196 protein-coding genes and 1 other RNA gene (2 of these 197 cut by a window edge) are annotated in these 230,686 nt (G+C 40.4%); 143 read left to right on the top strand and 54 right to left on the bottom strand.

Features of this window, described 5'->3' with window-relative positions:
• The 8 genes from JFU56_RS05940 to pepB all read left to right on the top strand — a co-directional run.
• Positions 1–43: the end of an IscS subfamily cysteine desulfurase gene (locus tag JFU56_RS05940; protein WP_198436343.1), read on the top strand. It extends 1,172 nt beyond the left edge of the window; only the last 43 of its 1,215 coding nucleotides appear in the window; its start codon lies off the left edge, out of view; it ends in the stop codon at positions 41–43.
• 53 nt (positions 44–96) lie between these two features.
• Entirely contained in the window at positions 97–480 is a 384-nt protein-coding gene (iscU, locus tag JFU56_RS05935; protein ID WP_198436342.1) for a Fe-S cluster assembly scaffold IscU, read from the top strand.
• Between the two features lie 9 nt (positions 481–489).
• Positions 490–813 carry an iron-sulfur cluster assembly protein IscA gene (gene iscA / locus JFU56_RS05930; RefSeq protein ID WP_198436341.1) on the top strand — a complete coding sequence of 108 codons (324 nt, stop codon included), beginning with the start codon at positions 490–492 and terminating at the stop codon, positions 811–813.
• Between the two features lie 69 nt (positions 814–882).
• Positions 883–1,401, top strand: a complete 519-nt coding sequence (gene hscB, locus JFU56_RS05925; protein WP_198436340.1) for a co-chaperone HscB — start codon at positions 883–885, stop codon at positions 1,399–1,401.
• A 30-nt stretch (positions 1,402–1,431) separates the two neighbouring features.
• A complete protein-coding gene (gene hscA / locus JFU56_RS05920; RefSeq protein ID WP_198436339.1) occupies positions 1,432–3,291 on the top strand; it encodes a Fe-S protein assembly chaperone HscA in 1,860 nt (619 codons plus the stop codon).
• Between the two features lie 3 nt (positions 3,292–3,294).
• A complete protein-coding gene (fdx, locus tag JFU56_RS05915; RefSeq protein ID WP_198436338.1) occupies positions 3,295–3,633 on the top strand; it encodes an ISC system 2Fe-2S type ferredoxin in 339 nt (112 codons plus the stop codon).
• A 119-nt stretch (positions 3,634–3,752) separates the two neighbouring features.
• Positions 3,753–3,950 carry a Fe-S cluster assembly protein IscX gene (iscX, locus tag JFU56_RS05910; protein ID WP_198436337.1) on the top strand — a complete coding sequence of 66 codons (198 nt, stop codon included), beginning with the start codon at positions 3,753–3,755 and terminating at the stop codon, positions 3,948–3,950.
• 147 nt (positions 3,951–4,097) lie between these two features.
• On the top strand, positions 4,098–5,396 hold the full coding sequence (gene pepB, locus JFU56_RS05905; protein ID WP_198436336.1) for an aminopeptidase PepB: 1,299 nt from the start codon (positions 4,098–4,100) through the stop codon (positions 5,394–5,396).
• 154 nt (positions 5,397–5,550) lie between these two features.
• Here pepB and fadE read toward each other — a convergent pair whose 3' ends face one another.
• Positions 5,551–8,067 (bottom strand): acyl-CoA dehydrogenase FadE, encoded by a 2,517-nt coding sequence (gene fadE, locus JFU56_RS05900; RefSeq protein WP_198436335.1) that lies wholly within the window; start codon positions 8,065–8,067, stop codon positions 5,551–5,553.
• Between the two features lie 436 nt (positions 8,068–8,503).
• Here fadE and lpcA point away from each other — a divergent pair, with 436 nt between their 5' ends.
• Positions 8,504–9,094 (top strand): D-sedoheptulose 7-phosphate isomerase, encoded by a 591-nt coding sequence (gene lpcA, locus JFU56_RS05895; RefSeq protein ID WP_198436334.1) that lies wholly within the window; start codon positions 8,504–8,506, stop codon positions 9,092–9,094.
• A 155-nt stretch (positions 9,095–9,249) separates the two neighbouring features.
• On the top strand, positions 9,250–10,026 hold the full coding sequence (locus JFU56_RS05890) for a class II glutamine amidotransferase (RefSeq protein WP_198436333.1): 777 nt from the start codon (positions 9,250–9,252) through the stop codon (positions 10,024–10,026).
• Between the two features lie 118 nt (positions 10,027–10,144).
• Here JFU56_RS05890 and purN read toward each other — a convergent pair whose 3' ends face one another.
• Together purN and purM are read right to left on the bottom strand one after the other, a co-directional pair.
• Positions 10,145–10,792 (bottom strand): phosphoribosylglycinamide formyltransferase, encoded by a 648-nt coding sequence (gene purN, locus JFU56_RS05885; RefSeq protein WP_198436332.1) that lies wholly within the window; start codon positions 10,790–10,792, stop codon positions 10,145–10,147.
• Complete coding sequence (gene purM / locus JFU56_RS05880) at positions 10,792–11,832, bottom strand: phosphoribosylformylglycinamidine cyclo-ligase (RefSeq protein ID WP_198436331.1); 1,041 nt, start codon at positions 11,830–11,832, stop codon at positions 10,792–10,794. The genes purN and purM overlap by 1 nt, the downstream gene beginning before the upstream one ends.
• Positions 11,833–12,054: 222 nt before the next feature.
• Here purM and upp point away from each other — a divergent pair, with 222 nt between their 5' ends.
• The 3 genes from upp to hda all read left to right on the top strand — a co-directional run bounded on the left by upp (position 12,055) and on the right by hda (position 14,910).
• Positions 12,055–12,681: a uracil phosphoribosyltransferase gene (gene upp, locus JFU56_RS05875; RefSeq protein WP_198436330.1), complete on the top strand. Its 627-nt coding sequence runs from the start codon at positions 12,055–12,057 to the stop codon at positions 12,679–12,681.
• Positions 12,682–13,052: 371 nt separating this feature from the next.
• Positions 13,053–14,099 carry a DUF2066 domain-containing protein gene (locus JFU56_RS05870; protein ID WP_198436329.1) on the top strand — a complete coding sequence of 349 codons (1,047 nt, stop codon included), beginning with the start codon at positions 13,053–13,055 and terminating at the stop codon, positions 14,097–14,099.
• Between the two features lie 97 nt (positions 14,100–14,196).
• The gene (gene hda, locus JFU56_RS05865; RefSeq protein WP_198436328.1) at positions 14,197–14,910 is read left to right on the top strand and encodes a DnaA inactivator Hda; all 714 of its coding nucleotides are present in this window, start codon (positions 14,197–14,199) and stop codon (positions 14,908–14,910) included.
• Between the two features lie 117 nt (positions 14,911–15,027).
• Here the strand turns inward: hda and JFU56_RS05860 are convergent, their stop codons facing one another.
• From JFU56_RS05860 to JFU56_RS05850, 3 genes are all read right to left on the bottom strand, one after another.
• Positions 15,028–15,612, bottom strand: coding sequence for a DUF2069 domain-containing protein (locus tag JFU56_RS05860; protein ID WP_198436327.1), 585 nt, complete (start codon positions 15,610–15,612; stop codon positions 15,028–15,030).
• A gap of 34 nt (positions 15,613–15,646) precedes the next feature.
• Complete coding sequence (arsC, locus tag JFU56_RS05855; protein WP_198436326.1) at positions 15,647–15,997, bottom strand: arsenate reductase (glutaredoxin); 351 nt, start codon at positions 15,995–15,997, stop codon at positions 15,647–15,649.
• An 83-nt stretch (positions 15,998–16,080) separates the two neighbouring features.
• Positions 16,081–17,538 (bottom strand): M48 family metalloprotease, encoded by a 1,458-nt coding sequence (locus JFU56_RS05850; RefSeq protein ID WP_198436325.1) that lies wholly within the window; start codon positions 17,536–17,538, stop codon positions 16,081–16,083.
• Positions 17,539–17,773: 235 nt separating this feature from the next.
• Between JFU56_RS05850 and JFU56_RS05845 the strand changes: the two genes are divergently transcribed.
• Positions 17,774–18,493, top strand: a complete 720-nt coding sequence (locus JFU56_RS05845; protein ID WP_198436324.1) for a YebC/PmpR family DNA-binding transcriptional regulator — start codon at positions 17,774–17,776, stop codon at positions 18,491–18,493.
• Positions 18,494–18,670: 177 nt separating this feature from the next.
• Here JFU56_RS05845 and JFU56_RS05840 read toward each other — a convergent pair whose 3' ends face one another.
• Positions 18,671–19,240: an alkylphosphonate utilization protein gene (locus tag JFU56_RS05840; RefSeq protein WP_198436323.1), complete on the bottom strand. Its 570-nt coding sequence runs from the start codon at positions 19,238–19,240 to the stop codon at positions 18,671–18,673.
• Positions 19,241–19,447: 207 nt separating this feature from the next.
• Between JFU56_RS05840 and JFU56_RS05835 the strand changes: the two genes are divergently transcribed.
• A complete protein-coding gene (locus JFU56_RS05835) occupies positions 19,448–20,569 on the top strand; it encodes an enoyl-CoA hydratase/isomerase family protein (RefSeq protein ID WP_198436322.1) in 1,122 nt (373 codons plus the stop codon).
• Positions 20,570–20,779: 210 nt separating this feature from the next.
• Positions 20,780–21,928 (top strand): L-threonine dehydrogenase, encoded by a 1,149-nt coding sequence (gene yiaY, locus JFU56_RS05830; protein WP_198436321.1) that lies wholly within the window; start codon positions 20,780–20,782, stop codon positions 21,926–21,928.
• Positions 21,929–22,096: 168 nt separating this feature from the next.
• Here the strand turns inward: yiaY and JFU56_RS05825 are convergent, their stop codons facing one another.
• Both JFU56_RS05825 and JFU56_RS05820 read right to left on the bottom strand, forming a co-directional pair.
• Positions 22,097–23,011 (bottom strand): helix-turn-helix transcriptional regulator, encoded by a 915-nt coding sequence (locus tag JFU56_RS05825; protein ID WP_198436320.1) that lies wholly within the window; start codon positions 23,009–23,011, stop codon positions 22,097–22,099.
• On the bottom strand, positions 23,008–23,868 hold the full coding sequence (locus JFU56_RS05820) for a formate dehydrogenase accessory sulfurtransferase FdhD (protein WP_198436319.1): 861 nt from the start codon (positions 23,866–23,868) through the stop codon (positions 23,008–23,010). The genes JFU56_RS05825 and JFU56_RS05820 overlap by 4 nt, the downstream gene beginning before the upstream one ends.
• 196 nt (positions 23,869–24,064) lie before the next feature.
• On the opposite strand from JFU56_RS05820, the gene JFU56_RS05815 reads away from it, so the two are divergent.
• From JFU56_RS05815 to JFU56_RS05780, 8 genes are all read left to right on the top strand, one after another.
• The gene (locus JFU56_RS05815; protein ID WP_198436318.1) at positions 24,065–24,595 is read left to right on the top strand and encodes a DUF3305 domain-containing protein; all 531 of its coding nucleotides are present in this window, start codon (positions 24,065–24,067) and stop codon (positions 24,593–24,595) included.
• Entirely contained in the window at positions 24,585–25,289 is a 705-nt protein-coding gene (locus JFU56_RS05810) for a DUF3306 domain-containing protein (RefSeq protein WP_198436317.1), read from the top strand. Before JFU56_RS05815 ends, JFU56_RS05810 begins: the two co-directional genes overlap by 11 nt.
• Before the next feature lie 285 nt (positions 25,290–25,574).
• Positions 25,575–27,293, top strand: a complete 1,719-nt coding sequence (locus tag JFU56_RS05805) for a 4Fe-4S dicluster domain-containing protein (protein WP_198436316.1) — start codon at positions 25,575–25,577, stop codon at positions 27,291–27,293.
• A gap of 9 nt (positions 27,294–27,302) precedes the next feature.
• A complete protein-coding gene (locus JFU56_RS05800) occupies positions 27,303–27,917 on the top strand; it encodes a molecular chaperone (protein ID WP_198436315.1) in 615 nt (204 codons plus the stop codon).
• 21 nt (positions 27,918–27,938) lie between these two features.
• The gene (locus JFU56_RS05795; protein WP_198436314.1) at positions 27,939–28,142 is read left to right on the top strand and encodes a twin-arginine translocation signal domain-containing protein; all 204 of its coding nucleotides are present in this window, start codon (positions 27,939–27,941) and stop codon (positions 28,140–28,142) included.
• Positions 28,143–28,154: 12 nt separating this feature from the next.
• A complete protein-coding gene (locus JFU56_RS05790) occupies positions 28,155–31,010 on the top strand; it encodes a formate dehydrogenase subunit alpha (protein WP_198436313.1) in 2,856 nt (951 codons plus the stop codon).
• A 12-nt stretch (positions 31,011–31,022) separates the two neighbouring features.
• Complete coding sequence (gene fdh3B, locus JFU56_RS05785; protein ID WP_198436312.1) at positions 31,023–31,640, top strand: formate dehydrogenase FDH3 subunit beta; 618 nt, start codon at positions 31,023–31,025, stop codon at positions 31,638–31,640.
• A gap of 203 nt (positions 31,641–31,843) precedes the next feature.
• Entirely contained in the window at positions 31,844–32,902 is a 1,059-nt protein-coding gene (locus JFU56_RS05780; protein WP_198436311.1) for a formate dehydrogenase subunit gamma, read from the top strand.
• A gap of 133 nt (positions 32,903–33,035) precedes the next feature.
• On the opposite strand, the gene JFU56_RS05775 is transcribed toward JFU56_RS05780, so the two are convergent.
• The 6 genes from JFU56_RS05775 to JFU56_RS05750 form a co-directional block, all read right to left on the bottom strand.
• The gene (locus JFU56_RS05775) at positions 33,036–34,688 is read right to left on the bottom strand and encodes a chitinase (protein WP_198436310.1); all 1,653 of its coding nucleotides are present in this window, start codon (positions 34,686–34,688) and stop codon (positions 33,036–33,038) included.
• Positions 34,689–35,183: 495 nt separating this feature from the next.
• Positions 35,184–37,016, bottom strand: coding sequence for a bifunctional molybdopterin-guanine dinucleotide biosynthesis adaptor protein MobB/molybdopterin molybdotransferase MoeA (locus JFU56_RS05770; protein ID WP_198436309.1), 1,833 nt, complete (start codon positions 37,014–37,016; stop codon positions 35,184–35,186).
• A gap of 51 nt (positions 37,017–37,067) precedes the next feature.
• Positions 37,068–37,652, bottom strand: coding sequence for a molybdenum cofactor guanylyltransferase MobA (gene mobA / locus JFU56_RS05765; RefSeq protein ID WP_198436308.1), 585 nt, complete (start codon positions 37,650–37,652; stop codon positions 37,068–37,070).
• Entirely contained in the window at positions 37,639–38,343 is a 705-nt protein-coding gene (locus JFU56_RS05760; protein WP_198436307.1) for an energy-coupling factor ABC transporter ATP-binding protein, read from the bottom strand. The genes mobA and JFU56_RS05760 overlap by 14 nt, the downstream gene beginning before the upstream one ends.
• Before the next feature lie 14 nt (positions 38,344–38,357).
• Positions 38,358–39,059: an ABC transporter permease gene (locus JFU56_RS05755; protein WP_198436306.1), complete on the bottom strand. Its 702-nt coding sequence runs from the start codon at positions 39,057–39,059 to the stop codon at positions 38,358–38,360.
• Positions 39,060–39,086: 27 nt separating this feature from the next.
• Positions 39,087–39,911, bottom strand: a complete 825-nt coding sequence (locus tag JFU56_RS05750) for a substrate-binding domain-containing protein (protein WP_198436305.1) — start codon at positions 39,909–39,911, stop codon at positions 39,087–39,089.
• 335 nt (positions 39,912–40,246) lie between these two features.
• On the opposite strand from JFU56_RS05750, the gene JFU56_RS05745 reads away from it, so the two are divergent.
• Together JFU56_RS05745 and JFU56_RS05740 are read left to right on the top strand one after the other, a co-directional pair.
• Positions 40,247–41,713, top strand: a complete 1,467-nt coding sequence (locus tag JFU56_RS05745) for a sigma-54 dependent transcriptional regulator (protein ID WP_198436304.1) — start codon at positions 40,247–40,249, stop codon at positions 41,711–41,713.
• Positions 41,710–43,755 carry a HAMP domain-containing sensor histidine kinase gene (locus JFU56_RS05740; protein ID WP_198436303.1) on the top strand — a complete coding sequence of 682 codons (2,046 nt, stop codon included), beginning with the start codon at positions 41,710–41,712 and terminating at the stop codon, positions 43,753–43,755. The genes JFU56_RS05745 and JFU56_RS05740 overlap by 4 nt, the downstream gene beginning before the upstream one ends.
• Before the next feature lie 12 nt (positions 43,756–43,767).
• Here JFU56_RS05740 and JFU56_RS05735 read toward each other — a convergent pair whose 3' ends face one another.
• Entirely contained in the window at positions 43,768–44,805 is a 1,038-nt protein-coding gene (locus JFU56_RS05735) for a lipid A deacylase LpxR family protein (RefSeq protein ID WP_198436302.1), read from the bottom strand.
• Between the two features lie 197 nt (positions 44,806–45,002).
• Between JFU56_RS05735 and JFU56_RS05730 the strand changes: the two genes are divergently transcribed.
• Together JFU56_RS05730 and JFU56_RS05725 are read left to right on the top strand one after the other, a co-directional pair.
• The gene (locus JFU56_RS05730; protein WP_198436301.1) at positions 45,003–47,033 is read left to right on the top strand and encodes a PhoX family phosphatase; all 2,031 of its coding nucleotides are present in this window, start codon (positions 45,003–45,005) and stop codon (positions 47,031–47,033) included.
• A 126-nt stretch (positions 47,034–47,159) separates the two neighbouring features.
• On the top strand, positions 47,160–47,501 hold the full coding sequence (locus JFU56_RS05725; RefSeq protein ID WP_198436300.1) for a Fis family transcriptional regulator: 342 nt from the start codon (positions 47,160–47,162) through the stop codon (positions 47,499–47,501).
• Here JFU56_RS05725 and JFU56_RS05720 read toward each other — a convergent pair.
• Positions 47,498–48,661 carry a multidrug effflux MFS transporter gene (locus JFU56_RS05720; protein WP_198436299.1) on the bottom strand — a complete coding sequence of 388 codons (1,164 nt, stop codon included), beginning with the start codon at positions 48,659–48,661 and terminating at the stop codon, positions 47,498–47,500. The two genes, JFU56_RS05725 and JFU56_RS05720, sit on opposite strands and share 4 nt — an antisense overlap.
• Before the next feature lie 151 nt (positions 48,662–48,812).
• On the opposite strand from JFU56_RS05720, the gene JFU56_RS05715 reads away from it, so the two are divergent.
• Together JFU56_RS05715 and JFU56_RS05710 are read left to right on the top strand one after the other, a co-directional pair.
• A complete protein-coding gene (locus tag JFU56_RS05715) occupies positions 48,813–49,616 on the top strand; it encodes a helix-turn-helix domain-containing protein (RefSeq protein WP_198436298.1) in 804 nt (267 codons plus the stop codon).
• Entirely contained in the window at positions 49,594–49,839 is a 246-nt protein-coding gene (locus JFU56_RS05710) for a Rho-binding antiterminator (protein ID WP_198436297.1), read from the top strand. Before JFU56_RS05715 ends, JFU56_RS05710 begins: the two co-directional genes overlap by 23 nt.
• 92 nt (positions 49,840–49,931) lie before the next feature.
• Here the strand turns inward: JFU56_RS05710 and JFU56_RS05705 are convergent, their stop codons facing one another.
• Together JFU56_RS05705 and xseA are read right to left on the bottom strand one after the other, a co-directional pair.
• Complete coding sequence (locus JFU56_RS05705; protein ID WP_242065877.1) at positions 49,932–51,125, bottom strand: methyl-accepting chemotaxis protein; 1,194 nt, start codon at positions 51,123–51,125, stop codon at positions 49,932–49,934.
• A 143-nt stretch (positions 51,126–51,268) separates the two neighbouring features.
• Positions 51,269–52,600, bottom strand: a complete 1,332-nt coding sequence (gene xseA, locus JFU56_RS05700; RefSeq protein WP_256432182.1) for an exodeoxyribonuclease VII large subunit — start codon at positions 52,598–52,600, stop codon at positions 51,269–51,271.
• Positions 52,601–52,857: 257 nt separating this feature from the next.
• Here xseA and guaB point away from each other — a divergent pair, with 257 nt between their 5' ends.
• From guaB to JFU56_RS05630, 14 genes are all read left to right on the top strand, one after another.
• Positions 52,858–54,321, top strand: coding sequence for an IMP dehydrogenase (gene guaB / locus JFU56_RS05695; protein ID WP_198436296.1), 1,464 nt, complete (start codon positions 52,858–52,860; stop codon positions 54,319–54,321).
• A gap of 113 nt (positions 54,322–54,434) precedes the next feature.
• Positions 54,435–56,015 (top strand): glutamine-hydrolyzing GMP synthase, encoded by a 1,581-nt coding sequence (gene guaA, locus JFU56_RS05690; protein ID WP_198436295.1) that lies wholly within the window; start codon positions 54,435–54,437, stop codon positions 56,013–56,015.
• 427 nt (positions 56,016–56,442) lie between these two features.
• On the top strand, positions 56,443–60,039 hold the full coding sequence (pulA, locus tag JFU56_RS05685) for a pullulanase-type alpha-1,6-glucosidase (RefSeq protein ID WP_242065875.1): 3,597 nt from the start codon (positions 56,443–56,445) through the stop codon (positions 60,037–60,039).
• A gap of 339 nt (positions 60,040–60,378) precedes the next feature.
• Positions 60,379–60,864, top strand: a complete 486-nt coding sequence (gene tssJ, locus JFU56_RS05680; RefSeq protein ID WP_242065874.1) for a type VI secretion system lipoprotein TssJ — start codon at positions 60,379–60,381, stop codon at positions 60,862–60,864.
• On the top strand, positions 60,864–61,586 hold the full coding sequence (locus JFU56_RS05675; protein WP_198436292.1) for a DotU family type IV/VI secretion system protein: 723 nt from the start codon (positions 60,864–60,866) through the stop codon (positions 61,584–61,586). Before tssJ ends, JFU56_RS05675 begins: the two co-directional genes overlap by 1 nt.
• Positions 61,586–64,579 (top strand): type VI secretion protein IcmF/TssM N-terminal domain-containing protein, encoded by a 2,994-nt coding sequence (locus JFU56_RS05670; RefSeq protein WP_198436291.1) that lies wholly within the window; start codon positions 61,586–61,588, stop codon positions 64,577–64,579. Before JFU56_RS05675 ends, JFU56_RS05670 begins: the two co-directional genes overlap by 1 nt.
• Before the next feature lie 14 nt (positions 64,580–64,593).
• Positions 64,594–65,133 (top strand): type VI secretion IcmF C-terminal domain-containing protein, encoded by a 540-nt coding sequence (locus JFU56_RS05665; RefSeq protein ID WP_198436290.1) that lies wholly within the window; start codon positions 64,594–64,596, stop codon positions 65,131–65,133.
• A gap of 45 nt (positions 65,134–65,178) precedes the next feature.
• On the top strand, positions 65,179–66,228 hold the full coding sequence (gene queA, locus JFU56_RS05660) for a tRNA preQ1(34) S-adenosylmethionine ribosyltransferase-isomerase QueA (RefSeq protein WP_198436289.1): 1,050 nt from the start codon (positions 65,179–65,181) through the stop codon (positions 66,226–66,228).
• A gap of 132 nt (positions 66,229–66,360) precedes the next feature.
• Positions 66,361–67,500: a tRNA guanosine(34) transglycosylase Tgt gene (tgt, locus tag JFU56_RS05655; RefSeq protein ID WP_198436288.1), complete on the top strand. Its 1,140-nt coding sequence runs from the start codon at positions 66,361–66,363 to the stop codon at positions 67,498–67,500.
• A gap of 118 nt (positions 67,501–67,618) precedes the next feature.
• Positions 67,619–67,957, top strand: coding sequence for a preprotein translocase subunit YajC (gene yajC / locus JFU56_RS05650; RefSeq protein WP_198436287.1), 339 nt, complete (start codon positions 67,619–67,621; stop codon positions 67,955–67,957).
• Positions 67,958–67,986: 29 nt separating this feature from the next.
• Complete coding sequence (secD, locus tag JFU56_RS05645) at positions 67,987–69,831, top strand: protein translocase subunit SecD (protein WP_198436286.1); 1,845 nt, start codon at positions 67,987–67,989, stop codon at positions 69,829–69,831.
• An 11-nt stretch (positions 69,832–69,842) separates the two neighbouring features.
• Positions 69,843–70,787: a protein translocase subunit SecF gene (gene secF / locus JFU56_RS05640; protein ID WP_198436285.1), complete on the top strand. Its 945-nt coding sequence runs from the start codon at positions 69,843–69,845 to the stop codon at positions 70,785–70,787.
• 323 nt (positions 70,788–71,110) lie between these two features.
• Complete coding sequence (locus tag JFU56_RS05635) at positions 71,111–71,962, top strand: RluA family pseudouridine synthase (protein ID WP_198436284.1); 852 nt, start codon at positions 71,111–71,113, stop codon at positions 71,960–71,962.
• Between the two features lie 267 nt (positions 71,963–72,229).
• Positions 72,230–72,598 (top strand): rhodanese-like domain-containing protein, encoded by a 369-nt coding sequence (locus tag JFU56_RS05630; protein WP_198436283.1) that lies wholly within the window; start codon positions 72,230–72,232, stop codon positions 72,596–72,598.
• Between the two features lie 64 nt (positions 72,599–72,662).
• Here JFU56_RS05630 and JFU56_RS05625 read toward each other — a convergent pair whose 3' ends face one another.
• The gene (locus JFU56_RS05625; RefSeq protein WP_198436282.1) at positions 72,663–73,883 is read right to left on the bottom strand and encodes a response regulator; all 1,221 of its coding nucleotides are present in this window, start codon (positions 73,881–73,883) and stop codon (positions 72,663–72,665) included.
• A gap of 649 nt (positions 73,884–74,532) precedes the next feature.
• On the opposite strand from JFU56_RS05625, the gene JFU56_RS05620 reads away from it, so the two are divergent.
• The 3 genes from JFU56_RS05620 (at position 74,533) to ribA (ending at position 77,542) form a co-directional block, all read left to right on the top strand.
• Positions 74,533–75,501 (top strand): DMT family transporter, encoded by a 969-nt coding sequence (locus tag JFU56_RS05620; protein WP_198436281.1) that lies wholly within the window; start codon positions 74,533–74,535, stop codon positions 75,499–75,501.
• A 70-nt stretch (positions 75,502–75,571) separates the two neighbouring features.
• Complete coding sequence (locus JFU56_RS05615) at positions 75,572–76,243, top strand: cytochrome b/b6 domain-containing protein (protein ID WP_198436280.1); 672 nt, start codon at positions 75,572–75,574, stop codon at positions 76,241–76,243.
• A gap of 249 nt (positions 76,244–76,492) precedes the next feature.
• The gene (ribA, locus tag JFU56_RS05610) at positions 76,493–77,542 is read left to right on the top strand and encodes a GTP cyclohydrolase II (RefSeq protein WP_242065872.1); all 1,050 of its coding nucleotides are present in this window, start codon (positions 76,493–76,495) and stop codon (positions 77,540–77,542) included.
• Positions 77,543–77,680: 138 nt separating this feature from the next.
• Here the strand turns inward: ribA and JFU56_RS05605 are convergent, their stop codons facing one another.
• A complete protein-coding gene (locus JFU56_RS05605; RefSeq protein WP_198436279.1) occupies positions 77,681–78,436 on the bottom strand; it encodes a transporter substrate-binding domain-containing protein in 756 nt (251 codons plus the stop codon).
• A gap of 80 nt (positions 78,437–78,516) precedes the next feature.
• Here JFU56_RS05605 and JFU56_RS05600 point away from each other — a divergent pair, with 80 nt between their 5' ends.
• A complete protein-coding gene (locus JFU56_RS05600) occupies positions 78,517–80,826 on the top strand; it encodes a response regulator (RefSeq protein WP_198436278.1) in 2,310 nt (769 codons plus the stop codon).
• Between the two features lie 47 nt (positions 80,827–80,873).
• Here JFU56_RS05600 and JFU56_RS05595 read toward each other — a convergent pair whose 3' ends face one another.
• On the bottom strand, positions 80,874–81,335 hold the full coding sequence (locus JFU56_RS05595) for a cytochrome c (protein ID WP_198436277.1): 462 nt from the start codon (positions 81,333–81,335) through the stop codon (positions 80,874–80,876).
• 192 nt (positions 81,336–81,527) lie between these two features.
• Here JFU56_RS05595 and JFU56_RS05590 point away from each other — a divergent pair, with 192 nt between their 5' ends.
• The 8 genes from JFU56_RS05590 (at position 81,528) to carB (ending at position 93,737) form a co-directional block, all read left to right on the top strand.
• A complete protein-coding gene (locus JFU56_RS05590; RefSeq protein WP_242065871.1) occupies positions 81,528–82,445 on the top strand; it encodes an ABC transporter substrate binding protein in 918 nt (305 codons plus the stop codon).
• A gap of 280 nt (positions 82,446–82,725) precedes the next feature.
• Entirely contained in the window at positions 82,726–84,654 is a 1,929-nt protein-coding gene (gene dnaK, locus JFU56_RS05585) for a molecular chaperone DnaK (protein WP_198436275.1), read from the top strand.
• A gap of 94 nt (positions 84,655–84,748) precedes the next feature.
• Entirely contained in the window at positions 84,749–85,867 is a 1,119-nt protein-coding gene (dnaJ, locus tag JFU56_RS05580; RefSeq protein ID WP_198436274.1) for a molecular chaperone DnaJ, read from the top strand.
• Between the two features lie 260 nt (positions 85,868–86,127).
• A complete protein-coding gene (locus tag JFU56_RS05575) occupies positions 86,128–87,060 on the top strand; it encodes an ROK family protein (RefSeq protein WP_198436273.1) in 933 nt (310 codons plus the stop codon).
• Between the two features lie 145 nt (positions 87,061–87,205).
• On the top strand, positions 87,206–87,823 hold the full coding sequence (locus JFU56_RS05570) for an FKBP-type peptidyl-prolyl cis-trans isomerase (protein ID WP_198436272.1): 618 nt from the start codon (positions 87,206–87,208) through the stop codon (positions 87,821–87,823).
• Positions 87,824–88,345: 522 nt separating this feature from the next.
• Positions 88,346–89,158, top strand: coding sequence for a 4-hydroxy-tetrahydrodipicolinate reductase (gene dapB / locus JFU56_RS05565; protein WP_198436271.1), 813 nt, complete (start codon positions 88,346–88,348; stop codon positions 89,156–89,158).
• Between the two features lie 175 nt (positions 89,159–89,333).
• Entirely contained in the window at positions 89,334–90,491 is a 1,158-nt protein-coding gene (gene carA, locus JFU56_RS05560; RefSeq protein WP_198436270.1) for a glutamine-hydrolyzing carbamoyl-phosphate synthase small subunit, read from the top strand.
• A gap of 27 nt (positions 90,492–90,518) precedes the next feature.
• Entirely contained in the window at positions 90,519–93,737 is a 3,219-nt protein-coding gene (gene carB, locus JFU56_RS05555; RefSeq protein ID WP_198436269.1) for a carbamoyl-phosphate synthase large subunit, read from the top strand.
• A 140-nt stretch (positions 93,738–93,877) separates the two neighbouring features.
• On the opposite strand, the gene JFU56_RS05550 is transcribed toward carB, so the two are convergent.
• Positions 93,878–94,099 (bottom strand): hypothetical protein, encoded by a 222-nt coding sequence (locus tag JFU56_RS05550; protein WP_198436268.1) that lies wholly within the window; start codon positions 94,097–94,099, stop codon positions 93,878–93,880.
• Positions 94,100–94,309: 210 nt separating this feature from the next.
• On the opposite strand from JFU56_RS05550, the gene JFU56_RS05545 reads away from it, so the two are divergent.
• The 13 genes from JFU56_RS05545 to JFU56_RS05485 all read left to right on the top strand — a co-directional run bounded on the left by JFU56_RS05545 (position 94,310) and on the right by JFU56_RS05485 (position 106,589).
• Entirely contained in the window at positions 94,310–94,837 is a 528-nt protein-coding gene (locus JFU56_RS05545; RefSeq protein ID WP_242065870.1) for a prepilin-type cleavage/methylation domain-containing protein, read from the top strand.
• Complete coding sequence (locus JFU56_RS05540) at positions 94,824–95,456, top strand: prepilin-type N-terminal cleavage/methylation domain-containing protein (RefSeq protein WP_198436267.1); 633 nt, start codon at positions 94,824–94,826, stop codon at positions 95,454–95,456. Before JFU56_RS05545 ends, JFU56_RS05540 begins: the two co-directional genes overlap by 14 nt.
• Positions 95,456–95,923 carry a hypothetical protein gene (locus tag JFU56_RS05535; RefSeq protein WP_242065869.1) on the top strand — a complete coding sequence of 156 codons (468 nt, stop codon included), beginning with the start codon at positions 95,456–95,458 and terminating at the stop codon, positions 95,921–95,923. Before JFU56_RS05540 ends, JFU56_RS05535 begins: the two co-directional genes overlap by 1 nt.
• Positions 95,924–96,355, top strand: coding sequence for a hypothetical protein (locus tag JFU56_RS05530; RefSeq protein WP_198436266.1), 432 nt, complete (start codon positions 95,924–95,926; stop codon positions 96,353–96,355).
• A 150-nt stretch (positions 96,356–96,505) separates the two neighbouring features.
• Positions 96,506–97,720: a serine/threonine transporter SstT gene (gene sstT, locus JFU56_RS05525; protein ID WP_198436265.1), complete on the top strand. Its 1,215-nt coding sequence runs from the start codon at positions 96,506–96,508 to the stop codon at positions 97,718–97,720.
• 317 nt (positions 97,721–98,037) lie between these two features.
• Positions 98,038–99,048 (top strand): low-specificity L-threonine aldolase, encoded by a 1,011-nt coding sequence (gene ltaE, locus JFU56_RS05520; protein WP_198436264.1) that lies wholly within the window; start codon positions 98,038–98,040, stop codon positions 99,046–99,048.
• Positions 99,049–99,122: 74 nt separating this feature from the next.
• On the top strand, positions 99,123–99,575 hold the full coding sequence (gene yciA / locus JFU56_RS05515) for an acyl-CoA thioester hydrolase YciA (RefSeq protein ID WP_019441476.1): 453 nt from the start codon (positions 99,123–99,125) through the stop codon (positions 99,573–99,575).
• Between the two features lie 445 nt (positions 99,576–100,020).
• Entirely contained in the window at positions 100,021–100,875 is an 855-nt protein-coding gene (locus JFU56_RS05510; protein WP_198436263.1) for an RNA polymerase sigma factor RpoD/SigA, read from the top strand.
• A 188-nt stretch (positions 100,876–101,063) separates the two neighbouring features.
• Positions 101,064–102,752, top strand: a complete 1,689-nt coding sequence (locus JFU56_RS05505; protein WP_198436262.1) for an NAD-dependent malic enzyme — start codon at positions 101,064–101,066, stop codon at positions 102,750–102,752.
• A gap of 241 nt (positions 102,753–102,993) precedes the next feature.
• The gene (locus JFU56_RS05500) at positions 102,994–104,184 is read left to right on the top strand and encodes a glycine C-acetyltransferase (protein WP_198436261.1); all 1,191 of its coding nucleotides are present in this window, start codon (positions 102,994–102,996) and stop codon (positions 104,182–104,184) included.
• A 64-nt stretch (positions 104,185–104,248) separates the two neighbouring features.
• Positions 104,249–105,274 (top strand): L-threonine 3-dehydrogenase, encoded by a 1,026-nt coding sequence (gene tdh, locus JFU56_RS05495; protein WP_198436260.1) that lies wholly within the window; start codon positions 104,249–104,251, stop codon positions 105,272–105,274.
• A 180-nt stretch (positions 105,275–105,454) separates the two neighbouring features.
• Positions 105,455–106,132 (top strand): winged helix-turn-helix domain-containing protein, encoded by a 678-nt coding sequence (locus JFU56_RS05490; RefSeq protein ID WP_198436259.1) that lies wholly within the window; start codon positions 105,455–105,457, stop codon positions 106,130–106,132.
• A complete protein-coding gene (locus JFU56_RS05485) occupies positions 106,125–106,589 on the top strand; it encodes a hypothetical protein (protein WP_198436258.1) in 465 nt (154 codons plus the stop codon). Before JFU56_RS05490 ends, JFU56_RS05485 begins: the two co-directional genes overlap by 8 nt.
• A 90-nt stretch (positions 106,590–106,679) precedes the next feature.
• On the opposite strand, the gene JFU56_RS05480 is transcribed toward JFU56_RS05485, so the two are convergent.
• Both JFU56_RS05480 and JFU56_RS05475 read right to left on the bottom strand, forming a co-directional pair.
• Positions 106,680–107,882: an outer membrane protein transport protein gene (locus JFU56_RS05480; RefSeq protein ID WP_198436257.1), complete on the bottom strand. Its 1,203-nt coding sequence runs from the start codon at positions 107,880–107,882 to the stop codon at positions 106,680–106,682.
• A complete protein-coding gene (locus tag JFU56_RS05475; protein ID WP_198436256.1) occupies positions 107,879–110,053 on the bottom strand; it encodes a hypothetical protein in 2,175 nt (724 codons plus the stop codon). The genes JFU56_RS05480 and JFU56_RS05475 overlap by 4 nt, the downstream gene beginning before the upstream one ends.
• 268 nt (positions 110,054–110,321) lie before the next feature.
• Here JFU56_RS05475 and JFU56_RS05470 point away from each other — a divergent pair, with 268 nt between their 5' ends.
• Complete coding sequence (locus JFU56_RS05470; protein WP_242065868.1) at positions 110,322–113,129, top strand: ImpA family metalloprotease; 2,808 nt, start codon at positions 110,322–110,324, stop codon at positions 113,127–113,129.
• A 68-nt stretch (positions 113,130–113,197) separates the two neighbouring features.
• Positions 113,198–113,797, top strand: coding sequence for a tRNA adenosine(34) deaminase TadA (tadA, locus tag JFU56_RS05465; protein WP_198436255.1), 600 nt, complete (start codon positions 113,198–113,200; stop codon positions 113,795–113,797).
• On the opposite strand, the gene JFU56_RS05460 is transcribed toward tadA, so the two are convergent.
• A complete protein-coding gene (locus tag JFU56_RS05460) occupies positions 113,794–113,937 on the bottom strand; it encodes a hypothetical protein (protein ID WP_198436254.1) in 144 nt (47 codons plus the stop codon). The two genes, tadA and JFU56_RS05460, sit on opposite strands and share 4 nt — an antisense overlap.
• A 137-nt stretch (positions 113,938–114,074) precedes the next feature.
• Positions 114,075–115,538, bottom strand: a complete 1,464-nt coding sequence (gene mltF, locus JFU56_RS05455; protein WP_198436253.1) for a membrane-bound lytic murein transglycosylase MltF — start codon at positions 115,536–115,538, stop codon at positions 114,075–114,077.
• A gap of 289 nt (positions 115,539–115,827) precedes the next feature.
• On the opposite strand from mltF, the gene purL reads away from it, so the two are divergent.
• Positions 115,828–119,721, top strand: a complete 3,894-nt coding sequence (gene purL, locus JFU56_RS05450; protein ID WP_198436252.1) for a phosphoribosylformylglycinamidine synthase — start codon at positions 115,828–115,830, stop codon at positions 119,719–119,721.
• Positions 119,722–119,950: 229 nt separating this feature from the next.
• Complete coding sequence (locus JFU56_RS05445) at positions 119,951–120,835, top strand: chemotaxis protein (RefSeq protein WP_198436251.1); 885 nt, start codon at positions 119,951–119,953, stop codon at positions 120,833–120,835.
• A 124-nt stretch (positions 120,836–120,959) separates the two neighbouring features.
• Here JFU56_RS05445 and arcA read toward each other — a convergent pair whose 3' ends face one another.
• Positions 120,960–121,676 (bottom strand): two-component system response regulator ArcA, encoded by a 717-nt coding sequence (gene arcA / locus JFU56_RS05440; protein WP_198436250.1) that lies wholly within the window; start codon positions 121,674–121,676, stop codon positions 120,960–120,962.
• A gap of 839 nt (positions 121,677–122,515) precedes the next feature.
• On the opposite strand from arcA, the gene JFU56_RS05435 reads away from it, so the two are divergent.
• Positions 122,516–122,995, top strand: coding sequence for a putative 4-hydroxy-4-methyl-2-oxoglutarate aldolase (locus tag JFU56_RS05435; RefSeq protein WP_198436249.1), 480 nt, complete (start codon positions 122,516–122,518; stop codon positions 122,993–122,995).
• Positions 122,996–123,169: 174 nt separating this feature from the next.
• Here the strand turns inward: JFU56_RS05435 and aceK are convergent, their stop codons facing one another.
• Entirely contained in the window at positions 123,170–124,942 is a 1,773-nt protein-coding gene (gene aceK, locus JFU56_RS05430; protein ID WP_198436248.1) for a bifunctional isocitrate dehydrogenase kinase/phosphatase, read from the bottom strand.
• Between the two features lie 364 nt (positions 124,943–125,306).
• Here aceK and thrA point away from each other — a divergent pair, with 364 nt between their 5' ends.
• The 10 genes from thrA to JFU56_RS05380 all read left to right on the top strand — a co-directional run bounded on the left by thrA (position 125,307) and on the right by JFU56_RS05380 (position 138,506).
• Positions 125,307–127,766: a bifunctional aspartate kinase/homoserine dehydrogenase I gene (gene thrA / locus JFU56_RS05425; RefSeq protein ID WP_198436247.1), complete on the top strand. Its 2,460-nt coding sequence runs from the start codon at positions 125,307–125,309 to the stop codon at positions 127,764–127,766.
• Between the two features lie 2 nt (positions 127,767–127,768).
• Entirely contained in the window at positions 127,769–128,725 is a 957-nt protein-coding gene (gene thrB / locus JFU56_RS05420; RefSeq protein ID WP_198436246.1) for a homoserine kinase, read from the top strand.
• A gap of 150 nt (positions 128,726–128,875) precedes the next feature.
• Entirely contained in the window at positions 128,876–130,150 is a 1,275-nt protein-coding gene (gene thrC, locus JFU56_RS05415) for a threonine synthase (protein WP_198436245.1), read from the top strand.
• Positions 130,151–130,408: 258 nt separating this feature from the next.
• Positions 130,409–131,275 (top strand): acyl-CoA thioesterase II, encoded by an 867-nt coding sequence (tesB, locus tag JFU56_RS05410; RefSeq protein ID WP_198436244.1) that lies wholly within the window; start codon positions 130,409–130,411, stop codon positions 131,273–131,275.
• Between the two features lie 193 nt (positions 131,276–131,468).
• Positions 131,469–132,488, top strand: a complete 1,020-nt coding sequence (epd, locus tag JFU56_RS05405) for an erythrose-4-phosphate dehydrogenase (protein ID WP_198436243.1) — start codon at positions 131,469–131,471, stop codon at positions 132,486–132,488.
• A 43-nt stretch (positions 132,489–132,531) separates the two neighbouring features.
• Entirely contained in the window at positions 132,532–133,698 is a 1,167-nt protein-coding gene (locus JFU56_RS05400; RefSeq protein ID WP_198436242.1) for a phosphoglycerate kinase, read from the top strand.
• Positions 133,699–133,832: 134 nt separating this feature from the next.
• On the top strand, positions 133,833–134,909 hold the full coding sequence (gene fbaA / locus JFU56_RS05395; RefSeq protein ID WP_198436241.1) for a class II fructose-bisphosphate aldolase: 1,077 nt from the start codon (positions 133,833–133,835) through the stop codon (positions 134,907–134,909).
• Positions 134,910–135,078: 169 nt separating this feature from the next.
• The gene (locus JFU56_RS05390; RefSeq protein ID WP_198436240.1) at positions 135,079–136,218 is read left to right on the top strand and encodes a cytochrome-c peroxidase; all 1,140 of its coding nucleotides are present in this window, start codon (positions 135,079–135,081) and stop codon (positions 136,216–136,218) included.
• Between the two features lie 45 nt (positions 136,219–136,263).
• A complete protein-coding gene (locus JFU56_RS05385; RefSeq protein WP_198436239.1) occupies positions 136,264–136,773 on the top strand; it encodes a hypothetical protein in 510 nt (169 codons plus the stop codon).
• 221 nt (positions 136,774–136,994) lie between these two features.
• A complete protein-coding gene (locus JFU56_RS05380; protein WP_198436238.1) occupies positions 136,995–138,506 on the top strand; it encodes a Na+/H+ antiporter NhaC family protein in 1,512 nt (503 codons plus the stop codon).
• 153 nt (positions 138,507–138,659) lie between these two features.
• Here the strand turns inward: JFU56_RS05380 and serA are convergent, their stop codons facing one another.
• From serA to JFU56_RS05350, 6 genes are all read right to left on the bottom strand, one after another.
• Entirely contained in the window at positions 138,660–139,889 is a 1,230-nt protein-coding gene (serA, locus tag JFU56_RS05375; protein WP_198436237.1) for a phosphoglycerate dehydrogenase, read from the bottom strand.
• Between the two features lie 378 nt (positions 139,890–140,267).
• Positions 140,268–140,924, bottom strand: coding sequence for a ribose-5-phosphate isomerase RpiA (gene rpiA, locus JFU56_RS05370; RefSeq protein ID WP_198436236.1), 657 nt, complete (start codon positions 140,922–140,924; stop codon positions 140,268–140,270).
• Between the two features lie 116 nt (positions 140,925–141,040).
• Complete coding sequence (locus JFU56_RS05365) at positions 141,041–141,658, bottom strand: 5-formyltetrahydrofolate cyclo-ligase (protein WP_198436235.1); 618 nt, start codon at positions 141,656–141,658, stop codon at positions 141,041–141,043.
• A gap of 70 nt (positions 141,659–141,728) precedes the next feature.
• Positions 141,729–141,913, bottom strand: a non-coding RNA gene (gene ssrS / locus JFU56_RS05360) — 6S RNA.
• A gap of 4 nt (positions 141,914–141,917) precedes the next feature.
• Entirely contained in the window at positions 141,918–142,238 is a 321-nt protein-coding gene (gene zapA / locus JFU56_RS05355) for a cell division protein ZapA (protein WP_198436234.1), read from the bottom strand.
• 350 nt (positions 142,239–142,588) lie between these two features.
• Positions 142,589–143,548 carry a DMT family transporter gene (locus tag JFU56_RS05350; protein WP_198436233.1) on the bottom strand — a complete coding sequence of 320 codons (960 nt, stop codon included), beginning with the start codon at positions 143,546–143,548 and terminating at the stop codon, positions 142,589–142,591.
• A 141-nt stretch (positions 143,549–143,689) separates the two neighbouring features.
• On the opposite strand from JFU56_RS05350, the gene JFU56_RS05345 reads away from it, so the two are divergent.
• The 12 genes from JFU56_RS05345 (at position 143,690) to JFU56_RS05290 (ending at position 158,650) form a co-directional block, all read left to right on the top strand.
• The gene (locus JFU56_RS05345) at positions 143,690–144,658 is read left to right on the top strand and encodes a LysR family transcriptional regulator (protein ID WP_198436232.1); all 969 of its coding nucleotides are present in this window, start codon (positions 143,690–143,692) and stop codon (positions 144,656–144,658) included.
• Positions 144,659–144,757: 99 nt separating this feature from the next.
• A complete protein-coding gene (locus JFU56_RS05340; protein ID WP_198436231.1) occupies positions 144,758–145,324 on the top strand; it encodes a UPF0149 family protein in 567 nt (188 codons plus the stop codon).
• A gap of 191 nt (positions 145,325–145,515) precedes the next feature.
• Positions 145,516–146,280 (top strand): tetratricopeptide repeat protein, encoded by a 765-nt coding sequence (locus JFU56_RS05335; protein WP_198436230.1) that lies wholly within the window; start codon positions 145,516–145,518, stop codon positions 146,278–146,280.
• Positions 146,281–146,342: 62 nt separating this feature from the next.
• The gene (ubiH, locus tag JFU56_RS05330) at positions 146,343–147,548 is read left to right on the top strand and encodes a 2-octaprenyl-6-methoxyphenyl hydroxylase (protein ID WP_198436229.1); all 1,206 of its coding nucleotides are present in this window, start codon (positions 146,343–146,345) and stop codon (positions 147,546–147,548) included.
• Positions 147,549–147,575: 27 nt separating this feature from the next.
• Positions 147,576–148,793, top strand: a complete 1,218-nt coding sequence (locus JFU56_RS05325; protein ID WP_198436228.1) for an FAD-dependent 2-octaprenylphenol hydroxylase — start codon at positions 147,576–147,578, stop codon at positions 148,791–148,793.
• A 487-nt stretch (positions 148,794–149,280) separates the two neighbouring features.
• Positions 149,281–150,375, top strand: coding sequence for a glycine cleavage system aminomethyltransferase GcvT (gene gcvT, locus JFU56_RS05320; RefSeq protein WP_198436227.1), 1,095 nt, complete (start codon positions 149,281–149,283; stop codon positions 150,373–150,375).
• 141 nt (positions 150,376–150,516) lie between these two features.
• On the top strand, positions 150,517–150,903 hold the full coding sequence (gcvH, locus tag JFU56_RS05315) for a glycine cleavage system protein GcvH (RefSeq protein WP_198436226.1): 387 nt from the start codon (positions 150,517–150,519) through the stop codon (positions 150,901–150,903).
• An 89-nt stretch (positions 150,904–150,992) separates the two neighbouring features.
• Positions 150,993–153,899, top strand: a complete 2,907-nt coding sequence (gene gcvP, locus JFU56_RS05310; RefSeq protein WP_198436225.1) for an aminomethyl-transferring glycine dehydrogenase — start codon at positions 150,993–150,995, stop codon at positions 153,897–153,899.
• A 112-nt stretch (positions 153,900–154,011) separates the two neighbouring features.
• On the top strand, positions 154,012–154,503 hold the full coding sequence (locus tag JFU56_RS05305; RefSeq protein WP_198436224.1) for a CinA family protein: 492 nt from the start codon (positions 154,012–154,014) through the stop codon (positions 154,501–154,503).
• A gap of 295 nt (positions 154,504–154,798) precedes the next feature.
• Complete coding sequence (locus JFU56_RS05300; RefSeq protein ID WP_198436223.1) at positions 154,799–155,977, top strand: metallophosphoesterase; 1,179 nt, start codon at positions 154,799–154,801, stop codon at positions 155,975–155,977.
• A complete protein-coding gene (locus JFU56_RS05295; protein WP_198436222.1) occupies positions 155,970–157,745 on the top strand; it encodes a hypothetical protein in 1,776 nt (591 codons plus the stop codon). Before JFU56_RS05300 ends, JFU56_RS05295 begins: the two co-directional genes overlap by 8 nt.
• The gene (locus JFU56_RS05290) at positions 157,742–158,650 is read left to right on the top strand and encodes a hypothetical protein (protein ID WP_198436221.1); all 909 of its coding nucleotides are present in this window, start codon (positions 157,742–157,744) and stop codon (positions 158,648–158,650) included. The genes JFU56_RS05295 and JFU56_RS05290 overlap by 4 nt, the downstream gene beginning before the upstream one ends.
• A 97-nt stretch (positions 158,651–158,747) precedes the next feature.
• Here the strand turns inward: JFU56_RS05290 and JFU56_RS05285 are convergent, their stop codons facing one another.
• Positions 158,748–159,470, bottom strand: a complete 723-nt coding sequence (locus JFU56_RS05285; RefSeq protein WP_198436220.1) for a hypothetical protein — start codon at positions 159,468–159,470, stop codon at positions 158,748–158,750.
• Positions 159,471–159,810: 340 nt separating this feature from the next.
• Between JFU56_RS05285 and JFU56_RS05280 the strand changes: the two genes are divergently transcribed.
• From JFU56_RS05280 to JFU56_RS05255, 6 genes are read left to right on the top strand one after another with little or no spacing between them, the layout of a single operon-like run.
• The gene (locus tag JFU56_RS05280; protein ID WP_198436219.1) at positions 159,811–160,644 is read left to right on the top strand and encodes a TnsA endonuclease N-terminal domain-containing protein; all 834 of its coding nucleotides are present in this window, start codon (positions 159,811–159,813) and stop codon (positions 160,642–160,644) included.
• A complete protein-coding gene (locus JFU56_RS05275) occupies positions 160,637–162,907 on the top strand; it encodes a DDE-type integrase/transposase/recombinase (RefSeq protein ID WP_198436218.1) in 2,271 nt (756 codons plus the stop codon). Before JFU56_RS05280 ends, JFU56_RS05275 begins: the two co-directional genes overlap by 8 nt.
• Positions 162,907–164,304 (top strand): ATP-binding protein, encoded by a 1,398-nt coding sequence (locus tag JFU56_RS05270; RefSeq protein ID WP_198436217.1) that lies wholly within the window; start codon positions 162,907–162,909, stop codon positions 164,302–164,304. Before JFU56_RS05275 ends, JFU56_RS05270 begins: the two co-directional genes overlap by 1 nt.
• On the top strand, positions 164,301–165,188 hold the full coding sequence (locus JFU56_RS05265) for a TniQ family protein (RefSeq protein ID WP_198436216.1): 888 nt from the start codon (positions 164,301–164,303) through the stop codon (positions 165,186–165,188). The genes JFU56_RS05270 and JFU56_RS05265 overlap by 4 nt, the downstream gene beginning before the upstream one ends.
• Positions 165,189–165,201: 13 nt before the next feature.
• Positions 165,202–166,635 carry a TnsD family Tn7-like transposition protein gene (locus JFU56_RS05260; RefSeq protein ID WP_198436215.1) on the top strand — a complete coding sequence of 478 codons (1,434 nt, stop codon included), beginning with the start codon at positions 165,202–165,204 and terminating at the stop codon, positions 166,633–166,635.
• 8 nt (positions 166,636–166,643) lie between these two features.
• Positions 166,644–166,958, top strand: a complete 315-nt coding sequence (locus JFU56_RS05255) for a hypothetical protein (protein ID WP_198436214.1) — start codon at positions 166,644–166,646, stop codon at positions 166,956–166,958.
• Positions 166,959–167,039: 81 nt separating this feature from the next.
• Here JFU56_RS05255 and JFU56_RS05250 read toward each other — a convergent pair whose 3' ends face one another.
• A complete protein-coding gene (locus JFU56_RS05250; RefSeq protein WP_198436213.1) occupies positions 167,040–167,879 on the bottom strand; it encodes a DUF6685 family protein in 840 nt (279 codons plus the stop codon).
• Positions 167,880–168,219: 340 nt separating this feature from the next.
• Here JFU56_RS05250 and JFU56_RS05245 point away from each other — a divergent pair, with 340 nt between their 5' ends.
• The gene (locus tag JFU56_RS05245; RefSeq protein ID WP_198436212.1) at positions 168,220–168,846 is read left to right on the top strand and encodes a hypothetical protein; all 627 of its coding nucleotides are present in this window, start codon (positions 168,220–168,222) and stop codon (positions 168,844–168,846) included.
• 99 nt (positions 168,847–168,945) lie between these two features.
• On the opposite strand, the gene JFU56_RS05240 is transcribed toward JFU56_RS05245, so the two are convergent.
• Both JFU56_RS05240 and JFU56_RS05235 read right to left on the bottom strand, forming a co-directional pair.
• Complete coding sequence (locus tag JFU56_RS05240) at positions 168,946–170,337, bottom strand: hypothetical protein (protein WP_198436211.1); 1,392 nt, start codon at positions 170,335–170,337, stop codon at positions 168,946–168,948.
• 303 nt (positions 170,338–170,640) lie between these two features.
• A complete protein-coding gene (locus tag JFU56_RS05235) occupies positions 170,641–173,361 on the bottom strand; it encodes an ankyrin repeat domain-containing protein (protein ID WP_198436210.1) in 2,721 nt (906 codons plus the stop codon).
• Between the two features lie 137 nt (positions 173,362–173,498).
• Between JFU56_RS05235 and JFU56_RS05230 the strand changes: the two genes are divergently transcribed.
• The 7 genes from JFU56_RS05230 to JFU56_RS05200 all read left to right on the top strand — a co-directional run bounded on the left by JFU56_RS05230 (position 173,499) and on the right by JFU56_RS05200 (position 180,456).
• On the top strand, positions 173,499–174,425 hold the full coding sequence (locus tag JFU56_RS05230) for a viperin family antiviral radical SAM protein (RefSeq protein ID WP_198436209.1): 927 nt from the start codon (positions 173,499–173,501) through the stop codon (positions 174,423–174,425).
• A gap of 3 nt (positions 174,426–174,428) precedes the next feature.
• The gene (locus JFU56_RS05225) at positions 174,429–174,782 is read left to right on the top strand and encodes a hypothetical protein (protein ID WP_198436208.1); all 354 of its coding nucleotides are present in this window, start codon (positions 174,429–174,431) and stop codon (positions 174,780–174,782) included.
• Between the two features lie 61 nt (positions 174,783–174,843).
• Positions 174,844–175,419 (top strand): hypothetical protein, encoded by a 576-nt coding sequence (locus tag JFU56_RS05220; protein WP_198436207.1) that lies wholly within the window; start codon positions 174,844–174,846, stop codon positions 175,417–175,419.
• An 873-nt stretch (positions 175,420–176,292) separates the two neighbouring features.
• Positions 176,293–177,477 carry a hypothetical protein gene (locus JFU56_RS05215; protein ID WP_198436206.1) on the top strand — a complete coding sequence of 395 codons (1,185 nt, stop codon included), beginning with the start codon at positions 176,293–176,295 and terminating at the stop codon, positions 177,475–177,477.
• Between the two features lie 155 nt (positions 177,478–177,632).
• Positions 177,633–178,487: a toll/interleukin-1 receptor domain-containing protein gene (locus tag JFU56_RS05210; RefSeq protein WP_198436205.1), complete on the top strand. Its 855-nt coding sequence runs from the start codon at positions 177,633–177,635 to the stop codon at positions 178,485–178,487.
• A gap of 318 nt (positions 178,488–178,805) precedes the next feature.
• Positions 178,806–179,630, top strand: coding sequence for a hypothetical protein (locus JFU56_RS05205; RefSeq protein ID WP_198436204.1), 825 nt, complete (start codon positions 178,806–178,808; stop codon positions 179,628–179,630).
• Positions 179,631–180,060: 430 nt separating this feature from the next.
• Positions 180,061–180,456, top strand: a complete 396-nt coding sequence (locus tag JFU56_RS05200; RefSeq protein ID WP_198436203.1) for a group I intron-associated PD-(D/E)XK endonuclease — start codon at positions 180,061–180,063, stop codon at positions 180,454–180,456.
• 162 nt (positions 180,457–180,618) lie between these two features.
• On the opposite strand, the gene JFU56_RS05195 is transcribed toward JFU56_RS05200, so the two are convergent.
• Positions 180,619–180,933: a hypothetical protein gene (locus JFU56_RS05195; protein WP_198436202.1), complete on the bottom strand. Its 315-nt coding sequence runs from the start codon at positions 180,931–180,933 to the stop codon at positions 180,619–180,621.
• Positions 180,934–180,991: 58 nt separating this feature from the next.
• Positions 180,992–181,978, bottom strand: a complete 987-nt coding sequence (locus JFU56_RS23030) for a hypothetical protein (protein ID WP_242065867.1) — start codon at positions 181,976–181,978, stop codon at positions 180,992–180,994.
• A 199-nt stretch (positions 181,979–182,177) separates the two neighbouring features.
• On the opposite strand from JFU56_RS23030, the gene JFU56_RS05185 reads away from it, so the two are divergent.
• The 4 genes from JFU56_RS05185 (at position 182,178) to JFU56_RS23020 (ending at position 184,693) form a co-directional block, all read left to right on the top strand.
• A complete protein-coding gene (locus JFU56_RS05185) occupies positions 182,178–182,477 on the top strand; it encodes a hypothetical protein (RefSeq protein ID WP_198436201.1) in 300 nt (99 codons plus the stop codon).
• Between the two features lie 391 nt (positions 182,478–182,868).
• The gene (locus JFU56_RS05180; RefSeq protein WP_198436200.1) at positions 182,869–183,843 is read left to right on the top strand and encodes a phospholipase D family protein; all 975 of its coding nucleotides are present in this window, start codon (positions 182,869–182,871) and stop codon (positions 183,841–183,843) included.
• A 143-nt stretch (positions 183,844–183,986) separates the two neighbouring features.
• On the top strand, positions 183,987–184,364 hold the full coding sequence (locus JFU56_RS23025; RefSeq protein WP_242065866.1) for a hypothetical protein: 378 nt from the start codon (positions 183,987–183,989) through the stop codon (positions 184,362–184,364).
• 161 nt (positions 184,365–184,525) lie between these two features.
• Complete coding sequence (locus JFU56_RS23020; RefSeq protein WP_242065865.1) at positions 184,526–184,693, top strand: hypothetical protein; 168 nt, start codon at positions 184,526–184,528, stop codon at positions 184,691–184,693.
• An 82-nt stretch (positions 184,694–184,775) separates the two neighbouring features.
• On the opposite strand, the gene JFU56_RS05170 is transcribed toward JFU56_RS23020, so the two are convergent.
• The gene (locus JFU56_RS05170) at positions 184,776–185,984 is read right to left on the bottom strand and encodes an EAL and HDOD domain-containing protein (RefSeq protein WP_242065864.1); all 1,209 of its coding nucleotides are present in this window, start codon (positions 185,982–185,984) and stop codon (positions 184,776–184,778) included.
• Between the two features lie 214 nt (positions 185,985–186,198).
• Between JFU56_RS05170 and JFU56_RS05165 the strand changes: the two genes are divergently transcribed.
• Positions 186,199–186,993 (top strand): leishmanolysin-related zinc metalloendopeptidase, encoded by a 795-nt coding sequence (locus tag JFU56_RS05165; RefSeq protein ID WP_198436199.1) that lies wholly within the window; start codon positions 186,199–186,201, stop codon positions 186,991–186,993.
• A gap of 122 nt (positions 186,994–187,115) precedes the next feature.
• Here the strand turns inward: JFU56_RS05165 and JFU56_RS05160 are convergent, their stop codons facing one another.
• The 3 genes from JFU56_RS05160 to JFU56_RS05150 all read right to left on the bottom strand — a co-directional run bounded on the left by JFU56_RS05160 (position 187,116) and on the right by JFU56_RS05150 (position 190,772).
• Positions 187,116–188,324, bottom strand: coding sequence for a DUF3103 family protein (locus JFU56_RS05160; RefSeq protein WP_198436198.1), 1,209 nt, complete (start codon positions 188,322–188,324; stop codon positions 187,116–187,118).
• 271 nt (positions 188,325–188,595) lie between these two features.
• Positions 188,596–189,003, bottom strand: coding sequence for a hypothetical protein (locus JFU56_RS05155; RefSeq protein WP_198436197.1), 408 nt, complete (start codon positions 189,001–189,003; stop codon positions 188,596–188,598).
• 206 nt (positions 189,004–189,209) lie between these two features.
• A complete protein-coding gene (locus tag JFU56_RS05150) occupies positions 189,210–190,772 on the bottom strand; it encodes a phospholipase D family protein (RefSeq protein WP_198436196.1) in 1,563 nt (520 codons plus the stop codon).
• 139 nt (positions 190,773–190,911) lie between these two features.
• Here JFU56_RS05150 and JFU56_RS05145 point away from each other — a divergent pair, with 139 nt between their 5' ends.
• Positions 190,912–191,868 (top strand): AEC family transporter, encoded by a 957-nt coding sequence (locus tag JFU56_RS05145; protein WP_374221036.1) that lies wholly within the window; start codon positions 190,912–190,914, stop codon positions 191,866–191,868.
• A gap of 52 nt (positions 191,869–191,920) precedes the next feature.
• On the opposite strand, the gene JFU56_RS05140 is transcribed toward JFU56_RS05145, so the two are convergent.
• Positions 191,921–193,267 (bottom strand): YjiH family protein, encoded by a 1,347-nt coding sequence (locus tag JFU56_RS05140; protein ID WP_198436195.1) that lies wholly within the window; start codon positions 193,265–193,267, stop codon positions 191,921–191,923.
• A 562-nt stretch (positions 193,268–193,829) separates the two neighbouring features.
• On the opposite strand from JFU56_RS05140, the gene JFU56_RS05135 reads away from it, so the two are divergent.
• Positions 193,830–194,768, top strand: a complete 939-nt coding sequence (locus JFU56_RS05135; RefSeq protein ID WP_198436194.1) for a porin — start codon at positions 193,830–193,832, stop codon at positions 194,766–194,768.
• A 72-nt stretch (positions 194,769–194,840) separates the two neighbouring features.
• Here JFU56_RS05135 and JFU56_RS05130 read toward each other — a convergent pair whose 3' ends face one another.
• Positions 194,841–195,209, bottom strand: a complete 369-nt coding sequence (locus tag JFU56_RS05130) for a hypothetical protein (protein ID WP_198436193.1) — start codon at positions 195,207–195,209, stop codon at positions 194,841–194,843.
• Between the two features lie 285 nt (positions 195,210–195,494).
• On the opposite strand from JFU56_RS05130, the gene JFU56_RS05125 reads away from it, so the two are divergent.
• Entirely contained in the window at positions 195,495–196,112 is a 618-nt protein-coding gene (locus JFU56_RS05125) for a MarC family protein (protein WP_198436192.1), read from the top strand.
• Positions 196,113–196,232: 120 nt separating this feature from the next.
• Here the strand turns inward: JFU56_RS05125 and hflX are convergent, their stop codons facing one another.
• Positions 196,233–197,576 (bottom strand): GTPase HflX, encoded by a 1,344-nt coding sequence (gene hflX, locus JFU56_RS05120; RefSeq protein WP_198436191.1) that lies wholly within the window; start codon positions 197,574–197,576, stop codon positions 196,233–196,235.
• Between the two features lie 329 nt (positions 197,577–197,905).
• On the opposite strand from hflX, the gene JFU56_RS05115 reads away from it, so the two are divergent.
• Complete coding sequence (locus JFU56_RS05115) at positions 197,906–199,810, top strand: bifunctional UDP-sugar hydrolase/5'-nucleotidase (RefSeq protein WP_198436190.1); 1,905 nt, start codon at positions 197,906–197,908, stop codon at positions 199,808–199,810.
• Positions 199,811–199,974: 164 nt separating this feature from the next.
• Here the strand turns inward: JFU56_RS05115 and JFU56_RS05110 are convergent, their stop codons facing one another.
• The 3 genes from JFU56_RS05110 to JFU56_RS05100 form a co-directional block, all read right to left on the bottom strand.
• Entirely contained in the window at positions 199,975–200,733 is a 759-nt protein-coding gene (locus JFU56_RS05110; RefSeq protein WP_198436189.1) for a YdiY family protein, read from the bottom strand.
• A 184-nt stretch (positions 200,734–200,917) separates the two neighbouring features.
• Positions 200,918–201,220 (bottom strand): hypothetical protein, encoded by a 303-nt coding sequence (locus JFU56_RS05105; protein ID WP_198436188.1) that lies wholly within the window; start codon positions 201,218–201,220, stop codon positions 200,918–200,920.
• A 141-nt stretch (positions 201,221–201,361) separates the two neighbouring features.
• Positions 201,362–204,871: an EAL domain-containing protein gene (locus tag JFU56_RS05100; protein ID WP_198436187.1), complete on the bottom strand. Its 3,510-nt coding sequence runs from the start codon at positions 204,869–204,871 to the stop codon at positions 201,362–201,364.
• A gap of 585 nt (positions 204,872–205,456) precedes the next feature.
• Between JFU56_RS05100 and JFU56_RS05095 the strand changes: the two genes are divergently transcribed.
• The gene (locus tag JFU56_RS05095) at positions 205,457–207,079 is read left to right on the top strand and encodes a methyl-accepting chemotaxis protein (RefSeq protein ID WP_198436186.1); all 1,623 of its coding nucleotides are present in this window, start codon (positions 205,457–205,459) and stop codon (positions 207,077–207,079) included.
• Positions 207,080–207,161: 82 nt separating this feature from the next.
• Here JFU56_RS05095 and JFU56_RS05090 read toward each other — a convergent pair whose 3' ends face one another.
• Positions 207,162–207,665, bottom strand: coding sequence for a heme-binding protein (locus JFU56_RS05090; RefSeq protein ID WP_198436185.1), 504 nt, complete (start codon positions 207,663–207,665; stop codon positions 207,162–207,164).
• Between the two features lie 168 nt (positions 207,666–207,833).
• Here JFU56_RS05090 and JFU56_RS05085 point away from each other — a divergent pair, with 168 nt between their 5' ends.
• Together JFU56_RS05085 and JFU56_RS05080 are read left to right on the top strand one after the other, a co-directional pair.
• Positions 207,834–208,514 carry a response regulator gene (locus tag JFU56_RS05085; protein ID WP_198436184.1) on the top strand — a complete coding sequence of 227 codons (681 nt, stop codon included), beginning with the start codon at positions 207,834–207,836 and terminating at the stop codon, positions 208,512–208,514.
• Positions 208,492–209,937, top strand: coding sequence for a cell wall metabolism sensor histidine kinase WalK (locus JFU56_RS05080; RefSeq protein WP_242065863.1), 1,446 nt, complete (start codon positions 208,492–208,494; stop codon positions 209,935–209,937). The genes JFU56_RS05085 and JFU56_RS05080 overlap by 23 nt, the downstream gene beginning before the upstream one ends.
• Here JFU56_RS05080 and JFU56_RS05075 read toward each other — a convergent pair.
• Positions 209,894–210,775 (bottom strand): LysR family transcriptional regulator, encoded by an 882-nt coding sequence (locus JFU56_RS05075; RefSeq protein WP_242065862.1) that lies wholly within the window; start codon positions 210,773–210,775, stop codon positions 209,894–209,896. The genes JFU56_RS05080 and JFU56_RS05075 overlap by 44 nt on opposite strands.
• 105 nt (positions 210,776–210,880) lie before the next feature.
• On the opposite strand from JFU56_RS05075, the gene JFU56_RS05070 reads away from it, so the two are divergent.
• The 5 genes from JFU56_RS05070 (at position 210,881) to JFU56_RS05055 (ending at position 215,331) form a co-directional block, all read left to right on the top strand.
• Positions 210,881–211,948, top strand: a complete 1,068-nt coding sequence (locus JFU56_RS05070) for an HlyD family secretion protein (protein WP_198436183.1) — start codon at positions 210,881–210,883, stop codon at positions 211,946–211,948.
• Between the two features lie 53 nt (positions 211,949–212,001).
• A complete protein-coding gene (locus JFU56_RS23015; RefSeq protein WP_306341623.1) occupies positions 212,002–212,121 on the top strand; it encodes a DUF2955 domain-containing protein in 120 nt (39 codons plus the stop codon).
• The gene (locus JFU56_RS05065; RefSeq protein ID WP_242065861.1) at positions 212,072–213,031 is read left to right on the top strand and encodes a DUF2955 domain-containing protein; all 960 of its coding nucleotides are present in this window, start codon (positions 212,072–212,074) and stop codon (positions 213,029–213,031) included. The genes JFU56_RS23015 and JFU56_RS05065 overlap by 50 nt, the downstream gene beginning before the upstream one ends.
• A gap of 405 nt (positions 213,032–213,436) precedes the next feature.
• The gene (locus JFU56_RS05060; protein ID WP_198436182.1) at positions 213,437–214,144 is read left to right on the top strand and encodes a response regulator transcription factor; all 708 of its coding nucleotides are present in this window, start codon (positions 213,437–213,439) and stop codon (positions 214,142–214,144) included.
• On the top strand, positions 214,141–215,331 hold the full coding sequence (locus tag JFU56_RS05055; protein ID WP_198436181.1) for a sensor histidine kinase KdpD: 1,191 nt from the start codon (positions 214,141–214,143) through the stop codon (positions 215,329–215,331). Before JFU56_RS05060 ends, JFU56_RS05055 begins: the two co-directional genes overlap by 4 nt.
• 77 nt (positions 215,332–215,408) lie before the next feature.
• Here the strand turns inward: JFU56_RS05055 and JFU56_RS05050 are convergent, their stop codons facing one another.
• Positions 215,409–216,029 (bottom strand): hypothetical protein, encoded by a 621-nt coding sequence (locus JFU56_RS05050; RefSeq protein ID WP_242065860.1) that lies wholly within the window; start codon positions 216,027–216,029, stop codon positions 215,409–215,411.
• A 225-nt stretch (positions 216,030–216,254) separates the two neighbouring features.
• Between JFU56_RS05050 and JFU56_RS05045 the strand changes: the two genes are divergently transcribed.
• The 16 genes from JFU56_RS05045 to JFU56_RS04970 form a co-directional block, all read left to right on the top strand.
• Positions 216,255–216,464 (top strand): Flp family type IVb pilin, encoded by a 210-nt coding sequence (locus tag JFU56_RS05045; protein WP_198436180.1) that lies wholly within the window; start codon positions 216,255–216,257, stop codon positions 216,462–216,464.
• An 11-nt stretch (positions 216,465–216,475) separates the two neighbouring features.
• Entirely contained in the window at positions 216,476–216,901 is a 426-nt protein-coding gene (locus tag JFU56_RS05040; protein WP_198436179.1) for a prepilin peptidase, read from the top strand.
• 9 nt (positions 216,902–216,910) lie between these two features.
• Positions 216,911–217,729: an RcpC/CpaB family pilus assembly protein gene (locus tag JFU56_RS05035; RefSeq protein WP_198436178.1), complete on the top strand. Its 819-nt coding sequence runs from the start codon at positions 216,911–216,913 to the stop codon at positions 217,727–217,729.
• Positions 217,730–219,067, top strand: a complete 1,338-nt coding sequence (locus JFU56_RS05030) for a type II and III secretion system protein family protein (protein WP_198436177.1) — start codon at positions 217,730–217,732, stop codon at positions 219,065–219,067.
• Positions 219,064–219,591, top strand: coding sequence for a hypothetical protein (locus JFU56_RS05025; RefSeq protein ID WP_242065859.1), 528 nt, complete (start codon positions 219,064–219,066; stop codon positions 219,589–219,591). The genes JFU56_RS05030 and JFU56_RS05025 overlap by 4 nt, the downstream gene beginning before the upstream one ends.
• Positions 219,591–220,826 carry a chromosome partitioning protein ParA gene (locus tag JFU56_RS05020; protein ID WP_198436176.1) on the top strand — a complete coding sequence of 412 codons (1,236 nt, stop codon included), beginning with the start codon at positions 219,591–219,593 and terminating at the stop codon, positions 220,824–220,826. The genes JFU56_RS05025 and JFU56_RS05020 overlap by 1 nt, the downstream gene beginning before the upstream one ends.
• A complete protein-coding gene (locus tag JFU56_RS05015; RefSeq protein ID WP_198436175.1) occupies positions 220,826–222,103 on the top strand; it encodes a CpaF family protein in 1,278 nt (425 codons plus the stop codon). The genes JFU56_RS05020 and JFU56_RS05015 overlap by 1 nt, the downstream gene beginning before the upstream one ends.
• Complete coding sequence (locus JFU56_RS05010) at positions 222,100–223,020, top strand: type II secretion system F family protein (protein WP_198436174.1); 921 nt, start codon at positions 222,100–222,102, stop codon at positions 223,018–223,020. Before JFU56_RS05015 ends, JFU56_RS05010 begins: the two co-directional genes overlap by 4 nt.
• Positions 223,020–223,901, top strand: a complete 882-nt coding sequence (locus JFU56_RS05005; protein WP_198436173.1) for a type II secretion system F family protein — start codon at positions 223,020–223,022, stop codon at positions 223,899–223,901. The genes JFU56_RS05010 and JFU56_RS05005 overlap by 1 nt, the downstream gene beginning before the upstream one ends.
• On the top strand, positions 223,894–224,601 hold the full coding sequence (locus JFU56_RS05000; protein ID WP_242065858.1) for a lipopolysaccharide assembly protein LapB: 708 nt from the start codon (positions 223,894–223,896) through the stop codon (positions 224,599–224,601). The genes JFU56_RS05005 and JFU56_RS05000 overlap by 8 nt, the downstream gene beginning before the upstream one ends.
• An 11-nt stretch (positions 224,602–224,612) precedes the next feature.
• Positions 224,613–225,104, top strand: a complete 492-nt coding sequence (locus tag JFU56_RS04995; RefSeq protein WP_198436172.1) for a TadE family protein — start codon at positions 224,613–224,615, stop codon at positions 225,102–225,104.
• Positions 225,088–225,624, top strand: a complete 537-nt coding sequence (tadF, locus tag JFU56_RS04990; RefSeq protein ID WP_198436428.1) for a tight adherence pilus pseudopilin TadF — start codon at positions 225,088–225,090, stop codon at positions 225,622–225,624. Before JFU56_RS04995 ends, tadF begins: the two co-directional genes overlap by 17 nt.
• A 2-nt stretch (positions 225,625–225,626) precedes the next feature.
• On the top strand, positions 225,627–226,838 hold the full coding sequence (locus JFU56_RS04985; protein ID WP_198436171.1) for a pilus assembly protein: 1,212 nt from the start codon (positions 225,627–225,629) through the stop codon (positions 226,836–226,838).
• 20 nt (positions 226,839–226,858) lie between these two features.
• Complete coding sequence (locus JFU56_RS04980) at positions 226,859–227,503, top strand: OmpA family protein (protein WP_198436170.1); 645 nt, start codon at positions 226,859–226,861, stop codon at positions 227,501–227,503.
• A gap of 176 nt (positions 227,504–227,679) precedes the next feature.
• A complete protein-coding gene (locus JFU56_RS04975; protein ID WP_242065857.1) occupies positions 227,680–230,397 on the top strand; it encodes an EAL domain-containing protein in 2,718 nt (905 codons plus the stop codon).
• 42 nt (positions 230,398–230,439) lie between these two features.
• Positions 230,440–230,686: the start of an EAL domain-containing protein gene (locus JFU56_RS04970; protein ID WP_198436169.1), read on the top strand. Its footprint extends 1,778 nt past the window's final position; the window shows 247 of its 2,025 coding nt (coding positions 1–247); its start codon is at positions 230,440–230,442; the stop codon falls past the right edge of the window.

Below are 230,686 nucleotides of genomic sequence, written 5' to 3'. Positions count from 1 at the left end.
AGATGGTATCGATTTAAGCACTATCGAGTGGGATCACCACTAATCGACCACCCTTGTTTCACGAAGATTTATATTTTAGTTTGAAGGAGTTAGATCATGGCTTATAGCGAAAAAGTAATCGACCATTATGAAAATCCACGTAACGTAGGTTCATTTGATAAGAATGACCCATCTATCGCAACTGGTATGGTAGGCGCACCTGCTTGTGGTGACGTAATGAAGTTACAACTTAAGATTAACGAAGAAGGCATCATTGAAGATGCTAAATTCAAAACTTACGGTTGTGGTTCAGCTATCGCATCAAGCTCTTTAGTTACCGAATGGGTAAAAGGTAAGAGTATTGAGCAAGCTGGCGAAATAACTAACACAACAATTGCTGAAGAGCTTGAGTTACCACCAGTGAAGATTCACTGTTCGATTCTTGCTGAAGATGCAATTAAAGCTGCAATTGATGATTACAAAAAGAAAAAAGAGTCTTAGGAGCTAAATATGGCTGTTACTTTATCTGACTCTGCTGCTGCTCGCGTAGCTACTTATCTTGAAAAACGTGGTAAAGGCGCAGGCTTACGCCTAGGTGTAAAAACATCTGGTTGTTCTGGTCTAGCCTATATCCTTGAGTTTGTTGACACTATTGATGAAAGCGATGAAGTTTTTGTTGAAAAAGGTGTGACAGTTATCGTGGATAAAAAAAGCTACGTTTATCTTGATGGAATCGAATTAGATTTCGTTAAAGAAGGTCTGAATGAAGGGTTTGAATTTAACAATCCCAACATGAAAGGCGAATGCGGCTGCGGTGAAAGCTTCAACGTGTAATATTGATATGCCCAAATAACCTGGTTGTTTGGGTTTTGTTTATTTAATCTATCCATTAAAGGTCGTCAGATGAACCATTTTGAGCTGTTTGGTTTACCCGTTAATTTTGAATTAGATAGTGCCAGTTTAGCAACAACATATCGAGATTTACAGCGTACACTACACCCTGATAATTTTGCCAGTAGCAGTGAGCGTGAGCGCTTATTATCAGTGCAAAAATCATCTCAAGTTAATGATGCTTATTCAATTCTGAAATCGCCAATCCAACGTGCAGAATATATCCTTGCTATTTGTCATGAAGATATTCGTGGTGAACAAAAAACACTGCAAGATCCAATGTTTTTAATGCAGCAAATGGAACAGCACGAGCGTCTTGAAGATATCCCGCATGCAGTAGACCCTGAACAAGAAATTGCAGATTTTGATGATGAATTAACTTTATCTATCAAGCAATATTTGCAAGAGTTCAATGAATTGGTCAATATTGAGCATTATAATGACGCGGCGAATGTAGTACGCAAATTAAAATTTGTTTATAAACTGCAGACACAATTAAGTACACTTGAAGATAGTTTACTTGATTACTAATCAAATAATTTAAATTTAAGAACCTAAAACATGGCATTACTTCAAATTGCTGAACCGGGTCAATCGGCAGCACCTCATGAGCATAAACTTGCAGTCGGCATTGATCTTGGTACGACTAATTCATTAGTGGCAAGTGTCCGTAGTGGCAGTGCAATCACGTTAGTCAATAACGCTGGTCACGATATTTTACCATCAGTAGTTCGTTATACTGCCGATGCGATTATTGTAGGTGATCTTGCTGCAGAGCAAGCCGTAACCGACCCTGAGAATACCATCTCATCGGTAAAGCGTTTAATGGGCAAAGCATTTACAGATATTGATGCTGCGCGTATTCCTAACGTACTGATTGAATCGGCATCTGGCCAACCGTTAATTAAAACGGTAGCAGGTGAACTTAATCCGGTTCAAGTTTCTGCAGAAATACTAAAAACTTTAGCTACGCGTGCCACCGAGTCTTTGGCTGGTGAGCTTAATGGTGTGGTGATTACTGTGCCTGCTTACTTTGATGATGCACAGCGTCAAGGTACGAAAGATGCAGCAAATATCGCAGGTTTGAATGTATTACGTTTATTAAATGAACCGACAGCTGCAGCCATTGCATATGGCTTAGATGCTGGTCAAGAAGGCGTTATCGCGGTTTACGATCTTGGTGGCGGTACCTTTGATATTTCTATTTTACGTCTGAATAAAGGCGTATTCGAAGTACTAGCTACAGGTGGTGATTCGGCGCTGGGTGGTGATGATTTTGACCATTTAGTTGCAGATTGGATCTCTGCTGAAGCTGGGCTTGTTGGTGAGCAACCGTTAGCAATGCAGCGTTTGTTATTAAACCAAGCGAAACAAGCAAAACAAGCACTAACAGATATTGATAGTGTTGATATCACGCTGTCATTAGATGCCGTTGATTGGCAGGGCTCATTAAGCCGTGTAACGTTTGAAGCGCTTATTCAGCCTCTTGTTAAACGTACTCTACTTGCATGTCGTCGTTCATTAAAAGATGCTGAAATCAGCAAAGAAGACGTACTGGAAGTCGTGATGGTTGGCGGCTCTACAAGAGTCCCATTAGTGCGAGAGAAAGTGGGTGAGTTCTTTGCTCAACAGCCGTTAACGAGCATTAACCCTGATAAAGTTGTGGCAGTTGGCGCAGCGATCCAGGCCGACGTATTAGTGGGTAATAAACCTGATTCAGAGTTGTTATTACTCGACGTAACGCCATTGTCACTTGGTCTTGAAACCATGGGTAACTTAGTTGAAAAAGTGATCCCTCGTAACACGACTATTCCTGTCGCGCGTGCACAAGAGTTTACTACGTTTAAAGACGGTCAAACAGCAATGACAATTCACGTACTGCAAGGCGAACGTGAATTAGTGACTGATTGCCGCTCATTAGCGCGTTTCTCATTAACAGGTATACCACCAATGGCTGCTGGCGCTGCACATATACGTGTGACGTTCCAGGTTGATGCGGATGGTTTGTTAAGTGTTTCTGCTATGGAAAAATCATCAGGCGTATCTGCATCTATTCAAGTTAAACCATCGTATGGTTTGAGTGATGATGAAGTGGCGAACATGCTTAAAGATTCAATGACGTATGCGAAAGAAGATGTAACAGCGCGTATGTTAGCAGAGCAACAATTAGAAGCTGACCGTGTAATGGAAAGCCTAATCGTAGCCTTACAACAAGATGGTAAAGCCTTGTTGTCAGACGCAGAGCAATCGGTCATTGAAAATGCGATTCAAGCACTTTATAAGATCCGTCAAGGTGACGATAGAGATGCAATTGAAAAAGAAATTGAAACAGTCGATAAATTAACACAAGATTTTGCTGCTCGTCGTATGGATGCATCAATCCGTAAAGCGTTGCAGGGTCAGTCGGTAGATAAGGTCTAAGAAATGCCAAAAGTTATATTTTTACCTCATGAAGAACTATGTCCTGAAGGTCTATCTGTAGACGTTGAGAAGGGTGAAACGATCCTTGATGTTGCGCTTCGCAATAAAATTATCATTGAACACGCTTGTGAGAAATCATGTGCCTGTACTACGTGTCATGTGATTGTACGTGAAGGCTTTGACTCATTGGAAGAAAGTGATGAGCTTGAAGACGACATGTTAGATAAAGCATGGGGTTTAGAACCGGATTCTCGTTTAGGTTGCCAAGCAGCTGTAGCGGATAAAGATCTGGTTGTTGAAATTCCTAAGTATACGTTAAACATGGTTTCTGAAAGCCATTAATAGCAATTGGCTTGCAGTCTTGTTTTACGCTTAAAGGCCGCGCATAAATAGCTTAAGGCAACTAAACTGAAAGTAACAATAGGTTAGTCATAACTGAATGTTACTTTTAGAGAGGTCTTATGGCATTAGCATGGTCGGATAGCAGAGATATTGCAATCGAACTTTTCGAACAATATCCAGAGCAAGATCCGCAGCAAGTTAGATTCACTGATTTACGCAAGATGATTATTGAACTAGACGATTTTACCGATGATCCCAATCATTGTGGTGAACGTGTACTTGAAGCTGTCATGCTTGCTTGGATTGATGAATATTAACGATGTTTATTTAATACAGAAAAAGCCCATAGTTAGCATAACGCTGATTATGGGCTTTTTTTTGTGCTTTAACTTGTTAATATGAAAGCTAAGTCAGGTGATATATAACATAATGTATTGCTTACACGTCAAAATAAAGGATATTAAATGAAGGATTTCATGAGCGTTGAGTTAACTCTAACTCCCGCTGACAGCTTCTGGGGCAATAATGCATTAGTGAGTTTTAATGCAGGTGTTGCATCAATCCACCTGGCTGATCTTGGTGCAGACAGTGCATTACAAGTGCAGCGAGCAGCACGTAAATTGTCGAATCAAGGCATCGCTAAAGTAACCTTGCAAGGCGAGTTATGGAATACGGCATTACGCATTGCATTTGACCAAGGTTATTACACTGCCAAAGAAACGCAGCAGGCCTGCTTTGGCTTAGATTCAGTAACCAGCACTGAAAAGAAAGCGTTCACCGATTTTCAAAAAGCTAGCCATTGGGTACGTAAAACCATTAATACCGATGCTGAAGAAATGTACCCAGTTAAGCTAGCGCAAAGTGCAGCTGATTTATTGTTACAACTGGCACCAGAAGCGATTACCTACAAAATTATTGCTGGTGAAGAGCTATTAACGCATGGCTTTACGGGTATTCATACTGTCGGTCGTGGCAGTCAGCATCCGCCAGCGATGTTACAACTGGATTTTAACCCAAGCGGTGACGCCGATGCGCCAGTCGCGACAGCACTAGTGGGCAAGGGTATTACGTTTGACTCGGGCGGCTACAGCATTAAACCTTCTGATGGCATGGCTGTAATGAAGAGTGATATGGGCGGCGCTGCGACATTGACTGGCGCGCTAGCATTAGCAATAAGCCAAGGGTTAAACCAGCGCGTACAGCTATTCTTATGCTGCGCTGAAAACATGATTAGCAGCAATGCCTTTAAACTGGGCGACATCATCAAGTACAAAAATGACATCACTGTAGAAGTGCTTAATACCGATGCTGAAGGCCGCTTAGTATTGGCTGACGGTTTACTTGCCGCTGAAGAGAACACGCCACAACGCTTGATTGATGCAGCGACACTAACGGGTGCAGCTAAGATGGCATTAGGACGTGATTATAATGCGCTATTTGGTTTTGATCAGGGCCTAGTTAATTCAGTATTAGCAAATGCGAAATCAGAAAATGAATTTGCATGGCAACTGCCTTTAGAAAAATGGCATCAAACGCAGTTACCATCAAGCTTTGCTGATATGGCGAACATCCATGCTGGTGAAGGCCGTGCCGGTGCATCGACTGCAGCTGCATTTTTATCGCGCTTTGTACGTGAAGACGGGCAAGGTTGGTTGCATTTGGATTTAGCGGGTTGTTATCAAAAAGCAGCTAATGATTTATGGGCTGTTGGCGCGAAAGGCCATGGTATCCGTACTTTAGCTAAAACATTGCTAGACGCTTAAGGCATATTGTTGCGGCTATGCTTACAGATTGAAAATAAAATCTAAGCGAAACGTAATAAATAAAAGTCTTGAATAAAAAATGCCACTGTCATCAATGATAACAGTGGCATTTTTGTAGGTGGCGATTAATCGCTACCTGTTATGCAATAAACCGTTAAGCAACCGCTTCAGTTTTTGCTTTTTTATTTTTAGCTGGTTTAACTGTGCCATTTGCACGTGCACGCCAGTCACCATTTAGTTGGTTAACTAATGATTTATCAGCAGCAAGTACTTCAGGATCAAAGTCATCAACGTTAATCGTACGTAGACGACCTTCCTCTGCAACTTTCAGTAACTCTGCTTCATCAGCCGTGATTTGCTTGTTAGCAAGTGCGATATCAGCAAACTTATCAAGATAGATAAATGCTTGTTTAACACCGTTCTCTTTACAAACACGGGTGAAGATAGGGTCTGCTACGATAACGTCTCTTAAGGCTTTCTCTTGAAGGCCTACAGGATTACCTTCTTCTTCAGTAAGGTACATATCTGTTGCTAGGCGACTACGCGTTTCAGAAGGAACTTGTAGTAAACCGGCAACAACATGGTCTAGCTTATCAGTAGGACGTGATAGACGCGTACCTGCTGGTAATACCATCGCACGTAATGCAATACCAACAACACGTACAGGGAAGTTACGTAATAACTCATCAATCGCTTGTTCAGCTTTGAATAATGAATCTTGTAGTGCCCAATGTACGAGTGGTAAATCAGCTTTTTGACGACCTTCATCTTCAAAACGTTTCAACGTAGCAGATGACAAGTACAGTTGACTTAAGATATCACCTAAACGTGCAGAAACACGTTCTTTACGTTTAAGATCACCACCTAGAACGCCCATTGCAACATCTGATAAGAACGCTAAGTTTGCACTTAAACGGTTCATCTGTTGATAGTACTGTGCCGTTTCATCTTTAAATGGTGCTGCAGAACCTTTACCGTTAGTCACACCCATTACGAATGAACGGAAGAAGTTAGACATTGCAAAGCCGATATGACCGAACAGTGCTGCATCAAAGTCTTGTAGACCTTTTTTATGATCTTCAAGTGCTGCTGCAGTTAATTCAGGTAATACGAACGGATGACAGCGGATTGCGCCTTGACCATAAATGATCAGGTTACGAGTAAGAATGTTTGCACCTTCTACTGTAATTGCCACTGGCGCAGCCTGGTAACCACGACCTGCCATGTTGTTTGGACCAAGACAGATACCTTTACCACCTGAGATGTCCATTGCATCGATTGCACATTTCTGCGCTCGGTCTGTTAAATGCATTTTCACAATCGCAGTGATTACTGATGGTTTTTCACCTAAATCAATTGCACTTGTTGTTAGTGTTGATGCTGCGCCCATTAGGTAAGCATTACCACCAATACGTGCTAGTGGCTCTTCGATACCTTCCATTTTACCAATCGCAACTTTAAATTGACGACGGATAGCAGTGTAAGAACCCATGCCCAGTGCTGCTAGCTTAACTGCACCAGCAGAACATGAAGGTAATGTAATACCACGACCAACAGATAGACATTCAACTAGCATGCTCCAGCCTTTACCAGCCATCTCTGGACCACCGATAATGAAGTCTAATGGTACGAATACTTCGTTACCTTTAGTTGGACCATTTTGGAATGGTAAGTTAAGTGGGAAGTGACGACGACCCGTCTCAACACCTGGGATATCCGTAGGGATAAGCGCACAAGTAATACCGATGTCTTCTTTGTCACCCAGTAGACCATCTGGATCGCGTAGTTTAATCGCAAGACCAAGTACCGTCGCAACAGGTGCAAGTGTAATATAACGTTTGTTCCAAGTAAGTTTCATACCCAGAACTTCTTTACCTTCGAATTCACCTTTACAGACGATACCGAAATCAGGGATTGCGCCTGCATCAGAACCCGCTTCAGGGCTTGTTAGTGCGAAACATGGAATTTCATCACCAATAGCAAGACGAGGAAGGTAGTAATCTTGTTGCTCTTTAGTACCATAGTGTTGCAGTAATTCACCAGGTCCTAATGAGTTAGGTACACCAACTGTGCTCGCCATAACAGCGCTTGAGCCAGTTAGTTTTTGCAGTACCATCGATTGTGCTAATGCAGAGAATTCTAGACCACCGTATTTTTTCTTGATGATCATAGCGAAGAAACCCTTAGTTTTAAGGAATTCCCACAGTTCTGGAGGTAAGTCTGCACGGTTATGAGTGATATCAAACTCATCAGCCATACGACATGCTTCTTCAACTGGACCATCAAGGAAAGCGCGTTCTTCAGCTGTTAGTGCAGGTGCTGGAACGTTGTGAAGTTTTTCCCAATTTGGCTTACCGCTGAATAGGTCAGCATCCCACCAAGTGGTACCGGCCTCTAATGCTTCAGTCTCTGTTTGAGACATTTCCGGCATTATTTTACGGAAACCTTTTAAGATTGGCGCTGTTAGATAGCCTTGACGAATACTCGTGATATTTAACGGTATCGCAATTACAGCGGTTATTATCCAAATAGCTAACGGCACATCACCGAAATATGAAACGGCTGCAAGTGCAATAAAAAATGCACCAGTAAAGGCAGCTAATGATGCTCTTTGGTAAGATAATGTACCAAATATTGCCACTAAGGCTAAGAGTGAAATTGTGGTTGCCATGATTTTCTCCTTTCATTACGCAACTAAATAGCAAAGTCAGAGGTCAGACCAGAAGACTGGTTTGTGTATTAGTTCTAGTTGAAAATTATTAAATTAGCAAGTTTTTTACATGCAATTGACATAGTAATTATAGAACCTGTAACTAAACGCTTGTTTTTGCCCCATTGGGTTTACAAGTGTTCACCGATAATAGCCTTGTTGGCTTGGTAATTTAATTGCCGATTTACTTTTATTTTAGGTCAGATCGGTCAAGAAATTGGACTTTTAATTACTCATAAGTGGGTACTAAGTGGGTGTTAACTATGCATTTTTTCATACCTTAAGCTTATTTTTGGTTATGCGTAACCTTTTATTTATATGGGTGATACAGGTACATAAATTTGTGAAACAATAGTACTATTATAGAAATATATTTTAGGCAGAGAGGCGATAATAAATGACAAATTATCAGGGCTTAATTCAGCAAGAATTAGTCGAAGCAGCACAAGTTTTAAATGATTTTTTAGCAGACCCAAAAAATGGCGAAAGTATAGAAGCCGCAGCGGCATTATTAGCTGATTCATTTAAAGCGGGTGGCAAAGTATTATCTTGCGGTAATGGCGGCTCACATTGCGATGCTATGCATTTTGCTGAAGAGTTATCAGGTCGCTATCGTGAAAATCGTCCCGCAATGCCGGGCATCGCTATTTCTGATGTGAGCCATATGTCTTGCGTGAGTAATGACTTTGGTTATGAATATGTATTTTCACGTTATGTTGAAGGTATTGGCCAAAAAGGCGATGTGTTATTAGGGCTTAGCACCAGCGGCAATTCACAAAATGTCTTAAATGCATTTGCGGCAGCGAAAGCCAAAGGTATGAAGACGATTGCATTAACGGGTAAAGATGGCGGGAAAATGGCGGGGATCGCAGATATTGAAATCCGCGTACCACACTTTGGTTATGCAGACCGCATTCAAGAGATCCACATTAAAGTGATCCACTTATTGATTCAGTTAGTTGAAAAAATGATGGGCTATGCTGATTAATTTAGGCCTATTGGCTATATGATATTGCATAATTGTGCGTGTTATAGCGTTATTTGCCATAGACAGTTGCTTGGCAATACGTAGAATAAGATGAATGAAATGAGTTTAGCCTTTCGGGTTAATGTTGTAAGCCATAAAAGTGAAGTTATCAGTATATGTGTGAATTATTAGGTATGAGCGCAAATGTGCCTACCGACATTTGTTTTAGTTTTTCTGGGCTGATGCAGCGTGGGGGTAAGACTGGACCACATTCTGATGGTTGGGGAATTACTTTTTATGAAGGCAAGGGTTGCCGTACTTTCCGTGATCCAAAGCCAAGCTGTGAATCAAAAGTCGCACAATTAGTCAAAAACTACCCGATTAAAAGCCAAGCGGTAATTTCGCATATTCGCCAAGCTAATCGGGGTGGTGTTGCATTAGAGAATACCCATCCTTTTACCCGTGAATTTTGGGGTAAAAATTGGACTTATGCACATAATGGTCAACTAACTGACTATCAAGGTTTAGCAACTGGTTTTTATACGCCGATCGGTGAAACCGACAGTGAATTAGCATACTGCTGGATATTACAGGAAGTAAGTAAAAAATTTCCAATTAAGCCTGATGATATGAAGCCAGTATTTCGTTTTATTGCGAGTTTATGCGATCAGTTAAGAGCGTTAGGCGTATTTAATTTATTATTAACAGATGGCGATTTTGTTTTTGCCTACTGTACCAATAATTTACATCATATTATTCGTGAAGCACCGTTTGGTCATGCGCAGTTAATTGATGAGAATGTTGAAATTAACTTTGAGAATGAAACGTCCGATTCTGATGTTGTTGCTATTATTGCGACGCAACCGCTGACGGATAATGAAGTGTGGCATAAAATGCAGCCGGGTGAATACTGTGTATTCTGCCGTGGTGATATTATGATGACCAACGTTTAAGCCATTACGCTATTCTTTTTATAAAAAGTTTATAAAAAGTTTATAAAAAGTTCATAAAAAAAGCCTTTATGCAGAGATGCGATAAAGGCTTTTTATTATCTAGGATTAGGATATTAACTTAGTCCGCAGCGTAGCCGCTTTCAGCTAATACTTCACCATCAAGAACGGCTTTGCCATTTGTCATAGCAAGGCGTCCAGCACAGAACCATTGGATAACCATCGGGTAGATCATGTGTTCTTGAGTATGTACTCGTGAACTCAACTCTTCGATGTCATCTTCTGTAAATACCGGTACTTTTGCTTGCAAGATTACTGGACCTGCGTCTAGCTCTGGCGTAACAAAATGTACTGATGCTCCATGCTCTTCATCGCCATTATCCATAGCGCGTTGATGCGTATCTAAACCTGGATATTTAGGTAATAGAGAAGGATGTATATTCAGCATCTTGCCAGCATAATGCTGAACAAAGTTATCACTCAAAATACGCATATAACCTGCTAACACAATAAGATCGGGTTGGTATTGATCTATTTGTGTCATTAGCTCTGCATCAAATGCAGCGCGGTCAGCAAAATCACCTTGAGCCAGTGATATTGCGTCCACACCAGCTTGTTGCGCTCGCTCTAGGCCATAGGCTGTACTTTTGTTACTAAAGACGGCAGTTACTTTACCGTTAATAGAACCTTGTTCGCACTGATCTAGAATGGTTTGTAAATTACTACCATTACCAGAAACTAATACTACGATAGATGCTTGTTTAGACATTATTTTATCTCTACTTGTTCTTCATTTTCTGCAGCGTTTGCAATTTCACCGATTAACCATGCATTTTCGCCATGGGCGGTGAAGATTTCAAGTGCTTTTTCAACTTGTGCTTCTGGTAGAGCAATAACCATACCAACACCACAGTTAAACGTACGGTACATTTCTGTACGTTCAACGTTACCTTTCTCTTGTAACCAGTTGAAAATTTCAGGCCACTGCCAGCTACTTTCATCTACAATAGCTTTAGTTAGTGCTGGTAGTACACGTGGAATATTTTCCCAGAAACCACCACCAGTGATGTGTGATAAAGCGTGAACTTCACACTCTTTCAGCACAGCTAGCACAGACTTAACATAGATGTTAGTAGGCGTTAGAAGCGTATCACCTAGTGTTGAATCACCAAATGCTTGACTTGGATCTTCTTTTGATACTTCAAGGATTTTACGCACTAAAGAATAGCCGTTCGAGTGAGGGCCACTCGATCCTAAAGCAATCAGTTTATCACCCGCAGCAACTTTAGTGCCGTCGATGATGTTTTCTTTATCTACAATGCCAACGCAGAAGCCAGCAATGTCAAAATCTTTACCGTCGTACATACCTGGCATTTCAGCAGTTTCACCGCCTGTTAACGCACAACCAGATAATAAACAACCTTCGCCGATACCGGTAACAACAGCTGTAGCTACATCTACATCTAGCTTGCCTGTTGCATAGTAATCTAAGAAGAATAGTGGTTCAGCACCTTGTACAATAAGGTCGTTTACACACATAGCAACTAAATCGATACCTACCGTATCATATTTAGCTAAATCGATAGCGAGGCGTAGTTTCGTTCCTACACCGTCTGTTCCTGCGACCAACACTGGTTCTTTATAACCAGTAGGTAATTGGCAAAGAGCGCCGAAGCCACCTAGTCCACCCATAACTTCTGGGCGTTTAGTTTTTTTCGCTACACCTTTAATGCGTTCTACTAATGCATTACCTGCGTCGATATCAACGCCTGCATCTTTATAACTTAGAGAAGTATTTTGGTTGCTCACTGGATCCCTCACAAACTAATCGTATCAATTGGATTAAAAAATCGCCGCCATGTTAACAACTTTACCCACAGAATAGAAACAATATTATGGCTTGTTTGACCTGCTAATTGATTTTATTCTTAACTCAGGCTTTTCCTTGGAATAAGCTATCATTATAGTGCCATTATTGGTAATATTGCGCGTTTTTGTATCGTAGTTACTTTGATTTTATTAGGAGATTCCATGAAAGTTGTTGAAGTTAAACATCCTTTAGTACGTCATAAATTGGGTTTAATGCGCGCTGCTGATATCAGCACTAAACGTTTTCGTGAACTAGCAACAGAAGTGGGTAGCTTACTTACTTATGAAGCAACGGCTGATTTAGAACTAGAACAGAAAACTATTGATGGCTGGAATGGCGATGTTACCGTTGATCAAATCAAAGGTAAAAAAGTAACTGTAGTGCCAATTCTTCGTGCTGGTTTAGGCATGATGGATGGTGTGTTAGAACATATGCCAAGCGCACGTGTAAGTGTTGTTGGTATTTACCGTGATGAAGAAACGCTAGAAGCGGTTCCTTATTTCGAAAAAATCGTTCACAGCATTGATGAACGTTTAGCGATTGTTGTTGATCCTATGTTAGCAACTGGCGGTTCTATGATCGCAACATTAGACCTATTAAAAGCGAAAGGTTGTAAGCGCATTAAAGTACTTGTACTTGTTGCTGCACCAGAAGGTCTAAAAGCGTTAGAAGAAGCACATCCAAATATCGAGCTTTACACTGCATCTATTGATGAGCGTTTAGACGAAAAAGGTTACATCGTTCCAGGTCTTGGTGACGCTGGCGATAAGATCTTTGGTACTAAATAAAGTAAAAAGATAGCTTGCTCGATATGACGGGATCTTATTTGGTTCCGTTAGTGGAGTAATACAGACATCGTCACGATGTCTGTATGTTATTCAATTTGATCTCCAGTTAAATACCCGCCCCAAACTAACAAGATATGTAGTAAATATATCTGTTCAATATTTATATTAATGTATCTATCATTTTCTACGCTTTTATTCACCATGATTTAGCCCCTCTATATTTTATCTAACTCATTGATATTTAGTATGGCTAAGGTTTACCTATATTGCTAATTTAGGTGTGGTTATGATTTCAGTTAAATTAATCGAGATGGCTATGGTATTATCAAAATATCAATGTGAGTCATCACGTTATTCTTGGAAAGGATTGTATGAAACGTTTACTCCCTGTTTTATTATCATTAATGTCTCTTACGCCACTTGCTGCTAGCGCGGTTGAAGTTGCTAATCTGTATTCATCATCAGTCGTTGCTGTTGACGCACAATCTAATCGTGACTTACAAAAACTAGCGCTGGCTGAAGTGTTGGTCAAAGTATCTGGTAATCCTTTGATTGCGAAAGATCCCATGATCAAGAAAACCCTAATTAGGGCGCGTGAATATTTAGTTAAGCAATCTCAAGAGAGTATTGATGGCGAGCGTCATTTACACGTTAGCTTTAATGAGAAAAAAGTAAATCGTTTATTACGCAGCAGTGAATTTGGAGTGTGGAGTCAGAACCGGCCACAACAAATACTTTGGTTAGTTGTTGATGAAGACTTTAGCCGTAGTGTTAAAGGTGAAAGCGATACTGACTATGCTGACTTTATCAGTGCGATTAAAGAGCAAGCGAATAAACGTGGTGTGCCAGTGCTATTTCCGGTGATGGATCTTGATGATCAATTGCAAGTGAGTAGTAGCGATTTGTGGGGGCTGTTTACAGATCCTGTTGAATTAGCATCGACGCGCTATGCTGCGGATAATTATATTATTGCTAAAATCATTAAACAACAAGATGATTATAAACTTAACTGGAGTTTATATGGTCGCAATAATACTAACGAAGCATATGAAATTTGGTTAACTGATAGTGATCAAGGTGAGTTATCTGAGATGGGGACAAAGCTGAGCTCGCGTTTAGCGGATCACCTTGGTGAGCGTTATAGTGTTAAGGCTTCTGGCAATAATGAAGTGGTGTATTTTAATGTTGATGCGATCAACGGCATTACTGACTACGCTAAGTTAATCGAGATGTTCTCGGCATTGTCTGCTGTGGCGCAAGTGGATCTTGAAACGGTGTCAGGCTCAAGCATCCAATTAAAATTAGTCTTACTCGGTACTCAGGAAGATCTTTTAATGGAATTATCATTAGATCAACGGATCCAAGGCAGCAAAAATGTGTTTGATGATATGAATTTCCAGTGGAATGCGATTAATTAAGCAATTTTATATTGTGATCTTTTACTAGCCGTTCTCTATCGGCCATTGAGGTGCTACAATGGCCACACTAATCTTATGATTGTATGAAAGGGTGATATTGAACACTCCAGCACAACTTTCTCTACCAGTACAATTGCCCGATGGTGAAACTTTCGCAAGTTTTTATCCCGGTGCTAATGTCCAACTACTGACAGCGTTAAAAAATGCAGCTGTAGGCGACGGTGATCCATTTATTTATCTATTTGGTAATCGAAGCTCGGGCACCTCTCATTTACTTCACGCTACCTGTACAGAATGTACTGATTCCGATCGTTCTGCTGCCTACTTACCGATGGAAATGTCTGCCATGATGTCACCGTCTGTATTAGATGGTATGGAACATCTTGATATGGTGTGTATCGATAATATTGAATTGATCGCCGGGATCCGCGAGTGGGAAGTTGCACTATTTAACTTTTACAATCGCTGGCGTGATAGCCATGATCAAGATAACCCTGGATCACTTATTGTCACGGGTAACAGTGCAGCGCGACACTTAGGTATTGAATTACCAGATCTATTATCAAGGTTGGATTGGGGCGTGAGCTATCAATTGCAGTTACTTGATGATGATGGCAAATTAGCTGCATTGCAATTACGTGCTGAGTTTAGGGGATTAAAGCTACCTGTTGATGTCGGCCGTTTTCTGCTTAACCGCTCGTCTCGGGATATGAAAACGCTTATTTCTACGCTTGATCGATTAGACAATGCGTCAATTAGTGCCCAGCGTCGACTCACGATCCCTTTTGTAAAAGAAACGCTTTCTCTATAGGCTACTATAGGTAAATTGTCTCTCAATGGCTGTAAGCTAGTTTCATTAGGCATAAAAAAAGGAAATAGGTTCGATGACACTATTTCCTTTTTGTTATCTGAATGACGCTAAGCTAAATTAGTCTTTATTTCGCGCTTTGTGTGCTTCTTCTCGTTCTTTCTCTTCAGCCATAACGACCTTGAGTTTGTCCAGCCCTAAGCCGAGTTCTTTGCCTTGCATACGTGCGTAAATACCATTACCAAACAGCATACAGTTAGCTAAAGCAAACTCTAAGATCGCAAGGTAACGTTCATCTGGATCTGTATACATGATCGTTAATGAATGCATGTAATAGATCATTACGACGAAATTACTCCAAGCCGCAGTATAAGGTTTACCTTTGACTAATCCGTAGAATGGAATTAATAAAGGCAAGATCCAAATAAAAGCTTTTGCTAATGGATTTGATTCGTGCGCTGCTTGGCGCTCTAGCCATTTTTGTTTTTCGGCTTCAACCTGGGGTAATAATTCTGGGTTCACGTCAGCCATCGCAGTTAGTTCAGCTAGTGCTTGCGATTGCGTATGATCTTGTACTCTTTCAGGTGTTAACCACAGTTGCCATACAAACATCAGTATGATCAGACCGAAGTAGCCAAATAGACCTAAGAATCGATATTGTTTAATACGTTTTTGTGTTTCTAGTGTTGTTGGAGTCGTTTGCATTATTTGCTCGTTGTTAAAGAATTGTTTGCCGTTATTAAAGAATTGCCAAAACATTTTCAGGAGGACGGCCAATTGCAGCTTTGCCATTCGCTAATACGATTGGGCGTTCAATGAGCTTAGGTGTTGCGATCATAGCGGCAATCAATGCATCCGTAGATAAGCTTTCGTCGTCTAAACCCAGTGCTTTATATTCAGCTTCTTTTATACGCATTAATTGACGTGGTGCTAATGCGAGTAAAGTCAGGATTTCCTGTAGCTCTGCAGCTGAAGGTGGTGTTTCGAGGTATTTTACGATGCTTGGTGTAACACCTTGTTCTTCTAATAGTGCAAGTGTTTGGCGGCTTTTAGAGCAACGCGGATTATGATAAATAGTGACACTAGTCATGGCTTGGCCTATTCCTTAAAACAAGACTTAAAACAAATGGGGATCCTTAAAGTCCCCATTTTGCCTGTTTTCCTGTCCCTTGGCTAGTTTTGCAATGCCTGCATTTCTTGCTTTTCTAATTCCACTTGTTCCATGTGTGCATCAATGCGCGCGATATCAGCCGAACTGGTGGCGACGGTTCGTGCAGACTGTAATTCGTTCAGGGCCTTGGGATAGTTCGCTCTGAGTTGCGCTAAGTTAGCACGTTGTACATACATTTTGACGTTATCATCTGTTTGGCGTAGTAAATCAATATAAATACTTAGCGCGATCATATCTGTTTCATTGCTGCGTAGATAATCTCGAATTAGTTTTTTCGCCGGTTTATATTGTTTATCTTGCTGTAGGGCTACCGCTAAATTGATGGTTGTCACTGGGTTGTTATTATATCGATTATTGGCTTTTTGTAAGCGGGCGATTGCCTCATCATTGTTTTTGAGGGCGAGATCGATATCAGTCAGGGTATCAAGATAAAACAAATTATTGGGTTGCTTGCTCGCCAGCTCGTTAACAATTTTTTTAGCTTCAGCATTCTTTTTTAATTGTATCAACGCCAGTGCCTGGCCATATAGCGTGGCATCTTTTAAGATGAATTTTTTGGCTTTAAGTTGATGCTCAAAGAATTGCAGTGCTTGTTTCGGCTTTAAAGTACCGTAACGGACTTGAATACGCGCTTTCGCTAATTGATAGTCAAGACTTGGCTGATAATAACGATTTGGGTACAGTGCGGCTCTGTCACGCGCTTCAGTGATACGGGTGGTTGGCAATGGGTGAGTGATTAACATTTGTGGCGGTGTTGAGCTAAAGCGGTATTGTTCAGCTAATTTACCGAAGAATGTCGACATAGCAGCAGGGTCGTAACCGGCGTTTGCCATTACCTGAATACCAATTCGATCGGCTTCAAATTCATTGGCGCGAGTATAGTTAATCGAAGATTGCGCGTTGATGGCCACGGTCGTTTGTAACATGGCGATACCTGCCACTGGATTGGCGATGCCTAATAATACTGCACCGACTAAACCTGCCACGGTTAACTGGCTGTTACCTGCTTGTGCCTCGAGGCTACGCGCCAGGTGACGTTGGGTAATATGTGAAATCTCATGGGCAATCACCGAAGCAAATTCTGATTCGTTTTCGGCATATAAGAATAACCCTGTATGCACTTTGACATAACCACCGAGAAAAGCCGCGGCATTAATTTCATCATCTTTGATCAGGAAGAAGTTAAACGGAAAGCGCACTGAATCGGTTTGGCTAATTAATTTAGCCCCTAATTCGGCAATGTACTCTTGTAGGACCGGATCGCTGACCATTGGAAAAGATCCACGTGCGACTTTGATAAAGGCTGCGCCATATTGGCGTTCCTGGTCGATAGATAAAGCGGTAACGCCGGCGGTACCGATTTCCGGAAGCTTATTTGTCGCTTGCGCTGAACTCATTAAGCCTAATGCGCCGACAAACAATGCGGTAGTGGTTACACGTAATATTTTTTTGAGATACAAATTGACGACCTATGCGATGAAAACTAAGTAAATCTAGTTAACATAGTAGAACATATTATTAACCGATAACAATGGCAAATAGTCAGACGGCTCATAATAGGTAAAGTTCCGAGGTCGGTTTGGTTAATTTTTGTTGATTACAGATAAGATATTTACGCTTTTGTGGAAAAAATGGTGTTAATCCTGCTAAAATCGATCCGTATTTATTTCAAATTTAAAATGAGAGTGAATTAAGATGGGCAGAGCATTCCAAAACCGTAAATTATCGATGGCTAAAACAGCTGGCATGAAAACTAAGATCTACTCTAAATATGGTAAAGAGATCTATGTATGCGCAAAAACGGGTGGTGGTGACCCTGACAACAACTTAAGTCTTCGTCGAATCATTGAAAAAGCGAAAAAAGACCAAGTACCAACGCATGTTATTGACCGCGCTATCGAAAAAGCAGCTGGCGCTGGCGGTGAAGATTATGAACGTGCAAGTTATGAAGGTTTTGGCCCTGGTAACTGTATGGTTATCGTTGAGTGTCTAACGGATAACGGTAAACGTACTTTTACTGATGTTCGTCAGGCATTCGTTAAGAATGGCGCGAAATTGGGTGCGCAAGGTTCTGTATCGCACATGTTTGATCATCAAGCTGTATTTGAATTCAAATTTGATGACGAAGATGCAGTATTAGAAGCATTAATGGAAGCTGAAGTTGATGTAGCTGATGTAGAGAATGAAGATGGTACGATTACTGTTTATGTTCCACACACTGAATTCTTCAAAACTAAAGTTGCATTGTCAGAAGCATTTCCAGCTATTGAATTTGATGCAGAAGACATCACATTCTTACCACAAATCGAAACTGAAATAGTTGGTGATGATGCTGAAATGTTTGAACGCTTCCTTGCTGCACTAAATGACAGTGATGACGTTCAAGATATCTACCATAACGCAATCGTTGGCTAATAATGGCTAACGCTATTTGTTAGATTAACGATATGCGGATATTTATACCAATATAAACATCCGCATATAAAAAAGGCCGGTTACCGTTTCTTTATCAGAATGGTAACTGGCCTTTTTTGATCTGATTTAGTCGCCTCGTTCTCAACGTGTCATTAAGAACGAGGCTGACTAAGCAAATTACATTTTTTTGCAGTATGCAGAAATGATCACCATCGCAGTACCGTTTGCACGGCCTTGGATGTGTAATGGATTATCTGTTAAACCGATATTACGTACGGCTGTACCACGTTTGATCACTAAGCTTGAACCTTTAACAGGTAAATCTTTGATGATGTTTACGTTATCGCCAGCTTGTAAAATAGTACCGTTAGAGTCACGTGCTGGAGTATCGGTCATTGCTGCGATTAGCACGCCTTTTTCAGCCCATGCTTTTACGTCTTCTTCTAGATACATCATATCAAGAAGATCACGTGACCAGTCTGCATCTAAACGGTTAAGCATGCGGTATGCAAGTACTTGTACTGCTGGTACTTGGCTCCACATGCTGTCGTTTAGGCAACGCCAATGATTTGCATCAAGCGAATCTGGGTTGTTAATTTGATCAAGGCAAGTACCACAAAGCATTACTGCACAGTCAGAGCTTTTTTCTGGTGATTCAGGTAGCTCATAAGCTGATAGGTTAGATTCTGCTGTGCACATTTCACATTTAGAACCACTGCGTTGTAATAACGTTGTTTCGATAGACATTGAATTAATCCTCTAGATTTTGTGGGGCTATTATGCCACAACGTGAGTATTTTGGGTATCTCACAATCAGTCTCACCATGATGTGAGTCGTTAAATGATGGCTTAAATAGCTAAATCTACTTTGTGAACATCACAATCAGCAACTTAGCTAGTTGAATTTAGCCTGCCAATCTCGCTACACTGGTTTTTTGTTCAGTCGGAGTTTACATGGAAGCCAGCGTATTATTTGATGAATTAGCCACGGATGATGGCCATGTCATTGGCATTATCACCCTTAACAAGCCGCGTCAGTTACATGCATTAAGTGCGGATATGTTTCCATTGCTACGCCAACAATTATTCGCTTGGCAAGATGATAAGCGCATTGTTAGTGTGCTATTAACGAGTACGGGTGAAAGAGCATTCTGCGCGGGTGGGGATGTAAAATCATTACAACAAGCGTTAGTGAATACCGATGGCAATGAAGCGAAGCAACAGATCGTCAGCGATTACTTTATCGCAGAGTATCAGGTTGATTATTTATTACATAACTTTGGTAAACCGCTGATTGTCTGGGGTGACGGTATTATTATGGGGGGCGGATTAGGGCTGTTCATGGGGGCTAGTCACCGTGTCGTCACCGAGACGGCTAGGATTGCTATGCCGGAGATCACTATCGGTTTATTCCCTGATGTTGGCGCTACTTGGTTCTTAAATCGCTTACCGCATCCAGGTGTCGGGTTATTTTTAGGCTTAACAGGTGCAAGTATTAACGCCAATGACGCCAAATACCTTGGGCTCAGCGAGTATTTAATTCCTGCTGCAAAATATGCCGTTGTGATAAAGGCATTAACGAGTCTTGATTGGCAGTATGATCCAGAGCTACATCATCACCAAGTTGATAAGCTGCTCACGGCGCAATATGCCGAGGCTGACTTTGCGGCTGGTAATTTAGCTCAGCACCAAGCCTTGTTTACTCAATTGAGTGCTTATACTGAACTCGCAGATGTGATGACGTGCATTCAAATGCAAGACAGTGCAGATACTTGGTTACAAACCAGTATTAAAAAATTGCTATCAGGTAGTCCTATATCGGCACATATCTTATACCGACAGGTAAACCAGTATCGCGATCTCTCTCTGGCTGCTTGCTTCCAGTTGGAATTAGATCTCGCTGTGAAGGTTTGTTTAAATGCTGATCTGGTCGAAGGGGTAAGGGCTTTGTTAGTTGATAAAGATAATCAACCACATTGGTTATATCAGGAAACGGATACGGTACCGGTTAATTTTGTTGATAACTTGTTCAGTTCGCCTTGGACTGTAGAGAACCACCCACTGCGGATGCTGTAATTAACATCTAAATTACTGAATTATGTGACAGCTATTCCAAAGTGGGTAGTAAAGCTGTGCTCATTGTATAAAGCCATTTATTTTGTAGGGATAAACGTTATAATTACCTCATAGTGGTTAGCTGGTTGGTTCGGCTAGATGATTATTGCTTACAATGCATTTGCAAAGTGTATTGCAGCAACAATTATTAATTTCTTTTGGAGATATATTATGAGCACTGCATTCTTTATTCCTGCATACAATCTAATGGGCGCTGGTTGTCTAGTTCAAGCAGCTGACGCGATCAAATCTCATGGTTTCAAAAAAGCATTAATCGTCACTGATAAAGTGATTAATAGCATCGGCATGGTAAAACAAGTGCAAGATTTATTGACTGCTCGCGATGTTGAATCTGCGGTTTTTGATGGTACTCAGCCAAACCCAACTACAGCCAATGTTGCTAGTGGCCTGGAAATATTAAATGCGCAAGCATGTGACTTTGTCATCTCGTTAGGTGGCGGTTCACCGCATGATTGCGCGAAAGGTATTGCGTTAGTTGCTGCTAATGGCGGCAATATTGCAGATTACGAAGGCGTTGATCAATCAGAAAAAGCACAGTTACCATTAGTGGCAATTAATACCACTGCGGGAACGGCTTCTGAAATGACACGTTTTTGTATTATCACGAATGAAACGACGCATATCAAAATGGCGATCGTGGATAAAAATACGACACCGTTAATGTCAGTGAATGATCCTGAACTTATGTTAGCTAAACCTGCATCATTAACTGCTGCAACGGGCATGGATGCATTGACGCATGCTATTGAAGCGTATGTATCAATTGCCGCGACACCAATTACAGATGCGGTGGCTATTAAAGCGATGGAGCTGATCCAGGCGCATTTACGCACAGCGGTAGAGCATGGCGCGAATATCGAAGCGCGTGAACAAATGGCTTATGCACAATTCATGGCTGGTATGGCATTTAACAATGCTTCACTAGGTTATGTACACGCAATGGCGCATCAGTTAGGTGGTTTCTATGACTTACCACACGGTGTATGTAATGCGGTGTTACTACCACATGTACAGGCTTATAACGCACAAGTGTGTCCTGCACGTCTACGTGATGTTGCTAAAGCGATGGGCGTTGATGTAACAGAAATGACACCAGAACAAGGTGCTGAAGCAGCGATTGCATCAATTAAAGAATTAGCGTTAGCGGTTGGTATTCCAACAGGACTTACAAGCTTAAACGTGAAAGTTGAAGATATCCCTGAGTTAGCTAAAAATGCATTGAATGATGCTTGTGGTTTTACGAATCCAAAACAAGCAACGCATGAAGAGATCTGCGCTATCTTTAATGCAGCGATGTAGGTTGCTTAAAAAGTTAACGAATAGCGAATAAAGAATAAAAGAACTCCAGTAAGGTAATGTAATTAAGCCCAGACCGCGTTTCGATATCTGGGCTTTTTTACACCTAATATTTGCCATAGTCGTAGGGTGTAACTAATAAAGTGTCGCATAATTGCTACAGTACTTGTACTAACTGGCACTCCACACTTGTTGGCCAGTACGGCTGAAGTTATAACCGCCAAGTTGGTCGCCTTTGGCTTGGATCTCCATCGACGATAACGCCTGCAGTAATTGCTGTTGCAAAGTGCGGAAGTAGATATTTTTCGGGATCACCAACTCAAACGCTTCAGTGCCGAGTGGAATGAAACCCAAGCCAAATTCGCCTGCAGTACTTTGACTGGCACAACCGACATCTGCTTCACCACGGGCAATGCACGATGCTAATTCACGTTCACTGTGACAGGTTTCTGCAGCGGTAAGCATATCGACAGTGTAAGCATGATTGTGTAACCATTCCCCCAACGCGCGCATACTACCAGCGCCTTCTTGACGAAGTGCCCAGCGCCAACGTGAAGTGAGTAATTCTTGCAAGTTTAACGACCGTGAATTAACTAAATCAGCTAGCTCTTTACTCACGACTAAGCCTTGCTGGCGTTCAAAGGCATGGATCAGTACCCAGTTTTTATGTCCTGGATATTGCTGTAATAAAGCTGGGTGGCGCAAGGCTGCTTCTTCTGCATGACCCCAATGGATCGCACATATATCCACATGGCCTTTACTGAGCATGGCTAAACCTTGGCGCGTGCCTGTTGAGGTATAACCAACCAATGCCGCGCTGCCGAGTTTCTGCGCCATCTTTCCAACAACTAATTGTAATAATGGATCGTCTGAGCCTGCGATAAGTAAGCGATCATTCAGCACGCCGTTATGGCAAGATTCGAGTAGCCATTTATCTAACATCGATTTAGGAAATAACCATTTCCCCGTGACTTTTGTTGCAGGTAAATGGCCATCGTTCGCCAGGGTGTAGACCTTTTTTTCATTCAGGTCTAAATACTCAGCCACTTGTTTTACATTCATGAACGCGGGGAAATTTTCGCTCATGCAGTTTTACCGATAGCTGCTTGCTCTTCTGCGTCAGGGCCTTTGACATCTAAGATCAAGTTCGTCATCCCGTTATACACTTGGAAACGATTACCTTTAGCACGCGCGACCATTGTAATACCTAACTTTTTCGCTAAATCGTAGCCCATTTGTGTTGCACCAGATCGTGATAACAATACTGGAATACCCATTTGCGCGACTTTAATGACCATTTCTGACGTAAGGCGGCCAGTCGTATAAAAGATCTTATCTTCACCCGTTTGGCCTTTTAACCACATTTCCCCAGCCAAAGTATCAACGGCGTTGTGGCGACCTACATCTTCAACAAACGACAGGATCTCGGTGTCTTTACATACCGCGCAACCATGCACTGCACCAGCTGCTTTATATGTTGCGTTGTGATGTGTTAAAGCTTCTAACAAACCATATAATTTTGATTGACGTAATGTCGGTTGTGGCAGTGTCACGCCTTCTAATTTTTTCATTACGTTACCGAACATAGTGCCTTGGCCACAGCCTGAGGTAACGGTTTTCTTGGTTAGCTTCTCTTCTAATCCATCGGTACTTTCACGGCTGATCACAGCTGCTGAATTTGTATCCCAATCAATAATGACAGATTCAATCGCGGCAATGTCTTCAATAAAACCTTGGTTTTTTAAATAACCTAATACCAGATCGGCAGGACGTGCGCCGAGTGTCATTACTGTCACTATCTCTACCCAGTTTAAGTAGATCGTGAGAGGGTGTTCGCAGGCGATCTCTTTGGTCATGGTATCGCCATATTCATCCATGATATCAACGGTCATGGTGTGTTCAACTGAAGAATTGGTTCTAATTATTTTTGGTAATTGCGGCATCCGAAATTCCTGCTGGTTTATATATCTATGAAGAGGTAAAGCAAAGTTCATTCCAACTTACGCTTAAGCTTCGAAGTAACTTGGGTATTACCTGTTTATTTGTCATTTCTTTCTAACTTGGTCTAAATTTTGCTGAGTAGGGGAAGATTAGGTAAAAAATTCTAAATAATTATAAAAATAGAATAAAGGAGCATGTGTGCAACTATGTGATGAAGATAAGCACCTAAATAATGGTGATGAACATAAGCGCTTAGCGAAAGACGAATCAAGCTGGCCAATCGCCTTCAGTCTTCGTTCTGAAGAAAAACAAGTTGGGCGTTGGACGACCTTGTCTTGGTCTATTGAAGATATTGCGTTGTATCAGCAAGCACCCGTGAGCATTGCAGCAGAAGAGAGTGACGATACTGTTGGTAGCACGACTTACTATGAACGAACGTTATTCTTATACCGCGACGAACGGACTGATTACCGTTTTAACTTAAGCTCACAAGACCCTCACCTATTTATTGTCTGTGAAGTGACTGACGAGCAGTTTACACCATTACTGATCACTGCTGCGCAAAGTGTTGCGAGTAGTTATATGGATGGCGACTATCAAGTGTTGCACATTCAAATGCCATTACCAGTGCAAGCTTGGATGGAAGCATTCATCGGTAGAAATGGCGAACTGATTGAATTTAAAAAGAAACGTTGTAAAGACAGAAAAGGGCGTTCAAGTGGCCAGTAACTTTTTTCAACGTTGGTCAGATCGCTCATTGGCGGCAAAAGACCCTGCAGAAACTGATTTAGTAGTAAATAAAGACGCTGTTGTCGAAACTGAAAATCAGGGCTCAGAGCTAACCCTAAAGCGCGATGCAGAGCTGGATATTGAGCATATTTCAGCCCCTACCCCTGAATCGGCTGCGGATCTAGAGTTATCGACAGGTGTTATTGATGAGCAGGTCGAAGCTGAACTCACTATCGATGATGCAGATAAGGTTACCTTTGATAGTGGTGTCGCTTCATTTTTACAGCATGGCGTTGATAAATCAGTAAAAAAAGCAGCGTTAGCGAAATTGTTTCATGCTGATGAATTCAACTATATCAGTGATATGGATGATCACACCGAGGATTTTTCTAATATTCCTAAGCTTGACGAGAGTATTGCGAAACAGCTGCGTGGTTGGGTTAAGACAGTATTGGAAGAGCCTGAAGCTGAATTGGTTGAAGACACTGAACTCGTTGAAGGAAATGAAGTATTAGCCACCACTGAAACTGAACCGGAAACGGGAGTAATAGTAGACCCTCAAATATCTGTTGATGAAACGACTCAATCTATCACGACTGATAATAGTTCGACGTCTTACGGTGGTGAAAAAAATTGCGGTAGTGAACAACAAAATCAGTTTCAGGCACAGCCTCAACAGACAAGTGAGACATAAAGGGACAAATAACCCCATTTAAATTCGGGACATTTTGTTCCATACGTAATTGTTTATAGCGACATTATGTCCCGTTTGGGAATAAGTAAACAATCCCTCTCTGACTTTAACTCTTTATAGGTCATTTTATTCCGTTAAAAGTTGGTTCGGTTATTGCTCTATTAGCTACAGTAAAATAGCTAGATTAAAAAGTACGGATATAACCGTACGCTAGAAAAGAGCCGCGGGTAATAACTCGCAGTTTAATCGACATCCTTATAGCGGTGACGAGATACAGGAATAACAATGTTAAAAAGTATTCTAGAAACATTTGTCGATAGCAATGGTCAAGCGCGTTTAAGTGCGATTGCTGGTACGACTGAATTATCTAATCTGATCCCGCCGACGGTTTCTTACGAAAGTCGTGGCAACTTATTGATTATTGGTGCTTACGATACGGTCGCTGGACTCGCACCACAATTTGCAACATTGAATTCAGTAACACTACTGGCTACGTCTGCTGCCACAGATGTAGCGCCAGCGACGAGCGATAGCAATACCAATGACAAAGTATTTTTTAGTAATGAAGTAACAATTAAAGGTTACCTTGGTGCGTTCGAAGTGAACTGCCGTGTAGCGGGTAGCTTACTGAATACTTACACCAATTTAGCGGAAGTGACGATTGGTGGTGATAGCTTCGATTTAGTGGTTGATATGAGCGCAGATAGCCTTATTCAAACCGAGATCCCCGCGCCGGGTTATTACCCTGTTGGTAGCGGTAAAGCAGCGATTGCGGATGTCATTGAAACGTTACCGGAAATGTTAGGTACCTTTGATAAACCAAAATACTTTCGTTTAAATAATGATATCTGTGCGCATTCATCGCGTGGTGTCGGCGGTTGTACACGTTGTGTTGATGCTTGTCCTGCGGGCGCGTTAACCAGTAATGGTCACGCTATCGAAATTAATCCGTTCTTATGCCAAGGCGTAGGAACATGTGCGACGGCCTGTCCAACAGAAGCGATTACTTACGCATTACCAGAGCCAGAAAAGACCCAGAATTTTATTTACCGCTTATTAAACAGCTATCAAATGGCGGGCGGCGAACAGCCAACGATCTTATTCTTTGGTAATCGTGACCAACAAACGGTTGCAGAAAAATTACCGTTATTACCATCAAATGTTATCCCTATTGCTTTAGAAGAGCTGGCGACGATTGGTGTTGATACTTGGTTTAGTGCCTTACTCTATGGTGCGCATCAAGTATTACTAGCCACTAATATCGCCTATATCCCGGCGACGATTGATCGCGTGCTTAATGATGAACTAACCATTGCCAATACCTTCTTAACTGAAATGGGTTTTGAAGCTGGGCGCATTTGTTTGTTTGATTTAGATTCGGCAGCGGATTTCGTGGCGTTTACTCAACCTGTATTACCTGTTGTTGAGAATAAGATCGCCGTAATGGATAGCGCAGTGTTAGCAGAGCAACTCGCTGGCACTAAACGTGACAAATTATTTACTGCGCTAGATAAATTATCTACCCAAAGTCCACTGCAACCGACACATTCGCTGATGCCTGAAAATGCACCTTATGGCGGCATTGAATGTAAAACTGATGACTGTACCTTGTGTATGGGGTGCGTTGCAGTGTGTCCAACGCGTGCATTACATGCTGTTGGTGACCGTCCTGGTCTACAATTTAGAGAACAAGATTGTGTGCAGTGTGGTCTCTGTGAGAAAGCCTGTCCAGAACAAGTGATAAGCCTTAAACCGGGTCTTAACTGGGACGCGGAAAGCCGTCGTAGTGCGGTGATGATCCACGAAGAAGAAGCGGCTTGTTGTTTAAGTTGTGGCAAAGCGTTTGCACCTGCATCGATGATTGCCATGTTAACGGAAAAACTTCAAGGTCACAGCCAATTTCAAGGTGATGCTATTCGCCGTTTATCTATGTGTGAAGACTGTCGTGTTCGCGATATTTTTTCAGATATGGCTGACGATCCACTCCGTCAGTTGAACGTGTAGGGCTACATTATGGGATCACAAAATATGTCACAGTCATTTACTGAAGATGCTGCATTGCGCATCGATATTTACAGCTTACTTGCACATTTATTACGTAAAGCACCGGATGCAGAGGTAATTGATTGGTTAGCTAATCTCGACGTTGATGCGCCGAATGCATTAATTCAAACCACGGGCATGTCAGCTGCTTGGCCACTATTGAAGTTGGCTGCACAGAAAACCTTATTAACCGCCGCTGAAGATGAATATCAAGACCTGTTTATTGGTATCGGCCATGGTGAAATTGTCCCGTTTGGCTCTTGGTTTCTTACTGGGTCATTAATGGAAATGCCGCTTGCGCATTTGCGTCATGATTTGAAAAAACTGGGTTTTCAACGTGATGAATCAGTGAAAGAACCAGAAGATCATATCGCCGCCTTGTTAGAAGTGATGACCATGTTGGTGAGCGAAAGTAATCATCGCGATCAAGCCGAGTTTTTTAATCGTCATATCGACACTTGGTTTGAACGTTTTTGCCTAGATTTGAAAAAAGCGAAAAGTGCTGTGTTTTACAGTGCGGTCGCCGAATTAGCATGGCAATTTTTAAGTATTGAAAAAATACGTTTTATCGACGTAAAAAAATAATAACGATAAGGAGCAAGCTCGATGAGTAAACAAAATAAGCCGGATGAAGACCGCCGCCAACTGTTAAAAAACATTGGTTTAGGTGTTGCAGTAGGTGCTATCGCAACGGGTGTATCCACCACTGCGAATGCGTCTGTTGATAGCCAAGAAAAGAATGATAAACAACAAAAAACAACAGGTTACCATGAAACTCAACACATTCGTGATTATTACGATACTTTGTAAGCGGAGCTCTAAATGAAATTAACTAAACGTTCCGATACGGTCAGTAAGGACGAAAAACAACTCGGTATTTCACGCCGTGCTTTTATGCGCAATTCTTCAATCGCTGCCGCTGGTGGTGCTGTTGGTGTGGGCATGTTCGCACCGGGTATGATGAAAAAGGCTGAAGCGAAATCAGTTGACCCTGAATCGCCAGTGGAAATTAAACGTACTATCTGCTCTCACTGTTCAGTGGGTTGTGGTATTTATGCTGAAGTGCAAGAAGGTGTGTGGACAGGCCAAGAACCTGCATTTGATCACCCATTCAATGCGGGCGGCCACTGTGCTAAAGGCGCAGCATTGCGTGAGCATGGCCATGGTGCCAAACGTCTAAAATATCCAATGAAGCTAGTTAACGGTAAATGGATAAAAATGAGCTGGGAAACAGCTCTTGAAGAAGTCAGTCAGCAAGTGCTTAAGATCCGTGAAGAATCCGGCCCTGACTCTGTCTACTGGTTAGGCTCAGCAAAACACAACAATGAACAAGCGTATTTGTTCCGTAAAATGGTATCGATGTGGGGCACAAACAACGTCGATCACCAAGCACGTATTTGTCACTCTACAACAGTAGCGGGTGTAGCAAATACGTGGGGTTATGGCGCGATGACTAACTCGCTGAATGACATGCATAATTGTAAATCAATCTTGTTCATTGGCTCAAACCCAGCTGAAGCGCATCCCGTTGCGATGCAGCATATCCTCATCGCCAAAGAAAAGAACAGCTGTAAAATTGTGGTTGCTGATCCACGTCGTACTCGTACAGCAGCAAAAGCTGATCATTACGTATCATTACGTCCGGGTTCTGACGTTGCCTTCGTTTGGGGCGTGCTATATCACGTGTTTAAAAACGGTTGGGAAGATAAAGAATTTATCCATCAACGTGTTTATGGCATGGAAGAAGTTCGTGCTGAAGTTGCTAAATGGACACCTGCAGAAGTTGAACGTGTATCTGGTGTGCAGGAAGCAGAAGTTTATGAAACGGCAAAACTGTTATCTGAAAATCGCCCAGGCTGTGTAGTTTGGTGTATGGGTGGTACCCAGCATACAACGGGTAATAACAATACGCGTGCTTATTGTATCCTTGAACTGGCGTTAGGCAACATGGGTAAATCTGGCGGCGGTGCTAATATTTTCCGTGGTCACGATAACGTACAGGGCGCAACGGATTTTGGTGTGTTATCAGATAACTTACCGGGTTATTACGGTTTGTCTGAAGGCGCATGGAAACATTGGGCTGGGGTATGGGATGTTGATTATGAATGGCTGAAAAACCGTTTTGATCAAAAAGACTATCGCGGCAAGCTGCCAATGAACCATGCTGGTATTCCGGTATCGCGTTGGATTGATGGCGTATTAGAGAATAAAGACAATATCGAACAGAACGATAATATCCGTGCCATGTTCTATTGGGGCCATGCAGTTAACTCACAAACCCGTGGACCAGAAATGCGCACAGCGATGGGTAAACTGGACATGATGGTTATTGTTGACCCGTATCCAGGTGTTGCAGCAGTAATGAATGGTCGTACTGATAATGTTTACTTGCTACCAGCGACAACGCAATTTGAAACAACGGGCTCAGTGACTGCCACAAACCGTTCAATTCAATGGCGTGACAAGGTAATTGAGCCACTATTCGAATCAAAACCTGATCATGAAATTATGTATTTGCTGATGAAAAAATTAGGTTTAGCGGAGCAAGTGTTCAAGAATATCGAGGTTAAAAATAACCAACCTGTGATTGAAGATATTACCCGTGAATTTAATAAAGGTATGTGGACGATTGGTTATACAGGTCAAAGTCCTGAACGCTTGAAAGCCCATCAGAAAAATTGGCATACATTCCACAAAACGACGCTCGAAGCTGAAGGTGGTGTTGCTAATGGTGAGACTTATGGTCTGCCTTGGCCATGTTGGGGTACGCCAGAGATGAAGCACCCTGGTACCCATATTCTTTATGACACATCTAAGCCTGTTGCACTCGGTGGCGGTAACTTCCGTGCCCGTTTTGGCGTGGAACGTAATGGTGAAAGCTTGCTGGCTGTTGACAGTTATTCAAAAGATTGTGAGTTGGAAGGTGGCTTCCCAGAGTTCAGTGATAAGCTACTTAAGCAGCTTGGCTGGTGGGATGAACTGACTGCGGATGAAAAGCTAAAAGCAGAAGGTAAAAACTGGAAAACTGACGTATCTGGTGGCATTCAACGTGTGGCAATTAAACACGGTTGTATTCCATTTGGTAACGCTAAAGCCCGTGCTGTGGTGTGGACGTTCCCTGATGCAGTGCCAATCCATCGCGAACCTTTGTATACACCTCGTCGTGATTTAGTTGCTGATTACCCAACATGGGATGACAGTGAAGCGATGTTCCGTTTACCGACATTATACAAATCAATCCAAGAAAAAGATGTATCGGGCGAATACCCAATTATCTTAACCTCGGGTCGCTTGGTTGAGTATGAAGGTGGTGGTGATGAAACGCGTTCAAATCCTTGGTTAGCAGAATTACAACAAGAAATGTTTGTTGAAGTTAACCCGAAAGATGCTAACGACTTAGGCTTTAGAGACGGAGAAATGGTGTGGGTTGAAGGCGCTGAAAAAGGCCGTATCCACGTTAAAGCAATGGTTACACGCCGTGTTAAGCCGGGTCTTGCCTTTTTACCATTCCATTTTGGTGGTTATTTCCAAGGTGAAGACTTACGTGGTAATTACCCTGAAGGTTCGGTGCCATATGTATCGGGTGAATCAGCAAACATTGCAACAACCTATGGTTATGATCCTGTGACACAAATGCAGGAAACGAAAGTAACCCTCTGTAAAATATCTAAAGCGTAAGGAGTCATTCCGATGGCGAGTATGAAATTTCTGTGTGACTCGAAACGTTGTATTGAATGCAATGGTTGTGTTACCGCATGTAAGAACGAAAATGATGATGCCCTTGAATGGGGTATCCAACGCCGCCGTGTTGTTACTTTAAACGACGGTGAACCAGGTGAAAGCTCAATTTCTGTGGCATGTATGCATTGTACTGATGCACCGTGTATGGCTGTTTGTCCTGCAGATTGCTTTGAGCGTACTGAAGATGGTGTTGTACTACACGATAAAGATCTGTGTATTGGTTGTGGTTATTGCTTGTTTGCCTGCCCATTTGGCGCGCCGCAATTTCCAAAGCAAGATGCTTTTGGTGAACGTGGCAAGATGGACAAGTGTACCTTCTGTGCTGGTGGACCAAATGTAGAAGACGGTTCAGCTGAAGAGAAAGAAAAATACGGCGCCAACCGTATCGCTGAAGGTAAGTTACCTATGTGTGCATCACTTTGTTCTACTAAGGCCTTGCTTGCTGGTGATGCATCTAAGATCTCTGATGTTTATGCTGAGCGTGTTGTTGCCCGTGGTGCTAAGAATGCAGGTTGGGCAAGTACTGCTGACCTTGCTTATGACGCGAGCAAACCACAAGAAAGCTAATCTAGGCGTGTTGGTTAATGCAAGTTAACTGGTTGTCATTATGTGGGTATGAATTGACTATGACTGTTTTTTTCATACCTACTGGTTGGCTGTAAATCGATTATCTTTAATATCGATTAGTTTTAATATAAATAGAGGCAGTTGGTTTCGTTATAAACCGCTGTCTATTTAGCGCTGTTGTGTAGACACAGTGAGGAGATTTAATGACTAAGCGAATTCAACATTGGTTCACTCTGCTAGTGAGTGTATTAATGCTGAGCTTTACCTTGTCAGCATTTGCGAGTGAACCCGCAGATGGCAAGACGCGCAGTGAACGTTTAGGCGAATCGTCAGTACAAGGTGAGCTTGCTGGTTTTGCTGGCGCTGATTATTGGCGTGCCGTGCGAGATGGCCAAGAGGGTTACACGACATCAAAGTCACCTGAACACGGTGTGCTGATTAGTGTACCTGGACAAGCTTGGTTTATTCTCAAAGAAAAGTGGATGTCACCATTAGGTGCATTAGCGATCTTTGGCAGTATCGGATTAGTGGTACTGGCTTATTTCACTATCGGTCCATTAAAGCTGAGTAAAGCTAAAACTGGCCGTAAAATTAAGCGTTGGAGTTTGGTTGACCGTACACTGCATTGGAGTATGGCATTTACCTTCTTAAGCTTGGCAGTGACAGGGCTATTACTGGTCTATGGTAAGCATTTTCTTAAACCGATTATTCCCCGTGATATCTGGGCCATGATTATTTATGGCGCGAAGCAGTATCACAACTATGTTGGCCCTTTGTTTGCCATTTTACTGTTTACGGTGATGATTAAGTGGTGGCGTAAGAGTCTGTTTACCAAAGTCGATATCAAATGGTTCATGAAAATGGGCGGAATGGTCGGTAAACATAAAGGTTCGCACCCATCTGCAGACTTCTCTAACGGTGGTGAAAAAGCGCTGTTTTGGTTGCTGATATTTTGTGGTGTATTTATTACCTTTAGTGGTTTTGTGCTGGATTTCCCGTTGTTTGATCAGACACGTCGTGACATGGAGCTATCTAACTTAGTTCATATGCTGGCATCGTTAGTATTGATCTGTGGTTTTGTATTCCATATCTATGTTGGCTTAGTGGGTATCGAAGCATCACTAGAGGGCATGGTGACTGGTGAAGTTGATGAAACGTGGGCGAAAGAGCACCATGATATTTGGTATGAAAAAGTAAAAGACTTACCAGAGAATCAGTCGACTACAGAGCCAGCGTCAAAGGCAAAGCCAGAAGATAAATAGTCGGGTGGTAACTCGCTAGATAGGAGTCGTCTGATAACACAGTCTGAGTCACAAGATAAGTAGGTGTTTTCTTTATAAAAATCCCCCGTCAGCTGACGAGGGATTTTAATTTTACGCTAAAGTGATACAGTATTTATTGGCAAGATATTTCGTCCCATAGATTGTTAGAAACCGTTGGTGTATCCCAAACGCCAGGAGCATTTTTAGCAATAAAACACTTACCTGAATTTGTTACTTTGTCCCCGTTAGCAACTTGAGATGCACCAGCTTCCCAAGCGATGAAATCCGTCGATGCAAAGTCTGCAGACGTTGCTGCCACGGGCGTCGTTGTTACTGCCTTAATGAATAACCATGGACCACCTGCGTCTGGTAAATCACCTTGTGTCCACCACTTACTTTCATAGATAGAGCCCTTATAACTCACTTGTTCACCCGCTGAAGCATACACTTTACTGGTATCCCAAGCCGCAACACCGCCTGCTCCGGGGTCTGTCGGTTCTGTTGGTATTGTAGGTATTTCACTGTCAGGTACTATACGTACTTCAGGCCAGCCAGCGTGAGAACCATAGAAGTTTGTTACACATTTTCCATAATCACCTGGTACAAGAGCCGAATAAGCGGTTTGGAAACCAACTAATTCACACTCAAACGAAGCGCCACCTGGACGATCTGCGTAATACTTCCAGTTACCATCCCAGTTTGTATACAGCACATCGGTTGCGCCATTCAGGTTAATACTGCCGTAGGGGGTTTGTTGGTAACAGGTGTTTTTCTCATCGGACTCAAGAGGTATTTGGTAGTGTGCTGATAACCCTTCCCAGTAACGAATTCGGTTTACTGGCTGACCTTTATTTTTGTTTTGCTCCCCACATTCAATCCCGCCATTAATCACGTTAATCGTTGTGCCGAAACCATAGGTAATACCGGCATCTGCTTCGCGCTGTGATGGAGACCATGTACGGTCAATAACATGTAACATTGCTGGTTTTGGTGCTTGTGGGGTTAAAAAGAACCAAATAGCAGATGCAAGGTTTAACCAAGAATCAGCAACTAAACCAGGGTTATCTAACAGTACCGTTGCATCGCCGTCGTACATGACTTCAGAGAACATACCGTAGTTAAAGTGGTAAGAAAGTTGTTTTGCACCACGACCAAAATAACCCTGTCCTGGAGAACATGGCCAGCGGGCATTTTGCCAATCATTTTGACCACAACCTGTTGTATAGCCTTCTTGGCCTTCAGACCAACCCATTTCACGAACGTGTACAAGCGCTTGTTGCCATTCTTCTAATGCTTGCGGGTTGTCTGAGATATTGTCTTTAGCAATATGCCCGCCCGTTTCTTGTGAAAAGTGAGCGAATGCAGTAATGATTGATTTTTTACAAATGGCATCTGAGTTACGGCCATCTGTGTACTCTCCACAAAATGCAGGGAATTTACCAACAGCACGTAGTAAACGTGTGTAGGTATATTCAGGAGTTGCCATCTGCGTTAAGAAGTCCCATTCTGCTTGTGGAAAAACACGTTCTAAGCGTTTAACATTGTCTGGGTTTGACGCTAAACCTGGTTCAATGGTGTCGACCACTGTGTTAGGTTGTGTGCGTAATGCTTGAGCCCAAATATCATACATAGGGTCCAATGTTTTAGCATCTTCCGCCGCTTGAATATCTGATTGAGAAACTATAAATCCGGTAGGATTAAGTGGATCTTCTTGTGGGGTCATTGCGTAGCTGTTAAGCACAACCCCATAGCCAATAAAAATAGATAGAAGTGTACGTTTAAACATGATCATTCCTTATCGCATGCCAATGCTAGGCATATATCCATTATTTTCTGGTCCGTAGTCAAAACCAGAAAGTCCATTCCGGAAAATATGTACTCATTTAATTTACATTCATCGAATTAAGATAATACCTTCTGGATGAAACATAATTAGCACAGCGAAATATGTTGTCAATGATTGAGCCGGTGAATTATTAAGCCTTGTGCAGTTCTTCGCATTATTAGTACTCCTTTATGATTATTTATTTGTTTTTTCATATCAGTTTCTTGTGGAGTGAAAAATACGTGAGTGATCATTTCAGTAAAATAATGAAGTAATAATGAAGCTTTAGATTTAATTGAGAAAGTAAAACGGGATAGATAGTAGTCGTGAATGGTAAGAGGAAGTCACCAAGAGGAAATAGTGGCGTGATGTGAGCACGCCACTATTTTATTTAACGCTATGTTGTTGCTAACACTGCGTCAGATGCGTTATTTACACGGACAAGCCCGATCGTGATTAAACACGACCTTGTAGTGGCACTACACGCACCAAATCACCAATTTCTGCATTTGCCTGTTCAGGTAATACTTCAACTAAACAATTCGCTTCACTCATCGAGCGTAAGATGCCTGAGCCTTGCTGTCCGGTACTTTTTACTGTTAAACGACCATTTGCATCAAACCCAAAAATACCACGGGTATACTCAGTGCGATTAGGGCGAGAGCGGAATTTTTCTGTTGCCACTGCATTGAATACTTGTGGCTGCCAATTATCCATGCCTTGCAACTTACGGATCGCAGGTTCGACAAATTGTAAAAATACCACCATCACAGCCACGGGGTTACCCGGTAAGCCGAAAAATGGCGTTGTATCTATGTGGCCAAAGGCAAGGGGACGACCTGGACGCATATTGATTCGCCAAAAGTTAATTTGTCCGAGTTTGTCTAATACAGTCTTAATGTAATCAGCATCGCCAACCGATACACCACCAGAAGATAAAATCAAATCAGCTTGTGCGCTGCCTTGTTGCAGAGTCGCTGCTAATGCTGTCTCACTGTCTTCGATAATGCCTAAGTCAATCACCTCGCAACCGACTTGGGTTAACATCGCGTGTAAGGTGTAGCGGTTGGAATCGTAGATACAGTTATTCTTTTGCGCTTCACCCGGATGCTGAACTTCATCACCAGTGGAGAATATCGCTACGCGTACCGGTCTTTTTACGGAGACTTGATTGATCCCGAGCGATGCTATCATGCCTAGCTCTGGCGCTGTGATCTTACTATTCGCAGCGACAGCCGTTTGGCCTAGTGCTAAATCCTCACCTGCTTGACGTACATTCTGGCCTTGATGAATGGCTGCCATGCTCAAATCAAAGTGTACCGTACTTTTTATCACATTATTTACAGTGCAGTCTGTTTGCACAGCTTGCTCACGCATGACTACAGTATCAGCACTCTCTGGTACAGCTGCACCTGTCATGATGCGTACTGCTTGGCCTTTTTCGAGCGGTAAGTCGTAGCTGTGACCAGCCATCACATGAGCAACGACCGTATAGTCTTCACGTGCTAAATCATCACCGCGAATGGCATAACCATCCATTGCTGAATTGGTGTGTTGCGGTACATTGACAGGTGATAAAATGTCACATGCGACAATTTGACCCAAAGCTGATTTTAACTCAACAGTCTGCGTTTGCTCAATTGGTACAATATGACCAAGAATGCGCTCACGACCTTCGGCAACAGATAACATGCCTTGTGGTGTTAAATCACCACACTGCAAACCTTGTGGTTTTACGGCAGCATTGGTATCGATTTCACCTTGGATAAAACTCACCACAAAATCGGTGATCTGCTCAAGATTGTTAATATCGAGTAGGGGGAGTGACGGTTGTGTCGATTCCGGTGCGGGAACCGCTACATTTGCTGCAACAGCAATAATGTTATTGTCTGTTGGGTGCAGCCAAGGCTTACCCACTTCGCTGCGGTGTAATTCAATCTTAGGGAAACTGAGTTTTTTAAAGCCTTCAACCAAAATAAGGTCGAGCTGAGTTTGATCTAACTGCGTGATTAAATGCGGTAATGTTGCTTCTTCAGCTGGCGTTTCGGTGACTAATGCACGGCGACAACGTGATGAAATCAACATTTGACTTGCACCTGCTTTACGCAAGCGGTGACTGTCTTTGCCTGGTTGGTCAATATCAAAGTCATGGTGTGCATGTTTAATCACGGCAACACGAATACCACGCGCGACTAGCTTAGGTAACATGGCTTCAAGTAGTGTTGTTTTACCTGTACCACTGAAGGCTGCAAAGCCAAGTAAAGGCAGTGACGCGTAGATTTTACTCATGATGCTTACTCATTGTAATTGACTCATTGTTGGTGATTTATTATGGGTAATTTATTGTTGTCCAAATTGGGCTAGTTCTACAGGGGTATTTAAATTAACGAAGGCATTTGGCTGATCGCTAAAGTCCACTGTAAGCATATTACATTGACGATATAATAGGATGATTTTACGATCACCATTATCTAAAAAAGCTTCTAATTTAGGTAAAATACGGCGATGTAATAGCGTTACTACGGGTTGAATATGTTCACCATCATGGGCAACGAGGATGTCGGTATCGGCTTGGCAAGCTGCGGCCATACGCGCGACTAAATCATGAGGTAGTTGTGGACAATCACAAGGTACAAAGCCAATCCACTCTGCGTCTGCTAAATGTAAAATCGCAGCATGCATGCCACCGAGTGGTCCCGGATAACCCTGTAATTTATCGCCAAACACCGCACCGTATTGGCTATAGTCGTCCTGGTTGCGATTGGCGTTAATTGCAATTTCAGCTGTCTGTGGTGCTAAGGTATCGATAACATGTTCAATCATGGCTTTACCCGCTAATTGAACTAAGCCTTTATCATTGCCACCCATGCGGCTTGCTTGCCCGCCTGCTAAAATTACCCAACTTGTTTGTTCAGCCGAAAGCATAGTTATCCTTCTCTTTTTTAATGAGCTGTAAATCTGCTCGTTCGATTAGTTTGCTATTGCTAATGCACCATTGACGGCGACAAAGTGCGGTCAGGGCGTTTTGCTGGTGGCTGGTGATGACGAGTGTTGAGCCGCGCTCGAGCAAATCTTTAGCTAACACCACTTGGCGTTCGATGGATTCTTTATCCATACTCGCACTTGATTCATCCATTAATAGCACGCTGGGTTTTAGTACCCAGGCTCTTGCCATCGCCACCCGCTGGCGTTCGCCACCTGACAATACCGAAATATGTTCATTAGCTAAGGTCTCTAACCCTACCATACGTAGCGCAGTTATCGCTTCACTTCGTTGTTCTTGGCGGCCTTTTAGGGCGAATTTTAAACCATAACAGACATTATCCAATACGCTGCCATCAAACATATACGGTGTTTGGTGCATATAGATAACGCCATTTTTGCCATTACTTTTAAATAATCGTTCAAACCAGCCTTGGTGCTGGAGGTTAACAGTACCAGTGGTTGGGCTTTGTAAACCGGATAATATTTTTAGCAGGGTGGTTTTACCCACGCCGTTACCGCCGGTGAGATAGATAGCTTCTTGCGGGCCGAACTTAAGATGAGGTATGTGAAAAAGCAGCCGATCTTTAAAGCGGATCGAGATATCTTCTGCTTGAATAGTAATTTGCGACATGACCTTACCTCAGCCTAATTGGTACGCAAGTGGGCTTTACCACGGGCGATAGATAATAAGAAATTAAGTCCTAGGGCTAAGATTAATAACACCATGCCTAGGGCCACCCCTTGTGCAAATGCGCCTTTTGAACTTTCAAGGGCGATTGCTGTAGGGATATTACGTGTCGAATTGAGAATATTACCGCCGACCATCATAGAGCAGCCCACTTCGGTAATAATACGGCTAAAGGCGGCGATAATGGCTGCAAGTAGTGGGAATCGACACTCCCACATTAAGCTTAACAATGCGCGGGGTAAACTCGCCCCTAATGTCAGTGCAGTTTCCCAAGCGCGGCGATCACTGTTTTGAAATGCAGCGTGCATCATTGATACTAAAATGGGAAAGCACACCATCATTTGTCCCAAAATCATCGCTTTTTGCGTGAATAGCATTTGCCAATCACCTAACGGACCGGCGCGAGACAGCATCATGTAAAGTAACAAGCCAATCACCACGGTTGGGATAGATTGGCAGGTATTAAATAAGGATAGTATTAACCAACGCCCAGGGAATTTTCCGTAGGCGAGGGCAAAGGCGATCACTAATGCTGGCACGAGTACCAAGGTGATCGCCAGCAAAGACACTGAAAATGACACCCCCACAATCCCCCACAGTGCCATATCGCCACTGAAGAGAAGTTGTACTGCGTCTTGAGTCGTTTGCCAAATGTTCATTAAATATCTAAGTGACCAATAGGTTGATTAAGACTTGGCATTGGCAACAAATAATTGCTCGCCACCACGTTTATAGCTGTTAATCATTGTTTGTGCTTTCGGGTTAACTAACCAATCACTGAAGATCTTCGCGCCTTGATAGTTGATGCTTGGGTAACGGCTTGGGTTAACTAAGATAACTTGGTACGGGTTGAATAAACGTTTGTCGCCTTGTACTACAATCTTCAGGTCGAGTTTGTTTTGGTAAGCTAACCAAGTGCCACGGTCTGTTAATGTATACGCTTGCAGTTCAGACGCCATGTTGAGTGTTGGTCCCATGCCTTGGCCTACGGCTTTGTAGCCTGTAAAGGTCGGTTCCATTTTAGTTTGTGCCCACAGGCCTAATTCTTTCTTGTTCGTGCCTGAGTCATCACCACGCGAGATGAACGTTGCATTGTAAGAGGCGATGCCGGCGAGTGCTTTCACAACATCTTTATCGGCATTGATTTTAGCCGGATCTGCTTTTGGTCCAACCAATACAAAGTCGTTATACATGAGTTTGCGTGGTAGCACGCCGTAACCAGCATCAACAAATTTAGCTTCTGCTTTTGCTGCGTGTGTCATGACTAAATCAACATCGCCATTTTGACCCATACGTAGGGATTTACCGGTACCAGCAGCAAGAACATCAACGGTATAACCTGTGTCTTTTTTGAATTCTGGTAATAAGAAGTCAAGTAGCCCTGAATGATAAGTACTGGTGGTCGTAGCCAAACGGATCTTCATGTCGTCAGCGGCATGAACACCTGCTGTTGTTGCAAGTGCTAATAGCGCGAGTGATGTTTGGATAAATGTCATCGGTTTTACAGTCATTAGGTCTTCCTGACGTTAAGTTATTGCTAGACGCAAGTCATAAGTGAATGAGTAAAGGGCTACTGCATAAAATTTTAGTAACGAATTATAGTTATGCTACACAGTGTGTTTTGATATTGATAAATAACCCTATTTGTAGATATAAAGCAAATTAGATGCCAAATTAAATAATAAGCCATACAAAACACTATACTTACCAATAAGTGGTTAATTTAAAAGGTAAATAATATAATGAATAAATTGAATGAAAATAAAGGCTTGAAACAGTTTTGACTTTGCTAGTCGATATGAGACAAAATGTCGCAACTTAAAAATTACGGTAGTTATTTATATTTATGTCTGAATTTACGTCTTCTCCCTCTTGGGCTGCTGTCTCTGTACTTGTTGTTGATGATGAGCCGGGTATGCGCGCGATCTTAAAGAAAGCCTTAAGCAAAAAATTTGCGCAAGTTGATACCGCTGGCAGCATTGAAGAAGGTGAAGAGTTGCGTAAGCGTTGCCATTTTGATTTATTGATTGTCGATATCAATTTACCGGGTCGTTCGGGTATTGAGTGGCATGAAGCATTTGATCCGCAAACGCGCCGCAGCGATGTTATTTTCATGACTGGCTACGCCGATTTAGATACTGCGGTTAAAGCCTTACGTGCAGGCGCATCGGATTTTATTTTAAAACCGTTTAATCTTGAACAAATGATGCAATCGGTGAGTCGTTGTATCGAACGCCGTTTAGTTGAACGCCAGAACTTTGCTTTGCAACGCGATATTGAACGCACTTTTCCGATTGATATTATTGGTGATGCAGCTAAAACCTTGTCGATGAAAAAACTGATCACGCAAATTGCACCTTCGATGGCGGCAGTATTGGTGGAAGGGGAATCTGGTACAGGTAAAGAATTAGTGGCGCGTGCGTTACATCAATTGAGCTTACGTAATGGTCCTTTTGTGCCGTTAAATTGCGGCTCTATTGCCCCAGACTTATTAGAAAGTGAATTATTTGGTCATATTCAAGGTGCATTTACTGGCGCGAAGAAAAGTCGAGAAGGGCTGTTTCGTGTTGCCAATGGTGGTACTTTATTTCTTGATGAAATTGGGGAAATGCCATTGGCCATGCAGTCTTCGCTATTACGGGTATTAGAACAAAAAGCCATAAGACCTGTGGGGGGAGAGCGCGAAATCCCCGTCGATGTACGTATTGTTGCGGCGACTAACCGTAATTTAAAAGAAGAAGTTGACGCCGGACGTTTTCGTCAAGATTTGTACTATCGTTTAAATGTATTAACGGTCGATCTACCGCCACTGCGTGATCGTGTTGAAGATATTCCGGCATTAGCACATCATTTCACCCTTAAATTATCGAATGACTTGGGGATGAAGGGCGTGAGTTGGACACACGAAGATATACAAGCCATGCAAGCCTATGATTGGCCGGGTAATATTCGTGAATTACGTAATTTGATGGAACGCTGTATTTTATTGGGTAAACCGCCAGCTGAATATTGGCGAGAGCTGCAAGGTGAGACCGAACCGTTACCAAGGTCGGCTATTGGCACATTTGATCAAGCGCGTATGGATGAAGCTAATTTGACGAGCCCTTGTCACTGCTCATCTGTCGTCGATGGTGATGAAGAACAGTATTGTTATCCTACTGCATGGACATTAAAACAAGTCGAAAAAGCCCATATCATGCAGGTTGTTGATTCTCATGAAGGCAATAAATCAGCAGCGGCGCGTAAGCTTGGCGTGGCACGTAAAACGTTAGAGCGTAAATATAAAGAATGGGTGGATGAAGCTGCCTTATGAACATGAAACAATTTATACTGTTATGGATTAAACGCTTTCGGACTATGGTGCGTTATCGTTTGTTGGTACTGACCTCAGTACCGATCATTCTGACGTTATTTGCACTGTTCGCACTGACGATGTATTGGACGGTGACTTATACCTGGCAAAATGCATTAATGAATGTCAAAGCCGATCTCGCGGTGGCGCATAATAGTATTGAATTATTGCAAAAAGAACAGCGTATGCAGCTTAAATCGCTGACTACGTCGTACGATTTTCAGCATTTATTACGCACAGACAAAGCTAAGTTAGCTGCCTGGGTAAAACAACAAGCAGAAGATAATGAATTAGATTTTGTCGTCTTACATCCCGCATCGGCATTAGCGAGCTTTCCTCTCGTTAGCCAAAAACTACTGTTAACAGGTCAATCACAGGCGTTTTTTCAAGTATTAAACAATAAGAAACTGCTCGCGTTAAATGACAAACTAGCGATTAATGCTCAAATCCCCTTATTAGGTGAAAATAAGCTAGAGTCGAATGGCTTGGTGAGTCGTAATTTATTGCCGATCTTTGATGATAATAATAAGCTCCAGTGGATTATTGATGGTGGTATGTTGCTGAACAACAGCACGTTACTTGTCGATCGTATCCGAGAACTTGTTTACACCGATGGGTCATTACCGGCTGGTAGTATTGGTACGGTAACGCTGTTTATGGATGATATTCGTGTGAGTACCAATGTACCATTAGACAGTGAAGGGCTTAATGGTCGTGCGATTGGTACACGTGTATCAGAAGAGGTCAAACAGCAAGTTCTTATCGATGGGTTAGATTGGACTGGCCGTGCGTTTGTTTATGATAATTGGTACATATCGGCGTATGAACCGCTACGAGATCATGACGGTAATGTCATTGGTATGCTGTATACCGGTTATTTAGAGTGGCCCTTAGTTGAGACTTTTTTAACGAATATTGCTGAATTTAGTGTCGGTATTATTGCGGTGCTATTACTTTCTGGTGGGCTGGTATATCGTGGTGCGCGAGATTTATTTAGGCCGATAGAAAAGATCCACAATGTGGTTCGAGTGGTGCCGCTAGGGCTAAATCGACGCATTGGTGATCTGGGGTTATGTAAAGATCATGAATTAGCTGCGCTTGGTCAGCAATTTGATTCCATGTTAGATCAATTGCAACAACGTAATGATTTGATTAAACAAGCCTCTGCGGAGCTAGAAGATAAAGTACGTACGCGAACTCAAAGCTTGCATGATAAAACCCAAGAGTTAGAGCAGTACATTAAGTTGTTAAACCAAACTCGCAGCAAGCTGATTATGAGTGAAAAACTCGCTGCGCTGGGGGAACTCACCGCTGGTATTGCCCATGAAATTAATAATCCGACGGCCGTGATTTTAGGTAATGTCGAATTGTTGCAACTCGAGCTCGGTGACGATAGCCAACGCGTAACGGAAGAGCTTGAAGCGATACATGAACAAATTGATCGTATCCGTAATATTACCCGCAGTTTATTGCAGTACAGCCGTCAAGGTGGAGTGCAAGATGAAGTGACTTGGCAGCATTTAAATCATATCGTCAAGGAAAGTCTGACGTTAGTGCGTTCTGGTACGAAGTCAGCCAACGTACAAGTCGAATCACAATTAGATGCTAAATGTTGTGTGGAAGCAAATCGTCATCAATTATTGCAAGTGCTGGTTAATTTACAGATGAACGGTGTGCATGCCATGGATGATCAAGGTCTGCTGAAAATTAAAACGGAAGATTGGCTTGATGATCAAGGTCATACTATCGGTGCGGCTGTGCACATTAGCGATCATGGTTGTGGTATTAGCGAAGATAATTTAGCGCGCATTTTTGACCCATTTTTTACCACGCGTCGTAGCGGTACAGGTTTAGGCTTGTCGGTGAGTCAGAGTATTATTAGTGAAGTTGGCGGTAAGATCACGGTGCAATCTGAGGTCGGTGTCGGTTCAACGTTTTCTATTTATTTACTTGAAAAAGCGGTGGTACATAATGACCTATTAGTGCCTGTTGAAGTTTACTAGCAGGTCTGGAATTTATAAAAAAGCAAATAGGGAAATTGCCGCATTCCCGTATAACGCGGTCTGAGCTTCTTCATAGTCTGGCGTTTTAGCTGCTACGGCGATACTCAGACCGCCATGTTTGTTATACCAAACTGCGCCGAATACGATGCTAAACTGCCCATTTTCAAGTGTTAATTGATAATCGTTAGGGGTGATGATATTAGGCCGCTCCCCTTCAATCGTAATGTCGTTAAACCGATAGCGTCCCTCAATACCGGTAAATACAAAGCAAGCAGAATCGGACGCCCCTATCATGCCTGGGCGAAATGGTTGTTCGGTAGAGATATTTGCAGCGCCCATATTGGCACCAAGATCGTGCCCCCAGCGCAACATCATTCCGGTAGCAACATCACTTCTAAAGTTACCGATATTCACTTCGCTAATACTCGTTATTTCAAACTCCGCCTTCTCTAATAAATAACTATCAAACCAATCGTTATCAAACCATGCGTTATTCGATAGCGTATTACGGCTCAGGTTAAAATGAGTGAGGTAACCAATACTGCCGACAATGCCATCGTCAACTTGATATTCCCAACCCTTGGGTTCTTCGGATCCTGTGATGCTGTGAACAAGCTTTTGGGCTTGCTCTGAGAATGAATCTGTACCTGTTGTACCGACGGTGAGGTTAAATCGTTGGGCTTGTTGTTGATGGCGACTGATAAAATTAAATTCACTATACAGGTAACCCGCATAAGGCCTGTCATTGGCGATTGGATCGACTATTTTAATGTCTGCTGGAGTCCATATTTTATGGCCGAGCGTAAACTCAATCTTATCTAAAGACGTGCCACCCCATATGGATAAGCTTAAAGGCGTGAGTATCGTCGGTGTGTTAATTTTTCCTGACGTATAAGAGCCAAAAATGCCATTGCTGTAGTCTTGATCAACGCCCAAAATAGTATCGTTGTCTATCGAAAATGTCACCGTAGGTGATTCGGATGCTGTTACGTTGGCTGAGGTTATTATTGTTAATAGCCAGTATATTGGCTGGAATATTTTATATTTCATACTGTTACTCTAATTAACAATAGATCATTAATAATAGCAACAGATAGGGTTATGGGAGGGGGAAAACAGGATATGCGAGGATAATTGTCTATGAGATCTCATCGACGTTATAAAACTGTCATATAGCTGAAATATAAAATACATAATGACTTGTTAGTTTATATCTGTCTTAAATTATAACCTGAGTAGATAAAAGCATGAGCAAAGATACATTTGACCCAACGAAATACAATCACAGTAACAACGAACCTTTTGCATCAGTAATGGAAAGGGAACTCTCTCGCCGCAGTATATTAAGAGCGGGGATGGGAATGGCTGCTGTTGGCATGTTAAGCGGTGTGGGTCTAGCGGGTTGTTCGAGTTCAGCGACTAATTCAACAGTGGCAACTGATGGCAATGTTAAATTAGGTTTCGATTCTATTGCTGGCGCCAAGCTTAATGCTGTCGCAGTGCCAAAAGGTTATAGCGCACAAGTACTTGCACCTTGGGGGACACCACTAAATGATTTTGCTCAGGAATGGCGAGCAGATGGCACTAATAGTGCGAATGATCAAGCAAACTCATTAGGCATGCATCATGATGGTATGCATTACTTCCCACTAAACGGTAGCTCTACCGATGGTTTGTTATGTATTAACCATGAATACATAGATCAAAAAGCATTACATCCAGCAGGTCCAACGAAAGACAGTAATAGCTTACGTACAATTCTTGATGAAGTACGTAAAGAAATTAATGCTCATGGTGTAACTGTTGTACGTATTAAGCAAACTAATGGCATTTGGGATGTGGTGAAAAATGATAGTCATAATCGTCGCTTTACTGGTGCTACTACTATGGATATTAGTGGCCCTGTTGCTGATAAAGCGCTACTTGAAACGCCTTTCTCTCCAAACGGCGATAAAGTACGTGGCACACTAAATAACTGTGGTAATGGTTATACGCCATGGGGTACTTACTTGACCTGCGAAGAAAATTGGCCTGGCTATTTTGTTAATACAGGTACCCAGACCGCAGATCAATCACGTATCGGTATTGATGATAAGAACACGCGTTATGGTTGGGATGATTTAGCTGGTAACTCCGCTGAGATTAATGATGAATTTAAGCGTTTTGATATTACAGTGAAAGGCCGCAGCGCTGCAGATGATTACCGCAATGAAGCCAATGGTCACGGTTATATTGTTGAAATAGACCCTTATGATAATCAATCGAGTGCAACCAAACGTACCGCTTTGGGTCGTTTCCGACATGAAGGTTGCGTGTTTGGACAAGTTGTTGAAGGCAAACCTATTGTGTTCTATTCAGGCCACGACTCTCGCTTTGAATATATTTATAAGTTTGTATCTGATGTTAATTGGCATGCTGGCGATGCCTCACGTGATGACCGTTTAGCTGTCGGGGCTAAATACATGGATCAAGGTACGTTATACGTCGCTCGATTCGATGATAATGGCGTCGGTGTATGGTTACCATTAACCATGACCGCTGTAACTAAAGAGCAAGGGGTATTGGCTGACCACTTTACTAATCAGGCTAGCATTATTTTGAATACCGCTGGCGCTGCGGATTTAGTCGGCGCAACACCAATGGATCGCCCTGAATGGGCAGCTGTAGATCCAGTTAATGGTGCGGTTTACATGACGTTAACCAATAACACGAAACGTACGACTGAAACGAATGCTGCTAACCCAAGATTAAATAACAGTACGGGTCATATTATCCGCTGGCAAGAAGGCGATAATGCTGAATTATTTAGCTGGGATATCTTTGTATTTGGTGCGGCAGAAGATGCAGATCCAGACGTGAATATTTCAGGATTGGCAGAGTTAAACCAATTCGCTAGCCCTGATGGCTTGGCGTTTGATGCGCGTGGCATTATGTGGATGCAAACCGATAATAGTGCACCTGAATTGACTGAATACACCAATGATCAAATGTTGGCTGTGGTACCAAGTCAGTTAACGACGGATTCAGGCGAACTCGATACGATCAACAGTGATAATCAAACAGCGTTAAAGCGTTTCTTCGTTGGCCCGAATGGCGCTGAAGTGACTGGTTTGGCTTTTAGTCCTGCGCAGACAGATTTATTTTTGAATATACAGCATCCAGCTAATTGGCCGTATAGCAGTGATGCAACGATGGAAACCCCGAGTAATAAAACAGTTCGACCGCGAGCTGCAACGGTGATTATTCGTAAAAATGACGGCGGTGAAGTTGGGGTTTAATGAACTGATAACAGATGTTTTGTAGCCAAATGTATAACCAGTCTTCGGGCTGGTTTTATTGTTTATCGCGCCTTATTTACGGTAGGATAGCGTTATCAGAATCGAGAGTTTAACCGTGGGCAGAGCATGACTAAAACAGAAAAAAAGATTGATAATAATTTATGTAAAGTTCTTACCGATGTGTGTGAAACGGCAAAGGATGAAATCCAGGGCTTTCAGTGGTTAACACATCAGGTGAACTACGCTAATTTTCCGGCATCGTTAAAACTGATTTGTGTGTTTGATAGTAACGCTGATATTGCTCAGCTTGCCGTATCGAAACAAGACTTGCGTTTGAAGGCATTGTTAACACAAGCACTTATTTCGATGGAAGTGAAACTCAAAAATCCTAATAAACAGATCAAATTTGACAGTGAAGAAAATTGTGGCCGTGATAATGGCGGCAATTGGACTAAACGTTTAGCTTAACGGCTATTCTTTTGAACTGTAGGATTAATCTGAACGGTGCGATGAAGCTGAACAGTACATACTAAGATGATCACAGCCGACAGCATCAGCACCAAGCCTAGGTTGTTTAAGACCCCGGTGATCGCCAATCCAGCGCCTAGCAGTAAATAATACAACAAACCAAAGACCGCGCCAGCAGATCCCGCAACCTCTTTATATTGTGCCAAGGCGTGAGCCAGAATATTAGGAATGGCGATACCATAACTCATCACGACAATCAGCATAGGGGCTAATAACCAAACGCTGTCTTGCAGTACGTAAACCCCGGAACTACCGAATAAAACTAACCCACAGGCTAATCGTAATAATGCTTGCGATGTATATTGAGCTTGCAGCAGACGCTTATTCAACAAGCTGCCGAGTAAACTACCACACGCTAGTGCGATACCTGTGTAGCCAAATTCTGTTGAGCTAAAATTGAGTTTGCTAAAGATAAACGGCGCGAGTGAGTAATAACTAAATAGCACTAAGTTAAACAGGGCGACGAGTATCGCGTTATAACGAATATGACTGTCTTTTAGCATACGCATGAGTAACGTTAGTAGGTTGATCTTCGTAATGTTCTCTGGGCAGGTTTCTGGTAATGCGCTTAATGTCATTAAGTATAAAATGGCTGCTAGTAGCAGTAGTACTGAGAATACCCCCACATACCCGGCGTAGTCTGCGATGAAACCACCCGAGATTAAACCAATCACCGGGCTTAATGAAATTCCCATCCCCATCAGAGTGAAGACTTTAACCAGTTCATTACCATCGTAGCTATCACGGAGCATCGTTTGCGTGACGACCGAGCCTGCCGCAGCACCAAATGCGGAGACAAAGCGTGCGAGCATGATGATATTAAAGTCTGTTGCCAGCAGTGCCAGTATACAGCCTAGTCCATATGTACATAAACCAATAAGCATGGCTAGTCGACGGCCAATGAGGTCGGCTACGCGCCCCCAAAAGATCACCCCAAATGCAAATGCGCTAAAATAAATAGATAAGGTTTGGGCGGCGGTGCTGACGCTCACTTCAAATGTACTTGCCAGATGTGGTAATACCGGACTGTAGATGGTTTCAACAATCTGTGGAAACATTATTAAGACTAATATTAGCCCTATGTGAGGTTTTTTATTCATGTGTTGCTCCAGAACACCAGTACTAATCACAGCATAGTTGTTTATGTGCTAGTACGATGGCGCTAATCATTATTAATGTGCCGCCATTATAGTTATGATGGTTTTTCGCATTACAAACATTAGAACAATAAATATCAAAAATAGGACAGGTATGGCAAGTATTGCAGAAGGTCAGCAATTTAATGTAGATGAGTTAACTAACCAAGTTATTGGTATCGCTACAGATATTGGCCAGCATGACTCAGGTATGCACAAACATAATAAAGGTCAGTTATTATATGCACCTGCAGGCTGCATTAGTATAACCCTTGATGACATGCAATCGGTACTGCCGCCAACCCGTGCCGCATGGATCCCCGCTGGTGTGATGCATTGTGCGCGCATGCGTAACGTGGTGTCATATCGCTCGCTATATTTTAGTGCAGAGCTCACTGCGTTATTGCCTACGACGATGTGTATTGTTGAAGTGAGTGTATTACTACAAGCATTGATTGAGCGTATGGCGTTTTGGGATTGGGACAAGCCTGAATTAGAACAAGCTAATACCTTGGCATTATTTTGTGAAGAATTGGCTGTCGCACCTGTGCAGCAGTTACACTTACCATTACCGCAAGACCCTCGATTACAAAAGTGGCTTACGGTGTTAATGGCAAGTGAGCTGCCTCCGCAACCATTAAACCAGCTACAAGCTGATATTGGCGCGAGTGGTAAAACCATTAGCCGTATATTTTCTCGAGAAACGGGTATGCCTTATCAAGCGTGGCGACAGCAATGGCGTTTGCTTAATGCTATCGAGCGCTTAGCGGAAGGCCAACGCATTTCGACGGTAGCCTTCGATTTAGACTTTACCAGTGACAGTGCGTTTATTAGTTTTTTTCGCCAGCATACTGGATTGACGCCAGCGAAATACTTGAGCGATAAAACGAGGAGTTATGATGAAATGCGAGCAATATGATTATATCGAAATAGTATGCATGTATCGGTATCTTATTAAATTAACCCTAAGAACTGGTGCTGAAATTATGGGTACTGGCATCGATACACAGCGTAATGAGGCGAGGGAAGAATGTATTAAAATGGATGTTGAGGGGACGAGTGAACTGATTGTGCTCGATAGCATTTTAACGCTAGAGGTGAAAACAGATAATCCACACTTTAAGATAGTCACGTTTGATTAACGATAGCTATTAATGATAACCCTGAATAAAACCGCCTTGTCTGTGGTAAGCAAACAAGGCTGATGTGTTACGCGTGGTGATAAAAAAATACCTTATAGGCTAAATTTATTGACCACCTCTTTTAGCTCCGAATTCATGGTGCCGAGCTCTTGAGTTGTCGTTGTCGTATGCTCTGCATTGTTTGATAACTCGTTTACGATCAGCTGTATTTCCGTCATATTGCGCGTGACCTCGGCACTTACCGTGCTTTGCTCTTCTGCTGCGGATGCTATTTGAATTGTCAGCTCACTGATGGTTGAAATAGCCATCTCCATACTATCAAGATCTTGGTTTACTTCTTGCGTGTCTGCTGCGGTAGTAATACAGCGCTCTTTGGTTTTGTCCATGGCACTGACAACCGCATTTACACCGGAATTAAGCTTCGTTAACATGGCGTTAATTTCAGATGTACTGTTTTGGGTGCGTGCTGCAAGGGCTCTTACTTCATCTGCTACCACGGCAAAACCACGGCCTTGTTCACCGGCTCTTGCGGCCTCGATAGCTGCATTTAATGCGAGTAGGTTAGTTTGTTCGGCAATTTCACCTATCACGGTTAATACCGCACTTATTTGTTGAGTATGTTGCGCCATACTTTCGATATTTATCACGGTATCTTCAACATCATCAAGTAACGTCTGAACATTATTTGATGCGCGCACCACTGTTGTTTTAGATTGTGATACAGAATTATGAATTTGCTGTGTTGACGTTGCAGCCTCAGCGGCGTTAGTAGCGACAATCGTTGCAGTCGTACTCATTTGTTCCATCGCGGTCACTGCTTGCTCTGTTTCTTTTACATGGCCTAAAATAATGCAGCGTGTGAGTTGTGTTTGGTCTTCGACTTGCATTAACGAGTCTGACATTTTGACGGATGAGTTATTCACGGACTGCATTAGCGTATGTAAGTAGCTAATAAAATGATTCACTGATTCGCTAATATCACCCACTTCGTCATTTGCTTTAATGGTTACGCGAGTCGTTAAATCAGCATTACCTTGCGACAGTAGGTCAATATGTTCACGTAATACGATTAGACGTTGCGATAAACGTCTAAATATAAAATAGCAAAAACCAATCATTGTCAGCATGAGAGACAGTTGACCGGCAAGGATCATGGAGAAAATAAGGGATTCATTTTCGAGTAACAGTGGCGAGACAAACGTTTTAATACCTATGGTTGTTAGCACCATAACGACTAAAATAAATGCAATGAAATAGGAAGAGTAAATGGTTTTAATCGATTTCATGTTTGACTGCCTTGTAATATCCATGACTGTTATCTAGCTAGGTTACCGACCATCCGGCCGATATCACGAGGTCTTATTATCAACGATTTGTAATTTAAATGTTTGATTTGAATCACATATTAAAACTTAATTTCAAGTGCGAATTAAGCGGGGTCTATGGTCGACTGTATTTCACCATCGGTAAAACGGGTAATTAACTTATCGCCAGGTTTCAGTTTACTCACTGATGTGATGACTTGGTGTTTGTCATTTTGAGTAATTGAATAACCGCGCGTGAGGGTTGCAAGTGGGCTTACGGTTTGCAGTTGTTGAACCAGGTTTTGCAATTGACTGTGATCTTGTTGTAAACGGCGTTGCATCGCACTGTGTAACCGAGTTTGTAGATTACGCTGTTGTTGCTGCATAGCTGTTAATTTATGTACTGGAGAGCGAGATTGTAACCGACCTGTTAGCTGAGTTAGATGCAGTTTCTGTTGATCTATATGGCGATTTACGGCTTGGTTTAAACGTAAATTGAGTTCATCTAATTTCTGACTTTGCTGTTGTAATTTATGTTGTGGGTGCTGGCTCATCAGCGCTTGTTCTAAATAGCGTTGTTGATGCTGCTTTTTCGATAATTGAGTCTGTATTGCTTTGTTTAAACGATTACTCAGGTTAGTGACTTGCTGATGTAAATGGGCTTGATCCTGGCTCACTAGCTCTGCCGCCGCTGACGGGGTCGGCGCGCGCATATCGGCCACAAAATCCGCAATCGTGACATCTATTTCATGCCCAACAGCGCTAATGATGGGGAGTTGGCTGTTGAAAATAGCGTGTGCAACGGATGCTTCATTGAAGCACCAAAGATCTTCTAACGAGCCACCACCACGGCCGACAATTAACAGATCAACTTCGTTACGCTGATTGGCTATATTAATGGCATTGACAATCGCTGAGGCTGCTTGTGCACCTTGCACCAGAGTCGGATAGATAATGACAGGTAGATTAGGACTACGGCGTTCTAGCACGGTTAGAATGTCGTGTACGGCCGCGCCTGTTGACGACGTAACAATACCAATTTTTTTAGCATGCAAGGGCAGGGCTTTTTTATGCGCTTGGGCAAAATAGCCTTGTGCATCTAACGAGGCTTTTAATTGCTCGTATTGCTGCTGTAATAAACCATCCCCAGCAGGGCTTAATGATTCAATCACTAATTGGTATTCACCGCGAGGTTCGTACATAGTTACGCGTACTTTGGCCAATACTTGCTGGCCATTGGCAGGGCGAAAGGTCACACGACGATTATTGCCTTTAAACATTGCACAGCGTACTTGCGATCGACTATCTTTAAGTGATAAGTACCAATGCCCCGATGCAGGTGCAACGAAATTGGATATTTCACCGGTTAACCATAATGTGCCCATTTCTGATTCGATCAATTGCCTAACGCTGGCATTTAAGTGAGTCACTGTATAAATATTTGGATTAGTCAAAATAAGGCTCTCTCGCGTTAAGCAGTTAAAATCTGATGCACTTTTTATCAGTGAATTAGATATAAATATCAGTAATCAGTATAAAATCGTATCGGAATATTGTAGCAGGTTTGCTTTTTAATGGGCATTAAGATCAACAATAATTAAAAAAAGTTGAAATATAATTTGCTTTTACCCTAAACCATCAATATACTTCGTCCGCAATATTTATACCGATTATGTCATCCATTTTATACCTTTTACAAGGTGAGATATTGCCCATGCTAAGAATTGCCAAAGAAGCCCTTACCTTTGATGACGTACTGCTTGTACCTGCTCATTCAACTGTTCTACCGAACGATGCGAACCTAAAAACTCAACTAACGAAAAATATTTCGTTAAACATACCTATGCTTGCTGCTGCGATGGACACAGTAACTGAAGGTCGTTTAGCGATTGCGTTAGCTGAAGAAGGTGGTATTGGTTTTGTTCACAAGAACATGTCAATCGAGCGCCAAGCCGCTGAAGTACGTTTAGTTAAAAAATATGTAAGTGGTATTGTTGCTGAGCCCGTTACTGTAAAACCTGATATGACTATTGCTGATGTAGCTGAACTAGCTAAGCAATACGGTTTTGCTGGCTTTCCTGTAGTAACCGAAGCCAATGACCTAGTGGGTATCATTACTGGTCGTGATGTACGTTTTGTTGATGATTTAACTGCTCTAGTTTCATCAGTAATGACGCCGAAAGATCGTTTAGTGACTGTTGGACAAAAATCTTCTCGTGAAGAAGTTCTTGGCCTAATGCACAAACACCGTATTGAAAAAGTACTTGCTGTAAACGAAGACTTTAAACTAACGGGTATGATCACGGTTAAAGATTTTAAACAAGCAGAGAAAAAACCAAATGCATGTAAAGACGAATTAGGTCGTTTACGTGTAGGTGCTGCTGTTGGTGCTGGTGGTTCTACTGCAGAACGTATCGACGCATTAGTAGAAGCGGGTGTTGATGTACTATTAATTGATTCATCACACGGCCACTCTCAAGGTGTTCTAAACCGTATTAAAGAAACACGCGCTGCATACCCTGATTTAGAAATCATCGGCGGTAACGTAGCAACTGGCGCAGGTGCTCTAGCACTAGTAGAAGCTGGCGTTAGCTGTGTTAAAGTTGGTATCGGCCCTGGTTCAATCTGTACTACACGTATCGTTACAGGTGTTGGTGTGCCACAAATCACAGCAATTAACGATGCAGTAACAGCATTAGAAGGTACTGGTGTTCCAGTTATCGCTGATGGTGGTATCCGTTTCTCTGGCGATATCGCGAAAGCACTTGTTGCTGGTGCATCATGTGTAATGGTTGGTTCTATGTTCGCTGGTACTGAAGAAGCACCAGGTGAAGTTGAACTTTACCAAGGCCGCGCATACAAATCATACCGTGGTATGGGTTCATTAGGCGCTATGTCTAAGGGCTCATCTGACCGTTACTTCCAATCAGAAAACGCTGCTGATAAATTAGTACCAGAAGGTATTGAAGGCCGTGTTCCTTATAAAGGCAAATTGAAAGAAATCATCCATCAACAAATGGGTGGTATTCGTTCTTCAATGGGTCTAACTGGTTGTGCGACTATCCATGACATGAACACCAAAGCTGAATTCGTTCGTATCACTGGTTCTGGTATCACAGAAAGCCATGTTCATGATGTGATCATGACTAAAGAAGCGCCAAACTACCGTTCAAACTAAGTTAGTTTTAGCAAAATAGATAGTTCGAAACTGATAATTCAAGGGGAGACAAATGTCTCCTCTTACTATTATTATAAACATAACAACTAAATATATTTACAGGAATATCTTTAATGACCACAAATATTCATGAGCAAAAAATCCTAATCTTGGACTTTGGTTCTCAATATACGCAGTTAATCGCTCGTCGTATCCGTGAAATCGGTGTTTACTGTGAATTATGGACATGGGATGTAGATGAAGCGGCAATCCGTGAATTCAATCCAAACGGTATTATCCTTGCTGGTGGCCCAGAAAGTGTAACTGAAGCGGGTTCACCTCGTGCACCTGAATATGTATTCAACGCAGGCGTACCTGTATTGGGTATCTGCTACGGTATGCAAACTATGTCTGAGCAACTTGGTGGCAAAGTCATCAAAGGTACTGGCGAAGGCGAATTTGGTTATGCACAAATCGAAATGCAAGCGCCTTCTGCGCTATTCAACTCTATCGAAGATGCAGTATCTGAATCAGGTAAAGCACTATTAGACGTATGGATGAGCCACGGTGATAAAGTTTCTGCTATTCCAGAAGGCTTTGTAACAGTTGCTAATACTGCAACTTGTCAGTTTGCTGCTATGGCAAACGAAGAAAAACGCTTCTATGGCGTACAATTCCACCCTGAAGTAACGCATACACGTCAAGGTGAGCGTATGCTTTCTCACTTTGCAAAAGACATTTGTGGCTGTGACGGACTTTGGACTTCAACGTCAATCATTGATGATGCGATTGCTCGTATGAAAGCGCAAATCGGTGATGATGAAGTTATCTTAGGTTTATCTGGTGGTGTTGATTCATCTGTTGTTGCTATGTTATTACAACGCGCGATTGGCGATAAGCTAACATGCGTATTCGTTGATAACGGTTTACTTCGTTTAAACGAAGGCCAGCAAGTAATGGATATGTTCGGTGATCGTTTCGGTCTAAACATTGTTCACGTTAACGCTGAAAATCGTTTCCTAGAGCAAATGGCTGGCGAAAATGATCCAGAAACAAAACGTAAAATCATTGGTCGTGTATTTGTTGAAATCTTTGATGAAGAATCGAAGAAATTAACCAATGCTAAATGGTTAGCACAAGGTACTATCTACCCTGACGTTATCGAATCTGCTGCAACTAAAAATGGTAAAGCACACGTGATTAAGTCACACCATAACGTAGGTGGTTTACCTGACGATATGGAAATGGGTCTAGTTGAACCATTACGTGAATTATTTAAAGATGAAGTACGTAAGATTGGTCTTGAATTAGGTCTTCCATACGACATGCTTTACCGTCACCCATTCCCTGGACCTGGTCTAGGTGTGCGTGTACTTGGCGAAGTGAAGAAAGAATATTGCGACCTATTACGTCGTGCTGACGCTATCTTCATTGAAGAACTACACAAAGCGGAACTTTACCATAAAGTAAGCCAAGCATTTGTTGTATTCTTACCTGTACGCTCTGTTGGCGTAATGGGCGATTGCCGTAAGTATGATTGGGTTGTATCACTACGTTGTGTAGAAACAATCGACTTTATGACTGCGCGTTGGTCACATCTTCCGTATGATTTAATCGGTCATGTTTCAAACCGTATTATTAACGAAATTGATGGTATTTCTCGTGTAGTTTACGATGTATCTGGTAAGCCACCTGCAACAATTGAGTGGGAATAATCGCTAGTTAAGCGAGAATTTAACGCCAGTTCAGAACTCGATAAATATTGATAAAGCAGCGTTTGTTGTTAAAGCCGTTCACTTAAGGTGAGCGGCTTTTTTATTTCTAGCGTAGCATTACGTCTAGCTGAATGCCGGATAAGACTCGTGAGTTCACAGTTTTTATATTTCCTATTTACTTGATTATACAGGTTTATCTCCTCAATCTTATGTAAACATCTCCCTGAGTGTGATACTTAGCATCTAAAGTTATTAATCCACGCTTACCAATCGTGATTTTAATCAACAAACCAATCATCGCTGCTTTTTCTAATCCATCGCTCTACGCCTTCAGCTTCCTTATACAAGGATGATTGATTTATATCGATATTTTCTTAGTCTACAGCCCCCCTGCATTAACTATTATTTATAATAAATGGATGTAACGATGACTAATATTAATTCTCTATTCAAGCGTTCTTATTTAACTAAGTCGATTCTTACGGTTATGGCTTCTGCTTTACTGTTTGGCTGTAATTCATCTTCAGATGACAATCATACAGCACTCGTTAAAGACACCGAGTACAAGGTATATTTTAAGTCAGCCACAGATAACTATACGAATGCCAGTTTATACGTATGGAATGATGGCACTTGTGGCGCTTATGCTGGCAGTAATCCGGATGCTGGGGATTGGAATAAAGGACTTAAACCGGATGGGAAAGATCCTGAATTTGGTATTTATTGGTCATTAGATGTGAATCAACAAGAAGCATCGCAATGTGTTAACTTTATTCCTCGGATAGGGGATGATAATAGTAAACCCTTAGGTGATTTTAATCCCAAGCTACAGTTAACCCAAACCAACAACAAAAATGAAATCTTTACTCAAGAGGGTATTAGTGCCGTTTATCCAGAACTGATTTCGACTGATGATGTTCCTGCAAATCATGCCCGTGTGTACATGAATACGCCAGATGGCGACAATAATGATTTCAGGCTGCATGTATGGAATGAAGGTGAGTGTAATAACTTAGACGGTAATGACTCTTCTTGGCCAGGTATTGAATCTACGGGGATCAGCGATACTTATGGCGTTTATTGGGATATCCCTGTTAACGGCACAAATAGCTGCCTTAACATCATTCCAAATACCAAGAGTAATGGTGACTTTCAAAGTGCTAATCTAAAATTCGAATTTGATAGCACGACTGCAATAGGCAATATAGGCTTTATTTTTAAAGGCTCTGATAAAGTCTATTATGATGCGCTGGCGAATAAACCTGAAAATGTGATTGAACTGTCGGGTGCAAGTGCAATTTTTGCTAGCGATAGTGTGTTATTAATTAACAGTAAAGAAGCCACTAAAGTTGAACTGTATTACGCTAATGCTGCCGGCATGGCATTTGATAGCGTGACGAAAAAAATAACGGCAGCAGATGGTATGATCGGCAGTGACACAAAAAATGCATCTGAAGAGTGGCAGGGTTCGGAAAATAAACCGCACCTCGCTCAGGATTTTATCGCCTTTGAACTCGATTTTTCAACCGCAGGTATTACCTTAAAAGAAGCGCTGAAAGGGCAGCTTATTTTAGTTGCGTCGGATGCGACGGGGGTGATTAAAGTCACCGAAGTGCAAACCGCAAGTGCGTTAGACTCACTTTATGCAACGAACGCGACTACTCAACAATTTGGGGCGATACTGAATGATAATGGCAGTACGACCTTCCGCTTATGGGCGCCGACATCACAATCAGTGGCGTTGATACCTTATGGTAGTAATAAGGACGCGGGTATAAAAATACCGATGGTCTTTGAGCAAAGCACCGGTAGCTGGGTTGCTGAAAATACCAGGTTAAAACACGGTGACTTTTACAAATATGAAGTGACAGTTTACCATCCTGCAACAGACAAAGTTGAAACATATCAAGTCACAGACCCTTATTCATTAAGTCTTTCAACTAATTCTGAATTGAGTCAAGTCATAGATTTGAAAAATGCAGCTGTAACGCCGGCTGGTTGGAATGAGCTAACCGCGCCTCATGCGCAAAGTAACCCCGCTAAATTTGTTTTGTATGAAGCACATATTCGTGATTTTTCAGCATTAGATATATCCACTCCTCAAGCAAGTAGAGGCAAATATTCTGCTTTTAGTCAAAGTGATTCAGCCCCGGTTAAACATTTAAAATTATTAGCTGATTCGGGTGTTTCCCATCTGCATTTATTACCGGTATTTGATATAGCGACCATCAATGAAGATAGCTCTCAGGTGGCGAATATTGACGAACCTTTTTCTAAATTATGTACTTTAAAGCCAGCAATAAAAGAGGATGCCGATTTTGCGAGTTATTGCAGTAGTAATGACACTATTGCGTCGGTGTTTGATGCGCTATTGGAAGATGACTCACCGACTAATGCAGTAGTGCAACGTTTGAATGCTTATGTTCGAGATGTCGATGGTTTCAATTGGGGTTACGACCCATACCATTACACTGTGCCAGAAGGTTCATACTCAAGTAACCCTGATGGAATGGCGCGAATTAAAGAGTTTCGTGAAATGGTCATGGCAATTAAAAATGATATTGGTATGAATGTGGTTATGGACATTGTGTATAACCACACCAATGAATCAGGGGTGAGTAGTAAATCTGTTTTAGACCGAATAGTGCCTTGGTACTATCAGCGTTTAAATGAATATTCGGGTGATGTAGAAAACTCAACTTGCTGTTCAAATACAGCGCCTGAGAATGCGATGATGGGGAAATTGATTTCCGATTCACTTGTTGTTTGGGCTGAAGATTATAAGGTCGATGCGTTCCGTTGGGATTTAATGGGTCATCACCCTAAAGCGCAGATCTTAGATGCTCTTGCTGCAGTTAAAGCCGTAGATCCAGATACCTATTTTTATGGCGAAGGCTGGAATTTTGGTGAAGTAGGGAACGACCGTCAATTTACCCAAGCGACACAAGCGAATATGTATGGTACAGGTGTCGGCACATTCTCTGATCGGCTACGTGACTCTGTTCGTGGCGGTGGTCCATTCGATTCTGAAATGGGGCTACGAGAAGGCCAAGGATTTGGCAACGGAGCATATGTATTACCTAACGAACAAAATAAAGTAACCAAAGATACTGCGTTACATTTAGCTGATTTAACTCGTTTAGGTATGGCTGGTAATTTAGCGGATTACGTTTTCGTGGATAGTAAAGATAACACCATCATAGGCTCTGGGTTAGATTACAATGGTCAGCCTGCTGGGTATGCAAAAGATGCGTGGGAAGTGCAAAATTATGTATCAAAACATGATAATCAAACGCTATGGGATAATAACCAATATAAGATTGGTTATGAGGTAGATGCGGAGACTCGTGTGCGTATGCAAGCGCTATCACTTGCTACGGCAATGTTAGGTCAAGGTGTCCCCTTTATCCATATGGGCAGTGAGCTATTGAGATCGAAATCAATGCAGCGCGACTCTTATGACTCAGGTGATTTGTATAACCGTATTGATTTTACAGCTCAAGACAATAATTGGAATGTGGGCTTACCACGTGAAGATAAAGATGGTAGTAACTGGGAGGTGATTCAAGGTGTTATTAATAATTCGGCTGAAAATGCGATGCCAACGCCTGACAATATAAAAAGTATGAAGTCATTTTATGGTGAATTAGCTTTATTACGTGCGTCTTCAGGTCTACTTACACTTGGTGGGGGGGGGGAGATTAATCAACGCGTACGATTTCATAATACCGGTAGTACACAAACTGTTGGTGTGATTGTCATGAGCATTGATAACAGTGACACTAATTATAGTACCAGTATTGATAAGGATCGTGACGGTTTGGTCGTCGTCATTAATGCCACGCCAACAGCAATCGAAGAGTTCCAAAATTTTGATGCAGCAGGTTATCGTTTACATTCAATTCACACAACGAGAGGCGATCAATCTATTGCCCAGCGTGGTGTTGATGTATCGAGTATTACGAATAATAAACTTAATACGCCAGCATGGTCTGTGGCTGTATTTGAAAAAATACATAATTAACAGAAAGACGATGCGTCTTATTTTACATGAGATGCATCGTCTTTCATTACAGAATCGATCTTATTACCAGACTCCGTAATCTAGCGCTGCTTTTTTATAAAATTGAGTTTAGATTTAAGAACTTGATTGTATCGCTTTAACCTAGAATAAATTCAACGTTTGCATTAACTTCTAGTTAATCCTCTACTACTTATTTTGTTCTTAGTGTTATCTGTCGTGGTAAGCGAAAAATTCCATGCTGCGGTAGTTTTAAATGTTCGGTATGTTTGCTATAACAAGATAGGTATGGATACCACCCCTCCTAAAATTATTAGCTCATGACAATGGATGTTGAAGCATATGATAATATTACCCTCCTTTTTTTACTCGCTATTTAAACGAGTGAAAGCGCTTATAAGCGTATTTATTTTGCTATCGCTGACTGCTTGTAGTAGCACCGATGTTCGACTCAACCTATCTGCTTCAGCAGATCTTAATTCAAATAATCATAATGAATCATTACCTGTCATTGTTCGGGTGTATCAGCTCACGGATGTAAAAACCTTCCGAAATGCCACGTTTGACCAATTATGGAAAGCAGATGAGTTGATATTAGGCTCAGACCTTGTGGATAAAAAAGAACTGGTTGTTAAACCAAGTTCTAATTTCGATTATGAGTTTGTGCAAGCCGATGGCGCTAAGTACATTGCTATGTTTGCCCTGTTTCGCAATGGTGACAAAAATAGTTGGCGCTGGTTACATAAATTAAACAGTGGCGCACTGTCATTCGATACTGAGTTTGATATCGAGCTGTTAAATAACAAAATTTATTATTTAGATAACTGATGGCTCAATTAAGTACGCCGAACAATGCGATATTAATTGTGTGTACACCGGTATTTAATTTATTGACTCGGATCCAACAAGATAAATTACCGGTAAGCATCGTATTATATCCAGAGTTTGTGCAAGCATTTCATGCGCTGGAACGGTTAGCACAAGCTCATTTTATTAGTCATGAAGAATTTGTACATATCAAATCGTGTTTAGCTATGCTCATTGACGATATCATGCAATACGAACAGCATTTATCCCCGACATCCGCAGTTCATCCCTGGCCTACGTCGCACTTGCAGTTAACGCTGTTAGGTGTTGAATACAGCCACTCTGTATTTTTTGAGCATCTCGAAAAGCTGTTAAAGAATGGTCATAATCATCTCTCTTTAATTGAACTCTACTACGTGTGCTTAACATTAGGCTTCAGGGCCGAATTGGTGAGCAATATACCGCTATCACGGTTGAGAATCCGAGTTTATCAAGAAATAATGCGTATTCGGGGACCCGTTAATCGTGTGTTGTCGCCTGATTGTCAGCCTGAAATCATACCGTCAAAAGCCCCCAGGCAACCGCTTTCCTTGTTTGTCTTATTGTTATGTGCCGTTATCTTATTTGGTGTTGGGTTTTTTATTATTGAGTATATTTTGCGTATCGAGATCTTGGCGCACTACGATTACATTAAGGAACAGGCGCATTTATTGATCAGTGTTGTTTCTGGGGGGCAGCAATAATGTGGAAGTTATGGCTGCTGCTAAGTGTCGTGACTAACGCACTATTACTCGCGATGAGTCGTATTGGCTACGTAGATAATATGATTTATATGTTTGCTGCACTCAATAGTATGCTGTTTTTATTATGCTATTTTAATTATCGTCGGAGTGTACGGCATCGACATGTTTTATCGTTTCAAAACATGAGTCAAAACGATAGCGGTAAGGGAACTTCCAGCAAGTCCAGCTACAAACCCAAGCAAGCTATCAAACAGCTTCATCAACAATTCGAATATGCGCTTCATGTGCTCAAAAATAGTGAGTTAGTCAGTTCAAAAACAGGCCATAAAGCCCTCTATGATAAACCTTGGCTTTTGCTGCTAGGGGCAAAAGGTGCTGGTAAAAGTGCGTTAATTCAACAATCAGGCTTAGACTTGATCCATATCGCTAATCATGAGTCTGAAGAGGAATTACCTGCTAATCTGAGCGCGTTGTTTCAATTTTCAGCTGACGCTGTATTCATTGAAGCTGATGGCGAGTATGTCACAGAGGGGCGTGCACATGACGAATGGTTAAGCTTGTTAAAATTGCTACGTCATCATCGCCATCATGCTCCGATTAATGGACTTGTATTAACTTTAGATATTACCGATTTTTTGCTACTCGAAGAACCGCAACGTAATTTCAGGTTGATGTTATTTCGTGAACGTATTAACGAAATGATAGATTATCTTGGTATTATTTTTCCAGTCTATATCGTCTTTACTCAATGCGATAAAGTGAGTGGGTTTAACGCTTATTTTGCTGATCTTTCCGAATCTGAAAAAAACCAGATATGGGGAGCCAACTTATTTGAATTACATGACAAAGGTTGGCGCTCGCTTTCACATTTATTGAAACAACGCTTAACACTGTTGACCAAACAACTACAGTTGCAGTTAGTGGATAAGTTAGCGAATAATCAAGATGTAAATGATAAAACTGGTATTGTTGCATTCACTCAGCAATTCACGATTTTGCTTGATACTGTTAGCGACTTTACTGGCCAGTTATTAAAAGCAAGTGCCTATAAAGAACAACCGCTGATTGCTGGCATTTACTTTACCTCTGCAGGGGAGTCCCAGCCAGCATTTGGTGGGCGTGGGGTCGATGAGTATGCACAAAGTGTTTTTATTCAGGCACTATTTAAAGAACTGGTGATCCCTTTGCAGGGAATGGCCAAGGCTAATCGCTCGACGATGCGGTTTAATATTAGTTTAAAAGCGACGGTGATGACGAGTACAATGATCGGTGTCGTTGCTGGTATCAGTTTTATGCTCAGTGCATATCTCTCACTGCAAGCCGATTTTACCAAAAATAAATTGGTGATTGATGATCTCGTGAAATCAATTAGTACCGAGGCCAGTGATAATTCGACATTAACACAATCGCTTACTTTATTACGCCAGCGATTCTTGGCATTAACTGATGATGCTAATGAATTTGAATACTTCCTGCCTTATCTTGCGCTCGATGAAAAACGCTTAATGGTGAAAGATGAAATGGAGAAACTATACTTTCATGTGCTGAATTTACGCATCGAACAAGAACTGCAACCTTTGCTAAAATCACGTATGTCAGTACTGGAGAGGGAATGGGCTAAAGAGGCATTAACTGGCTCGCGACGAAGTGAATATTATAACCTGTTAAAGTTATCATTAATGTTAAGTTGTGAGGTCAAGCGTCTCGATATTCCGTTTGCGACACAGCAGCTAGTGCAGCTTTGGTTGCATCATGGGGTACAAGATACGCAGGATGATGAGCGGCTTGCATTCACTGAATTGGTCATGACATATCTGCATGAATTTAATTCCCCACACGAGGTTGCTGTGAGCTTACAACCTTGGAAAAGTCTTAAACCGACCATTAAATTGGCTCGAATGAATTTAGCTAAGCCATTCTCGAAGGGCGAGCTGTATCAAATGGTGATTGATGATGCGCCGTTGCAAGCCGCATTGACGATAAATACGGTGATACCAGCCCGTTTTCAGTCTTATGTAGAAAGTAATACTGCTGTGCCTTGGATATATAGCCAAGCAGGTTGGAATACCTATGTTCAGAACAAGCTTGCACTATTACAGCAAGCGCAGTTACAGGGCGGTAAGGATTGGGTGCTAGCTCAGCGAGTGAGTGAGGCTCAGTTACAAGTAAATCTGAATACGTTAGAAACTAAAATAATGGCGGTGAGAACGCGATACTTTGATGATTATGCTGGGTATTGGTCCTCATTTGTTGAGAGTATTCGTTATAGCAAACTCAATAATATTCAACAAACCCAAGCGACATTAAATGCGTTGGCATCACCTAATGGTCTCTTTACTGAATTAATCAGTAATATGGTTAAAAACATCTACTTGTTTGATAATAACCGGATAGCGACTCAACCCGCAGAACCGATAGCGGCATTAATAAAACACTTTCCCATTTTAAATCAGCTAAATGATTTTCAACAACAAGCGCGGCATAATGAGATGTTTACGCAGTTTCAGCGCAATATGCTCCGTGTAAACAAAGATTTATTTTCGATTATCAGTAGTTATTCTATTAACGATGCCGCATTAGCGTATACCGGCGATATACTCTCAAGCCATCAAAGTAGTGAACAAGCCAATGCAGGCACGCCAAATTTGTATAAAGCTTGGAATGATACCCAAGTATTACTTGCCCGTTTTAATGAACAATCTTCTGTTCAACTGACTTATTTACTCACAGAACCAATGCGCCAGAGTTGGTTACACCTGTTTGCACAATCTCGTATCGCGCTAGAGTCAAAATGGCAGGAACAAGTATACCGCTATTTTCAACGTGGGATTGCAGGGCATTATCCATTTTCAATTAATGGACCTGATACGTCACTATCACAGTTGAGTACGTTCTTTAACCGACACGATGGGCTGTTATGGCAATTTGTAGCACGAGATTTAAATGCCTTCATTGCCGATTTTAGATTACAAAAAAACAGTACTCATGGTTAGGGGTAAATTTAGGCATGGATCTAGAGTTACTGGAATCGTTACGTCATGCTGATATTATCACCAAGGGATTTTTTAGCCGAGACAGCGAAGTACCTCGAATAAACTATGCGATCATGCCTATTGCTAAGCAATCAATTGCAGAAAGCTATCTACAAATTAATGGTTATGAATATCGTTATCGTAATGAGCCTGAAGAATGGCGATCATTTGTATGGCCATCAAGGCGCAATACCCATCAAGCGAGTGTCAGTGCTATCAGTAGTGGTACTGGGCATATAGCCAAACTTAAAGTAAGCGGTGATTGGGCATTATTTAAGTTAATTGACCGTGCACAAATAAACCCACTAGTGGCAAATCAATACCAATTAAATTGGCTGTTACAAACCCGCCGTGGTGAACGCTTAGTAAGTGATTATAAGATCAAGTTTGAATCCGGCAGTTTTATTTTTAAACGCGGCGCATTACATGATTTTAGGCTACCAGGTAGCTTGTTTAAAATGCCAGAAGTGGAACAAATCTCTTCTTCCCTTGATATTCTCTCTGTTGATAACTAGACTAGCGGACTATTTCAATTTTAAGTTCGATTTTAAGGTACCTTCATGCAGGTTTCAGATTTCAATTTTACCCTTCCTGACGAGTTAATCGCACGTTATCCGAAAGCGGATCGTCGTTCAAGCCGTCTACTACAACTAAACGGTAACAGTGGTGAGCTTGCAGATAAACAGTTTGCAGACATTCTCGATTTAGTTGAAGCGGGTGATCTGATGGTATTTAACAATACCCGTGTGATCCCTGCGCGTATGTACGGACAAAAAGCGTCAGGCGGTAAAATAGAAGTACTTGTTGAGCGTGTTATTAGCGAAGATTCGGTGCTTGCACACGTACGTTCATCAAAATCCCCTAAAGTCGGTGCTCGATTAATTCTAGAAGGCACTGTCAATGCTGAAATGGTTGCGCGTCATGATGCGTTATTCGAACTTAAATTCTTAGATGAACGTCACGTACTAGAAGTATTAGAAGACATTGGCCACATGCCATTGCCACCTTATATCGACCGTCCAGATGAAGATTCAGACAAAGAACGCTACCAAACGGTTTACAACGAAAAACCGGGTGCCGTAGCTGCGCCTACTGCTGGTTTACACTTTGATGAAGCATTACTCGCGCAGTTAACTGAAAAAGGTGTAAACACGGCGTTTGTCACGCTGCACGTTGGTGCGGGTACGTTCCAACCAGTACGTGTTGATAACATTCTTGATCACCACATGCATTCTGAATATGCCGAAGTATCTGAAGAAGTTGTGGCGAAAATTGCAGAAACCAAAGCCAATGGTGGACGTGTTATTGCTGTGGGTACTACGTCAGTACGCTCATTAGAAAGTGCTGCGCAAGCAACAATGGCAAAAGGCCTACCGCTAGCGCCGTTTTTTGATGATACCGAGATCTTTATTTATCCGGGTTACAAATTCCAGTTGATTGATGCAATGGTAACGAATTTCCATTTACCTGAATCAACATTAATTATGTTGCTATCGGCATTTGCGGGCTATGATCACGTGATGTCAGCTTACCAACATGCGATTACTGAGAAATACCGTTTCTTCAGTTATGGCGATGCGATGTTTGTGACTAAACAGACCGCAGTATAAATTTAATTAGTCGTGGGTTAGTGTTTATCTGCTCACAGCTAGTTTGTTAACGATAAATGACTACCAATCGGTACGTTATTTGAATTTTTTGAGAGAAGTAATGTCAGACTGTTTCTCTGACTTGAGGTTTATATGAAGTTAAAATACGAATTAGATAAAACGACTGGTAATGCACGTCGCGGCCGTTTGATCTTTGAACGTGGTGTTGTTGAAACGCCAGCATTCATGCCTGTAGGTACTTACGGTACTGTTAAAGGCATGACACCTGAAGAAGTTGACGCAACAGGCGCTGACATTCTATTAGGTAATACTTTCCACCTGTGGTTACGTCCTGGTCAGGAAGTAATGAAGCAACACGGTGGTTTACATAACTTCATGAACTGGCAGGGGCCAATCCTGACTGATTCAGGCGGTTTCCAAGTATTCAGCTTAGGTAAAATGCGTAAAATTACTGAAGCGGGTGTACATTTCCGTCATCCAGTAAATGGTAGCAAGATCTTCTTAGATCCAGAAACTTCAATGGAAATCCAAGATGACTTGGGTTCTGACGTTGTGATGATTTTTGATGAATGTACACCATACCCAGCGACAGAATCTGAAGCTGAAAAATCAATGCGTATGTCTTTACGTTGGGCACAACGTTCACGTGATCACTTTGATAAGTTAGATAACAAAAATAACTTATTCGGTATCATTCAAGGTGGCGTTTATGAGCACCTACGTGACATTTCAGTTAAAGGCTTATTAGACATAGGTTTTGATGGTTATGCAGTTGGTGGCCTAGCAGTAGGTGAACCAAAAGAAGATATGCACCGTATTCTTGAGCACACTTGCCCACAGATCCCTGAAGATAAACCACGTTACTTAATGGGCGTTGGTAAACCTGAAGATCTTGTTGAAGGTGTTCGCCGTGGTGTAGATATGTTTGACTGTGTAATGCCAACGCGTAATGCACGTAATGGTCACTTATTTACAAGTGAAGGTGTTATCAAGATCCGTAATGCGAAGCATAAAACAGATACGAGCACGCTTGACCCAGAATGTGATTGCTACACATGTAAGAATTACACGCGTTCATACCTGAACCATTTGGATAAATGTAACGAGATTTTAGGCGCACGTTTAAACACAATGCATAACCTACGTTACTACCAAAACCTAATGCAAGGTATCCGTGACGCGATTGATTCTGATACATTTGAAGAGTTTGTTACTGATTTCTATGCTAAACAAGGCCGTGAAGTACCGCCTTTAGCGAAGACTGACGCTTAATTATTAAGCAAACACTAACCTGATAGTCGATCTAAGTTTGGTAAACCTTTCTCATTAGTAGTAATGTAATGTGATTGGTTTATCATATCAATATTAAAATTTATAAAGGGAAATAAAAATGAGTTTTTTCATTGCAGAAGCAGTTGCCGCTGAAGGTATTCCAACTCCAGCTGGTGGTGGTTACGAAATGTTGATCATGTTAGGTATTTTTGGTGTGATCTTTTACTTCATGATCTATCGCCCACAAGCGAAACGTCAAAAAGAACAGAAGAACCTAATGTCATCATTGTCAAAAGGTGAAGAAGTACTTACTGTTGGTGGCATTGTCGGTAAGATTGCTAAAATCTCTGAAGGTAACGATTACATTGTGATCACGATTGCTGATGCAACAAACATCACAATTAAACGTGATTACATTGCAGCTGTATTACCAAAAGGTAGCATGCAGTCGCTTTAATCTTTTCCGTATCCCAGTAAGGTAATATTTTGTTAAATAAATATCCTCTGTGGAAGTATCTAATGGTGATCGCTACGATCGCCATTTGTTTACTGTATGCCACACCAAATCTCTACGGGGAAGACCCCGCCGTCCAAGTTTCTGCTGCACGTGGTGCTGCTATTGAAGTATCAACACTCGATAAAGTAAAAGCAGAACTCGATAAACAAGACATCTCTTATAAAAGCGTTTCATTAGAACAAAACCAAGTATTAATTCGCTTAACTGATAGCGAACAGCAATTACTTGCTAGTGAAATATTAAAAGAACAATTAGGTCAAACCTTCATTGTTGCTTTAAATCTTGCCCCTGCGACACCGGAATGGCTACAAGCTGTTGGCGCTGGACCATTAAAACTGGGTCTGGATCTACGTGGTGGTGTTCACTTCTTATTAGAAGTTGATATGCAAGAAGCTTTAGTGAAAGCACAAGATCAAATGTTACAAGACTTTCGTACTGATTTACGCGAAGAAAAACTGCGTTATACAGCAGTGCGTAAAGACAGTAACGGTGTAACAGTGCGTTTTCGTGATGTGGAAACACGCGATAAAGCTGAAGAATTCCTGAAGTCTAAATATCCTGACCTACTGTTAAATGACAGTGAAAATAATGGTCAATTTAGCGTGTCTGCAAAAATGACTGAAGCAAAACTTGCTGAAATCAAAGAATATGCCTTACAACAAAATATCACTATTATCCGTAACCGTGTAAACCAATTAGGTGTTGCTGAGCCGCTAGTACAGCGTCAAGGTGCAGACCGCATTGTGGTTGAATTACCAGGTGTTCAGGATACTGCTGGTGCGAAAGAAATCTTAGGCGCGACAGCAACACTCGAATTCCGCTTAGTGGATAACAAAGCAGACCCTTACAGCTCTCGTGTACCTGCAGGTAGTCAAAAGTATACTACCCGTGACGGTCGTCCTGTTGTACTAAAGAAACAAGTTATCTTAACGGGTAATCACATCACTGGTGCAACGTCGAGCTTAGATGAGTTTAGTCGTTCACAAGTGAATATCGATCTTGATTCGCAAGGCGGCAGTAAAATGTCTCGTGCGACGAAGAAAGCAATCGGCACATCAATGGCAACTGTATTCATTGAATACAAACCTACTGGTGAGAAAACAGCTGATGGCAAATCTAAACTGCAAAAAATTGAAGAAGTAATTAACGTTGCTACCATTCAAGCGCAGTTAGGTCGTAGTTTCCGTATTACTGGTTTAGACAGTGGCAGTGAAGCTAAAAACTTAGCACTACTTCTACGTGCCGGTGCATTAGTTGCGCCAGTACAAATCGTAGAAGAACGTACTATTGGTCCTAGCTTAGGTAAGCAAAATATCGAAAACGGCTTATCAGCAATGATCTATGGCATGATTGCTATCGTTATCTTCATGGCTATCTACTATCGTAAATTTGGACTTGTTGCCAACATCGCGTTGTCTGCAAACATCATCATGATCATTGGTATTATGTCTATGATCCCAGGTGCGACGATGACGCTACCGGGTATCGCTGGTATCGTATTAACGATAGGTATGGCCGTTGATGCCAACGTATTGGTATTCGAACGTATCCGAGAAGAGCTAAAAGAAGGTCGTAGTGTTCAACAAGCGATTCACAGTGGTTATGATAATGCATTATCAACCATTGCGGATGCGAATATTACCACTCTATTAACTGCGATTATCTTGTTTGCAATTGGTACTGGTGCGATTAAAGGTTTCGCTATTACGCTTGCAATTGGTATTGCCGCTTCTATGTTTACTTCAATCATTGGTACACGTGCAATCGTGAACTTCCTTTGGGGTAATAAAAAGATCGATAAACTTTCAATCTAAGGGGATTAATTATGTTTGAAATTATTAAAACAGAACGCACGATCCACTTTATGAAAATGGCTAAGCCGGCGTTTATCTTATCAATACTGTTGGTGCTTTTATCGATATCTTCAATTGCTATTAAAGGCATTAATTGGGGTCTTGATTTCACCGGTGGTACGGTAATCGAAGTGGGTTATGACAAACCAGCAGATCTTGAAGTAATTCGTCCGTTGTTAGCAGCTGAAGGCTTTAGTGATGCGGTTATTCAACATTTCGGTTCAAGCCGTGATGTATTGATCCGTATTGCACCGCGTGAAGGCTTGGACAGTGAGCACCTTGGTAGTCAAATGCTGGCTGCATTACAAGGTTACGATAAAAACGTAGAAATGCGTCGTATCGAGTTTGTTGGTCCAAACGTTGGTGATGAATTAACTGAGCAAGGTGGCCTCGCGCTGATTGCTGCGTTAATTTGTATCCTGCTATATGTTGGTGTACGTTTTGAATGGCGTCTAGCATCGGGTGCTGTATTAGCCCTTGCGCATGACGTTATCATCACACTGGGTATCTTCTCGGCATTAGAGATTGAATTTGATTTAACTATTTTAGCGGCGCTATTGACCGTTATTGGTTATTCATTGAATGATACTATCGTGGTATTTGACCGTATTCGTGAAAACTTCCGTCGCATGCGTATTGATGACTCTGTAGAAATTATGGATGTATCATTAACGCAGACATTATCGCGTACGTTAATCACGTCAGGTACAACATTAATGGTATTAGTATCATTGTTCCTGAAAGGTGGCGCACTGATCCACGGTTTCGCGTTAGCATTGCTAATCGGTATCGTTGTTGGTACATATTCATCGATTTACGTAGCAAGTGCATTAGCACTGAAGCTTGGCGTAACGCGTGAAACTATGTTACCACCAGTGATTGAAAAAGAAGGCGCAGACCAAGACCCTATGATGTAATTCTAGGTTTTCCTAGCGAACTGATTAGTCTTTTGACTGCCATAAAACCCGCCTAGTGCGGGTTTTTTATGTTTTCGAATGAGTACTTTAACTGCTTGGCCATACAGATGCTTAATGCTGCGGTACAATGCAATGCTTATATACAATATTATTGGTATTTTGGTTAAAGCGTCAGGTTTATCTTGTGCTGAAAATTAATATCAATATACTCCCGCTCATATCTGGTATCGTAGAGCACGTATCAGCCCACATATACAAATGTTAAGCAATGATCATTATGTTTAGCGCATTACTGACAAAACCAAGTTGGAGAGTAACTTACTATGTCTGACCGATTTAGAGTAAAAGAGACCTCAGGTCTACTCATTTTCCTTAATACTCAGCTAAAAGGCTGGAGCCGCAAAAACATAAAGCAAAGGCTGACAACTGGGTGTGTTGTTGTTAACGGTCTGCCTGTTATGGTGCATGATCATGAGCTCAACGTCGGCGACGATGTGGAAGTTAGGGCATCAGGAAAGAGCATGCAACATGGCGTTGCCCGATTAGAGATCTTGTATTCGGATAATGATCTTATCGTTATCAACAAACCCGCAGGCCTATTGTCTGTAGCTGCAGCGGGTGAAAACAAACAGCATGCGCTAGCCATTCTTCGCAAGCAACTTTCAACGCCTAAGCGTGCTGTTAATCTATGGCCAGTACATCGACTCGATCGCGATACATCAGGTGTATTGATGTTTGCCACTTCTCGCGAGATGCGTGAAGCTGTTAATGAGGGATGGTCTAATGCCGAGAAAACCTATCTTGCGGTAGTTGAAGGTCAGCCCAATCCAAGTCAGGGGACTATTGACCAGCCTTTGAGAATGGAATCAGAAAAGTATCAGATGATTGTCGGACAACATCCGGATGCAAAAAAAGCCGTTACGCACTTTAATACCCAGCGAACAGGCAAGGAACGTAGTCTGCTTGAAGTGCAACTCGAGACGGGTCGACAACATCAAATCCGTGCCCATATGGCCTGGTTAGGACACCCTCTGATTGGCGATCCTCGTTATGGTACTGATGGTCCGCGTATGGGACTGCATGCACTGCGCCTTAGTATTACGCGTCCAAATACTGGCAAGCGACTCACTTTCGAGACACCTGCACCGGTTGATTTTCTTGCTCTGCTCCGATAACTTAAAATGCACTCCACCATGTATTTATTATGGCATGGTGGTGCTCATCTCATTGTCGATATATTGTAGGTAGTTCGGCTGTCATGTGAGCCGCGTTCTTTGCTGTTACACACGAGCAAGCGTTGTCCAAAACGTTTTCTAAAACTTTGTTTGCCATTACCGATTTTATACGTTGTGTGATTGAATTATAAGATATAAAGTGAAATTCTGGTTAAGCTAAATAATCGCTTAGCAAACTCTGGGTATTTAATTGAAAAGGATAACAACATGGCTCATAGTCAACGATTTCTAGATTTATGCAACGAAGCCCGTAAAGTAGTTAAAGAGTGCAGCTGTGATGATGTAAAGCAGTGGCAGGACGAAGGTAAGCAATTTGTGCTTGTCGATGTACGTGAAGAAAGCGAGTGGGCTGCAAGTCGTATTAGCGGTGCTGAGTACATGGGGCGCGGCATTATTGAACGTGACTTAGAAGCGAAATATCCTGAGTTAGATACGTGTATCGTATTATATTGCGGTGGCGGTTATCGCTCTGCGTTATCAGCTGAGTTCATCCAACGCATGGGCTACACAGACGTTATTTCTATGGATGGCGGTATTCGTGAATGGAAAATGAAGAGTTATCCAATCAGTAAATAAATTTTGCTTATGGTTATTAGATGAATGTTGTTATGTGCATAGCAACATTCATCTTGTTATCACGTTATTGCCAGATAACTTGGTTACGGCCATTTGTTTTTGCTTCATATAAACGGGCATCGGATTCGGAGAGCATTTCATCAATCGACTTGTTACCAAAACTGGCACCAATACTAATCGTAATTTTGATTTCAGTGCCATTATGCGCCATGGTTAATTGTTCTATTTTAAGGCGTACTAACTCCAGTTGTGACACAAATATAGTACGGTCTATATTGCTTTGAATGCAGAACTCTTCGCCTCCAAAACGCGCCACAGTGGCATCTGAAAAGTGATGTTGCAATTGCTTCGCTATCGTCACTAATACAGCATCGCCCCCATCATGCCCGTGATTGTCATTCACTTTTTTGAAAAAATCTATGTCTAGCATCGCAATATTATTATGCTCTGCGGTTGTGCCGCGACTATGTTGATTAAAGAAATAGCGGCGGTTCCATAAACCGGTTAGCGCATCTTGATTAGCCATCTTGTAAAGCTTGTCTGCAGTATCTTTCATGTTGAGGATATGATGGATACGGCAGTAAAACTCTTCTTGATTAAAAGGTTTATAGAGAAAATCATTCGCCCCGGCTTTTAGAAAACGCGCTGTCATCGACCGATCACTACTGCCAGATAGGCCTAGAATCGCCAGTTGATTCCGATCGAATTTACGACGGATCTCGCGGGTCATGGTAATGCCGTCTTTTTCGGGCATATCATGATCTGTGATGATCAAACTAATATCAGTGTGTTGCTGTAATAACTCGATTGCCTGAGCGCCATTTTCAGCAGCAATGACTTGCAGGTTTTGTCGTTCTAATAAATTAATCAGATGGGTACGTACGGTTTTGGAATCTTCAACGACGAGCGCTTTATGACGACAATTTTCTTGCAGACGTCGTAATAATGGGATGAGGTAAGAAACCGATGATGCGCTATCTTTTAATAAATAGTCTATGACGCCTTTGGATAATACTTTTTCGCGGATATGTTCACTGTAATTAGCCGTTAAAATGATAGCCTGTAAGCCATAGTTTAATACATGATCGATGATTTCACCGTCAGGGCCATCAGGTAAGCAATAGTCGAGTACCGAACAAAGAAAATCATCCTCTCGCGCTAAAATCTCATGGGCTTGTGCTATTGATTCTGCAAATACGGCTTGAAAACCAGCTTGGCTTAGCTGAATATTAAGGTATTTACGAAAAGCTCGGCTGTCTTCAACAACAAGTATTTTGCAGAGCAAGTGGATATCCTTATCTTCGTTAACTTCACAAACAAGATATTACACGTTAACTTATTGAAGTTAATGACTTATATCGCTATTTTTGTGATTGGTAGAGTCTATTTAGTCGAGAAAACACTATAGCACTATAATGTTCTTTATGTTTTACCACCTTGTGTATAAATTCAAAGGCGAACTTTACTGGCCTGAGCAGAATAAGGGCATTGGTTAACTCATCAACTAATCGCCGTTGATGTGTGTGTCGTGCAGTATTGTGATGACGGTTCGCGAGTGGATAACGGAAGGTTCTCCGATGATTAAATAATGTGTATCCGATACTCAATAGTTATTGCTGAGATAATTATTGTAGTGATAACTACTGAAAATAACCCATACGTAATAACTGGATATTATATTCTCTCGTTTATCGAGGTCTGGTTATTTTTATCTTGCTTGCTAGAACCATTGTTGGTTTACTGGACATTCAATTTTAAACGTTTGGTTAGAGGGTTATATGACAATTTATTTTATAAATCACTCTGCGACACGTTTATGGCTGCTCTGGAAACCAGAGTAGCAGCTAACTAATTTTGGCGAGGCTACGGAATCTGTAGCCTGCACTCTGTTTTATTCTACTTATTCCTAGCCTCCAACTTATCTTGGAGAGGTCATGGAACAGACTACTATCAGCAGTAACAGCACGAGTACTAGCAAAAAGCAGCGCAATACGCGTTCAGCTCTACGTAATAAACTGTCAGCACATAAAATAGGTTTACTGTGTGCATTTTTTGCTACCTGTTTGTTTTCGACAAAAGGGATCTTCGTTAAACTTGCCTACCAGTATGGTGTTGATAGCATCACGCTAATGACCTATCGCATGCTCTTATCTCTGCCTTTCTATATCGGTGTATTCGCTTGGATGATAACAAAAACACCCACACTGTCATCTCGGATTAAAGCTCAATTTTTACCTGTGATGGGGATTGGCTTTTTGGGATATTACTTATCGAGTTACTTTGATCTGGAAGGGCTTAACTATATTAGCTCGCAGCTAGAGCGTTTATTGTTATTTACCTACCCGACAGTCGTCGTGATCCTTAGTTGGTTGATATTTGGTAATCGGATTAACCGACAAGTAATAGGTGCACTTATCTTGGCCTATGCAGGGGTTTTTGTACTGTTTTATCATGACTTGGGTAAGCAAGGCGAGGGAGTGATAACGGGGTCGTTATTAGTACTAACCGCTTGCTTTACTTTTGCTTGTTATTTACTACTGAGTAAATCCAAGATCCAGCAGTTAGGCAGCTTAGTCTTTACCTGTATCGCTATGTTTGGTGCGAGTTTTATGATCTTTGTTCATTTTTCGGTGGTGCATGATATTAAAGATCTTAGTATACCTCTGCCGGTATTTTGGATATCGCTGTGGTTAGCGATTGGCTGTACTGTGATCCCTTCATTTTTGATGAGTGAGGGCATTGCCAGAGTTGGACCTGAGCAAGCTTCGATTGTAGGCGGTAGTGGACCTGTATTAACGGCGTTAATGGCGGTGTTTTTATTAGGGGAAGCTTTCACTGTGTACCATTTTTTAGGTATGTTGATGGTAATTGTTGCTATTGTCTGGCTAAGTGTTAGAAAATAGCACCTTAATCTCTATAAGAGTTGGGCACTTACACCGTTATTGTCTATATAGAGCATCAGCTGAGGGTTGTATGGTTAAAGTTAAAGTTTGGGACGGATTTATTCGTGGCTATCACTGGTTACAGGTGAGCTTGTTATTTGCACTGTGGTATTGCGCTGATAATGACGAAATGGAATGGCATTTCGTGTTTGGCTACGCATTATTGGCACTATGGATAACGCGTTTTATTTGGGGATTTATTGGCAGTGATACTGCGAAATTTAGTTACTTTATAAAAAGTCCTATGGCGTTAATTGATTATCTAAAAGACAAAAACAAATTTGACCGTGTTAAATTTGGCCATAACCCAGCAGGTGCCTGCATGGTTGTATTGTTTTTAGCTTTAATCATTACCCAGTTATTCAGCGGTCTCAGTGCCAGCGATGATATTTTGTCAGAAGGGCCACTTGCCCAATATTTTTCTGCGGATACCGTGAGCTTTATGACATGGCTGCACAGTGTTAATTTTGATGTATTACTGGGGGCTATCGGTTTACATATTATTGCGATTGTCGCTTATAAGTTGAAAAAGCAGCCGTTAGTGAAAGCGATGTTTACTGGTGCGGCAGAATACCCACGAGTGAATTCTATTGTAGAACCAAAAATACTTACCGGTTGGTTAGCTTGGGCTATCTATGTTGCTATTGCTGGCGCTATTTGGTGGCAGTTTGGGCATGAAAACTTAGGCTATTTAGTGTATTGATTGCTTTATTACCTCGATCATTAAGAACAGAGTTTAAACATAAAGCATAAATGATATTTTTGCAGACATTAAGGCTAAAAAGCTAGCTTTAATGTCTGAATTTTTTAACCGCGTAACACTATTAGATTTCCGAAACGTCATATTTCCCATCTCATCTATACTCCTCTAATATGTACTTACAAGATGTAAGTTGTTGATACTTATTTGGCCTAAGTCTAAGTAGTATGTTTTCATGGAGTGAGAAGAATTATGAATGAAATTAAATTTTATGAACCTAATGATGCATTTGGTTTTTTATCCAATTTAGCCACTGCGCCAATTATAATTGAAGAGCTTGAATGGCCAAGCAGTGAACATTATTATCAAGCTCAAAAGTTTAATGACCCGCAATTACAGCGTTTGGTCCGTCAAGCGCCTACCGCCGATGAAGCCTTCCGATTAAGTCGTGAATATGCGCAATGTGTTAAATCTGATTGGTTGCAGGTACGCGAGCAAGTTATGCGTTATGCCGTCGCTGAAAAATTTAGCCAAAATCCTTATTTCGCCTATCAACTCGTTGCTACTGGAGAGCAGGTGTTAACAGAGCATTCGCATAAAGATAGTTTTTGGGGGGACGGTGGTGACGGCAGTGGTCGTAATGAACTTGGCAAAATATTGATGGCTGTGCGCAGCGATTTAAGCGAACAGGAACCTTATAATCTGATCACTTATGTTGATAGCGCTAAGTTACCAACCCAATTTGGCATGTTCCAGATGAACGGTTTTACAGAGCGAGCGACAGGTAAAGAACACCTTGCTTTAGTTTATGGCAAGTTGGATCCGAGCGAACCAGTACTGATTCGTTTACATTCTGAATGCTTAACTGGTGATGCATTATTTAGCGCACGTTGTGATTGTGGGTTTCAGTTAGCGAAAGCCATGCAAAACATTGTAGAGAAAGGTAGTGGCGTGATCCTTTATTTACGTCAAGAAGGCCGTGGAATCGGCTTATTAAATAAGATAAGAGCTTATCATTTACAAGATGATGGTGCTGACACTGTTGAAGCTAATGAGCGCTTAGGGTTTGCGGCAGACATGCGAGATTATACTTTCTGTAAAGGAATGCTCGGTCATCTGAATATTAATAGTGTTAATTTAATGACCAATAACCCGCGTAAGGTGAATGCATTAATTAAAGCGGGCATTAATATTGCTGAGCGTGTTCCGCTACAAGAAGGAAATAACCCCCATAATGAAGGTTATCTAAAAACCAAAGCGAACAAACTTGGGCATATGTTTGCAGCTGAATTCATTAATTAGGTTGACTTATTTATTGGGTGAATAGGCCAATTATAAATAGTAGGCATATAGTGTAAATACCGGTGACTTAATGTAAGTCGCCGGTATTTTTTTAGTGGTTTTTCTTGTATTGACTGCGCTTGTATCTACTTATGAAGATTACATGTACTGACTAATAATGTCAGTTAGCGTACCTGCAGTCGTTAAATCTGACAGCTGCTGATTAATAAACAACTGTAGTTCGCTATCCATTTTCGGATCAAATGCAAGGTAAATTGGATAGGTTGGGATCAACGCTGAAAAATCCTGTAAGTGATAATTGTTGAGATCTTTAGATTGAATTTTAAGGTTGTATTGAATACGTGATGTCATTTCGATGAAAATAGCATCTTGAGGCATTTTATCTAAAATTCGAAACGCAGCCGCATAATCTTTCACTCTGAGCTCTTGAATTTCGCCACTATCAATATAAGGCTGTAGCGTTGGATAATCAAAGCCATAAAGTAAAACAAATACTTTGTCTTTTATGTCACTAATCTTTGTATATGAAAAGTCTGATTTGGCATTCGTTAAGATGCTATGACTCACAGTGTAAATTGGTTTGTCAGATAAATTGTCAGCTTGGACACTTCCCCAATTTGGACTGCCGTAAGTGATCCAATTTTTCTCCCCTCCGGCCTCTAATTCTGAAATCATTCGGTTGAACGGATAAACGTGGTAATTAATCGTGTATTTATCAACAAATATCTTGGCAATAATGTCTGACACAATACCTGTGTGCTGATTATCTTTTGTTGTTATTTGAAATGGCATGGCTTGTTTAGCGATGACATAATAGTTGACTGACTCTGAACTTGCTGTAAAGCTAGCAGTGAAAAGTTGTAGGGTTAACATAATTACAATAAAGTTTTTCATTTTACTTCCTTATAACCTTAATTCCATTTTTAATGTCTATTATTAGACTAGTCGATTAGCAACAGGATGTGAGCTTCAGGATGAATAAAGCGACTTTGCACAAGAAAAAAATAGGTATTGCGAGGCAATTGCTTGTATCGATCATATTAATAAGCTCTTTTTTTACATTACTGATTACAGGGCTAAATGTCTACCTTGATTATAAAGAAGATATATCAGGTGTAGAGACTCAACTTGAACAAGTAAAGCAAAGTTATTTATCTAGCTTAACCGCGAGCTTATGGGTTGAAGATCGTGAACAACTTAAGTTGCAAGCTGAAGGCATTATGCAACTTCCTAATCTTCATTACCTCGAAATTAAAGATGATAACGGTATTGTCCTACAGTTAGGCACACCGCTATTCGAATATGAGTATCAAGTGTCCTGGCTAATGCAGCAAAACTTTGCTGATAAAAAATTCGATCTTGCGACATTTAAAATTCAAGCGGACTTATACCCTATCTATAAAGGCCTGTGGGACAAGTTTGTTGTATTGCTATTATCCCAAGTCGTAAAAACCTTCATTGTCGCGTTATTCATCATCTTTGTTGTATACAAGATTGTGGTACGGCCATTAACTGAAATGTCTGATGCGGTTGGCCATGTTGATAGTGATAAACTCCCGCTGCCTATTGAGTTGGTGCCGCGTAAATTTGATGATGAGATTACGCATTTAACCGAGAATTACAATGCGTCTATTACGGAGATTCGTCATAATTACCTTGAACTTGAAATTGCAAAACACCAAGCTGAAGACGCCAATTTAAAGAAAAGTGAATTCTTGGCTAATATGAGTCATGAAATTCGCACCCCTATGAATGGGGTTATTGGTACCGCATCCTTATTGCAAGATATGCCGATGGGTCGAGAGCAAAAAGAATTTGTTGATATGCTGTATTCTTCGTCGATTACGTTACTCGACTTGATTACCGATATTCTGGACTTTTCTAAAATCGAATCTGGCCAACTTATTTTAGCGAAAAACCCATTGAATCTGTTTGAACTATGTAAAGAAGTCGAGACTAACTTTTCGGTATTGGCAGGACAGAAACAGATCGCATTAGTCTGTCATATTGACGAACAGATACCAGACCTTGTGCTTGGTGATATAACGCAGTTACGCCAAGTACTCAATAATCTGGTCTCTAATGCCATCAAGTTTACTTCAATTGGTTATGTTAATCTTAATATCAAATTAATTACCCGTGAAGATAATAGCGCAGGGATCATGTTTCAAATTATTGATACTGGTATTGGTATCGCGGCTGAAAATCAGCATAAAATATTTGAAAAATTCCAGCAAGCAGATGGCAGTACGACACGAAATTATGGTGGTACTGGTTTAGGTTTGGCTATTTGTCGCAGTATTGTGACATTAATGGACAGTGACATCATTGTTTATAGTAAACCCGATAAAGGCAGTCGATTTGAGTTTTCAGTTAATTTTGATTGTATTGATGAGCTGTTGTCAGGGCCTGACGTAGAGCAGAGCCTAGCAGGCTTATCCATCTTATTGGTTGATGACAGCATGTTGAATATGCGCATCACCTCAGCACAGTTAAAAAACTTTGGTGCTAACTCTGTATCTTGTGATGACCCATGTTTAAGTAAAAGTATGGTTCTTGATGCTTTGGATAAAGGTAAACCCTTCGATCTTGTCATCATTGATAAAGTGATGCCGAAGATGGATGGTTTTACTGTTGCGAAACAATTACAGGATGAATTCGCAGAGCTCACGCCTCGATTAATGATGCTATCAGCCGATGCAGAAGTTGGCGATGATGTGCTTTCCAAGCAGCTTGGAGTCAAAGCTTTTTTAAGTCGCCCATATAAAGCTGAAACATTAAAAGCGGTCGTGCTTAATACCATGATGAGTGCTCAAAGTGATCACGATGCTGAGGATGCTGTTGAAGAAGAGGCTGACAGTAGTGTAATGAAAGTGCTGTTAGTTGAGGATACTTTTATCAATCAGAAAGTAACGACGATGATGTTACAAAAATTAGGTATCGAAGTCACGCTTGCTGAGAATGGTCAAATCGGTGTTGATTTGTGTAAAGAGCAGGACTTTAATTTAATCTTAATGGATTGCCAAATGCCAGTTCTTGATGGTTTTAAAGCAACCGTCGCGATCAGAGAAAGTGAAACGCCCTCTGCACATGTGCCCATTATTGCATTGACGGCGAATGTACTGCAGACCGAAAAAGACAAATGTTTTGCCGCGGGGATGGATGATTTCATGGCTAAACCCGTGAGTAAACAAGTGCTGACATTGATGCTGCAAAAGCACTTGTCACCTTGGCTGGCAGATGCCCCTGCTCAGCACAAATTAAAGGCGGTTGATCAAGCATAAAAAAGGCGAACAATCATATTGTTCGCCTTGCTAATATTTATAATGGATTATTTTGATTTGTAATCACTATGGCAAGATTTACAATTTTTTGCCGTTTGACCAAATGCTTTTTTTATTTGACCACGGTTACCTTCTTTGGCAACGGTCGCTAAGTTTTGCGCATCTTTACTGAATTGGCTAAATTTAGCTTCAAAGCCTGCTGCATCTGTCCAGATTTCAGCTTTCGCTTTCGTCTCTCCAGTTTGGCTATCGCTTGAGCTAAAACCGTGTTGCGCCATCGGAATTAATTGTGCAAGTTGTTCTGAGCGCAATTGAAATGCGGTGTCATTCCATTCTTTTTTACCTTTAACCATGTCAGCCATGTCGGAAAAATTAATAGCGATCATGGTTAATGCTGATTGGCGATACGTAATATCGGTTTCAGGTTTATCAAACGTTGCTGCTTGTGCTGTGGTAAACATCATTAATGATGTCAGACCTGCTAATTTTAGTGTTTTGCTCCAGAACATATTGCTTCCTTATTGCTGTTGGCTTAGTTATTCATTGATAACCTATTATTATATGCTTGATAGTAAACTATTTTTAGGTATGGTTAAATGTGATGCATTGCATTATTTAGCAAAACATTGTGTGCTAAATTGGTAGGCTTACCTCGTCAGTATTCATTAGCTAAGGAAAGCATAATGCGAGCAGGTCATATCATGGAACGATCATACCTATTTAATTTACCACATCGTGCATCTCGGCATCTTGGCACACCAGGCTCAATACTTTTAATGGGTTTACTTTATTTACTTTCAGTTACTGCGACTCAAGCAAGTCAGCTGCGAGTCGCTGTCTCAACATTGGATTCTGGCATTGTCGCTGAACATGTGCAGTCCGGTTTGCAATCTGAGTTGTCTCGACAAGGTTATGTAATCGGCACTAATCTCACCTGGATCAATAATAAAGGGAAAGCCAAATCATCAGATGTGAATGTCACGATCTCTACCGCCGAACACCATCCTTTCATTACCTTAGTTAACCAGCAGGGACTCGCAACTGAAATTAATCGAGACACCTCTGAGTTTCGTGAGCCGTTAACAGAGCAGTATGAAATTAACTTCATCAAAAAACTATTACCTGGCATTAATACTATCGGCGTTATCATTGATAAGAATGCCATTGATATGCATAACACTGAGCAATTTTTGGCACGCCAAGAGCAAAAGGGCATGCATATTGTTTATTACTATATTGAAAAAAGTGATGAATTAAGAGGCGCAACTCGTATGCTAGCGCCTGTTGTTAATGCCATTTATTTACCTTGTCACATTACGGATATGCCTGAATTGGAACAGATTGTCACTGTCGCAGAGCGCAATGATGTCGCCCTTATTGGCGAAGACCACCGTAGTATTAAAAAAGGCGTCTTTGCCGTATACAATATTGACTATTTCCAAGTCGGGCGTGATACCGCTGATTTATTAGTGCGTTTAGCCGAAGGCCGAGATACGTTTAGTGGTCGCGATGATTACCTTGCTAGACCTGTGCTTTCGCTTAATCTTGATGCCGCAGCGCGAATGGGTGTTGAGTTATCCAGTGATATCATTAATAAAGCGAAGTTTATTATAGAATAACGGGCTATAACATGACTTTAATACGGCCTTTTAACAGCTGTAATTGATCTGTTTGGGTTAATTTATACAGATATATTCAATTTTTTTTTAATAAATTCGTTTTTCTGCTTGAAGCATTAAATTTCGCCCCCATATTTATTTTCAATCGCAGAGATAACCTTACAATGCGTAGGTTGTCAGTGATAGAAAAAGTATTTTAATAGACTTGAAATAACTTTATCTGTCACCATTTATTCTGTATCAAATTTGTAAATGAAGTATTTATTGGAGAATTACGATTATGGGTAGAATCATTGGTATCGATTTAGGTACAACTAACTCTTGTGTATCAATCTTAGATGGCGACACTGCTCGCGTAATCGAGAATGCTGAAGGTGATCGTACTACTCCGTCAATCATCGCATACACTGCAGATGGTGAAACTTTAGTTGGTCAGCCTGCAAAACGTCAAGCTGTAACAAACCCTGAAAACACGCTGTTTGCAATCAAGCGTATGATCGGTCGTCGCTTTGAAGATGAAGAAATTCAACGTGACATCAAAATTATGCCTTACCAAATTGTTAAAGCTGACAATGGTGATGCATGGGTAGAAGCGAAAGGCCAAAAGATGGCACCGCCACAAGTATCTGCTGAAGTTTTGAAAAAAATGAAAAAAACTGCAGAAGACTATTTAGGTGAAGCAGTAACTGAAGCTGTAATCACTGTACCTGCATACTTCAACGATTCACAACGTCAAGCAACGAAAGATGCTGGTCGTATTGCTGGTCTTGAAGTTAAACGTATTATCAATGAACCAACTGCTGCTGCATTCGCATATGGTGTAAACACAGCTAAAGGCGACAGCGTTGTTGCTGTATACGACCTTGGTGGTGGTACATTCGATATCTCAATCATCGAAATCGATGAAATGGATGGTGAGAAGACATTTGAAGTACTAGCAACTAACGGTGATACTCACCTAGGTGGCGAAGATTTCGATACACGTCTAATCAACTACCTAGTAGAAGAATTCAAAAAAGAACAAAACTTCGACCTAACAAACGATCCGCTAGCAATGCAACGTCTTAAAGAAGCTGCAGAAAAAGCGAAAATCGAACTGTCTTCAGCACAACAAACAGATGTAAACTTACCTTACATCACTGCTGATGCATCAGGTCCTAAACATTTAAACATCAAAGTTACTCGTGCTAAATTAGAATCTCTTGTAGAAGATCTAGTTAAAGCAACGATGGAACCACTACGTATCGCATTACAAGATGCTGACCTAGCTGTTGGTGATATCAACGATATCATCCTAGTTGGTGGCCAAACGCGTATGCCTATGGTTCAAGCTGCTGTTACTGAATTCTTCGGTAAAGAAGCACGTAAAGACGTTAACCCTGATGAAGCAGTTGCAATGGGCGCGGCGATTCAAGGTGCGGTACTTTCTGGCGACAAAACAGACGTACTTCTTCTAGATGTTACACCTCTATCTCTAGGTATTGAGACTATGGGTGGTGTTATGACTAAGCTTATCGAGAAAAACACAACTATCCCGACTAAAGCGTCACAAACATTCTCAACAGCTGAAGATAACCAAGCTGCTGTAACAGTTCACGCAATCCAAGGTGAGCGTAAACGTGCTGCAGACAACAAATCACTAGGTCAATTTAACCTAGAAGGTATCCGTCCTGCACAACGTGGTATTCCACAAATCGAAGTTGCTTTCGATATCGATGCTGATGGTATCTTACACGTATCTGCTACAGATAAAGATACTGGTAAAGAACAAAAAATCACAATCCAAGCGTCTTCTGGTCTTTCTGATGAAGAAGTAGAAGCAATGGTACGTGATGCTGAAGCAAACTCTGCTGAAGATGCTAAATTCGAAGAGCTAGTTCAAGCACGTAACCAAGCTGATGCAATGGTTCACGGTACGCGTAAGCAAATCGAAGAAGCTGGCGAAGCACTACCTGCTGACGAAAAAGAAAAAATCGAAGCAGCTATTGTTGAACTAGAAACAGCAATTAAAGGCGAAGACAAAGAAGCGATTGAAGCTAAAACTCAAGCGTTGATGGAAGCCGCTCAAAAATTGATGGAAATTGCTCAACAGCAAGCTCAAGCACAACAAGCTGGCGCTGAAGCCGGTGCTGAACAGCCAAAAGAGAAAGATGTGGCTGGTGATGTTGTTGACGCTGAGTTCGAAGAAGTGAAAGACGACAAAAAATAATAACGCCTGAGTTATTACTTTTTAAATAGCAAAGGCGTTGGTGCTTCACCAACGCCTTTCGTGTATCTAAATTATTTAATTTTAAGCGGTTATTATGTCAAAACGCGATTACTATGAAGTGCTAGGCGTCTCTCGTGACGCTAGCGAAAAAGAAGTTAAAAAGGCCTACAAACGCCTCGCGATGAAGTTTCACCCAGACAGAACGAAGGGTGATAAAGCGATGGAAGAGCAATTCAAAGAAGTTAAAGAAGCTTATGAAGTGCTTAACGATTCACAGAAAAAAGGCGCTTATGACCAATACGGTCACGCTGGCGTAAATCAACAAGGTGGACACGGCGGTCAAGGTGACTTCGGCGATATCTTTGGTGACGTTTTCGGTGATATGTTTGGTGGCGGTGGTCGCGGTCGTCAACAACGCGCTCAACGTGGTAGTGATTTACGCTACAACATGGAACTTACACTTGAAGAAGCGGTTCGCGGCGTAAGCAAAACGATCCGTATCCCTAGCCAATGCCACTGTGAAGTGTGTAATGGTTCAGGTGCTAAATCTGGTAGCAAAGCAGCAACTTGTAGCACGTGTCATGGCCAGGGCCAAGTACAAATGCGTCAAGGTTTCTTTGCAGTAAACCAAGCGTGCCCAACGTGTCACGGTAAAGGCAAGATCATTAAAGATCCTTGCCGTAAGTGTCATGGTGAAGGTCGTTACGAACGCAGTAAAGATTTGAAAGTAACAATCCCAGCTGGTGTTGATACTGGCGATCGCATCCGTTTAACGGGTGAAGGCGAAGCTGGCGATGCAGGTCCGGGTGATTTGTATGTGCAAGTAAGTGTACGCGATCATGCTATCTTTGAACGTGATGGCAGCAACCTTTATTGTGAAGTGCCAATTAGCTTCACTTATGCAGCCGTTGGCGGTGAAATCGAAGTACCGACTTTAGATGGTCGCGTTAAATTGAAAGTACCAGCTGAAACACAAACTGGTCGTATGTTCCGCCTACGTGGTAAAGGCGTTAAGTCTGTACGTGGTGGCGCTATTGGTGATCTACTGTGTAAAGTGACGCTGGAAACGCCTGTTAAGCTTAATGCTGAACAAAAAGACTTGTTACAGCAGTTCGAAACATCGTTAAACAGCGCATCAGCAAAGAAGCACAAGCCTAAATCAGAAGGTTTCTTTGACGGTGTTAAAAGCTTTTTTGATGACTTAACTAAATAATTAAATCGAGTTATTGATTTCGCTATTTTAAGTCTTACTAAGCCGTGATTGTTATCGCGGCTTTTTTATATATCCAGTTTATTCCAATCAGTATCTTCATTAAAACAAATACCTCTTAATAGTAATAAATTGTTGATGTGTGATTGATTACACAGATATAACTCAGCGCAATATCATTCTATTTTATAAACTACTACTATCAATATTTTATAAAATTATCATCAATTAATGTGCTGTTATTTAACGGTTATGGGGCTTAAATGTTTTACGGTTTTGATATTGGCGGTACCAAGATAGAATTCTCGGTATATAACGCTGCGCTTGAGTGTGTTTTTAATGGACGGATCCCTGCACCGACTGAAGATTATGAAGAGTTATTAGATGCACTCGATAGCTTTATTTTTAACGCTGATGAGCAGTTTGGTTGTAAAGGCATGGTCGGTATTGGCTATCCAGGCGTGATGGATCCAGAAACGAATACATTAGTTTGCTCTAATTTACCTAGCTTGCATGGTCAGAACTTACAAACTGATTTACAGAAACGTATTAGTCGTGATGTCAAAGTACAAAATGATGCTAATTGCTTTGCGTTGTCAGAATGTTTTAAAGGCGCAGCTGAAGATGCCGAGATCGCCATCGCTGTCACGTTAGGTACGGGCTTGGGTGGTGCTGTCTGCATCAATAAAACAATTTTGTCCGGGCATAACTTTGGTGCTGGTGAATTTGGTCATATGGCGATCCCTGGTACTATGCTGCAGCGTTATCCTGAACTGCCATTGACCCACTGTGGTTGTGGTGGGCATTCTTGTTTAGAAACGTATTGTTCAGGTACTGGCCTCGCTGCGTTATACAAGCATTATAAAATCCATATGGACGGCGCTTGTAGTGAAGAACAGGCGATCAAAGGCCCTGATATTATTGCTGCATATGAAGCTAAAGAACCTGTCGCGGTTAAAACAGTGACGGTATTTTTAGACATTTTAGCGGCAGCGCTCGGCAGCCTTATTATGGTGCTGGATCCGCATGTTGTTGTGTTTGGTGGTGGCTTAGCTCGTTTTGAGGCATTGTATTCGCAGTTGCCTAAAAAGATAAAATCTTATGTTTTTGATAACATGAAATTACCGCAGTTGAAACAAGCTGAGTTTGGTGGTGAAGGTGGTGTGCGTGGCGCTGCACTGTTGAATTATAAATAGCCGTTTTGATGTTCAAATAGGGGTGAACATTAATTAAGGGATAAAATTTTTATTCTCTCCCTTGTTTTTGTATAAATCGCCCATACCTAGTTATTTAAGCAACACAGTAACTGTGTTTATCATTAAGAATTATGGAAGTTTAATTATGTCTGAATTTGCAACAAGTGAACAAAAAGGTAGTTACGGTATTGGTCTTCAAATGGGCCAGCAACTTGCAGCTAACCCATTCGAAGGTCTAGACATTTCAGCTGTTCAAGCTGGTCTTGCAGATGCGTTCGCTGGTGAAGAAAGCAAAGTTAGCAACGAAGAGCTAAACGCTGCTTTTCAACTAATCCATGAAAAACTAGAAGCAGAAAAAGCTGAGAAATCAAAAATCTTCGCAGCTGAAGGTGAAAAATTCCTAACTGCAAACGCAGAGCGTGAAGAAGTTACTGTAACTGAATCAGGTCTACAGTTCGAAGTTATCGCACGTGGCGACATCGAGCAAAAACCAACTGCAGAATCTACAGTACGTGTTCATTACCATGGCATGCTAACTGACGGCACTGTATTTGATAGCTCTGTTGAACGTGGTCAACCTGCTGAATTCCCAGTTGGCGGCGTTATCGCTGGTTGGACTGAAGCACTACAACTAATGAACGTTGGTGATAAATTTAAACTATCTATCCCACACAATCTTGCTTATGGCGAACAGGGCGCAGGCGCTGCAATCGGTCCATTCCAAGCACTAGTATTTGAAGTAGAACTATTAGACATCATCTAATCAGTCCTATTACAGACTAGCGAAACGCCTTGTTTATAGTGATATGAACAAGGCGTTTTTTTATGCCTAAAAACCCTGTTTACGATGCTATGCCTTTATTTATCCTTAGACCTTAATTATTAATTGGCACTACCTATAAAGATATAAATTTATGGTGGTGGAGATATAGTTGCTGCCTCGCAATTATTATTTAGGTAAGATGGATGTTGATTTAGATCAATTTATGGATAGTGAGTAATGGCAACGTATAACGATTTTAACTGGAAATATGTAGTAGCTTTTTTAATTGTATTTTTAACAATACCGACTATGAACCTGTGGGCTGGCCTATTTGGTATCTTCGGTTAATTGCTAATACTCAGTATTTTAAACCCGCATTCTAGTACTTAGAATCGCGGGTTTTTTTATACCTGATTTTTATTTTTAAGAAATGTAACTAGGCATTGTTGATGTGTTTCGAGGAGTGTTATCATCGAAGTACGCTAACTATTTGATTAATGAAAAACACAGGGAGAAGTCTAGATGGGACAAGCAGTAAGAATCGCGGTAATGGGTTGTAATGGTCGAATGGGTCGTACAATTTTAGAAGCTATTCAAGACAGTGATGGCGCAGCTGTTGTTGGTGCCGCTATCGAACGCCCTGAGTGTAATTTCCTCGGTGCTGACGTTGGCGAACTCGCTGGTTTAGGTTCTCTGGGTGTTAAAGTTGTCAGCAGTCTTGAAGAAGTGGTTAATGATTTTGATGTGATCGTTGATTTCACTGCGATTGAAGCAACCCTAAAACACATTGAATTTGCTGTCGCGAACGATAAGAAAATCGTTATCGGTACAACTGGGTTTAGTGATGAACAAAAACAGCTTATCCACGCAGCTGGTGAGTCGACAGGCGTTGTATTTGCACCCAACATGAGTGTTGGTGTTAATGTGATGTTTAAGTTGTTAGAAATGGCAGCTAAGGTGATGGGTGAGTACACTGATATCGAGATCATCGAAGGACATCACCGTCATAAAGTCGATTCGCCTTCAGGTACTGCTTTAGGTATGGGCGAAGTGATTGCCGATACGTTAGGGCGCGACTTGAAAAAAGTAGCAGTCTATGGCCGTGAAGGCTTTACCGGTGAACGTGAGCGTGAAACCATTGGTTTTTCTACTATTCGTGCTGGTGATTTAGTCGGTGAACATACCGCTATGTTTGCTGACATTGGCGAACGTATTGAAATTACGCATAAAGCATCAAGTCGTATGACATTTGCTAAAGGTGCGATACGCGCATCGGCTTGGGTATTTGCCGAAGAAAAAGGCTTATACACCATGCAAGATGTACTTGGCCTTTAATTTAAAGTTTAAACAAAAAATAAAACAGTTGCGTAACATTTATTTTCTCTGTATTATGCGCGGAATTTGCCAAAATTTAGTAATTCAGAGGTTGGTTTTTTAATCTCGAATTACTATGCTGTGTGTCAGCCTGGGGTAAATAGTTGATTTATTTTATTATTTTTCTATCTATTTTTTGGAGGTTGTCTTGAGTAATATCGCCTTGTTGGTGTTGGAAGACGGAACAGTATTCCGTGGTGTGTCTATCGGTGCAGAAGGTCATTCGGTAGGTGAAGTTGTTTTTAATACTTCAATGACTGGTTATCAAGAAATTTTAACCGATCCTTCCTATTCTCGCCAAATCGTTACTCTTACTTACCCACACATCGGAAACACCGGTACCAATGATGAAGATGCTGAATCTCCAGATGTTCATGCTTGTGGTCTAATCATCCGAGATCTTCCTTTAGTTACTTCTAATTTCCGTAATCAACAAACACTTTCTGATTATTTAAAAGAACGTAATGTTGTTGGTATCGCTGATATCGATACGCGTAAACTAACACGTATTTTACGTGAAAAAGGTGCGCAAGCGGGTTGTATCATCGCAGGTGAAAACCTTGACGAAACACACGCATTAGAACTTGCGAAAGCATTCCCTGGCCTTAAAGGCATGGATTTAGCGAAAGAAGTAACAGTAAAAGAATCATACGAATGGAAACAAGGTAGCTGGACGTTAACAGGTGGTTTACCTGCAGACGCAACAGACTCACGTTTCCACGTTGTTGCTTATGATTATGGTGTTAAGCGTAATATCTTACGTATGTTAGTTGACCGTGGTTGCCGTCTAACGGTAGTACCAGCGCAAACGACTGCAAAAGAAGTACTTGCGTTAAACCCAGATGGCATTTTCTTATCAAATGGCCCTGGTGATCCACAGCCGTGTGATTATGCAATCGCTGCCATCAAAGAAATTCTAGAAACAGACATTCCTGTATTTGGTATTTGTTTAGGTCACCAATTACTTGCATTAGCAAGTGGTGCTAAAACATTAAAAATGAAGTTCGGTCATCACGGTGCTAACCACCCTGTAAAAGACCTGGAACGTGGCGTAGTGATGATTACGGCGCAGAACCATGGTTTCGCAGTTGACCAAACAACATTACCGGACAATCTAGTAATGACGCATAAATCATTATTTGATGACTCTTTACAAGGTCTTCATCGTACAGATAAGCCAGCATTTAGTTTCCAGGGGCACCCTGAAGCAAGTCCTGGTCCGCACGATGCCGCTCCACTTTTCAATCACTTTATTGAGTTGATGGAAAAGAGTATGGAAAAAAGCAAAGCCTAAGCCTGATACCTAGTAGAGAATTGAACTATGCCAAAACGTAATGATATAAAAAGTATTCTAATCTTGGGCGCAGGTCCAATCGTAATCGGTCAAGCGTGTGAGTTTGACTATTCCGGTGCCCAAGCTTGTAAAGCGCTTCGTGAAGAAGGCTACCGAGTTATTCTAGTTAACTCAAACCCAGCTACTATTATGACTGACCCTGAAATGGCGGACGCGACTTATATCGAGCCGATCCATTGGGAAGTTGTACGTAACATCATCGAAAAAGAACGTCCAGACGCGGTATTACCGACGATGGGTGGTCAAACGGCATTAAACTGTGCACTTGAGCTAGAAAGCAACGGTGTATTAGCAGAATTTGGCGTTGAACTGATTGGTGCTACTGCTGACGCAATCGATAAAGCAGAAGACCGTAGCCGTTTTGATAAAGCAATGAAAGCAATTGGTCTTGAAACACCACGTGCCGGTATTGCACATACAATTGAAGAAGCTAAAGGTGTACTTGCTGAAGTTGGCTTCCCATGTATTATTCGTCCATCATTCACTATGGGTGGTACGGGTGGCGGTATCGCTTACAACATGGAAGAGTTCATTGACATTTGTACGTTAGGCCTAGACCTTTCTCCAACAACAGAATTATTGATTGATGAATCATTAATCGGTTGGAAAGAGTACGAAACTGAAGTTGTACGTGATAAAAACGACAACTGCATCATCGTATGTACAATTGAAAACTTTGACCCAATGGGCATCCATACAGGTGACTCAATCACGGTTGCACCTGCACAAACACTAACGGATAAAGAATACCAAATCATGCGTAATGCATCGATGGCTGTTCTACGTGAAATTGGTGTTGAAACTGGTGGTTCAAACGTACAGTTTGGTATTAATCCTGAAGATGGCCGTATGGTTATCATCGAAATGAACCCACGTGTATCGCGTTCATCAGCACTTGCATCAAAAGCAACGGGTTTCCCAATTGCTAAAATTGCTGCAAAACTAGCTGTAGGTTACACACTAGACGAATTATCAAATGACATTACTGGCGGCGCAACGCCAGCATCGTTCGAACCAACACTGGATTACGTTGTAACTAAGCTTCCACGCTTTAACTTCGAAAAATTTGCTGGTGCTAACGACCGTCTTACTACACAGATGAAATCTGTTGGTGAAGTAATGGCAATTGGCCGTAACTTCCAAGAGTCTCTACAAAAAGCATTACGTGGCTTAGAAATTGGCAAGAATGGTTTAGACCCTGAAGTTAATCTAAGCGATGAAAGTGCAACAGCTACAATCCGTCATGAACTAATGGAAGCGGGCGCTGAGCGCATCTTCTATATTGCTGACGCTTTCCGTAGCGGTATGACGTGCGATGAGATTTATGCAATTACACGTGTTGATCACTGGTTCTTAGTTCAAATTGAAGACCTTGTTAACGCTGAAGCAAACGTAAGTAAAATCGGCCTATCTGGTTTAAATGAAACGGTATTACGCCAACTTAAGCGTAAAGGTTTCTCTGATTTACGTCTGTCTAAAGTAGCTGGTGTAAGTGAAAACGAAGTACGTAAATTACGTCATCGTTTAGATATCTTACCGGTTTACAAGCGCGTTGATACGTGTGCGGCTGAGTTCTCAAGCGACACTGCTTACATGTATTCTACATACGATGAAGAGTGTGAAGCAGCACCAACTGATAATGATAAAATCATGATCATTGGTGGCGGTCCTAACCGTATTGGTCAAGGTATCGAATTCGATTACTGTTGTGTACACGCTGCATTAGCAATGCGTGAAGACGGCTACGAAACAATCATGGTTAACTGTAACCCTGAAACTGTTTCAACGGATTACGACACATCAGATCGTCTATACTTCGAACCGATTACATTGGAAGATGTATTGGAAATCGTGCGTGTAGAAAAGCCGAAAGGCGTGATCGTGCAGTACGGTGGTCAAACACCACTTAAACTAGCACGTGAACTAGAAGCGGCTGGCGTACCTATTATCGGTACTTCACCGGATGCGATTGACCGTTCAGAAGATCGCGAACGTTTCCAACAAGCTGTTGACCGTTTAGGTTTATTACAGCCTGAAAATGCAACGGTAACAACGACTGAGCAAGCGGTTATCTCTGCTGAATCTATCGGTTATCCGTTAGTTGTTCGTCCATCATATGTACTTGGTGGCCGTGCAATGGAAATTGTATATGACGAAACTGATTTACGTCGTTACTTTAAAGAAGCGGTAAGTGTTTCTAACGAATCACCAGTACTACTTGACCGTTTCCTTGATAATGCAATCGAGCTTGACGTTGATGCTATCTGTGATGGTAAAGATGTTGTTATCGGCGGCATCATGGAGCACATCGAACAAGCAGGTGTTCACTCAGGTGACTCAGGTTGTTCATTACCTCCTTATTCATTAAGCCCTGAAATTCTAGACGTTATGCGCGGCCAAGTACGTGCACTAGCATTAGAATTAGGTGTTATTGGTCTAATGAATACGCAGTTCGCTGTTAAAGATAACGAAGTTTACTTAATTGAAGTTAACCCGCGTGCTGCACGTACTGTTCCTTTTGTTTCAAAAGCAACAGGTGTTCAACTTGCGAAAGTTGCTGCACGTGTAATGGCTGGCCAAACATTAGCTGAACTTGGTTTCACTGAAGAAGTTATTCCACCATACTACTCTGTTAAAGAAGTAGTATTACCATTCGCTAAGTTCCCTGGTTCAGATCCGTTACTAGGCCCTGAAATGCGTTCTACTGGTGAAGTAATGGGTGTGGGTGATACATTCGCTGAAGCTTATGCTAAAGCTCAGCTTGGTGCTTCTGCTGAAGTTGCTAAGACTGGTCGTGCGCTTATTTCTGTTCGTAACGGTGATAAAGCTCGCGCAGCTGAATTAGCTAAGCAATTAATTGCACTTGGTTTTGACATTGATGCGACTCACGGTACTGCTGTTGCACTAGGTGAAGCAGGTATTAATCTTCGTCTAGTAAACAAGGTACATGAAGGCCGTCCTCATATTCTTGACCGTATCAAAAATGGCGAGTACAGCTACATCATTAATACGACTGAAGGTCGTATTGCGATTGAAGATTCTCGTCAACTACGTGCAGCGGCTTTACGTTATAAAGTTAACTACACAACAACAATGAATGCTGCATTTGCAACGTGCCAAGCGCACTCTGCTGATGACCGTGGTACAGTTCGCTCAGTACAAGAGTTACATACTCGTATTAAGTAAGCTGTAAGTATTTATAGTTAATAAAAAACCTCGTTGTTTTTGTTATATTAATAACAGAAGCAACGAGGTTTTTTTATATCTGTAATTTAGCGTAATTGCAATCCTGATGACTTCAATTACAGCTTATAAAGCGATTGTAATTACAGTTCAAATTCCAATTCAATAAAAGTACAACCCTTCACGCAGCTCACGCCGGTTTTTGATTCATCATTTTTATTTTTTGGCGGCAATAATTTTAATGGCTGTTGGCAAACAGGGCATAACACGGTTTTACCAAGGCATACTTTTTTGATGGTATTACGCTGTTCGTGAAATGATTTTGAACTGCTTTTATTGATATCTGAAAAATCTAGTTTTGACATAATAACTCTTTAATTGTGCGTGTTTTTTCTTTGATTACACTTGTGGTTTACTTGTTTATGTCACTTAATTTCATCAAATTACATAAGTGTTCACTGTGGGCGTAGTCAATAATTATTGAACATTTTACCTGTTTATTGATATAAAAGTAGCAGTGATTACATTTTATTCTAAGGTTATCGCTACTGTTTGATAATCGGATTATCACTGTCATGACGATGCAAGATAGACGAAAAGTAGAGGGCGTTACGTTAATGGCCTTATTGGTGGGGTTGGCTATCGTGTCGATACTGGCCGCGATTAGCTTACCTTCATTCAGTTATTATATAAATAAATATAAAATATTGGACCTTACTCGGCAACTTGTTGAAGCGCTTTATGTGACTAAACAGCTGGCGATAGCGAGGGATCAAGTACATTATTTTAATGTGAACCAGCAGGGTAATGATCTTATCGCGGTTAAATCTTGCTGGGTTATTAGCGCGGTTTCACATTGCAATTGTGTCATTTCAACAGTCTCATGCCAGTCTCATTATGGCTTTACGCTCAAGAATGTAAATGCAATATCGATGACGGTTAATCGCCCTAGCTTATCTTTTTCACCTTTATTCGGAATGACCAATGGGGCCACCTATCTGCTTAGTTTAGAGGATTTTGTGATTGCAGTGGTCGTGAGTTCTCAGGGACGTATTCGTGTCTGTATGGTGGACGGTGAGAGTGCTAGTTATGCAGCGTGTTAATTCAGCCCTATCTCCTCAATGTGGTGTTCGGGGATATGGACTCGTTGAGTTGATGATATCAATGTCGCTGGCGGCTATTGTTTTTACGGGCGCTTGGCGCATATTCGCGAACCAGCAGCTTTATAACGCACGTGCTGAACAGTATTATTTAATTCAGCATGAAGCTAAAAGTCTATTAACCGTTATACAGCGGGAGTTAAATAGAGCTGGGTTCAATACCAACCCAGACGTTTTAAATCCATTTGTCTATTTAAATCCAATAGATAACAACACTAAAATATTTAGCTTAAACAGCAACCAAAATTGTATTACTTACCGCTATGATCGTAATGAAGATGGTATTTTTAGCCATGAAGATTTTGGCTTCCGATTACATAATGGAGGCCTGCAATTACGTAAAGGCAGTAACGTGAGTTGTGATGGTGGCTTAGGTTGGGAAATGATTTCTCAGGCGGAAAATATAGAGATCACGGCGTTACGGTTTAGTATTATCTCGAAAATAGTGTCATCACAAATAGTGAAGGAGTATGTCACTATTACGCTGAATATTCGTCATCGTCAATTAGCCGATATTGAATTAGCTTTTTCACGAAACAGCAGCGCGAGGGCTTTATTGTAATGGCTAATAAACAATTCTCAATGTCGACGGATCGTGGTTTTTATTTAGTGTCTACGACACTTATTTTAGTTTTTATTATGCTTAATTTTAGTCTGTCATTAGCGCATATCCAAGCGCAGCGGATCCAAAGAAATGATCTTGATCTCAATTATTTGAAAACGAAAATAACAGCAGAGAATGAATTAGATCTGTTTTATATTGTGCTTTATGAATCACCTGCGCAACTGGACTTTGCACCTCCCTGTACTAACTTGATGTTAGACCCGAATCAATTATTTATTGAAAATGACAAGATGCGTGAATACTTGCTGTCTGGCGATTTTTACTTGTGCGTGGAAAAAGATGGTTATTTCAACGTGACGATGACTCTAGGTTATAACGGCATTGAGCAACTTATTCTTCAGCGCCGCTTAGTGACGATAGCCAATCCTTGGGTTTTGCACCCTATAACATTGTTTGGATTATGAATGGGCTCTCGTCAATACCTTTCACAAGGTGGTGGAGGTTTAATAGAGGTCATTATCTGTGCATTTATACTAAGCCTGTCATTATTTAATATAACCGCGCTCAAGCTTACGCAGGCTCATGTTGAGCTACAGCAATCGCAATATACAGCGGCATGGTCGTTGCTGAATTATAAGTTGCAGGAATTACGTTATTTAACTGATTCGGCAGATGAGTTTGCGCTGTTATCTTCAAATCAAGGTGGCTTGATGGCGGCTGGTGATACGCACTACGATCAACATCGCTTTGATGTCAGCTGGCAGGTTAGTTTGATAAGCACGTTGCCGTTTGTATTAAAGCAGGTGGTAATTAAGGTCCGCTGGAGTGATAGAGCTAATATTGCACATGAAATTATGAGCAGTACGACTTTTAATGAAGGTATTATCACTAGGTAACTCTGATGGGGTAGGGTTGTTAACTGCCTTTTCTTGTTAGTTCAATATTTATTGTGGTTTTGTGATGAATCACTAATATTTAATGTTATATCTATCATTTAATTTGGTATTATCCCGTCTTTATTGGTGTTTATGGATATAGGAAGTGATATGGGTAGTAAAGTAGCAGGGCTTTTGCAACTGAGTTTGGTTAAGCAGATCATTATTAGTATTATTGCGGGTATCGCGTTAGCGTATGCAGCCCCTAGTATTGCTATCGAAGCGAGTTTATTTGGTGGGTTATTTGTTAGTGCACTGAAAGCGATCGCACCTTTATTAGTGTTTGTATTAGTTATCTCTGCAATTGCAAATCAAGCGTCTAATACGAATGCTAATATACGTCCGATTGTGACCTTGTATTTATTAGGTACTTTTGCAGCAGCGGTTGTCGCAGTTAGTTTAAGTTTCTTATTTCCTGTACAGCTTACCTTAGTAACAGAAGCCGCAACCAATTCTGCGCCGAGTAATATTACTGAAGTATTGCGCAACTTGATCTACCAGGTTGTTGATAACCCAATTAATGCCATTGTGACCAGTAACTTTATTGGTGTTTTAACATGGGGTATTGGTTTTGGTGCTGCACTAAAGCATTCATCTCCTACAACAAAACAAGTGATCAAAGACATTGCTGATGGCGTATCGAAGATCGTACACGTGGTGATTCGTTTTGCACCGCTTGGTATCTTTGGTTTAGTGGCATCAACATTTGCGACTGTTGGTTTCTCGGCAATGGTAAGTTATACGCATCTGTTAGCTGTATTGTTAACGTCAATGGCTGTTGTTGCATTAGTGATTAACCCAATTATTTTGTTCGTTATGTCACGTCAAAATCCATATCCACTTATTTTTCAGTGCTTACGTGAAAGTGGTATCACAGCCTTCTTCACGCGTTCATCTGCAGCAAATATTCCAGTAAATATGGAATTGTGTAAAAAGCTTAATTTACATAAAGACACTTACTCGGTATCAATCCCATTAGGCGCGACGGTTAATATGGGTGGTGCTGCAATTACAATTACAGTGCTAACATTAGCGGCAGTGAATACCTTGGGTATTGCAGTTGATTTACCTACGGCATTATTACTGAGCTTAATTGCGGCTATTTCTGCATGTGGTGCGTCAGGTGTTGCTGGCGGTTCATTGTTGTTAATCCCATTAGCGTGTAGCTTATTTGGTATTGATAATGATATTGCGATGCAAGTTGTAGCGACTGGTTTCATTATTGGCGTATTACAAGATTCAGCTGAAACTGCGTTAAATAGCTCTACAGACGTGGTATTTACTGCTGCTGTAAGCCATGCGTACGAAAGAAAAACGGACGTATAAAAATAATCAACTCGTCTGACTTGTTTTAGGCGGAGAGTGATATAAATTAACCTCCTACAGAAGTTAATTGAAAAGCAGCCTGCTAGCGATAACAGGCTGCTTTTTTTATTGGTTAATTTTAACGCAGTATTTTGGGGTATTTTTAAATGCGTAACAATGAGTAACAAAATGCGAAATTAACCTGACACTTGTTACTCGGATGTTATACTCATTTACAATTTAGAAAACCGAAATAGCAACGGATTAAAAAATTAATCATCGGTTAAATATGAAAGTATAGATGTTCATATATAGATAACGGCTTAAGGGAGAGGCAAATGTTTGACTTTAGAAGTGATACTGTCACACAACCAACAGCTGCAATGCGTAACGCGATGGCGACCGCCGTTGTTGGTGATGATGTTTACGGTGATGATCCAACGGTAAATAAATTGGAATCGATGGCCGCTGAACGTTACGGATTCGATGCCGCTATTTTCTGTTCTTCAGGTACACAAGCTAATTTGTTAGCTATTATGGCGCATTGCCAACGTGGTGATGAATATATTTGTGGTCAAAATGCGCATAACTATCGTTGGGAAGGCGGCGGTGCCGCAGTACTTGGCAGCGTACAACCACAACCTATTGCGAATGAAGCCGACGGCAGTATTTGTCTACAAGCTATCCGTGACAACATTAAGCCTGATGACGATCACCATGCCAAAACTAAATTACTGTCATTAGAAAATACCATTGGCGGAAAAGTGTTATCACTTGAGTATTTAGCACAAGCGCAAGCATTGGCGTTTGAGCATGGCTTACGTATTCACCTTGACGGTGCGCGGGTGTTTAATGCCGCAGTTAAATTGAATGTGGATGCCAGTGAAATCACCCAATATTTTGATTCTGCATCGATTTGTTTATCGAAAGGACTTGCTGCACCAGTAGGGTCATTATTACTGGGTAGTGAAGCATTAATTCGCAGTGCTAGACGCTGGCGTAAAATGCTTGGTGGCGGTATGCGTCAAGCGGGTATTTTAGCTGCTGCAGGTATTTTAGCGCTTGATGAGCAGGTTGAAAAACTGAGTGTTGATCATGACAATGCCCAGTATTTAGCGCAGCAATTGTTGACGTTACCTGAATTCACTTTCGACTTAGACAGTGTGCAAACCAATATGATCTTTACCCAATACACAGGTAAAGATGGTAAAGCACTTGCAGCATACTTACGGACTAAAGGCATCATTATTAGTGCAAGTAACGCGATCCGCTTTGTGGTACACCAAGATATTACAGTCGACGCAATCGACTTATTAATTGCAGAGATTAAGCATTTTCATACGATGTAAAATAAAGCCTTATTTTGTGTAAAATAAGGCAGATAAATTATAATTATAATAAATAAGGTAATGTCGGAGTTAGCATGACAGATAAAACAACAGCAGTAGAAAATAACCAGAAAACGTCAGCAGATAAATCTCGCATCCCAACGGGCAGCTTGATTTTACGTACGTTAGCAATGCCTGCTGATACCAATGCCAATGGCGATATTTTTGGTGGCTGGATCATGTCACAAATGGATATTGCAGGTGGTATTTTAGCGAAAGAGATCGCCCAGGGTAGGGTTGCTACTATTTCGGTCGATGGCATGACGTTCCACCAACCGGTCACAGTGGGTGATGTGGTTTGCTGTTATGGTTCATGCTCACGCATTGGTAATTCATCAATGACGATTAAGCTAGAAATCTGGGTTAAACCTGTGATTAATGCGCCGAAGTTTAATTTCCGTTATATCGTTACTGAAGCAACATTCACTTATGTTGCAATTGATGATAATGGTAAATCACGTCGTATTGAACGTACGTGTGAAGTCTAAGTAGTTTTGTTGGTGGCTTAATCGACATTGATGTTAAGTCGCCATTTCCTTTATTTAATTACTCTCTATTGTAATATTGTCGTTATATTATTTTCCCCCTTCTTAATGACCGCTTTCTCTGATAAGTAACTAACTTTTGGTAGTTAAATTTTCTTTTTAAGTATTTTAAATTTGAAACAAACTTTTAAAAATAGTGGTTAAATAATATTAACTGGTCTGACCTTGCTTGGTTTTATCTGTTTTTATTACTAACCTAAGAATGTTGCTGTTTTTTTTAATAATTTGTGATGAAGACCTTTCCAAAATTGAATTCCCGACTAACCTTATTTCTACTGAATTATATTTTGATCAAAATTTGTTTCTAGTTAGTTTTATTGTTGTTGCTAGGTATGTTTAATTTGTAAGCGTGGTTTCGAATGGAGAGACTCGCTTAGGAGATAGAAAAATGGAATTATCTAACGAGTCCAACGCACTAGACGTATACATGTATCAAGTAAACCGAAGCAGTAAGTTATTAACTAAAGAAGAAGAGTATGAAACAGCGATCGCATCCCATGAAGGTGATGAGAAAGCACGAAAGCGTATGATCCAATCTAACTTACGTTTAGTGATTAATATCGCCAAACGCTACCAACACACTTCTTTGCCGCTCGTTGATATAATCCAGGAAGGGAATACCGGATTAATTCATGCCGTTGAGAAATTCGATGCGACGAAAGGTTTTCGTTTTTCTACCTATGCAGTTTGGTGGATCAAAAATAATATCGAACGCTTTATTATGAATCAGTCACGTACTATTCGCGTGCCGATTCATATTGGCAAAGTATATAAACGCATTTTAAAAACAGCACGTGAGCAAGAATTAGACTTACAGTGTACTCATGATGTGATGGCATTGGCAGAATTTTTGGAAATGCAGTACGAACAAGTTACTGAAGTGTTATCCTATTATTTCAATGAAGCGAGTTTAGATAAAACAATTGTTACAGATCGAGACTCGAGTACTGCGTTAGTTGACATGTTAGAAGATTATTCTATCTGTAAACCGAACGATGAGCTCGAAGATGCCGATACTTTATGTTATTTAAGTGAAGTATTAGGGCACTTATCGGAACGAGATAGAAAAATCATTGAATTGAGATTCGGACTCGGTGAAGAAGATCCACTCACACTGCATGTGATTGGTGAACGTTTATCTATGTCGAGAGAGCGGATCCGCCAAATTATTAATCTAAGTTTACAGAAAATTCAGCCTGAGTTATTGCAAAATACAGTACAAAAACAAGATTATCTGAATTAAATAAGCAGCCTCAAAACGCCTGATTTTCTGTATATGTAAAAAGGAATATATTTTCAGCTATTATCGTTATCTTTAGTTTTTTTCTTTAGATTATGATAGCTTAGCCGAGTATATTCCTTCGTCATTTTAGCCCGTCCAGTAGTTACGTCTGGTAGCATACTGCACTCTTTCATATATATGAGATATCAATGAGCACAACAAATCGTCCTCTGTATTTACCCTACGCTGGCTCTGCATTATTAGAAACTCCTTTATTAAATAAAGGCAGTGGTTTTAGTGCTATTGAGCGCCAAAGTTTTAACCTTACGGGATTAATCCCGCCGATGGTTGAATCTATCCAAGAACAATCTGAACGTGCCTACAAGCAATTCAGTGGCTTTGAAAGTGCGATGGATAAACACGTTTACTTACGTAACATCCAAGATACCAATGAAACTTTGTTTTACCGTTTAGTGGATAATCATCTTGAAGAGATGATGCCAATTATTTATACCCCTACGGTTGGTGCTGCTTGTCAGCAGTTCTCAGATATTTACCGTCGTGCTCGCGGTCTATTTATCTCTTACCCTGAACGTGAAAACATCGATGACATTCTACATAATGTAAATAAGCAGAATGTAAGAGTGATCGTAGTAACAGATGGTGAACGTATTCTTGGTCTTGGTGATCAAGGTATCGGTGGTATGGGTATCCCGATTGGTAAACTGTCACTTTATACGTCGTGTGGCGGTATTAGCCCTGCGAACTGTTTACCTATCGTATTAGATGTGGGTACCAATAACGAGAAACTGCTACAAGATCCTATGTACATGGGCTGGCGTAAGCCGCGTATTGACCAAGACAAATATAATGAATTTTTAGATTTGTTTATTGACGCTGTAAAACGTCGCTGGCCAAATGTATTGTTGCAGTTTGAAGATTTCGCTCAACAAAATGCAATGCCATTATTACAACGCTATAAAGATAAAATTTGTTGTTTCAATGATGATATTCAAGGTACAGCCGCTGTTACATTAGGTAGCTTAATGGCTGCTTGTCGCGCTGCAAAAACTAAGTTAAGTGAACAAAAAGTTACGTTCTTAGGTGCTGGTTCTGCGGGTTGTGGTATCGCCGAGCAAATTGTTGCACAAATGAAATCTGAAGGTTTATCGGATAGCCAAGCACGTGCGCGTGTATTCATGGTTGACCGTTTTGGTGTACTAACAGACAAAATGCCAAACTTATTAGACTTCCAACAGAAACTAGTACAGCACCAAGGCCTACGTGATGAGTGGAATATTGACAGTGATGTGATTTCATTACTGGATGTGATGGTACATGCAAAACCATCTATTCTAATTGGTGTATCAGGGCAGCCTGGTTTATTCACAGAACAAGTGATTAAAGCGATGGCGGCAAATACTGAGCGTCCGATTGTATTTCCGCTGAGTAACCCTACTTCACGTGTAGAAGCAACGCCACAAGATATTATTCGTTGGACAGAAGGCCGCGCACTTGTTGCGACTGGTAGCCCGTTCCCACCTGTAAGTTATGGTGATGATTTGATCACTATCGCACAGTGTAATAATAGTTATATCTTCCCTGGTATTGGTTTAGGTGTACTTGCGGCAGAAGCTACGCGTATTACTAACGCAATGTTGATGGCAGCAAGTCGTGCATTAGCAGATTGCTCACCGTTAGGTCGTGATGGGCAGGGGCCATTGTTACCGCCATTAACAGACATTCATTCAGTGAGTAAAGAGATTGCTTTTTGGGTAGCAAAAACAGCACAACTACAAGGTGTAGCGCTGCAAACATCTGATGAAGTGATCCGCAAAAATATTGAAAAGAATTTCTGGTCACCAGAATATCGTGAATATAAGCGTGTTGCTAACTAGTGAATCACCCTGAATAAATGACAGATTCAGGCTTTCTATCCTGGAACTCAAAAAAACCAGCTACTTTAGCTGGTTTTTTTTATCAGATTTACTGGTTATATGTTGCAATAAGTGGTGCTGAGTAACAAATTTGCAAAAAATACTTGCCTATTTGGCATATACTTCTGGTTTGAACAGCTATGTTTAGTAGAATGCGTGGCGTTTCCATATCAAATCGATATTAACCTTAGGAGTTGGCCGGATGACCACATCATTTTATTCGCAAATTCAATCTCAGCTAGTACAAACTAAAGCTGATGGTCTTTACAAAAACGAACGCGTGATCACTTCTGCCCAAAATGCCAACATTCAAGTGGCTGGCAATGAAGTTGTTAACTTTTGTGCGAATAACTACTTAGGTTTAGCGAACCACGCTGATCTAATTGCAGCGGCACAGGCTGGTTTAGATAGCCACGGTTTTGGTATGGCGTCAGTACGCTTTATCTGTGGTACTCAAGACAAACATAAAGAATTAGAAAGCAAGATCAGTACTTTCCTAGGTATGGAAGATACTATTTTGTATACATCATGTTTTGATGCAAACACAGGTTTGTTCGAAACATTGTTAGGCGCTGAAGATGCAATCATCTCAGACGAACTTAACCATGCATCTATTATTGATGGTGTACGTTTATGTAAAGCAAAACGTTTCCGTTATAAAAATAACAACATGGCATCGCTTGAAGAGCAATTAATTGCTGCAGACGCTGCTGGTGTTCGTCACAAGCTAATCGCAACTGACGGTGTATTCTCAATGGACGGCGTGATAGCCAACCTTGAAGGTGTTTGTGATCTTGCAGATAAATACAACGCATTAGTGATGGTTGATGATTCTCACGCTGTAGGTTTTGTTGGTGAAGGCGGTCGCGGTACACCTGAACATTGTGGCGTTATGGACCGTGTTGACATCATCACGGGTACATTAGGTAAAGCACTTGGTGGCGCGTCAGGCGGTTACACTTCAGCTAAAAAAGAAGTTGTTGATTGGTTACGTCAGCGTTCACGTCCGTACTTATTCTCTAACTCTGTAGCGCCTGCAATCGTTGCAGCGTCTATTCGTGTAATCGAAATGATGGAAGAAGGTCATGACCTACGTGCAAAAGTAAAAGCAAATGCAGAACATTTCCGCAATGAAATGAGCGCAGCTGGCTTTACACTGGCTGGTGCCGATCACGCGATCGTACCTGTAATGATTGGTGATGCAGCACTTGCAGCTGAAATGTCTGAGCGTTTATTAGCTGAAGGCATCTATGTCATTGGCTTCTCTTTCCCTGTAGTACCACACGGTAAAGCACGTATTCGTACACAAATGTCAGCAGCACACAGCGTAGAACAAATTGATATTGCGATTGCTGCATTTACCCGTATTGGTAAAGACTTAGGCATTATCTAAAGAAACAATTTATTAAGCATCAAGATCTTGGTGCTTAATACAATCAAGACAAGTGGAATAATAAATGAAAGCACTAGCAAAATTAAAGCCTGAACCAGGTATTTGGATGACAGATGTTGAAGAGCCAACGCTTGGACATAATGATCTGTTAATCAAAATTCGTAAAACTGCAATTTGTGGTACAGACATCCATATCTACAACTGGGATGAATGGTCACAAAAGACAATTCCAGTACCTATGGTTGTTGGTCATGAATATGTGGGCGAAGTTGTTGGCATCGGTCAAGAAGTGCGTGGCTTCAACATCGGCGACCGTGTATCTGGCGAAGGTCACATTACGTGTGGTCACTGTCGTAACTGTCGTGCAGGCCGTACACACTTATGTCGTAACACGACTGGTGTTGGTGTTAACCGTGAAGGTGCATTCGCTGAGTTATTAGTGATCCCTGCATTTAACGCATTCAAATTACCTGATGATGTTTCTGATGACATGGCTGCTATCTTTGACCCGTTTGGTAACGCTGTACACACAGCATTATCATTTGACGTTGTTGGTGAAGATGTATTAATCACTGGTGCTGGTCCAATCGGTATCATGGCTGCTGCAGTATGTAAGCATGTTGGCGCACGTAATGTTGTGATCACAGACGTAAATGAATACCGCTTAGATCTAGCTCGCGAAATGGGTGTTACTCGCGCTGTAAACGTTGCAACTGAATCACTTCAAGATGTAATGGACGAGCTTAAAATGACTGAAGGCTTCGATGTGGGTCTTGAAATGTCAGGCGTTCCATCTGCATTTAGCGATATGTTAGACAAGATGAACCATGGCGGTAAAGTGGCTATGCTAGGTATTCCACCAAGCACTATGAGCATCGAATGGGGCAATGTTATCTTTAAAGGTTTAGTTATTAAAGGTATCTATGGTCGTGAAATGTTTGAAACCTGGTATAAAATGGCTGCATTAATCCAGTCAGGTTTAGACCTAACACCAATCATTACGCATCACTTCCCAATTGATCAATTCCAAGAAGGTTTTGATATTATGCGCTCAGGTATGTCTGGTAAAGTTATTCTAGACTGGACATAAAATAACGCTAATCAACTAGATTAACGATGAAAGGGTAAGTCTGAGATAATCAGGCTTACCCTTTTTTATTGTCTTTAATATGTTTATTTTTATAAAACAGGATTATATTTTGGGTAAATGTCCTAATGACAATGTTATAATATAACACTGTGCTTTATTTAGAGTGAATAGTAATTACCAATGATGATCGTCAATGAAAATTATGTCGTAGATTTCGATAATGCAATAATCTTGAGTTTGAGTACTGGATTACGCACAAGTTTAGGCAGTAATGAGGTGTCATTATTACGCTATATGATCCAGCATCAAGGCCAATTACTACTGCGTCAGGATTTGATGGAGGAAGTGTGGTTAAGTAAGGGCATTATTGTTGAAGACAGTAGCTTATTACATGCAATCTCTAACTGTCGAAAAGCACTCGAAGATAAAGACACGAAAATTATTCAAACCCAACGTGGTAAAGGCTATGCTTTTTTAGGCAAGGTCAGTCCTTATGCCCCGAAGCAGACCGAAGAAGTCGACAGCAGCGCAAAGATTAAGCCGGAAAATAAACCGTCCAATGTAAACCCTTCGACTCAGCATCGTTTTTTTAATGTATACGGACGCTATATCGCGGTGTATCTGATGATATCAGGGGCATCCTTTATGTTATGGCACACTTTCTCTTCACCGTGGGCATCAGCTGAGCATTACTATATTGAACAGTTCGCTAAATGCGCCTTTATTGATCCTGAGACAGAAACGGAAATGATATTTCAGGATGTTACGATTTACCATGCCAATGGATTATCGTTATTAATTGATACTGACGATGCATCGATCAGTTATCAGGATGAGCTGGAGGTGGACTGTGAATAAAGTAGCATTGCTAACCGTGGCATTAAGCGGATTAGTCACGGGTTATATTGGCAATCAATGGTCAACGCCCGAGATGAATGAACGGTTTAATTCAAACACCCGTATGTACATTAATACGAGCTTTGATAAATCACATACCATTGATATCAATGCGGGATTAGAGCTAAAAGAAAATGGTCTGTTTGAATATTATCTTGTAATACCAAAGAATATAGGCTTTTCATCAGTAGGGAATTACACTCTGGAGGACGGGTTACTATCATTAAATATTGCTCAAAGCGAACCGTTACTCGCAGATCAAGAGAGTAAAGCTCCATTAGCATTATATGAGAAATTAGTCAGTCGTGCAGAGATGCATACAACCGAGAATATGTTAGCGTTTAGACCCCTGCATAACGACCGTGCGTTGGTGGTATTTGCAGAACGTGGGGCATTTTATTTTAAACCGCGGGACTAGGTGTCAACGAAATGCATACTAACTAGCTAATTGAATGCGTAATATTAAACTAGTTAGTATGTGCTTAAGGCTGGGGTAATAGCTAAATCGTTAGAACGAATGATTGTACTGCAAGCCAAATAACCAAGCGCTGGATTCAACAACGCCATTAATGCTCGATTCTGTTCCTGGTATGGTTGTGAGACTTTCTTCTACCGCGGTATCTTCACCAAGAATATAGCTGACACCTAAATCAATACTTTGTGATTGTGATAACTTGTACGTCGTACCGACTGATAACCAGTGACGGTTAGAATCAGGTATTGATACTGATTCCAAGCTGTCGGTTGGCGCATGGTCATACATATAACCCGCGCGTAACTCCCAGCTTTCTGATGGATAATAGGTAGTACCAACAGAAATATGTCCCGCATCAGTCCATGCATAATCTTTAATGTTACTGTCGAAATCACTCGATGTTAACGAATCAAATTCAGACCATTGCACATATTGGACGCTGTAGTGGAACGCAAGTTTTGGCATGACGCGATGATAACCAGACAATTCAATCATATCGGGTAAGGGAATGTTGATACTATCCGCGCTGCCTTCACCTGTCATATCTACATCACCACTCGCTTCTAAATCAGGGCTGTAGCGATAACTTAAACCGATACGGTTATTATCGTTAAACTCATAAGCTAAGCCAAGATTAAAGCCATAAGCGACGCCATCGGCTTCCACTTCAAGCAGGTTATCGCGGGAGATTTGCCCTTCGCCATAAATAACGTCTAGCCCGGCACCTAAGCTTAATTTATCAGTAAGTTGATAAGCAGCAGAAAGACCAATGTTGATACTAGTAAGTGATGTTTCGCCACCGAATTCACTAGCTACATAATCATCCGGAAATTCGACACTGGTACCAAAGTTAGAGTACATAGCCAGACCCAGTGTTAAATCGGAATCAGCAATAGGGTGAACATAGTAGAAATTGGGGATGAATGCCGCATTAGCAATATCATCAACATTCGCATCAACTGTATCATCAACCATTGGTGTATAAGATGCATCAGTGAGGCTTACATCAGTGATGACACCAATAGCACCGACAGATAATGATGGTTGATCAAACAATGCCATCGCGGCGCTGTTTTTAGCCATGACAGAGGCATTGTCAGCAATAATACCATCACCTGCGTATGCGCGACCTAAACCTGTTGCAGACTGTGCATTTAGTTGGAAACCAGCGGCCTGGACCTGACTACCTATACAGGCAAGCATGATTACTGGGTAAGCTCGGCGTAAGTGTCTCATTGGACTTCCTCGATTTCGATATTTGTGTGATCATCTATTTCTATATCAACACCATCACTAAAGATCATGCTGCGAATGGCTATTTGCTGTGTTTCAGTCGCCGTGCGTACTTTTCCGAGTTCTGATGTGCCAGGTGCGCCGCTTTCATCCATTGGTCCTTCGTAGGCGAAAAGGTACGTACCATGCCCACCTGTGGTTGCTCGTATCACACCTCGAATCGTACCGGTAATGCCACTTCCTCCTGTTGTATCATCTCTAATATCGTCTAATGCTAGTGCAGAGATTAATGGATCTGTCCCTGTTAATACATTAATCGGGCTATTGTTCGGCACAACATAATCAGGCATATATTCACCGATTTCACAAGTCTCCCCACAAGTACCTATGGCTTCAATGAGTAGGGTTGCTTGGAGGTTTGCTACTTGGCGGTGGATGAAATTAGCGGGATCTGCACTATCGACACTAGCTTGAATTCCTTGCTTAAAACCCGGTAAAATAAGTGTGTAGATATCGTCTTCTAGCTGAGTGACAACACCTGTATTGTGAGTCGATTCAGCACTAAAGGCACGTAATGCTAAAATACATTCTTCGTTGCTATTACTAATGTCACATTGTTCAGGAATGACGGTCTCAGCAATACCTCGTTGAATATCGGGTGATTTTTTTACTGATTCTTCTGTTTCTGGTCCGAGCATATCAGAGGTCAAAACTAAGTTAACGAGGCCTTGACCTGGTACCGCGAAGTTGACCGTTTTATAGGTTAAATCTTGAGTTCTAGTGATTGGCTGAATTGTTGTTTGTGACATTTCACTGACCATCACTGAGACAATACCGCCGAGTGAATGTCCTATTAGATGAATGTCATTTTCATCAGCCCAAGGTGCAGCGATTAAAGCGCCACGCAAACTCAGGTTATCGGATACCGCTTGGTTTAAGTTACCTCTAAGGGTTAAAGGGGAGCTAATGTTGATAAAATCGGCTTTGTTAATTTCAGCGCCAATCTGATTACCTTCTCTGTCGTGCATAATGCGCTCGCCATGGTATGGCATATCAATAGCAACAACGATATAACCTTCATCGGTATAGTCTTGGGCCATTAATGACGCGGTACCTTTATTCGCGGTCACACCGTGAATAAATTGCACAACAGGTAATGTTGGTTTTCCCTGGTCTTCCCAACCTTTAGGTGTATAGATATCAACAATAATAGTTAAAGGTGCTGATTCAGGTAGGCTGTTATCTCGTGTCAAATGTCCCTCTGGATCTCCAGCTGGTCTCATCCATTGGTAAAGTTCAGGGCAGGCCACAATCGGGTCGAATTCATCGACTAGACAGTTTTCACTATAATCCTCAGTGAAAGGTAAATAGAAAGGTAGGGTTAATGGTGCTTTATAGGTGTCGTATGCTTTTCTACCACCGACGTTATCGGGGGTTAAGTGCCCAAGAAATGCCGACTTGTTATTTTCAATAATGCTATCTGAAATTGCATGACTACTTTGTGTTGAGAATTGTGCTGCATAAACGATCTCTCCCGAAATAGTTGTTCCTGCAGCAGCTTTTGCTGCTTGTATTTGTGCTTGTACTAATTGTTCTTGTTCCGTTAATGTTGCTGGGACTATATCTGGGTTCTGTAATTCTGTGAACGCGGGATCGGCTTGTAGCTGTGTCCCATCTGATGTCTCGACATGATCATTGACGAGTAAAAAATAAGTACTATTTTCAGTTAAGGTCGCGGTACATTCGATCTGAATATTTTCACTGGTTGAAGAAATATTGGTTTCAACAGGTGTACCATCCTCTTTAATCAAAACAACATTGTCAGCTAATGTATTTGGATTAAGTGGGTATCTTTCGTTGCTATTGAGACTCGAAATTGGAATTTGCATTGGCTCGGTACATAAACCCCAACCATCTAAGGCGGCGTAAACTGTATCTGAGCTACGATAGAAATTCTCTCTGTCTACACCTGTGACATCATCCTCACCGGGCAATGAAATAGTGAAGTCGTCATCATAGCCATAACCATCGTTAGGCATAGGTAAGGCGCTAACTGAAAAGGGGACGTACATGTCAATCGGTGCTTGGCTACTTTCGTCATCTGATTGGCAGGCACTTATTGCCATGCAACCGATAAAAATACCGGTGTAACGCCTTAGTTTTATTAACTTCATTGTCATGATTCCATTTTGTGTTTAGTGGTGTTTCGTGTCAGGTCGTCACTTTTGCCTAAAACGGACAAAGACGCTAATAATTAAGTATTATTACGTATGATTAAGGTTATTAATGTTGCGTGGTGGTATGATGTGGATTGTGTAAGTGTTTGTTATATATAACTTATGCGTCTTCATTTAACATGTACTTCTGTTATTATTATTGCATATGGAAAATATGCGCAGGATCAGGCGTAGCGCTTTTATAATGGACTGGAAGGGATTCAGATTGAATTATACAAATATAGTAATGGGACTTAGTCTAGCGCTGGTGGTGGGTTGTAACTCTGAATCATCTGCGATTGATGAGCTAATAACGGCACCACTACCCGTAACACCAACTGAGATTGCACAAGCACTTGCGACTGGCGATGTCAGTTATGTTGATGATGCATCATTGTTGGTTGCAGAGCTTAAGCATACTGTCACGGCCAATCAAACAACTGCAAAGTCTATAAAGCACACTTTATTTAATATCGGAGCTAAAGATGCGTCGACTTTAACTGATTTAACTTGGTGGCCGACGCATGACGCTGCAGCATTTAAAAATACCTATGGTATAAATTATTCAGTCCTTGAATCAAATGCGATTATTCCCGAATATGATGACGGCAAGAGGACGGCTGAAGCTTTACCTGTTGCTATTGCTGGTCAATATAAAGCACAAGGCCGCTATTTAGCATTAAACTCAAATCCTTTCCGTAATAAAGGTCGGGATAACAACGCATTAAATGCTGAAATGGAATCATGGCTAAAAAATGCGACGAACTGGCTATCTCAGCGTCATGATTTTTCGCCTGAGAAACCGCTAAAGATTGTGATGTCGCAATTGGATGACTCATATTACTTTCAAGACAGAACGCTAACGCGTAAATGGTTTGATGAACATTACACAGATAACGTTAGCTATAATTTACCGCAATCATGCGATGGTTCGGCATTAGTAAGTTGTGTTAGCGAAGATACAGATTTAGTGATCTTGTCGCAGTATACAGGTGGACTCAGCGACGATGAGTTGAGTGATTATGTTGCGAACGTGGAAACATTATTAACACAAGGTATATCAATATTATATGTGCATCACGACGGTAATCTTAAACCGTTAGGGAAAGCCTTATTCGAATTACTGCATATTACCTATATAGGTGATAACTACTGGCGTAAATTTGGCACCACCGCGTTTAATGTGATGGATGATTATGACTCGCTACCTGATGATATTGAACTGCAACTGGCGTTGTTAAATCGTCTGGACACCAATAGTTTCTCTGTTGACCTATCGCAATGTAACGATAAAACGTGCGAACCAGGATCTTTAATGGATGAGCAGTTTTATCAAGCAGCAAACATGATCAAAGCGCAGATCGATAATTTTGATAAAAATAAAATTGCCTTGTTCGAGGATGATGTCTTTAAATATCAAAAGCTATTGATCTTACTCGGTGACAAATATCGTCAAGACGTATTATTTCCCATGAATAAAGTCGATACCAACGCTAACGTATTTTTACGTTCTTTATACGCAGACCATGTATTATTCAACAATCGGCTGATTAATGCTGCGCAAGCGAGTTTGGGTAGTTTTAGTCGCAGTGATTTCTCTCATATAACGCCCGTTACTCAGCAGGTTAGCCTTAGCACGCGCGGTACGTTCCAAGCCGCAGGTGTATATGTACTGCCGGGAAAAACCGTGACGATCACGCGTAATGATAATGTAGACGTGAATACCAGTGTATTTATGAATACATTACGCAGCGGTTCTACGCACGAATACTTAGCAAAAGACGGTTACAGTCGACCAAAGTTTGTCAAATCACAAAGCTATAATATCAAGTCAGGAGAAACGCTCACGCTAACGTCTGCTTATGGTGGCTTGCTGCAAGTCGGTTTTGATACCCAGACTAATGTTGTTGCTACAGAGCCATTAGCCCAAGTTGATTTTACTTTTGTAAATGTGGGCTTACATCCTGTGTGGCGAAGTAATAGTGATAGTGTCGCATTTACCGCACAAGTGAACGCTAACCAATATGATTGGGCAGAGTTCATTACTGATAATTTTCAAGTGCATTCAACCACAGATAAAATGTTAAAAACGATATCGGATCCAACATGGTCAGATCTTTCGCTACTGGCGACAACCACACAGAAATATACCCATGGCTATGAAAAAGCGCTCGGCGGCTTTGAAGGGCCAAACATTGAGGTATTGGCTGAGGTCGTTAGTTTTGCCAATACGAAAGGGTTAGCGTTAGCCTATAAAGATCAGATTCATCATTTCAATGCTGATCGCGCGACGTGTGGTTCAGGTTGTTCGGGTAATCCATATGACGCTAATTGGAACTTCAATCCACTGGGTCACGGTGATTTACATGAAATCGGTCATACGCAAGAAAGTGGACGTTTCCGATTTAGTGGCTGGGACTCGCACTCAAGTACTAACTATTACTCCTATTTTACCAAACACATGAATTACCAAAAAACAGGCAATGCGCCTGTGTGCCAAAAGCTTAATTTTGAAAGTATGTTTACGCATTTGAAAGCCAGTCGTCAGCAGGGCGTTGATTCGTATCAATACATGCAAGGCCTTGAGTTAAACAGCTGGTCAAATGGTGCCATGATCATGATCCAAGCGATGATGGCAGCACAAAATGCAGGTACGCTCGATATTGGTTGGCATTTGATTGCCAGACTACATGTGTTAGATCGTAACTTCACTACCGCAGTGAAACTGGATGCAACTTGGCTGACGACGCGAGATGCACTGGGATTTAGTCAATATTCACAAGCTGAAGCGAAATCTATCGGTAAAAATGAGTGGTTAGCTATTGCGATGTCTACGGCAATAGAACGTGATGTTACCGACTTTACCACTATGTGGGGACTGGTTGTGGATGATAAAGCCAAGGCGCAAATAGCGGCAACGCAAAGTACCATGTTACCGGTGAACTTTTATGCATCGAATAATTTGGGTGCTTATTGTGAAAGCTTGGTACAGCCAAAAATAACCGTGAATGCCAGTATGGCTTGGCCGCATTAGCAGCACGTCTTTGATGTTGGGTGATTTATGCTATTATCTACTTAAATCACCCAGCAGCAAAGATCATCATGACTGAACGTATAGCCAAAATTACTGCCGAAGAGAATACTTTAAGTAACAGCCTAACCAGTACTCCAGCCTGCATTGAAAGTAGTGCTGACATTGAGTGTTCAATTGAACAGAGCCAAGCTGACGAACGTTGGATGCAGCATGCGATCATGCTTGCGGGTCGAGCTGAAGCGATTGATGAGGTGCCTGTTGGTGCGGTTGTCGTACTAGATGGTGAAATTATTGGTGAAGGTTGGAATCAAGCGATTAATTTACACGATGCGACAGCACACGCTGAAATTATTGCATTGCGTGCTGCGGGTCAAACTGTTGCTAACTACCGACTTATTGATGCGACACTGTATGTGACGTTAGAACCATGCTCTATGTGTGCTGGTGCAATGGTGCATAGCAGAGTGAAGCGTTTAGTTTATGGGGCGGTAGATTTAAAAACGGGGGCGGCAGGCTCGGTATTTAACTTGGTAGAGCATGCACAGTTGAATCATCAAATTGAAGTACGTTCAGGAGTTTTTGCTAGTGAGACCGGCGCATTATTAAGTAATTTCTTTAAACGTCGCCGTAAAGAGAAAAAAGCCCTGAAGCGCTTACAGAAAGGTTAGTCTAGGATAGCCGGTTGGCTTTCAAACTCATTTTGTAAAAAGAAAGATCGCTGACGATTGAGTAGCGAACGGTTTGTTCTTGAACGTGTTATTTGACGTCTTGGCGACTTTACTTTTAATTTAGATCTTTTCTTTAGCATCATGCTTTCCTTTAATTTCGCTGCCTAGTCCTAGGCGTTTTTTTATCTTTATGTTCATTAACATACAGTAATATAAATAACTTGCACATGAAACTTTTATGTCAGTTTTATGTGGCTATTGTGACAGCGGATGAATGTTACTCCAGTTCACTTGATCCCAATACTTGCTCTGGTTTTGTGGAGATTTCAAGACCAACTTCACGGGCAACTTTCTCGGTCATGTTTATCTGTTCATCAAACCAGCGCAAGCTATCATAATATTTACGAATATTACTGACATACTTCACTGCTTCATTACCTCGAGCATAACCAAAACGCGTATATTTATACCATTTACGTTGTTGCAGTAATGGGATAATCGCTTTTACTTCAGCCCAGCTATTTTCATTGCCACCGAGTTTTTCGGTAATTTTACGCGCATCAATTAAGTGACTGTAACCTATATTATAGGCGGCTAATGCAAACCAGGGTTTTTCATGTTCGGAAATCGTATCCGGTAAGCGATTTATTAGCTTGGCTAAATAGGCTGAGCCCGCTTTTACGCTTTGCACAGGATCGATACGTGAGGTAACACCAAACTCTCGCGCTGTCGGCCACGTTAGCATCATCATACCACGGACACCTGTAGGTGAGCGTGCTGTGGGATTCCAGTGTGATTCTTGATAACTCACCGCAGCCAACAAGCGCCAATCTAATTGCCCAGCGTATTTGCGGAATAAAGGTTCGTACTTAGGGAGCTGCGAATCAACACGGCGTAAGAAAGTGCGGGTATCGACAAAATCAAACGTATCAATATGCCCAAAATATTTTTCTTGTAATAACTCCATCGACCCCGAGAATTGTTGCAAGGTAAAGAAAGCTAATACCGCATTCGCAAATGAGTCGTCATCACTTTTATCCATTAGCCAAACAACATCAAGGTTATTTTCAAGTACAAAGGCTTTGTTTAAATGTGGGTAGTAATACTGATGCTGTGACAGTGAAGTATCGTCAGCAATGGCTAATTTTATTTTCCCTTCTTCTAAGTTACTAAATAGAAGGTCTTCATCTGGGAATGTTTTGTAAGTCAGATTGAGCTCAGGGTAATCACGTTGTAGTTTTTGTACGTATTCTTCGTGGCTTGAGCTTTTCACAACATAAATAGGGTCGACAATTTGCTGTAGGTTGCGGGGTCTTAGACTACCTTTACGATAAATGAGTAATTGTTTGACTTCGTAGTAACTTGGGCCCATGCGATAATCAGCTACGCGAGACTCGGTGCGCGTTAAACCTGCTGCTGATAATGCAAACGGTTTTGCCTTGGTTTTTTCAGCATCAAGCATGGTTTTTAGTGAGTGATATGGGTGAATAATTAATTCGACACCGAGGTAATCACTAAATTTTTTTAATAATTCATACTCAAGTCCAGTCGGTTTATTACCATCAAGATAGTAGTTGGCTGGACCATAGATTGTTTTTACGTGCAATTCTCCCGCATCTTGGATTTTTTCAAGCTGAGTGCGCTCATCATTTTCTTGCATGCAGCCGGACAGGACCGCGCCTAAAGTAATGAGTAGGGCCAGTTTGAAAAAATGTTGTAAGCGTACTAAGAATATCTGCAAGTCATAACCTTTTAATATGAAAATATAAATATCTATATGGGATCTATCTTTATAGCGTTTTCATTACCATTACACAATACTTATTCATAAATAACTGTATAAAAAAACAGTACTCATATGTCTATGAAATGACAATGTTATCAGTACTGTTAATGATGTTATCGGCTAAGGCGCAAAAAAACTTATTAGTAAATTAACTTGTTGCTCATGTAACGCTATCGTTATGGTCATAATTTGCATATAATACTCGGGATTTTTCCCCAGTAACCCTTTTAGTGAGAAAAAGTTAATGCATATAATGCGAGGAGCGCCAGCGCTTTCTGAGTTTCGTACTAGCAAGCTAGTCGAACGATGTAATGATGTAGGATTATCGGATATAACAATTTACGCGGAGTACGTCCATTTTGCCGATGTAACAACCCCGCTCAGTGACAAAGAACGGAGTGTCCTGGAAAAATTGTTGACCTACGGGCCAAGAATTACAGAGCACGCTCCCGAAGGAACTCTCCTTCTCGTCACTCCTCGTCCCGGCACTATCTCTCCTTGGTCTTCTAAATCTACCGACATCGCAATCAACTGCGGCCTTTCTAACGTAAAACGTCTTGAACGTGGCATCGCTTACTACCTCTCTTCATCTACACCACTTACACCAGTCCAATTACAAACTGCAGCAAGCCTGATGCACGACCGTATGATGGAAACTGTATTTGATTGTTTAGATGCAGCGGAACAATTATTTGTTCAAGCACAAGCGCGCCCATTGAAGTCTGTTGATATCTTAGAGGGTGGCCGTGAGGCACTTGTTGATGCGAATGTTAAATTAGGTTTAGCATTGGCTGAAGATGAAATCGATTATTTGATTGCAAGTTTTACGCAGTTAAAACGTAATCCAAATGACATCGAATTAATGATGTTTGCCCAAGCAAACTCAGAGCATTGTCGTCATAAGATTTTTAATGCGGATTGGACTATTGATGGCCAAGACCAAGAAAAATCATTATTCAAGATGATCAAGAACACCTTCGAACAAACAGGTGATCATGTTTTATCTGCATATAAAGATAATGCTTCTGTGATGGAAGGTTCAAAAGCCGGCCGTTTCTTCCCAGATCCAAAAACTCAGCAGTATGAATATCATCAAGAAGATATTCAGATCCTGATGAAAGTTGAAACTCACAATCACCCAACTGCAATCTCTCCTTGGCCTGGTGCCGCGACAGGTTCTGGTGGTGAAATTCGAGATGAAGGCGCAACGGGTCGTGGTTCGAAACCAAAAGCAGGTTTAGTTGGTTTTTCAGTATCTAACTTACGTATTCCAGCATTTGAACAGCCGTGGGAAACCGACTTTGGTAAACCAGGTCGTATCGTTAGTGCATTAGACATTATGCTAGAAGGTCCACTTGGTGGCGCAGCATTTAATAACGAATTTGGTCGTCCTAACCTATTAGGTTATTTCCGTACTTATGAAGCTGAAGTTAACAGCCATAACGGTGTGGAAGTACGTGGTTACCACAAGCCAATTATGCTTGCTGGTGGTCTAGGTAACATCCGTGACCAGCATGTTCAAAAAGGTGATATTCCAGTTGGCGCTAAATTAATCGCGCTAGGTGGTCCGGCAATGAACATTGGTTTAGGTGGCAGTGCTGCTTCATCAATGGATTCTGGTCAGTCACACGAAGATTTAGATTTCGCATCTGTACAACGTGAAAATCCAGAAATGGAACGTCGTTGTCAGGAAGTTATCGACCGTTGTTGGCAGATGGGTGAAGACAATCCAATTGCCTTCATTCACGATGTGGGCGCGGGTGGTTTATCAAACGCATTCCCTGAACTTGTACATGACGGTGGTCGTGGTGCTAAGTTTGAACTACGTGATATTAACAACGATGAACCAGGTATGTCACCGCTTGAAATCTGGTGTAATGAATCACAAGAACGTTACGTTATGGCTGTTGCTCCTGAAAACTTAGCTACATTCGAAGCGATTTGTAAACGTGAACGTACACCATTCTCAGTAGTGGGTGTGGCGACTGAAGAGTTGCATTTATCAGTAACGGATTCGTTATTAGATGAAACGCCAATTGATATGCCAATGGAAGTATTATTAGGTAAAGCACCTAAGATGCACCGTGAAGCAACAACGCTAGTGACTGAAGGTCAAGCATTAGACTTTACAGGCATTACTGTTAAAGATGCTTCAGAACGTCTATTACGTTTACCTGCCATTGCTGAAAAAACTTTCTTGATCACCATCGGTGACCGCTCGGTAACGGGTCTGGTTGCGCGTGATCAAATGGTTGGTCCTTGGCAGGTTCCTGTTGCCGATTGTGCAGTAACAGCAGCAAGTTTTGATACTTACGCTGGTGAAGCTATGGCAATCGGTGAACGTACGCCGCTAGCATTGTTAAACTTCCCTGCATCAAGCCGTATGGCCGTTGCTGAAGCATTAACAAACATCGCAGCAACAGAGATTGGTGATTTAACACGCATCAACCTTTCTGCTAACTGGATGTCTGCAGCGGGTCACCCAGGTGAAGACGCGGGTTTATACGCGGCTGTTAAAGCCGTTGGTGAAGAACTTTGCCCTGAATTGAACCTGACTATTCCAGTCGGTAAAGATTCAATGTCAATGAAGACACGCTGGGAAGATGAAGGTGAAAACAAAGAAGTTACATCACCATTATCACTGATTATTACTGCATTCGGCCGTGTGACTGATGTACGTAAAACAGTAACGCCACAGCTACGTACTGACAAAGGCGCGACAGACCTTATCCTTATCGATTTAGGTAATGGTCAAAACCGTCTAGGTGCATCTTCATTAGCACAAGTATATAAGCAACTGGGTCAACATACACCAGATGTAGATAGCTCAGAGCAGCTGAAAGGCTTCTTCGATGCAATGCAAGTATTAGTGAAAGAGCAATCTTTATTGGCTTATCATGATCGCAGTGACGGTGGTTTATTCTCAACAGTAACAGAGATGGCGTTTGCTGGTCACTGTGGTGTTGATGTTGAACTTGATATGCTAGGTACTGATGATCTTGCAGCGCTTTACTCGGAAGAGCTAGGTGCGGTTATCCAAGTCTCTTCAGCAATGAAAGAACAAGTACTAACAACACTAGCTGGCCACGGTCTTGCTGCATGTTGTCATGTAATCGGTTCGACAAACACTGATGATATGGTTCGTTTCACGCGTAATGGCGAAAACGTACTCGCTGAAAGCCGTACTTACTTCCGTGCAATTTGGGCTGAAACAACGCTTAAGATGCAAGCTTTACGTGATAACCCGAGCTGTGCACAGCAAGAGTTTGATCTTAAACTTGACGTGAAAGACCCTGGTCTAAACGTTAACTTAAGCTTTGATGTTAACGAAGATATTGCAGCACCTTACATCATGACAGGTGTACAACCTAAAATGGCTATTTTACGTGAGCAGGGTGTAAACTCGCAAACGGAAATGGCGGCTGCATTTGACCGTGCTGGCTTTGCTGCTCAAGATATTCACATGAGTGATATTTTAAGCGGCCGCGTTAACCTTGAAGACTTCGCTGGCCTTGCGGCTTGTGGTGGTTTCTCTTACGGTGACGTACTGGGTGCAGGTGAAGGTTGGGCTAAATCAATCTTATTCAACCCACAAGCACGTGATCAGTTTGCTGCTTTCTTCGCACGTGAAGACAGCTTCTCACTGGGTGTGTGTAATGGTTGTCAGATGTTATCTAACTTGGGTGAACTTATCCCTGGTTCAGAATTATGGCCACGTTTCGTTACCAACCAATCTGAACGTTTTGAAGCACGTTTCAGCTTAGTTGAAGTACCGAAAAATCCGTCATTATTCTTAGGTGACCTCGCTGGTTCAAGAATGCCAATCGCTGTATCTCACGGTGAAGGTCGTATTGAATTACGTGATGAAGCGCATCTGCAAGCACTGAGTAACAGTGGTACGGTTGCCCTTAACTTCGTTGATAACTACGGTCAACCAACGACGCAATACCCATCTAATCCAAATGGTTCGCCATTAGGCATTACCGGTCTTACTACGACGGATGGTCGCGTAACTATCATGATGCCACATCCGGAACGTGTATTCCGCAGTGTGAGCAACTCATGGCATCCAGAAGAGTGGGGCGAAGATAGCCCTTGGATGCGTATGTTCCGCAATGCCCGTGTTAACTTAGGTTAATATTGTCGGTTAATGGTTTAGGCTAATAACTTAGATTGATGTGTTGATAAATGAAAGGTCGCTATTATAGCGGCCTTTTTTTTTACCTTTAATATCTCATATTTAAGTATCAATTGTGCAGCCTTAAGTCGCTTAGCGTTATATCTGCGTGATAACAAAATTAATATACTTAATCATGCTATAGTCGTAAGTGTTTAATCGTATTATTAGTCAACGAGTAAGGAAAGTAATGAGTCAGTCTCAAGGTTTATTATTGTTTAAGTTAAATCTGCAGCAAAAATTTGCTATCGGCACGTTAAAAGTACAAGAGATTGTGCCTTCTACACGGCTTTATTCCTTACCCGGTTCTCACCCTATGGTGATGGGCGCAGCGACATTACGTGGCAAAACCATTCCTATCATTGATATGGCGAGCGCCGTAGGTTATCGCCCAGTAACAAAAGAAGAATATGATTCGTGTAATATTATTATCACCGACTGTAGCCGCCAAGTGGTTGGTTTTTTAGTGCGCCATATCGACAAAATCATGGAATGCAGTTGGAAAGATATCTCTGCACCTAGTGCTACTTTGGGTTGTAACATCTATACCACTGGCGTGATGCACGTTGAAGACAAGTTAGTACAACTAATGGATGTTGAGCGTTTGTTAGCTGATATTTATCCGGATGATGAGCATATTGAATTACCGCAATTTAGTGCCGCAGAACTAGAAGAGCTACGTAACAAAGAGATCTTGGTTGTCGATGATTCGATGGTTGCGCGTAACCAGTTGGGTAGTGCGCTAGATGCAGCCGGTATCCATTATCAAGTCTCTAAGAATGGTCAAGATGCACTAACAGCGATGCAAGCAGCCGTAGAGTCGGGTAAACCAATTGATGTGTTGGTGAGTGATATTGAAATGCCTGGATTAGATGGTTATGAAGTGGCATTTGAAGTGCGTAGTACACCGAATGTATCGGCGACCTATATTATTTTACATACCTCACTATCGAGCACGATCAGTACTGAACGTGCACAACAGATTGGTGCCGATGAAGCGCTGACCAAGTTTGATGCCAGTGAGTTATTACAAGCTATTTTACGTGGTGTTAAAGGCCGTGAAAATATAACTTAATGTCATACCGGTTAAAAATGTTGTGACGACACTTTTAGACTGGCATAAAAAAAGCGCTAATCAGCGCTTTTTTTGTAGTTGTCTTTTGTGACAGACATTTTCGGCATCGCTAGCGGTATGCTGCTTAGCTTAATTCACCGCAAAAACGGTAACCTTCACCGTGGATCGTTGCAATGATTTCTGGCGTATCTGCAATACTTTCGAAATGCTTACGGATACGACGAATTGTTACAACAACAGTACGATCATGTGGTTTCAATTCTCGGCCTGTCATTTTTTTCAATAACATTGCACGTGTTTGAATCTTACCTGGGTTTTCTACGAAGTGTAGCATCGCACGGAATTCACTACGTGGTAGTTTAAATGAATCATCCAGCGGGCTAATTAAAGAACGGCTGTTGATATTTAAACGCCAACCATTGAATTCATATTCTTCAACGATAGCTTTTTCTTCATCTGCTACTGGCAGTTTAGTAAAAGTACGGCCAAGTAGATTACGTGCACGAATCGTTAATTCACGTGGATTAAACGGTTTAGTAATGTAATCGTCAGCACCAATTTCTAGACCTAAAATCTTGTCAACTTCATTGTCGCGACCAGTTAAAAACATTAGCGCTACATTATGTTGGTCACGTAGTTCACGTGCTAACAATAAGCCATTTTTCCCTGGAAGGTTAATATCCATGATTACCAAGCTGATAGGATTATTGGCAATGATCTCATACATTTCATCGCCGTTACTTGCTTCATGTACTGAATAGCCTTCAGCTTCGAAGATGCTTTTTAGGGTGTTACGTGTAACGAGTTCATCTTCTACGATAAGAATGTTTGGGGTTTGCATAAACGTACCTAGTTCCGCTTTGGATCAAATAATGCCCTGACTATTGATATTATGCATTAAATACGAATATCAATAAATTCGGGAGTAAGAGTAATACATCCATGAAATATAAGACTATTTATCTATAACAGCTCGCTGCGGCAGAATATCTAGAATTATGGCTTCCTTAACTGTAGGATTATATGTTATTAACAGCAGTATAACAACCTTATGTAATTATGTTACGTAATAACTCAACATGATTTGATATTTATCAAATAACCCTGATTAGATATATTGTAATTAAATTAGCTGCTTATAAAGTGGCCGTTAATGAATCTAGTTCATTTTCATATGATACTTAATGGTGGTTTATTGTATATAAATCAATTTATTATATTTATATTTTTAATTTTTAACGTGGTTTTAAAATAGTGTCTATTAGGTTAAATCAAGAGCGAACTTATCGTTTTAGCCTGCTGCATGCGGTTATTAAAGATCAAAAAAATATTTATGAATTGTCTTCTTCTCCACATTAATCTGCATTTATGCCCGCTATTACTGGCTTGTGGTGCTTATTTACGCTGTGAATCGCAGCAAATATAACAGCATGTTATTTATTTTTAGTCGCTTATTTTAATCCGTAAATGTGTAATCAAATTACAACTTGGTAAGTTTTATTGATTCATGATTGCCAATGTATGTACTTTGTTAATTAATTATAGATTGGAATATTTGTTCTGCGCTAATATGTTAGTCGTTATAGTCAATTTTGCTGCGATTCACGCATCAACAGTAACGCGTTAGGCAACATTGCTATGAACATTAACGAGCAACAATAACGACTCTAAGGATGGACTATGTTAGACCTACTACCTGATCTGTGTGATCAACACTTCGATAAATTATCTGTGATGGACCCTATTTTTCAAAGTTATGGCAAGGCGACTATTTTTAGTGGCCAAGCGGTAACCGTAAAATGTTTTGAAGATAATTCCTTGGTAAAAGAGCTGGCTGGTACGCCTGGGCAAGGACGTATTTTAGTGATTGATGGCGGCGGTTCAACACGACGCGCGTTACTGGGCGATATGATTGCTGAAAACGCGGTTGATAATGGTTGGGCTGGCTTTGTTATTTATGGGGCGATCAGAGATGTCGCGACGATTAATACACTAGAGCTTGGCGTCAAAGCTATCACGGCTTGCCCAGTTAAAACTGAAAAGCGTGGTTTAGGTGATGCAGGCATCGATTTACACTTTGCTGGGGTGAGTATTGCAGAAGGTGATTATATCTATGCTGATTTAAACGGTGTTGTTGTTGCCAAGACGCCATTGCTTTAGCGTGCTAGCTAATCACTATAGCATTGATGATTTACTGAGATAGTGATTATATACTGAGAGAGTCATGACTTATCAGAGATAAAGGGATGGGGTTAACCATTGATTAACCCCATCCTATTTTATCGCGTGATAGTCACCTGATTGAGCATTTTGCTTCATTCAGGCATCGCTAGATTAATGACTATTATCAGCTTCTATATCCTGTTGAAGCATGTCCTGTTCAAATACGTCCCGTTCAAAACGGCGCGCGCGGCGATAAGGGAATACATCATTGTATTTACCGCGACTAATATTGTCTTGTAGCCCTTTCCAATAATTCGCATCGAGCAAGTCGGAATGATACTTCTTAAATAACTTGTTAATTTCTGGTCGTGATAATAAGAAGGTCTCGAACTCTTCTGGAAATACATCATTAGGGGCAACGGCAAACCAAGGTTGCGCCATCATCATGTCTTCTGGATAACGCGATTTGGGAATATACCGGAAGTTCACCTCATGCATATACGATATCTCATCATAATCGTAGAAGATCACACGGTTATGGCGGGTCACACCAAAGTTCTTAAAGAGCATATCACCCGGGAAGATATCCGCGGCCGCGAGCTGTTTGATCGCATTACCGTATTCATCAATCGCATTATCAAGTTCTTGTTCGCTCGCTTGCTCAAGATACATGTTCAGCGGGATCATCTTACGTTCAATATACAGATGCTTAATCACGACTTTACTGTTGGTTAATTTGATCACTGACGGCGCCACAGCTAATAACTCATCGAGCAACTCTTGGCTGAAACGATCTTTGGGAAAAGCAAAATTCTTAAATTGTTGAGTATCTGCCATACGGCCAACACGATCGTGGGATTTTACGATCTGGTACTTGGCTTTTACCGTGGCATGATCGATTTGTTTCGGTGGCGCAAACTCATCCTTAATGATCTTAAACACCACATCATAAGAAGGCAGCGTAAATACGCTCATCACCATGCCTTTAATACCAGGCGCAATAATGAACTGATCGTCAGAGTTATCTAAGTGCTGTATATAGTGACGAAACAGTTCGGTTTTAGCGTGTTTTTGACAGCCGATTGCCGAGTAGATCTCAAAGTTGGTTTTATTCGGGATCATCGGTTTCAAAAATTGCACTATTGCACCGGGCTCTGGCGCATAGACAAAGAAATAAGCACGGGCAAAGCCGAAGAGAATACTGGTTTCTTCTTTTTCAAAAATAACCGTATCTAAATAAATCTCGTTTTCTTCGTTATTTAAAATCGGAAATACCAGCGGGTACATTTGCCCATCAGCAAAGATCTTACCCATCAGGTAAGCGCCCTTGTTACGATAGAATACTTCATTAAGCATGTGCACTTCGATGTGTTTGGCATCGGTAAGTTGTTTTGGCGCGTGCTCATTAAGGTAGTCCACCACACTTGTTAAGTCGCGGTCTAAATTCTCCCAGCGAGCTGTAAACGTATAACCTGAAATGATCTTGCGTAAGATCACTGAGAAGTTACCGCCGCGAGTATAACTGCGATAAAAATTGTTGGGATAACCGGGATCTCGAACGCGGTTGGCGTTGGTAATAAATAATTGGTCTTTATAGATATTGGTGTGCTTAAAGACACGGCGATAAACAGAGTTAAAGAAGCTCTCGGCAATTTCAAAATTAGGGTAATGCTGTAACAGTGCCTCGTACTCACGTTTAATGCTTTGCAGGAACACTTGGTCGGCTTCTGTTTCGGCTGCAAGGTCTTGCATGCGCTGCGCAGTTTTACCCACGTGGTCATCGTAAAGGCTGATACGTTTTTTTGCGGCGATCTGCACGCCATGCCAATCGGCATTTTCAAAACGTAATTTGGCGCCACGGGTGACTTCTAAAAAGCGGCTATAAAAAGCATCAAATGATTCTAATAATGAACCCGCAATCTGCGCTTCTAAAACTTTTTCCATACAACAAATCCTTGGACGTAAGACATACTTCAATATCGCAATCTTTTTACATTATTTCAACATGTTTACTCTTAATTTCAACATCTTTAGCTTGATTTAGCGATGCTGCCATAGACAACTAAATCGATTTTAAACTTGCTTAACGTCTCATTTTTTGATATTGCTATAGGTATTGGAATTATAAACAAATTAATTAACAGACTATATATAAATAATTATGACTTATTGCTTAGCGTTCATTACCACCACCATTATTAACACTGTTATTACAACGGTGGGATGACACGTAGGGCTAAGACAGAAATAATGAAAAAGCCCGTTACCATTTAGGAACGGGCTTTTTTGTATCAACAAGGAGCAAAGGATGCGAGTTTTAAAATTTGGTGGTACATCGTTAGCAAATGCTGAACGATTTGCCTGTGCAGCTGATATCTCAGTGAGTAACATTGAACAGTCACAAGTGGCATTGGTGTTATCGGCACCAGCCAAAGTAACCAACAATTTAGTTGCCGCGGTGCAACAAACAGTTCGCGGTCTTGACGCTGAATCTTCATTAGAAGAAATCGACGGTATTTTTAAAGCGCTTGTTGCAGGGTTAAAGACGCAATACGTTAATTTTAATGCTGACATCGCATTAACTCAGGTTGAAGCTGCATTAGCGACATTAAGAGAATATTTACACGGCGTAAAATTATTATCGCAATGCCCAGAAAATATTGAAGCAAAGATTTTAAGCACCGGTGAAAAGCTGAGTATTGTTTGCATGGAGCAACTATTACTGGCACGCGGTTTTAAAGTTGAAGTGATCGTGCCACAAGACAAACTTGTCGGTAAAGGCAGTGTGTTAGAGGCATCGGTAGATATTGATGCATCACGTGCGCGTTTCGAACAAGATCCTATTAAAACAGACCACATTTATTTAATGCCTGGTTTCACTGCAGGTGACGAACAAGGCAACACAGTTGTATTGGGTCGTAATGGTTCGGATTATTCAGCAGCAGTATTGGCAGCGTGTCTGTATGCAGATTGCTGTGAGATCTGGACAGATGTAGACGGTGTTTACGCCTGCGATCCACGCTTAGTAAAAGATGCCAAACTGCTTAAAACATTAAGCTATCCTGAAGCAATGGAATTGTCTTATTTTGGCGCGAAAGTATTACACCCAAAAACAATTGCTCCGATTGCTCAGCACCACATTCCTTGTTTGATTAAGAATACTAAAAATCCAGAAGGCGAAGGCACGTTAATTGGCGGTCTAATGTCAAAAACCCAAGCTGAAGTTAAATCATTATCAGAGCTAAGTGGCATGACGATGATTAACGTATCTGGACCGGGTATGAAAGGCATGGTTGGCATGGCAGGCCGTATCTTTGAAACCGTTTCTCGTGCGGGTGTATCGATTGCCCTTATTACTCAGTCATCATCAGAATACAGCGTGAGTTTCTGTATCCACAGCTATGATGCAGGTAAAGCGAAACTCGCATTGAATAATGAATTTAATCTTGAGATCAGCAATCAGCTACTTGAGCCTATCGAAATGCGTGATGGCTTAGCTATCGTTTCTCTCGTCGGTGATGGCATGCGTAAAGCCAATGGTATCGCAGCCCGTTTCTTCACGGCATTGGCACAAGCATCCGTTAATCTAGTGGCAATCGCGCAAGGTTCTTCAGAACGTTCTATTTCTGCGGTGATTGATGAAACCCAAGCTAATGATGCTATTAAAGCGTCGCATAATATTTTCTTCGGTAAGCAACAATACATCGACCTGTTCTTATTAGGCTGCGGTGGTGTTGGCGCGGCATTAGTGGAACAAATTAAACGTCAGAAAGCATTCTTAGCTGAACGCCAAATCGAGATCCGCGTATGTGGTATCGCCAATAGCCGTCAGATGTTATTAGATTCAGAAGGTTTGGAATTAACCAATTGGGCTGACGATCTTACTGCAAGTGACGTTGAATTCTCATTAACAGCGCTGGAAGATTTGGTTAAAAATAGCCACATCATCAACCCTGTGATTGTTGATTGTACTAGTAATGATAATCTTGCTAGCCAGTATGTTGATTTCCTTGGCCGTGGTTTCCACGTTGTAGCGGCAAATAAAAAAGCCAATACCATGAGCATGGATTATTATCACGAGTTGCGTTTAACAGCATTAAAAACTCGTCGTCGTTTCTTATACGATACGAATGTTGGCGCTGGTCTGCCGGTTATTGAAAACCTACAGAATCTATTAAGTGCGGGCGATCAGCTAGAGCGCTTTAACGGTATCTTGTCAGGCTCTATGTCATACATCTTCGGTAAGTTAGATGAAGGTATGAGTTTTTCAGAAGCGACTGCGCAAGCACGCGACAATGGCTTTACTGAACCTGATCCACGTGAAGATCTAAGCGGCATGGATATTGCGCGTAAATTATTGATTATTGCACGTGAAGCAGGCATGACTCTAACATTAGACCAGGTTGAAGTAGAAGAAGCCATTCCAGCTGGTTTTGATGCTTCAGGTACCAATGAAGAGTTTATGGCGAACTTGCCAAAAGCTGATGCGTATTTTGCTGACTTACAAGCAACAGCAGCGGAAGAAGGTAAAGTGTTACGTTATATCGGTCAGATTGAAGACGGTAAGTGCAAAGTTTCCATTGCTGCCGTACCAGAATCTGATCCGCTGAATAAAGTCAAAGATGGCGAGAATGCATTAGCATTTTACAGCCGTTATTATCAACCAATCCCAATGGTATTACGTGGTTATGGTGCCGGTTCAGAAGTGACTGCAGCAGGCGTATTTGCTGATGTATTACGTACCCTTAATTGGCAGCAGGAGATTTAGTCATGAGTATTGTTGTATTCGCACCGGCATCGGTAGCAAATGTAAGTGCAGGTTTCGATGCTTTAGGTTTTCCGATTGCGCCGATTGATGGCTCACTCATCGGTGATAAAGTATTCATTAGTGATGCTGACACGGCTTTTAGCTTAGTTTCTAGTGGCCGTTTTAAGCATAAACTGCCAGATGATTACCGTGAAAATATCATCTATGATTGTTATCTTGGTTATGCAGCCGCGTTAGAGAAACGTGGTTTAAAGATCAAAAAAATAGTCATGGAGTTAGAAAAAAACTTACCGATTGGTAGTGGCTTAGGGTCGAGTGCTGCGTCAATTGTTGCTGGTCTAGAAGCGTTGAATGTATTTCATGATAACACCCTTGATGAACACGAAATGGTGTTATTAATGGGTGAGCTTGAAGGCAAAATCAGTGGTAGCGTACATTATGATAATGTCGCACCTTGTGCATTAGGTGGCATGCAATTAATGCTCGGTGAAAATGGGGTTGTCAGTCAATCTGTGCCTTGTTTCGATGAATGGTATTGGGTCGTGGCTTATCCTGGTATTAGCATTTCAACGGCTGCAGCGCGTGACATTTTACCTACTGAATACAGCCGTGGTGATTGTTTAACGTATGGCCGTCACTTAGCGGGCTTTATCCACGCCTGTTATAGCAAACAACAAGATCTAGCCGCGGCGATGTTGAAAGACGTGATTGCGGAACCGTATCGTTCACAGCTTATCCCTAAATTTGATGAAGTGCGTGACTATGCCAAAGAACTCGGCGCGTTAGCAACGGGTATCTCAGGTTCAGGACCAACGGTATTCAACGTGATGACTGACCTAGCACAAGCTGAAAAGTTAAAAGTGTGGTTAGACGCTAACTTTATCCAAAACGGTGATGGTTTTACCCACATCTGTAAACTGGATAAACAGGGCGCACGTGTTGTTGGCAGTGAGTTATAAGCACTGGTTGTAATAAGCTGCAGTAATAAACAGACAAGTACTGCATGATTGTCTATTGAATCCAAGTAATAAGGGCTATATGCTCTTATGAAGTCAAGGATATGGCTATCATGCAGGTAGCACCAATGATGTTTTAGGGAATGAACAACAATGAAATTATATAGCATTAAAGATCACGCAGAGACAGTAAGCTTTTCACAAGCAGTGAAACAAGGTATGGGTAAAAATCAAGGCTTGTTCTTTCCAAGCGAAATTAATCCGATTGACGATATTGATGCCTTGCTAGAGATGAATCTAGTTGATCGCAGTCGCGTTATCTTACAATCACTGATCGGTGATGAATTTAGCGAACAAGAATTACATGATATTGTTGAAGGTGCATTTAACTTCCCTGCGCCAGTCACGAAAGTGAGCGACAAGATCAGCGCATTAGAATTATTCCACGGTCCAACACTGGCATTTAAAGACTTTGGCGGCCGTTTCATGGCGCAATGTCTATCTCGTTTGACGTCAGGTGAAAAAATTACAATCCTAACTGCAACGTCTGGTGATACTGGCGCTGCGGTTGCACATGCTTTCTACGGTATCGAAAACATCGAAGTCGTGGTGATGTATCCAAAAGGTAAAATCAGTTTCTTACAAGAACAAATGTTCTGTACGCTTGGCGGTAACATCCGCACTATCGCCGTTGATGGTGACTTTGATGCGTGTCAGGCATTAATGAAGCAATCATTCGATGATGCAGAACTGCGTCAGGCGATAGGCCTTAACTCGGCAAACTCAATTAACATTAGCCGTTTGATGGCGCAGATCTGCTATTACTTTGAAGCATTCGCACAACTGCCAAAAGCACAACGTGCACAAACAGTGGTATCAGTGCCAAGTGGTAACTTCGGTAACCTAACAGCAGGTTTATTAGCAAAAACATTAGGCTTACCTGTTAAGCGCTTTATTGCTGCCACGAATATCAATGATACTGTGCCGCGTTATTTACAAAGCGGTGAATGGGATCCAAAAGCCACGCAAGCAACACTCTCTAATGCGATGGATGTGAGCGTACCAAGTAACTGGCCACGTATTGAAGAGTTAGCACGTGTTAAAGGGTGGGACTTATCTGAATTAGCCTCTGACTTCTTATCAGATGAAGACACAAAACAAGCTGTTGCAGCATTAGATGAGCAAGGTTACTTATGTGAACCGCATGGCGCGATTGCTTATGACCGTTTAGCGGCGCAATTGAGCGAAGATGAATTCGGTTTATTCTTGTGTACGGCGCACCCTGCGAAGTTTAAAGAATCAGTGGAAGAAATCCTTGGCCGTGACATTGGTTTACCACAAGAACTTGCTGATTGTGCAGATAAGCCAAACTTATCGGTTGATATGGCAAATGATTTTGCCGCATTACGTGCATTATTGATGGCGTAGACTAGCCTTAGTAACGGGCTCTCACATTTTGTGAGTATACCTTGTTGTGATGTCTCTCTCGATGACATGATAACAAGGTATTTTTTTGTCTTCATTTCCACAACTAAGCTGATTTTAGGACTTAAACGCTAAATTTAGTTAACGTAATGTTATTTCAGCGCTGCAATATCAGCAATTATCGCTTGAATATCTTTGTTAACAGGGGTAGCTTTGCCCATTCGTACTAAAATAACAAGCTGAATTCAGAATAAGGCATTTATGGGTAAGGTATTAAAAGATCTTCTTGGACAGTTAACATTAGAAACCATTGAAGAAGGAATTTATCGTGGTCAAAGCCAAGATTTAGGGTTTGGCGCGGTATTTGGTGGCCAGGTGATGGGTCAAGCATTGTCGGCAGCAAAAGAAACTGTGTCCGCTGATCGTAAGGTGCACTCCTTTCATTCTTACTTCCTGCGTGCTGGTGATGTCAAAAAGCCGATTGTGTATGAAGTTGAAAAAATTCGCGACGGTGGTTCAATTACCACGCGTCGTATTCGTGCCATCCAAAACGGCCAAGCTATTTTTTACATGACAGCCTCTTATCAGATTGAACGTGAAGGTTACGACCATCAAGATGTGATGCCGGATGTACCACCACCGGAAGACCTGCTTTCAGAGCAAGACCATGTATTATCATTGCGTAATGAGTTACCGGATGATATTTGTGCCAAATTTGTTTGTGAAAGACCAATTGAAATGCGCCCTGTGCATTATCTTGATCCGCTTAATGAAGAGAAGTCGTCACCAGAGCGTTACATCTGGTTTAAAGCCAATGGTCAAATGCCAGACGATGCGCGTATTCATAAGTATTTACTGGCGTATGCCTCTGACTTTTGTTTCTTGCCAACAGCGCTACAACCGCACGGTAAAGGCTTTATGAGTCCGAACATGCAAGTAGTGACGATTGATCATTCAATGTGGTTCCATCGCGATTTCCGTCTTGATGATTGGCTATTGTATGCCGTAGACAGCTCGAGTGCGTCAGGTTCTCGTGGTCTAGTACGTGGTCGTTTCTTCACGCGAGATGGCAAAATGGTAGCAACCACAATGCAAGAAGGGTTAATTCGTAACCGAGAGATCGCTTAATTACGTACTTAATTACCCAATAGTAGAACATTTCGGTAAAAAACGCCGAAATGTTGTTTTATTACGAAAATTTGTGGTCGGGATCATGCTTTCCTGAAATTTATATACATTTCCTATCCCAGCATATTCGCTTATGCCTAATTTTAATCTACAATGAAGTTCGTTTTTTGTTATTAGGTATTCAACCCAGACTATGCCAATTAGAGTTGCGATTAATGGTTACGGACGAATTGGACGCAGTGTTGTCCGAGCGTTGTATGAAAGTAACCGTCAGGACGAAATTAAGATCGTTGTTATTAACGAATTAGCCGATCCTGAAGCGATAGTACACTTAACTCAATATGACTCAACGCATGGGCGCTTTCCTTTCTCAGTACAACTGGGCGATAACCTTTTACAAATCGAAAATGATTGTATTCATTTAGTCCGTCATCCTGAACTTGCTGACTTACCTTGGCACGAACATGATATTGATATCGTACTCGATTGTACGGGTATCTACGGTACTAAAGCAGACGCTGAAGCACACATTGCTGCAGGCGCAAAAAAAGTTATTTTCTCTCATCCAGCAAGTTCTGATGTTGATGCTACCGTTGTGTTTGGCGTTAATCATCAGCAATTGACTGGCGCTGAAACATTTATATCTGGTGCATCTTGTACAACTAACTGCATGGTGCCAGTGATTAATACGCTCGACGCAGCGTTTGATATTAAATGTGGCACGATCACCACAATCCATTCCGCGATGAATGATCAACCTGTGATTGATTCTTATCATTCTGATTTGCGCCGTACTCGTGCAGCAAGTCATTCTATTATTCCGGTTGATACAAAATTAGCGGCGGGTATTGAACGTATTTTGCCAAAATTTGCCAATAAATTCGAAGCGATTGCAGTGCGCGTTCCAACCTTGAACGTAACAGCAATGGACTTGAGTATTACGGTAAGCAAAAATGTGACTATCGAAGATATTAACAATTGCTTACATGCGGCAGCAGACACTGAATTAAAAGGGATCTTGGGTTATACCGAGGCACCGTTAGTATCGATAGACTTTAACCACGACCCACGCTCTAGCATCATTGATGGTACTCAAACACGAGTCAGCGATGGGCACCTGGTTAAATTATTAGCTTGGTGTGATAACGAATGGGGCTTTGCTAACCGTTTATTGGATACGACTTATTACGTCGCTACGTTAGCGAAACAATAGATTTAAATAAATTTTATAAAATTGATATTTTAAGGATTGAACGATGAATATTATTAAAATGGCAGATCTTGATCTTGCAGGTCTACGTGTATTAATTCGTGCTGATTTAAACGTACCAGTTAAAGATGGCAAAGTAACATCTGACGCTCGTATCCGCGCATCATTACCAACAATCAAACTTGCACTTGCAGCTGGCGCAAAAGTGATGGTTACATCACATCTTGGTCGCCCAACTGAAGGTGAATTTGCACAAGAGTTCTCACTAGAGCCTGTTGTAAACTACCTTAAAGAAGCATTAGAAAATAACGTTGTACTAGCACGTGATTACCTAGACGGTTTAGAACTAAACGCAGGTGAATTAGTTGTACTAGAAAACGTGCGCTTTAACAAAGGCGAAAAGAAAAACGAAGAAGGTCTTTCTAAAGCATACGCAGCATTATGTGACGTATTTGTAATGGATGCATTTGGTACGGCTCACCGTGCACAAGCATCTACACACGGCGTAGGCATGCACGCACCTGTTGCTTGTTCTGGTCCACTATTAAGTGCAGAGCTTGAAGCATTAGGTAAAGCATTGGACAAGCCTGCTCGTCCAATGTTAGCGATTGTTGGTGGTTCGAAAGTATCAACTAAACTAACAGTGCTTGATTCACTATCTACAATTGCTGATCAGCTAGTTGTAGGTGGCGGTATCGCGAATACATTTATTGCAGCACAAGGTCACAACGTCGGTAAATCACTGTGTGAACATGACCTAGTTGATACGGCTAAAGCGTTAATGGCTAAATGTGAAATCCCAGTAGCAACAGACGTATTAGTTGCTAGCGAATTCTCTGAAACTGCTGAAGCAACACTGAAAGCAGCATCAGAAGTAAGCGACACAGACATGATCTTCGATTTAGGTCCTGAATCTGCAAACAAGCTTGCTGAAATGATTAAAGAAGCTAAAACAATTATCTGGAATGGTCCAGTTGGCGTATTTGAATTCGCTAACTTTTCACAAGGTACAGAAATCATTGGCCGCGCAATTGCAGAAAGTGATGCTTTCTCTATCGCTGGTGGCGGTGACACACTAGCTGCAATCGACCAATTCGGTCTAACTGACGGTATCTCTTATATCTCTACAGGTGGCGGCGCGTTCCTTGAATTTGTAGAAGGTAAAGTATTACCAGCAGTAGCAATGTTAGAAGAACGTGCTAAGAACGGCTAATACAAAGAAATCTTTTAACTGTAAATAATAATGAATCGTTGTTTTGCTGTTACGGGTTGTGATGGCAAAAAATATTTTAAAAATTCGTGCTGAATGATTCAGTACTTAAATATGTAAACAATAAGGCTAATATTATGTCTAAGATCTTTGATGTTGTAAAACCAGGTGTTGTAACAGGCGATGACGTGCAAAAAGTTTTTGCTATTGCTAAAGAAAACAACTTCGCTCTACCAGCTGTAAACATGGTAAGCACTGATTCAATCAACGGTACTTTAGAAGCAGCTGCAAAAGCTAAATCTCCAGTGATCATCCAGTTCTCACACGGCGGCGCTGCATTCTTCGCTGGTAAAGGTATTGGTCTTGAAGGTCACGGCGGTTCTATCATGGGCGCTATCGCCGGTGCTAAATACGTACACGTTATGGCTGAATCTTATGGTGTTCCAGTTATCATCCACACAGATCACGCGGCTAAGAAATTGCTTCCTTGGATCGACGGACTACTAGACGCTGGTGAAGAATTCTTCGCACAAACTGGTAAGCCACTATTTAGCTCACACATGTTAGATCTTTCTGAAGAATCTTTAGAAGAAAACATCGCGACTTGTGGTGAATACCTAGCGCGTATGTCTAAAATGGACATGACTATCGAAATCGAACTAGGTTGTACTGGTGGTGAAGAAGATGGCGTAGATAACTCTGACATGGACGCATCTGAGCTTTACACTTCGCCAGAAGACGTTGCATACGCTTACGAAAAACTGAACGCTATCAGCCCACGTTTCACTATCGCTGCCTCTTTCGGTAACGTACACGGTGTATACAAGCCAGGTAACGTTGTGCTTACTCCAACTATCCTACGTGATTCACAAGCATACGTTTCAGAGAAATTTGGCCTACCAGCTAACACGCTAAACTTCGTATTCCACGGTGGTTCAGGTTCTTCAGAAGCTGAAATCCAAGAGTCAATCGGTTACGGTGTTATCAAAATGAACATCGATACTGATACACAGTGGGCTACTTGGGAAGGTATCAAGAACTACTACGAAGGTAAGAAAGAATTCCTTCAAGGCCAAATCGGTAACCCGACTGGCGCTGATGCTCCAAACAAGAAACATTATGACCCACGTGTATGGTTACGCGCTGGTCAAACAAGTCTTGTAGCTCGTCTAGAACAAGCTCACAAAGATCTAAACAGCGTAGACGTACTATAATATCCGTTAATACTCGGATTATTTAGTCGGTTAGTTGTTCATGCCGCAGGCCTTTGGTCTGCGGCATTTTTTTTACCATAAATAACGCATAACCAAAAGGAAGTAGTTGAAGGATAATATATTTTAAGTAAACTCTGCGTTTTCATCTTATTGATTAACATAAACATAGATGCATATACTTAAATTAATAAGCTGGCTAGTCATTAGCTGTATTGTTGGCGCTAAACTGTCAATCGCAGCATCAGGCCCAGCATCAGCACCAAAGGTTGAGTTAGGTCGCTATCTCTTTAACGATGTCAGACTGTCTAAATTTGGTAATCGTAGCTGTGCGCTTTGCCACTCCCCTTATCATGGTTGGAGTAACACCTTTAGCAAGACGCCTGATATTCATGGCAATATATCCGCGCTTAATACCCCATCTTTGCTTAATGCCGCCGACTTCATGACTTATATGCAAGCCAGTCGAGACTTAACCGATTTAGCTGAAACGATTAAACGACCGTTATTATCAACATCGCCTGAAGAAATGGGCATGAAGGAACAGCTGCTGGTATCACGTCTACAAGGTACATCGTCGGTATATGCCCCTTTATTTATCAATGCTTTTGGCACTGCGGAAGTAACGCTAGACAAAGTATTGTTGGCGTTGGCTGAATACGTAAAAACAATTCGTTCTACTGACACGCCTTATCATCGTAATCTTGAGCAAGCTGATATAACCCCATTAACACCAGCACAGCAGAAAGGCTTGCTGCTCTTTAAAAGTGCAAGGTTGAATTGTACAGCCTGTCACAGTGGCGTGCTGCTCAATCGCCGCTCTGATGAACGCGAGACTAATTTTGCGAATACTGGTCTTTATGGCATTGAGTCTGAAGGACTGTATAGCTATCCGCCTACCGTATCAGGTCTACAGCATGTCACTGGGCGACGCGAAGATAATGGCAAGTTCAGGATCCCATCACTGATTAATGTGACGGCTACAGGTCCTTGGGGCCATGATGGTAGCTTTAGCACATTGGGCGCTGTTATTGACAGCTATGCTCGCGGTGGACGATTGACGGTATCAGGGCCTAACCAAGGTGATGGTAAAGAGCATCCACAAAAAGATCGCTTAATCACTGGTTTTAATTTAACCCCAGTAGAGCGAACGCAATTATTGCGTTTTTTAGCTGCGCTAGCGATCCCTGAGCCAGCACAATTAAACCAGCATGCATCGCCATTTTGCGCCTTGGTGCAATTGCCCGGCAGGGTTGATGTGGCGAATTGTATTTTGCCGTTTATCTATCGCGGCAGTGAAGACACCGATTAACATTATTTACGATAAACACGATTATAAAAACACAGGAAACATGGAATGATGAAGTTAAAAAAAGTGGTATTAACGTCAGTCTTACTACTCTTGAATACACCAGCTTTTGCGGCTGGCCACGAAACTAACAAGATGACAGATAACCAACAGCGAAATGAATATTTCAAACAAGATTATGCCAAGGCATGTGCGCAAGTGTTGCAGTCTGATTTAGCGCTTCCAGCGACAAAGGAGATCGCCGCACAACATGAAATCAATGTAAATATTGATAGTGGTTATCGCATGAAAATGAATGAAAGTGGCGTCGGTTATTTGCAACTCGCGATAACCGAATGGGGTGAGAAACTAGTTTTATTCTCAAATAAAAACATGAAGATAGAGATTAAAGATGCCGATATTACTGGTGCTGATATCGTCAATTTAGCTTGCGAAGATGAAGATAAGAGAATTACCCACGTTAATACTCATGAGTGGGGCAGCTATACCATGATGTTAACGGCAGCGCCAAATAGCTGGGTTGAATTGGCTATCGTGCAAGAAGTCAGTAAAGGTTAATCAATATTGTTCGTCGTTATCCGTGGTGATTAATTTATTATCATTATTAAATAATTATTTTTAGCTATATATTCTAATTGCTTAGCTTTGTTTGTTATTACTGGCTATTAAATTTAGTATTTGACTATGAATGTTATCAGTTTGAATGTATATTCAATATTAATGAATAAATAACCGATTTGAGTGTTACGTTAATTGCGTGACCAAGGAAGGATAACGAAATGGAACAAACAGATATTAGCTCACTATTGCCTATTATCATTACGTTAGTACTGTCGCTCACGACGCGGAATGTCGTGATTGGCTTATTCGCTGGTGTGTTAACCGGCGTATTTATGCTTAATGGATTACAGCCCCTCGATGCGTTTGGCATTATGGTTAAAGATCACCTAGTGCCGCAACTGACTGATGGTTATAACGCGGGTGTATTGGTGTTATTGGTATTCATTGGTGGCTTTGTTGCTTTGATGGAGCAGTCGGGCGGTGGTCAAGCTTTCGCTGAGAAAGTAACACACTGGATCAGTAGTAAATGCAAAGCACAATTATCTGCTTGGTTTGGTGGTATTTTTATCTTTTTTTCGGATCTGGGTACGCCATTAATTGTGGGGCCAGTATTCCGCCCAATGTTTGAAAAATTAAAGTTATCTCGTCAAAAATTAGCCTTCATTATTGATTCAACGTCATCCCCTGTGGCTATCCTGATCCCATTTATTGGTTGGGGCGTATATATCATGGGGCTAATCCAAAAAGAGTTTACTGCGTTATCACTAGAAACATCAGATTGGCAAGCATTTGTGAATGCTATCCCATTCCAGTTCTATGCGTTCCTCGCTATTTTTATCGTGCCATTAGTGGCGATTAAGAAACTGGATTTTGGACCGATGGCTGAAGCGGAAGCACAAGCGAAAAAAGGTGTGTTTACTGGTCAAAGCCAAGAAACATTAACAGCTTTTACCCATAAAAATGCTAAACCATCATTCGTATGGGCACCATTATTAGTCATGGCAGTGGTGTTGATTAGCATGTTAGGGCCATTGGGTTTCCCGTTTGAAAAAGTATCGGGTTCGGCATTCCGCGCTGCACTATCTACGTCATACTTATTTGCGGCAATGACGTTATTGATTTTGATGGCAGCATACGGCGTGCGTAACTTAACTGACGGTATTGCGGTGTATTTAAAAGGCATGGGTAATATGATGCAAGTGGCAATCATCTTAGTGTTAGCCTGGACCTTGAGTGGCATTGGTAAAGATTTAGGCACAGCAGCTTATATTGCTGAGCAAGCACAAGGTGGCTTCCCAAGTTGGTTAGTGCCAGCGGTGGCGTTCTTACTTGCAGCTATCATTTCGTTTGCGACTGGTTCTTCATGGGGCACATTCGCGATCATGATGCCACTGGTGATACCAACGGCAGTGGCTATTGATGCACCATTATATGCCTGTATTGGTGCGGTATTATCTGGTGGTTTGTTTGGCGACCATTGTTCACCTATCTCGGAAACAACGATCTTGTCATCAACTGGTGCTGGCTGTGACCAGTACGAGCATTTCCGTACCCAATTACCGTATGCGTTATTAAATGGCGGCATCGCATTTGTCAGCTTTGTTATCGCGGGGATCTTTGAAACAGCATTGGTATTGATTGGCGCAATGATTATGCAAATGTGCTTGGTGTATTCATTCGCGCTATGGCATCAACATAAGCAGGAACAAGGACAGATTAGCCAAGCTTAAGTTTAACCTCATCTTCCCCTTCCCTTTAATACAGGGAAGGGGAGTGGTAAATGGATACTGTAATGAATATAAAAAAAGCCTGTCAGCGTAAACTGACAGGCTTTTTTGTTCCCTCCTACATGCAACTATAGAGTTAAAGGGAGGGGGACTAACCTAGCGTAATAGACGCGCGCGGATAGTACCGTCAATCGTTTTCAGTTTTGCTAAACCACGTTCAGCATGATCACTTTCAACATCAATCACTACATAACCAATATCACCGACAGTTTGGAGGTATTGACCGGAAATATTCACACCTTCTTCAGCAAATGCTAGCGTGATCTGGCTTAGAATACCCGGTTGGTTATGGTGAATATGCATCAAACGGCTTGAACCTTGATGTGTCGGTAGTGAAACTTCAGGGAAGTTAACTGCAGACAACGTTGAACCATTATCAGAATATTTCGTTAGTTTACCAGCTACTTCATAGCCGATGTTTTCTTGTGCTTCTTGCGTGCTACCACCCACATGCGGGGTTAGGATCACATTATCAAATTCACGTAATGGCGAGATAAACTCGTCTTTATTTGATGCTGGTTCGGTAGGGAATACATCAATGGCAGCGCCAGCGATCTTCTTCGTTGCTAATGCAGATGCAAGCGCATCAATATCAACCACTGTGCCGCGTGAAGCATTAATGAAGATTGCACCTTGTTTCATTTGTGCAAATTCAACTTCGCCCATCATCAGTTTTGTTTGTGGAGTCTCAGGTACGTGTAACGAGATAATATCTGATGTCGCTAACAATTCTTGCATGCTCATGATCTGTTGCGCATTACCCAAAGAAAGTTTCGTTTCAACATCATAATACTTAACACGTAGCCCTAAGTTTTCTGCCAAAATACTAAGCTGGATACCGATATGGCCATAACCAATAATACCCAACTGTTTACCACGTGCTTCATAAGAACCCGTTGCCGACTTAAGCCATTCGCCACGGTGCGCTTTTGCATTCTTTTCTGGAATGCCACGTAATAATAATAAAATTTCGCCAAGTACTAATTCTGCCACACTACGGGTGTTCGAGAATGGGGCATTAAATACAGGGATCGCTGCTTTTTGAGCGGCAGCCAGATCAACCTGGTTAGTACCAATACAAAAACAACCAATGCCAACTAGCTTTTCTGCAGCAGCAATGACGTTTGCATTTAGGTGAGTACGTGAACGAATACCAACAAAATGGACATCTTTAATTTTTTCACACAGTTCTTCTTCACTTAATGCTGTTTTAATCGACTCGATATTGCTATAGCCGGCATCAGTAAATGTATCAACTGCGCTTTGGTGTAGTCCTTCAAGAAGTAATATCTTGATTTTATCTTTCTGAAGAGAGAAGTTGGTCATGTAAATTCCTTTATCACATAATTCGTAAATCGCACTAACTATTTTGTTAACCGAACGAAACTCGTTCCGTAAATCGCACTAATTGCTAAAGTAGCAGGTTTCTTTTCATTAGTGAATGTTTGTGACGAAAATCAAACAAAATAGTTAATTTGTGATTGACGGCGGCTTGATTTACTTAGGAATTCATACTTTTTAGACTATAAAAATGTTTATCTATCAAATATAGTTTAATATAACTGGTTGTTATACTTATATAATATAGCGTGTTGCTGAAAGGTATAGTACATTTTAACTTGTATGGCGAGGCAGTCGGGCAGCATTAGTAAAACAGGGGGAAAGGATGAGTTGGCGTTGTTAGATAACACCAACTCTACGTTATTATTTAGTGGTAACAACGCCATTTTGTGTGCCTGTTAGCACAACGTCTGCACCGCGAGCCGCGAACAAACCATTTGTTACTACGCCAACGATACCGTTAATCGCGATTTCTAGGGCTTTTGGATCTTTGATTTGCATGTGGTAAACATCAATAATGATATTACCGTTATCAGTCACAACACCTTCACGGTAAACCGGATCACCGCCAAGTTTCAATAATTCACGTGCCACATAAGAACGCGCCATCGGAATCACTTCAACTGGTAATGGGAAATCACCCAATATGTCGACATTTTTAGTGTCATCAATAATACACACGAATTTTTTAGCGACCGCTGAAACAATCTTTTCACGTGTTAGCGCTGCGCCACCACCTTTAATCATGTTTTTGCCGCCATCAATTTCATCTGCGCCATCCACATAGATATCAAGTTGCGCAACGCTGTTTAAATCAAATACTTCAATACCTAGCGCTTCTAAACGCTGAGTTGATGCGATTGAGCTTGAAACTGCACCTTGAATATCTTCACGGATTGTACCCAGTGCATCAATAAAATGATTAACGGTTGAACCGGTACCCACACCAACGATGCTATCTTTTTCAACATATTCTAATGCTGCCCAGCCTGCTGCTTTTTTTAATTCATCTTGAGTCATGTTATATCCATTTATATTGGTTGGTATGTCGCGTGATCGTGTTGTATTACATATTGATTATACCCAAACGGCTTAAAGATACTAGCGCATCGTCAGGGATATATTAACTGTATAGGCTAGCCAAATTGTAATGTTCTTGACGGGGTGATAATTTCTTTAATAGGCATATCCCACGGCGCGATGGGTAAATTTGCATGTTGCTGACAGTCGTGCGCTAAACCGAGCACGTAGGGCGGTTGTTGATTACCACGTACAAACTGGTGCTGAGAAAAGGTGCGATCGTAATAACCGCCGCCCATGCCCAAACGATTACCGGCTAAATCAAATGCTACCAATGGGCTGCAGACTAAATCTAATTGCAGATACGGGATCACGTCAGTGACATTCAGTCGCGGTTCACTAATGCCGTATTTGTTTTTAACTAGGGGGGTCGTCGCGGTTAGTCGGGTAAACAACAATTGTTTGTGACTAAACGGATGTAAAATAGGAATGTAGACTTGCTTGCCTTGCTGCCAACACCAGTCGATAACGGCTTGGGTATCCAATTCGCCATCATTGTGTAAATAAATCGCAATGTGTTGAGCAGATTGAATATATGGATGCTGACTAAATTGTTGCACCAGATCACGACCAGCCTGTTGTTGCTGCTTGATTGTAAGCTGCTGACGACGTTGGCGGATTTGTTGTCTTATGACGGTGCGATTTGTGGCTAGCGATGGTGTTAGGTCAGACATAAATTGGATCCCATACTCGTTAATATCGGTGATGGATACTTTCAGTAATGGATTGCTGTTAACACAAAAATAGGGCCCCAGGGTGCGGCTACAAGGTTTAGTCCTGAACCAGAAGGTTCAGGTTGGCTATTCAAGCTGTCGCCTCAGGCTTCTCAGTACGAGCTGAGCTTGCACAATAGCAACAGGAATGAAAGCCTATAAAGTGTGATTATCGGCTCAGGGACATAACCCGCATACCAATCACCCCAGGGTTATTTGGTTATACTGCCGACGTTTCGTTATCAACTTTATTGTTGACTAGCGCGCGTTCAATTGTATCTTGTAACAATTGGATACGGTCATCGACGGTATTTGTATACTCTGTTGTTTTATGTCGTTCTTGACGAAGTTCATGACAAAAATTGAGTGCAGCCATGACAGCTAAATGCTCTAAATTTTTGATATTAGTCTTCGAACGTATTTCTTCTAACTTAGTATTAAGTACAGCTGCTGTTTGATGAAGTTCTTCAACTTCTTCAGTTGGGCTACCTACTTTAAAGTGGCGTCCCAATATTGCAATATCAACCGCAGTTGTACTCATGGCTATACTCTAAGTTATCTGGCTACAAGGGCTATATCAAGCACCTCGGCTGATACGTCTGAACTGACTATATCTCGCAATAGTGAGCATTGCAAGGGGTTATCGAATTGAAATTTTTAGTTGCGGATCGAGATTAATCAACTTGCCCATAAATCCAACAGCTTAGTATTGGTTCCGTGTATAAGTATAGGTTAATCGGTATAAAATACGGGTGTTTACAGGCTAAAAGTCAACATTGGAGTTAACTATTTTACTCTAATTTACTGGATGATTTGACCGCTATCACAAGAAAGATAGCGGCCGGCATTACTTATACTGCGATGCCTTGAGTGGCAGCAGTATAAGTTGATTTACACAACTGTCGGGCTTGTCGCTAAAATAGGCTTAGGCAAAGTAATGTCAATTTCAATTTCTTCTGCCGTCTCTGTTGCCATTGTCGTTTTGTTCGCTTGTTTGGCGATACGTTTATTTTTCGCTTCTACTTTTGCTAGCCACAATAACGGCAGAATAATAAAGGCTGTACCAATCGCCATCGCAATGTCCGGCATTTCATCAAACCAGATAAGGCCAACAACAACGGCGCCAATTAAACCACTGTATTCTGCACTGGCAATTTTGCTGGCTTCACCAGAACGATAAGCGATAACACAAAATCCTGCATAGATAAGGATAAACAGGGTTGAACCTGCAGCTGTTAATAATGGTGCAAAGTCCCACGGTTTCCCTTCCCATACTGCGAGCCCGAGTGACGCAGGCATACCAACTAAATTAGTGAGCAGTAATGTTTGAAAGACCGTTTGCTGTTTTGGCAGTTTACGGATCAATAAATTGTTCGCCGCTAAGGTAAACGCAACAACGAGCGCCGCCATTGCAGCCCAATCAATTTCGGTAGGGCGGATCACGATCAGCACACCGACAAAACCTAATACCCCCGCAGTAATCGACGGTACCGTGAGCTTTTCTTGGAACCAAAGCATCGCCATTGGCAACATGATCAAGGGTGCTGCGTAAAAGATAGCATTGGCTGTCGCCAGTGGCATGGCATTGAGTGAGTAAACCATGAATACCGCGCCTAGTAGCCAAATGTGACCACGTACAGCATGCCATTTAAGGCCATTCACCAAACTTTTTTTGCTGCTGGTTAAACAAAATGGGATAAGCAGTAATACCGCAGTGAGCTGTCGGAAAAACACAAATTGATAAACGGCCGCATCGTCTGATAATGTCTTGATTAAGGCATCAGAAAAAATAGCGATTACGTTACCAATAATTAGCAAGGTCATTGCTAAACCGACAGTCATTTGGGGCATGGGGTGTTCCTACCTATATAAAGTATATACAGCAAACAAGGCTATATAATTGAAAAGACAAAGTGTGATGTAGGTAGCATATTCGAAAAGCTATGATGAAGTATAATGATAAATATATTTTTAGTATGAGCTGAACTAATAATGAAACTTCCCCCGTTACGTGCCTTGCAATGTTTTGAAGCGGTCGCGCGTTTTAATAGTTTTTCTAAAGCCGCCGATCAACTCAATATTACCCAAAGTGCGGTGAGTCATCAGGTACGTCAGTTAGAAGAATATCTGGGTGAATCGATGTTTAACCGTAAAGGCCGCACTTTGTCACTCACTGACATGGGCGAGCGTTATTACGAAGAGATCAGCCAATCATTGGCGAATATATCCAATGCCAGCCAGCAGATCCGCGAGGGCAAGTCGGGCAAGATCCGCCTAGCCTTATACAGCTCACTCGCGGTGAAATGGTTGATCCCACGATTAGATAGCTTGCGTCAGCAATATCCTGAGATTGAGTTGTCGTTGAATATGGTGGCGGATGAACCTGATTGTAGCGATCAAGTGGCGGATTGTTTTATTACCGTGTACCCGCCGAAACGTAATTTTGTCAGCCAGTTGTTATATGCCGAGCGTTTATATCCGGTGTGTGGCAAAAAGACCTGGCAGCATATCCAAGATAAACCCCTGCCAGAGGCCTTGTGGGAATATCCATTATTATCGGTGCAGTCGGTGTTTCCCGACAGTGCGTTGGGTGAAGATTGGCAACGCTGGTGCGAATTAGGTGGTTTCTCTTTGCCAAAAACAGTCAAGATGAACTATTTTAGTCATATGTTGATGGCGGCTGAAGCGGCGCGCTATGATCAGGGCATCACCTTGGTGAATCATTACTTAATGAATGACCAGGATCGCCTGCATAACTTTGTGCGAATCCCGATGCACGAGATCTTAACCGGTGATAGCTTCTACTTCGTTTATAAAAAATCCCGCGCTAAACAAACCGACATCGTTAAGCTTGGACGCTGGCTCAAGCAGCAATGTTATGATCAAGACCTGCACAGTTATGAGCAAGAACCACCAACGGGTGATAAGGCCCAAGGTAAGGCGGTATTATCCAGCGATTAAGGTCTGTGCAAAACAGCTTGGCTATGGTCTTGATCTGGGTGAAATGCTAATATGCTCGTCATTATTCTAAATACATTAATCAATTGGTAAGGTCCTCACATGGATAAAGTTAAACTTCCTCTTTTTGCTGACGTCAACGCGCAGCTACAACAAAGCGATTTATTAGTGAACCCTGCCGATGTGCACGGTGTGATCTGTGGTTTATTATGTGGCGGCGTAAAGCTAGACAACAAAGCATGGTTAGTCCCGTTTGACGAACTAATCAATGAAGGTCTAGGTATCCCTGACTCACTACAGCCAATCTTAGCGGATGTATACGGTAGCAGTGAAGCTGCATTAAAAGACATGACATTAGGCTTTGAATTGTTGTTACCAGATATGGATCAAGCGTTAGAATTACGCATGGAAGCATTAGCAGAATGGGTTCAAGGTTTCCTTGGCGGTTTTGGTATGGTGCATTCAACAGAAACGAAAGCTAGCGATGATGTGAAAGAATTGATTGCTGACTTTGCCAGTATTGCGCAAATGGACGTAGATACAGATGATGACAGTAATGAAGCGGAAGAAGCTTTTTACGAGATCGTTGAATACGTGCGTATGGGCGCGACTTATTGCTTTAATGAATTAAGCGATGGTGATATCCCAGCAGTACCTGTACTGCACTAGTTTATAAGTCGGCTCGTTTATAAAACAAGCTACTTAGTTCGATAAAAGATGATTTATCGCAAGCGCAACATACCCTTAGCTCGCTATGATAATGTTGCGCATATTGGCTTTACCGCCATCGATATTTATCGCTGGATAGCGATATCTAACGTAAATCGTTAGCATTAAATGAATAGGACAAGGAGTGTTTTATGTCTTTAATAAACAAATTAACGGCGCAGTGGAATAATAAATCAAAATCCGCAGCCCCGATCGTTTGGCCTGAGTCTGCGTTTAGCGCTGAGCAACATGCAGCGCGCAATACGCAATTTAGTCAAACGTACCATGCTTATACTAATCCACAGCAAGCCTTTGAATTTTGTCGTGCACAAGCCGATGAAGGCGTGGTGATGGCGTTATATTTATTAGCGTTGCAGTATGAACAAGGTGATGGTCAGCAAACCTATTTAAGCCAAGCGTTAAGTTGTTATCAACGCGCAGGCGATTGTGGCCACCCAGAGTCATTATTTAATCTGGCGTTATTACAGTTACAAGGCCAGTTGGGTAAACCCAATGCGGTATTAGCGTTTAGCTATTTTGAGCAAGCGGCAGCACTCGGGCTAGTACAGGCGCAGTATAATCTTGCCAGCATGTTGGATCAGGGCTCTGGTTGTTTTCAAGATCAAAACAAAGCGTTTGACTGGTACAACAAAGCCGCCGCGCAAGGTTATACCCAAGCATGGCAGAACATTGCGGTAATGTATTACCGTGGTGAAGGCGTTGAAGCCGATAAATTAAAGGCATACGCGTGGACATTATTAGCGGCAAAAGCCGGTGTCGACGAGGCTATCGCCGCAGAACCAGAGATGACACAAGCGTTAAACTCCACCGAGATTTTAGTGGGTAAAGCGCATTTTGATCACTTACAACAAGGCTTTTTAGCTTATTTACCAATAGAAACCCGATTCGAAGGTTAATGCGCTTGTTGGTTTTGTTATAGTGTCATCGTTTTTAATTTCAATAACTTGTTAGGATCGAAATGTCAGTGGTTGAATATGATATTGCAATTGTAGGTGCCGGTATGGTCGGTGCGACACTTGCACACGCGGTAAGCCAAATACAACACCAGGATGGTCGTCAATTATCTATTGCGTTAATTGATGCCAATCCACCAACGACCAGTAACCACCCTGGTTTTGATGCACGGGTGATTGCATTATCTTATGGTTCACAACAGATCTTAAACCAGTTTAAGCTGTGGGATAAGATCGCGCCGACAGCCACAGCGATCAAACATATTCATGTATCCGATCGTGGTCATTGGGGTTTTACTCGTCTTGATCACAGCGAATACAACTTGCCAGCATTGGGGCAAGTGATCGAACTGCAAACTGCAGGGCATATATTCCAACAAGATCTAGCCGAGATCAACAATATCAATTGGTATTGCCCAAATCAATTAGTCAGCTTAGATCGTCAAATTGAGCATACCGATCTTACCCTTGATGACGGTCAGCAACTACGCTGCAAATTATTAATCGGCGCAGACGGTAACAACTCAATGGTACGTCAGTTAACGAACGTGCCTATTGCAGTGACCGACTTTGAACAAACGGCGATCATTGCCAATGTTACCACCAGTAAACTACACGAAGGCAAAGCTTACGAGCGCTTTACTGATACCGGCCCATTAGCTTTATTGCCCATGACAGAGCAACGTAGTTCATTAGTATGGTCGGTGCGCAGTGATGAAGTTGATGCGATCATGGCATTAGATGACAAAGCATTCTTAGCACGTTTACAACAGCGTTTCGGTTATCGTTTAGGCTCGTTTACTAAAACCGGTCAACGTTTTTCATATCCACTGCTATTAACAGAAGCGTTAGAGCCAACTCAACATCGTAGTGTTGTGATTGGTAATGCGGCGCATGCACTGCACCCGATTGCGGGTCAGGGTTATAACCTTGGCTTACGTGATGTCGCAGTATTGCATCATCAAATTGAACACGCTTTTTTAAACGATCAAGATGTCGGCAATCAAGCCGTCACTAAAGGTTACTGGCATAAGCGTCAAGGCGATCATCAAAAAACGATTTGGATGACGACCTCATTAGCGACCTTGTTTGCCAATAACTACGCGCCACTGGTGGCCGGTCGTAATCTAGCCCTGCACACCATGGGTTATAAACCAGAATATAAACGCGCACTCGCACGTCAAGCACTTGGCGCGTTCAAATTATTTTAGCTCTTTAAAGAGAAAATAGGATTTAATATGCAATCTTATGATATTGCGGTTGTTGGTGGTGGCATGGTTGGACTTGCTTTTGCTGCAGCGTTAAAGGAAACCACCCTTAAAATCGTGGTTATCGAAGGTAATGAACTGGATCGCGAATTAGGTGCATCACCTGAATTACGCGTTAGCGCACTGAGCCGTGCCAGCCAAAACATATTACAAAATGTTGATGCGTGGGCTGGTATCGAAAGCCGCCGCCATCAAGCCTATGGCGCAATGCAAGTCTGGGATCGTAATGGCTTTGGCCAGATCGACTTTGACGGCGATGCGTTAATGACAGACACCTTAGGTCACTTAGTTGAAAACAAAGTGATCCAGTTAGCGCTGTTAGAACAAATAGAAAAAGCCAGCAACATTACCTTATTAACAGGTACACGTATTAGTAAACTAAGCCGTGGCGATGATGCCGCCTGGTTAACGCTAGAAGGTCAAGAGCCTGTGTTTGCGAAACTGATCGTCGGCGCTGATGGTGCTAATTCATGGACGCGTTCACAAGTGAATATTCCCCTGACGACATGGGATTATAATCACCATGCTATCGTGGCGAATATCCGCACTGTTGAACCGCATCAATCCTGTGCCCGCCAGATCTTTAATCCAGAAGGGCCGTTAGCGTTCTTACCGTTATGGCAGCCAGATCTGTGTTCTATCGTGTGGTCATTACCACCAGAACGTGCGACAGCATTGCTAGCCATGGATGAAAGTGAATTTAACAAACAATTGACCGTGGCATTTGATGGTCGTTTGGGCTTGTGTAAAGTGGAAGGTCAACGTCAGGCATTCCCGCTTAAAATGCGTTATGCTCGTAGCTTTGCCAGTGAGCGTGTCGCGTTAATTGGCGATGCAGCACACACCATTCATCCTTTAGCAGGGCAGGGCGTTAACCTTGGTTTGTTAGATGCGGCGAGTTTGGCACAATGTGTATTAGAAAATCACCTCGCTAATAAAGATATTGGTAGTCATGCACATTTGCGTAAATTCGAACGCTGGCGTAAAGCTGAAGCCGCGGTGATGATCTCAAGCATGGAAGGTTTAAAGCGTTTATTTAGTGGCGGTCATCCGGCGAAACGTATTTTCCGCGATATTGGTCTAACCTTATCAAATACATTACCTGCGCTAAAGCTTAGCTTTATTAAACGGGCGATGGGTTTAGATGGTGAGCTACCCGATCTTGCTAAATCAGACAGTAGTCGTTAAGCTGATCACACTTAATCGTGAAAATAGTGTAATTAATCAGCCTGATTAACCGCACTATTGATGAGAATAACTAATGTAAACACCCTGTTTGCATTAGTTATAATAATGTTATGAGTTATTGTTTTTAACATCGTAATAGCTTAATCATTGTTAATATAGTCAATACTTGGTAAATCCAGCTGCCTTTAATGTGTTTTTTGTGATCTACAACGTCCTTATCCCCCTGAAATAACTTTTCCCGCTATTAAAGTGTTAGCCTTGCCGGCATTATTATTTGCTTAACCATTAGATTTACTATTCCTTAAATAATTTTTAACGAGTGCTATCTAAGGGTATAATCAAATTATTGTCATGTAATAGGCTTTACATGAAAGCGTTATATAAAGTTTTATAGAAACGCCTATTAATACTTTATATAAAAGCAAAAAAGCAATTTTACTTGATCCCAAAGTCTTGATTAATAACTGTCAATTAAAGGAATTATAGAATGGCTCAACAAACAGTACTGTTCCCGAAGCACGTAGAAGCAGGGGCAAAAATGGTGGACTTCCATGGTTGGGATATGCCAATCAATTATGGTTCTCAGATTGCTGAACATAATGCTGTACGCGAAGATGCGGGTATGTTCGATGTGTCACACATGACTATCGTTGATATCAAAGGCTCTGATGCAAAGTCGTTCTTACGTTATTTACTTGCCAATGATGTGGCAAAATTAACTGTTTCTGGTAAAGCTCTTTATACCGGAATGTTACAACAAGATGGTGGGGTTATTGATGACCTTATCGTTTACTTCTTCAATGATGAATACTACCGTTTAGTGGTTAACTCAGCGACTCGTGTTAAAGATTTAGCATGGATCAACAAACAAGCTGCAGATTTCTCTGTTGCTGTTACTGAATTACCTGAACTGGCAATGATTGCTGTTCAAGGCCCTAAAGCGAAAGAAAAAGCCGCTACTGTATTCACAGCTGAGCAAAATGCTGCTGTTGAAGGCATGAAGCCTTTCTTTGGTGTACAAGCGGGTAGTTTGTTTATTGCTACAACGGGTTATACCGGTGAAGCAGGTTATGAAATAGTTGTTCCACAAGACCAGGCTTGCGATTTATGGCAGCAACTTGTGGACGCAGGTGTTCAACCAGCAGGTCTAGGCGCACGTGATACACTACGCCTTGAAGCTGGCATGAACCTTTACGGTTTAGATATGGATGAAACTGTATCACCGCTAGCCGCTAATATGGGCTGGACGATTGCTTGGGAACCACAAGAACGTGACTTTATTGGTCGCGCAGCGTTAACTGCTCAAAAAGCAGAAGGCACTGACAAGCTTGTTGGTTTAGTACTTGAAGCGAAAGGTATTTTACGTACTGGTCAAAAAGTCGTATTTACTAACGCTGAAGGCGAAGCATGTGAAGGCGTTATCACCAGTGGTAGCTTCTCACCAACATTAGGTTTTAGTATTGCATTTGCACGTGTTCCAGCATCAATCGGCGAAACAGCCGAAGTTGAAATGCGTAAGAAGCTGATCCCAGTTGCAGTGACTAAACCGGCGTTTGTTCGTAATGGTAAAAAACTAGTTTAGTGCTACGTTTGATTTAACTGAAAATTGTATGACGTAAGCTGGGTTACTGTTCTTTGTTATTAAAGATTCGTAATTCAGTGTCTACAGCGTTACCAAATAAAAACATAATCATTTAAGTATAAGACAAAAGGAATTTCAACAATGAGCAATATCCCAACTGAATTAAAATATGCATCTTCACACGAATGGGTTCGTAACGAAGGCGACGGTACGTTTACTGTCGGTATTTCTGACCATGCTCAAGGCCTTCTAGGCGATATGGTATTCATCGACTTACCAGATGTTGGTGATGAAGTTGAAGCTGGCGAAGATTGCGCAGTAGGCGAATCTGTTAAAGCTGCATCAGATATCTACGCACCAATCAGTGGTGAAGTTGTTGCAATCAATGAAGAACTTGAAGACTCTCCAGAGCTAGTAAACTCGGATGCATTCGGCGAAGGCTGGTTGTTCCGTGTTAAAGCGTCTGACGAAAGCCAGCTAGAAGCGTTACTTGACGCTGCTGCTTACGGCGAGTCAATCGAAGACTAGTTGTTGAAACCCTGAGCTAGCCTCGGGGTTTTTTTTAATTTTGTAAACGCTATTTTTATTTTGTAATAGTAAAATATACAGGGAATTGCATGAAAACCCATACCCCACTTGCCCAGTTAGAGCAAAATGATAATTTCGCCCGTCGCCATATCGGTCCTTGCGACGAAGAAACTAAAGCAATGTTAACGAAAGTTGGCGCTGAATCTTTAGAAGACCTTATTCAACAAACTGTACCAAGCTCGATCTTATTAGCTGAAGACGTTGTTGCTGGCCATCAGTTATCTGAAGTTGCAGCACTGCAAGAATTAAAAGCCATCGCAGCGAAGAACACAGTAAACAAAAGCTACATTGGTATGGGCTATTACGGTACTAACGTACCGAATGTTATCCTACGTAACGTATTCGAAAATCCAGGCTGGTACACGGCATACACGCCTTACCAACCAGAAATTGCACAAGGTCGTTTAGAAGCACTACTTAACTTCCAAACCATGACATGCGATTTAACCGGCATGGACTTAGCAAGCGCATCACTCCTTGACGAAGCGACAGCAGCAGCTGAAGCAATGGCAATGTGTAAGCGTGTTTCTAAAAACAAAAAATGTGATAACTTCTTTATCGCTGACAGCGTACACCCACAAGTAGCTGACGTGATGATCGAACGTGCGGAGCACTTCGGTTTCACTATTCTTCGCGGCCCTGCAGAAACAGCGCCTGAGCATGACTTGTTTGGTGCGGTACTTCAGTACCCTGGTACGAACGGTGACGTAACAGATATCAGCGACATTATTGCTGCTATCCAAGCGAAAAAAGGTGTTGTTGCAGTTGGTTCTGATTTATTAGCACTTACACGCATTAAATCACCTGCAGAACTTGGTGCAGACATGGCGTTTGGTAGTTCACAACGCTTTGGTGTACCTATGGGTTATGGCGGTCCACACGCGGCGTTCTTCGCAAGCTGTGACAAACATAAACGTTCTATGCCTGGTCGTATCATTGGTGTTTCTAAAGATACTCATGGTAAACCAGCACTACGTATGGCGATGCAAACGCGCGAGCAACACATTCGCCGTGAAAAAGCTAACTCAAACATTTGTACAGCACAGGTATTACTAGCGAACATGGCTGGTTTCTACGCAACATATCACGGTCCTCAAGGCCTGAAAGATATTGCTAAGCGTGTTAACCGTTTCACTGATTTGTTAGCTGCTGGTGTTGTTAAAGGCGGTCTAAGCCTAGTAAACAATACTTGGTTTGATACCATCACAGTTAAACTTGATAACGAGTTACTGGACAATAAAGAGAAAGTGGTTACACGCGCATTAGCTGCGGGTATTAACTTCCGTCTTGATACTGATCATCAGGTGGGTATCAGCATCGATGAAACAATCACGCAAGCTGACCTAGCAACATTATTCGACGTATTACTTGGCGATGACCACGGTATCTCGATTGATGCACTAGAAGCTGAGCTGGCTGCAACAGGTAGCACGTCTATCCCTGCATCAGTTGAACGTGAATCTGCATTCCTAACACACCCAGTATTTAACTCTCATCATTCAGAAACAGAAATGATGCGTTACATTAAATCTCTGGAAAATAAAGATTTAGCTCTTAACCATTCAATGATTTCATTAGGCTCTTGTACGATGAAACTGAATGCGGTTGCAGAAATGATCCCAGTAACATGGCCTGAATTCAGCAACATGCACCCGTTCTGCCCAGCAGATCAAGCGGTTGGTTATAAAGTGATGATTGACCTGTTAGAAGACTGGTTAGTAAGCATCACTGGCTACGATTCAATTTGTATGCAACCTAACTCAGGTGCACAAGGCGAATATGCTGGTCTACTAGCAATTCACAAATACCATGAGTCTCGTGGCGAATCACATCGTAACATCTGTCTGATCCCTAGCTCTGCACACGGTACTAACCCTGCATCAGCGCAAATGGCGGGTCTGAAAGTTGTTGTGACTAAGTGTGATGCTAACGGTAACGTTGACGTTGCAGACTTACGTGAAAAAGCGGAAGAGCTAAAAGACAACCTTTCTTGCATCATGATCACGTACCCATCGACACACGGTGTATACGAAGAAACGATTAAAGAAATCTGTGGCATCATTCATGACAACGGCGGCCAAGTTTACATGGACGGCGCGAACATGAACGCACAGGTAGGTCTTACTTCTCCTGGTTCTATGGGTTCTGATGTTTCTCACCTGAACTTACATAAAACATTCGCTATCCCACACGGTGGCGGTGGTCCAGGTATGGGTCCTATCGGCGTTAAAGCGCATTTAGCACCATTTGTTGCTGGTCACTCTGTTGCTGACACAGGTAAAGAAAGCCGTAATAACGGTGCGGTATCTGCTGCACAGTTCGGTAGCGCAAGTATCTTGCCTATTACGTGGATGTACATCAACATGTTGGGTACAGATGGCCTGAAAGCGTCTACACAGACAGCTATCTTAAATGCTAACTACCTAGCTCAAAACTTAGACCCACTATTCCCTGTGCTTTATAAAGGCCGTAACGACCGTGTTGCTCACGAGTGCATCATTGATTTACGCCCACTTAAAGAAGCAACGGGTATCAGCGAGTCTGATGTTGCTAAACGTCTAATGGATTATGGTTTCCATGCGCCAACAATGAGCTTCCCAGTTGCGGGTACGCTAATGATTGAGCCAACTGAATCTGAATCTAAAGCTGAATTAGATCGCTTCATCCTAGCAATGACAGGCATCCGTGCTGAAATTGCTAAAGTTGAATCGGGTGAGTGGACTGCAGAACAAAGCCCACTACATAACGCACCACACACACTAGCTGATATTGTTGACGCTAACTGGGATCGTGTTTATGACCGTGAAACTGCGGTTTACCCTGCTGCTTACGTGAAGAAAGATAAATTCTGGCCTACCGTAAACCGCATCGATGATGTGTATGGCGACCGTAACTTATTTTGCTCATGCCCACCAATTGAAGCGTATAACGACTAAATTTGGTTGATGTAGCCGAGTATTTAAAATTTAGACAAAGGTAATTAAAAATAGACAAACTCCGGTTTGTCTATTTTTTTATAAGTAAGCTTAACTATAACTGAGGATGTAAATGAGTAATTTATTAGAATTATCTGAGCAGTTAGTAAAAGCTCTAAAAGAACAAAAATTATTTATTACTACTGTAGAGTCTTGTACTGGTGGTGGTGTTGCAAACTGTATAACGAATATCTCAGGGGCTAGCGAAGTTATGTTTGACTCCTCAATTACATACTCTAATGAAGCTAAAATAGCTCTTGGCGTTCCGAAAAAAATTATTGAGGAGTTTACTGTTTACTCAATGGAAACGGCTATAGCGATGGCTAGGGCTGGTATTCAGTATTCAAGCAAAGCAGATATTGGGGTTGGGGTTACAGGAAGCCTTTCTCGGTTAGACCCTACGAATGCGAGTTCAACTCTTGGAATTGTATATATTGCAGTTGTAAGTGGAGATATTGTTCTTCGTGAACGATTTGAAATCCTAGACGCATCGGAACGTTGGGAAGATAAAGATAAAGTAATTAAAAAGACATTAGAAATGATAATTGAAATAGTAAGTGATTAGTCTGACCTTCTCTTCATCACTTTTATCAGAATTAAACTATGATTGTTCGAAACATTCATTCCTCTATAATTTATAGAGCGTTAAAAGGTCATTGTAGTATTCATATAGTAAGTATCGTAGATGGACAAGTTTAAATTTAATTCATGAAATACAATCTAAACCTTTCTATCTACTTTTGATTGATTTATTTTTTATATCAACCCCTTGGTAGTATATTAAATCATATAGTACTGGTATCATTTCTCTTATTCTATGTGTTCTAATCGTGGGAGTTAATCCCACACCAAAAGGTAAAATGGATAAGCTACGATTTCTAATTGTTTCCGATTTACATTCTAGTGTGAATACTGAGAACACAAACGATTCAAGATTAATATTTGATGCAGGCTCTCAATCAAGTGAACACGCGGATGCTTTTATCGATTTTGCAAAAAACCTTAACCAGAATATAGATTGTTTAATATGTCCTGGTGACATTTCTAACAAAGGAGAGGTTGAGGGGTTTAGCGCAGGTTGGAAATTTCTACACAAAGTCAAAGATGACTTAGATATTGAACACCTTTTATGTGTACCTGGTAATCACGATCACCAATCAAGACCTGGTGACAATTTTTCTGCAATTCATGAAATTAAATTTGTATCCCCGCCTTTTCCAACTAGCGATTTAGCTATTAATACTCAGTTTTGGGGGTGGCATTGGAGCCATGTTCAATTTGAAAATTATAACGTTATCAAATTAAATTCTAGTGCATACCATGGGCTAAATGATGAATATAAGCATGGACGAGTAGCAATCGAAACGGTGAACCAGATTTCAGAATATCTTAAATCAGATAATTTCGAAGAGAAAAAATTTAATTTGTTATTGTGTCACCATCACCCTGTGAAAATGGAACATGTCGATGAAAATTTTGATTCGGAAGTTATGGAAGGTGGGCAAATGCTCCTCAAAGAGCTCGATGGTTCGAATGTAGGCCCATGGCTTGTGGTTCACGGACATAAACACTTTGCTAGTTTAGGGTACGGAATGACTGACAGGTCTACACCACCAGTAATTTTTTCTGCTGGTAGTTTAGGCGCAAATTTGTATCCTAAAATTAAAGATAAAACGAGTAATCAATTTTATATTTTATGTATAGATTTGCAAAAAACTTTAGATGAAGAGTGTCTCGTTGGAACTTTTGAAGCTTACTCTTGGAACTTGAGAAATGGTTGGCATAATTCTAAAAGTAATCATTTGCCACATAAAGGTGGTTTTGGGTCTTCAGTAAAACCGGTCCATATTATGAAGCAAATAAAAACTCTTTTACAGGGCAATACTTACATAAATAGTAATGACTTAGCTTCTATTCAAGAAGAAATTGAATTTTACACGCCAGGTCAATTTCAAGAACTTTTAGACAAGATGAAAAAGAATCATCTTCGTGTTGACTATGATGGAAATCAAATATTAGAGGTTGCAAATAATGAATGACCAAACGATAAATTTTAATGAGTCATTTAATGCAAAGGCTACATCCAAAATAAACCTATGTTCAGACTTTATTACTAACAGTCATTTTGACCTACTTACTACTCCAAATAATACTATTATGATTGGTCCTAGAGGTAGTGGTAAAACGACTCTCCTGAGGATGTTAGATGTAGAGGTTTTAGATATTTGGAGCAAAAAAAATGCGGATAAATATCGGGAAAATATATCTTTTTCTGGTGTGTTTGTTCCTACCGATCGATTTTGGAAAACTCAATATGAAAGAATATCGGTTAGGTTTAAAAATGATACTAAGGTTCAAAAACTTTTGGAAGCCTCTTTTGTTTATCATATATTGGAATGTTTCGCACAAGTAGTTAGCTACAGGGCTAGTAATACTGCAATTAAAAAAAATAATTTTCGAGATATTAAAATATCTCGAAACGATGAGTCAGAACTTGTTAATGAACTTGCTGCTTATTGGAAGGTTGAGCCAAGAATTCCTTCATTAAGAGGATTGGTTATTGCGACATCATTAAAAAAGCAAAAGATATCAACAGTAATTGCAGGATTAAATTCGGATGATAAAAGTGCTAATGTTGATATAGCCGAAGATAGATTGATGGGCTTATTGGAAACAAGTGTTCTTATTATAAATCAGTACTTTGGTGAGACTGATGGTACGTGGGGATTCTTGTTTGATGAATTAGAGCTAGCGCCTGAAGTCTTTATACAACCTTTAATCGATGCAATGAGAGGTGGGCCTCAGAATATTATTTTTAAGTTAGCACTATCTCCGTATCACAAAGGTGTCTCTATCACAAAAGACTCATTTAGTGGGATGAACAAGCAAGATCTGACTTTCATAAATCTCAGCGGCGTAAGGCAAGATGGTTTCAATTTTGCTAAAGAGCTAAGCGAAAATATTTTTAATAAATACGGATTAAACAAGAATATCAAAGATTATTTCGAATATAACCGTGTTATTGAAAGGGATAGAGAGTTTTCTGAATTAATAACGAAGGATAAATCATTTTATGAATATGTGTCGAAGCAGAAGCTGAATATTTATAAATATGATGGATTACCAAAGAACAAACAAGATGTTTATAGACGTATTCAGTTTAATTTTCATTTGAGAAACTACTATCTTAGAGATGAAAAAAATAAAGCATCTAGACGAAGAGCCTCATCTTACTATGTAGGTTTCGACAAGATTTGTGCGATGTTAGAATATAATCCTAGAATGCTAGTTGGTATCATGAGTGTATTTGCTGCTATTGCTAAGAAAAATGGAATAATCAAAGAGCATGAACAGTTAAGTAATATTAATACTTACGCGATGTCATTTAAATCGTTGTTGAGTACTATTGCTGTAGAATCAAGCAATCAGGAGTTTATAACACTTTTTGATATAATTGATAAAGTGGGTAAGTATTTGAGTAAAGAGATACATGGCAAACATTTTAATCCGGATCCACGTGGTAGTATTATGTTTAAAAATGAATTTAACGATAATTATATTGCAGCAATTGGTCTTGCTTTGAATGCTGGAGCTTTAATTATTGAAAAAAATGTCATTGATTCTTTTCATGATATCGATGATATAAAAAATTCAAGGTGCCGCTTATCGTATCTTTTTGCGCCAGAATATAAATTGTTACTTAATTCGCAGCGTGCGGTTGATTTAATTGATATATTAAATCACTCTCATATTGATATTTTTGATCCTTCAGGAGTTAAATTTACTCAAGTGGAGCTTTTCTCATGATTTTTGATAAAATTGCATATACAGACGAATTCGATTTGGCAATTTATGGCTTGGGATATGAAAGTAGATCAACAAGTGCTTTTAAGAACTTTTCTACCAAATCGGCAAGAAATATTGTAATCGGGTATGAAACAAATAAAACAGCAATTAAATATCATGAAAATAAAGTATATTTTGAGGAAAGTGAGGCTGAACTATTTGAAAATAATTGTGATTTAATTGTAGACACAGTTAAGCGCATAGTGCTTGAAACATTACAAAAAATAGATGAACCTCGAATATTTCTAGATATTACTGTAATGAGCAGACATCGCCTAGCATCAATCTTATTCAATCTTCTTAATGTTTTGCCTAAAAGCTCAAAAATTACAATTTGTTATAATTTATCCTATTATGTTGATCCTCCTGAAGGTATTCAGCCAGTGAAAAAATTAGGACCTATAATTGAAGAGCTAGGTGGTGATCTTGGTAATCTATCAATGCCAACTTCAGTTGTATTTGGTCTTGGCTATGAAGAGCATAAGGCTTTAGGAGTATATAATTATTACGATGCCGATTTTTCTTATGCTTTTGTACCGAAAAACCAATATTCTGATTTTGAACAGACAGTAAGGCTTAATAATGCGCCTTTACTTGATGCTGTCCAAGATAGAAATACTTTTACTTATGATGTAACGAACCCTTATACAACATATATAGATCTGAAATCATTAATTGTATCTTTAAGTGATGTATCGAGAACGATATTGGTTCCCTTAGGCCCTAAAATTTTTGCAGCTATAGCGGTTATCTTAGGTCAAGAGTTTCACCCGAAGCTACCAATATGGAGAGTATCCTCTCTTCATTCTGAGATTCCAGTTGAAAGAGCCTCTCATAAAGAAATTCTATTTAGCATTACGGTTTAAATGATTTAATTGAAATCTTATTAAGTACTTTTAGGGTTTGTTGTTTTGCCTCCTAATTGGAGGCTTTTTAATTTAGTATTATCATATCAAATTATTTTTATCTAAAATTCTGCATCAAAATAGCCCTAAATTGCTCTGAATGTCTTTCTAATTGGGCTATTAATCGCTTAAATCGTTTCCTGTACTGATCAGGAGATGCAGTTTTATTTGTATCTGCTGCGGCCATTTCAACAAAGGTCATGCCGTCAAAGCGATCCCAGAAACAACGTATCTTTTTTTCATTCAGCCCAATGTTTGTAAACAGTTCATTTAGATCTTCTAGAGTCTCACTCTGTAAACTGTCCGAGCTTAAGTTAGAAGTGACCATTGATGCTATCCAAGTATCCACTTCGTTAGAGTCTCCAGTACCGTGTACTCGTGCTGCTCTACCTGGCTTTCTTTCCGTGTGTCGATCACCTTTTTCAATATCAGGTTTATTTTTACCGTGTCCCCAGTAATATCGTTTTTTCCTACAGAATGACTTAACCGCTTCTAAGGTATATTTTTTGACAAAAGCCTTATCTTTTTTGAATTCAGTGAGCTTCCGTAGTCTCTCTTTTGAGTTGAAATGACCTGATGGGTCAGCTTGTATTTGCTCCGATAAAATTCGTTCAATATCAGCAATGCAGCCAAAAGTCATGTACTCAAGATCCGCTGCCTCTGGAAAATATTGGAGTCTCGATTTGATCATTACTTTTATCAATACGCGATCGGTTCTCGTGATGTAATGAAACTCTCGTAAAAATAACTCACCTAGTTTTTGAAGTTCAGCGTCATCCATCCATAAGCCTATTTATCCATTTTCATCAAATTAAATATTTATCACACATGTCTTTTTAAAATTATAAATATTTTTTGTCCGGTTAACCATAAAAATCCCCCTATCTCTTTTGTTAAATATAAAAAACGAACTTATTTATCAGTTTGTTAATAAATAAGGATAGACATAATATTTAACTAAATAATTAAAATGTCAATAAAATCAATTGGTTGGGTTTTGTTTTGTCTTGACTCTATTTAGGTTTTTAGCCATGCTTAAGATCGAGCATGAGTTATGAAATAGAAAAATTGATATCTGAATAAAGATGGAATAACCATATTAAAATTATTTTGAGGTTCATATGAAGAGAAGAAATCAGATAACTCATGTTTTGAGAGATAAGTGGATAGAAGATTGGAAACGAGCAAATGATCGTAGCCCGCACTGGGTGTCCTTTATTAAAACCCAAGATATAAAATCTCTTGGGAGTAAATCTCGCACACCAGATTTTGCAGAGCCTGGACAAGATAGAGATCTACTTTCAACAAATGAACGTCATTTTTTTTACCGCCTAAGGTTTGCTGGGGAATTCTTGTGGATTAAAGAGCAATACCCATTGTTAACTCTTGAACGGTCGTTAGCTATTTCTAAGCAGCTTGGTGTTCGTCATCCAACTTATCCATACACCGCTAATGTGCAAGTCGTTATGACGAGTGATTTTTACTGTAGAACGATTCTCGGGCAAGAAGTTGTTTACTCGATTAAAGATTCAGATTCATACGAAAAATTAACAGAGAGAAAGAAAGCTAACATGGAGGTAAAACAAAAAATAGAAAAGGTATTTTGGGAATCTCAAGGCATTAAATGGCATCTTATTATGAGTGAAGATATCAAAACTGTTTTTTCACAAAATTTAGAACAGCTTTTTTCTTTTTATTCAATTGATTTGTACTTAACGATATTACTACCTATATGGCTGAAGCATTTTGATGCCGATATTAAACAGAGTTGTGGGATACAACTTAGTGATTTCATTTCTGCTCTGGCCATAAAAATGAACTTGAGCTACATGGATTCAGTTGCAATTTTCCAACACTGCTTATGGCATAAAAAAATAATCGCAGATCTTAATCAACGACTTAGATTTGAAAACTTAGTCGCGGATTTTCAGCTGAGAGTAGCTACATATGGATGAGGTATTACTTCAGTTAAACGATCTTTTAGTGCCTGTTGGAGGCGAAGAAAATGGATTTATAGACGCGCCATATATCGTCCTTTTTATTGATGCTACGACTGATCGTGTTTTAGCCATGAATATGCGTAAAAATAAAAAGCCAGCCCAGTTTAGTTATCAGATGTTACTGAGGGCGTTAGAGGAAAGAGATATAAGAAAAGGTATATTTCAATTGCCGGAACACATGGCAATGCCTGAGCGTTTTATAAAGCCTAAGGATTTGAAAGTTCGGAATAAAAAGTTTGAAGTGATTCAACCTATCATTAAAAACTTAGAACAGTTCTTGTTACCTGGAAATTACGGGAACAGGTTGATTGAGCAATGCTTAGAAGTTGCATCCACCATTGGCATTAAGGCTGACCGAACTCAAATGTATGGCTGGATATATCGATATTTACGAACGGGTTGTAATGTAAATGCATTTTTGAGAAAACCTGGCACAGGAAAAGTGTCGAATAAAAATTATACCAGAAAAACAGGACCTAAAAGGGATGATGGTGTGATTGGTCGAATGAGAAATAGTAAGGATGAAAAAAATATCCGCTATATCGCCAATACGCATATTAAATGTGGTGCCCCTAAATCTTACCCTAAAGCTTTTATTGAATATGAAGACCGTTTTGCTAGTGATCCTGTTGTTGATGGGATGACTGGAGAAATTAGTAGTTTTAAGCGATTCAGTGCAGAGCAACGAATTAGCTATGAACAGTTTAAGAATTATGTCAGAGCTTATGTTGATGGGAGAAAAGATGAGTTCCGAGCTGCACAGGGTATAACAGATAAGTTTAATAAAGATCACAAAGGGCTAAAAGGTAATCTCGAAAACTTCTACGCGGAAGGTCCTGGGCATGTGTACCAAGTGGATGAAACGCCGCTCGATATAGAACTTGTTGATGAGTTTGATAAAACCAGAACTAAGCGTATGGGTAAACCCACTTGTTATTCTGTTATTGATATGTTTTCTCGTGCTTGGGTTGCCTTATTGCTTACTTTCGCTAAAGCCTCTGCGCATACGGCTCGTGAAGTTATTCTGGTGGCTTTTAGAGATAAAAACAAATTTTGTGAGGAGATTGGTGTAAAGCTAACTGAATTATGGGGTATTTCTGGAAAGTGTCGCATTATTTTTGTCGATAATGCAGAGTTCAAAGCGGAGTTGGAGCGCTCATTAAGCAAAGATGCACAAATTGAACAAGTATATAACACCGAGGGTAACTCGCAGCAAAAGGGTCTTGTCGAACGGAGGCATAGATCACTCGAGGATTTTTTATACGGCGTCGTCCCTGGAGCTGGTAAAAAGAATATTGCGGACTACTTAAAAAGACGCCTTCGTAAAGATGCCTTACTAAATATTCGAGAGCTATACCAAATATTGATCGATTTTATTACTAGATATAATAATCATTATCCTATTAAAGATTTGCCTCTCACTAAAGAAATGAGGCTTGATGGCGTCAAATCAATTCCGATGAGTAAATTTAATTGGGGGCTAAAAAATCGTCCAGGTTATTTGAAACCAGTTGATGACCGAGAGCTTTACCAAAATTTACTTGAAGTCGGTGAGGTAACTATCCATCGTGATTATTTATTTTTACAGGGTAAGTACTTAGGCCGAAAAAAGGGTAAGAAGCCGACGCTAGGGCTTAAATATACCTGTGAGTGGACGCTGGTCAATGGGTATCAGGATGATGCAAGCCGGAAACATTTATCTAGTTTACCTTGTCGATTTATGCGTTATTCCTTGAGTACCATTTTTATTGAAACACCGGACGGGCTTTACCCTGCGACCCTGCAAAGTTCCGATATGATGTATAAAAACATGTCTGATGAAGCCATTCAATATGATAAGAAACAGCAATCTGTTGAGTATAAAAAGCTTAAAGAAAAGCATGACGAAAAGCAAAGTGAAACACGTATCACGGTCAGTGATTTCATAGCTTCAGCTAGAAATGAACAAGTTCCTATAAATATTAATCAAGCGAATACTCAGGATATTTCTGTTCATCGAGATGAGGCGATAGAACACGAAATTGGATTAGCTAAAGAGCAATTTACTCAAATTCTTGACGTTGAAGCACCAACGAATCATGAAGTTGAAGTATCTCCAAATCATGACGTAATACCAGATCCAATTACTGTTGTTGATAAACCGCATTCAAAAAGTACGACGTCGGCTATTTTTGCGGCTAAGCGTGCAGAGCGAAAACGTAAAAGAGGAAATTCATAATGTCATTCCAAGTAGCTAAATATATTCCTTCAAATAATAGTGACTACCGTGGTAACCCATTCATTGAGGCATTACCACTACGACTCAGTGCTGATAAATTTTGGGATGCAGTAGTTGATGAAGTAGAGATACCTGAGAATATGGTTGATTTAGATGTAGAAACATTAGAGCAAAAGTCTGCTAACGTAATGAAATCGGTATTGCCTACATCTCAGTATTATGATGTGTATTGTGACTTTCTTAATACTCTTAAAGAGGGATATCAGGAGAGGAATCCTCTTAATGAAGATACACAACGGTGGCAAAATGCGGTAGCAACGGATAGCTATAAACGAACCCGTACTACAGCACCATCATTGAAATTAACTGGATTTAGTGGGATGGGGAAAACAACATTAGTTGATAGTATTTTAACGCTGTTGAAGCCTGTTCTAAAGCATGAGCAAGATGGACCTATGGGAAAGGAGGTTTTGCAATTTGTTTACATTAAAGTCAATATACCTGGTGAAGCTGATAGTAAAGAAATATGCCTAGTTATTGCACGTGAAATTGATAAAGTATTAAAGACTGATTATAAGATCCAGTATGAAGGTCTCTCGCGAAAACGTTGTATAGATAAAATTGTCACATTGTGTACGACTTTACTCATTGGAGTTATTATCTTTGATGAAATTCATAACATTTGTTTTGCAGCACCAAATGAACGAAAGTTAATTTTCACTCTCTTTGATGAACTGACTCAAGTTGCACATATCCCGACAATAAAAATAGGTACATCGAAAGCTAATAATTTAGCAGAGAAGGATTTTACTAATGCTCGACGTATAGGGATCCCGCATGAATGGGTTAACTTTTCAAAGTGTGATGATGATTGGAAAATGCTTGTTGAGTATGCTTGGGATTATCAGCTATTACCTAGTTTTTTGGAGTTAACTCCGACATTAGAAAACAAGGTATATAGCATCACTCAAGGTATACCGCACTGCCTGTTTTTCCTAATTGAGCAAGCGAATAAATATTGCATTAGATATGACATAGAATGTTTTTCGATTGAAGTATTTGATCATATTTTTGATACAAAATTTGCTGTAATGAAACCGGCGATTATTGCTTTAAGACATGGGAAAGTAGATGCGTTTGACGATCTAATGAATACGAATATTAAGCTAGATAAAGAAGTCAATATTTTAGTTAAAAAACTACTGAAAATTGCATCTGAAAATAAGTTTAAAGGTCAAGAAGCTAAAGCTATTTATGATCAAGTCGAGCGTTATTTACCTGAGTACAAGCTGACTAAAAAAGAAGAGCAAATAGTTAAACGTTTAGAAAAAGAATCAGCAATGATTTCTTCAAGCATGCCTATCGATGATGATGGCTACGAAGGGATCCCACTATGAATTTAGCGCTTTTTCGAGCATTTCCTAATGAGCACCTTTTCTCATTGTTGCTACGTTTATACAAACTCTCAGGCTATGGTGACTTTATCACTTTTCAAAAAAACGTGGGTATTCAAGATAGGTTTCTTCATGCCAATAAAGTTTTTTCATCTACAGCTGAAAAGTTGATTACCCATTTAGAAGATAGAGATGAAACGATTAAAGCTCACAGCGTTGTCCCTTTGTGGCAGATGTCGGTTGGGCAGATCATTGATGTAGAAGATACACGCTTACAGCTATTTAATCATATGAATGAGCAACAGCTATTTGGTTTTGATACTAGTTGGCATAGCTGTAAAAAATGCAGGCAAGATGACTTAGTTACATATGGAACGAGCTATTGGCATGCGAAGCATCAGTTGCCGAGTGTTTTTGAGTGCTATAAACACCACTGTACGCTGGATAAAGGAGTTGAACCAGTTAAAAACTTGTTCACTGAAATACTGCCTCATCAAGTTGTTGCTTGGAACCCTGTATTATCACGTATAAGTGGCGATCTAAAATGTTGGCAATCATTTGTATGGAAAATCGATGCCATCTCTCATAATCAGCCTTCTACCGTGGCTGATATAAAACATCGATTAATTGAGCTTTTGGGGCTTAATATTCAAAGCTTACCAAAGCGGAAAGCTATATGTGAATTACATAATCCACATTTTGAATCCGCTTTGGGCCCAGTACTCATTAAATATATTTTTCGAGACTATACAAGATCAACGCAACGAGGAAAGACAAACATTTTAAGTTCAATGTTTGCCAATATCCATAAAGCGCAAGGTGTGAGGAACCCGATATATTGGGTTGCTCTTGCTTATTGGCAGAGAGCCAAGCTTGGCTTGAATTAAGTGGGATTTAATCATGCCGGATATGTTGTTTCCTAATTCGTTACCTGACGAAACTATTTTTAGCTGGATATGCCGGTTTCATCTTCAGGCCGCTCATTCAAGTTTTCGTTACTACACACTACCGATGTTTGGTATTAATAGTTCGAGACCAACTAATGAGTTTCCTGTCTTTTTGCCTCAGCTCTCAGAACTATCTGGTGTTAGTTTAAATGAGTTAATTAACCAGATGACCAGCCTCCATTATTACGAACCATTTCTATTAGAAAAAGATTATAAATTAGCTTTTGAAGCACTTAAATCTGGACACACAGCGAGCTTGCAAAGCAATTTAGGTATGGTGGCAAATAGAATTGCATCAGGACAGTATCTAAAATATTGTCCACAGTGCGTGGTTTCAGACAACGAGAAATATGGACTAGCATATTGGCATAAAATACATCAACTCATTGGTATTACTGTATGTCCTATTCATTACTGCCATTTAAATGGGGTCAGAAGGCGTTCTGTTAAAGTATTATTGCCAGAGTTAAGTTGCATGCAAGAAATAGGAATAGTTGAGGAGCGTGAGTTAAGCAGCCTCATTGCTGATGAGTTTAGTGATATTTCATCAAATTTAACGATAAATAATATTAATCCGCTATATGTGTTTCAGTTGCGAGAGCTTGGGCTTCAAACCAGTACTGGGAGAGTAAGGCAAAAATTACTGAAAAGCTTTTTACTTGATAAACTAAATGCGTTATCTCAATTTTCACCCGCATTTCAACGTTTGGCTGTGCAGGCCCAAAAAGGACAGTACCCTGAATGTTTATTCTATCGTTCCGATTGTAATCATCAGCCGCTTAAACATCTGTTTCTGATCTATGTCCTTTTTGGAAGTTGGTCCAACTTCCGTCAGTGTTTACCAGGTGATGCCGCTGATTTAGATCCTCAAATACCTCAGAAAAAATGGATGACTAAAAGTGAGCCTCAATGGAGTAAGGCAATAGCATGCTTGAAACAAGGTGAGAGCTTACGCACAGTTGCTGAGATGTTTTCTACAACAGTTAGCACCCTGAAAATAAAAGCTCAGCAGCAGGGCATTGTCGTTAACACCAGGCCATCAAAGGTATATGAAAATATTGAACGAGCTATCTGGCGTAAACTTTTTATTGGCGAGAAAACACAAGATGTAGCCGCTGAATTTGATTTGTCTGTAGCAGCTATCGAGAAGGTGTTAACTAAGCATCAAGAGCTCAAGTTACTAAGAAAGCGTATCTGGTATGTTGCCGATTTTACTCGCCATCAGAATCAAATAATTCACTATGTTCAAGCAAATCTAAATGTGACTAGAAATGAAATAAAGCTTGCGAGAGCTGCTAGTTACATATGGTTGTATAAGCACGAAAAAGAGTGGTTATATCAGAATATACCGACTGAAATCCCCCGTAATAAAAGATATGTTCGATAGGAGTTAGCATGATTACTGAGATTAAAGACTGGTACATTGTTGATGTGTACAAAGATAAGCTGTTTGAAGAACGTATCGGTAAGGTTCTTTGGGGAATCGTCATTCACGATGAGCAAGGCAGGTTTAAGACTGGTGATTATGTATGTACGTCTAGGTTACTTAAGATAAGCCCAGAGAAGAGAGAGGCTTATACTCGCACTGGCAGTTCTTATCTTCTTCATGGGAGTGGTGAACGAGTGGGGATCGCGCATGATGATTTAGCGATTATATCGATGGGTGTATCACCTTCTGAGTTGGATTGTATTAAGAATGGATTTGATTAGGTTACGTTGAGTGACTCGGGCGGGTAATTGAGGGCTTATTCATCTGTTACCCTCAGTTACTACTCTGAACCTATATACATATTAAATGAATCTTTTCAAATAGGTATTCCCATCAAATGCGTTGTTTTTAATTAGCAAATCAAAGACCTTTGTTGAGCGAAGTTCATCTTTTGGCAGAAGAATCACCTCATGACTGCGGTAATTAAGCGGTGCAATTAGATATGTTGCGCGAAATAATTCGATTTCTTTTAGGAGTCTATAATCATGATTTGAAATAATGGTTACATTGAAATCATCTAGTAGCCGTTTTAATTCGATCTTATCGAAATTATATTGTTGAAGTTTTCCATTTATTGGAACTGAGTGATCTAGTTTTTTTGCAATATACCTAGCTGCTGCAAGATGGTGTGACCCGTCACAATTTATATAGAAAAGTCGTGGGTCCCATTCGTGTATAGCGAGATAATCTGACTGAAAACCACGGAGAATACGAATCCCCCTATGAGCCAAATTTTCATTTAACCTATCTTTTGTTATCTCTGATATATAATCTTTTGTTCGTTTTTGAGCAAATTCATCTAGTGTTTTAAATTCATTTAAATTTGATTTTGATGCAGATAGCCCCTCAATGTCCCTAATATCACAACTAAATGAATCAATAATATTACTCGTTATTATAGATCTAATACTTAACGAGTAATTATGTGGGTAGTCTAGAGAGTATTTATAACCTCGTTCAATTCTCAGATCTTGCAGTTTGATAATACTACCTGAGTCAATTGTTCTGGTTGGAAAGGGAGATTTAGGTATTAACTCTGGATCCTTCTCTATTCTCGATTTTAAATTTACGGGCTCAATTTTGATTGTTCCAGTAAGTGTGGTTAATATTTTTTTTATTAGTGAATTCGATGCTAATTTCATTCTTAAATTTCCGTTATAGTATTAGGTGTTTAACCATACATTAAAAAATTAGCGATTTGGGGAACGACTGAATTCTCAGATTATTTAAGACATGCTCAGGTTATAGTGGTGAAAGATATTTGTAGGTGGCTCGGTTCAAATTTGGAGACAACTAAGTCTTAGTCACTAAGACTTAGTTGTTATATGTTAGAAAAAACAAATTTCAGATGACATTTTTATGGTGTTGTTATGGCTGTTAACGAATTCAGACCAATATAAATTACTGTTATCAAGTGATAATGGGGCGTCAGTGACGAGTAGTCAGACCCTAAAGGTCGTAAAAATATGGGTGGAGATAGATATGACTGATGTGATTAAGATTCTTAAAGATGCAAATGAAAAAGCTTTAGAAGTTCATACAAAAATGATGTCTGATTATTTCCCTGGAAAAGGGCATGGCGGAATTCATGAAGTAAACCTTGTAAGTATATACATTGAATCCATTAAGCAAATTTGTGGATATGAAAATGTATCAGCTTGGCTTGAAGTTCAATGCTTAAAAGGAAAGAAAGGAAAAAAGAATGCAAGACCTGCGAGGTTAGATGCTGCAATTCAAATTACAACAAGAGAATCGATTGTAATACTTGAGGCTAAGAGAATTAGACAATATAAAACTAACGGTAAATACAACTCTGAAATAGCTCTGAAGAGTATTAGCAGAGATTCAAAACGACTAATTCAAATCGATGAATCTGAATCTATAATTAGCAAAAGCAGTGCTAAAAAAGTATACAGAGTCCTCTTGTCCTCTATATGGATGAGCGATGCTAAAAATATGCAAGAAGCACGTAATAAGTGGATGTCTAAAGAAGCTTTTAGTGATGACTGGGAACTTTGTGTAGTATCTGAGACTAAAGATGACCCATCCTCTGACAAATATTTTAAATTACTGCTCGCAATTAATGGACCAGATATCATAAAGACTTAAATTTAGTAGGTCAGGTAACAGCCTACTAACGAAAGAGCCTTTAGGCTTAGGGTCTGTATTACTTTGTGTTTGAATTGATTAATGAGACCCTATTTGGTTTTAAATGAATTTATTGCCATCAAAATAAACTATTTTCAAAGGGATATTGTATTTTTTCTTCAATGTATTTATATAATCGACATCAACTTTGTTAGGCTTTTTATCAACAACAATCCATAGTTGTTCATATCCATTGTCATCTCTATAAAGCGCATATTCGAGTAATTGACCAATAGCGTTACGTATACATGACTTTACAGTCACAGCCCCGTTTCGAGTTGATTTTAGCTCAGCAGCAATGAATGCACCTTTCAGTTTAAAACTGAAGTCTACCTGTTCCCGTGTTATTTTATCTGCCTTATCTTCTCTAATTATATTTTTCACCTCATTTATTTGTGTCGATAGCCAGTAACCGAAATGATTTCCAAGTAATTGCTCATATTGTGTGATGAGTCGTTCACTCACTTCTTGAGTATATATTGTTTGTTTCAATTTTTCGTTAAATCCGCTCCAATCAAAAGTGTCTATCCATATACTTTTGTTCTTAATATTGAAGTTTGCCACGTCACCATGATTTAAGAATGTTTCTATATCTTTAAAGTCATCTGTGGTTCGTATTCTAAAGTCAACGCGATAATTTTTAGATACCTCAGCATCAGGGTTTCCTCCTCTATTTCCTTGAAATTCTTTTGCGTTATGTTTTTCTATCCATGAAGGAGGTCCTGCAAAAGTAACTGTAACGAAATCAATCCTAGGAAATACCCTAACGGTATATTTATCAGCTTTACTACTATTGAAAATAAATTGTGGTTTGTCCTTATAATCATGGACTACACAAGAACCATTATCCATGTCGAAGTGACTCATTAGATATTCAACTACACCCAATACTCGCTTAGTGCTATTTGGATGTTCATTAAACCATTGCTGCATGTTTGGTTTGTTAGATAAATCTAATAATTGAGAGTTTGAAATAAGACTAGTTTTTTCGTTTTTAATTTCTGAATAAATGGGTAAAGACAACGCTTTTGAGAAGTCTTCAATAGCATTCTTAATTTTCGATGTCTTCTTCATATCCACGGCTAACCAACGAGTTTCACGTCGTTTTTCAACATACTCTTTATCCATCATACCTTTCAGTAAGGGGTATTTTTCTAAAACTTTAGCTTTTACTTCAAAGTTGAAAAAACAAGTTTCAGACTTGATCTTTGGTTCTGCTGAAAAGATGGATTTACCATCTAAATAAATATGTAAACTATTTGAATGTGTTCCAAACTGCTTATCTTTAAAGTTAGTTGATACTTTTTTTAGAATTGTTAAAAGATATTTTCTGAATAATGTGCATGCTTCAGTTTCATTGTTAAACAATCTTAGTGTTTTGTCATAATTAGAATTTTGTGATGGTCTATATACGAACCCAAGCTCTTTAATTTCATCTATTAAATGTAGCAATTTTAATACCTCTAGATTAATGGTTTTCTTAATTGTTGAGAAATAATGGCCAAATGTGTGAATAATAATTTACATTGAATTACAATCTTAACAGTATGAATAATAAGGTAAATAGCACTGTGCTGAAAGTGAGTTGTTTGACTGTTTAATCTAGATGTTGAGTTTCATAAAATTTTATAATTGGTTATATTGAAAACTAATGCAGTAATATTGTTGTAGTCTTTCTAAGAAGAGTACTCAGGAGTCTCAATGAGCCTTAAATGAAAGTAGCAGTTGAAATCTGCCACTTCTTTATGTGTTGTTTTATGCTGTAGTAACTGAGTTAGTTATATCATTCAGGTAATTTAGCAGTTCTTTATAAGATTTATGGCTGACCGTTGACCTCGATTCACTAGCTAAAAAGTTTGTTAAAATATGATATGTAAGTTTACAATTCGCTATCTCAAAAGCTAGGTCTGTTGCAGTCATATCATTATGATCTTTGGCATTAATCAATTCAGGAAAATGACTAAGTATCAGTTTCGTTAATTGAATACTCCCCATTCTAACTGCTGTGTGTAATACGGTCGCGTTCTCGATCGTTGTAATATTAGCGTCAATACCGTGTTTAATTATTAGTTTTGCTGAATCTATACACCCACTTGCCATGGCAGCATGAAGGGCCGTGCGCCCTCTTAAATCTTGTAAATTGGGGTTTGCATTAGCTTCTAATAAAGCTTGAACTGTTCTTACATCTTTATTATTAGCCGCTAACATAAGTGGTGTTTGCTGTTTAAAATCTGAGATATCAACAATTTGATGCCATTCTTTAATTATATCTCTGACAGCTGATAGGGTTTTGTTAGATACGCTAATTACTTCTTCTATTACATCCGCTGGGATTGGTAGCTGAGTGTTTTTAAACTTTGACTTCATGTCATAGGATATTTTTATTAATAGAAAAATAATACTGTCAGATTGAGGGGATTTAAGCTGTTTAGATTTTAGATGCTTATGTTTTTCTAGTATAAAATTCAACTGTTGTTGATCTTTCACTACTAGTTGAAAATCAGGTAAAAATGATTTTAGGTCTTGCAATGAACTGGAGAAAAGTGGGGAATAACTTGGATAACATTGGTAAAGAGATTCCCAGAAATACTCATGAAGATCACGCGAAATATCAAAAAAATCAGGTGTTTTCTTATTCTCTGTATTATCTTCTAAACCGCCCCAATAGATAATGTCTCTATAATATTTTTCATGGTTATTTGGGATTAGTTTTTGGTTTGCTATAGCTAAAGCAAAAGCATCTCTGGCTATGGTTCCACGTAGAGAAGCAAAGTTATACTTTTTGCACTCATCCATCGCTATGTTGAGAAGTTTTTCAGCTTCCTTTAATTTGTTTTGCGCAATGAAATGATAGGCTTCATATTTTAAAATGAATGGTTTCCAATACACAACTTCGTCATTTTGATTCGCTGATGATATCAATTCTTTTACTTTTTTTTCGCTTTGTAAATTGAAGGAACTAGATACGAAAATTTCATGAAGCTCGACAAATATGGATTGTATTTTTTGGTATTGCGTTACCGCTAGTTCATTTAGTCTTTGCGAAATTAACCCTTTTATATTTTTGTTTGGGTAATCGTATTTCGAGGCTTCGTGGACTATTTGAAATTCCTCTATACTCTGTAATTTCTTAAATGGGGCTTTATTTTTCTGTAATAAGTTAACTAAATCACTCGTTTTTTCATCTAAATGTTGTTGTTTAGATGCGAACTGCGTAAAGGATATTTTTATTTCCTCCATCATATTTTTTGAGTATGGAAATATATGATCAATTTTATGAGTCGTTGTTGGATCAGAAAAAATGCTTGATAGGCGAGGAGCTACTAATGGCACTGTGGCGTAATTTTCAGTCGCGACGCAAAGCAATAGGTCATGTCTTAAGAACGGAGGAAGGTTTTGAGTAAAATTTTTATTTTCGTTTTTTTCACCTAAATGAGAAAACTCCAAGTGTGATTTTAGAGTTTCATTATAGGTAAGTTCGTACACTTTAACGAGCTGTAATGCTTTGTTTTCTTCTGGGTTGATATTTAATTTATCTACGTGAGGGGTTATCAATTTTACAAGTCGTTCATAGCCATTTTGTGTTGCTCTTGCAACAATGAGCCTTTGTCTGATGGTTTTTGTACTTGGAGCTTGATAGCGTTCTTGTATTTTTAAAACAAAATCCGCTTTTTGATCTTCACTACAAGTGTGCTGAAAATATGCTTTTAAATCATCACTAGTAATTGCAATCTCATGCTGTAAAGTTTCTGGTGTGTGACCTTTTTTTATAACAAATTGGATTGCTTGGTTAAATACTGGCTGAGCAAAATTGGGCTGAAAACAGCCATTAAACTTAATTTTTACTTCATCTGGAAATGTGTTGTTTATACTCGATACTTCGGGTGTATTTTTAGCTTTTAACCAGTTGTGTAAATTTTTTAATACTGTGCCTGTCATATCGTGTATTTTTAAATCATGTTCGATATTTTTAGCGATACTAGATTTTGGTTTTTCAATTAAATCGATTAACCAATTTAGAACTTGTGGTATTGGTAATTCGACTTTTGGATCTTCTTTTGATGGGTCTAAGTATGGCAAATACCAAAATTTACCCCCAGGCATACCAGCGTCAAGCTTTGACTCTATTTGCCAGAATACGGTGTGTCTTGCTAGTGCTGGAATTAAAACTCTAGCTAAGTAATGCCACACGATTTTTTCTTTACTTGCTTTGAATGTGAATACATTTGTCTCGATAGCTTTGTGAATAGCATAGTCATTTTGTATGTTTTGAAGTAAATCATTAGTGACATTTTCGTCTAAATCAAAAAAATGGGCTATCTCTAATATTATTTTTTGCCACGTATCATAAAAATTACCTAACGACATCTCTGTATTCTTAAACTTACTTTTCGCTTTACTCGTCAATTCGGTCTTAATGCCAAGGCCTGTTGAAATCTCTAAAAGTACAGATTCGAAAGTTGGAAATGTAGCCATGATAAATCCTTTTTAAATCATCATTAATAATAATCAATACAGTACTTTATCATACGTTGTGGGGAGGGGACGTCACTTTTCATTTAAGTATTTAGCTGTATTTTAGATACTGACTCTATCTACACAAGGAGTTAAAGATGAGCACTAGCAATATTAAACCGTCTTCATTAATAAATGATTTAGTTATCAATTGGCATATAACAGAGGCTTGTAACTATAGTTGCGACTATTGCTTTGCAAAGTGGGGGAAACCTAATGAGTTACACCGTTCTCTGGACGCTGTAGAACAGTTATTAGATAAACTAGCAAACTACTTCATTAAAGGGACACCACCTTTAAAGTCAAATCTGAGATATGAACATGTTCGAATCAACTTTGCTGGTGGTGAACCAATGATGTTAGGCAGTGCATTTTCAACTATTTTGATGCTTGCTAAACAAAAAGGGTTTAAAACATCACTAATAACCAATGGACACTATTTACTGAGGAATAAAACTAAACTGCCAAATAATTCTTTAGATATGATTGGCATCAGCTTTGATAGTCAAAGCTACGCAGTAAGAGAAAAAATTGGACGAGTTAATAGGAAAGGTGAATCTTTAGACTCAGAAGGATTGAGGTTAATTTTACGTGATATTAAAAGTAACCAAAGAGGAGTTAAAACTAAAATAAATACAGTCGTAAATAAGCATAATTGGAAAGAAAACTTTTCAACAATTATCTCAGAATTGAAGCCTGATAAATGGAAAGTTTTGCATGTGATGCCGTACGGTACTAATGAGCTTTTAATCTCAGATAATCAGTTTGATGATTTTGTAAAAGAGCATAGTAGCTTAGGACTACCCATTTATGCTGAATCTAATACGGCGATGACTGAGTCATATTTAATGATTGACCCTAAAGGGTGTTTTTACCAAAACGGCCATGATAATGCAGGTTATCGATATAGTGAGTTTATTAATGACATTGGTGTTGAAAAAGCACTTAGCCAGATAAACTTCAATCAGGAAACATTTATAGCTAGATATTTTCCAGCTGACACATCAATGCTAGTGGAGGCTTAAAATATGAAAAGTGAAACATGTGTTGGAAAAATGTCTGCTCAACCACTTAGCCAATATTTTAGTGAGCCAGAAGCTCAGTGTGCAGCGGATTTTTCTAAAGAACGTTATGGAAATGACTTAGTCCCTTATGAGTGTAATAAATGTAAATATTGGCATTTATCTCCATCAAGTAGGCAGACACCTAGTACAAAATGTAGTGAGTGTACTGATGGAAGTGGTTTACATAAGGATTCATATCGTTCCAAGCAAGAAGCGAACACGCGAGCTGATATCATTTATAGCGAGCAGTACATTAATTTAAGAGTCTATAAATGTAAGTACGGTCATGGCTGGCATTTAACTAAGAGTCAGTATTAGTTAAATTTTCTTTTATCTAACTGGTTTACAGATTAGTTAGGTCGTATTACAGGGTAATAAAATGCTTAAACTTAAAGATAATTTAGATATGTTTAATGAAATAATGGAACATCATGCAGAGCATAGACGTAAATTAGTAACAGCATATGATCAATCTGAAGATGTAGGTTTAACCCCTAGCCACTTAAAATATAGACCCTTAAGTAAGAACGATTTTGAACGAATGTTTGAGATTATAGATACTGTGCAACCAATCTTAAATTATGATCATCTATCGGGTGGGTGTTTATATGTTCATACTCAGCTAAAAGAGATATTTGCGCGTAATGGTTATTTAAGTGAAATTATTTTTGGGGATGTAATTGTTAATGGAAATGCTCATATGGGATGTGATTTAGCTGAATTACAAAGACAATTAGATGTCGGCCCTGATTCTCGTTCACAGAAAGTTCATTGCTGGTTGATGTTGGAAAACTATCAGTTTTTCGATGCAACATTATTTCGAGATTTAAGTGATGGTGTATATGCCGCGGAACTCTATGGATATGGTATGACACAGCTTGATGGCTATGTTTTTCATTATGAACCAATACTTGCAGGGTGTGATTTCATAGAAAAAACGAAACTAACCTGCTAGAAAAATATTTAATAATTTAGGTACTTATCTTTGTCCAAAATTAGAATGCATGATAGGTTTTTTGTGAGTGGTGCTTAATGCGGGTTTCAAGATTACTTTGTCTAAAATTCAAATACACCACTACATTGATTTAGCGTGTTAAAGCGTTAAAGACATGAAGTGATTAGAGCGAGTCCTGCGAAAGTAGGGCTCGCTTTTTTGTATCCAAGACAACTCATCCTATGCCGCCAAAGTGCCGACTTTTGAAATAATAAATTATGGTTTTATATAATATTATTTGTTTCTAACATTAAGTCTCAGTTTGTCAGGTAAAAGTCTTACTTCCCTTTTATTAAAATTAAAAATCCAATAGAATCAGCCGTATATGAAGGCTTATTGAAAATTGATAAGACTTAAATAATAAATAACAGGACTGCAGACTATTTCAGAATAGGTTTAAATGTCAGATTGATGTTTTATCTTATTTTTCATTGATGTTTAAATTCCTTCTGGCGCAGTTGAAATAAAATACGTTGCAAAACTATAAACGGAACAAGAAATTCATACGGGGAAAATAAATGGATCAATTAATAAAATGTACAACGTGTGATTCTGAAGCTCAAGGTTCTGGGCATGTTAGCTGTTTGTGTGATAAGGACCATTGTTCAGGTCAACGTTGCGCTGCAAATTCGTTATCAAAAGAATTTAAATGTTCTTGCGGTGCTACAGGTATGCCAGAGCAAACTTTAAATTATATGAAAAAACACTGTAGTTAATAAACATAACAGTTGTTTAACAAGGACAAAAAACAGTTGGATTAGCCCTTCATCGCTAATTTTAACCAGCTATTTTCTGCCTGTTAGCAGGGCATTATGTTTACTAATTAGGAGTACTATGAGAAAGCAATTTTTATTATTTATTTTGGTTCTGATTTCATTTAGTTCAATATCTCAAGACCTAATCAAAGAAAGCATTATAAAACAGTCTGTCCATCTGGCTCACAAAGTATCTGAATTATCGAATGATGTTCAGTTCTTAAAAGATGCTAATAAAACAGTTTTTGTTACTTCTGATAATAAAGAAGCTTTGTATAGACTTGAGTCTCGTATCGCTGTGATTGAATCAGAGTTACTCAGGTTTAAGAACCTAGCTACAAAGCAAGAATTAAGTGTGTCTGAAAAATATCTTATTGATCGTATAATTTCAGCAGAAAATAGTATTAGCCAATGGGCTAACTTATTTTCTTGGGTTGGTACAGGTTGGGGAGTACTTTTTACCTTTATCATCTTCTTTATTGGTTACCTACATTATAGAAAGCTTGAAGATATAGTCAGTGAGACCAGAAAGAATCATGCAGAGTGGCTAAATAAAGAGGCGCCTAGACTGCTAAAAGAAGAGTCTCAACAGTACGTCGATGAGATTGAGAAGTTGCGAGACAATGCAGAAAAATACTTTTTATCAACAGAAGAACATTTCATTAACGTGAAAAAAGTCTCCAACTTGCGTTTGGATCCTAGTAGAGCACCTCTTCAAGATGAGGAGTTAAATGAGAACGTCCAAGTTGCAATTGATAAATACCAGCAGCATGATTTTGCAGATGCAATATTACATGCAAAGTTCGCGTTAGAAGAAGTTGTAAATAATCGCTCTAGGATTGAAGCTCTACAAATAATAATTAATTCATATTTAGCTATTAAGCGTAAGGATTTAGCTTCCTCCTATGACGAAAAATTATCTCAAGTAGCATCGAATCTAGCCCCTTATGATAGGGCGAATACCTTGTTTACAATTGCAATGAACCGCTACCCTTTTGATAAAGATCATCCGAACGAAAGTACTTTTAGCTACCTAGATGATTTGATCTCAGAGTATCTGTCTGACGAAAATGAACAGATAATGGTAACTGTTGTAAAAGCTATGCACTTCAAAGCTATTATCTTGGAGAATAATAGTAATAAGTTCTTAGCCCTTAAAGTTTATAATGAGATAATTGAACGTTATAAATCAGTTGGGAATGAAGAGATTCAAGCGATAATTGCTATTTGTAAGAAAAACAAAAAAGAAATTACCGACGGTTAAGAATAGGTGTGACTCCCAACGCTTGGCGTTTTAACAGTTCAAGGACTAACAAGAAATTTAAACGGAACAAAAACAATTGGCTATATTTTCGCTACACTATTTTTGTCTGCTTAATTAGGTGTTAGCTCTATTGGTACATTTACGCAGGAATTTATATGAAAGAAAGATCGTCTAAGTACCTCCAAAAGCAACATCCTAGAGCAATTGTTGCATCACATGATATTCCTTTGACTAATCTAGCTACGCAAGAAGTAGAAAAGATACTGCATGGGCACCTTGCTATAGAACCAGATATTGGTGTCAAATACAGATTGCTAGCAGTCCCTGAATTGGGCGGGTTCGGAGAAACAGCGTCAATTGCTCAGAATATTGATACGATTTTCGCCGAAATGTTATCAGTTGAGATGAATATTAGTAATAATATAAACCCTACAAGAAGTTCTATTAATACAGCTAAACTTCCTTTATCTCCTAAAGTTCGTCTGTATACCGACACTTTAAAAGTGTCTGCTGAACAAATTATTAATGAGTTTGAACATTTTGGACTTCAAGTAGAGGTGATTGAAGAGAGTAATATGTATAAGAGTATCTTTATATCTTATGGGGGGCCTGATGAAGAAGCAGTATCAAGGCTAAACTCTAATCTGAAATCTCATGGTATTCCTACTTGGTTTTTTCCTGATGATTCAATCCCTGGACAAAAGTTACACCGTATGATGCATGAAGGGGTGAATCAACATGATAAAGTCTTGTTGATATGCTCGGAAGCATCACTGACTAGGGCTGGTGTGCTAAATGAAATCGAAAGGGTGCTTGAGCGAGAGGCAAAAGAGGGTGGTACTGACATACTAATACCAGTAACCCTAGACAACTTTGTTTTTAATGAGTGGAACCCCGAGCGCCCTGATATAGCTGAACAATTAAGATCCCGAGTCATAATCAATGCTAATCCTGATGGTGAAAGCTATAAAAAACAAATTGATAAGTTGATTAGTGCGCTGAGAGCATAAAGCTAACAAAGCATTTAAGAGTGATTCCTAGCGCTTGATATTTTCAGTTCAAGGTTGGGCTTCGTGTTTACGGTGCAATGGCGTTATTCAGATCTTAATGCGGCGTTACTTGATAAAATAGATGTTTTAGGCTTATTTTAGCTGAAACATCCATCCACAAATTTAGTGCAAAATTATCACATCACTTTTAATCCATTAGAGCGTAATTAACATTCGTAAATATGAGGGGACGTACGTGAGTATCTTTTGATTATTAATGTTACATAGATAATTTTATGTAAACACTCTGTTCGGATTGTATCAAATTATGGGAATTAAATGAGCACTCAAAAAATTGAACCAAGCAAAGTGACCAAGCCTATACAGCTGGTAGCTGCTTGGCTTGTTGGCTTAATATTAGTTAACGGAACTTTTTTAAGTACAGCGGTTGGAATAGGTGAACCAACTTGGTTAAAAGGAACTTTAGTCATTGCTTCAGTGATTAATGTACCTATATTTCTAGGTGCAATCTTTCTTCTACAAACGAAATTTAGGCCACAACTTCAAGAGGACGAATACTATTCTCAGTACCTTGATAAAAGTACAAGTGAATATGTGTCTATCTCTAAAAATGAACATATACTGTCTTCAATCTTAGATATTAAATCTGAATTAATGAGCCTTTCAGAGTTGAAGGTTGAGGCTGTTTTTCCCAAAGAAAACCCTGTTGTAGAAAAAAGATATGCGTGGTCCCCTCATTACAAAATTGCTCTTTGCGATTACTTACCTGATTTTTACAAAATCCAAAAAGAATTAAAGGAAAATAACATCCCTATAAATAAAATATTTGGGACCAAAAATACGGATAATGTACCTAAGGTTAATCATTTATCATTCAGTAGGGAAGTCGATTTTAATACTCAAGTTGAGGTTTTAAGAATGCTATCTGAATATGATTTTGATGGTTATGCATATACTGTAACTAGCGAAGTAAACCCAGAGGCTATTTACATTGGAGGTTTTGGTTATGTTAATGGCGGGTATTATCCGTTTAACGCTGAACTGAAATCACTTTTGAAAACAGATATAGAGCCATCAGATCTAAAGTATTTTGAAAAAAGAATGGGGAAAATTAAAGCTGGAAACCTCACTGTAAGTAAGTAATAAAGACGAGATTAATTTTTGTATTTCAACTTGCTTTATTTTAGGCCCCTAAGTTTGATCAGTTATTTAGGTGCTTATATCGCCATTGTTTTTCTTTTTATTTTGAATAATCAACTGATTTATTGCCCCTTTACCTAGTCGAGGAAGGGGCTAGACCTCGATTGATACAATAAAAAATATATCTATATTTTTGCCTACAGTCATAATCTCTGCTAAATTTAACTTAATCTTTATCACAGGCTTAAAGTCTGATAGTAGAATTAATGCATGATACCTTAAGTGGGATTGCAGGGCTGGCAGCCTTTTCTATTAGATACAAACCACACGGTTGTATGGTGATATTAAATTGTGGGTTATTCCATACGGAAACCCGGCTCGCACACAGAGGTCCCTACCGGAGTGCGGCATCAATTTTATATTGGATACAATTATGCCCGTAAAAAATGCACTTCGCCCAGATCCCGCACTTCAGCACTACAAACAAGTTTCGTTTGAGACCCTTACCGCCAGTTGGTTTACTTTCGATGGCTGGGAGGTCTTCTTTCCGATTATTGATCATGATATGAAAACCGACCTACTGGTAAGTGATGGTAATAACTTTTATCGCATCCAAGTCAAAACAATTGAGTCTCATGATGAATCTCATGTTGTGGAAAATAGATGGGGCGATGCAAAGATTGATTACGTGATTTATTTCTCTAGGGAAGATAACTGGGGTTATATCTTAAAGCCCTTTATGCAGAGACGTAAACGACTGAACTCAGCTGCTGGCATCCGCTTTCATCAGGATCCTGAGGACTTTATCGAAGCCTTTAATCGGATTTAGATATTGGATTCTACAAATCATGTTGTCGAGGTCAGTACGTTTCTATATGTAATTGAAGCAGATTCAGTTGTTACCGTTAATGCGAACTATCGTGCCAATATTGCTATTTTTACGTATTGGCACTGTAAACGAGATGTTTAAATGTTAGCTTAAGATGAATCGTTATAAATCTTGCATTGGAATTAAAAACTTACCATATATAGCTTCTCTTCGTTGCTCGCTTTTAAGTGTAATGAATCCAGCTTCTAGCGCTGCATGTACATTAAAACTATAAGTTCTTTCGTTACCTTCAGAGCAACATATGTCCATCTTTACATTATTTATCTGGGCATCTAAAGCGGATAAAGAGCAGCCAATCTGTTGAGCAACTTCAAGTCTAACTTCACGTTCAGGTGACGAACCATTTCTTGGGCTTATCCCTGATTCTTTTACTAGCAGAGAGTACATTTTAACGCGAGTTGAATGATCCCATCTCATTTGTTATTTTCCTTTTCTTATTTAGCTATTTTCACGTGGTTAGGTTAGTAAATTATTTTCAATAAATAACGTTTAATTTGTTAGCTTTTGCTTCTTCTACATAGTTTGCTTTTAAGCGTAAGGCTTCTTCTTTTTCTAAACCTGTATGCAGTGTTTCGATATGTGATTCGCCATCAGATTTTAAGTATGCAGCAACAAGTGGACGTCTAGAGTTAGCAGCTTTCTTTGCCCATCGGAGACTTTTTTCTGCACTTTCTGGTTTAGCTTTTTTTGCTGCTATATACACAGTGCCATCAGGAAATGTTACTCGGTAAACATTCATTATTGATGATGATGATTTTATATTGGATGACATAAGATCTTTGATTATGTCTGAGTCCATAGATAAGTTATGTTTCTCTGCGAATAAACTTATAAATGATTTACTCTCATCGTAATTGATACCATTCTGCCCCATTTCTTCATACCATTTAGATACTTCTTGTGGGGATGCCCCTGTTATATTTTCTCCTTTAATTGCTAATAGTGAACTATATAAATGAGGATTTTTAAAGCCTACATACGCTAAACGGAGAGGAGAAAATAAACATGAGTTGTTTAAGCTGAACTCTGCTTTTGATTCGAACCATCCCCATTCATCTACGTTGTTGCTACTAATATCAAGCTGAGTATCAGACTCAAATCCTGCACTGTCGTAATCTAAGATTAAACTGAGAACCTCTTCAATGATTACGTCTCTGCTAATATCTAAATGATCTGATATACGATTTAAATTATCAACCAGAGATTTTTTCATCGGTATTTTTGCTACATTTTTTTCGGCAGTGTTTAGCTTATATTCAAAATATTCGATATTGCCCTTTTTTTTATCTCTAGATTTATTTACTTCGACTTGTTCTTCAATCGTGACCAATTCACGCGATAAAAAATCACAAAAATACGGCGCTGCATTAATGTGAATCTCTTTGCATACCCTCTGATATCGTTTCCAACTTGTTACGCTAAAACTACATTGAACTATAGGGTCGTTAAAATTTACAGGCATTGTTAATCCTCCAATGAACTTGAGCTAATCATACTATACCAATGAATAATGTAAAAGAGCTTATTTGAGTTAAAGTTGTGGATATATTTATCCAAAGATAAAATCTTTTCGTTTATCGTTGCTAATTAGGTTGTTTGTGTGTATCGTATTTGGATGTTTAGAACCTGAAATCTGTTTTATTACACTATGGGAAGATACAATGATTAAGATTGTTAACGTGAAAATGTCTAATGCAAATGTGGAAAATGCAGGTTACAGAGATCTTCAAGATATGCTGAATGATGGTTGGGTCGATACGTGGAAGTTAAATATTAGTCGGTTAGAAGAGCAAGACCGAGTCAGAGTGTGGAATGTACGTGACCAGCAGTTTCTAGATGCGAAGATTAAAAGCGTATGCGCTAATCCTCCGAGAATCATATTGGGTGATGATGCAGGTATTTTTGATATGGTTATGGATTGGATGGCGGGTCCACAACTTAGAAAGTACACGGAAGAGTAGTCGTCCTAGCTTTAAACTGATTCTTTAATCGTGAAGAGTCTATTTGTATCTTGTATGGCATATAGTGTGCTTTTATATGTCATAAAACAATTGGAATTAGACATGTTTGAAATGATCATCATGGGCTCGTCGTTTTAATAGCCTTAATGATTTGCACTTCGAGTTTGTAAGTTCTGATACAAAAGGTGAGGCAAAATCTAAATCGATAGCTCATATGAAAACCCAAAAGTGGACTGAGATTAGTAGGTTAACTAAAGAGAAAAAAATCACATAATGATGATTTAGTAAGGCATGATTGTTAAATTTTACTGAGTACATTACTACGGTGTAATATAATATTACTTAACACGTTGTTAAATAGTGCATTCAATATCAAATAATAAGGTTAAGTATGAAGTTTCTTTATCGTGATAATTACAGTGTAGAAATTAATAAATTTTTGTCTAAATGTGATAAATCGTATGTAGCTGTGGCATTTTTAGGTGAGGCTAGTTTTAAACTTTTTGAAAAATCTAACAGTCATCAGATAAACATTATTTGTAATTTAGAGAGTGGGGCATGCAATCCCTTTGTTGTTGAGAAATTAATGGCGTTGAAAAATGTAAATATTAAAAGCCTACCAAGTTTACATGCGAAGTTACTTTTAAATGGAAGTACCTTGATTACAGGATCTGCCAACTTGTCTGCTAATGGTTTATGTCTTCAAGATAGTGAAATAAATGGTTGGGAAGAAACTGGTTTATTAACAACGCATAATGAAGCGATTGAAGATGCGAGAACTTGGTATGCTATCACTTGGGACCAATCACATTTTATTGATGAAAACGATATTGTTCTAGCCAAGGAAAAGTGGCTTTTTTCTCGTGGAGTAAGGGGGACTAACTCGACCGCTAAATCACTTGCCGATCTGATAAATAAAGATATTTCATTCTTGAGTGATAGAAGGATTTATCTGGCATTTTATCGAGATGAAGCATCAAAAGAGGCATGTGAAAAAGCAGACGAACTCGCTAAAAGCTATGGTTCAACACCAGAGTTTTATGAGGATTGGGATGAATTACCTGATGGTGCTGATCTTATTAGCGTGGGGTTAGGTCCTAAAAATGGTTTTGATATTGACGGTATTTACTTTACTCCGTTAAAACCACAAGCTTATGAGTTTAAAACAGCAGATGGTTCTGTTAGCTCTATAAAGATTTGTACAAAAGAAAGTGACTTTATGGGCATCAAGATTACAGCTGAAGATCAGCGATTACTTAAAAATAATAAAGACGTCGTGTTGAATCATAAAAACTACCGTACTAATGAGGCGTTTCTAATTCCTCTTACCGATTGGGTTGACGCTGTGAATAAAAGTATGGAGTAAGAGATTAATATTCTATGTACGGCTTTTATTCTAACAATTGGCGATAAATAAGCTTAAGTTTACCCCCATACAAACCCTTACACTCATAAATATATTAATCCCTATAATCGATCAACATCCTCTCGATTTAGGGAAACCACTTTATGCCCTTTTTTACACTGAAAAACTCTGCAATATTATCCGTCACTGCCGCCCTGTATTTAACGGCTTGCACTCATACCGCGCAAGCGAGCAACGTTGTTAAAACAGTCACTAACGGTGCATTAACTTTCGAGCTCGAATTCGAAGATGAACTATACCTCGAGGGCGGCAGAGAATTGATGTGGAATGAAGCATTGCAGCAACCTTATATCGAGGCAGCCAACCAATGGTTAACGGCATTAGTCGGCGTTGACGGTAAACCACTGCACACCATCCGCATGCGGATCTCGGTTGCAGAAATGAATGACGGTAATGGTTACGCAGGCCCTGATTCTGAAGAACAATCGGTGAGTACGAAATACCAACCAGCGGTACCTTAGTTATCGGTGATCATACCTACGAACAAGGCTCTGATCAGGTCGAGTTTAAAGCCAACATCCTCCATGAAATGGGGCACATCCTTGGCATCGGTTCGTATACTGAAAAGTTCACCGAATACAGCGAGGAACTCCAAGGCAATGTATTGAAAGTGCCACACAGTATGGCAGCGAAAAAATATAACCAGATATACGGTAACAGCTATCAGTATGTGCCAATCAGTGATGACGGCGGTCACTTGTATGATTATGTATTACAGGAAGACAAAAAGCGGGTCTTGGATAATGGCGAAGTGTTAGCGCCATTCATGCGTTATGCGCAGTGGTTTTAACCCTTTAGTTTGTGGCCAAATTAGCTATCCCACTATAGAGCAGTTATAACTGCAAAATAGCATAGTTCAGTTATTAATCCACTCAACTATCGATTGTGAAATTATCGCTCCATTTGACAGACTCAGTATACTGACAAGCAAAGTGTTCTTCTGAAATACCGAGTACGTTACAATAATGATTTACTTGTTTCCAATCGGCTTCCTCGTAACATTTCACTGCATTAAGCAGGTTTCCAAGATCTCCTTTACCTTCGTTCAATGCCAATTTAAGTTCGTCACTGAGAGGTAAATTGGTTAGGAGCTGAGACATAGGTTGATCCAGTAAAGCATCCAGCAAAGAGAACATTCCCATTAAAAAGGCTTGGCTAGGCTCTATTTTAAATAATCCTTTAGTAACTAGCAGTTCACAAACTCTCGCTCGCTGGATAGATAGAACATATAGATACTGAGGTTTATGTTGGTTGGCATGAGCGACTGTCATTAAAGAAATAAATAGGCGCAACTTATCATGCCCTAGATAAATAAGAGCATGTTTAAATGAGGTGATGGCTTTAATAATGACAGATGATTCATTTACATATTTAAGTAGTTTATAAGATAGGGTTACATCGCTGGCTATCAATTTCTCTATAGCAGCATAGTTAAGTTCCGGGCTCGATATTTCTTTGCACAATTGTAATGTGACTAGTTCTGATGGTTCAATTATTCGTTGTTGTAACATCTCTGGTTTACTAAAAAAATAACCTTGAAAGTAATCAAAACCAATTTTTTTCGCCTGTTTAAATTCATCGTAGGTTTCTACTTTTTCAGCTAAGAATTTGATCTTATAATTGAGATGGCGATGAATAAAAGACTTTGCCTCAGCGAGTGGGAAAACTTGGATATCAAACTTAATAAAATCGATGTAAGGTAGAAAACGCTCCCAGCGAGAGTCAGGGATAAAATCATCGAGGGCCAGTTTGTAGCCTTTTTTAGACAAAATTATTACCGCTTTTAACAGTTCATCTGTCGGTTCGCAATCTTCCAGAATCTCAACAATAAGTTTATCTTTGGGGAGTAACGTTGGGATGAGCCTAATTAAGCTGCTGTATGGAAAGTTGATAAAAGCAAGTTTATTCCCTGTCGTATTGCCACATGAATTCATAAACTGCTCTGATAGCAAGCGACTGGTTGCTTGCTCTGCGTCCATATCGGGAAACGAGTTTTTTGGACCATCTCTAAATAGCAGTTCATAACCAATCGTATTTTTATCGGTATCTAAGATCGGTTGTCTGGCTACGTATGAATACATGTGTTATTACCTATTTTATATTGCCCCCTGTCGTACTGGGTATTATTACACCGTTTTAATCAAAAAACATATACTTGCATAACTTTGTTTAGTAAGTGCGTCATACTATTTATATGACACAAGCTTAGTCTACCCCCATACAAACCCTTACAGTCATAAATCTATTTATCCCTATAATCGAACACACCTCCTCTCGATTTAGGGACATTACTTTATGCACTTTTTTACACTGAAAAACTCTGCGATATTATCCGTCACTGCTGCCCTGTATTTAACGGCTTGGACTCATACCGCGCAAGCGAGCAACGTCGTTAAAACGGTCACTAACGGTGCATTAACTTTCGAGCTCGAATTCGAAGATGAACTATATCTCGAGGGTGGCAGAGCATTGATGTGGAATGAAGCGTTACAGCAACCTTATATCGATGCAGCCAACCAATGGTTAACGGCATTAGTCGGCGTTGAGGGTAAACCGCTGCACACTATCCGCATGCGGATCTCGGTTGCAGAAATGAATGATGGTAATGGTTACGCTGGCCCTGATTCTGAAGAACAAGTCGGTGAGTACGAGATACCAACCAGCGGTACATTAGTTATCGGTAATCATACTTACGAACAAGGCTTTGATCAGGTCGAGTTTAAAGCCAACATCCTTCATGAAATGGGGCACATCCTTGGTATCGGTTCGTATACTGAAAGTTTCACCGAATACAGTGAGGAACTCCAAGGCAATGTATTGAAAGTGCCACACAGTATGGCTGCGCAAAAATATAATCAGATATACGGTAACAGCTATCAGTATGTACCAATCAGTGATGACGGCGGTCACTTGTATGATTATGTACTGCAGGAAGACAAAAAACGGGTATTGGCTAATGGCGAAGTGTTAGCGCCATTAACCCAAGAGTTTATGGCCAATGGTGTGGTCTTTGGCGCGGTGACGCTAGGCGTGCTCGATGATATTGGTTATCAGGTTTCTTATAGTGGGGCAGAGGGTTATAAGCCTTAAATCGTTTGGTGATAAATAGCCCTATCGGCCGCTAACGGTCCTTGATGTAGATGAATGCCGCAGCCCGAAAGACTGCGGCATTCATCTAGCTATAAAACTACACAATGTTAGCAATACATCATTTACCTTGGGTTAATAACCAGAGGTTTAAAGGTCGCCCTTGCATTACCACCTGAACCATAGTGATTTGTGTATGTTTCACCTTCTTGTAATGTGTAATAGGCATCGACAAAATCATCGTCATTCGTAAACCAGGCATCCGGTAAGGCTTTGAGTATGCCATTGGTGATGGTGGCTACAATAGCAAAGCCTTGTACTTCTGGATCTGGAATTGATTTTAAAATTGTTTCAGCTGCAGAGAGAAGAGCCGTAGCAAGTTCTTTGTAATTAGTACCGTCATCATGCTCCATTAATATCATATCTGCCGCAGCCCAACGATAGCGTTCCCAATGAATGACGACTTGATTTGGATAGTATTCTTTCTCTGCATAATCAAGGTAAGGCATTTCAATGATATCTAGCACTGGCTCATCACGGCTTGGGTTTACGCCATTTACTATCGCGTATACCTCTGCAGCGCCTGATATCCAAGGTTCTTGATCATCTTGTAAGCTAATCTGCTTAATTACGGTCGTCGATATCGGTTTATCAGCCGATTTAAACGCGCTGCGCTGAAGACGTGCTGATTCGAGTGGTTTGGCTGAATCCGTGTTTTGCGCTAAGATCTCGCGCATGACTGCGAGCCCTTCACGTATCGTTTGTTGTTTATCTAATTCAACCACGAAAACCGGTCTGTCTGGTAGTTGGTACACATCTAGCAGCTGAATATTACCATCGACATCATAGGCTTCAATATTAGCCCAGTCTTTATCATTGCCCGCTGGTTCAAAAGCAAATAACGGTGATACACCTTGCTGCCAGTCACTTAGCATACTGGCGTCAGCGAGACGAAATTGCACTAGATTAGGATTCTCAACGCGCATAAAAGCGGAACTTTGTGCCGATCGAGTAGATAGCCCTTTTGCCGAGCGAATCGCTTGCTCACTTTTATGCAATGCTTTAGTTGCAACCCCGCTCGATTGTAATACTTGATCCGCATTGACGGTTAAATTATATCGATTAATGTCAGATTGTAGCGTCGGCAAGATTTGCGTGTATTGCCGACTTAGTTCCAGGGCTATTTCACGTTTAGCACTCGAAACACTGATATCGTAGTCAGGTTGTGTTTGAACTATTTGCTTTGTCTCGTTAGATTTCGCTGCAGCAACAAAGGAGGAATTTATTAACGTGAGAGGCGCGATAACCAGAATCGCTAAAGTTACTTTTTTCATAGAACATCCTTATCAATTATGACCCATTTAATAGTTATGGGTTTGATTTAAATCGTATTGATAATGATTATCACTGTCAAAGGGTTTGTTTAAACAATGCTGTTCTAGATTGTTTTTTCTGTATTGGGGACTTTTAAGTGTGACTAAAGTCGTTATTCACTTATGGGTATTTCTAGTTTGTATGCTTATGTTTATACACACTTTACCCCAAGATCAAAAAAGCCTCCAATCAGGAGGCTAACTTCAATGAACCATGACAGTCCAAGTATTATTATGCTTCTGTAGTTACTTTAGCTTTAACTACTTTTTTTGGGGCTGTATCAGGAACAGTGTTTAGTTCTGCGATCATTGCAGTAAGTTGGTCAATTTTGCCTTCAACTTCACTGATTTTTGAACCCTGGTCGCCAGTAAAACGGCTCGTGATGCTTTTCGTTTTAGCTTCAACTGAGCCTAACGAGATCTTTTTAGAAAAGATTGCAGACGTTTGCTCTTTTAGTTTCGGCTCTACTTGTGTACCGCGCTCAACAAGCGATTCAAACAGTTGCGTTGCTTTATCTGATGATTTTGATGCTTCATCAAGGATGGTGCCATAAACACCAAAACCAGCAGTGACGGATGTTTTTGCAGTGTTTTTTGCAACAGTTAAGATAGTTTGTGCTTGGTTAAGTAAGTTACTCATGATAATCACTCCTAGTTAATTAATGTTGATTAAGGTTTGTTTCAACTGAGTTAATCATATTGGTTTTATTTAGAAAGGTAATACCAGAGTAAACAAATTATATAAACATTATAAATACTGGCTTTGCTTTTCCAACCAAGCGTTAAACATGCCTTCTGTAACACTTAATCACAAATTCAACACTGAAGGTTTTTATTATATGTGCGTCAGAGGTACTTCTCAATTGGCAGTAATTGTAAAAAACCGGACTTAAAGCGTTCCCATTGGCTGGTCTCTGGATCGCTTTCCCAACTTTCTGAGCCTGAATGCCAACTAATATCACCGTCATCTAAGGCCAGATTCCAACTGTTATCTATATTCATCGCTTGTTCAATATCATTCGCCAGACTTATCGCGACAGCTTCATTTTCAATAATCAAAATAGACTCTGTATTGAGGTAGGTTGAGCGTAAGTTGTAGTTGAACGAACCGATGACCGCGATCTTCCTGTCAAACACCGCCGACTTAGCATGCAGACCGTAAGCTGCTATTGGCGCGCACTTGGATAGGTCTTTCGTTGATGCTTCACACAGACTCGCGTCAGGCTTTAACTCAAACAATTGCATGCCGTTTTCAAGCATGTCTTCACGTCGCGCGGCGTAACCTGAATGATTAGCCACTAGGTCATTAGAGGCCTGTGAGTTTGTCAGCGCTTTAACCTGCACGCCTTTACTGGTTAATGTGTGTAATTTGTCGAGTTGACCATCATCGAATATCAGATAGGCAGATTCTAAGATGACTTCTTGCTCGGCGTTAACCGCTAATTCACCGAGTGTTTTGGCAGTCAGTTTCGGTTTGTTGGTATCACTGGCATCGATAGGCACTGGATGGTCAAAAACAAAACGAGCTTGTACCCACGACAATTCATTCATTGAATCATTTAACAAACGCTTGGCAGTCTGCTGATCTGCTGGTAACGCGGGATAGCTTTTGTAGTGGGGCATTGGTACTTCATTCAACATGGCGAGTTCGACATCGCTACTGTCTGTCAGCAAGTTAACAGGATAAGACCATTGGCTGTTCCAGTATTGGCCAAAGCTGGTTTGAATATCGTTAACCACAGAGCCTGATACCAGTACATCGCGGTCGCGGAAATTAATGTCATCAGAAAGGTCAAAATATTCATCGCCAATATTACGGCCGCCGACAATAGACAAAGCGCCGTCGACGGTAAATGACTTGTTGTGCATACGGCGGTTGAGGCGAGAAAAGTCACCCATAAAATTAAACCACTTGGTGAAGCCGTTACGCGTCGGGATCGGATTGAATATGCGGATTTCTATTTGTGGGTGATGAGCAAGTGTTGCCAGCAAAGCCTCTCGTTCGTTAAGGTTGATGTCATCAAGCATAACGCGCACGTTGACGCCGCGATCTGCTGCTGCCAACAGGCGACTGGCTAGGTAGCTTCCTGATACGTCGCTGTTCCAAATGTAATATTGGATATCAATGCTGTGCTCTGCTGTTTCGACAAGTGCCAATCGCTGAGCCAATGCATCCCAACCGCTATCCAATAGTAGGATACCGCTCATGTCTGCTTGCGCTTGATTTGATAAAGCTTGTTCTTGTTCTAGAAGCTCAGATAGATGTGTATCAACCAATGCAGATAATGTACTGACAGGCTGCGTGAGTAACGGCTCTGCAGGATGCTCAATCTCTTCGGGTAATGACGCGCACCCTGTAAGCGTGACGATTAAAAATAGGGTAGCAGTGATCTGTTGCAGCACAGGCATGGTGACATTTCCTTTATGTATTTAGGTCACCATATCATTCGGGACTATTTTCTGCTTATTTTTTTATATACAGTGGTATATGGGAGTCACAATATATTTGTTGCGGCATAATAAAATTATTTAAGGAAAAGGCATTCACATGTTTTTGCAGTCTCTTTATTTTTCATTTTCTGTGACCGGCCCTATTTGCATATTATTGTTTTTGGGTTATTTTCTAAAACGAATCAAATTTTTGAACGATGCCTTTGTCGATACCGCATCGAAATTGGTTTTTAAAGTGACTCTACCTGCCTTGCTCTTTTTAAGTATTGTTAATTCCGATAAAACGGTCGAAATTAATGCTACTTATATTGCTTTCGGCCTTGTTGCGAACATTACTTTCTTTTTGTTTATTACCCTTGCAGCAAAGTTATGCATTCAAGATAAACAAAACCATGGGGTGATTATTCAAGGCGGATTTCGCTCAAATACGGCGATTATAGGGCTTGCTTATGTCGCGAATGTTTATGGTGATTCAGGCGTTGCGCTAGCGGCAGTCTATGTTGCGTTCACGACCGTGTTATATAATATTTTAGCCGTTATATGCTTAACACCAACGCAGTCAAAGCTGGGCTTCGCAGGAGTCAAAGATATAGTCACTTCGATTGCTAAAAACCCATTAATTATAGGTATTATGCTGGGCGTGCTGTGTTTAATGCTAAACATAAAAATACCCACTGCGCTGGTCAGTACGGGGCAGTATTTTGCCAATATGACCTTACCTTTAGCGTTATTATGCACAGGGGCAACACTTAATTTATCGGCGCTACGTAGCGATGGCCGCCATGCTTGGTTTACGAGTTTATTTAAGCTTCTGCTTTCACCAATCTTGATCACCGGCAGTGCGTATTTGTGGGGTTTTAGTCAGCTCGAAATCGGTTTGTTATTTTTTATGACCGCCGCTCCGACTGCCGCAGCGAGTTATGTGATGGCGCGTTCAATGGGGGGGAATGCGGATCTTGCAGCTAATATCATCGCGACAACGACAGTGGGGTCAATCATCACTTGCAGCTTAGGTATTTCGATCTTGCACAGTGTTCATTTTTTCCCATCGTAAGGACATGCGCTTAAATCCGCGTTGCGACATGGCTGCCGCAACGCGATTTACACTAGAAGATCATGTGTGCACAAAGGGCGATGATAGGCAGTGTCACCAGTGTACGTAGAATGAAGATTGCCATTAACTCAACGATGTTCACTGGGATCTTGCTTGATAAGATCACCGAGCCCGTTTCTGACATGAAGATAAGCTGAGAGATAGACAGTGCCGCAATCACGAATTTAGTGATGTCACTTTCAATCGTAGATGCTGCGATAATTGATGGTACATACATATCGGTAAAACCAACTAATACCGTTTCCGCAGCTGCTTGTGCTTCAGGCAGATTTAATAGGTTTAGCAGCGGCACAAAAGGCACACCTAACCAGGTAAATAGCGGTGTTGTTTCGGCAATAACCAAGCCCATTGTACCCACGGCCATGATCACAGGTAATACCCCAAGCATCATATCTAATGAGTTTTGTAGACCTTCCGCTACGGTTGATTTAACGCTGGTCACTTTACTCGCTCTTTCTAGTGCCAGTTGGTAGCCATATTTAACCGCTGACATTGACTCAGGAATAAGTTCGCTATCAAGATCAGGTGCGCTACCGTCAATGTAAGTGTCTTTTTTATAGCTTAGTGGTGGTAAAAACTGAATAATCATTGCCGCGATAATACCCGATAGGCAAATTGTTAAGTAGAAAGGCACGAAATAGTTTTCTAAGCCAACCTGCGTTAATACCACTAAAGAAAACGAAATACCGACAGGTGAAAACATCGTTGCTACAACTGCTGCTTCTCGCTGGGTATATTTTTTCTCTTCATACTGCTTGCTCGTTAAGATCACACCCACGGTGCCGTCACCCAACCATGATGAAATACAGTCAATAGCAGAACGACCTGGTAAACGAAATACCGGGCGCATGACTTTGCTTAACATCGTGCCTAGAAACTCTAATAGACCGAAGTTTAATAACAATGGCAGTAATAAACCGGCAAAGAAAAAGGTAACAAGCAGCGATGGTAATAAATCATGTAATACCAGCCCGCCAGTATTCGCGCTCCAAATGAATTCAGGACCTACCTGATACAGGGCGAATAATGTGAATACAGCACCAAGCACACGGATCACAACCCAAACTGGGGTCAGGATAAATAACCGTGTTAATAATGCAGAGTTAACAATGAAGGCGGGTTTGATGGTATTCGCGAATACAGATACCAATGCTGACAAGCAAATAATAGCGGTAATCAGTGGGTGAATAGCGTCACCTAATAGACCCTTTACGCCAGTCGCCATTAGCGCGAGTGGAAAGGTAAAATTACCATCAACGCTTAATGGCGCAAGAAAGAAAAATAACCCCATTAAAGATGGAATTAGAAACACTAATATATTTTTTCTGGTATTACTCATTAAATTCGCCTTGATTTTTTATTCATTAAAACTGAGTTTTTATTCTTTTGGGCGATTTTACTTTTATATGCTATATAGTCAATATATAAATCTAGTTATATTGGTAATTGCCATACTCTAGGTTGCTGGTGGCACTTTTTACATGTGAAACGTCTTTGGTTGTGTTTTGTTTTGAAACTAAAGAGGAGTGGATATTCAAGGTAGGTTTTTATCACCACGTGACGTGCCTAATAAGAAAGCTACGTGCCTAATAAGGAAGTTACGCGCCCCTAGCAAAGTTAATATGAACAGAGCCTGAACAAGGTTTAGATAATGTTACTACTGGTCATGTATTTAGCTGTTTAGTGAACAGAGTTGTGAGGAAAGTAAAGTAAAGTCAGTAAGTTAGAGGTTAAAGTAAAGTACCGTAAGAAAATTCAGTTTAATTTGATTTCACTAAGTATTTTAAATACATTGGCGCCCATTGACGGGGTAGTACTTGACTTAATATTCGATTTTAAATCGTTTCTTGTTATTACTGTGACTGTCTTCTAATCATCGCCTTAAAAAAACGGAATTGTTCATGAACAACATCAATAAAGCATTATCTCTTACGCTGACTGCACTGGTATCTACAGCTGCTGTTGCAGACGATAAAAACACCAACGAATTTTCTTTTGGTGGGCGCGTTGAAGCACAAGGTTTCCTTACTGATAGCCATTATAGCGATGAATTTACAGCTCGGTTACATGGTCAAGGTAAATACCAACTAAATGACGCTATTACGGCGGTTGGTAAAGTGGAGTTGGAATCAATATTCCCAAACTCTTCATCTAATAGGAATCTTGAAGATTATACGCGTTATGCCTATGCGGGTGTGGAGACGGCTTACGGCGCATTAACATACGGTACGCAAGATAATGCGGTTACCTACCTCACTGACTTTACCGATATGGCTGAAGTTTATAGTGGTTATACCAACACCCACATTGCAGCAAGTGATGATAGAGCTAAAGATACGCTGCTGTATAGTGTGACCAAGGGGGATTTTAAATTCAATGCGTCAGCGAATTTTGAAGAGTCTGAAAAGGGTGGCGGTGTGATGGTTGCTTATCAATTACGTCCCGATGTTGAAGTGAGTGCTGGTTATGCTACAACAGAAGCGACTGATTTCTTCTCCGACTCGTCAGAGGTATACATGCTAGGTGCTCGCTATACGAAAGATAGTTTCTTACTGTCTGGTTTAGTGCAAAAAGGCTCGGTATTCGATGATGATTTTAATGCTGTTGATGCATTTGCGTCTTATGGCTTCGGTGAAAACACGGTTAGCCTTTCGTATAACTATCTAAGTGCTGATGCAAGAAAAAATCTAGATGTTAACTTCCTTGCATTTGAATATGGGCGTTATTTTGGCGGCGTAGCGCTATACACAGGTTATAAAGTTGCATTAGGCACAGATACTTCAGCGCTAGTGCGTGAAAATGCAGATGAATTTATGTTTGGTGCTCGTTACGCTTTCTAACTTTACCCCAAGATCAAAAAAGCCTCCAAGGTAGGAGGCTAATAACAATGAAGCGCTAAGCTGTCTGTATGATTATACTTTTGCTGGTTCAGCTTTTAGTTCGCTGATCATTGCAGTCAGTTGGTCAATTTTAGCATCTACTTCATTCAATTTTCGACCTTGAACACCAGTAAAGCGACCTGTGATGCTTTGCGCTTTCGTTTCAATTGAGTCTAATGTGATTTTTTTAGCAAAAAGATCAGATGCTTTTTCTTTTAGTTTTGGCTCAACTTGCGTGCCGCGTTCAACCAAAGATTCAAAAAGTTGCGTTGCTTTATCTGATGATTTTGATACACCATCAATTATAGTGCCATAAACACCAAAACCAGCAGTGATCGATGTTTTTGCTGTGTCTTTTGCGACGTTGCCGATAGTTTTTACTTGATTTAGTAAGTTAGTCATTATAATCACTCCTAGTTAAATTATGTTGCTTGAGGTTTGTTCTAGCTGAGGTCATCATATTGGTTTTATTTAGAAATATAATTCCAGAACACTTACTTCAAAACACTTACTTCAAAACACTTACTTCAAAACACTTACTTCAAAACACTTATTCCCAAACACTTATTCCAGAAAGTTATTTCAGCACGGTTATCTAACAACTATATTCTTTATGGTGGGCTGGTGAGTTCTGTTATAGTGAAATGAGTACGATTTTAATCGTTAACTAACTAAGGAATAAGATAAATGAGTCTATTACTAGAACATGCGTTGACTGTTTTTATGGCCTTTTTTGCGATTATGAATCCGATTGCAAATACCACTGTTTTTGCTGGACTAACAGGGGCGATGAGGAAGTCTGAACAAGTTAAAATTGCGGTTAAATCGCTTACTATCACCTTTGTGATTATTGTTTTGTTTTCAATTTTAGGTAAATCAATCTTCCACCTATTTGGGATCACGCTGCCTGCATTACGGATAACGGGAGGTATTTTGGTATTCCTTGTTGGTTATCACATGTTGCAAGGTAAAAGTTCTAAGCTGCATACTGCAGAAGAAACTAATGATTCAGATATTGCGGTATCCCCGTTAGCCGTGCCGCTGCTTGCAGGCCCAGGCACAATAGCGACAGCCATGAATTATTCATCGGCGGGTGGATGGGGTGAAATTATTATCACCGTCGTCGCCTTTGCGGTGTTATGCCTTATTACGTTCTTTTGTTTTATTTTTTCGTCGAAGATTATTTCGGCAATCGGTGAGAGTGGCTTGAGTATTGTTACCCGCTTAATGGGACTCATCTTGGCTGTTATTGGTGTGCAAATGTTGATTGGTGGCGTCACCGCCGTTATCGGTTCGCTAAGCTGATATACCGACATGGGTATGGTTGATTTGCGCGTGCACGCCGATGCTATTGTCGGTGTGCCGCGCTATTTTATAAGTACTTTTTATTCGTCGTACTTTTTAGTCGAGCAGTGTAACGGCTAATTAAAACGTAGTGAGCTGCAGCATTTTATGCAAACGCTCTAAGGCAACAGGACTCGCTTTCATGGTAATACGAATACCAGTCTCGTGATATTCCTCTTCAATAACCTGCATTTTACTGTGGATCTCACCCATCACGCCGCTGGCAGTGTAAGGGATATCAAAACACGCTGCGCACATTTTCTTTTCAAGTAAGTTTTGAATTTCTTTATGTACGAATGCAACATCGGCTTTATCATGTGCACTGATTTGTAATGCATCAGGGTAACGTTCTAGCAGGTCTAACTGTTGTTCTTCAGTTAAACGATCAACCTTGTTTAACAATAATACCTTGTTGTCTAAATCGATATCTAACTGATCTAATACATGGTCGACAATGGCTAGCTGCGAAGTAAAATTTTCGTCCGAGGCATCAACGACGTAAAGTAATAAGTCGGCACTTTTAGCTTCTTCCAAAGTAGAATGAAACGATGCGACTAAATCATGCGGTAGTTTTTGGATAAAACCAACGGTATCCGAGATTAAAATACGCGGTTGTGTCGGCGGCTGTAGCGTACGTACCGTAGTATCTAGCGTCGCAAATAGTTTGTCTTCAACCAATACTTCGGTATCTGTTAAAGCGCGCATTAATGATGATTTACCAGCATTGGTATAACCAACAAGTGCCACGGTGAGCTGTTCAACACGACTACTGCTGCGGCCGTCCATTTCACGTTGTAGCTTGACTAGCTCACGTCTTAGCTCTGCTATTTGATTACGAACACGGCGACGACTAATCTCAAACACCGTTTCACTGATTGAACGGCCTTTTTGGCGTTCACGATCGCCACTGCTTTCATCACGTAATCGCGGTGTTAAGTAGTTAAGTCGCGCGATCTCTACTTGCAGCTTCGCAGTACGGGTACGTGCGTGTTTACTAAAAATTTCGATAATAACGCGGGTACGATCGTAAACTTCTACGCCGAGTGCCTCTTCAACATTACTTAATTGATTCGGGCTTAGTTCGCAATCGAATACCACAACGTTGGCTTGGCATTTAACATCTGTTGTTGCTAATAATTGGTTTAACTCGTCCTGGTCTAGTTCAATCTGCACTTCATTTTCATAAAATGTGCTTTCACCTGTTAATGTGGCTAATTCTTCTAGTTTACCCGAGCCTAATACAGACAACTGTTTAGTCGATCTTTGGCGTTGGGTTTTAGCGCCAACTACAGAGAAACCAAGGGTGCTAACTAAGCGGCCTAATTCAGATAATGATTCGTCTACTTCTTGCTGGCTAACACAAGGGGTGCGAATAGCGATTAATAAGGCGCGGCTAACGGAGTGTTCTGTTGTTGCGATCGACATGTAGGTACTCATTTTAAATAATATGGGGTGCATCCTACCCGTTTGTGCTCTGCTTTTATATACGCATTTCGAGTTTCTCTGTTTAGTGGCGTGAATGTGAATATCAAAAATAATAAAAATGCGGCACCTCAGTGTCACGCTCACGTGCAACTCAGCCGTTTTGCTTTAGCTAAAATAGTTAAATATGTTGAGTTAACAGCGAGATGATTAGATTATATGCGTGCTATATCTATATATTTAAATAGCGCGGGATATTATAAACATTATTATTGATACTAAAGTGGTATCTGTTTATGCTAGCCCTTTCTTCTCTGTCGATAGATTCAATAATGAAAAAACATATATTAGTAACAGCAATTCTACTTTCATTAACGGGCACTGCGATGGCTGCAGATGGTGACATGGTAGATGTCACCATCCTCGGTACATCTGATATTCATGGTCATTTCATGCCTTGGGATTACGCGAGCGATAAACTGAATATGGTGGGTAGCCTAAGCCAGATTGCCACCAAAGTAAAAACCATCCGTGACGAGCAAGATAACGTCATTTTGGTTGATGCGGGCGACACTATTCAAGGTAACTTTGTAGAAACGTTTAAAGACGAGCCCATTGATCCGATGATGTTGGGGTTCAATGAAATGAATTACGATATTTGGGTGCTGGGTAATCACGAGTTTGATTTTGGATTAGATGTACTTAATCGTTCACTGAGCCAATTTGAAGGTACGTCACTTAGCGGCAACATCAAACGTGAAGATGGTAACCCGTTCTTGCCAGCATATAAAATCATTGAAAAATCAGGTATTAAAATTGGTGTGATCGGTATGGATACGCCAATGGTCGAAGTATTTACCGCGGGAACCGACCGCCTTGAGGGCATAACATTTAGCAATCCATCATTGGAAGTGAAAAAAGTAATTAAACAACTTGATGGTAAAGTGGATGCAATTATTCTTGTAGCTCATATGGGGCTTGATAACGAGAACAATATTGCCGCCACAGGTGTGCGTGATATTGCCAATGAGAACCCTGAAATAGACGCGATTGTGGCTGGCCATATGCATACGCTTATTGATAAAGCGACCGTGAATGGCGTGATCATTACAGAACCGGATAAATACGGCCGTGCGCTTTCTCGTATTGATCTACAGTTTGCAGAAAAAGATGGCCAGTTTACCCTAGTCAACAAAGACAGCTTCACCTATAAAATAAAAGGTGTGGAGTCGGATGATAAAATGGAGTCCTTGTACGCGCCTTACCATAAACGTTTACGTGAAAATGCTAATCGTGTGGTCGCCGAATTATCCGGTGTCGATTTAGTCCCTGAAAATGAAATTAGAGGTATTCCGCAAGTTCATATTCAAGATACTGGTATCAGTGCCTTGTTCCAGGAGGCGAGTATGTATTACGCGCCATTAGCTAACGTGGTTGCATTGCAAATTGACAATGATTTGGCTGAGCTGGATGTCGGGGAAATTAAAGCCAAAGACATCGCCTATAACTACCAATACGCGGGTGGTGAAATTACGGTTTATGAAATGACGGGTAAAGATCTGAGCACCTACATGGAATGGTCAGCGGGTTACTTTAATAGCGTGCAAGCAGGAGACGTGACGTACAGCTTCAACCTTGAGCGTCGTTCATCTAAATACTCAACTAACGACTTTTTTGGTGGCGTTACTTACAGCATTGATTTAACCAAACCTGCAGGTGAGCGTATTACTGACCTGCAATTTGCAGATGGTAAAGTGATCACCGACAACACGCTAATTCGTTTGGGCATGAACAGTTACCGTATGGGGCATTTAACGAAAGTAGGTGGGGTACTTGAAGGCCAAAGCTTCCCTGTATTATTTGATACCAAAGCAGTGTTTGGTGAAGAGCAAGGTACGATCCGAAACTTCACGATCCGTTATTTAAACGAAGTGAAAAACGGTAAATACCAAGGTAAGCTGATGAACCGTTGGATGCTCACTGGTTTGGAAGGTTACGACAAAGAGCGCAACGTAGTAAAAGCCTTGGTTAACCGTGGTGAAATTGATGTACCAGCCAGTAAAGACGGTCGTTATACCAACGTGGCGTCGATTAACGTTAAAGGCCAGCTGTTTACAAGCAAATCGGAGTTAAACGTTTATCTTACGCAGTTAGAAAATGAGTTGAAAATTGCGACGACAGACGCTGAAAAAATACGTATTCAGCGTGATATGGTGATTGCTAAAGCGTTAAATTAATACGATTAGTTTTCTTTACCTCTCCTCACCGTTGATTTAGGTGAGGTGAGGACACGCAATGCCTTTATGTTGCTCGGCTGATTCATTTAGATATGAGATTCTATTTTTAATTTCTTCCCAATGTCACCAACTAGACTAGCCTCAAATCCTAAAATAAGCGCTATCTAGAAAGTGTATAATAAGGTCATGTTCGTTTCTGTATCGGTGCTTTCTTTATTATCCAGTGGGGTGTTGTTGTAACGTACAATGACTGAAAATTTCATGGCTAATGCGTCAATAATGCTGGCAGTGATGGATGTTTCCGAACGTGCTTCAAAGACGTCACCATATTCGGCGATGAGCATCTGCTTGAACTTAGAACTTGTCGATATTTTTCTCTCGTAGTTCATCACCCCATAAGCTAACCATGTATTGTCAGTATCGTAACCTGCTTCAGCGGCACTTTCGTCGTCTAAACGTCTAAATTTATAAGCGGGACCTGCTTCAATACTAAACTCGGTTTTATCATTATTAATAAATTTATGACCGTAACCAGAAGAGATCGTTGAAGTGGAGGTGAAACCGGTGAAGGGGTCTGCTTCATGGTTGGCGGTGACAAAGATATAATTAACCGCTGATAACTGATAGTTGCCCTGTACTCGGCTAAGATAACGTTTACCAGTTACTTCACCTGTGTCTTTTTTGTATAACGTTTCAATTAAATACTGGTTCTCCCAGTTTCTCCAGTTATGATCAATATCTAAACGTGCTTTTACTGAGGTTGTCTCGGTATTACCTGTGGTGATTGTTACGCCTAATTCGGCGTCGCCACTAAAGGTATTTTTCTCCTTACTGCTATCTGCATCGGATTGAGCTAAACAAGGGGTTGTGATTAAAAGAGGGGCTGACATTAAAATCACAGGCGCTATGTACATTTTGTTCATTGCTAGAATCTCAATATTTACTGTCGGCTTAATGAGTATATTCATAATCGACTAATGTGCCCAATGAGAGCCGTAGTGATGAGATAGATTATCTGTGCTGTATGAAACTGCTGGAGTGGAATAAATTAAGCTATGTTGAGGTCAGTAGATAATCCCAACAAAGCTTAATAATATAGGGGTTAAATTATGTTAATTCTGGCCCTAAACGTAGACGTGCTTCATAGTCGTCGTAGTAATCTTTTTCGGCTAATAATACGGTTAGTTTGTCTAATGTGAATGCTTGCTCATTCATGCCATTTTCTAAGCGTTGTAGGCAATGACCAATCGCGGTCTGCTCGTCTTGTTCTAAATATTCACGGCAAAAGTACAGTGGTGGTAAGCCATAAGCAAATGACGTTAATTGGGCAATGTGCATGGCATCGAGTGATTGTGTTAATTGTGCGATAGAAATGTTAGCAGTTGACTGATTTTGACAGGTATTTGACATTGAAAGCGCTCATATAAGAAAGACCCAAATATACTACAGCAAAATTATTTTTATTACTGAGCTTATTCAGTATAAATTTAATGATTTCTGCTGTAGTAGGTTCAGATTATGCAATCAAGCTCTGACAAGCGTACAAAACGCTTATGCATGCGTTAATACGGTGGTCGACACATTATTATTACTACTGTTTAGCCATTGCTGATTGGGAGTATAGCTGCGTAACCAAGCTAAGATCTTTGCCGCTGGCATCGGCCGTGCAATGCCATAACCCTGAGCTGCATAACAGCCCATTTCGAGCAGCATTAAACCGTGCTCTGTGGTTTCAACACCTTCGGCAATGACTTCTCGATTAAAGGAATTTGCTAGCGCAAGCACACCACTGATAATGGCATAATCGTCAGGTTCATCGAGCATATTCTTCACAAAACTCTGATCTATTTTGATGGTATTTGCCGGTAAATCCTTGAGATGGGTAAGTGACGAATAGCCCGTACCAAAATCATCGAGGGCGATATTCACCCCTAGCACATTCCGACAAGTATCGAGAATACCGCGGATGGTATTGAGGTCGGTCAGCGCGCCACTTTCTAATATTTCTAATTGTAAATATTTGGCATTGAAATGGGGGTAGTTTGCTAATGCATTTTCCAGCTGAGTTAAAAATGCAGGTGAGATCAAGTGATAACAAGCGATATTGACACTCACTTCAAGAAAGATCCCTTGTTGTTGCCATTCAACTGTTTGTTTCAGTGCTTGGTTAATTACCCAATCACCTATTTGAATTTCTAACGCTGAGCCCTCGATAATCGGTAAGAAATCCAACGGTGGGATCAAACCATCTTCTGGGTGCAGCCAACGGATCAAGGCCTCTGCGCCATATACCTCACCGGTTTTCATGTTTATTTTTGGTTGGTAATATAACGCAAACTCGTTATTTAATAAGGCTTGTTGTATTTCATCAAGCTGCTGGTTTTTTTGTGTTTTTTGTTTGTCTTGTTCAGGATTAAATAAATGGAAACGATTTTTACCAGCTAATTTTGCTTGGTACATCGAATAATCTGCGTGACGTAATAAGGTATCTAAATCAGCATCATTTTCAGGATATAGCGTAACCCCAATCGAAACACTGATATTAAAAACATGCCCGGCAATAAGATAAGGTTGAGCAAGGCAATGATTAATCCGGGTTAATAGTTGCTGGCAATGCTGCAGTGATTCAATCTCACCTAATAACAGCACAAACTCATCGCCACCTTGGCGTGAGGCGGTATCTTCATCTCTGATATTCGCGTTGAGGCGTTGTGCTACCGCAATCAGTAATTGGTCTCCCACCTCATGGCCATAACTATCATTGACTGGCTTGAAGTTGTCCAAGTCTAGAAAACACACACCAAGCATGGTATCGGTTTGCTGACTATGGCGAATACCTAATTTGAAACGCTCTGCAAGCAATGAGCGGTTGGGTAATTCGGTGAGCATGTCATAGTGTGCCATTAATTCGAGTTTTTTCTGTTGCTGTTTAGCCTGGGTAATATCAGCGAATAAGCCGACATAATGAAACGTCCCACTACCATCATCATTGCTGAGAGAGGAAATAGAAAGTCGAGCAGCAAAGAGCTCACCGTTTTTCTTTTTATTCCATACTTCGCCATGCCAGTATCCCTGCTTAAGGAGGCTTTGCCACATTTCAGTAAAAAAAGAAGGGCTTTGTTTGTTGGACGAAAGGATACTCGGCGTTTGGCCTGATACTTCGTCAAGACTGTAACCGGTGACGCGAGTGAAAGCGGGATTAATATCAATGATTTTCCCGGTCGCATCGGTGATCATCAACCCTTCATTGGTCTCGCTAAATACACGGGAAGACAGCTTAATTTTTTCATCTGACAAATTACGTTCAATTGCGATTACACTGAGTTGAACGGCGAATTCGAGTAACTTGAAATCCCTCGCCGTAGGTGTGCTCGGTTGATGATGGTAAATTGCAAAGGTGCCTAGTAGTTGATTATTAGATCCTATGATAGGTTCAGACCAGCAAGAGGCTAATTGGGCTTTGGCAGCTAGCGCTTTAAAGGGCGCCCAGTATGGATGCGTTTGGGTATTCTCAACAATAACTCTTTGTTTTGTGAATGCGGCTGTACCGCAACTGCCGACGCCACCTCCGATCTCGATACCATCAATAGCGTCATTGTAAAAATCAGGAATTGTTGAGGATGAAAACCCACAATTAAGCTGGGTACCTTGGGGGTTTGCCAATAGTACAGAGCACAGTGTGCCGGTTTGTTCTTGTTCAATAAAGTTAACGATATGCTCTAAAATTATATTTAATGGGTCGCCTTTTAATAACTTCTCTAACACCGCGCTACGTGCATTGTCATGTAATTCTATTTTTTTACGTTGCGATATATCGGTGTGTACGCCTGTACACCAGAGAGGTCTATCTTGCTCATCCCATGCGATAAACTCACAGGTTGTTTGGATCCATAACCAATCCCCATCTGTCCCTTTTCGTCGATATTCAAGTTTAAATGAGACACCGTTGCCTAAGGATTGCTGATATTTATTGACAACGGATTTAAGGTCATCGGGATGAATGTTTTTTAACCAGTAGGTGAGTGTTGTTTTTATATCGGAGGGAGCGTAACCCGCCATGTTTCCGGTTTGACCACCAAATGAAATGTCACCACTTTGTACGTTTAGCTCAAACCATATTTGCCCAGCGGATGTTAACGCTAAATTTAAGCGTTTTAAATTATCGTCTAATTCTTTGGTTCGTGCTGTGACAATGCTTTTAAGTCCTGCTTTATCGTCTCTTATCTGTAATATTGAGATCGCAGAAAAGGTGACTAATAGGGTAAATACGCCTCCCATCAGCGACATAAATAAAATCGAAATATAGTGTGCACAAGCTTTGGTGTGAGATACCTTTAACATCCAAGTTACGTTGGCAATATTGATCTTATTGATAATCGGATCTGTTGATAATAATGTCGGTGACGTCGCTAAAGCTTGTTTTTTTCCGGTGTCGGGGTGAATACGAGATAATTCATAGGATAATCCTGTATCGACTAAAGCAGACAGTTTTACAGGTGCAAGCACTTGAGGAAAGCGCAGTAATACTGTGGCGAAGCCCCAAAAATATGTTTCACCGTTTGGACGGTCTAAATATATTGGTAAGCGTCCAACTGCGCCATAACCACCTTGCACTAAATCAAAAGGGCCAGCTAAGGTTAATTTACCGCTATTTTTGGTGGCGACAGATTCTTTATTTCTATTCGGGGCGGTGAGTAAGTTATGTCCAAGCGCTTTTTCGTTACCGGCTAATGGTGCGACATAGGTGATAATACCATTTGGTGCTAGCTGTAGCGCGGTTACATTTGGGTAGAAGGGCAGCATTTCAGTGGCAAATTGCCTGAATTGTTCTTCATTAAGTGGTTGTTTTTTGACGAGGGCTGCTAATGGAAATGTCGCTGATAACGCTTGATTGATCGTACTCTCAATGAGGTTGACATAAATGTGCGATAAATTTTGAATCGCTAAACGTTCTTTCTGATGTTGGTAACTGTAAATTGAATAGACAGTGATCGCAGATAGCACGATAGACACGGTAAAAATCAGTTGTATGGTGGTAGATGTCTTTAATTTTTTTAACATTGAATTCTTCAAGGTGCGTTACGCCTGTTTTGTTATACAACTTACCCGACCTGATCGGGGGATAAAGGACATTAGTAACATTATGGGGAAGAGCAGGATATACACATTAAGTATAATTTATATTGTTGACAGCTCGCTTTATCGACGGTGCTAGAGGGCTGTGATATTGCTAGACCTTACTATGATCTTATTCATCAAGGAGCTAGTGCAGGTACTTGTGGTTTTGTGCGTTGATTTTAGCTGCGATGGTCGTATTACCATTGCCTGCATAAATTGATGTGTTTGTGATTTATATCACTAACCGTTTGTTTCACCGTGTTTTTAACGTTGATATTTGCAGTGCTGACTCCCAGCATTAAGATATTTACTGAAATGTTAGTAATAAAACGAAATTTATGTTTTGGCTATTACTGAATCTGTGAAATAACGCTTTATTTTACTCATTTATGGTTACTTTAAATCGTTTTAATTGATCGGTACGTATAAAAAATAGTTCATATGTGCTTTAATTACAAATCATAATAAAGTTATCCTCGTTCCTGACGATATATTTATATCCCCATCATTTTTATAGAAGTGCTGTTAATGAATTTAAAAACACAATCATATTTACTTGCCGGAATCATATTATCAGCACTTATCGCTGTTACTGTCGTGGGACTGTGGACGCTTAAAGCATCAAGTACTGCGGATAATAAATCGCGTGTAACAGAAGTTTTTCAAACGACTTATAACTTTATCAGTGAAATGGAAAAGATGGTGGCCGCTGGGGAGTTAGATGAAGCTCAAGCGAAAGGCATTGCCATCCGTGTACTGCAAAATAATATTTATAAAGACAATGAATATGTGTACGTCGCAGATGAAAATTTAATGTTCCTTGCTGCGCCGTTAGATCCACAACTGCACGGTACGAGTTTTAATGATTTTAAAGACAGTAACGGCCGAAGTGTTGGTCAGATCTTACAAAATGCAGTGAATCGTCAAGGTAATAAACTTGCCGAATATACTTGGACGCAAAGACTGCCTGATGGTTCTGTTGAAGAGAAACACTCGATTGCTGAAAGAACTGTTCGTTGGGGGTGGATCGTGGGAACGGGCATCGGTGAAAATGAAGTCAATGCGCGTTTCTGGTCAAGTGCCCAGTGGCAGTTCGGTTTATGTTTTGCTGTGGCGAGTTTGATCTTTGGATTGTTAATGACGGCAATCAAACGTATGACGGCGATCATTGGTGGTGAACCGAGTGATGTATTAGCTGCGATACAGGCTGTTGCTGATGGTAAAATCAGCACATCATTTAATGAGTCGGCACCAAGAAATAGTATTTATGGCGCAGTACAAACAATGAGTATGTCTTTGGGGGAGTTAGTTCAGCATCTTGGCAAAGCGATGAATGCATTAAGCGCTGAATTACACAATGTGGATTCACGTGCTAAACAGATGAGCGAATTGACTGAGACACAACGACAATCAACGGTGATGATCGCAACGGCCATGACTGAAATGGCTGAATCGGCCAATGGTGTTGCAGATTCTGCTCAAGCGACTGCGCAGAATACGCTTGATGCGGATAAACAAAGTGTCGATACCCATAATTTAATTAACTCGACGGTGAATAATATTCAAGGACTTGCTGACCAGTTGCACACGGCTAGTTCAGCAGTATCTTCATTAGATAGCGATGTTCATAATATTACTAAGATCTTAGATGTGATTGGTGACATTGCCGAGCAAACAAACTTGTTGGCATTGAATGCGGCGATTGAAGCGGCGCGTGCGGGTGAGCAAGGCCGTGGTTTTGCCGTTGTTGCTGATGAAGTGCGAAACTTAGCTGGGCGAACACAAAACTGTACCAAAGAAATTCAACAGATGGTGACGAACCTGCAAACAGGTTCTCGCAATGCGATTTCAACGATGGATGTGTGTGCCGAGACCAGTGCTAGTACAGTCACTGAATCACAACATGCATCGGCAGCATTAGCACAAATCGTTACCGCGCTAGAAACTATTTCATCAATGAGCCATGAGATCGCCACAGCAGCAGAACAACAAAAAGTAGTTGGCGAAGATATTGCGATGCAGGTCAATATGATTGAGCAGAGTAGTTGTCAGTTATCAACAACGGTATCGGATGGCGCTGAAAGTTCACAAAGTTTGGTGAGATTAACGGCAGATTTAGCCAGCTGGTTGAATAAATTCCAAGTAAAATAATAAACCAGTGAATTCAGAAGCGTCACATCGTTCGGTGTGACGCTTTTTTATTAGCCTGAAAACGTAATATGTTATTTTTATCTTATAATATTTTTGCAATCGCTGCTTCGGCACATTGCACATCAAGGTGACCACCAGGCGCGCCGCCAACACCCACTGCACCAATAACTGTATTGCCAGATTTTAGTGGAATACCGCCCGCTAAGAACAGCAGATTATCATCCATATCTTTGAGTGGCTGTAGAAATGGTTTGTCGGCAATCGTTTTCATCAAGTTTGCGGTTGGTTGCTTCATACTCACGGCTGTAAATGCTTTCTGGCGTGAGCTTTCTAATGTATGTCTACCCGCATTATCTGCGCGCAGTTGAGCGATGACATTACCCGTTACGTCAACGACCGTTGCTGTGACGTTATAACCTTGCTTTCCACATTGCTGTACGGCTTCATTTGCTAAGCTAAAGGCTGATAGCGACGAAATTTGCATGACTGAAATAGTCTTTAATGCAGAGTCTGCTGCCGCGCCAAAAGATGATGCCATTAAGCCTGCAGTCGCTAGTGTCTTTATTGTGTGTTTAATCGTTTTCATGTTGTGCTCCGTTTTATTTATTGGCTGGTCGCTAGTGAGTGAGCTTAGATTAACGCAAGCTGTATTACCTCTCTCTTACAAAAACATTACATCGTTGTAATGTTTGTGAAACGTATAGCGAAAACTGCTAGAGTAGAGTCGTTTTTAGCCGAAATAGCGGAGTGTTACGTGCACGTTTTACTGATTGAAGATGATCTCCATATAACCCGTTTTCTGACTCAAGGGTTTCGTCAGGAGGGTTATACCGTGATGCATGCAGGTGATGGTATCGACGGTCTCCATTTAGCGACAACAGAGCATTATGATGTCATCGTATTAGATATCATGCTGCCCAAAAAAGACGGACTTGAAGTTTTGGCGGAACTGAGAGGATTGGGGTATGGCACGCCTGTTATCATACTCAGTGCTAAGCATTCCGTAGAAGAGCGCGTGCTCGGACTGCAATCTGGGGCTGATGATTATTTAGTGAAACCATTTTCATTTTCTGAATTGTCTGCACGTTGCCAAATTTTAACGCGTCGAGAAAGGGCACAAGCAGCACCTGCGCATCAGCTCTGTTATGGTGACTTGAAACTAGATCAGTTAAAGCGCACGTTATATCGCGATGACCAACTGATTAATCTGAACCAGCGTGAGTTTTCGCTCATCACGCTGTTGTTACAAAAACCAGAAACGGTGTTATCTAAAATGGTTATTTTGGAGCAAATCTGGGGTTATCAGTTTGATCCGCAAACCAATGTTGTGGATGTACTGGTGTGTCGCTTGAGGAGTAAGGTCGACAAGGACTTTAAACAGCCTTTGATCCACACGATAAGAGGAGTCGGCTATGTCCTCAAATCAGAGTGTTGAGCAGGCATTAGCAAGTACACAGCGTCAGCTGTTCTTGCGGTTTATGACGATATTGTTGAGCTGTTTAGTATTGATTGAAATCGTTGTCGGCGTCCTGTTTTTTTATGACCTTTATAAAACAGAAAAAAAGATCCTTAATTCATTGTCGATTGAGTATCAACGAATTATTAAATTTGAGTCTGATGAAAAACTGATCCATGTACTGAGTGGCAATCCACAACGCTTGATTGACAATAATATTGCTGCGTTTTCTGTTACGCCATCTGAGTCGGTGTTGTTTATCGCCGGAGACGCTAACTTACCTGCTGACCTTAATTTGAACTATTACTTACCGAATGATAAATGGTGGTTTACAGCCTTTATCATGGAACCGTATATCGCGCTGAAAATGCAAGGCAATGCACAGGACTTTGTATTATTGCTGGATAATAAAGCCCGCTATCCGAGCGTAGTACGACAATGGTCGATGACTTTTTTTGCCTTGATCATACTGGTGATTTTTACCTCAGTGTTTATCCGTCGGTTAATTAAAAATACCATGTCACCTTTGGTGATTTTGGGTGAGCAATTGGATAAATTGAGTGCAGGTTCGTTAGATTCATTTTCAGCATACCGTGAGCGCGACCATAACAATGGGCTTGACGCCATTAACCAGAGTGTACACTTGGCCATATCGAGATTACACCAGGTGATTGTGACCATGGATACTACCGTCGATGCGATTGCGCATGATATAAGGACACCGCTTGCACGTATTACCCTTGCTTCAGAAAGTGCATTATTGGGTTTTCATCAACATAAAGAAAAAGCAGAGATGGAAATGGCCAATGCGTTGAGTGATTGCGCTGAGCATGCCGAACAGGCAAGTAATATGCTCAAAGCTTTGATGAAATTGAATGATGAGCTGACTGAAAAACGACAAATCCAATGTGTACCTACTGATATTAATGCTGTTATTTCCCGTGTCGCGCACTGGTATGAAGGGATTGCAGAGGAAAAAAACATTACGGTTAGTTGTGTGACTCCCGCGGGGATGATAATTGATTCAGATGCGGACAAGCTGACACAAGTACTGGTTAATTTGGTCGATAATGCCCTGAAATATACTGATGCTGGTGGCGAGATCATGCTCACGTCTTCGATGCAACAAGATGGCAGAATCCAAATTCAAGTCATTGATAGTGGCGTCGGTATTGCCCGTGAGCATCAGGAGTTGGTGTTTAAGCGCCTGTATCGAGTAGACCCCAGTCGCAGTAATACCGACGGTTACGGACTGGGACTTTCGCTGGCGTTGGCGATGTTGAGTAATATAGGGGGGACGCTATCGCTTGAATCTGAACTTGGTAAAGGCAGTGTTTTTACCATTAAGCTCGAAGTTATTATGGATGATTCAAAAATTTATCGCGCAGTAAATGGATCATGACGCGGGTTTTCTCGGGTAAAAATTGACGTGAAGAATACACCAGGGTCATGGCAATTTCGGACTGATAAATATCAGGTAGTAAATGAACTAATTCGCCTTGTGCAAGTTGTTGCTGCACTAAAATCATCGGCAGTAATGCAATACCATGTCCCGATTGTGCCATCTTATTTACTAACCCAAGATCTTCCGATACTAGACGTATCGTTAATCCTTCAGGCAGGATACTTGAATCATAACGACTGGTTAAAATGGCATGCTCAAACAGGTCGTTCAGACATTGCGGTTGCGGATGAATTGTCAGGTAATGTGGTGAACAAAATAGGCCTTTTTTTGATGGGAAAAAGACTTGCTGCACATAATCTTCATTAATAATATCGACGACATCGGGCAGTAGTTGCAGGTCGATATTTTCTCGTTTTAGATCGACACTTTCATGCCGGTGAATAATTTCTAAGGTGATATCTGGAAATTGGCGCGCATAATCATCGAGCAATTCAGCAAACAGGGTTGAAGCAATAAACGCTGCAGGTACGGCAATGCGCAATACTCCTTGCAGACTTTGCTGTTGGTTTTTAAGCAGCGAGATGGCTTGATTTACGTCGCTCAATGGCTGGTTAATGTGTTGATACAGCAAGCGACCATGTTCGGTCATCTCGATCTGTCGAGTTGTGCGGATAAGTAACTGGCAGCCTAGCGCTTTCTCTAATTCTTGTAATCGGCGACTGACCTTAGAACGTTGCAACCCATGCGCTTGTGCCGCAGCGCTGATACCGCCATGTCTTACCGTTAATATGAATAAGTACAGATCATCCATCGATGCTTTCATTGCTATTTTCATTAATCGTCCTATTTATGAGACGCAAGTGCCATATTAATCATTGTATTTAATCAAGTCGAATATTTCTATAATCTCTCACTGTTTTATTCGTCATCGGAAATTTAAATGTCTCATACCCAGTCCACTTTTCATCGTTGGATGCGCCGTCTTATCGTCTTGTTTATTGTCTTTATGGCTTACATCATCGTGGCGGATAGATACGTTCCGTTAACGACTGAGAGTCGAGTGTATGGTTATGTAGTGCAATTAGCACCGGAAGTATCAGGGCCAATTACAGATGTTGCGATCCGTAATAATCAACATGTTGATAAAGGGGAATTGCTATTTACGATTAATAATAGCAGATACACGCTTGCGGTTAACAAGGCGAAAGTGGCGTTGCAACAAGCGTATGAGCAAGAAAAATCCTTGTATGCTCAGGTCGAAGCGGCCATAGCGAATACCGCTAGCAGTAAAGCAACTTATAACAATGCTGCCGCAGAATATCAACGTATTAGCAAGCTGGCGAAAAAACACCTGGTATCAACGTCGATGCAGGATAGTGCTTATGCAAAATATCAAGCTTCCCGTTCAACACTGCATGCGGCTGAACAACAAACATTCGCGATCAAAGCCCAATTGGGATCGGGAATTGGTGAGAGCTCGTTGGTGATGGCAGCTAAAAATAATCTTGCGCAAGCGGAGCTCGATTTATCGCACACCCACATTTATGCGCCTAACGCTGGCGTGATCTCTAATCTGCAATTGGAAGTAGGAGCGATGGCAACCGCGAACCTACCTATGCTGACGTTTATTTCCAGTGATTCATTGTGGGTGGCGGCGGATTTTCGTGAGAAGGCCACGGCGCTGATTAGTAACACATCGGCAGCTTATGTCACTTATGATGCGCTACCTGGTCAAGTATTTGATTTCGCCATCGGTAGTCGTGACTTTGGCGTGGCGTCTGCACAGCAAACTGCCAGTGGTAAGTTAACATCAGTAGAAGTGAGTAACCGTTGGGTACGTGATGCTCAGCGTATTCGGGTTAACTTAATCAGTGAAGAGGCCATCCCTGTGCAATTGTTTGTTGGCTCGCGGGCGACTGTCGTGCTTTATCCTGCCGGTAATGTGTGGTGGCAAACACTAGCAAGCCTACAAATAAAGCTCGCAGGTCTACTGCATTATATTTACTAACTATATCGATTAATTCTGTTATTAGTGCTGTTTAGTGCAGCGGAGAGAACACGATGAAAACAATGCGACTGTGGTTTGCTTGTGTTTTTGGCTTGGCCTTAAGTATGGTGTTTGGCTGGTCATATGGATTTTTTTGCGATATTGTTGCCGACGTTTATTATCGCCCGCGCTGATCATTTTAATGTCAGCTTAATTAATCAAATGGTACTCGGTATTGTTTGGGTTAGTTTGGAAGTGAATTTTATTTGCGGATTTTTGCAACCTTATCCGTGGTTAATGACTGTCGCTGTCGCTATTTTATTTATGAGTAAATGTATCGCGATGACTAAACCAAGCGGTTATCTGTTTGGTTTTACCGGCTTGCTGGTGGGCTCTATTGCGCTTAACTTTATGAGTTATCCTGGTTTTGATAGTGAAGAGTTTACGCTGACATTGTGGGTCAGTGCGTTGGCTATCTACCCTATCTGCGGGCTGGCGTATTACTTGTTTAGCGAACCTGACCATGAACCAGAGTATAAATCTGAACCTGCGAAATTACAGCCAAAAAATGTACCTGTGCAGCACGCTCATATCGACGTATTACGACAAACAGCCATGGGGTGGACTATTTCCATGTTGGCTTTTTTAATCTTTCAATTTGGTGATTTGAGTGACTCTGTATCTGCGCAAGCGTCTATTTTTATTGTGCTTACGCCAATGACATTTATCGGTGCAATGGCGGCGGCTAAAATTCGCATTAGTGGTACATTACTCGGTTGTGTGGCAGGTATGGCGATCCAATTGGGTTTATCAAGTTGGGCTAACAATGGTCTGTTATTTTTGATGGCGTTTGCGATCGCTGTTGGTTTTTTTGCTTGGCTATTGGCTTTAGGTGGGGTTAAAGGCGGACTTGGTTTCTCGGCCATGAGCGCGTTAAGTGTGCCGCTGACCACCACTTTTCAACCTGGCCAACAAGATGCATTTTTCGCTATTGTTTATCGCTTTAGCTCTATCACCTTTGCTGTCATCCTCACATCGCTGGCAATATGGCTTACCCATCATTTTTTAGTTCGAGTGATTAAAGTACCGCATGAATATGATTGAGTTATAACAGCGTGGCTTGGTTTTCGTATTTCATTTATAAAATTTGTTTTAAATTATATTGATGGGTTATGTCGGTGTGACAATTAAGCTCTTGTTAATCTTCTGCTTATATTTGTGCTTATATTAAGCATGTAATACGAATGCTTTCTTATAGTCTATTCATTTGATGGTATTAATTGTTTTATAAATATGCTGTTACTATTATGTATTTATTAAATATCATATAAATGTAATTTAAACATTGCGTTGTTTACTTTGTTAGAGAGATAATCTGGATAAGGTTAATGGTTGATTTAATGTTGTTTAATTGATTCTATATTGATTATGTTTATTTCATTTTAACCACTTGAGTTATGACTATAAAGGTTCTGCCATTTTTTGCGAATCAAAGAATATAGGTACTATATGCTAGACATTGTAATCATTGAGGATGATCTTCAGTTACGAGAAATGTTGTGTTATTTTCTCTCTGAAATAGAGGGTTATGATATCGACAGTCTTGATACTGGTGATGGTGCTGTAGAATTCATAATTAAAAAACAACCCAAACTTGTGCTCCTAGATATACAGCTTCCGCATACTTCTGGATTAAGCGTGCTTAAAACGTTAAAAGAGCAGAAATTTGAAGCGCCAATAGTAATGATGACCGCCAACGATACAGAGCTAACAGAAACAAACTCTCTGCTTTTAGGCGCAAATGATTACGTTACTAAACCGATCAGAACGAAAGTGTTAAGTGAACGAATCAAGCGTCAACTAGACCTATATTTATTTGAAAATAAAGTTGACGAACAACAAGATGAAAATTTAAGCCGTGATCAGTTTTATCTCAGTGCCCAGCATTCGAGTGTGTTTTACAATCAAATTCAGATCAAACTCATTCCCTCGGAATATGAATTATTAGAAATATTGTCAGATGCGGAGAAGCCTATATCTGTCGCTGTATTATTCGAACAAATTCATGGTTTTAGTTATCACGAAGAAGACCGTTCTATATATATGCGTATTTCCTCGTTGAGAAAAAAACTTGCTATATACCTGCCGGGTGTTGAGTTGATAAAAAATCGACGTTCGAAAGGCTTCTTTCTTTCTTACCCTATGATAAAACAATGAAAACATTCATTACCCAAGTCTTTACTTCCGTGATATTGGGCTATATTGTCAGTTCAATTATTTCTGATATTTTCATAAACCCTCAAAAGAAAACGCTTGAAGACCAGCTTAACCTTAACCGTGTCGAAATGGTGATAAAGGGTTTTGTAAACCATGACAACCATACTCATACCGATGCGGCGGTCTGGCAGTTTCAATGCAATGCAGACTCTAATTACGCTACAAATTTATCACAGGACAATTTACATTCGATTACACGCAGTTATGACGATATTAAGTTTATTCGAGCGACTTTTGATAGTAAAGCCTACGAGAATGATCCTGTGGTGAAGGAGCTAAAGAAAATTGAATTAATAGATGATGCCATTCAAATTTTATGCACCTTGATGATTTTGTTGATATCGCTTCGAGCGTGGAGTAATGGGATCATGTCTCTTCACTTCTTATCAGAGAGCTATTCTGACGGGAAGTTTAAGACCCGAGTTGAAGAAACTGGACCTGAGTCGATTCGGAGTTTGATACGTAATCAGCATAAGATGGCGAGTGCGATTGATGAACTGATTATTAAACAAAAAATGCTTTATGCAACACTACCACATGATATAAGAACTCCCTTAGCTGCTATTCAGCTAACCAGCGATATACTGGTGTCGAATAAAGGTAATAATGAATTTCTTTTAGAGCGTTTGGGTACGCAAGTTTGTAGCTTAAATACGCTGTGTGAAAGCAGCCTCCACCTTTTTAAACTGTTGAATAAAGAAGTGGTGTTGTGCAAAGAAAAAATTAATTTGGTTGATGTTTTGGAATCTACAATATCAACGCTTGGAGGGCATAAAAATTTCGAGATAGTTAACTGTTCTAAAACAATCCAAAGTGATGAAAAGCTGCTTAAAATTCTATTTTTAAATATTCTATCTAATGCTGAACGTTATGCAAATGACACGATTCGAATTTCACTTACATCTTACCCTAATACAGATGTGGTGAGAATTAAGGATGACGGTAAGGGTTTTTCAGAAAAAACAATATCAGCCGTTAATAAGGGGGATATTGCTAATATCTTAAGCAAAGATGGATTTGGTATTGGTTTGGTTTTAATATTCGAATTAACTAAGATTTTGAACGGGAAGGTTTTTCTTCACAATAATAGCAATGGTGGGCAGGTTACACTGGTAATGAACCATTAAACGGTGATCTCTCTAAAAAACACCCCTCCCTTTTTATCATAAATGAGGGGAGGGATATTTCGCGTAATACTCTATTTCTAACTTATAGAATTCTTCAATTCAGCTAGATATTTAATTGTTTCTGATAGCTCAGAAATAGACTTATGTGGGCGCATATTTATTTGATACTTGCCGTTTATAATGATGCTTGGAATTTGCATGATGTTAGCTTGTGCTGTCAGTCTTTCTGAACGAGCTAGCTGTGTATTAACTCGAGCTTGCTGTTCTATTGTCAGTTGACTGATTGGGTTAAGTTGGTAACGGGTAAACAGGTTCCCCACCGAGCTACCTGTCATTGGTGCTGATGCTTGAACAAGCAAAAAGAGTTCACGGATAAAATCATCTGGAAGATCTTTATTTTGAACTGTAGCAGAGTAATACAGTGTTGCTGCGGATCGCGTTACATCATCAAATACGACATGTGTTTTATATATATGCTGCTGGCTCTGCTTACTGATATTAGGCAATATCATGCTTAACTTCCAACAAGGCCGACAAGTTAAAGAGAAAAACTTCTCAACGCCAAGGCTTTCTTCATAGAAATCATCTTTGATTTTATCGTAATGTTTACCTTCAATCGCTTCAGCATAAGCAGTCGTATTCTGAGACAGTAGTAATGCGATGAACATCAATTTTAGTATTGAACAAGCTCGTTTCATTATTTCTCCTAGCGTTTTAATCGTGGATACCTTCTAAAGTGTAAGTAACCGGTAACAGCCAGTCTTTAAGGAAGTGTAAGCTGCGTTGCGTGTTAACAGTTTAAACTCCCTTGGTTTTCCTTAGTGTGTATTTTTTTCGTTATTTGATTAAATAGAATCAACTTAATCGAAGAGATCAATTTTAGATTCTCTGTATCAATTTCATCTACTGTAAGGTCGAAAACTATGATCACTAAATTATATGTAAAATCAGCTATTGCACTTCACGAATTTAAAACAGATCAACGTGGTGTTACCGCTATCGAATACGCAATTATTGGCGTTGCTATCTCATCTATCGTATTAGCCGTATTCAATGGTACTTTGCGCGAATCACTGACTGCAGCAATGGGGACTATTACGGGCAATATTTCAGCAGCTAATACGCCTAACTAATAAGTTATTTGATGGCATTTTATTTGTGGCTATTTTTAGCCACATTATCTGCTTTTATCTGTATTTCAGATTTTAAAAGCAGGCACATATCGAATTTTAATTGCATGTGCATATTTGTATTGTGCTTGCTTATTTTTATTAATAATTACGATTATCTCAGCATCATTAATTCAAGTTTGGTTTTAATCAGTGGGTTTATTCTCAATCGATTCAATATGATTGGGGGTGGAGACGTAAAACTACTGTTTTCTTTTTCAATTGCAATTACCCCAAATTATTTACTGCTGACCATTATGGTCATTATTTTTATTGGTGGTTTACAAGCCGCAATACTTATTCTTTTTTCTTGGTTCAAAAGAGAACCCTATACGCGCGGAGTGCCATATGGCTTCGCTATTTGTATTGGGTCGTTATTTGGTATCGCGGCATCAATCTAGGAACGTTGTGTGAAGTCTAAACTCATTTTAAGCCTTGCTGTTGGGCTAATTATCATCGGTTTGTATGGTATTGCAGGTAGCTTAAGTCGCCCCGACACTATTGCTCCGCTTATTGAAGCGCAGGAGCAAGACACGCTAGTAGAAAAGCGAAAAACGTGGTGGTTAAAAAAAGAAGTTGCTCGCGGTGAAACCGTAAAGCGTAGTGATGTTGAAATCCGATATTTAACTGAAACAGAAGCGAATCAAAATGGGGTTGATACCGAGATGGCTATCAATTTCACATCGGACGCTGTTTATGGTCAAAAGCTATCAAAGAGCACTCTGCTATTTTCTGACATGCTGGTATCTCCACAAGACCAAGGGTATATCGACCTAGTATTGGCCCCAAATCGAGTACCTTATGTGTTACGTGTACCCGCTGAAACGGTCGTTGGCGGAGCTGTTCGCAATGGCATGTATGTTGATTTGGTGGCGCTAACATTACCTCAGTCATTGATGACTATCGAAGTTGGAGCCGCTGCTGCAAGGACTGCACGAATGATTGGGGTTAACCCCGTACTTTTGCACATAAAAATACTTAAAGTTGTAGAACAAGTGCTTACCAACACGAGCGAGTTAGAAACGACGTCAACTGATGTTGACATTGTATTGGAATTGACGAGAAAGCAAGTTGCTAAGTTAACCGTTGCCAAGCGTATTGCTGAGATAGAGGTACACAAGTCAATTGGTGACTATACAGCTGGTGATCTAAAGGCTGACGCTGGTGATGTATTACCGGACTTTAAGTCTGTAACTGAAATGCGCGCTGATGATGTGGTGATAAAATAAATGAGAAATATAAGATTAAATATACACGTTCTGTTGAGAATTATCATCGTATTATGTTTAAGCACACTTCCAAATATTGCTTATGCAGCGAAATGGATTTATATCGATAATGGCGATGCGCATACAGTAACAACGAAGCGTGAAATTGGCACCATATTTATTAGCGATCCAAGCGTGGCCAATTATCAAGTTATCGATAAACATAAAGCCATTATTTATGCCAAAAAACGTAGCCAAACACATCTCATTATTTTTGATGAAGATGGAGAGACAATACTGAATTACAAAATCGTGGTTGCCCGTAATCTGGCTAGTATTCGAAATCATATTCGCCATTTGTTCCCTACGCAAAAGGTGACACTGACTAATGTGGACACGCAAGTATTGGTACGAGGAATTGTGTCTTCTCAGGACGTGCTAGATAAGATTCTGAATCTTGTATCAAAGTCAGTAAATGCGCCTAATAGTAGAAATATACCGGTATACGATAGAAATAATAAAATAAAGAAAAAAACTTACCCCGGTGTATTGAATGAACTTGAGTTGGCGGTAACCAAACAAGTCAATGTTAAGTTATCGATTGCAGAAGTTTCACATACTTTTCTTGAACATATCGGTGTCGAATATGGCTCAATATTAAATCAAAATTTCACGGCTGGCGAGTTTGTGAAAAATTTAACGGCCGGATCTAGTTCAGATATTTTCTCTTGGCTTTCGGCTACAGGGAATGACTCACTAGGACAAATATTAGCAGAGCCTAATTTGTCTGTGATTTCAGGCGAGTCTGCAGAGTTTCTGGTTGGCGGTGAGTTACCTGTCATTTTTCATGAGGATGGTGGTACGAGGGTGACATATAAAGAATATGGCATCAAACTTACCGTCTCTGCAGAAGTACTACAAGACAGTAAGATCAGGTTATCTCTTGAACCTGAAGTCAGTAACTTAGACACCCAGTTTGCAGATAATACATACAATTTACCTGCACTTAAAACCCGTAGAGCTAAAACTACGGTTGAATTGGGTGACGGTCAGAGTTTTTTACTCGGGGGCCTACTCAGTACTGAAGATAAAGAAGTATTAAAAAAAGTCCCTTTGATATCAGAAATTCCCCTGTTAGGTGCGCTGTTTAGAAAGACAGAGACTGAACGCAATAAAACTGAGCTTGTTATTGTTGCGACCGTTAATCTTGTAAAACCGATTAGCGCAGATCAAATTCAACTTCCTACGATGCATAGAACAACAACCCTAAGTCGCTTTTTTGCTGTTGAACAGTCGTTTTCGGTAGAGAGCGAAAAATGGACCGAACAGTTACTGTCAAATGGAGGTTTTAAGCTGTGATACATATTAAAGCAATGATCATGACCAGTATGTTGTTTCTGACGGCTTGTGCTGACCGTGCCGATGTCACGAGCGGTATTAATGTCGATATAGTACCAATACACTATGCATTGTCATTAAACTTGAATAAAAGCAACAGAGTAGAGGTGAAAGAGAAGCTAAATGCGTACCTTACTGACCAGAAAGGTAACATTTTATTTGGCACTGTTGAAATGTACGTTGCGAATAATACCGCGTATAAATTTGCTAAAAAAGTTGAATCTCAATTACACGAACAAGGTGTTGAAGCCTCTATGATAAGCATTGAACGTGTTAAGCAGCCTCTTAAACAGCGTTTTGATTATGTTATCAGGGTCACACGACATCAAGTGACGGTACCCATTTGTCGTTCTGCGCAATCGGGTGACTTCTTTCATCATAGTTTAGGTTGCTCCGTAGACGCAATACGCTGGAAATCAATGACCCGTCCCGAAAGTATATTGAATCAATCAGAAATGGATACTCGTCCATCAAAGGCTTTGTAATGCTGGATATTGTAGATCTGCTCAAATCAAAAAATGCTGAAACAGTAAGAAATGAAGACTTTTTTTCAGCGGTATTATTTAACCAAACACTCGAATGTAAAGAGTTGGTAGAAGAGGCATTTCGTTTTGAAGGCATAACTACGCCTGCGAGTATCGAGAATTCCGATGAAAATATTCGTCGCCATGTCAGAGAGTCTTCAGTCGAAGTTGTGCTTGTTGATCTTAATCGAAGTCAAAATGTTGCCAAAGATATGGAAAGAATCTCACACCTACTGCCCAATCATGCCTCTGTTATTGTGATCGGCAGTGAGGACGCTATATCGACAATCCGAAATTTAAAGCAGATGGGCTTTTATTATCTGTTTTGGCCAATTACGAAAGTTGAACTAGTCGATTTTGTAAAACATGTTTACGAAAATCGTAAGCAGCAAGCAGGACTGGGGAAGAACCGAATCGCTAAAAAAGTGGCATTTTGGGGTTCTAAAGGTGGCCTGGGTACGACGCTGTTAACGAGTGAAGTTGGGTTAATTTTAAGTGACTTAAAAAATAGTTCGTGTGTGATCGTCGATCATAACTTTACCGGTGGTGATATTGATATTTTTTTGGGGATCCCTGACTTTGAAAAACGTTCTGTTCAGAAAGGCGGATTAACAACGAGTATGGACTTTAGTTATGCCACAAGTATGACGAAGAAAGTGAACGATATGCTGTCGGTTATATCAATCGAATCCGCTGAACTAAATGAATTAGAGCTAAAAGAGTATATCCGTATTTTTGCAACTGAATTAGCTAAACAGAACAATTTTATATTAGAAGATCTTTCGCGTTCGGTGAATAGTAAAAAGGATCTACTTTACGTTTCTCTGGAGTGCGACATTTTCGTGCTAATTATTGAACCAAGTGTGTCGAGTGTAAGAGAGGCATGTCGCCTTATTGCTGAACTGGATAAAATAGGTTCGCCGCTTAGATGTATTTTGGTGATGAATTACACCAAGCCTGAAGTGTCTGCCACTATAAGTCGAGCTGAAGTTGAAAAATGTTTAGGACAAAAGATCGATATTGTGTGTGACTTTGACAAAAGTGCAAGTAAGGAAATTATCGAAGGTAAGCATATTTATCAACTCAATACCGCATTGTCTAATAATCTACATAAGCTAACGGGATTGATCCTTGGCCAGCAGGTTGTACCTATTAAACGCTTTTCAATTAAGCAGTTATTCAAAGGGCTATCGTAATGGGGATGTCGGTTTACGCTAGATTGAGGTTGCAAATTTTCGATGCGCTTGAAGCTGAAGCGGTCAATAGTCTTACGAAGGAACAATTAGCGAGACAGTTGTCTGGGGCTATTGATTTACTGGCTGATCGCCAGGGATTACCGCTTACAACTGTGATAAGAGCTGAGTTTGTCAAAAGTTTAATTGATGAAATTCATGGCTTAGGCCCTTTGCAATCACTAATGGATGACGAGAGTATCAGTGACATTATGATCAATGGTCCGAGTCATGTGTTCATTGAGCGAAATGGTTTAGTAGAGCGTTCAGTTGCGTCGTTTATAGATGAGGAACAACTACTTCAAATCGCGAAACGTATTGCTAACCGAGTTGGAAGACGTGTCGATGCATCACAGCCAACTTGCGACGCGCGTTTAGCCGATGGCAGTCGTGTGAATATAGTGATTCCACCTGTGGCATTAGATGGGACATGCATATCGATACGTAAGTTTAAAAAAAGTAGTATCGGCTTGGAAAAATTAGCTGAGTTTGGTGCAATGTCTCCAGAAATGGCGCAATTATTGATGATCGCGGCTCATTGTCGTTTGAATATTTTGATTTCTGGTGGTACCGGTTCAGGTAAAACGACCATGTTGAATGCGCTTTCCCAATTTATTTCTGAGAACGAGCGGATCGTGACAATTGAAGATGCCGCCGAGCTTAAGCTTCAGCAGCCTCATGTGGTACGGCTTGAAACGAGGACGGCAGGTATTGAAGGAAATGGTGCGATTACACAGCGTGATCTCGTGATTAATTCACTGCGTATGAGACCAGATCGGATCATTGTTGGTGAATGTCGAGGCGCAGAAGCCTTTGAAATGCTACAAGCGATGAATACGGGTCATGATGGCTCAATGTCGACACTACACGCGAATACGCCAAGGGACGCACTTGCACGTGTAGAAGCAATGGTCATGATGGCGACCAATAATTTACCGCTTGAAGCAATTAGAAGAACGATCGTGAGTGCCGTTGACTTGGTTATTCAAATTAACCGTTTGCATGATGGTAGCAGAAAAGTCATGAGTATAACGGAAGTCGTTGGTTTAGAAGGCAGTAATGTTGTGCTCGAAGAAATATTTCGTTTTCAACCTAAAATTTCTCAGGGGCAGAGTGGAAAGGTCAACGGCAACTTCATCACAGCTGGTTTGATGCAGCGATCTGTGTTGGTGGAAAAGGCGCGATTTTTTGGTTTGGAAGACAAGCTATCAGCAGCATTTCGGGTCGGAGAACCGGCATGATAGCAAGTTTATGCCTTTGCTTAGGTGGTGCTTTACTGCTTTTAGTATTGAAGCCAAATCGGATAAATAAAAAAAAGTATTTGGAACATTTAAATCGTTCAGTACTTGTCAGTTCGATGGACGAAAATCAACAAGCATTGAATTTTAGCTCGCTTACCGCGCTGAGCTGGAAGCAAAAGTCGAACAGAATATTGAAGAATATAGAGCGCTATCTTGGGCAAGGCGCGAGCTTTAAAGCTGGGCTATTTATAATCAGCATTATTGTGTTATCACACTTTATAAACATGACCTTTTTCCGGACGCACTGGTTTTTTGTGTCACCTCCGGTGTTACTTGTCTCCACCTTAGTTGGCTATTTATGGCTTGCAAAGCGGGCGAAGAATAACTTTGAAGCTTCTTTTCCCGATGCGCTTAACATGCTTGCAAGTGCAGTGAGTGCTGGTGAAAGTATCATGCACGCGATTATTTTTGTTGGACAGTCGCTAGATAATGATGTTGGTCGAGAATTTAAATTGATGGGAGAACGACTTCAGTTGGGTGAAACGCCAGATAAGGTTTTTCAAAAGTCTTGTATACGTTATCCATATCCTACGTTCCAGTTTTTTGTTATCACGTTGCGCGCAAATATGCAGCGTGGTGGTCAACTTAAAGAAATTATAACGCGACTGAATCGCTTGATCTTTGATTCGAATGCGATAGAAAAAAAGAAATATGCCATGACATCTGAGGCAAGAGCTTCAGCTAAGATTGTCGGCGCTATTCCATTTATATTCCTGTTTATATTGCAATATCTAAGCCCTGAAAATTTTGAATTTGTTATGTTTAGTGACTCAGGTAAGCCCATTCTTTATTACGTATTGGTGAGCGAATTCATCGGTATGACCATCATTTGGTCATTAATGAAAGGGGTGAAGTAATGCTAGGAAGCCAAAATGAGCTGTTCTTATTACTGATGCTAATTACTGCTGGCGTAGGTTTACTTGGTTTTTATACATTTGTGTTGTGGAAGCGGAAGCTCAAGCTGTCGAAGCTTAGTATTGTTAAGTTAAATGAAGGTGAGGTTCCTTATATAAAAAAGGCTGAAGCTCAGATTCAGAAAACATTAAATGACCGTAAAAAAACGACTAAAAATGCATTTGAGGCCGCAGGTTTTTATCATGTTTCTTGGGCTGAACATTATCTTAAGGTCAAGTACACGTTGCTTATTATTGGATTGTGCGTGTATTACTTTTTGCTATCGAGCGAGTCGATAGAGATAACTCAACATGTGGTATTTGTTGCTGTATGGGTTTTGATATGCGTAGTCATCCCCGATTTATATATAGATGCAAAAACAAAACAGCTGCGTAATAAAATAGCAAACAAGTTACCTTACTTATTAGATCTAATGGCTGTTTGCATACAAACAGGTATGACTATTGAGTCTTCTATACGTTATTTATCTAAAGAAATGGCTGCATTTGACCGAGATATTAGCCATTTCCTAGATAAAACAAATGAGCGCTCAAAGATTGTTGGTTTGGAAAAAGCGTTAGATGAACTATATGAGTTAGTACCAAGTAATGAAATGCGCAGTTTTGTTGTCACCCTTAAACAAAGCCTTAGATATGGTACATCCATATACAGTATTTTAACTACGCTAGCGAAAGATATACGTGAACTACAGATGTTAGGAATGGAAGAGAAAATTGGTAAGTTGGCTGCAAAAATGTCAATTCCATTGATTGTATTTATTATGGTTCCGATTGTTATCTTAATCGCGGCTCCAGGTGTTATGAGGTTAATGCAAAGTGTATAGATACCTGTTTATTATATTAGTATCGCTTGTCTCTGGTTGTGCCGCTAATAACAATGATTCGATTTCCAGTTCACTCAATTTTTATGAACAGACTCAAAATAAGCACAAAATGATTGAGCTGTATAAGGCTGAACTAAAGTCCGAAGAAAATGACAATATCAGAACCAAGTTGGCGAATACTTATTTATCGATTAATGACTATGAATCAAGTTTGTTCACGCTGGAACCTCTGTTACAACAAGATGAAGTTTCTATCGATATATTAGAAATAAAAGCGACAGCACTATACAAAAGTGAAGATTTTGATAATGCGTTACTTACATGCGAAGAAATAATAGAGAAGAGCGACGTAAACCCAGAAGTTGAAAATTTAATGGGGCTGATTTATGCGGGGAATAATAACTACGAACAATCAAGAATCTATTTTAACCGTTCGAGAACACATTTTCACGACGATGTAATTATCCAAAATAATTTGGCTGTTTTAGATTTGCTGGAAGGACATCCACAGGCTTCAATTACGCGTTTAATGCCACTTTATACTAAAAATCCAACTGATATAAAAATAAAGACTAACTTGATAATCGCTTTCTCTCAAATTAATGATGTAAGTGCTGTTAGACGTATTTTAATGGCCAGTTATTCGCAACATGAAATAGACGAAATCGTCACCGCATTAATTAAATTGAAACCGCTATAGTAGGTCCGTATATGAATAAAGTATTAAGGAGACAGGATGGGGTCGCGACCATCGAGTTTGTTCTCGGGTTGTTTCCATTTTGGTTATTGGTTTGTGTTTGGGTTGAAATGAGCTATGTGTCTTATGTATCTGGATTAACCGACTTAGCTTTGGCTGAATCTTCACGTTCGGTTAAGAAAGATGAAGACGGCTATATGAATCAGTTTAGGCAAAGTATAAAAAGCAATAACACCCTTTGGTCACAATTCCTAGATACGAGTAATTTTAAAGTGTCTGTTCATTACATTGCTAGTTTGGCGGAACTTGAGAGTGTCACGTCAGTTTGCCAGCCAGGTGAAGGTGAATTTAAAGAGTGCGGTATTGAGGATAATAGTGCAATTGCGATATATAGGGTTGAGTATAATTACAATCCGATGTTTAACTATTTTTTAAGTGACGATCAACTCTTAGTGCGTGAATCTATTGTGATACAGGAGTATGAACGTGATGAATTTAAACTGTAAACAACGAGGTAATTTCACCGTCGAATTTGCAATTGTTGGCGTGATATTTTCTCTTCTGATTGTATTTAGTGCTGATGTCATTATTAAGTTATCGCTGAAAGGACAGCTGGACCGATTAAGCTACTCAGTGGCCAATATTTTGAAAGAGCGTACCCAATTGTATGATGAAGATTATAAATTATCACAGGCTGAAATATCTACTTTAGACACGATTGCAACACAAAGCATGCGTAGAACGTCTCCCAATTTTGATGAGCAGCGATGGGGTATGCGTATCGAAGCATTACAATTTGATCGCAATGACACGCCGGAAGGCATTTCATTTGATAGAGGCAATCAAGGTGTCAACCCCAGTATTGACATGACGACTCTCGCTAATTTAGCTGTTATGACGAGTTGGGGGCGCAGAGCTAGCATATACCGCGTTACCTTTGTTTACAGAACTGAAAACTGGTTTGGGGCATTAATTGGTGAAGAGTTTAACACCGTATCATCTAGTTCGATAATGATAGGTCGATAATTATGAAAGCATATTACAAGCGTCAACAAGGGCACGCCGCACTGCTATTTACAATGATAGTTCCTGTATTGTTTGGTATTTTTGCATTGGCTACTGACGGTGTACGTGCTTTACAGAGTAAAGCCAGATTAGGGGATGCTGCGGAAGTCGCTATCCTCACCATAGCTGCAAAGAATGCTGACAACAGTGATGCGGATTTTTCTGGTAGTGGTTCAAGAGTAAATAGGGATATCGCTACTCGTGTTATTTCAAACTATTTTTATAATCAGGACTCGATATTACCCCAATATCTAAAGATTAGTAAATTAGCATGTGATGATATACCCGAGTGCCGTGAAGGGTTAAAAAAGGGAAGGAACCGTTTTTATGAGTATCGTATCGAGGCTAAAACGAAACTCAATACATGGTTTCCTGGTAATGAATCTATTGTTGGTTTTGGTGATTCCTTCACTGTTGGCCATGCTGCTAAAGCGCGAAAGTATGTGAATCAAACCGTTGACGTGGTATTTGCTTCAGATTTTACAGGCTCAATGAAGGGTCAGTGGAATGGTAGGAAAAAGATTGATGCACTTAAAACCGTAATGGAAAGTATTATCGTAGAGATAGAAAAGTTTGATCTGCTCACTGACGGAAAAAATGCTGTCGGAATTGTCCCGTTTAATTTCGTAACAGCGGATAGATATGGGAGAAAATTTACTAATCATATATATAACGTGGATAAAACGATAAGTCAGCTTTGGCAGGAAGGAAGGCCAGTTGTGGAGAGCGATGTTTCCTTTTACGACATCCCATTAACGAATAATTATAACTATGTTATTAGCCAATTTAAGGCGTTTACTCCATCGGGGAAAACTTCTTCTTATGAAGGGGTTATTCGAGGCGCTCAGATGCTAAAAAAGGGTAAAAACCCGAGGCGATTACTCATTGTACTTTCAGATGGTCATGATTCATATACTTACAAACTACGGCATGAGGCCTTAAATAATAAGGGTTATTGCAAATTAATTAAGCGTGGGCTTTCAACAGATAAGAACGAGCAGGGTGAACGTTATTCTGCGAAGTTAGCCGTTATTGGTTTTGATTATGACATTAACAAAAATAAAGAATTAGCTCGATGTGTCGGTATTGATAATGTTTATAAAGCAGAAAACGAACAAGAAATATTAGATAAGATCTTAGAGTTAATATCTGAAGAAATCGGTCACCTAAAGTAACTGTAAATGAATGGGAATATATGAAATCTAAAATAGTGTTGTCGTTATTCATATTATCGGCGTGTACAAGTGCGAGTGCAATGGCGATGAAACAAAGCGAGTTTATCTCTTATTGCTCTAACGGACAGCTAGAATATCAACTAGATGTTCACATGGGCGAGGTAAATACGGTTAACGAAAAGCAAGGTCAAATGATGTTAGTTAAGGCTAACAGCGAGACTAACTATGTGTTGAAACGCATGAAAGATAGCTTCCGCGATTCGGGCTTGAAAGAAGAGTGCGCTGAATATTTATATAGGAATCGTGGTCTTGATTTAACTGAGGGTAGTGGCGATATTTTTGCTCGCGTTAACTTTGCTTTTGATGAAGATAAGTTAACAGGCGAGAGTCGACACATTTTAAATGAGCTCGCGACTAGCCTGAAAGACTCAAATACGGGTTTACAATTGATCGGCCATACCGACTCTATCGGGAGGGAAATCTATAACTACGAACTCGGTATAAAACGTTCTGAAAGCGTGAAAACGTATCTGATAGAAAATAGCGTTAATCCTCAGGGGATCGCTTTAGATTCCAAAGGTGAGCATAATCCTGAATCTAATAATGATACACCAGAGGGGCGAGAGAAAAACAGACGCGTAGATATTGAGTTAACAGATATCTAACTGCGATTAATAAGAGTTGTGCTTGTATTAACACAGCTCAGTCTTTGCCATATTAACTCTCTATAGGCTTGTATTGCTTACATTAGCTTAAGTTTACTTAAAGTTAAAAAGGGTAAATCTCGATAGACTCTTAAACTTGGTCTAGTAAGTTAAGAGTAATGGAGAGTTAACCCCTTATGATGAAGTCGATTTCTTTTATATTTAAGCTACGTTACTTATGCTCACTATTATTTATTATTTTTATAAGCCCTTCTTATGCCACTTGTAGCAGCAACCATGCTGCAACGAGTATGTCTCCTTATCAGAATGAAGTAATCAAAATAGGTGTTGTAAGCGATAGCCTATACACAAGAAAAGTTACGAATGGTGATTTTGCCTATGAAATCATAGAAAAACCACTCAAAAACTGTTTAGGCGTTGAGACCCTCATTATTTCAAAGCCCCTAGCTGAATTACTTGCACTGGCTAAGCGTGGGGAAGTGGATTTGATTTTTGATCTTGCTAAGACGAAAGAGCGAAATCAATATTTAGATTATTCAATAAACCTCAGTGATGAAACTCCTTACATAGTGAGCAATAACTCGTTAATAAATAGCCTGAAATCGGGACAATCAATAGCGACATTAAAAGGTTCTGCTTGGATTGAAATGACCAAAACTTTTTTAGAATCAATTGGTTTTGAAAATGATATAAAGTTAGTTGAGTCTATTTCGGATTTAAATAAAGAACCGCTATTTGTTTCGGGTAGCTCCCATATTACAAATTATCATGATTTTAAAATGCCTATATCGAAAATGATAGGAAGCCATGTCGCCGTGATAAAAAGCAAAAGTAAAAAATTATTACCTGTGATAAATGACATTATCGAAGGTATCGATAAAGCTCAATTGGAGAAGGAAATTACCGGTTTTAATAACCAGTATTTATCATTGTCGAATGAAACGTTACAAAATGGTAACTATATTAATGTATTAATGGATTTTCACTTATTTCCTTTTTATGCCGATAAATATAACAACCTATTGATATTTAACAAGTATAGGGATCTTGCAGATGAGGTTTATGGTATTAATCTTATTGATCGAGATTGCCATGATGATAGCTGTTTTAAATTATATGGCGATGACGTAAAGATGGCTATATATGATAAAGAAAAATTGAACGAGAACAGGCCAACTAATAGTTTAGGTTTGGTTCGTATTGTACTGTTTAAAAATACTGAAATTAATGATGTAAAGCGAATAGGCATAATGAAAGAAATGCCGGCAGATCTACGTTCTCCGTCAAAAAAGTATATAGAGTTTGAACATCAAGAAGAAATGGTCGAATATTTTATGGAAGGTAAGGTTGATGCATTTATTTCGACAAATTTAGATGGAGGGCTATTACTCGCGCAAAATCCGGGATTAAACTTTACTGAAGAACAGCTTGGTTTTAAATCCGTTGTCTTTTTAGTCCCTAAAGATCATCCAGAAAGTAACGCTTTATTGTCAATTCTTAATTCACTGATAGAGATATCTAATAACACAGGATATGTTGCAGTCGAAAAACATGGTAGAGACCTTACTTTACAGTCTGTCATTGATGGTAAAAAGGAATTACGAGTAAGAGATTTTTACTCTTATATTCTACTATCTATCATTTTCGTTGTTTATCTTTATTACGTTTATAAAAAAGTGACCGTTGATCCCCTCACAAAGTTGTTAAATTCGAGTGTGATGAAAAAATATCATAGGAAAAATAATTATAATTATATTTCTTATATCAGTATATCGAACTTAGAGAGTATTAAGAAAGCTGAGGGTGTTGAATATGCTAATAACGTAATTAAGAACTTTTCAATAATTCTTGTAAAAAGTTTTTCATCGGGTGATAAGATATTTAGGATTTATGGTGATCATTTTGTTGTTTTTTCAAAAAATAGCTCAGTTGAAATACTTGAATGTAGATTGGGGATATTGAAGAATAATTCAGACGAACAAAGGGTCATATTTAATTGTGGTATTAGAAAGATGACCAGTGATATTAAAGTTGATCTTATTTCGAGTGCCGAAGCTATGTATGCGAATGCTCTCGATGACAGCTGCTTATTTTACTCTTACGAAAGCTCAAAAGAAGTACAGGACTATATTGACAGAAATATAATTAAAGATGTTATTAACAACGCGGTAGTAGATAAAAGCTTTGATGTTAATTTTCAGCCTAAATTTGACTTGAATACCGGGCATATATATGGAGCTGAAGCTTTAGCTCGCCTTTGTGTCGATGGACAGCATTATTCTCCTCAGGTGTTTGTAGAATATTTAGAAAAATGTGGAAAAATACCTGAGTTAGATTATTTGATTTTTGAGAAAACGATAGACTTTATAAATGTTAATAAAATTTATGATATTGTTTTTTCTGTCAACGTAAGTTCTGAAAGCATAGTTTGTGAAAAGTTTAAGACAAAGGTTAGAGTACTATTGAGTAATAATAGTATGATTGAAAATTTAGAAATTGAAATTATTGAATCCATTATATCTGATCATAAAAATGAAGTTATTAATTTTATGACCGAAATAAGAGACAACTTTGGAATTAGAATTTCTTTAGATGATTTTACTACCGGTAATTCATCTATGATACTACTTAGTGAGTTCAGGTTTGACTGTATTAAATTAGATAGAAGCTTGTTCAATGCAATGCACAATAATGCTAAGTTTAAGGGTTCGGTTAAAAATTTAATTAGAGAAATAAGAAATTTCAGTGATGATATTGTGTTTGAAGGTATCGAAAATGAACGTGATGAATCTTTAGTCTTAGAACTTGGTGTCAGTAAGGTTCAGGGCTGGAAGTATTCAAAGCCTATCAACTCTCTAGATTTTATGACTTTAATAAATAGTGGTCGCAATTAATATTTTGATTTTTAAAGTTACGGGTATAGATTTTTGTGTATTATGTTGAATAATGTTGTTAATACGTTTTTTGATTATTTATCAAGAAACACTTATTTACGTGGTCTCTGTAATACCTTTGTAATGTTATTACCCATTCCGATTATTTCAGCGTTATGTGATGTTTTATCATCTTTTTTTGAGGTGTTTGAGATTCATCGATTAAGTTTATTTATGGAACTTGTTTCAGAAAGTACACGCTCGTTATATCCGATATTGTTGATGACTTATTTTTCTTTATTTCTTTCTA

It is taken from the genome of Moritella sp. F3 (assembly GCF_015082335.1).
In the GTDB taxonomy this organism is placed as follows: Bacteria; Pseudomonadota; Gammaproteobacteria; order Enterobacterales; family Moritellaceae; genus Moritella.
Note: the sequence above shows the minus strand (reverse complement) of the source record. Positions and strands in the feature narration are given on the sequence as shown.

Excerpts from the sequence above, each read along its gene's own strand:
- iscU (WP_198436342.1), top strand. The coding sequence starts at position 97 with ATGGCTTATAGCGAAAAAGTAATCGACCATTATGAAAATCCACGTAAC.
- iscA (WP_198436341.1), top strand. The coding sequence starts at position 490 with ATGGCTGTTACTTTATCTGACTCTGCTGCTGCTCGCGTAGCTACTTAT.
- hscB (WP_198436340.1), top strand. The coding sequence starts at position 883 with ATGAACCATTTTGAGCTGTTTGGTTTACCCGTTAATTTTGAATTAGAT.
- hscA (WP_198436339.1), top strand. The coding sequence starts at position 1,432 with ATGGCATTACTTCAAATTGCTGAACCGGGTCAATCGGCAGCACCTCAT.
- fdx (WP_198436338.1), top strand. The coding sequence starts at position 3,295 with ATGCCAAAAGTTATATTTTTACCTCATGAAGAACTATGTCCTGAAGGT.
- iscX (WP_198436337.1), top strand. The coding sequence starts at position 3,753 with ATGGCATTAGCATGGTCGGATAGCAGAGATATTGCAATCGAACTTTTC.
- pepB (WP_198436336.1), top strand. The coding sequence starts at position 4,098 with ATGAAGGATTTCATGAGCGTTGAGTTAACTCTAACTCCCGCTGACAGC.
- fadE (WP_198436335.1), bottom strand. The coding sequence starts at position 8,067 with ATGGCAACCACAATTTCACTCTTAGCCTTAGTGGCAATATTTGGTACA.
- lpcA (WP_198436334.1), top strand. The coding sequence starts at position 8,504 with ATGACAAATTATCAGGGCTTAATTCAGCAAGAATTAGTCGAAGCAGCA.
- JFU56_RS05890 (WP_198436333.1), top strand. The coding sequence starts at position 9,250 with ATGTGTGAATTATTAGGTATGAGCGCAAATGTGCCTACCGACATTTGT.
- purN (WP_198436332.1), bottom strand. The coding sequence starts at position 10,792 with ATGTCTAAACAAGCATCTATCGTAGTATTAGTTTCTGGTAATGGTAGT.
- upp (WP_198436330.1), top strand. The coding sequence starts at position 12,055 with ATGAAAGTTGTTGAAGTTAAACATCCTTTAGTACGTCATAAATTGGGT.
- JFU56_RS05870 (WP_198436329.1), top strand. The coding sequence starts at position 13,053 with ATGAAACGTTTACTCCCTGTTTTATTATCATTAATGTCTCTTACGCCA.
- JFU56_RS05860 (WP_198436327.1), bottom strand. The coding sequence starts at position 15,612 with ATGCAAACGACTCCAACAACACTAGAAACACAAAAACGTATTAAACAA.
- arsC (WP_198436326.1), bottom strand. The coding sequence starts at position 15,997 with ATGACTAGTGTCACTATTTATCATAATCCGCGTTGCTCTAAAAGCCGC.
- JFU56_RS05845 (WP_198436324.1), top strand. The coding sequence starts at position 17,774 with ATGGGCAGAGCATTCCAAAACCGTAAATTATCGATGGCTAAAACAGCT.
- JFU56_RS05840 (WP_198436323.1), bottom strand. The coding sequence starts at position 19,240 with ATGTCTATCGAAACAACGTTATTACAACGCAGTGGTTCTAAATGTGAA.
- JFU56_RS05835 (WP_198436322.1), top strand. The coding sequence starts at position 19,448 with ATGGAAGCCAGCGTATTATTTGATGAATTAGCCACGGATGATGGCCAT.
- yiaY (WP_198436321.1), top strand. The coding sequence starts at position 20,780 with ATGAGCACTGCATTCTTTATTCCTGCATACAATCTAATGGGCGCTGGT.
- JFU56_RS05825 (WP_198436320.1), bottom strand. The coding sequence starts at position 23,011 with ATGAGCGAAAATTTCCCCGCGTTCATGAATGTAAAACAAGTGGCTGAG.
- JFU56_RS05820 (WP_198436319.1), bottom strand. The coding sequence starts at position 23,868 with ATGCCGCAATTACCAAAAATAATTAGAACCAATTCTTCAGTTGAACAC.
- JFU56_RS05805 (WP_198436316.1), top strand. The coding sequence starts at position 25,575 with ATGTTAAAAAGTATTCTAGAAACATTTGTCGATAGCAATGGTCAAGCG.
- JFU56_RS05800 (WP_198436315.1), top strand. The coding sequence starts at position 27,303 with ATGGGATCACAAAATATGTCACAGTCATTTACTGAAGATGCTGCATTG.
- JFU56_RS05795 (WP_198436314.1), top strand. The coding sequence starts at position 27,939 with ATGAGTAAACAAAATAAGCCGGATGAAGACCGCCGCCAACTGTTAAAA.
- JFU56_RS05790 (WP_198436313.1), top strand. The coding sequence starts at position 28,155 with ATGAAATTAACTAAACGTTCCGATACGGTCAGTAAGGACGAAAAACAA.
- fdh3B (WP_198436312.1), top strand. The coding sequence starts at position 31,023 with ATGGCGAGTATGAAATTTCTGTGTGACTCGAAACGTTGTATTGAATGC.
- JFU56_RS05780 (WP_198436311.1), top strand. The coding sequence starts at position 31,844 with ATGACTAAGCGAATTCAACATTGGTTCACTCTGCTAGTGAGTGTATTA.
- JFU56_RS05775 (WP_198436310.1), bottom strand. The coding sequence starts at position 34,688 with ATGTTTAAACGTACACTTCTATCTATTTTTATTGGCTATGGGGTTGTG.
- JFU56_RS05770 (WP_198436309.1), bottom strand. The coding sequence starts at position 37,016 with ATGAGTAAAATCTACGCGTCACTGCCTTTACTTGGCTTTGCAGCCTTC.
- mobA (WP_198436308.1), bottom strand. The coding sequence starts at position 37,652 with ATGCTTTCGGCTGAACAAACAAGTTGGGTAATTTTAGCAGGCGGGCAA.
- JFU56_RS05760 (WP_198436307.1), bottom strand. The coding sequence starts at position 38,343 with ATGTCGCAAATTACTATTCAAGCAGAAGATATCTCGATCCGCTTTAAA.
- JFU56_RS05755 (WP_198436306.1), bottom strand. The coding sequence starts at position 39,059 with ATGAACATTTGGCAAACGACTCAAGACGCAGTACAACTTCTCTTCAGT.
- JFU56_RS05750 (WP_198436305.1), bottom strand. The coding sequence starts at position 39,911 with ATGACTGTAAAACCGATGACATTTATCCAAACATCACTCGCGCTATTA.
- JFU56_RS05745 (WP_198436304.1), top strand. The coding sequence starts at position 40,247 with ATGTCTGAATTTACGTCTTCTCCCTCTTGGGCTGCTGTCTCTGTACTT.
- JFU56_RS05740 (WP_198436303.1), top strand. The coding sequence starts at position 41,710 with ATGAACATGAAACAATTTATACTGTTATGGATTAAACGCTTTCGGACT.
- JFU56_RS05735 (WP_198436302.1), bottom strand. The coding sequence starts at position 44,805 with ATGAAATATAAAATATTCCAGCCAATATACTGGCTATTAACAATAATA.
- JFU56_RS05730 (WP_198436301.1), top strand. The coding sequence starts at position 45,003 with ATGAGCAAAGATACATTTGACCCAACGAAATACAATCACAGTAACAAC.
- JFU56_RS05725 (WP_198436300.1), top strand. The coding sequence starts at position 47,160 with ATGACTAAAACAGAAAAAAAGATTGATAATAATTTATGTAAAGTTCTT.
- JFU56_RS05720 (WP_198436299.1), bottom strand. The coding sequence starts at position 48,661 with ATGAATAAAAAACCTCACATAGGGCTAATATTAGTCTTAATAATGTTT.
- JFU56_RS05715 (WP_198436298.1), top strand. The coding sequence starts at position 48,813 with ATGGCAAGTATTGCAGAAGGTCAGCAATTTAATGTAGATGAGTTAACT.
- JFU56_RS05710 (WP_198436297.1), top strand. The coding sequence starts at position 49,594 with ATGATGAAATGCGAGCAATATGATTATATCGAAATAGTATGCATGTAT.
- JFU56_RS05705 (WP_242065877.1), bottom strand. The coding sequence starts at position 51,125 with ATGAAATCGATTAAAACCATTTACTCTTCCTATTTCATTGCATTTATT.
- guaB (WP_198436296.1), top strand. The coding sequence starts at position 52,858 with ATGCTAAGAATTGCCAAAGAAGCCCTTACCTTTGATGACGTACTGCTT.
- guaA (WP_198436295.1), top strand. The coding sequence starts at position 54,435 with ATGACCACAAATATTCATGAGCAAAAAATCCTAATCTTGGACTTTGGT.
- pulA (WP_242065875.1), top strand. The coding sequence starts at position 56,443 with ATGACTAATATTAATTCTCTATTCAAGCGTTCTTATTTAACTAAGTCG.
- tssJ (WP_242065874.1), top strand. The coding sequence starts at position 60,379 with ATGATAATATTACCCTCCTTTTTTTACTCGCTATTTAAACGAGTGAAA.
- JFU56_RS05675 (WP_198436292.1), top strand. The coding sequence starts at position 60,864 with ATGGCTCAATTAAGTACGCCGAACAATGCGATATTAATTGTGTGTACA.
- JFU56_RS05670 (WP_198436291.1), top strand. The coding sequence starts at position 61,586 with ATGTGGAAGTTATGGCTGCTGCTAAGTGTCGTGACTAACGCACTATTA.
- JFU56_RS05665 (WP_198436290.1), top strand. The coding sequence starts at position 64,594 with ATGGATCTAGAGTTACTGGAATCGTTACGTCATGCTGATATTATCACC.
- queA (WP_198436289.1), top strand. The coding sequence starts at position 65,179 with ATGCAGGTTTCAGATTTCAATTTTACCCTTCCTGACGAGTTAATCGCA.
- tgt (WP_198436288.1), top strand. The coding sequence starts at position 66,361 with ATGAAGTTAAAATACGAATTAGATAAAACGACTGGTAATGCACGTCGC.
- yajC (WP_198436287.1), top strand. The coding sequence starts at position 67,619 with ATGAGTTTTTTCATTGCAGAAGCAGTTGCCGCTGAAGGTATTCCAACT.
- secF (WP_198436285.1), top strand. The coding sequence starts at position 69,843 with ATGTTTGAAATTATTAAAACAGAACGCACGATCCACTTTATGAAAATG.
- JFU56_RS05635 (WP_198436284.1), top strand. The coding sequence starts at position 71,111 with ATGTCTGACCGATTTAGAGTAAAAGAGACCTCAGGTCTACTCATTTTC.
- JFU56_RS05630 (WP_198436283.1), top strand. The coding sequence starts at position 72,230 with ATGGCTCATAGTCAACGATTTCTAGATTTATGCAACGAAGCCCGTAAA.
- JFU56_RS05620 (WP_198436281.1), top strand. The coding sequence starts at position 74,533 with ATGGAACAGACTACTATCAGCAGTAACAGCACGAGTACTAGCAAAAAG.
- JFU56_RS05615 (WP_198436280.1), top strand. The coding sequence starts at position 75,572 with ATGGTTAAAGTTAAAGTTTGGGACGGATTTATTCGTGGCTATCACTGG.
- ribA (WP_242065872.1), top strand. The coding sequence starts at position 76,493 with ATGAATGAAATTAAATTTTATGAACCTAATGATGCATTTGGTTTTTTA.
- JFU56_RS05605 (WP_198436279.1), bottom strand. The coding sequence starts at position 78,436 with ATGAAAAACTTTATTGTAATTATGTTAACCCTACAACTTTTCACTGCT.
- JFU56_RS05600 (WP_198436278.1), top strand. The coding sequence starts at position 78,517 with ATGAATAAAGCGACTTTGCACAAGAAAAAAATAGGTATTGCGAGGCAA.
- JFU56_RS05595 (WP_198436277.1), bottom strand. The coding sequence starts at position 81,335 with ATGTTCTGGAGCAAAACACTAAAATTAGCAGGTCTGACATCATTAATG.
- JFU56_RS05590 (WP_242065871.1), top strand. The coding sequence starts at position 81,528 with ATGGAACGATCATACCTATTTAATTTACCACATCGTGCATCTCGGCAT.
- dnaK (WP_198436275.1), top strand. The coding sequence starts at position 82,726 with ATGGGTAGAATCATTGGTATCGATTTAGGTACAACTAACTCTTGTGTA.
- dnaJ (WP_198436274.1), top strand. The coding sequence starts at position 84,749 with ATGTCAAAACGCGATTACTATGAAGTGCTAGGCGTCTCTCGTGACGCT.
- JFU56_RS05575 (WP_198436273.1), top strand. The coding sequence starts at position 86,128 with ATGTTTTACGGTTTTGATATTGGCGGTACCAAGATAGAATTCTCGGTA.
- JFU56_RS05570 (WP_198436272.1), top strand. The coding sequence starts at position 87,206 with ATGTCTGAATTTGCAACAAGTGAACAAAAAGGTAGTTACGGTATTGGT.
- dapB (WP_198436271.1), top strand. The coding sequence starts at position 88,346 with ATGGGACAAGCAGTAAGAATCGCGGTAATGGGTTGTAATGGTCGAATG.
- carB (WP_198436269.1), top strand. The coding sequence starts at position 90,519 with ATGCCAAAACGTAATGATATAAAAAGTATTCTAATCTTGGGCGCAGGT.
- JFU56_RS05550 (WP_198436268.1), bottom strand. The coding sequence starts at position 94,099 with ATGTCAAAACTAGATTTTTCAGATATCAATAAAAGCAGTTCAAAATCA.
- JFU56_RS05545 (WP_242065870.1), top strand. The coding sequence starts at position 94,310 with ATGACGATGCAAGATAGACGAAAAGTAGAGGGCGTTACGTTAATGGCC.
- JFU56_RS05540 (WP_198436267.1), top strand. The coding sequence starts at position 94,824 with ATGCAGCGTGTTAATTCAGCCCTATCTCCTCAATGTGGTGTTCGGGGA.
- JFU56_RS05535 (WP_242065869.1), top strand. The coding sequence starts at position 95,456 with ATGGCTAATAAACAATTCTCAATGTCGACGGATCGTGGTTTTTATTTA.
- JFU56_RS05530 (WP_198436266.1), top strand. The coding sequence starts at position 95,924 with ATGGGCTCTCGTCAATACCTTTCACAAGGTGGTGGAGGTTTAATAGAG.
- sstT (WP_198436265.1), top strand. The coding sequence starts at position 96,506 with ATGGGTAGTAAAGTAGCAGGGCTTTTGCAACTGAGTTTGGTTAAGCAG.
- ltaE (WP_198436264.1), top strand. The coding sequence starts at position 98,038 with ATGTTTGACTTTAGAAGTGATACTGTCACACAACCAACAGCTGCAATG.
- yciA (WP_019441476.1), top strand. The coding sequence starts at position 99,123 with ATGACAGATAAAACAACAGCAGTAGAAAATAACCAGAAAACGTCAGCA.
- JFU56_RS05510 (WP_198436263.1), top strand. The coding sequence starts at position 100,021 with ATGGAATTATCTAACGAGTCCAACGCACTAGACGTATACATGTATCAA.
- JFU56_RS05505 (WP_198436262.1), top strand. The coding sequence starts at position 101,064 with ATGAGCACAACAAATCGTCCTCTGTATTTACCCTACGCTGGCTCTGCA.
- JFU56_RS05500 (WP_198436261.1), top strand. The coding sequence starts at position 102,994 with ATGACCACATCATTTTATTCGCAAATTCAATCTCAGCTAGTACAAACT.
- tdh (WP_198436260.1), top strand. The coding sequence starts at position 104,249 with ATGAAAGCACTAGCAAAATTAAAGCCTGAACCAGGTATTTGGATGACA.
- JFU56_RS05490 (WP_198436259.1), top strand. The coding sequence starts at position 105,455 with ATGATGATCGTCAATGAAAATTATGTCGTAGATTTCGATAATGCAATA.
- JFU56_RS05480 (WP_198436257.1), bottom strand. The coding sequence starts at position 107,882 with ATGAGACACTTACGCCGAGCTTACCCAGTAATCATGCTTGCCTGTATA.
- JFU56_RS05475 (WP_198436256.1), bottom strand. The coding sequence starts at position 110,053 with ATGAAGTTAATAAAACTAAGGCGTTACACCGGTATTTTTATCGGTTGC.
- tadA (WP_198436255.1), top strand. The coding sequence starts at position 113,198 with ATGACTGAACGTATAGCCAAAATTACTGCCGAAGAGAATACTTTAAGT.
- JFU56_RS05460 (WP_198436254.1), bottom strand. The coding sequence starts at position 113,937 with ATGCTAAAGAAAAGATCTAAATTAAAAGTAAAGTCGCCAAGACGTCAA.
- purL (WP_198436252.1), top strand. The coding sequence starts at position 115,828 with ATGCATATAATGCGAGGAGCGCCAGCGCTTTCTGAGTTTCGTACTAGC.
- JFU56_RS05445 (WP_198436251.1), top strand. The coding sequence starts at position 119,951 with ATGAGTCAGTCTCAAGGTTTATTATTGTTTAAGTTAAATCTGCAGCAA.
- arcA (WP_198436250.1), bottom strand. The coding sequence starts at position 121,676 with ATGCAAACCCCAAACATTCTTATCGTAGAAGATGAACTCGTTACACGT.
- JFU56_RS05435 (WP_198436249.1), top strand. The coding sequence starts at position 122,516 with ATGTTAGACCTACTACCTGATCTGTGTGATCAACACTTCGATAAATTA.
- aceK (WP_198436248.1), bottom strand. The coding sequence starts at position 124,942 with ATGGAAAAAGTTTTAGAAGCGCAGATTGCGGGTTCATTATTAGAATCA.
- thrA (WP_198436247.1), top strand. The coding sequence starts at position 125,307 with ATGCGAGTTTTAAAATTTGGTGGTACATCGTTAGCAAATGCTGAACGA.
- thrB (WP_198436246.1), top strand. The coding sequence starts at position 127,769 with ATGAGTATTGTTGTATTCGCACCGGCATCGGTAGCAAATGTAAGTGCA.
- thrC (WP_198436245.1), top strand. The coding sequence starts at position 128,876 with ATGAAATTATATAGCATTAAAGATCACGCAGAGACAGTAAGCTTTTCA.
- tesB (WP_198436244.1), top strand. The coding sequence starts at position 130,409 with ATGGGTAAGGTATTAAAAGATCTTCTTGGACAGTTAACATTAGAAACC.
- epd (WP_198436243.1), top strand. The coding sequence starts at position 131,469 with ATGCCAATTAGAGTTGCGATTAATGGTTACGGACGAATTGGACGCAGT.
- JFU56_RS05400 (WP_198436242.1), top strand. The coding sequence starts at position 132,532 with ATGAATATTATTAAAATGGCAGATCTTGATCTTGCAGGTCTACGTGTA.
- fbaA (WP_198436241.1), top strand. The coding sequence starts at position 133,833 with ATGTCTAAGATCTTTGATGTTGTAAAACCAGGTGTTGTAACAGGCGAT.
- JFU56_RS05390 (WP_198436240.1), top strand. The coding sequence starts at position 135,079 with ATGCATATACTTAAATTAATAAGCTGGCTAGTCATTAGCTGTATTGTT.
- JFU56_RS05385 (WP_198436239.1), top strand. The coding sequence starts at position 136,264 with ATGATGAAGTTAAAAAAAGTGGTATTAACGTCAGTCTTACTACTCTTG.
- JFU56_RS05380 (WP_198436238.1), top strand. The coding sequence starts at position 136,995 with ATGGAACAAACAGATATTAGCTCACTATTGCCTATTATCATTACGTTA.
- serA (WP_198436237.1), bottom strand. The coding sequence starts at position 139,889 with ATGACCAACTTCTCTCTTCAGAAAGATAAAATCAAGATATTACTTCTT.
- rpiA (WP_198436236.1), bottom strand. The coding sequence starts at position 140,924 with ATGACTCAAGATGAATTAAAAAAAGCAGCAGGCTGGGCAGCATTAGAA.
- JFU56_RS05365 (WP_198436235.1), bottom strand. The coding sequence starts at position 141,658 with ATGTCTGACCTAACACCATCGCTAGCCACAAATCGCACCGTCATAAGA.
- zapA (WP_198436234.1), bottom strand. The coding sequence starts at position 142,238 with ATGAGTACAACTGCGGTTGATATTGCAATATTGGGACGCCACTTTAAA.
- JFU56_RS05350 (WP_198436233.1), bottom strand. The coding sequence starts at position 143,548 with ATGCCCCAAATGACTGTCGGTTTAGCAATGACCTTGCTAATTATTGGT.
- JFU56_RS05345 (WP_198436232.1), top strand. The coding sequence starts at position 143,690 with ATGAAACTTCCCCCGTTACGTGCCTTGCAATGTTTTGAAGCGGTCGCG.
- JFU56_RS05340 (WP_198436231.1), top strand. The coding sequence starts at position 144,758 with ATGGATAAAGTTAAACTTCCTCTTTTTGCTGACGTCAACGCGCAGCTA.
- JFU56_RS05335 (WP_198436230.1), top strand. The coding sequence starts at position 145,516 with ATGTCTTTAATAAACAAATTAACGGCGCAGTGGAATAATAAATCAAAA.
- ubiH (WP_198436229.1), top strand. The coding sequence starts at position 146,343 with ATGTCAGTGGTTGAATATGATATTGCAATTGTAGGTGCCGGTATGGTC.
- JFU56_RS05325 (WP_198436228.1), top strand. The coding sequence starts at position 147,576 with ATGCAATCTTATGATATTGCGGTTGTTGGTGGTGGCATGGTTGGACTT.
- gcvT (WP_198436227.1), top strand. The coding sequence starts at position 149,281 with ATGGCTCAACAAACAGTACTGTTCCCGAAGCACGTAGAAGCAGGGGCA.
- gcvH (WP_198436226.1), top strand. The coding sequence starts at position 150,517 with ATGAGCAATATCCCAACTGAATTAAAATATGCATCTTCACACGAATGG.
- gcvP (WP_198436225.1), top strand. The coding sequence starts at position 150,993 with ATGAAAACCCATACCCCACTTGCCCAGTTAGAGCAAAATGATAATTTC.
- JFU56_RS05305 (WP_198436224.1), top strand. The coding sequence starts at position 154,012 with ATGAGTAATTTATTAGAATTATCTGAGCAGTTAGTAAAAGCTCTAAAA.
- JFU56_RS05300 (WP_198436223.1), top strand. The coding sequence starts at position 154,799 with ATGGATAAGCTACGATTTCTAATTGTTTCCGATTTACATTCTAGTGTG.
- JFU56_RS05295 (WP_198436222.1), top strand. The coding sequence starts at position 155,970 with ATGAATGACCAAACGATAAATTTTAATGAGTCATTTAATGCAAAGGCT.
- JFU56_RS05290 (WP_198436221.1), top strand. The coding sequence starts at position 157,742 with ATGATTTTTGATAAAATTGCATATACAGACGAATTCGATTTGGCAATT.
- JFU56_RS05285 (WP_198436220.1), bottom strand. The coding sequence starts at position 159,470 with ATGGATGACGCTGAACTTCAAAAACTAGGTGAGTTATTTTTACGAGAG.
- JFU56_RS05280 (WP_198436219.1), top strand. The coding sequence starts at position 159,811 with ATGAAGAGAAGAAATCAGATAACTCATGTTTTGAGAGATAAGTGGATA.
- JFU56_RS05275 (WP_198436218.1), top strand. The coding sequence starts at position 160,637 with ATGGATGAGGTATTACTTCAGTTAAACGATCTTTTAGTGCCTGTTGGA.
- JFU56_RS05270 (WP_198436217.1), top strand. The coding sequence starts at position 162,907 with ATGTCATTCCAAGTAGCTAAATATATTCCTTCAAATAATAGTGACTAC.
- JFU56_RS05265 (WP_198436216.1), top strand. The coding sequence starts at position 164,301 with ATGAATTTAGCGCTTTTTCGAGCATTTCCTAATGAGCACCTTTTCTCA.
- JFU56_RS05260 (WP_198436215.1), top strand. The coding sequence starts at position 165,202 with ATGCCGGATATGTTGTTTCCTAATTCGTTACCTGACGAAACTATTTTT.
- JFU56_RS05255 (WP_198436214.1), top strand. The coding sequence starts at position 166,644 with ATGATTACTGAGATTAAAGACTGGTACATTGTTGATGTGTACAAAGAT.
- JFU56_RS05250 (WP_198436213.1), bottom strand. The coding sequence starts at position 167,879 with ATGAAATTAGCATCGAATTCACTAATAAAAAAAATATTAACCACACTT.
- JFU56_RS05245 (WP_198436212.1), top strand. The coding sequence starts at position 168,220 with ATGACTGATGTGATTAAGATTCTTAAAGATGCAAATGAAAAAGCTTTA.
- JFU56_RS05235 (WP_198436210.1), bottom strand. The coding sequence starts at position 173,361 with ATGGCTACATTTCCAACTTTCGAATCTGTACTTTTAGAGATTTCAACA.
- JFU56_RS05230 (WP_198436209.1), top strand. The coding sequence starts at position 173,499 with ATGAGCACTAGCAATATTAAACCGTCTTCATTAATAAATGATTTAGTT.
- JFU56_RS05225 (WP_198436208.1), top strand. The coding sequence starts at position 174,429 with ATGAAAAGTGAAACATGTGTTGGAAAAATGTCTGCTCAACCACTTAGC.
- JFU56_RS05220 (WP_198436207.1), top strand. The coding sequence starts at position 174,844 with ATGCTTAAACTTAAAGATAATTTAGATATGTTTAATGAAATAATGGAA.
- JFU56_RS05215 (WP_198436206.1), top strand. The coding sequence starts at position 176,293 with ATGAGAAAGCAATTTTTATTATTTATTTTGGTTCTGATTTCATTTAGT.
- JFU56_RS05210 (WP_198436205.1), top strand. The coding sequence starts at position 177,633 with ATGAAAGAAAGATCGTCTAAGTACCTCCAAAAGCAACATCCTAGAGCA.
- JFU56_RS05205 (WP_198436204.1), top strand. The coding sequence starts at position 178,806 with ATGAGCACTCAAAAAATTGAACCAAGCAAAGTGACCAAGCCTATACAG.
- JFU56_RS05200 (WP_198436203.1), top strand. The coding sequence starts at position 180,061 with ATGCCCGTAAAAAATGCACTTCGCCCAGATCCCGCACTTCAGCACTAC.
- JFU56_RS05195 (WP_198436202.1), bottom strand. The coding sequence starts at position 180,933 with ATGAGATGGGATCATTCAACTCGCGTTAAAATGTACTCTCTGCTAGTA.
- JFU56_RS23030 (WP_242065867.1), bottom strand. The coding sequence starts at position 181,978 with ATGCCTGTAAATTTTAACGACCCTATAGTTCAATGTAGTTTTAGCGTA.
- JFU56_RS05185 (WP_198436201.1), top strand. The coding sequence starts at position 182,178 with ATGATTAAGATTGTTAACGTGAAAATGTCTAATGCAAATGTGGAAAAT.
- JFU56_RS05180 (WP_198436200.1), top strand. The coding sequence starts at position 182,869 with ATGAAGTTTCTTTATCGTGATAATTACAGTGTAGAAATTAATAAATTT.
- JFU56_RS23025 (WP_242065866.1), top strand. The coding sequence starts at position 183,987 with ATGCCCTTTTTTACACTGAAAAACTCTGCAATATTATCCGTCACTGCC.
- JFU56_RS23020 (WP_242065865.1), top strand. The coding sequence starts at position 184,526 with ATGGCAGCGAAAAAATATAACCAGATATACGGTAACAGCTATCAGTAT.
- JFU56_RS05170 (WP_242065864.1), bottom strand. The coding sequence starts at position 185,984 with ATGTATTCATACGTAGCCAGACAACCGATCTTAGATACCGATAAAAAT.
- JFU56_RS05165 (WP_198436199.1), top strand. The coding sequence starts at position 186,199 with ATGCACTTTTTTACACTGAAAAACTCTGCGATATTATCCGTCACTGCT.
- JFU56_RS05160 (WP_198436198.1), bottom strand. The coding sequence starts at position 188,324 with ATGAAAAAAGTAACTTTAGCGATTCTGGTTATCGCGCCTCTCACGTTA.
- JFU56_RS05155 (WP_198436197.1), bottom strand. The coding sequence starts at position 189,003 with ATGAGTAACTTACTTAACCAAGCACAAACTATCTTAACTGTTGCAAAA.
- JFU56_RS05150 (WP_198436196.1), bottom strand. The coding sequence starts at position 190,772 with ATGCCTGTGCTGCAACAGATCACTGCTACCCTATTTTTAATCGTCACG.
- JFU56_RS05145 (WP_374221036.1), top strand. The coding sequence starts at position 190,912 with ATGTTTTTGCAGTCTCTTTATTTTTCATTTTCTGTGACCGGCCCTATT.
- JFU56_RS05140 (WP_198436195.1), bottom strand. The coding sequence starts at position 193,267 with ATGAGTAATACCAGAAAAAATATATTAGTGTTTCTAATTCCATCTTTA.
- JFU56_RS05135 (WP_198436194.1), top strand. The coding sequence starts at position 193,830 with ATGAACAACATCAATAAAGCATTATCTCTTACGCTGACTGCACTGGTA.
- JFU56_RS05130 (WP_198436193.1), bottom strand. The coding sequence starts at position 195,209 with ATGACTAACTTACTAAATCAAGTAAAAACTATCGGCAACGTCGCAAAA.
- JFU56_RS05125 (WP_198436192.1), top strand. The coding sequence starts at position 195,495 with ATGAGTCTATTACTAGAACATGCGTTGACTGTTTTTATGGCCTTTTTT.
- hflX (WP_198436191.1), bottom strand. The coding sequence starts at position 197,576 with ATGTCGATCGCAACAACAGAACACTCCGTTAGCCGCGCCTTATTAATC.
- JFU56_RS05115 (WP_198436190.1), top strand. The coding sequence starts at position 197,906 with ATGAAAAAACATATATTAGTAACAGCAATTCTACTTTCATTAACGGGC.
- JFU56_RS05110 (WP_198436189.1), bottom strand. The coding sequence starts at position 200,733 with ATGAACAAAATGTACATAGCGCCTGTGATTTTAATGTCAGCCCCTCTT.
- JFU56_RS05105 (WP_198436188.1), bottom strand. The coding sequence starts at position 201,220 with ATGTCAAATACCTGTCAAAATCAGTCAACTGCTAACATTTCTATCGCA.
- JFU56_RS05100 (WP_198436187.1), bottom strand. The coding sequence starts at position 204,871 with ATGTTAAAAAAATTAAAGACATCTACCACCATACAACTGATTTTTACC.
- JFU56_RS05095 (WP_198436186.1), top strand. The coding sequence starts at position 205,457 with ATGAATTTAAAAACACAATCATATTTACTTGCCGGAATCATATTATCA.
- JFU56_RS05090 (WP_198436185.1), bottom strand. The coding sequence starts at position 207,665 with ATGAAAACGATTAAACACACAATAAAGACACTAGCGACTGCAGGCTTA.
- JFU56_RS05080 (WP_242065863.1), top strand. The coding sequence starts at position 208,492 with ATGTCCTCAAATCAGAGTGTTGAGCAGGCATTAGCAAGTACACAGCGT.
- JFU56_RS05075 (WP_242065862.1), bottom strand. The coding sequence starts at position 210,775 with ATGAAAATAGCAATGAAAGCATCGATGGATGATCTGTACTTATTCATA.
- JFU56_RS05070 (WP_198436183.1), top strand. The coding sequence starts at position 210,881 with ATGTCTCATACCCAGTCCACTTTTCATCGTTGGATGCGCCGTCTTATC.
- JFU56_RS23015 (WP_306341623.1), top strand. The coding sequence starts at position 212,002 with ATGAAAACAATGCGACTGTGGTTTGCTTGTGTTTTTGGCTTGGCCTTA.
- JFU56_RS05065 (WP_242065861.1), top strand. The coding sequence starts at position 212,072 with ATGGATTTTTTTGCGATATTGTTGCCGACGTTTATTATCGCCCGCGCT.
- JFU56_RS05060 (WP_198436182.1), top strand. The coding sequence starts at position 213,437 with ATGCTAGACATTGTAATCATTGAGGATGATCTTCAGTTACGAGAAATG.
- JFU56_RS05055 (WP_198436181.1), top strand. The coding sequence starts at position 214,141 with ATGAAAACATTCATTACCCAAGTCTTTACTTCCGTGATATTGGGCTAT.
- JFU56_RS05050 (WP_242065860.1), bottom strand. The coding sequence starts at position 216,029 with ATGAAACGAGCTTGTTCAATACTAAAATTGATGTTCATCGCATTACTA.
- JFU56_RS05045 (WP_198436180.1), top strand. The coding sequence starts at position 216,255 with ATGATCACTAAATTATATGTAAAATCAGCTATTGCACTTCACGAATTT.
- JFU56_RS05040 (WP_198436179.1), top strand. The coding sequence starts at position 216,476 with ATGGCATTTTATTTGTGGCTATTTTTAGCCACATTATCTGCTTTTATC.
- JFU56_RS05030 (WP_198436177.1), top strand. The coding sequence starts at position 217,730 with ATGAGAAATATAAGATTAAATATACACGTTCTGTTGAGAATTATCATC.
- JFU56_RS05020 (WP_198436176.1), top strand. The coding sequence starts at position 219,591 with ATGCTGGATATTGTAGATCTGCTCAAATCAAAAAATGCTGAAACAGTA.
- JFU56_RS05015 (WP_198436175.1), top strand. The coding sequence starts at position 220,826 with ATGGGGATGTCGGTTTACGCTAGATTGAGGTTGCAAATTTTCGATGCG.
- JFU56_RS05010 (WP_198436174.1), top strand. The coding sequence starts at position 222,100 with ATGATAGCAAGTTTATGCCTTTGCTTAGGTGGTGCTTTACTGCTTTTA.
- JFU56_RS05005 (WP_198436173.1), top strand. The coding sequence starts at position 223,020 with ATGCTAGGAAGCCAAAATGAGCTGTTCTTATTACTGATGCTAATTACT.
- JFU56_RS04995 (WP_198436172.1), top strand. The coding sequence starts at position 224,613 with ATGAATAAAGTATTAAGGAGACAGGATGGGGTCGCGACCATCGAGTTT.
- tadF (WP_198436428.1), top strand. The coding sequence starts at position 225,088 with ATGAATTTAAACTGTAAACAACGAGGTAATTTCACCGTCGAATTTGCA.
- JFU56_RS04985 (WP_198436171.1), top strand. The coding sequence starts at position 225,627 with ATGAAAGCATATTACAAGCGTCAACAAGGGCACGCCGCACTGCTATTT.
- JFU56_RS04980 (WP_198436170.1), top strand. The coding sequence starts at position 226,859 with ATGAAATCTAAAATAGTGTTGTCGTTATTCATATTATCGGCGTGTACA.
- JFU56_RS04975 (WP_242065857.1), top strand. The coding sequence starts at position 227,680 with ATGATGAAGTCGATTTCTTTTATATTTAAGCTACGTTACTTATGCTCA.